Source organism: Chryseobacterium sp. MMO-72 (assembly GCF_037146035.1).
GTDB classification, from domain to species: Bacteria; Bacteroidota; Bacteroidia; order Flavobacteriales; family Weeksellaceae; genus Chryseobacterium; species Chryseobacterium indicum.
The window spans coordinates 1-199,572 of record NZ_JBBCWG010000007.1 but is presented as its reverse complement, the minus strand read 5'-3'; the positions used below and the strand labels follow the sequence as shown (position 1 = coordinate 199,572).

The window sequence follows — 199,572 nt, the reverse complement described above, 5'->3', positions numbered from 1 at the left end:
TAACAACGACAGAATAAGATTAAATCTAAAAGGAAAGAGCCCGGTACAATACCGAACTCTTTTCTATCGAAATATTGTGTAATTTTGTCTAAACTTTTGGGTGCAGTCTACAATCGGGAATTTTTTATTTCGCAACTTGTAGTATATATTCGGCAGCTTTTTTCTGGAGATCTTTTTTCGAAATCTTATCGTTTTCAAACTCCAGCGAAGTGAACAGATCCTTTTCTCTTGCCAGCAATGCGCAACCATTGTATTTTTTGCCTGAGGATTTGTAGGTATAGCTTATGAATTTAGAATCCGGCTCGTCCATCATAATATCCACATTTTCTATTCCTTTCTTCTTTTTTATTGCCTTCAAATTTTCTACCATATCCTCTTTTGAGATGTAACTGTGCATGAAAAGAGTAGTGTTGTCCGGAAACTTGATCGCAATCTTCAGAGAATCGTCATAGTTTTTCTGAACAAAACTGCCGGCTTCAACATTGATCTTAGAGTTAACAGTAATCGGAACTAGGGTATCTTTCTGTACTTTTCTAACGCTCATCGCTTCTTTTTGAGAGCTATTCATTTTGCTGATGCTGTCATAATCTTCATACAGAAGATCATTAGAAAGGCTTTTGTCTCTTACGGATCTGTAACCTGCAGCATTATAGCTGTTCTGTTCGTATAAAGCATTAGCATTTCGGAAAGTATTATCGTAATCTGATGATCTTGAAGATTTACTGCAGGTAATGGCAAGTCTTATGACGGCAATTAAACAGACAGCCACACTTAAAACGGTTTTCCAAACCGGTCGGTTATCCATTATTTGATGTCTGCTTTAGTGATTGTAATTTCTTTTAACGTTTTACCATTGTTATCGGTGTAACGGTATTTCAGATTTTTTACGCCTAAAGCGCCTGTCTTTGAGAAAATCTGCTGAACCTGTGGTGATCTCAGCATTTCATCTTTCAGGATCTGTTCAGATCCTTCAATGGCAAGCATTTCTTTAATCTCGGTAGGAACCTGTGCTGTGTAGACAATATTATTTTCTTCGTCTGCTTTAATGCTCATGATTTTAATTCCGGTTGCTTTGTCTTCGGAAGGAAGATTTTTATTGAAAACTTCCAGTACCGTATTAAGTTCGGAAGATCCGGAATTTCCGTCTGCAATAGATTGGATATCCTTCGAGATATCTCCTTTAATGGTTTTACTGTCTATGACCTCATCTGCAATAACTCTTGCTCCGGCTCCGTAAATTTTGATGTTGAATTTTACGCCTTTATCAAGCAGTTCTTTTCCTTCGGGCTGACTTTTAATCACCTGTCCTAAAAGTTCGGGAAGGGAAGACTTTATAAGTTCTGTCTGCATTTCGTCTTCTCCGTTACTTGCCGTATTTACTTCTATCGTGATTTCGTCTTTTCCGGAATTGGTGGCTTTTGTAGATTTTATCATATAACTGTTCATCATGGAGGATGATCTGTTATACATATTTACAAAGTCATTGATTTTGTCATTTTTAGATTGACAGGCTGTCAGTACTATTGCTGTGAAACAGGCAATAAATAAGTGCTTCATGATTATTTTTTCGGCAAGATAATAAAAAAACAGAAACCCAAAAGCTTCTGTTTCTATTTTGCAGATAATTATTTTGAAATTAGGGCTTAATTTAAAAGATTAAATCTGAACTTAACAGCAAAATTATCTTTAAATTCTGAGGTCTGATAATATCCTAAACGGTAAGAAAATCCTACCCCAAAATTTCTTCCCAAGAAACGGTTCCAGATAACTCCGGCTTCCTGATAATAATGATCCAGCACCTGAAACTGAAACTGATGATCCTGCCTGTTTTTCATGTTTCCGATCGCCGCCTGATATTCGAGTTCGATACTGGAATATCTTGATCCGAAAGTTTTAAACCTGAAAGGAAGAGACTGGGATACTTTGAAGGCTGCAAATTTATCGGTAAAGAAAATTCCGGAAGGCATGGTTGCAAATCCTAAATTGGAAGGTGTGGTAATGCTCGAAGTCCAGTTGTCTCTGTTCACATCGGTTTGTCCTGCAATTTCAAAGTTTTTCCAGATGGGTGCATTGCCTGAGGAAAATCCTCCGAAAAGTTTAACGTTTGTGTATCCTAATTTTGATCTGAACTGATGAATAATTAATGCATCCACTCTGTGATAATCCAGATCTCCTCCTAAAGTTTTAAATCCTTTTTCATAATTCATGAAGATTTGCGGATATCCTTTTTCATAAGTGAATTTTCCGCTTGGTGTCATGATGTTTTTATCATTTGGTGAGAATTTTAAGGATAAAGTAGCGCTTGTATTGTCGAAACTGTTGCCCAGATTTTTGTACTGATAATCAAAAAGAGCCTGTTGTTTCTCTTTATTCACCGCAATTTTCACACTTAAAGAATTCGAAATATCATAAAGGAAAGAAGCTCCCCATTTCTGGTTTTTGTAGAAAGTTGAGTTGTGAAGATCCAGATTGATATCTGAAAATTTCATCATCATGTCCCACATATGGTTGCTGAATCTTCCGGCTGCGAATACATCATCCACATAATCGATCCTGAAAATGGAAGTTCTTTTATCTGATAATTTCACATCAAGACCTAAACCGTATTTCCAGGTATGGTCTTTAAATCCGTACCCGAAATAGCCATCCGGAGAAAATGTTTTGTTGAATTTTTCATTCAGCTTGATTCCTGCTCCCAGACGAAGACCTTGGTATTTATCGTAACTGAAGAACTTTGTAAGATCGAAATCGATGAATTTATACCGCAGATTTCCTCTTAAAAGCTGCGTTAATGTATTCAGCTTTTTTTCAAAATCATGTTTTTCTACAAAATTGTCGATTTTTGTATAGGTAGCACTTTCTCTTGCCGTAAGACTATCGGTTCTGTACTGGGAAAGAAGACTTCCGTCCGAGTTTTTCATTTCAAGAGAGTAGCCTTTGAAGTCGGATGCTTTTTGTTCCTTATTGATTTCAAAACCGAAGAAACGGTTTTTCACATACAGGTAATTTCCGAAATTCTTTTTGTTGTACTTTGTCTTTTCTCCGGGTTTCAGACTATCTTTTTTCGAAGTCTCAAAACTCTGGCTTCCCATTTTTACTTTGATGTTTTCATAGTCTAAAAACCACTTTCCATCGATAGGCTTCCAGACAGAAACAATATCTCCTTCATTCTGCTTTTTACTCTGGCTTTCAAATTTTTTCAAAGCATAGGTTTCAGAATCAATATAGATTTTTCCGTTGAATTTTCTCGGATTCTGCTTCTTTTTATCGGTAATTTCCTTGAATTTAATCACAAAAGTTTTTCTTCCCTCAAGCTGTAAAGTATCAGAAAGATAAAAATTAAATAATTTTCTGTTCTCCGGTCTGAGCTGTCTTGGCGTTCTGTCAAGATTAGAAATATTAATGGCTAAAGCTTCGTAAATCGGATTTTTGAACCCCGACATTCTGTTATCAATGATATTGGTTTTTTCACCGAAACTTCTGGAATATTTGTATTCTGTTGCTTTTTCCCAAAGAAACAGCTGGCTTTCGGTGGTCGCCTCAATAAGATCTTCTCCGATCAAAGAATCTTTTTTCTCTTTTTCCGTTTGTTTAAGATCTTTCTTGTCAACTTTAGAAAGTGAATCTTTTCGTACCGCCAAAAAGTTTTTATACGTATCCACAGAATCTTTATCTACATCAATAGAAAACTTGGAATACGATTTGAAATTGTAGGAATCCAATGATTTGGGTGAATTTTCCTTGGCTCTTTTGTTCACTTCATCCAAAATTCTCAAAGCTCTCGGATCACTTTTATCCTGAATAACGATTTTATCAATATTGCCCATTTTTTCAGACAAAGGCTGCATAGAAACTTCCATAGACGATTTTACATCCGCCATCACATCCTGAAAATTGCTGGCAAGAATTTCTACCTTTTTACATTTTGTTTTGAAGGATAGATTGCCGTTGAAATCGGTTTTCCCAAGAAGTGCATCGTCACAGTAAACTGCTGCATTGTGAACAGGCTTTTTGTCTGCTTTACTGATAACTTTAAGTTGATTCTGCGCGAAAAACACTACCGAAACAAACAAAAACAGGGAAGATAGATATTTTGTCATTAGTCTTTTTTATAGATAAGACAAAACTAAAAATAAGAAGGTTACAAAACGGTACGAAAAAATATAATCTTTTGTTAAAATAAAAAAGACATTTCTAATCGGCAAAATTAAGGCTGTCTCAAAATTAGGACAGCCTCTTATATTATCTTGTTTCAGTAATGATAAATAGAAATCACGTTTAAGCTTTACTTCCGCCTCCTCGTGCTGCCAAAGCAACGATAAGAATTAATATGAGTGCTCCTGCAACCCAAACAATCGGGTTAGACATCCAGTCAGCCGAGCTGTCTCCTTTGTTTACGTTAACATCAACTTTCAGATCGGATGCTTTTTCCTGTGCATTTGCCCAAAGTACGGAAAAACTAGTCATTAATGTAAGTACAGCAATCTGAATTTTTGAAATAAAATGTGTTGGTTTCATAATGTAAATTTTTTTGTAGTTTATATTAATATGTGTAAGTGTGTTATTTTTAATAATAATCGGTTTTCTGTGTGATTTTTTCTGAAATGTAATGATAATGCATTGTATTTAATTTTATATCTCATTCAAAATTATATTTCAGATAAAATTAAGTCTGTCTTTTATTGTCTTATCATGAATCGTTCCAAAATGGAATAAAAAAATATCCTGAAAAATTTTTCAGGATATTTTTGGGAATTCGGCGGCTTTGCCGCCGAATTCAAAACCATATTTTAATTAAAGCGCTAAAGCCTTTTGATATGCATTTTCAAGACCTTCAAGATTTTTTCCTCCTGCTGTTGCAAAACCTGGATTTCCACCGCCTCCGCCTTGGATTTCTTTCGCTAAATCTTTTACGATAGCTCCTGCCTGATAATTTGCAGCCAGATCATCTGAAACACCCACCGTAATCATTGGTTTTCCGTCCGCATCAGAAAGAATTACCGTTACGGAAGTCGGGATTTCTCTCTTCAACTGGAATACGATATCTTTTACAGAACCTGCATCAAGAGACGTTTTCTTTACCAAAAGCTGTTTGTTTCCTTTTTGTTCGTAAGCATTTTTCCAGTCGCCGATTTCTCCTTTTGCTTTTTCTTTTTTGAAAGCTTCCACTTCCGACTTTAAAGAAGCATTTTCTTCCATCAGCTTTTCAATCGAACGGATAATGTCTTTGGATTTTAACAACTGAGAAAGTTCAGCAACCTGTTTTTCAAGGTTTTTGAAATATTTTTCAGATTCGTCTCCGGAGATCGCTTCAATTCTTCTGATTCCTGCTGCTGCAGAACTTTCGGAAAGAATTTTAAAATGACCGATTTCGCTGGTGTTTTTTACGTGAGTTCCTCCACAAAGTTCTTTCGAGCTTCCAAACTGGATCATTCTTACACTGTCTCCGTATTTTTCGCCAAACAAAGCCATTGCACCTTTGTCTAAAGCCTCCTGAATCGGGATGCTTCTGAACTCCTGCAACGCAATACTTTCTTTGATTTTAGCATTCACTTTATTTTCAACCAAAGTCAGTTCTTCTTCCGTCATTTTGTTGAAGTGGGAGAAGTCGAAACGCAGATAATCCGGACCTACGTAAGAACCTTTCTGTTCCACGTGCGTTCCAAGAACTTCTCTTAGCGCTTCATGCAGTAAGTGCGTTACCGAGTGGTTTGCCCGAGAATTTTTTCTTTCCGCTGCATTTACTTTAGCATAGAAAATTGCTTCTGCATCTTTAGGAAGACCGTTAATTAACGAAATAATCAGTCCGTTTTCTTTTTTTGTTTCCAGAACCTCAAAACTTTCCGTGGCGTTTTCAAGAAGACCTTTATCTCCAACCTGTCCGCCGCCATCCGGATAGAAAGGCGTTTCGCTTAAAACTACCTGATAAAATTCTCCGTCTTTATTTTCTATTTTTCGGTATCTTGTAATGTAGGTTTCAGATTCTAATTGGTCGTAACCTACAAAATTTTCTGCTTTTTCCTCAAGAATTACCCAGTCGTGGACTTTTTGTTCAGCGCCGCCTCTTGAACGATCCTGTTGCTCTTTTTTTCTCGCTTCAAAACCTGCTTCATCAATCGTTAAGCCTTTTTCTTCAGCAATAATTCTCGTCAAATCATCCGGAAAACCGTAAGTGTCATATAATTCAAAAACTTCATTGCTTGGAAGTACCTTCAAATTGCTTTCAATGGTCTGCTGAATTAATTTTTCAACTCTTATCAGTCCGTTTTCAATGGTTCTTAAGAAAGATTCCTCCTCGCTTTTGATTACTTCTGTAACCAAAGTTCCCTGTTTTTCAAGTTCAGGGAAGAATTTACCCATTTGTTCCTGAAGAACGGCAACCAATTTATAAAGGAAAGGTTCTTTCATGTCTAAGAATCTGTAAGAGTAGGAAACTCCTCTTCTTAAAATTCTTCGGATAACGTAACCTGCACCTCCGCTTGAAGGCAATTGTCCGTCCGCAATGGCAAAAGAAACCGCTCTGATATGGTCTACCACAACACGAATCGCAATATCCTTTTCGTCTTTTAAAATTCCGGTATATTTTTTTCCTGAAAGTTCCTCCACTTTAGCAATCAAAGGGGTGAAAACATCCGTGTCATAATTGGAGGATTTTCCCTGAAGCGCCATACAAAGACGTTCGAAGCCCATTCCGGTATCAACATGTTGTGCAGGAAGTTTTTCCAAAGAACCATCAGCTTTTCTGTTGAATTCCATAAAAACGAGATTCCAGACTTCCACCACTTGAGGATGGTCATTGTTTACAAGATCAAGTCCCGAAACTTTAGCTTTTTCTTCTTCGCTTCTTAAATCAACGTGGATTTCAGAACACGGTCCGCAAGGTCCGCTTGCGCCCATTTCCCAGAAATTATCCTTCTTGTTTCCGTTGATGATTCTGTCTTCAGAAATATGGGATTTCCAGAAGTCGTAAGCATCCTGATCTCTTTCCAGATTTTCGGAAGCATCTCCTTCGAAAATGGTTACGTAAAGATTTTCTTTAGGAATTCCGTACACTTCTGTCAACAATTCCCAGGCAAAAGCAATAGCATCTTTTTTAAAATAATCACCAAAAGACCAGTTCCCCAACATTTCAAACATGGTGTGGTGATAGGTATCTCTACCTACATCATCCAGATCATTGTGCTTTCCGGAAACTCTTAAACATTTCTGGGTATCGGCAATTCTTGGGGCTTTAGGCTCTTTATAACCTAAAAAATAATCTTTAAACTGCGTCATTCCCGAGTTGGAAAACATAAGGGTAGGATCGTCTTTCAGCACAATAGGAGCCGAAGGAACGATAAGGTGTTCTTTACTTTTAAAATAATCTAAAAATTTTTGACGAATCTCTTGTGATGTCATAATACTATATATTGCTTTGCTTTTTACAATTTTGATAAGATGCAAATTTAATGTTTTTGAGTGATTTAGTTTTAAATATTTGATACTTTTGCTAAGATTTGTATAATAATCTGAAACATTTTCAGGAGCTTTTTCCCGCTTTCCATTGCAATTCCTCATTGCGCGGCTCCGCTTCGCTCCACCGCTTCACTGCGGGATTTTCATTGCAATCGGGGCTAAATTACGGTCATAATTTTCACCATTTATCATAATAAACCATCATTTGTCATGCTGAAAGCATTTAAATTGCGCAACACAAGATATAATTTTATCAGAATCGTGTTATTGGTGTTAGGATTTGTGGCATTTGTGTTTGATATTATTGCTTAGATGCTTTCAGCATGACGAATACAACGTTCAGATAAGTTTGATGAAAACTTTGCAGTTTATCAATTAACTTTCTATATTCGTTTTAATATTAGAAAAACCTAAAGATTTAAAATCTAAGGGAATAAGATAATATTCGATATGACAAAAAATGAAACCATTAAGAACTGGATCGATCAGTATTCCGGGCAGTTGCTGAGAAGAGCTGTTTATCTGCTGTCGGATAGAGTAGAGGCGGAAGACATTGTTCAGGAAGTTTTTATCTCGGCTTTTTCGTCATATGAATCTTTTGAAGGGAAAAGTCAGCCTTTAACGTGGTTAATGACAATTCTAAACCGAAAGGTTGCCGATTTTTACCGCAAAAAATACAAATCGGAACCGCAGATAAGTCTGGATCATTTTTTTGATGAAACCGGATCATGGAAAAATGACGATGTGCTTAATGACTGGAATGCAGAAAATAAAGAAACAGAACTTTTAGACGATACAGATTTTAATATAACGTTGGAAGATTGTCTGGAAGAATTGCCGATTCGGTGGAAACTTCCCATGAAAATGTATTATCTTCAAGAAAAAAAAGCACCTGAAGTAAGTCAGGAACTCAATATTTCTACGACTAATCTCTGGAAGATTCTGCAGAGAAGCAGAATGCAACTGAGAGAATGTCTGGAATTTAACTGGTTTACCAAGTCTTAAAATGATTTTAAAATGTTAAAAAAACTAATCCATATCCTATTTTTACCATGCAGCCAGGCAACCATGCTCATGGAAAAAAGAAACGCAGGTACAATTTCTTCAAAAGAGAATCGAAAACTTTCCATGCATCTGAAAATCTGTAAATGGTGCAGAGCGTATAAAGAAAAGCTGGAAATTTTAGATGAAATTTTAAAAAGAAAACTTCTCAACGAACAGAAAGATAAAATTAATGATTCTGAAATTCAGGATTTTAAAGAAAAAATGGTTAAAAATTTAGACCTTTAATAAAATTTTTGTCAGGATTTTGAAAACGTTCCGACTATACTTTTGAAAATAACAAAGTATTAACTCAAAATCTTAAAAAATGAACGGAACTGCACTTAAAATCGATAACAGAAACCTTGCCGGAAAAGCAGGGTATTACCTCTCACTTTTCGGAGCTGCCATTATTCTGCTGTGGATCGGAATCTTCAAATTTACACCCACAGAAGCGAACGCGATAAAACCTTTGGTGGAAAACCATTTCCTTACTTTTTTCGTATATGATATTGTAAGCATTCAGGCAGTGTCTGATACTATCGGAGTGATAGAAATTATCATTGCATTACTTTTAATTTTTAGTGTGAAATTTGCATCACTCAGAAAGTACGCCGCCATCGGAATGATCGTTACCTTCCTTACTACTTTGAGCTATTTGTTTACAACTCCGGGAGTTTGGAAAGTGGTCGATGGAATTCCGGTTACAGACTTTTTCATTCTGAAGGATCTGATGCTTTTAGGATTTGGTTTAATGATTTTAAATGTGAAAAAATGAATAATAAAATAAAAATGAAAAACATACTAATTTTACTCAGTGTAGTACTGGGAGTAGCAGTTTTTGCGACAAGCTGTGGAGATGCCAGACAAAAATCCACAGAAAATAAAAAAGAAAATGAGACCATTATGGACAACAAAAATGTAAAAGAAGTTTATTTTGCGGGAGGATGTTTTTGGGGAACCGAACACTTTTTTCAGCAAATTCGAGGAGTGGTAGGAACAGAAGTAGGCTATGCCAACGGAAATAAAAAGAATCCTACATATGAAGAAGTAGTAAGTCATACCACAGGTTTTGCCGAAACCGTAAAAGTGAAATACGATCCTGAAGTTGTAGATTTAAAACTATTAATTGATCTGTATTTTAAAACCATAGATCCGACAAGCATTGACAAACAGGGAAATGACAGAGGAAATCAATACAGAACGGGAATTTATTCCACAGACAAAGAAACAGAAGCGATCATAAAAGCTGAAGTGGCAAAACTGGCTAAAAATTACAGCAAACCAGTCGTGGTGGAAACCATTCCTTTAAAGAATTTCTATAAAGCGGAAGATTATCATCAGGATTATCTGGATAAAAATCCGGGAGGTTACTGCCACATCGAACCGGGATTGTTTGAAATGGCAAGAAACGCCAATCCGCCCAAAAAAGAAACAAAAGGAAGTAACGAAACCAAATATCAGAAGCAGGATAAAAAGGTTTTAAAAGAAAAACTGACTGCCGAACAGTATAACGTAACTCAGGAAAACGGTACAGAAAGAGCTTTCCAGAACGAATACTGGGATGAAACCAGAGAAGGAATTTATGTAGATATTACCACAGGAGAACCTTTGTTTATCTCCACCGATAAATTTGAATCCGGTTGTGGATGGCCAAGTTTTTCTAAGCCGATTACCAAAAAATTAATCGAAGAGAAGTTAGACCGTTCTCACGGAATGACGAGAGTGGAGGTGAGAAGTAAAACAGGAGATGCGCATTTGGGACACGTTTTCAATGACGGACCTGCAGATAAAGGTGGACTTCGTTACTGCATCAATTCAGCTTCCCTGAAGTTTATTCCAAAAGCGGAAATGCAGGAAAAAGGTTACGGAGAATATATTTCTCTACTCGATAAAGATAAAAAGTAAGTGTTAAGTGAAGAGGTGATTGAAGGGGCTGCCGAAAGGCAGCCTTTTTTATGTTTATACTTTAAATTTAGTACTCGGTCATTCAGAAAGGAGCGGAACGAAGTGGAGCGCAGTGAAGAATCTATTGGAGTTTTAGCTGAAGTCTTTCTTTAATGCTTAACATGGAAAAATTTAAAAATAGTAAAAATCCAAATATAATATAATAAGCGCCTTTTGGAAGTTGAGATCCATTTTCAAAAAGTTTCAGATAATATTGTCGGTTAATAAAATCGCAAATTCCATTACTGAAAGTCGGTTCATAATAATCACGGATCACGTCATTACACAAAAGGCAACCCATTTCTTCAGTTTTTTCTGCTTTCGGATCAATGTAATTTACAGTCGCGAATAAATGTCCGGTTTTTTCCAGATCCAGTACATAAGTTTCCTGTTTTGCAATAGCCATATCATTTAATAAAGAAACAAAATCACCGTATGTGTTATTTTCATCCAGAATAAACTCTACTCCTGTTTCTTTTTGATTTCTTTTCTGAAGAGCTTTCATTTCCGAAACATAGAATTTAGAATTTTCTTTAGCTGTATTAGGATTAACTTTTATCTGTTTATAGTCCCAGTTTCTTAAAGGTTCAAAAGTAAAATTAATGCTGCTTTTGTCTTGTGTCAGTTTGGCTGGAAGTCCAAAATCAACTACATTATAAACTGTTTTATCAATATATGGATGAATGTAATACCAGAATAAAACAGGAATCAGCAAAGCACTGATCAGTCCCGGAAAATAATAGATCTTTTTCATGGTTATAATTTAATTTCATCTGAATGAAAATTTTAAGCCAAAAAAACAAAAAAGTGATCCGTAAAAACGAACCACTTAAAAAAATAATCTGAATATATTGTGTTGAATGTTTCAAATCAATTACCAGTCCTTCTTTCTGAGAATCCAGTACGACCCGAAAATAAAAATGGCACACCAAACCAGACACGCAACTAAGCTTTCGGTAGGATAGTGGAATTCATATTTTCCGCCAAAGATTTGTGCCGCTTTTAAACGCATCATCGGATTGGGAATAAGGCTCGACATACTTTCCAGCGGAAAAAGATGACTGATGAAGAAATCGTCTTTCATAATCTTTAATCGTTCCGCTTCCTGTGTACCTCTTACCTTTGAGAAAACTTCTATGGTAGATAAAATACTTTCTGCAACCCATAAAACAAAGAATGCAAGAAAAACAAACACTGATTTTCTCAATAAAATCGAAAGAAACATCAGGAAACAGAAAAACGTAAACAGCTTTACAAAGTAGTTGCCAATAAAGAAAACCTCTTCAAAAACTTTCCCAGATTCTGTTGTATCAGAATATTGATACCCTAAAAACATGGTAATCGCAAAAACGATAATTGTAGAAATAATTGTGAAAATGCTTATCGTTAACAATTTAGAGCTGATGAATTCCTTTCTGCTTAAACCGTCAATCGTGTTCTGCTTAAACATACGGTTGCTGAATTCCTGCGAAATCGAAAAAACAATGATTAATCCTAAGAAAATCTTCAGCAAAGCAACAATCCATGTTGTAAAATTCCAGATTCCCGGAAAATTATAAATTCCCTGTTCCTTTAAATTGATTGTTCCTCCGAAAGCATCAAAATCCACCAGTCCGACGAAAAGCAAAGCAATAAGAATCGCAAAATATAAGATCGTAAAAACCTTGAATGGTCTGTAATTCAGGTTTTTGTAATATTCTAGTTTTAGTAATTTCAGCATGATTATTTTGTGTTTTTTACAAGTTCAAGGAATTGAGATTCAAGAGACAGTTTTTTCTTGGTTAAATGAGACAGGAAAATCCCTTTTTCAGCCAGTTTCTGGTTCAGCACCGATGCCGAAATAGAAGCATCATCACGAATTTGTGCTTTTAAAATTTCACCTTCCTGCTTCACCGCAGTAAACCACTGCAGTTCATTCAATGCATTTAAAAGCAATGTATTGTTGTCTGCTTTTAATTCAAAATAACCATTATTGGCGGTCATTTCGTCCACCCTTCCGCAATAGATGGAATTTCCCTCCTTCAAAACAATTACATGGCTGCATATTTTTTCAATTTCATCCAGAAGGTGACTCGCAATGATAATCGTAATGCCCTGTTTTGCAATATTATTGATGATATCTCTGATCTGGATAATTCCTTCAGGATCAAGACCGTTTGTAGGCTCATCCAGAATAAGAACCTCCGGATTGTTCAGCAATGCCGAAGCAATCGCAAGACGCTGTTTCATTCCCAGAGAATACGTTCGGAACAGATCTTTTTTTCTTTCCAGAAGATTAACCGTTTTCAGCACTTCATCAATTCTGGAATAAGGTGTTCCTTTAATTTCGGCAACAATTTTAAGATTCGTTTCTGCATTCAGATAAGGATAGAAATTAGGCTGTTCTATAATCGCCCCGATTTTTTTCAGCGTATCCGGATCAGTTCCTTTCTTTCCAAACCAGTACCATTCTCCGCTTGTCGGGTTAATCGTAGAAAGCAGCATTCCGAAAGTGGTGGATTTTCCGCTTCCGTTCGGTCCTAAAAGTCCGTAAACATTCCCTCTTTCCACATCAAAGGAGATATTGTTTACCACGATTCTCTTGAATTTTTTAGTCAGATTCTTTACTGATAAAATTTTTTCCATGTAATTTGTTTTACATAGTAGTAGTGTATATAATTCGCGTTTTGTTACAAATTATATCATCAATCCGTAAAATTTAATTTCTAAAAACATTAAATTTGATAGAATTAATAGGGAATTATGAAGTTAATTGAACTGGCAAAAGAACTTAACGTTTCAGCCGAAGCGATCAAACAGTTTATTCAGGATTTTGATCTTGAGCTCGTGGAATGCATAAGCACAAATTTTGAAGTAAAAGAAGATTTCGAAAAGTTTGCGCGCGAAAATATTGAGTTTTTAAAACTTTACGAAAAAGATTTAGACAAAACGAAAACACTGGAACAGATTGCGGAAACCATCAATCAGCCCAAAGAAAAAATAGAAAAAGCCATTAAAGAAGCTGATCCGAATATTTTTGACAACGGTTTCTTCAAATCCTCCATTTCAAGCTACGGAATCGATAATAAACTGGGCGGAAATTATCAGTTTGTGTACGATTATTTCGGGCATAAAACCAGCCTTCAGAAAAGAGACTTCATCGGCTACAGAGATCTGTTCTTCTATATTTCAGGCGTTCTGGAACCGTTTTTAAATCCGCAGCAGATTAAAGACTGGGGAATCAACAAACCTGCGGGAATTATTCTTTACGGACCTCCCGGAAGCGGAAAGATTTTCTGGGCGAATAAAATTGCGGAAATTATCGGCTATCAATTTAAAGAAGTTAAAAAACATTACCTCGGAACTTCCTTTGTAGACGGAACACAGACCAATTTCAGTGATTTTCTTGCGACGGTAATGAAAGAAGAAAAAATACTGATGTTTCTGGATGATTTTGATGACATCATGATGTCCCGGAAAGCTGAAAATAATGTAGCTTCCTGTAATCTGGAAACGCAGGAGCTTATTCTGCATTATATTTCGAAATTTGAGCAGGAAAATCTTCTGATGGTAGGTTCGGCAAACTCAGTTTCTGAAATTAATGAAGAAATTCTGGCTCCCGGAAGATTCGATGTCATGATTCCGGTTTTTCCGCCTAATCTTGCGGAAAGATCTGAAATCATTTTATATGCCATGACAAAAAATCTGGAGAAGGATTCTTTGCTGTTTAAGATTTTAAAAAACAACAAAGCTGATAAAATTCCTTTCTGGAACGAGGTTTCTTCACAAATGAAAGTATTCAGTAATACGATGCTGATCGATTTTACCCAAAGTCTGAAAAAGAGAATTAAAAACGAATATCAGAAAACACGGAACGAAAATTTAAAGATCGATCAGAAACTTTTAAAAGGTGCTTTAAGGGATGCAGCAGCAAAACTCACGGAAGAATATCTGGATCAGATTGCGAGATTTTTAGCAGATGCGATCATCAATAATTTCGATCAGTTCCAGCAGAGAATTCAGAATCTTAAAAAAGAACTGGATACTTATAAAGCAGTTGAAGAACCAAGAAGAATTATCGGATTTCATCATAACGGCGAAGAAGAAGGAAGTCAGGGATAAAAGGTGAATTCTCTTTGTTTGTGAATTTTGCATTGTAGGCTATTGGTTGATTTTAAATGATTTACAAACTATTTAATTTAAACACATAAGTCACATGAGTTTTTAATTAAATATTGAATAGAAAGATCACATAAGGAAAATCAAAGATTTTCGGAAACTAATGTTTTCTTACCTATAATTTCCGGTTGATTTTAAATCTTATGTGACTTATGTGTTTCAATAAATTACCATAAGTGACTTTAATAAAAATTGAATATGAGTTTGAACTAAAGTCTCATTCTATTGAGGTTTTTGTATTGTTTTACATCAAACTTACGTTAATGATAAAGTTTAAAAAAAAATTCACAAGCAAAGCAAATTCACTATTAACCATTCACTACAAATTACTTATGAACAGCATCTGGGAACTTGAAACTTTTTATAGAAAACGTGAAATTATTATCATTGGAGCAGGTTTTACGGGACTTTGGACGGCAATCTCCATTAAAGAAAAATATCCCGAAAAATCTGTTTTGATCATTGAACGAAATGCTGTTCCGATGGGCGCTTCCACGAGAAATGCCGGTTTTGCGTGTTTTGGAAGTTTAACGGAAGTAATTGCTGATTCTGAAAAAATGGGCTGGAAAAAAACACTAGACCTTGTAAAGATGAGGTTTGACGGTTTGCAGAAAATTCAGCATTATTTTAAAAATTCTGAAATAGATTTTAATCTGAATGGCGGTTTCGAGATTCTTAATGATGATGAACCTTTACAAAAACTGGATGAAGTAAATCAGAAGCTGAAATCCATTACCAATGTTGAAGAAACCTATTTTTTAAGCCAGCATAAAATTCAGGAATTCGGTTTGGTGAAATCTCAATATCTCATTGAAAATCCGTGTGAAGGAAGTCTGCATTCAGGAAAACTGCTTCAGAAGTTACTTGAAAAGTGTCACGAATTAAAGGTTGAATTTCTTTTCGGAACAGAAGCTGAAAATATCACGGAACATTCAGATGAAATTGATGTTCATCTTTCAAAAAATCTTTCTGTGAAGGCAGATCAGTTAATTCACTGTACGAATGCTTTTGCTTCAAGATTTTTAGACAAGGAAGAAATTATTCCGGCTCGAGGACAGATTATCCTAACGGAACCGATTGAACATCTGAAATTAAAAGGGACATTTCATTATGATGAAGGTTTTTACTATTTCAGAAATCTCGGAAACCGGATTTTACTCGGAGGCGGAAGAAATCAGGATTTTAAAACAGAAGAAACCACATCTTTTGAAACCACAGAATTTTTGCAGAATCATCTTGAAAATTTTTTGGAAGAAGTCATTTTACCCAATCAGCATATTGAAATCGTTCATCGCTGGTCAGGAATTATGGCAATGGGAACCGAAAAAACACCGATTGTAAAACAGCTTTCAGAAAGACAGTTTTGTGCAGTTCGACTTTCAGGAATGGGCGTTGCGCTGGCTCCGAAAATCGGGGAGATTGTTGCTGAAATGATTTAATTTCAGTCACATTAGTTTTTATTACTTTAAAATAAAAAATCAATTAAGAAGAAAATCAAAAATTTTTAAAATCTTACGTGTTCTTCTATACGATACGAAAGATTTAAAATCTTAGGTGACTGATGTGTTTAAATTTTGAATTAACTAAGAATACCAACATATAAAATAAAAGTATATTTCAACAGGAATCTGTACTAATTCGCGAAATCTGCGGGACAAAAATTTGCACTCATAATTTTATCCGTATTTTTGCAAAAAATAAACAATCGTGATTAACAGCGACCAGATAAAAGAAATTCAGTCAAGAATTGATGATTTACATAAATATCTTCAGATCGATAAAAAGAAGATAGAAATTTCTAATGATGATGAAAAAACGGCAGCTCCTGAGTTTTGGGACAATCCAAAAGAAGCTGAAGGATTTCTGAAACAGCTTCGTTCCAAAAAGAAATGGGTGGAAGCGTATGACGAAATCAATACCCAGTTTGAAGATTTACAGGTTTTGGCAGAATTTGCCAAAGAAGATCCGGATTCTGAGAAAGAACTGGACGAAACTTTTCCTCAACTGGTTGAAAAAATCGAAGACCTTGAGTTCAAAAATATGCTTTCCAATGAAGGGGATGAGCTTTCAGCCGTTTTACAGATTACAGCCGGAGCAGGAGGAACAGAAAGCTGCGACTGGGCTTCGATGTTGATGAGAATGTACACGATGTGGTCGGAAAAGCAGGGCTATAAGATCCGTGAACTGAATTTTCAGGAAGGGGATGTTGCGGGAGTAAAAACCGTAACGCTGGAAATTGAAGGAGAATTTGCATTCGGATATTTAAGAGGAGAAAACGGAGTTCACCGTCTTGTAAGAATTTCGCCTTTCGATTCCAATGCGAAGCGTCATACGAGTTTCGTTTCGGTGTATGTGTATCCTTTGGTGGATGATACGATTGAAATCAACATCAATCCTGCCGATATTTCATTCGAAACCATGAGATCTTCCGGAGCGGGAGGTCAGAACGTAAACAAGGTAGAAACGGCGGTTCGTCTTCGTCACGCACCTACAGGAATCATCATTGAAAACTCAGAGTCGCGTTCTCAGCTTCAGAATAAGGAAAAGGCAATGCAGTTGCTTCGTTCCAGGCTATACGAAATGGAACTGGAGGAGCGTATGAAAGCACGTAACGAGATCGAAGCCAATAAAATGAAGATCGAGTGGGGAAGCCAGATCCGAAACTACGTTATGCACCCGTATAAATTGGTAAAAGATGTGCGTTCCGGATTCGAAACTTCGGATGTGGATTCTGTAATGAACGGAAACATCACTCCATTCCTGAAAGCTTTCCTGATGGCGGATGGAACGGCGGTTTCAGACGATGATATGGAATTGTAATACGATGTTTAAATTTCGTTAAAATCTTATAATTAATTTCCGATTGACGTTTATTAATCCTATTTTTGTTACTTATCAAAATGTATGGAAGATTTCAATAGCTGGAAAGATTTATTAAATCCGGAGTTTTATATCAAGCTTGGGGGATTTTGGCTCATTCTGTTTATCATTTTCGCCGAAACAGGTCTTTTTGTAGGATTTTTTTTACCGGGCGATTCACTGCTTTTCGTTTCGGGGATTTATTCAATTGATATCATAAGAGAGACTTTCGGCTCCACAGGGAGCGATTTTCTTGATACATTTATTTTAGCGGCTTCTGTAGCTTTAGCGGCAATTATCGGAAATGAAGTAGGCTATTATTTCGGAAGAAAAACAGGTTCTGCTTTATACAAAAAAGAAGATACATGGCTTTTTAAAAAGAAATATCTTTATCAGGCGCACGATTTTTTTGAGAAAAACGGAGCTCTGGCTATTATCATGGCGAGATTTTTACCGGTAGTAAGAACATTTACTCCGATTGTTGCAGGGATCGTAAAGATGGATAAAAAGGCGTTCTTAAGAGATAATATTATCGGAGCGGTTCTCTGGTCGTTTTTATTGATTTTTGCGGGACATTATCTGGATAAATTATTCATCGATCAGTTCGGAATTGATCTTAAGAAAAAATTGGAACTGATTATTATTGTGATTGTTCTGATAACAACAGTTCCGGTTATTATCAAATTTTTATTCGGAAAGAAACAGGACTTCTCCAAGTATGAAAATCATAATTTTGATGAAGAAGACAACTAAGAATTCATTTTAAAATATATTTAACCCGCTTATCTGAGCGGGTTATTTTTTTGCTGAATCATTATAGATTTTTCTTTGAAGGATAAGGGGAGACTGCAAAAGCAGTTCTTCAGTTATTTACCAGATTAATTTTTAATCCACTCCAGAATATTAGGATAAATAATGCTGTCTCTTTTCTTTCTGTTAAAAAATCGCGGAACATGACCTGTATTTTTCATGTAAATGAATTTATGCGGGACATTTTGTGCCGTTAAAGCAGAATCCAAGGCAATTCCCTGTTTCGGACTGACTAAAAAATCCTGATTACCCTGAAAATGGAGGGTAGGAACATTCGAAATATGGGCAATCGGACTGGCTTTTTTAAATTCTTCAGACAAGTTTCCACGCGTGAATTTTGTTCCCACCACTTTTTGGACGGTTGGCGAAGAATATTTGGAGTAAAATGAATTCAGATACTCAGATGAATAAAAATCTGTCGGTCCACTTAAGGAAATGATCTTTTTTACTTTGTCAGGATTCTGATAACCGTAGAGTAAAGCAAGATGACCTCCTGCGCTTTCTCCCAAAAGGATATAATTGTTGGGTTGAAGTTCTGCTTTCTGCGCCAGTTCATTGAATTTGGCAATCACCGAATTAATGTCTTCAAGCTGTTCGCGGTACGTGATTTTTTTTGATTTTGAAACCAGTCGGTAATTCATATTAATGGTCGGAATATTATTTTTAAAAAGCATTTTCTGAATCTGGATCATGTGTTCTTTTTTGCCCAGAGTCCATGCTCCACCATGAATTAATAAAACAACGGGAGAATTTTCAGGATAATCCGAAGGAAGAAAGATGTCTGCTTTCTGCCTTTTATGTTCGCCATATTTCAGATTGTAAATTTTCTGTTCGTTATTTGTTCCCACCCAGACTTTAAATTTTCTCGTATTGCATGAAGTCAGAATAAAGCCAATTAACCCTAAAACAAAGAAATGGTAACGAAGAATCAGCTTTTTCATAGAATAAAAGTACAGAAAATTAAAATTTAAAAATTAATAATACCAGAAATTTTTATTTTTTGTTATGAGTTCCATTCCATATATCCGAAAAGAAAATGGTTGTTTTTACACAATAAAGTTTTTCCTCCCGAAGCAAATAAACTTTCTCCCTGAAATCATGTTTCGTAAATGATTTCTTCTGGAGAATATTCTTTACTACATATTTTAAAAAAAATTGAATGAAAATCTTTACGAATCATTACTTTAATTGAAAAAGATGGTACATAATCACTTTTTCATAGTTTTTTGATGATTATCACGAATATACAAATTTATGAGGAATACAATTTGATATACAGATTTAAAATAATTAATCTTAATTAACTACGCGATAAATAAGTTTAAATAAAGCTCGGTCAGTCATAAGAAAAACCGAATTAAATAATTATTTTTGCCCTTTAACAAACATTAAAAAAACATTAAAATTTTATGGCATCTGGTTTTTTTGCGATCTTGGATGATATTGCTGCATTAATGGATGATGTAGCAGTTACAAGTAAAATAGCAACTCAGAAAACGGCAGGAATCTTAGGGGATGATCTCGCTGTAAATGCTGAAAAAGCGACTGGCTTTCTTTCTTCACGAGAGCTTCCGGTACTTTGGGCGATCACAAAAGGATCTTTCATCAACAAACTTATTATTCTTCCGATTGTTTTTCTGCTAAACTGGCTGTATCCGCCTGCCATTAATTATGTTTTGATTTTGGGAGGTCTGTATCTTGCTTTTGAAGGGGTAGAAAAGATTATAGAATTTTTGTTTCACAGGGATAAAAAAGGTCATGAAGTCGTTGAAGAGGCGGAAGAAGAAGATCTGAATTCTGAAGAAACCGAAAAGGCAAAGATTAAATCAGCAATTACCACGGATTTTATTCTGTCTATTGAAATTGTTATTATTGCTTTGGGAACGGTTTTGGAGGAAAGTCATCCTTTTATTACCCAGATTCTGGTAACCTCATTGGTTGCTTTTATTGCAACAGTAGGAGTTTACGGAATTGTAGCTTTAATTGTAAGAATGGATGATGCAGGATTTAAACTGATCAGAAAAAGTAACGATAAAGGAATTATCGGAAAACTGGGGCATCTTCTTGTAAAAGCACTTCCAATAGTTATAAAAGCTTTAGGAGTGATCGGAACGATTGCCCTGATTATGGTTGCCGGAGGAATTTTTGCTCACCGAATAGAATATTTCCACCATATTCTACCATCATGGTCTTCAGATAAAATGCTTACGGTTCTTAAAGAAGTGATTCTGGGACTTGCAGGAGGATTGCTTGCCGTGGCTGTTTTCACTATCGGGAAAGCATTGTTTTCCTTAGTAAAACGCGCATAGAAAATTGATCAATAATAGTAAAAATTCGCGGCTTTGTAGAAGCCGCGAATTTTTTATTTCGAAGATAATTTAATTACCTAGTTCAGATCATAATTCATGATCACCAGTCGCAGGATAAAATGTACATAATCCTGGTCTGCGTTTTTTCTGTTGATCAGATGGTTTTTATATTCATAGGATTTCAGGACAGAAAGCAGTTGTCTGTAAGTCTCAAGATCTTCATTTTTGATCTTTACCCTCATATTTCCGTCTCTTCTTTCTACGATTTTGTCATCCAGCGTTCTTACTTTAAATAAAACCTCGCATGATTTTTTAGCAGGTCCGAAATATCTCTCAACAATATTAATTTTGAATGCATCAAAAGTAATCGTATTGAAAATAAGATTCGCCGTAGATTCTGGTGTATGGAGTTGAAGCTTGTAGTTCATGAGAAATTTTTACAATAAGTACAATATGTACAGGTTTTTTAATTTAAAGTAGTTTAAAATTCAAAAAAGAGACTTTAAAAAAGCCTCTATAAATATAGTTAATTAAAAAGATCTTTTACTTTATCAAAGAAAGTTTTTTCTTTACCGGATGGTTCTGCTACCATTTCTCCGCTGTTCATCTGCTTTTCAAAGAAATCTTTTTGATCTTTTGTCAGCTTTTGCGGAGTCCATACATTGATGTGGATAAACATATCACCTTTTCCGTAGCTGTCGATACTTGGAAGACCTTTCCCTGCTAATCTCAGAATTTTTCCGGATTGCGTTCCTGCATCCACCGTAATTTTCACTTTTCCGCCAACGGTAGGAACCTCTTTTTTCGTTCCCAAAGCCGCTTCAGCAAATGAAATATACAATTCCTGATGAAGATTATCGCCTTCTCTTTTAATTACTTTATCAATTTCCTCTTCGATAATCACCAGTAAATCTCCCGGGATTCCGCCGAAAGGAGCATCATTACCTTTTCCTCTTACATTTAACTGGATACCGTCTCTTGCACCGGCTGGAATATTAATCGTTACTTCCTCTTCATCTTTAATCAATCCCTGAGCATTGGCTCCCGCAGGAATTTTATCTGCCACTTTTCCGATTCCCTGACACGTTCCGCAGGTTGTCTGGGTCTGCATCTGTCCGAACATCGTATTCATTACCTTAAGCTGTACACCGGAACCGTTACAGGTAGGGCAGGTTTTTGAAGTGGCACCTTCTGCCATCTTCATTTTCTTTACTTTAATGGTTTTCTGCGTTCCGTTCACCATTTCATCAAGATTCAGCTTAATTCTGATTCTTAAATTAGAACCTTTTACCTGTTGACGACCACCGCCGCCACCGCCAAATCCTCCGAAACCGCCACCGAAAATATCTCCAAACTGGCTGAAAATATCTTCCATGTTCATTCCGCCACCGAAACCGCCTCCTCCGAAGCCTCCGTTTCCGCCCATTCCTGCGTGTCCGAACTGGTCGTATCGCGCACGCTTCTGTTCGTCGCTCAGAACTTCGTATGCTTCTGCAGCTTCTTTAAATTTTTCTTCGGCTTCTTTATCGCCCGGATTTTTATCAGGGTGATATTTAATGGCCATTTTACGGTATGCTTTCTTTATTTCGTCGGCTGATGCAGATTTGCTGATCTCAAGAACCTCGTAATAATCTCTTTTTGACATCTTTATATGAGTAATTAGTAATGAATAATGAGTAATATCAAAAATTGCTTATTACCCATCACTTATTGCTTATGTTAATTTCCTGTAACTACTTTTGCAAAACGGATCACTTTTTCTCCTAAAGTGTATCCTGTTTCAATAACATCCACGATTTTTCCTTTCAAATCTTCTGACGGAGCAGGAATCTGAGTGATCGCTTCGTGGAAATCCACATTAAAGCTGTCTCCCGCTTTTACTTCCATTGCTTTCAGTCCTTTTTCTGTCAGTTTATTTTTGAATTTGTTGTAAATTAATTCAACACCTTGCAGATCAGCAGGATTTCCGTTCTTCGCAATTTCTTTAATTGCTCTTTCAAAATCGTCCAATACGCCAAGCATAGAAATCATCATATCCTGATTTGCATACTGGAAAAACTCCATTTTTTCTTTGCTCGTTCTTTTTTTATAATTTTCGAATTCTGCGTACAGTCTGATGTAACGATCCTTTTCTTCTGCCAAAAGTTCCTCTGTCGTCGGTTTTGCTGTCACATTTTCCTCAGTTGCCGCTTCGTTCTGAATATTCGTATCTTCTTGATTATTGATGCTTTCTTCGTTAATATCCTGATTTACCATAATTCAATCTTTATTTTCCTTTTTATTCACAAACATTCTGCCAAAGAAAAAAGCGTGACATTTCGTCAGATTTTGAGTATTTGTTGCACTTGAATAACGAGCGGCTAAAAACTTTTTCCCTCTGAAGCGGGATAGAAATTTGTAAAGATTTTTGATGTGCTGTTCTAAAAATTACTTAAACTACGGTTGTTTTTCTTGTTTTTAAGAAGCTGTTTCCCGCTTTCCGTTACAATTCCTCATTACGCGGCTCCGCTTCGCTTCGCCGCTCCATTGCGGGATTTTCTCTTCAATCGGGGCTAGAATTGAAGTCGTGTTTTAATTATTGGGAAATCTGTTATTTGAAAAATTTAACATCATTACAAACATCAGATTTGAAAAAAATAATAATAGTCCAAAATTTGTCATCATTGAAAAACCTTTGAGTTCTTTGCTAAGTAGAACGGCTTAGTAAACTTAAAAATGGATATGAGTCTTTAAAAATCTTTGCAGACTCTGCGTTAAAAATTAAGCACAATGATTAATTAAATATATTCACCAAAACTGATGTCAATCTAAAAAGAAAATAATTTTGGTACAGAACTATTTCCCAAAAAATGTCTGATACAGAAGATAAACATTCAGAATAATAATAATAAACGAAATAATCCAGACACAGATTTTCAGGAAAGGTTTGTTGACAAATTTGCCCATTTTACCTTTATCACTCGTAAACATAACAAGCGGAACCACTGCAAAACTCAACTGCATCGAAAGAATAACCTGACTTAAAACCAGTAAATCCGTAGTTCCTTCTTCACCGTAAAGAATGGCCACAATAAGAGCCGGAATGACAGCAATCAGTCTTGTAATAAGTCTTCTTAACCAAGGCTTCAGTTTAATATTCAAAAAACCCTCCATTACAATCTGTCCGGCAAGCGTTCCGGTAAGCGTAGAATTTTGTCCGGAAGCAAGCAAGGCAATCGCAAAGGCAATACTTGCCATTGAAGCTCCTAAAATCGGTGTCAGCATCTTATAGGCATCGTGAATGTCGGCAACATTTTTATTTCCTGTTGTATGAAAAGTTGCAGCCGCCAGAATAAGAATCGCGGCATTGATGAAAAAAGCAAGCATTAAAGAAACGGTGCTGTCTAAAGTAGCAAATTTGATAGCCTCTTTTTTACCTTCTTGTGTACGCTCGTAATCACGGGTCTGAACAATGCTGCTGTGTAAATACAGATTGTGGGGCATCACGGTAGCTCCCAAAATCCCGATCGCAATATAAAGCATTGCAGGATTCTGAATGATTTCCTTTTGTGGAATCAACCCACCTAAAAGTTCATTAACGGCTGGTTTGGAAATAACCAATTCATACACAAAACAGGCGAGAATAATAAAAATCAGTCCGCCCACAATACTTTCGATCCATCGGAAACCTTTTGCCTGAAGCAGAAGAATGAAAAGAACATCAATGGTCGTAATAACAATTCCCCAGGTAAGAGGAATATGGAAAAGTAAGTTCAATGCAATGGCAGAACCGATAACTTCCGCAAGATCACACGCTGCAATGGCAATTTCACAGAAGATCCACAGAATAAAATTGGTTGCCGGACTAAAATGATCCCGACATGCCTGCGCCAAATCTCTTTCGGCAACTACTCCCAATTTCACAGACAGGTGCTGCAAAACCATTGCAAAAATATTTGAAATTAAAATCACAGAGAGTAGAGTATAGCCAAACTGCGCTCCTCCGGCAATATCTGTTGCCCAGTTTCCGGGATCCATGTATCCAACGGCAACCATCAGTCCGGGACCGGCAAACGCAAGGTATTTTCTCCAGAAACTTGCATTTTTAGGAACTTTTACCGAAGAATATACTTCGGATAGTGAATGAGATGTTTTATCTTTTCGCCAGGCGGATTTTAATTTCAGATTCATAAATGTTAGAAATGACTAACAAATATAATTAAATAAATGAAAACAGAGAATACCGGAAAACAAAAAATCCCGAAAATTTTTCGGGATTCTGATTTATGTTTTAAAGATTATTTTGTAAATCGCACCGACATTTTTCTGTCAACGGCTCTTTCTTCATTAGAAGCAGATGCGTCTACGGTTGCAAACTGGCTTCCATATCCGTCTGCTCCGGTCACCTGAGATCCTACTCCCTGTTTTTCAAGCCATGTCTTAATATAATTGGCTCTGTCTGCAGAAAGTTTAAGATTTTTGGCTTCGTCTCCGGTTTTATCTGTATAACCGCCAATTTTTATTTTAGCTTCAGGATACGCTTTTAAAATAGCCACTAAATTCTGAAGCTGTCCTTCAGATCCTGCTTCAAGCTCTGTAGCGCTTCCCAATTTAAAGTTTACATGGTCAAAATTATACCACGTTTTCTTTAAAGCAGCATCATCTTTAGCATTCTTATAACCACCGGATTTTAAGAATGTAATCATATTGTCTTCCATTCCTCCTTTATACCCTTTTAAGGACACACCGTTTAAATCGATATTCTCATCAACTTTAGCGTTTGCAGACTTCATTGAAGCTGTATCCGATTTTTTAGCGTTTACCGTATCTGTAACCACTTTACCGGAGTCCGTCATAGTAGTGGTTGTTGTGGTCTCTTTTTTATCACACTGCTTCCAGATGAAGTAACCTACAGCGATTAGAAGCAATAATGGAAGAAGCCATTTCCAGATAGAACCTCCGCCATCATTAGTGTTTCTGTCGGGGAATGTTCCGTTAGGAGCTGTACTTCTGGTAACTTCAATTTTGGGTTCTTCCTGAGTAGGAGCTTTTATTGCATCGCCGTCATTATCAAATTTGTATCTTGCATCCCAGTCTCCCATATTTAAAGAAGCCAGAGAAAGTCCGGCAGGTAATAATGAAGAAATAACTCCTTTCTGGTCACCAAGTAAATTTGAGATTCCTGATTTATCCAGATTATTATCAGCGGCATATTTTCCAATAGAACCTAAAGTTGCTCCTGTAACTAAATTTAAAAGAGAACTTGAAGAATTATTGCTGATCCCAGCATAAGAAGCAATACCATTTACCAAACCGCTCAGTTTATCGCCGAAAATTAAAGACAGTAAACTTGAAATGATCGAATTGTTGGAAGAACCACCCATCAGATTACCCAAAATTCCATTAGAAGAAGCTCCTGAAATTGCATCCAAAACGGCAGGATTATCTGAATTGTTTGCTAAACCTCCCACAACGGCAGGCAATAAACCTCCGATTGCTTTTGAAATGGCAGACTCACTTTCCCCAAACTGTGATGCAGCCTGAGACACTAAAGCAGGACCTAATTGTCCTTTAATTAAATCAATAACATTTAAAGACATAATAAATTTATTTTAAAGATTAATGTTGTAATAAATTTAAACAAAAAATAGTCCACTTATTGATTTTAAAAAAAAATCTGCAAAAATTTCAGGAATTTTTGCAGATTTAATAATTTTTTATGTTAAGTCTTAATATGCTTTTGCGAATAAAACACGTCTTTTAGATGGTTTTCCGGAAATTAAGGAAACGCCTTCTTCAATATCATCGTCCAAAGGAATACATCTTATTGTTGCTTTGGTTTCATCCTTAATTTGTTCTTCTTCTTCAGCCGTTCCGTCCCAATGTGCATAGATGAATCCTCCTTTTTCTTCCAGAACTTTTTTGAATTCTTCGTACGTATCTACTTTCGTAATATTGTTTTTTCTGAATTCAAATGCTTTGTTGTAGATATCCTGCTGAATAGTTTTCAATAATTCTTCAATGTAAGTATCTAATCCGTCAATAGAACGGACTTCTTTTGTTAAATTATCTCTTCTTGCAATTTCCACAGATCTGTTTTCAAGATCTCTTGGTCCCATTGCAATTCTTACTGGTACACCTTTTAATTCATATTCTGCGAATTTCCAGCCCGGTTTGTTCTGTGTATCATTATCAAATTTTACAGAAATTCCTTTTGCTCTCAATTTAGCCTGAATATCTAAAGCCACTTCGCTGATCTGTGCCAATTGTTCTTCACCTTTAAAAATAGGAACAATTACAACCTGAATCGGAGCCAGAGTAGGAGGAAGTACCAATCCGAAATCATCGGAGTGCGTCATAATCAAAGCCCCCATCAAACGGGTTGAAGTTCCCCACGATGTTGCCCATGCATATTCAATTTTACCCTCTTTATTAGTGAATTTCACATCAAATGCTTTTGCGAAATTCTGTCCTAAAAAGTGAGACGTTCCTGCCTGTAAAGCTTTTCCGTCCTGCATCAATGCTTCAATACAATAGGTTTCGTCTGCTCCGGCAAATCTCTCTGAAGGCGTTTTCAATCCCTGAATCACGGGAATTGCCATAAAGTTCTCTGCAAAATCTGCATATACTTTATTCATTTTTTCGGCTTCTTCAATCGCTTCATCTTTTGTAGCGTGAGCAGTATGACCTTCCTGCCACAAAAATTCTGCTGTTCTTAAGAAAAGACGGGTTCTCATTTCCCAACGGACAACATTTGCCCACTGGTTGATTAATATAGGTAAATCTCTGTAAGACTGGATCCAGTTTTTATAAGTATTCCAGATAATTGCTTCAGAAGTAGGACGTACAATAAGTTCTTCTTCCAGTTTAGCGTCCGGATCTACAATAAGCTTGGAAGGATTATCCGGATCTGTTTTCAATCTGTAGTGGGTAACAACCGCACATTCTTTAGCAAAACCTTCTGCATTTTTTTCTTCAGCCTCAAACAAGCTTTTGGGCACAAAAAGCGGGAAATAAGCATTAACGTGACCTGTTTCTTTGAACTTTTTGTCCATTTCGTCACGCATTTTTTCCCAGATTGCATAGCCGTATGGTTTAATCACCATGCATCCTCGCACTCCTGAGTTTTCAGCTAAGTCGGCTTTTACCACCAACTCATTATACCATTTGCTGTAATCTTCGCTTCTTGAGGTTAATTTTGCCATTATTTTTTTTAATTTTTTTAACTTTTTTATGTTATTGTTATCTAAAAATAAAAATCTATTTTTGATAGATTTTTATAACCGTGTTTTGGTACATTTTTAGTACAGATTGCAAATATAATTTAAATTAAAAATTTTTACGTTATCATGAAAAAAAATATACATAAAAATTTACTAGGAATTTTAAGATCCAAAGGGATTTTAGCAATATCCGGTGGATTGTTACTTATGTCCTGCGGCGCTCAGATGGGCGGCTACAGCGAGACGGACGGCGTTTATTACGACCCGAATAAAGACACACTTCCTGAAGGGGTAATTATTAATGACAGAGGAAACAGAGTAGGAGAAGACTACAACTATTATCAGGATGATACCAATGTAATCCAGAATGCCGAAGCAAATGCTAAGGAAGGGAGATACAGCGACTGGAATAACTACAACTGGAATACCACAGCTACAGATTCAGACTGGGGAAGCTATGCAGGAAGCCAGACCAACTATTATAACAATTCCTGGGGATGGGGTTCTCCATGGGGATGGGGAGGATGGTATGGCGGCTATAATCCTTACTGGGGTTACGGAGGCTATGGTGGCTGGAACATTGGACTTTCCTGGGGATGGGGAGGCTCCTGGGGATGGGGCTGGAATATGGGATGGGGATATTCTCCATACTGGAGCTACAATCCATATTGGGGTTGGGGCGGATATTACGGCAATCCTTACTGGGGTTACGGAGGCTACTGGGGAGGCGGATATTATGCACCTATGTATAGAAGAAGTGGATCTAACGGCAGAGGCTTTAATTCATATAACGGTGGTTTTGCCAGCAAATATGGCGTAGGTTCCGGAGGTTTCAGAAGAAGCACCAGCAGTGCAGGCGGATTCAGAGATTCTAACTCGAATTACGGAGGTTTCAGAAATTCCGGCAACAGTGGAGGCTTCAGACAAGGAGACAGTAATGTTGGCGGTTTCAGAAATCAAAGTCAAAGCGGCATAAGATCTCAGGGAGGCTTTAGAAACCCGAATCAGAGTCAGCCAAGACCAAGCTACAATTATCCGCAACAATCGCAGCCAAGATACAATGACGGAGGTTTCAGAAATAACGGAGGCTTCAATAATTCCAACAGCGGAGGCGGCTTCAGATCAGGAGGCGGAGGCTTCGGTGGCGGAAGCGGTGGCGGCGGCGGATTCAGATCCGGCGGTGGCGGCGGAGGCGGTTTCCGAGGCGGCAGATAATTTTAAAAAGCAAAAACTATTCAAAAAATAATGTTAAAAAAATCTTTAGCAATAATGAGTATTTCTGCTGCATTTTTTGCGCAGGCTCAAGATGTTTCTGTGATTAGAAATACAGTGGATGTTTATTCTAATGCCCCGAATGTAGGTTCAGCTAAATTTAACGCAATGGCTGGCTCAAACGGAGCTTTGGGAGGTGATGCAAATTCGCTGCTTACCAATCCTGCGGGTTTGGGAGTAGCCATTTCAGGAGAAATTTCCGGAACATTATCTATCACCAATAACAAGAATACGTCTACTTATGCAGGTTCTTCTTTCGGATACAGTGTCAACAAAGGAGATCTTGGGAACTTAGGAGCTGTAATGACGTTTCAGTTATTAAGTGAAAGTGCCTGGAAGTTTATCAATATCGGGGTTAATTATTCTAACCAGTCTATTGAAAATTATATTGAAACTCCGGGAAACAGTAATCTAGTATATGATTTTCCTGATGGTAAAAGTTCATCTTTCGGCAGACATGCCTACGACAGATATGGATATTTATCAAAAACAAGTGTTGGGGTAGGCGCAAACTACAACAATAACCTGTATCTGGGAGCAGGATTGAATTTCTTTAATTCTTCCATTGATCAGTCGGATACAGCAATGTTCAATTCTTTGTCGGATGGAAGTTCAGAGTACTTCAGTAAGCAGAATACGCCTTTCTATGAAAAAGGAAACGGTTTCTCGGCTTCATTGGGGGTAATCGGAAAATTAAGTCCGAATTTCAGATTGGGAGCAGCTTTGGAAACGCCTACTTTCTGGAATATAGACAGAAGCTACAACTTCTATAATGATCCGGTTTATGGAGATGATACTGCTGTTGAAAACAGAAAATTAACGACTCCTTTAAAGGCTACTGTGAGTGCTGCATTTATCGCGAGCAAGAGTTTTGCCCTGAACGTAGATTATACATTAGGTCTAACAAAGCCTAAATATAAAGTGTACGGAGATGCCGAAACCGAGCTGAACGACTTCTTTAAAGAAAATTACAAAAATCTGTCAGAAGTAAAGATTGGTGCGGAATACAGGGTTAAGCAGTTCAGACTGAGAGGAGGTTATTCTTACGCTTCAAGTCCGTTTGACGCTTTAACGGTAAACCGATACTCGAATAATGGAAGTGTTGATAAAAATCAGTCATATAGTAATCTGATCTTAAACGACAGAAATGCTTTATCTGTAGGTTTAGGATATGATTTCAGATCATTCTATATTGATGCATCATATCAGAACGTTACTTCAAATTATACCAATCCGTTCTTATACGGTAAAGTAGACAGTAATTACGAAGCAGGATATTATTCTCCAAATCATTTAATCTCAAGTGATGCTTTCGCAGTGTCTGATGTAAAAAATGTAAGAAACAATTTCTTTATTACAGTAGGATGGAAATTTTAATTTTCTGAAACAATATACTATATAAAAAGCTCCGAATTTATTTTCGGAGCTTTTTTATTTTTATCAATTGAAGATTAATGATGACGTCCTACATGATCATGACTGTGAAAAAGATGCATGACTAACGCCAATGAAACTCCTAAAATAACCAGTCCTATTTTTACCCAGTCGATGTTATGATTCTTATTGCTTTCAAAGATAATTACCGAAGAAATATGAAGGAAAATTCCTCCTACAATAGCCAGAAAATAAGGCTGAAGATCAGGATTAAAATAATTTCCAAGCAGCATTCCTAAAGGTGAAGCAAGTGCAAAAAGTGCAACAATTAATAAGGACGGATAAGAGGGGGTAGATTTCGATTCATCTTTTCGGTTAAACAAAAACGCGCCCAAAATGAAAGATATCGGAAGATTGTGAAAAACAATTCCCAAGAGATAAGGTGACAATTCCTGTTCTTCGTTCGCCAAAGGAATTCCTTCAATAAAAGCATGAATGAAAAGCCCCACCATTAAAGCGACAGGCAGAATATTATGTTCGCTGTGATGATGAAAATGTCCGTGTTCAAAACCTTTGGTTAAAGCTTCAAGGATCATTTGCAGTAAAACACCGCCGATCACGAAAATGCCCAGACTTCCTCCCGTTTCTGAAGTATAGACTTCAGGAAATACTTCATTCAGACAAATGGTAATCAGAAATCCGGCACTTAAAATCAAAAGATTTTTTGCCAGCTTTTCTTTTTTACCGAAATGCTTTCCCAGAAAAACTCCTGTAATAACGCTTAAAACCAGTAAAAGTACGGTAATCATTATTTTTTCTTGAATAAATTAATGCAACGCAGAGAAGTTTCTTTGTTGAAATCGTTCAGCTGATAATCTCCCCAGATTTTTATTCTCTCAAAACCACATTCAGCTGCATAGGAATTGATGGCATCCAATGTGTGAAGTTTTACTTTTTCGAAGAAATGATAAGGCTTTCCGTCTGCTTCAAATTGAATGTCTTTTACAATATGCCTGTCTTCAATTTTCTTTTTTATTTTAAACTCAATATCTCCGCGAATGATGGTAGATTCCGGAACGATGCTTTTTCTTACATATTCTTCATTCAGATAATCCAGTACAAAATATCCGCCCGGTTTTAATGCATTATAAACCGACTGGAATACTTTTTTGTCATCATTCTCATTATCAAAATATCCGAAACTGGTAAAAAGATTAAAAACAGCGTCCATCGGATCTGCGTCTATCGGGTTTCTCATGTCGTGAACATCAAAAAGCAAGGTCTGATTTTCAAACTGCTTATCGAATTCTATACTCTGTCTCGAAAGGTCAAGTCCTAAAACATCATATCCGAGTTTATTAAGAAAAACCGAATGTCTTCCCTTACCACAAGCAAGATCGATGATTTTTGAGTTTGGCGGAAGCTGCAGTTCAGCAGTAAGTTTTGTGATGAAATTTTCCGCTTCTGTATAGTCTCTGTTGCTGTACAGTACATGATAATAAGGGGTATCAAACCAAGATTCAAACCATTCCATACTGCAAAAATAGTGTTTTTTGAGCGATTGTCTGCTGTTGCGAAGCTATGGTTTTTGTAGTTGCAGTGATTTGTATAAACTATAAACTGAGAACCAACAACTAAAATTGCTATTTTTGCAGAATGAATACAGAAAATATACAGATTCAGATAAAAACATTCTTCGGGCTGGAACAGATCCTGGCGGAAGAGATCAAAAAGCTGGGAGGAAGGAAGGTTGAGGTTAAAAACCGTGCGGTAAACTGTGAAGGAGATTTGGGCTTTTTGTACAAGATCAATTACTCTGCGAGAACAGCTTTGAAAATTTTGGTTCCGATTCATGAATTTAAGGCTTTCAATCAGCACCAGTTTTACGACAGACTCTTCAAATTCAACTGGGAAGAATTTATGGATGTGGATCAGTCTTTTGCAATTGATTCTACCGTAAATTCTGAAACATTTAAGCATTCTCAGTTCGTAACGCTGAAAATGAAAGATGCGATTGTGGATTATTTTCAGGAAAAATTCAAAAAACGTCCAAATGTAGAAACCAAAAATCCGGATATTAAATTCCACCTTCATATCGACAGAGAGTTAATTACCATTTCTCTGGATTCTTCGGGAGATCCTTTATTTAAGAGAGGATACAGAAGAGAGCAGGGAGAAGCTCCGATTAATGAAGTTCTTGCAAGCGGAATGCTTCAACTGGCAGGTTGGGACGGAAAAGGTAATTTCCTTGATCCGATGTGCGGTTCGGGAACACTTTTAATAGAAGCGGCAATGATTGCTTTGGATCTTCCGGCGCAGATTTTCAGAAGGAGATTTGCTTTCCAGAACTGGAAAAATTATGATGCGGAGCTTTTTACCAAGATTAAAGAATTCAGAATCAATAGGATGAAAGAGTTTACCGGAAAGATTGTAGGTTACGATATTGATGCCAGAATGCTGAATGCGGCCAGAATGAACATCGAAGCAGCAGAAATGGAAGACGTGATTGAAGTGAAAAAGCAGAATTTCTTTGATTCCAAAAAAGAATATTTCCCTTTGTTAATGGTCTTCAATCCGCCTTACGACGAAAGAATTTCTATTAACGATGATGATTTTTACAAGAAAATAGGCGATACTTTCAAAACCCATTATCCAAATACATTAGCTTGGCTGATTTCTTCTGATCTTGAAGCGGTAAAGAAAATCGGTCTTCGTCCGTCAAGAAAAATCAAGCTTTTCAACGGAAAACTGGAAACCAGATTTTTGCAGTATGAAATGTATGAGGGAACGAAGAAAGTTCATAAATTAGAAGAAAAATAAAGTGAAAACCTTCCCATTTCGGAAGGTTTTTTTTATTTCTGTTCCAGCTTTGCAATTCTATCTTTTAACTCCTGAATTTCTTTTTTCAGTAAGGAAATGTATTCCTGTTGGTTTTCAAGCAGGTATTCCGGAACGTTACAATATATATTATTGCTTCCAATATAGTTGCCGGAATTATTTTCAAAGTTTTGATGAATTGAATTCTCTTTTTCAGATTGTTTAATTTCATCTACTTCTACGTCCAGTAATTTTGCGATACGTTCCCATTCTTCGTCTTTGATCTCAACTTCACCTTTTTCTTTACGAAGATAATGAGTTTGGCTGATTTTAAGATGTTCGGCAATATCCTGTTGAGAGAAATTTCTTTCTTTTCTTGCCTTGATTAATTTTTCTTTTATCATAGAAATATTTTTCACAAATATAAAACAAAATTATGCGAATAAATTCGAATAATTTAAATTTGGTTTTTATTAGTTAGGGATATAGATTTGTATGAAAGTTTTCCGGAAAAACTTTAAAGGAAATTTTTATCAACAATTAAAAAAAAACAATTATGAAAAAAGCACTTATGTTTGGTATGGTATTTTTAGGAATATCAACTGTATTTGCATTTCCATTCCGTCCGTCTTGTGGAAAAACAACAGTAGAAGTTATAGGAACCGGAGGAATGACTAATCAACAACTAGCAAACTATCTAGCGCAAATCAATTATGATTTATGTGATGTTTGGCCATCTCATATTATAATTTACTCACATTAATAAATAAGGCAATCCGTTAATAGGGATTGCCTTTTAAAATAAACCAATGAAACAAGTACTTTTTTTCTGCGTCATTTTTATTTCGATTATCGGTAAATCTCAAACGCCTTTTAATGTGGAATATGAAGCAGATTATAAATTAGTTTATAAAGACCAGAATATACCAAATGCACCTACTCAGGATGCTGCATTTGCTTTATTGATGAACAGGGAAGAATCTTACTTTAAAAATTTAAATAAATATGTCAGTGATTCTTTAAAATATGAAAGAAAATTAAATGATAAAAGTAGTTATAATGACTATTTGAGATATTTTACTCCTTTTGATGAAAATATAGGCATTACCTCAGCTAAGATATATGTTACCGTACCCATTTCAGGGAAGAACTATAAATATGAAGAAAGTAATGATATGAATTGGAAGTTGGAAAATGAATATAAAAAAATCGGAAAATATAAATGTCAAAAAGCTACGGCTAAAAAATATGGCAGAACGTGGACCGCGTATTTCACAAATGAAATACCTTTTCCTTATGGTCCTTACAAATTCAGTAAATTGCCTGGATTGATTTTAGAAGTTTTCGATGACAAAAAAGATTATGTTTTTACTTTGTATAAATTTGGAAAAAGAAAATATGTTTGTAAGTCCGCAAACATGAATTCAAATGCAGAAGCCATACAGAAACAAAAAATTTTTGATTACAAAAGAAAAGAAATGGGCAATCCTAACAAATATTTAGAACATATTGGAGATGAGGAAACTAGACAATTGTTAATAAAGAAAAGTTCAGAAAAAGCGAAAAAATATAATCCTATTGAACTTAGTATTTATTGATGTGTAAATTTTAAAAGCCTTCTATTTGTGGAAGGTTTTTTTATGATTTTTTAAATAAAAAATATATTTTTGTCAAAAAAACTCAAGCCATGAATTGGAATTTTCTGGATATTTTAGACATTGTATTCGATGCTTTGGAATTGTTTGGAAGTAATTCTTCTTCAGATCTTAGTTATCACGAAAAGCCAAAAAAGTATTTTACAGAAAAATTAAGTGCAGTATTTCTTTTTTCTTCGGGGGTTTTATTTTTTTTCGTATTCAAAGATCCATTGTCTTCTGAAAAATATGTTCAGACATTAATTGTTGCTTCACTTATTGGAGCTGCCATTTCATTTTTATTATTTTTTGTTTTACATTCTTTAGAAAAATACTATTTCAAGAGTGTTTTTCAGTGGCTTTTTTTTAGTGTTTCTGTACTGTCTTTTTTTATTTCTTTGGTTTTGTGGGTTTATTTTAAATCAGGAATAATTATATGATTCCTTTTTAAATCTTGTAAATAAAAGAATAAGAACATGAATAAATAATATCATTAAAATTATTATAAGGCTTTCCTGAATTTCATCTTTTGCTTTTTCTTCTACTTTTTTCTCTATAGGCTTTAGGAAAATGATGTTTTTTGATTTTTTTCCAACAGCCGATAGAAAGTCATTATATTCATAAGATATTCGGGTAATATACTCAAAGTTTTTTACTTTTTTAAAATTATAGAACTGTAGATTATTTTTAGCGTTTCTAATTAAATTTTTAAATTCTGAATCTATTTTATTTTTATCAGTTTTATAATCTGAATAGCTTTCAAATTCCAAAGCATAATAAACGCTATCTTTTTTTGATTTGAAAGGATATAAGAATATAATTTGAAGTGTTTTTTTTGAACTGCTTTTGTGAAATTTTACTTGTCGATCAATAATTGGGTGATTAATAATTTGAAAATCTTGTATTGCTACTCCAATATTTTTTACTTGATATATTTCCTCAATGTTATTGATTTTTTGTGTCTTTAATCCATAATTTGTGAGAATATTTTGATAAATGAGTAAAATTAAAAATACGCAGGAATTTGTCCAGAGAGTAGTTAAGTTTTTTTGTTTTAACGAAATATCATAATGGGCAATTAAAAATCGTGTAATTAAAATTGTTATTACTGTTAGAACGATAGATGTATTATTTAAGCTATCTCTGCTAAAAACAGGTGGAAATTTGCGTACATTAAAAATCCAATATAAAATTGAAATAATGAAAACATTCAGCAAAACTGCACAGATTAAAGTTATTACTGAATATTTAAATTCTCTAAAACCGCTCATCACATTTATGTTTAAAGATCAAAAATACTTAAAAATCAATTATTGAGGTGTAATGTTGCTATTTATCATCTAAAATTAAGCTGTTAATTTCCAAAATCTTTTTGCTCATTACTTCCCGAATAAGTAATTTTGAAAAATTTTCAGATTTGAAGCCTACCATTTCCATTATCGTTGCCATTTTTAACCGCAAAGACGAACTTTTTGAACTCCTGAATTCTCTTACTGCACAGACAGACAAAGAGTTTGAGATCATTATCGTGGATGACGGCTCATTAATCGATTTAAAACCAACAATTGCAAAATTCGAAAGTTTTCTAACCATTAAATATTTCAGAAAAGATAATTCAGGTCCCGGTTTATCCAGAAATTACGGAACGAGAAGAGCCGAAAACGAATGGCTTGTTTTTGTGGACAGCGATGTGATTGTAGAGAACGATTACATTGAAAACATCAAAAAAGATATTCTTGAAATTCCATGTGATGCTTTTGGAGGAGCAGATAAGGCACATAAAGGTTTTAATCTGATGCAGAAAGCCATTTCCTATTCCATGACTTCTGTTTTTACAACTGGCGGAATCAGGGGAAGTAAAAAAGCCGTTTCAAAATTTCAGCCCAGAAGCTTTAACATGGGCGTAAAAAAGGACGTATTTGAAAAAGTCGGAGGTTTTTCAGAAATGAGAATAGGAGAGGACCCGGATCTTTCCATGACGCTTTGGGAAAATGGCTTTAAAACTGCTTTTTTCGATGATATTGCAGTCTATCACAAACGAAGAGTAGATTTTGGCAAATTTTCAAAACAGGTGTATCAGTTTGGCTGTGCAAGACCAATTCTTAATCAGAGACATCCGAATTATGTAAAGATTTCATTTGCATTTCCTACCTTATTTATGCTAGGTTACGTGATGGGATTTATAGAATATTTCATTCTGGGAAAAGGCGTTATTCTTGCGTTCTACGGGCTATATACTTTTATGGTACTTTTCCATGCTGTGTGGGTCACCAAAAATATAAGCATTGCCGGAATGGCAGTAATCTCCACCTACATCCAGATGTTTTCTTACGGTTATGGTTTCTTAAAATCGTGGATTTTGCTGAATATTTTCAGGATGAAACCCGAAGATGCCTTCCCGAAACATTTTCATAAAGTTTGATTTTACCACTAAAATTTTTGATGCATTACTTTTTAACGTAAATTTTTTGACGCAAAGATTTTTTAGCAAAGCTTTAATTTTAGTTAGTAAAGGCAAATAAATTTGCTACGCAAAGCTTGAAAATACGCTTCATCAAAGCAACTTATTGATTCTTCTTTGCTCCCCTAAATAATGGGTATTTAAAATTAAACTTTGCGTTAAAAAAACTATGCTTTTCGATTACATTAAATATTGCTCTGTAGGTGCAAAACTTATCTAAAAAAGATACATTTTGTTAGCTTTTGAAATGCTGCAAAATAACATACAAAATATCTTTTGCGGTTAAAAAACAAAAGCTGTCGAATCAACAACAGCTTTTTTACAATAATTAGGATATGGAGATGGTTTCATGGCTGAGAACACCTGTTTTGAGCATGCATTCTCTCATCTTTTCATACGTTCGTTCGATATCGTGATCCAGCCCTATTGAGAATCTGATCAGTCCATCGGAAATTCCCATCGCAGCACGTTCTTCCTCCGGAATTTCAGAAGAAGTGGAGCTTCCTGAACATGAGAATAAAGTTTTATAAAAGCCTAAACTTACCGCAAGATAACCCAGATTTTCCTGCTGCATTAATTCCATCAGTTCATTGGCTTTTTCTGTGGTTCCCGTGTCTAAAGTCAGCAAACCGCCGAATCCGTACTCTTCGTGCATCATCGTTTTCATCAGTTCGTGGTTTTTATGAGATTTTAATCCGGGATAAGAGACACGCAGTCCGTCTTCTTCAAATCTTTGTGCAAGATACATGGCATTATAACTGTGCTGTTTCATTCTGATGTGCAACGTTCTGAGATTTTTAAGAATACTTGCAGAACGAAGACTGTCCATCGTAGATCCCAATAGCATACACGCTCCGTTATTTACGTTTTTCGTATCGTTAATGAACTCCTGAGTTCCGCAGTACACTCCGCCAACGGTATCGCTGCTTCCGTTGATAAATTTCGTTAAAGAATGGATCACGATATCTGCACCCAAAAGCTTTGGCGAAATAGAAAGAGGAGAGAACGTATTGTCTACGATCAGTTTCAGATTATGCCTTTTACAGATTTCAGAAAGTTTTCTCAGGTCAGCAACTTCTAAAAGCGGATTGCTCACACTTTCACAGTAAATGATTTTTGTGTTTTCAGTAATTGAATTTTCAACAGATTCAAAATTATTGATGTCTACAAACGTCGTCTGAATATTAAATGGCGGAAGAAAATTTTTCATAAAAGCATACGTTCCGCCGTAAATTGTTCTGCTCGAAATAATATGATCTCCGCTTTTGCAGACCTGCATCAGAACCGAAGTAATCGCTCCCATTCCCGATGCGGTAACGTTGGCCGCTTCCGTATTTTCAAGCTTAGCCAAAGCCTGTGCAAGATACAGATTCATCGGGGAAGAATGTCTTGAATACAAATAGCATCCTTCTGCGTTTCCTTCGAAAGTATCAAACATCATTTTTGCAGAAAGAAAAGTGTAAGTAGAACTGTCTGAAATTGATGGGTTTACTCCGCCAAATTCACCAAAATATTGCAAATCCTGTATTTCGTTGGCTGCATTAAAGTCGTTCATATCGTTTAAATTTTTTATGCTATAAATATGAATAACCTTCAGAATTATTACAATAAAAATTTAAATTATTAGAATATAAAACTATTAAAATTTAAATTTATAGAAAAAAAGTTTATTATATTTGAATTTAATAAACATTTGACTAAAATTTATCTATGAGTTTTGATGATACCGATAAAAAACTGCTCCTTTTTCTGCAGGAAGATTCCAAACAAACCACCAAAGAACTGTCTCATAAGTTAGGTTTGTCTGTTACGGCTGTTTATGAACGCATCCGGAAACTCGAAAATACAGGAGTGATTTTAAAATATGTTGCGATTCTGGACAGGCATAAAATCCAGCGGAATTTCATTGTACTCTGTCATATCAAACTCGCTCAGCATAAAAAAGAATACGTTCTGCAGTTCGAAAAAGAAGTGATGAATTTAGAAGAAGTCACAGAATGCTTCCATGTAAGCGGAGACTACGATTATATCTTAAAAATCGGGGTAAAAGATATGGAAGACTATCGAAATTTTATGCTTACAAAACTTACCACATTGCAGCATATTGCAAGTACACACAGCTCTTTCATGATCTCTGAGGTAAAGAATACGACGGCAATTGTTTTGTAGAGAAAAAAGTTTTTTTCAGGAGCTATTTCCCGCTTTCCGCACTCGCTATTTTCATGGATTTAGGGTTGGGGGGGGGGGGGGGGGGGGGGGCCCCGCCCCCCCCGCAACCCTAAATCCATGAAAATGAGCTCAGACAAAGCTGCAATCGGGGCTAAACCGCGGTCTTAATTTCAATTGAAGACAATTAATTAAACCAAAACCCCATTCTTAGAAGCGATAGGATCAGGCAAATCCGTTTCTCCTGTCATTTGCAGAAGATCAATCTCAATCGTTCTGCAGATCGAAAGCATCGGAATATCAAACATAAGACCCTCAAAAGGATTTTCAGAATAATCTCCAACCAGCTCCATAATAATATAAATCCAGCCAATTGTAATACAAAACGGAATCGAAGCCCAGATTCCCCAGTCTCCTAACTTGGCAAATTCACTCACCAAACCTAACGGAAGCAGCATAATAAAAATGACATTAAAAACGAAGGCGGTACTTGCAAACTGTCTTGGCAAAGGAAACTTTTTAATCCTTTCCGCCTGTCCCTGCAGCGTATAAAATTCATTAAGACAATCCTGCAGTTGCTTTTGGTTGAAGTCTGAAATAACGTTCATGTTTTTAAGCTCATTAATGTCTTTCGACTGCTGAGCAATAAGATAAGTCGCGAAATTTTTATACTGAGACTGCAATTCAGTTTCCTCTTCAGACAAGTATTTGTTGAGGAAAATAGGCGTTCTCCCATAATCAGGAAAACCCGCTTTTATCAGTCGGTTACGCTTATAATCCACACTTTTGAACCGATCTTCTTCTACTTTAATATGTTCCCACTCTGTCGGAATCAGGAGTTGCTCCCTTAACTGATACAGCCATGCAATATGCCGGAAAACGATTTTCTTTCTGCGGTCTTCCAGATCAAATGTTCCTGTTTTTTCTTCTTTGGTATCAAAGGCATAAACCATTGATCCGAGCATTCTGCTGGAATTTACAATTCCGCCCCAAATTTTTCTTGCCTCCCACAATCTGTCGTAAGCCTGGTTGTTTTTAAAACCAACTAAGAACGCTTCCGCAGTACCAATCAACGCAACCGGAACCCACGGAATCGTCATCCACTGCCAGTTAAAAAAATGAAAAAGAACCGCAATCAGGGTACACCAGATAGAAATCATAATAAGATGAAATCCCGATAAATTGAGAACCTGTCGGTAATTAACGTATTTTGTTGTAATCATATTTGTGCAATTTAATTTTGAACCAGCAAGAGACTAAGCAAAACAGATACCATGTTTTGAAACAGAATTTGAAAAACTTTCGCTGGCAGCATATAAATATAAGAAATTAAGACACAAAAAAACCTCTAAAAAAATTAGAGGCTTGCAATTTTTATTTCAAGCTGAATTAATATTTCAGCATTTCTTCAATTTTATTGGAAAGCTTTTCCGCATTCGGAAGCATTTCCTTTTCAAGCACCAAATTGATAGGAACCGCAGGAACATCCAGAGAACCCATCGTTTCTACCGGTGCATCAAGATATTTAAAGCAGTTTTTCGAAATTCGGTGAGCAAAAGCTTCCGCAAAAGAATTATTCAATTGCTCTTCCGTTAAAACAATACATTTTCCATGCGCTTTTACCCTCTCAAAAACCAGTTCTTCATCCAGAGGAATTAAAGTTCTTAAATCGATAACCTCAACTCTTCCATTGAAGTTTTTCGCGGCTTCTTTTGCCCAGTAAACGCCCATTCCGTAAGTAACAATTAATAAAGTTCTTCCTTTTTCGGTTTCCTCTTTATCCGCTTCAATAATTACTTTTCCTTTTCCGAAAGGCAATATATAATCTTCCGCAGGTTCAATGGTTTTTGCATCTTCCGTTCCCGGAACCTTGCTCCAGTACAATCCTTTATGTTCAAGCATTACCACCGGATTCGGATCGTAATAGGCAGCTTTTAATAAACCTTTGAAGTCTGCCGCGTTGCTCGGATAAGCAATTTTAATCCCTTTGATATTCGCTAAAATACTTTCAACACTTCCGCTGTGATAAGGACCGCCGCCGCCGTAAGCTCCGATCGGAACACGGATGATATTGCTTACAGGGAATTTCCCATGACTTAAATAACTCGATTTGGAAATTTCTGTAATTAACTGATTGATTCCCGGATAAATATAATCCGCAAACTGCACTTCAACAATCGGTTTTAATCCGACTGCGCTCATTCCCGCTGTAGAACCAATGATATAAGCTTCCTGAATCGCGGTATTGAAAACCCTTTTGCTTCCGAATTTTTTTCCTAATGTTACCGTCTCACGGAAAACCCCTCCGATTCTTTCCCCAACATCCTGTCCGTACAGCAAAGCTTCCGGATGTTTCCACATTAGCTCCTGAATCGCGTGAATTGCAGCGTCAACCATCACAATTTTTTCTCCACCTTCAGGTTCTCTGGTTCCAATCTCTTCCGTAATTGGAGTTGGCGCGAAAACATGATTCATAACACTTTCAGGCTTCGGATCTTCTGCATTTTTAGCCTTTTCAAAAGCTTCTTCAGCTTCAAGACGGGCTTTTTTCGTAATCTGTTTTAATAACTCTTCATCAACTCCGGATTCGATCAAATGATTTCTAAGAATATTTCCCGGATCTTTCGCACGGTGTTTGGTTAAATCTTCTTCGTCTCTGTAAAACTCTCTTCGTACTCCTGAAGTGTGGTGGCCGATGAGAACAGTTTTGGCACAAACCACCAAAGGTTTTCTTTCAGTTCTTACAAAATCCACCGCTTTTTTCATTACTTCAAAGCTTTCCACGAAATCTGTTCCGTCTACTCTCATTCTGCTTAAACCCGTGAAACCGGCTACAAAATCATAGGCATCGCACGTTCTTGCTTCCTCCTTGGTTACGGAAATTCCCCATTCGTTATCCTGAACAAGGAAAATAATCGGTAGCTGATGTAAAGCAGCAAACTGTAAAGCCTCACTTACTTCACCTTCCGTTACAGAATTATCTCCCAAACTGCAGATTACAACCGGATTGTTTTCAAACTGCTGTAATTCAAAATCCTGAATATATTTAATTCCCTGCGCAACCCCAGTTGTCGGAATGGTCTGCATCCCTGTCGCAGAACTCTGATGAATAATTTTTGGTTTATTTTCGTCCCTGCTTGAAGGGTGGGAGTAGTAAGATCTGCCTCCGGAAAAAGGATCGTCAGCTTTTGCCAGCAATTGAAGCATCAACTGATAAGGTTCAAAACCGATTCCTAAAAGTATGCTTTCGTCACGGTAATATGGGGAAACCCAGTCTTCTTTTTTTAACTGATAAGCCGTTGCCAACTGAATGGCTTCATGCCCTCTTGATGTGCTATGAACATATTTACAGACATTTCTGTTTTCTTCATAAATATCTGCCATTGCTTTGGCAAGCATCATGTGGTTATAAGCCTTGAGTAATATATCTTGAGAAACCTTTTCGTGAAGTGTATTTTCCATAGAAAGCAAAGATAAACAAAAAATCAAAATACTAACAATCGTTAGTGTTTTTCGGTAACGTTTTGTTTTTCAATGTTTTTAGATGTTTAATTTGCGCTAAAACCTGATTTATCAAAATCAAATATATATACCATGATTTATCAGCATTTATAAAAACTAATTCCAAAAGACAAAAAATTAAAGTAACTTTACATTCTCTTTTTAATAAAAGCTAGAAAAATTACATGTATTTAGTTTTTGACACAGAAACCACAGGTTTACCGAAGAATTTCAACGCTCCGCTTTCAGATTCAGATAACTGGCCAAGAATGGTGCAGATTGCGTGGCAGTTGCATGATGATGACGGAACGTTAATTGAAAATCAGGATTATATTATAAAACCGGAAGGGTATGATATTCCCTTCAATGCCGCAAGAATTCACGGGATCACTACAAAAATCGCCAATGAGGAAGGTCGTGATCTTGAAGAAATTTTAAACGAATTTTCTAAAGTTTTAGAAAAAGTAAGAGTGGTCTCCGGACATAATGTGGAGTTTGACTACAACATTGTGGGAGCCGAATTTTACCGTAAAAATATTAAAGACAACCTTCAGGAAAAGCCCAAAGCCGATACGATGATTCTGGGAACAGATTTCTGTCAGTTGGGAGGCGGAAAAGGAGGAAGGTACAAAGCTCCGAAGCTGGAAGAACTTTACGAAAAATTATACGGTCATAAATTTGATGAAGCCCACAACGCAGCAGCCGACGTAAATGCCACGGCTCAGGTTTTCTTTGAAATGATGAGAATTGGGGTGATTCCTGCGGAAGTACTGAAAACTTCGGAAGATCAGCTTGCGTATTTTAAAACGCTGTATCCTGATCCGATAAAGCCTTTCAATATTGTTATCAGAAGGCAGGTTGCGGATTTTCACAATAAGAAAAAACAGCAGGATTTCGGAAGTATTGATGAGATCGATCTCGGAAAATATTTCAACTTTGATAACCACAGTGTTTTCTCTACTTTAACGGCTACCACAAGCATCAACGATTTAATTAAAAAAGCAACTGATGATAATTTCCCCGCTGTCGGAATGGTGGATCTGGGAAATATGATGGGTGCTTTCAAATTTGTTTCTGCGGTAGAAGGCGCAAACGGCGACCGTGCAAAAAAGCATAAAGAATACCTCGCTAAAAAACAGGAAGCGGAAGAAAAAGGCGAAGAATTCAATGAACCGGAGCCGGTTTCACAACCTTTGATTCCTGTTGTGGGCTGCGAATTTTATATTTCAGACCGTTATGAGCAGAAGCAGTTTACCAAAGATGATCCCGACCGAAGAACGCAGGTTGTCTTATTGGCTAAAGATTTTAACGGCTATAAAAATTTAGCCAAACTATCCAGTATCGGATTTCTTAAAGGATTTTATTTTGGAGTTCCAAGGGTAAGCCGGGAATTGATTGCCGAATATAAAGAAGGAGTTATTGCTCTAACTTCAGGAATTCACGGAGATATTCCGGATGCCATTTTAAATACGGGTGAACAGAAAGGGGAGGAGCTTTTCAGATGGTGGAAAGATACTTTCGGAGACGATTTTTATGTCCAGATCCAGAACCATAAACTGCCGGAAGAAGAGCATTTAAATGATGTATTGTTGCATTTTGCCGATAAATATAATGTTAAAATTTTAGCGCAGAATGAAACGTTCTATACCAATAAAGACGATTCTAATATTCAGGATATTGTAAGCTGCATCAAAGACGGTGAAAAGCTTTCAACGCCTGTAGGAAAAGGTTTTGGAAAAAGAAGAGGACTTGCAACCGGAGAATACTATATGAAAACGGCGGATGAAATCAAGGAAGCGTTTTTAACGTATCCCGATGCATTCGAAGCGTATGAAGAATTTTTCGCAAAGTTCAAACCTTATACTTTAAAAAGAGACGTTCTCCTTCCTAAATTCGATATTCCGGAAGAATTTATTCATCCCGAAGATGATGTCGATGGCGGAAAACGCGGTGAGATGGCTTATCTTACCTATTTAACGTACGAAGGGGCAAAAAGAAGATATGTGGAAACCGGAATTACAGATGAGATAAAAGAACGTCTGGATTTCGAACTGGAAGTTATTGCCAATACAGGATATCCTGGTTACTTCCTGATTGTTCAGGATTTCTGTAACGAAGCCCGTAAAATGGGCGTTTGGGTAGGTCCCGGTCGTGGTTCTGCGGCAGGTTCTGCAGTTGCCTACTGTATCGGAATTACAAACGTAGATCCTATTAAATACGATCTCCTTTTCGAGAGATTCCTGAATCCGGAAAGGGTTTCCATGCCTGATATCGATATCGACTTTGATGATGAAGGACGTGATAAAATTATCAAGTGGGTGGTTGATAAATACGGAAAAACACAGGTTGCCCAGATTATTACCTATTCGGTTTTAGGAGGTAAATCTGCGATTAAAGATGCGGGGAGAGTTTTGGATGTTCCGATTCCGGACACGAATAATATTGCTAAATTAATTCCTTCCACACCGGGGATGAATATTGCGAAAGCTTTAGCAAAATACGATAAATTAAAACCTGAAGAACAACAGCTTGTTGACGAAATGCGCTACGTTCTCGACAGTCCGAATGATGCGCGTCACGGAGTTTTGGCGAGTGCGAAAAAAATGGAAGGCTGCATCAGAAATACAGGGATTCACGCTTGTGGGGTTATCATTACGCCGGAAGATGTAAGTAATTTGGTTCCGGTAACCATTGCGGCAAAAGATGCCGATATTCTGGTTTCGCAGTTTGATAACTCGGTGGCGGAAAGTGCAGGACTCCTGAAAATGGACTTTTTAGGTCTGAGAACTTTAACCATTATTAAAGATGCTTTAAAACTGGTAAAAGCAAGATATAGAGTAGATATTGATCCGGATCTTATTCCGCTTGATGATGCAAAGACCTATCAGTTATTTAAAGAAGGAAGAACGGTCGGAATTTTCCAGTATGAAAGTCCCGGAATGCAAAAATACATGAGAGAGCTGAAACCTACCGTTTTTGCCGATCTTATTGCCATGAATGCATTGTACCGTCCCGGTCCGATAAAATACATCCCGAATTTCATCAACAGGAAACATGGAATTGAAGAAATCGTCTACGATTTACCGGAAACAGAGGAATATTTAAAGGAAACCTACGGAATTACGGTCTATCAGGAGCAGGTAATGCTTTTATCCCAAAAACTGGCGAATTTCACGAAAGGGGAAGCCGATACGCTGAGAAAAGCGATGGGTAAAAAGCAGATCGACGTTCTTAATAAAATGTACCCGAAATTCATCGAAGGCGGAAGAAAAAATAATCTCAACGAAGAACGTTTAGAGAAAATCTGGAACGACTGGAAAGCCTTTGCAGAATATGCCTTCAACAAGTCTCACTCTACGTGTTATGCATTTATTGCGTATCAGACTGCTTATTTAAAAGCCAATTATCCGGCAGAATATATGGCGAGTGTGATGAGTAACAACATTAACAATACAGATTCCATCACTATGTTCATGGAAGACTGTAAAAGTATGGGGGTTGATGTTTTGGGACCGGATGTGAACGAATCTCAGTATAAATTCTCGGTAAACGAAAAAGGGCAGATCCGTTTTGGTCTGGGAGCCATTAAAGGAATTGGTGAAGGTCCGAGTGAAGCCATTACAAGAGAAAGACAGAACGGAAGATTTAAAAATATCTATGATTTCTTCGAAAGAATTCTGCCTTCACAAATGAATAAAAGAGTAGCTGAAAGTTTGGTTTTGGCAGGAGCTTTTGATGAACTCGACAATTTCCACAGAGGTCAGTATTTCGATATTGATATGGCGGGAAGAACCAATCTGGAAAGACTGATCCGTTACGGACAGAGCTTTCAGGAAAGTAAAAATGAAATGGAACATTCTCTTTTTGCGGATTTTGCAGAGGAAGTTCAGATCGAGCAGCCCAAACTGGCTCCTTGTCCGGAATGGCCGAATATGCATAAGCTGAATAAGGAAAAAGAAACCATAGGATTCTATCTTTCTGCGCATCCTTTGGACGAATTCAAATACCAGTTCCAGTTTATACAGGGAAGTCTTTCCAAAAAATCTGTTCTGGAAAAAGAAGATGAATCTAAAATCGTAATAGATGAGGTTCCGATCTTAGAGCAGGAGGTTCCGGAAGATGTAGCTGAACTTGCGGAAATTGTTTCCGATGATGTGATTGCGGGTGAAGAAGAGGAACTCATTGAGGAAGTCACCAAAAAAGCAGAGCCGAAAGGTGTTTTCCACTTCCTGAATCTTGATGAGGTAGATGCATATAAAGAACAGGCTTTTGCCAATAAGCAGGAAGAATTATTCGAAGAGAAGAAAAAAGACTGGAAAACCTTACAGAAAGAAAGAGAAAACGGCGGTGGCGGAAAAGAATATACCGTTGCCGGTCTGATTACTGAATATGTGGTAAAAGATGGTTTCCGAAGTGGTGAAAAGGTGGCTTTTGTAACGCTGGAAGACTATTCCGGTTCTTATTCTTTCCGACTGGGAGATCGTGATTATATGAAGCTGAAAGAAAAACTGGAGGTTCAGCGGTTTGTTATTTTTAAAATAAAATTTGCTCAGGTAAAGGACGGAAGAGTTTTTGTGAATGTTACAGACGTCATAGAGCTTCAGGAAGCCTTTGAAAGATTTGCAAAAAGTATTTCCTTAGTGATGGATGTGATGGATTTCCGACCGGAAGATCTGAATTTTTTCAGAAAAGTTTTAGAAAGAAATCAGGGAACGCAGAAGCTGAAATTTTATCTGAAAAATGTAGAAGAAGATTCGAAGGTGGAACATCTCGAAGTGCAGTCTATGAAGCATTCTGTAAATCTCAGCGGAGAGCTGATCAAAGAAATTCAATTATTAAAAAAATATGAATTTTATCTGAATTAAAGTTAAAACTCTGCTGATATAAATTTAAAGTGGCTATGAATCTATTGATCAGATTTTTAGCCATTTTTATTTTGGTGTTTTTTTAAACCAATACCATGAGCCACTCATTAAAATTCTACTTTTTATTGATCTGTTAAAATTAAATTAATGTTTATTTTTTATTAAAATATTTTATCTTTTTAACATTAAATAATGATGAATTTCTGAATTTTAACAGATTTAATGAATAATTTTTATATTTTTACCGCCCTTAATTTTATTGAAATATGAAGAAAATTCTACTCACGTGTCTCCTTGCCTTGGGATCGGCAGCGTTTGCACAGGTGGGACCGCCTCAGGCTACCAATCCGAATACCAATAACGGCTACGGATTTACGCAGACTACAGGAATCTACACCCCGCTTTCTGCCTCCAGAACAATTTGGCAGTCGGGAGCAGCCTTAGGAACGGATGCTGTTTCTGCCGCGATTAATTTACCATCAGCTTTTAAATTTAATGGTAAATCTTATAACGCTGTTTACTTCAGCAATAATGGTTTTGTAACGCTTGGAACCGCTGCTCTTGCAGCTACATATACCGGGTTGTCCACAGATACCACAACTCCCTATGAAGGCGCATTTGCAGGTTTTGCAGCCAATCTGAAGAACGCAAATACAACAACCTCCGAGATCTCTTACGAGACTGTTGGTTCTAAATTTATTGTACAGTTTAAAGATCTTCAGGGAAGTGGGGCATCTGCTGCGCAGCTTCTTAATTTTCAGATTCAGTTTGATTTAACTTCTAATAATGTAAGCATTGTTTACGGAAATTGTGTTTCCGGTACTGCGGTATTAACGGGACAGGTCGGAATAAGAGGATCAGAAGCTTCTGATACCAACAACAGAGTAGGAACAGACTGGACGGCAACTTCCATAGGAACCGGTAGTACAGATTCGGTTACTTTAGGAACGACCAATTCCACAACTGTACCTGCTTCCGGTCTTACGTTTACTTATTCTCCGGGAACATGGATTGCACCGCCTGCAACGTATGCTGCGATTCCTTTTAATGAAAGTTTCACGACATGGGAAAACGGAAATTCCATAGGCGATCTTCCTAATGCAAGCTATTGGAGAACATGGCCTTCGAGAGGGGATAACTCATGGAGAGCAAGTGATATTACGGTAAATGGATACGCTACTACAACAGGCTGGACAAGCGTTGGAGGAAACACTGCGATTGCTGCACCGGGTATAGCTCCTGCCGCAAGATTCCATTCATACAATACGATCAATGCTTCAGGATATATGGATTTGTATATCAATTTATCCTCAGGAACAGGATCGAGGCTGTTGTCTTATGATTATCAGAATACTTCAGGAACCGATGTTTTAAAAGTTTTGGTTTCTACGGATGGCGGAAACACTTTCAATCAGGTAGGTTCTACTCAGGGAATTTCTGCTTCATGGGCTACCAAATATGCAGACTTGGGAACGAGCAGTCCGACAGCGATTGTAAGATTTATGGCTACAGGAGATAATGGAAGCAACGATATTTATATTGATAATGTAAATATTTCCGTAATTCCTTGTATGTTCCCGGATTCTGTAACTCCCGGAACGACTACGTCTACAACAGCTCCGGTAAGCTGGACGATGGCAAATCCTGCACCGGCATTTGATATCTATTACAGCACGACCAATACAGCACCTACTGCTGCTACCACGCCAAATGTTGTGGGAGCAACAGGTTTAACCTATACGATAACCAATTTAACGCCGAGTACAACCTATTATGTTTGGGTAAGATCCCGTTGTTCTGCTTCGGATCAGAGTTCTTGGGTTTCAGGATCTTCTTTTGCTACGAAAACGTTCTGTCCTACGGTTTCTGCGCCTTCTTCGGCGGCAACAGGAGTTTCCGTAACGCCTGCATTTACATGGACGGCAAATCCGGAAGCTACAGGGTACAGATTATCTGTGGGAACAACTTCAGGAGGAACAGATGTTTTAAATAATTTGAATGTAGGAAATGTATCAACATATACTTTACCAACAGAATTAACTTATAACACAAAGTATTATTATACGGTTAATGCCTATAATGCTACGATTTCATCTACAGGATGTACAGAAAGAACATTTACAACACTTTCTATCTGTCCTGCACAATCTGCGCCTGCAGCATCTGCCATTAATGTTCCGCTTACGCCTACCTTTACATGGACGGCTTCTTCCTCGTCTGCAGTTACAGGCTACAAACTGAGAATAGGAACAACACCGGGTGGAAATGATGTGCTTAATAATTTTGATGTAGGGAATGTTACCACATACACTTTGCCTACTTCCCTTAATTACAGTACGGTATATTATTGGTCTGTAGGAGCATATACGGCAACTCAAAACTCATTAAACTGTACAGAGAGAAGCTTTACAACTGTTTGTCCGGCTGTAAACTCTCTTCCTGTGTCTGAAAATTTCGACACCACAGCTACGGGAAGCAGCAGCAATACAAATGCACCTTCCTGCTGGAGATATTTAGAACCGTCATCTTGGGCAGGATATGGCTATGTAAATACATCGTATAATTCTTCTGCTCCAAATGGTTATTATCTATATAATGATACAGCTACCACAGCGGGAGGAATGTTGGTTTCTCCACAAATTACCCCTCTTTCAAACGGAGCAAACAGAGTTCGTTTCATGGCTGTGGGAGGGGCTGCAGGTTATACGCTTCAGGTAGGAACGTTAAGCAATCCTGCTGATGCTTCTACTTTTACGCAGATCAGTGCGGTTACTTTAACATCAACCATGGCTCAGTATACGGTAAATATTCCGGCGGGAACAGATCAGTATCTGGCATTCAGACACGGTGTAGGAGGAACTTACAGAGGAATCGGGATTGATGATATTAATATTCAGACTATTCCAAGCTGCGATAATCCGACATTAATTACTGTACCATCAACTTCAGCTAACGGAGCTGCAGTTAGTTGGACGGCACCTTCTTCTACGATTGGAGTAGGGTATGATGTTTATTACAGTACCACCAATAATGCGCCTACGGCAACAACGGTTTTAAACTCAACAAATTCTGTAAGTGTAGCAGGAACGGCAACAACTGCAAATTTAACAGGATTAGCCAATGATACCTTCTACTATGTTTGGGCAAGGGCTAAATGCAGCGCAACAGACAACAGTGCATGGGAAGGCGGAACAAGATTCTATACGAGCAATTACTGTACACCGGCAACTTCCAATCAGAATTCATGGATCAGTTCATTTACATCCACCACTGCCAATACCAATATGGCATACAGTTCTGCAACAGCAAACAGCGCAGCAACTTTCGGGTATAAGAATTTGATGAGTTCAAATAATATTTCAATTGCTAAATCTTCTTCCAATACGGTTATTCCTTTTTCCATAACGGCGGGAGGACCTACTGTGGGAATGGCTGTCTGGGTAGATTTAAATCAGAATAATGTTTTTGATGCTTCCGAAAAGCTGTATGCAACAACAGCTTATACCACAACCACAAGCGGTGCAACACTTACCATCCCTGCAAATACGTCTGTAGGAACGTACAGAATGAGGGTTCTGATCAATTACAACAACAGTGCACCAACGGATCCTTGTTTAGGTTTTTCAAGAGGAGAAATTATTGATTATTCACTCATTGTAACCGCTCCGCTTGCGACAAACGAATTGTCCGGTACGAAGAACGAAATTAATGTATATCCGAATCCTTTTACAGATATTTTGAATATATCGGATATTTCTAATGTAAGAACTGTTTATGTAACAGATATTGCAGGAAGATTGGTTAAAACGATAACCCATCCTGAATCATCAATTCATTTAAATGAATTGAAAGAAGGGATGTACTTAATTACTTTGGATATGAAGGACGGATCTAAACAGACCTTTAAAGCGATTAAGAGGTAATTCTGTTCATTATACCCATCAATAAATTATAGAGACTGCCAATTTGGATAGTCTCTATTTTTTTTTGAGAAATGTTACATGAAAATTCTTTACTATGAAAATGTTATAGCCGCCAATATGTTGAAGTTATCTAAAATTTTTCATAAAATATACCTGAACAGAAAAACGCTTTCAATTTTTTTATAAATTAGCCCTTTAAAATTTTAAAATAACACAATGATTACAACCGCCAATCTGGAAAAATACCGTAACGGAGATTTTCTGCAATTCGTGAACAATGTACTGGAACTTTTACCTCAAGCCGCTGCCGACCAATTAAATATAGGCAGCCAAAGAACAATTTTGCAAACAGCGGTACAAAGTTTTAATAATGCTTATCTGCCCTATACGGGAAGCGATATTACACCGGAAATTCAGGCTTTGGATGCGCAGAGAGACAACGCTGTTATCGGGATCAAAATGATGCTGGAAGCATGGCAGTACCATTTCGATCCGGTGACCAAAAACAATGCCTTTGCACTTTTAGATATCCTTAACCGTTTTGGAGACCGTATCTACAAGCTTCGGTATCAGTTGGAAACCGCCACGATTAACAGCATCGTGGCAGAATGGGAAGAAAAGCACAGCGATAAAATCTCCCAGCTTCAACTTATAGACTGGGTAAACGAACTGAAAACTTCCAACCAGAATTTTAACAACAAGTACATTGCCCGTACCGTACAACTTTCGGAAGTAGAAACAGGTGTGTTAGCCACTGCCAGAACAGCATCTACGGAAGCTTACCGAACCCTGAAGCAGCATATAGAAGCTCATGCCCTGCTTACCCCGAATGCAGAATACGATCAGTTAATGGCAAAGCTCAGCAGTCTGGTAAACCAATATAATCTTGCCGTTACCAAATACAGCAGTACGGAAGAAAGCGGGGGAGAAGATCAGAAACCTGAATCTCCGCAAACCCCTTCCTAGAGCCACCGCCGAAGGGAGGGAGCTGTCGGGAGCAGCCGAAACCGTCCCGCCTAAAGGAGCAGACCTTCGGAACCCGCCGGGTGTATTCCGCCAAAAGGAAAACATTTTCGGGGAGTTCCGAAATCGTTTCGCCCAAAGGAATGTGTTTTCGGGAGCATCCGAAGATAAAACGCCTGCGGGAGCATATTTTAAAATAGTCTGATATGAAAAGGAAGAAAAAAGTTCATCTAAAAGACTGAAAATTATTTTTTAGGGTTCAGAAGAACCGGTAATTTTTCTACAATATCTTAATAGAAGACGACCATAAAAAAATAAATATAACAAGTCTGTTTAAGCTCATTTTAAATTTAACCGCAAAAGAGACACAAAAGGCTTTATTGGACTTATTTAAAGTAAAAGAGTTTGCTCCTTTAGGAGCAGAATCTGTGTAGAAATAAGAATAAATCCGTCAGTCAGTCCATAGGATTGGTATCTATAAATACGATAAATTTTCTAAAGATAGCGTTCCTACGGAACGCAGAACGCCTTGCGAATATGGTGTCTACACAGATAAAACTCCACAGAGTTTTCTACAATTTTACTTTAAACAACTTTTATTTCAAAAGTCAGCAAAGAGAAAAAATCTTTGATTTTTTAAACTTATGTGCTCTTTCTCCATTAAATATTAAGCTTGAACAACTAAAGTATTACAATCTTTTTGCATCGGGTTTAAAGATTAAAAATAAAGGACAAAAAAATGACTTCGCTCACCATTAAGCCTTCCTGTTCCTGTAACTGAAATATCAAAGTATGACAGTATTATGCTGGCTGATACAAATAATTTATTGATTTATTAAAAGACTATTTGATATAGAACTAACTAATTCTGTGGAATATAGACTGTCTCGTTGAGGCAGTCTATGTTTTTTTTAAATATTTTTTTATGTTAAGTTGTTGTTGGTTGTAAATCAAATATTTGTGAGTATTATTTAACTTATTAATAGACAGTGCTTTATGAAATTATTTGAATTATGATTTATTTAATTGTTCAAATGATTGTTTAGTAAATAGATTTAAAATAGTGTTTTTTATTATTAAATATTAATTATTTATGAAGTTTTGATTAATTAAATTAAAATTTATTTATATTTTTACAGCACCTAATTTTATTTTTACTTAAACATGAAAAAATTTTTACTGATGTGTTTGATGTTCCTCTATGCAGGCATCACGGCGCAAACTACGGTAACAATAGGTTCAGGAGCCAGTACCGCCACGGCCGGTACGAACGGCGATCCTATCTATCGTTCGAGTAGTACGAGTTCATTTCATTATTCAAAATCCGTACAGTTGCTTACTGCAGCAGATTTAACAGCTGCCGGATTAGCGAATACTTATCCTGTAAATGCTATAGGATATTATAAGACCACAGCTTTTAATGTTTCGGGATCAAATGCCTGGACTTTGAATGTGTATCTTAAAAATAGTTCTGCCACTTCTTTGGCTAGTGGAACAGCTTGGAGTACAATGACCACAGGTGCAACATTGTTTTATTCCGCTACCATTAATAGTACCAACAATTTCCCTTCGGCAGCCGGATGGGTAAGTTTCCCTAACAATACAGGGAATGCCTTTACCTATACTGGTGGAGCAATAGAAGTTTATATTGACTGGGTTCCGTCCGGTACTCCTGCTACTCCTTTCACGGGAGGTGCATTCCAGTGGAAGTATGACACTACAACTTCTGCTCAGGCTATGGGAACAAGTAGTTCAACTGCGATTGCCGCAACAACTACAAGTTATACTACCCAAACAAGAAGATATCAGACCCAAATAACCTTTACAGCACCTCCGTGTTCCGGTACTCCTAATCCGGGGAATACTTTGGCAACAGCTACAAGTACAGCTTGTGCTGCACCGTATTCAACCACATTAAGTTTACAAAATCTTACATCGGGTAATGGTGTAACTTATCAATGGTATAACAATGCCGGTGCAATTTCGGGAGCAACAGGATCAACATATACAGCAACAGTAAGTGCTGCTGATTCCTTCTATTGTGCAGTTACCTGTTCAGGCTCAGGAATCACTACGAACTCGACTCCTGTTGCAGTATCTGCTCCAGCTTCCGCAATCTCAACTCTTCCATGGACTGAGAACTTTGATGCTATGTCTACTTTAGGTGCAGGAATTACACCTTCTTGCTGGACTAACGTTACAGGTACAAAAGCATGGACTTCTATGAATACTGCTTCGGTTACTGATAATGCGCCGAAATCTACCCCTAACTATATGACCATAGCATATGGTAATACGACAGCGAGCCAGCTTTGGACACCTGCTTTTCAATTAACTGCCGGTACATCATATGATTTATCTTTTTATTATAATACAGGGGGTACCAGCTCTTCTTATATAGGATATACAGGAAATGTTTTAGTAAATAATTCTATTTCTACTACCGGTGCGACAGATTTAGGAACATTTATTACTGCAACTCAGGGTACAACAGCCGGAGCTGCGGGATATGTAAAAGTTACCAAGACATTTGTACCTGCTACTTCAGGAGTTTACATGTTTGCCGTAAACGTATCTTCTACGAGTGCGCCATGGTATTTAGGAGTGGACGATTTTAGATTAGAAACTACACCATCTTGTGTGGCTCCAACCACTTTAACTTCAGGTTCAATTACAGCTTCCGGAGCAACGGTTTCATGGCCGGCTCCTGCAACTGCTCCTGCAAATGGATATGATATTTATTACAGTACAACCAACACAGCTCCAACTGCTACTACAACACCAAGTGCTACTGTTGCAGCGGGAGTTACAACTTACAATATATCCGGACTTACCTCTAATACAACTTATTATGTATGGGTGCGTTCTAATTGCGGTTCCGGATCTACAAGTTCTTGGGCAGGTCCTACTAACTTTACAACTGCATGTACTGCAACAAATATTCCTTACACACAGGATTTTGAAAGTGTAACAACACCTGCATTACCATCATGTACTTCTATAGAAAATGCGGGTACGGGTAACAACTGGACTACAAGTTCACCTGCTGCTAATGGCTTTACGACTAAAGCGCTTACCTATCTGTATAATTCTAGTAGTGCTGCTAATGCCTGGTTCTATACTCAGGGAATCAATTTAACGGCTGGTGTTTCTTATAGAATTAAATATACCTATGGAAATAACAGTACAACGTATGCTGAAAAACTAAAAGTTGCGTATGGAACATCGGCAAATAATGCTAGTATGACAAATGCTTTGGCTGATCATCCAAATATTAATACCGCAACAGCAGCAACTAACTTTGTAGACTTTACTCCTGCTGCATCCGGTGTTTATTATTTTGGATTTAATGCATACTCTGCTGCTGACCAATATAATCTGTATGTAGATGATATTAGTATTGTTGTTACTCCAACATGTTCAGAGCCTTCTGCGGTTACAGTTCCTGCTGCAACTTTAGCATATAACTCTGCTGTTGTAAACTGGACTGCACCTGCTACAGCACCTGCAAACGGTTATGATGTTTATTACAGTACAACGAATACAGCTCCGACTGCTACTACAACACCAACACTTTCTGGTTTAACTGCTGCTACAACTACATTATCTAATTTAACCCCTTCCACAACTTATTATTTATGGGTTAGATCCAATTGTAGTGCTTCAGATCAGTCTATCTGGGTTCCTGTAACATTTACGACAAAATCTTTCTGTCCTACAGTTACTGCACCTTCAGCTGCTGCAACAAATGTTTCTGTAACCCCTACATTTACCTGGACTGCTGTAACCGGAGTTTCTGGTTATAAACTTTCTATCGGTACTTCAGCCGGTGCTACTAATATTATGAATGCTCAGGATTTAGGAAATGTAACAACTTATACACTTCCAACTGCGCTAAGTTATAATACGACTTATTATTATACCTTAAATGCTTATGATGCTACATCTACATCTCCGGGATGTACAGAAAGAAGTTTTACAACTGCACCTCCGCCTCCTGCAAACGATGACTGTTCCGGAGCAGTTGCTTTAACAGCTGGTGGTACTTTTGCACAAAATGCGGTGGTTTCTACTAATGCTGGTGCTACAGCAACATCTGATGCAACGGCTACACACTCTTGCCAGACTACAGGTTATAAAGATGTATGGTATTCTGTGGTTGTTCCTGCAAGCGGAAGTATTAAGATAGAGACTCAGTCTGTTTCTGGTTCTAATGTTACAGATACTGTTTTAGGAGTATACAGCGGAAGCTGTGGAGCACTTACACAGATTGGTTGTGATGATGACAGTTCTACAGATGGAAACTTCTCTCTTGTATCACTTTCTGGATTAACACCTGGATCTACATTGCTGATTGGTGTTTGGAACTATTCTTCAACAACAACTGGTCAGTTCCAGATCTCTGCTTACGATGCCTCATTGGTTTTGGCAACTAATGAAGTGAAAGATGCTAAAAACAACATCAAAGTATATCCAAACCCATTCTCTGAGGTATTGAATATTTCTGACGTAGCGAATGTTAAAAATGTACTGGTTACAGATATTGCGGGAAGATTAGTGAAAACTATTGCTAATCCTACTTCAGAACTTCACTTAGGAGAATTGAAACAAGGAATGTATTTAGTTACTTTAGAGATGAAAGACGGATCTAAACAAACGATAAAAACAATTAAAAAATAGTTTTTAATACATACCATAAATTATAATAGCGGCTAATATTAGCCGCTATTTTTTTTGTTAATTAAATTTGAAAATTGTTATAGAAATTAGATAATAATTGTTAAATTAGTACTTAATCAACAAAATATAAATAGTTTATGAAAAAAATTCTACTTTCATGCTTATTGTTCTTAAGCATGTGTTTTTCCGCCCAGATTACTCTGGGATCAGGAAGTACTAATGTCGGCGTTGCTCCAGTCAGTACATATTATGGATATTCTTACGTACAGCAGATTTTCACAAAGCAGGAAATTAACGCAAACGCAGCCGGAAACATTACAGGACTGAAGTTCTATATAGATCCGACAATGTCCATTTCAAACTCTTCACAATGGGTGGTTTATCTGGGGCTTACCAACAAAACATCTTTCAGCACAGATTCAGACTGGATTCCTTCATCACAATTAACGCAGGTTTTTTCCGGGACAGTTACCAATAATAACGGTGTTATTGAAATTGTTTTTCCTACCCCTTTTTCCTACAATAATACCTCCAATCTCGTTATTGCTGCTGAAGAAAATTCTTCAGGCTATGATAACAATAATTATGATGAGGCAATGCATGTTTATAACGGGGCACAAAATTCTACCCTTTATTATAAAAACGATTATACAGATCCGGATCCGGCTTCACCGCCTGCCACGGGAAATCTGGTAAATTATAAATCTGTTGTAACCTTTCAGGGGCTGGCTCCGAATCCTATTCCGGCTTGTCCTGTAGTTACTTATCCGGGAAGTAATGCTTCTTTTGTACCTTTAACTCCTACGATTACATGGAACAATACGGCTGGAGCAACAAGTTACAAAGTTTCTATCGGAACTTCTTCAGGAGGAACAAATGTAGCGAATCAGGTCTCTGTAACAGCCAATAGTTATACACCTTCTGTGGCATTGGCTCCTAATACCACCCATTATGTTAAAATTATAGCAGTAGGCTCAGGAGGAGAATCTGCCGGATGTACAGAAGTGTCATTTACAACCGCACCTCCGCAGCCTGCTAATGACGAATGTGCAACAGCGGTTACTTTAACGGTGAATCCGGATTTAAACTGTGGAACTGTAACGGCTGGTTATACTCTGGGTGCCACAGATTCAGGAACAGCCCCAAGTCCATGTTACGGAGATGCGGATGATGATGTCTGGTTTAAATTTGTAGCAACTGCGGCGACTCATAAAATATCCCTTCTCAATATCACCTCTGTAGGCAGTACAACGGGAGATACCGATACTTATTTTCAGGTATTCAGTGGAGGCTGTGGAGCGCTTTCCAGTATATTCTGTTCAGATCCGCCTTCCGGAGTTGTAACAGGTCTTACCGCAGGAGAAACATATTGGGTGAGAGTTTATAGTTATTACGGAGCAGGAAGTAATCAGAGTTTTAATATCTGTGTAGGAACTTTCCCTCCGCCTCCGGTAAATGATGCCTGCTCAGGTGCATTATCTGCCAATGCTTTCCCTTATACGTATATACAAAATGACGGGGCTGGTGCTACTAATAATTCAGGGATTGTAAGCGCATGTTCTAATGAAATGAATGACGGAACCTGGTTTACTTTTACAGGAGACGGAAGTACATTTAATATCAGCGTAACAATGCCTGCGGGAAGCGATTTTGATCCTCAGATCGGAGTTTATAGCGGAAACTGCTCTGCATTAACCTGTGAAAATACAGTAGATGACGGAGGACAGGGCGGTGCTGAAACAATTTCTATTCCTACTCTTTCAGGAAATACCTATTATGTAAATGTTGGTCATTACAGTGGCTGGTCAGATGAACCGGAAGGAGCATTTTCCATTAATATTACAAAAAACACTTTAGGAACTTCTGAAGTTGCAGCCAATAAAAATACCGTTAAAGTATTCCCAAATCCTTTCAGTGATGTGATTACAATTTCTGATATCGCTAAAGTAAAATCGGTTTCCGTGACAGATATTTCAGGAAGACTGGTAAAAGTGATTGAAAATCCTGATTCAGAAATTCATTTGGGTGAACTGAAGCAGGGAGTATATCTGCTGATGCTGGATATGAAAGACGGTTCTCAACAGGTTGTAAAAACAATTAAAAAATAAATAAACTTTAACCATAATAAAAGGCGGTCTGTAAAGATCGCCTTTATTATTTAATGAAGATATTTTATTTATTGGGAACGGGCTGAATTTCTCCTGTCGTCATACTTTCGAAAACAGTAGGGAAGAACATGACGAGAATGAAGTAAATTACGATCATAAGGGCGATCATTGAGAAAAGGATAATTACTAAGCTGTTCGGTTTATTTTTCTTTTTAGGTTCCATGATTGTTGTGGTGTTTCGTTAATAAATTGAGTATTAATTTTTACTAAGCTAATTTCTTGCCACACTGTTTACAGTACCTTGCATCATCATCAATATCTTCATTTCCGCATCTGTCGCACACTTTTTCCAGATTTTGCCTTTTGTTTCTCATCTCAGCCGTTACAATTCCTGTAGGAACAGCGATGATGGAATAACCGGCAAGCATTAAAACCACGGCGAAAAATTTTCCCATCGGAGTAATCGGGGAAACGTCGCCATAACCAACCGTTGTAACGGTAACAACCGCCCAGTAAATTGCCTGCGGAATGGTTTCAAAGCCTTCTCTTCCGCCTTCCACCATAAACATCAGTGAGCCGACAATCACGGAGAAAATAATTAAAAATAAAAGGAAAATATAAATTTTTCGTGAGCTGTTCTTTAATGCCCTCACAATTACAGAGCCGTCATTCATAAAATCCAGTAAGTTGAATACCCGGAAAACTCTTAACATTCTCAGCATTCTGAAAATGAGGAAATATTTGGTAACCGGAAAAATAAAGCTCAGATAAAACGGAATTAAAGCAAGAAAATCGATAATCCCGAAAAAGCTGAAAATATAATTCCGTTTGTTTTTCACTACTGCAATTCTCGAAAAATATTCCGCAGAAAAAAATATGGAAATAATCCATTCCATAATAATGAACGTATAATGAAACCTTTTATCAAGCTTCGGAACACTTTCCATCATGATAATTGCCGTACTGATGAGAATAAGAATCAGTAAAGTAATGTCGAAAAGTTTTCCGAGCTTTGTGTCGGAGCGGTATATAATGCGGTAAAGATGTCTTTTCCAGAGAGCATCTTCGGGAATAAGATTGTGCTCTTTTTCCATTTTTCGAGGTTTTTTTAAAATTAACAAATAATCCCTATTTTCGTACCAAACATAGACAATAAAATGACAATAAGTAAGGTAATTGCCAAAATAGAAGAAAGAATTCCACTGCAGCAGGCAGAAGATTTTGATAATGTAGGTTTGCTTTGCGGGGTTCCCGACAGAAATGTCTCCGGAATTCTGGTATGCCATGATGCATTGGAAAATGTTGTGGATGAAGCCATTGAAAAGAACTGTAATTTAATTGTATGTTTTCATCCAATCATTTTTTCGGGACTGAAATCTTTAACAGGGAAAAACTATGTAGAGAGAGCTGTTTTAAAAGCTATTGAAAATAAAATTGCAATTTATGCCATTCATACGGCTTTCGATAATGATTTTTTTGGGGTGAACCGTGGAATCTGTGATCAGTTGGGATTAAAAAATTTAAAAATTCTTCAGCCTAAAAAAAATAATCTGAAACAGCTTACGGTTTTCGTTCCGAAAGATTATTCTGAAAAAGTGAAGGAAGCTTTATTTTCGGCAGGTGCAGGAAATATCGGATTTTATGACGAATGCAGTTTCAAAATCAACGGGAACGGAACTTTCAGACCGATTGAAGGCTCGAATCCGTTTTCGGGACAGCAGAACATCCGTGAAAATGCAGATGAGGATATGATTTCTGTAATTTTTGAGGATTACAAACAGGGACAGATTGTTAACGCAATGAAAACGGCACATCCGTATGAGGAAGTCGCGCACCAGATTTACAGTTTGGAAAATACCAATCATTATTCAGGGTTGGGAATGTATGGCGACCTTGATGAGCCGATGGATGAAAAGGATTTTCTAAAATTTGTAAAAGAAAAATTCAGTCTGGAGATGATCCGTCATTCAGGATTCAATAATAAAAAAATTAAAAGAGTAGGAGTTCTTGGCGGTTCCGGAGCAAGCGGCATCCGGTCTGCAATTTCCAAAAAATGTGATGCTTATCTTACGGGAGACGTAAAATATCACGATTTTTTCCTTGCCGATTCGAAAATGATGATCTGTGATATAGGGCATTTTGAATCAGAACAATTTGTAACTCAACAATTATTTGAAATATTGTCACAAAAATTTAGTACATTTGCAATCTCAAAATCTATTGAGAAAACAAACCCGGTAAATTATTTCATTTAAAATATGGCAAAAACCAACGATATTTCAGTTGAAGAGAAGTTAAGAGCTTTATACGATTTGCAGATCATTGATTCTAGATTGGACGAAATCCGAAATACAAGAGGAGAATTGCCAATCGAAGTAGAGGATCTTGAGATTGAAATCGAAGGTCTTGAAAAAAGAGCTGAAAAATTTCATGCAGAAATTAAAGATCAGGACGATCAGATCAAAACAAAGCATGAAGTAATAAACCATGCAAAAACTTTAATTGAAAAATACAAATCTCAGCAGGATAATGTAAGAAACAATAAAGAGTTTGAAGCATTAGGTAAGGAGATTGAATATCAGGAGCTTGAAATCCAGCTTGCAGAGAAAAGAATTAAAGAATTCGGTGCTAAAATAGGTCACAAAAACGAAACGTTAAGCGAATTGAACTCAAAAATTGATGAGCTTAAAAATCACCTTAAATTCAAGAAAGAAGAATTGGAAGGTCTTATCTCTGAAACTCAGAAAGAAGAAGAATATCTTATCGAGAAATCAAAAGAATTCTCTGAAAAAATTGATGAGAGATTATTGGCTTCATACAACAGAATCAGAACAAACTCTCCAAACGGTCTTGCTGTAGTAGGATTGGAAAGAGGCGCTCCGAAAGGATCATTCTTCACCATTCCACCGCAAAAGCAGATGGAAATTGCGCAGAGAAAGAAAATCATCATCGATGAGCATTCAGGAAAAATCCTTGTTGACGACGAGTTGGTAATGGAAGAAAACGAAAGAATGAAATCTGTAATTAAATTTTAATTACTTAGGATTTTAAAGATATAAAGCTGTTTCAAATTTGGAACAGCTTTTTTTTGGTTTTAAACAAACACTAATTGCGCAAATGTTTCACAAATAGCACAATTTAGTATTGAAGTTTTTTTAAGGTAAAATAGCTTTGCTCCTTTAGGAGCGGAATCTGTGTAGAAATAAGAGCTATCAGTCAATCCGCAGGGTTGATATCTATAATAGGATCAATATTCTAAAGATAGCGTTCCTACGGAACGCCGAACGTCCTTCTAATATGATGTCTACACAGATAAAACTCTATAGAGTTTTTAAAAAAATAAATATAAACTAAATACATGATATTAGTGATTATAAAGAAAAAGAATATTTAAAAGCTTTTATTCAATGGAAAACTGAAATAGCTTTATTTTGAAATAATTAGACAGAGCCATTCGTGAAAATATTTGTGCAATTCGTGTTAAAAATACGACAGAGAAAATTATTTTTTTGCCTTCGTACTGTCTGCAGATTTATAGTAAAAATTAATTGCTCTGCAAAGCTCAGTAACAGCTGCTTTTCCTTGAGGAGTAAAACCGGTAAAAGAATATTCTTCATCGGTTCCTTTGTTAAAAACTCTGTGACGTCGAGCCGGAATATCAATTTCTGAAGTAGAACCATTGCAATCCAGACAAATACTGATCTGGTTAACCTTTTTATTGTCATTAAAAAATACCAACCCTAAATGTGGATTAAAACACGCCGCGGAAGCTTCTCCATAACTGGATTTTTTCGCTAAAGCATTTAAAATTTTATCAGCCTGTTCTTGTGACAGAAACTGTTGTTTTTCTATGATAGGAATGAAGTTTCCCTGTTTATCAATCGGAGCATCATACAATTCTTCATCACCTTTGAAATCGTATGCTATAATTTTATTATAATCAAGCGTACTGAAAGGAATTCCGTTGCTCTGGTTTGGCTCGATGGTTGGTGAAGATTTCACATAATCCATAAGTTCTGTTCTGCTGAGTCCTTGAATTTTTGGTATATCCGAAACAAATTGAACAGAATCTTTTTGGGAATATATCTTTGTGTTGTCGGTATTTTTCTCACAAGACGAAAATAAAATTACCGATCCAAAAATGATGAATCGGTTAATTTTTTTATTCTTTATTTTCGTTGAAAATTTAGTCCTTACGTTCATACATCTTATTATAAAGATCTATAAATTTTTCCTTAATCGCTTTTCTTTTCAGCTTTAAAGTCGGCGTTAAAAGACCTCCATCAATGCTCCAGACTTCCGGAGTAAGTTCAATTTTTTTGATCTGTTCCCAGTTTCCTAAATGTTGGTTGATATCGTCAATCTCTTTTTTAATTCTTTCTTTTAATTCCGCACTTTTGGCAATTTCCTGTGGAGTAGAACCTACATTCAGATTGTTTCTGGATGCCCAGCTTTTTGCAAATTCAAAATCTGGCTGTACCAATGCGCAAGGCATTTTTTCGCCGTCTCCTACAACCATGATCTGTTCGATAAATTTTGAAGCCTTTGCTAAATTTTCTATGGTCTGCGGTGCAATATATTTTCCTCCGGAAGTCTTGAACATCTCCTTTTTACGGTCGGTGATCTGTAAAAATCCGTCGCTGTCGATATGTCCGATATCTCCCGTTCTGAAATAACCGTCTTCCGTAAAAACTTCTTTCGTCATTTCTTCATTTTTAAAGTATCCTTTAAAAACGGAAGGTCCTTTTACCGTAATTTCTCCGTCTGCCTGAATTTTAACACTCAGATTATCAAGTGGTAATCCTACCGTTCCGATTTTCATTTTGCTGAAAGAATTTACCGAAATTACAGGCGAAGTTTCCGTTAATCCATATCCTTCCAGAATAGGAATTCCTGCATTCTGGAACATTAAATTCAGTCTTGTAGACAAAGCTGCAGAACCGGAAACCAAAGTAACAATTTCGCCGCCTAAACCTTCTCTCCATTTTTTAAATACCAGTTTATCGGCGATAATTTCCTTTAATCCGGATGGTTTAGATACGCTTTTCTTTTTAGAGATCAGATCCAGTGCCCAGAAAAAGATCTTCTGTTTCAATCCTCCCGCAGAAGAACCGGTTCCGTAGATTTTATCATACACTTTTTCAACCAGTCTCGGTACAACGCTCATGTAGTGAGGTTTTACCTCTTTCACGTTTTCTCCCATTTTTTCAATGCTTTCTGCGAAATAAATCGAAAAACCGTTGTACTGGAAAAGATAGAAAAGCATTCTTTCGAAAATATGACAGATGGGAAGGAAACTCAGAACTCTCGTATCTTTATAATCCAGCCCTTTCTTTTTGGGAATTCTTGGGATAGAACCCAAAACATTGGAAACTATATTGTGATGCGTCAACATAACTCCCTTTGGCTTTCCGGTGGTTCCGGAAGTATAAATAATCGTGGCCAGATCTTCAGGATTAATAGCATTTGAAAGATCTTCCACTTCAATCTGCGTAGAATCATCTTCGCCAAGATCCAGTATTTCTTTCCAGTTGGCAGCTCCCGAAACATTATCGAAAGTAAAAACGCCCTGTAATGAAGGAATGTTATGTTTTACTTTAACTACCTTATTCAAAAGATCTTTATCAGACACAAAACAGTACTTAATCTCGGCATTGGTAAAGATAAATTCATAATCTTCGGCAGAAATACTAGGATAAACAGGAACGGAAACTACTCCGATCTGGGAAAGTCCAAGATCCATTATTGCCCATTCTGTTCGGGAATTGGTGGTGATTAATGCAATTTTATCACCCGGTTTTATGCCAAGCTTTAAAAGTCCTCTTGAGATCTTATTGGCTTCATTGATAAACTCTTGTGTGGAAGTTTTCTTCCATTCACCATGATATTTGGTTACAAAGATATCCGACTTGGGATAGGTTTTCAATGCATGTTGAGGAATATCAAATAATCTTTTGATTGTCATGATTTTTTAAGTAATTGTTAAAGGATTTTAAATATAAGCATTTTTTTTAATTGTGGAAATTGCAAGTGATTATTTAGAAATTAATAAAATGTATGCCATAATATATTTAATAATTCAAACTTAATATATATATGATGAATATTTAAAAATCAACTTCTTTCGTTGTTTTTATCTAATTTATGATTCTATTTTCAGATTTGCCCAAAAAGTGTAAATTAGCGACCATCTAATTATTCAATGTTATGGACTTTAATTTATCAGAAGAACAGCTGATGATTCAGCAGGCAGCAAGAGATTTTGCGCAAAGCGAACTTTTACCGGAAGTAATCGAAAGAGACCGCGACCAGAAGTTTCCTGCAGAACAGGTAAAGAAAATGGGAGAAATGGGACTTATGGGGATGATGGTGGATCCTAAATACGGTGGTGCCGGAATGGACAGTGTTTCTTACGTTCTTGCTATGGAAGAAATTGCAAAAGTAGATGCTTCTGCGGCTGTGGTAATGTCTGTAAACAACTCTTTGGTTTGTGCCGGTCTTGAAAAATTTGCTTCTGAAGAGCAGAAAGTAAAATATCTTACCCCTTTGGCAAGCGGACAGGTAATAGGAGCTTTTGCTTTGTCTGAGCCTGAAGCGGGTTCTGATGCAACTTCTCAGAAAACAACTGCGGAAGATAAAGGAGATTATTACCTTTTAAACGGTATTAAAAACTGGATCACAAACGGTGGAACAGCATCTTACTATATTGTAATTGCACAGACAGATCCTGAGAAAAAACATAAAGGAATCAACGCTTTCATCGTAGAAAGAGGTTGGGAAGGTTTCGAGATCGGTCCGAAAGAAGACAAACTGGGAATCAGAGGGAGCGATACGCATTCTTTGATCTTCAATAACGTAAAAGTACCTAAGGAAAACAGAATAGGGGAGGACGGTTTCGGATTCAATTTCGCAATGGCTGTTCTGAACGGTGGTAGAATCGGGATTGCTTCTCAGGCTTTAGGAATTGCTTCCGGAGCGTATGAACTGGCTTTAAAATATGCTAAAACAAGAAAAGCGTTTAAAACAGAAATCATCAATCATCAGGCGATTGCGTTTAAACTGGCAGATATGGCAACTCAGATCACGGCAGCAAGAATGCTTTGCTTCAAGGCGGCTGTAGAAAAAGACGCTGGAAAAGATATCTCTGAAAGCGGAGCTATGGCAAAATTATATGCTTCTCAGGTGGCAATGGATACTACGATTGAAGCTGTACAGATCCACGGCGGATACGGATATGTGAAAGAATATCACGTAGAAAGAATGATGAGAGATGCCAAAATCACTCAGATCTACGAAGGAACTTCTGAAATCCAGAAGATCGTTATTTCAAGAAGCATTGCAAAGTAATTGCTTAATTATACATGAAATAGTAAAAGGCTTCCGAATTTGGAAGCCTTTTTACATTCACACGAACCACAAAATATAATATATAAAATTTTTCTCTTTATTTATCTTTTTGATTGAATTTTTTCGTTAAAGTTAAATCCTTGATTGTATTCTTATGTTTGTTGATATATCAAAAATATCAATAAGAATTATTAGATAAGAGATTATATGATTAAAATAATATTAAAATAAAAATCCATCACAAAGGATGGACTTTCGAAATTAATGAGCATCATGATTGGTTGTGTTTTTACCCCTCTTTTTATAAAAATAATATCCGATTCCGGCAATTAAAAACAATGGCCAAAGCGGCAGAATAAACAGGAAAATAGAAGTAATAACACTCCATCCTGAAGAAACAGCGGCTAAAGATTTTTCACCAAAAGTTTCCGGAGCTTTATGAGCGTTATCCAAAAGAGAGATCCTGATCTCACAAAGCGTATTGTTATAATAGTCATTTCCTTTTACTTCTATGTTTTTACTTTCAATATTGCCGATATTGCTGCTTAAATCATCCATCAGTTGGTCAAAATTCTGCAGAGGAACTTTAATCTGAAGATAATATGCTTTTTGATCTGCCATTTCCGAAGATCTGTCATCGGAAGGTTCTGCTGCAACATAAGTGAGCTCTTCTTTTGTCACAGCACCGTTGTTTCTAACCGTTTCCTGTCTTATAACTTCCCTTACAGTTTCCGCATTGTCTGCATTCATGGTTAAATAGCCTGATTTTACCATTTTATTTTTTAGGACATTCAGTTCGTAATTTTCATTCTTCGGTTTGTCTTTATAAACGATTTTGGTTTCTTTAATCACTTTCGGAGCGGGAACATTCACCACAATTTTTTCTTCTTTTTTAGCCGAATCCTTTTTCTCCGTTTTCGATTCCAGTCTTACGGAAGAAATTTTCTCAGATAAAGAATCTACCATTTTGGAAGTATTTTCAATCTTGTCTTTCACTTCATTTTTAGCGTTTTCAAAATCCTTAATTTTTACATTGGCAGAATCCAGCGCAGCATTGGCTTTTTCGCTTACGTCATTTAATTTTTCTGAAGCAACAGAAATTGCGCTGTCTGCAGAATCTGCGGTATTTTCCAGTTTAGAAACTGCTGATTCTCCCTTTTTACACATAATGAACGTGTTTGATACAGCAACGAGTAATATGAACTTTCTCATAACATTAATTTTTTCGATGAGGTAAAATTAGGAGGGAAGTTTTTGTAAAGATTGTAAAGGAATTGTTTTGCTTATGTAAATTGATAAGGATTTGAATTTTAGTGTTTTGTAAAATAAGAAAATGCTGTTTTACAAAGTTTTTTTAATCTTTGATTTCTTTTTTCTTAATTAAATCTTATCTGAATTTAATTTTCAGAACTGTCATTTTAAGCGAAACAAAGTGAAGTCGAAAAATCTCAGATAACTCATGATCCTTCATGGTATAAAAGTTTCATTTAATTTCATAAAAAAATCCGCAGAAAAAATTTCCGCGGATGTATATTTACTATAAGATGTTACACTGTTTATTCATCGGACATAGAATCCCAGAAATCACTATCCATTTTCTTAATTTCTATTAGCTGCTCTACCTGCATTCCAAGTCCAAAATTATAAATATATTCAGCTAATTTAATTCCGTCAATCAGTACTACAGTTGTATTCCCATAAAGATTTTTAACATAATCGATCGCTCCTTTTGAAAAATAGGATGTTGTAATGAAAACACCTTTATTTGATTGTGCAACCATTAAAGCTCCTACAAATTTTTGTATTTCTTCTCTTCCTATAACTAAATCTCTCTTATATCTTTTTGCCTGAATATTGATTCTTCCAAATCCTAATATATCTTCTTTAATTATTCCATCTATACCTCCATCATTGGATTTTTTAGTTATTAAACCAGAATCTTTAATCTCTCCGCCGTAACCCATTTTTTGTAATAATAAAACTACAAGTTTTTCAAATGAAGATGGACTTTTACTTAATATAGTATTTAAAATTTCTTCATAAACCGTGTCGCGAATTTTATTGAAAGAATTATATAGTTTTTCCTGAGGAGTTAGATCTTCTGATTTATTTTCGGTTATTTCAATTGGAGAAATCTCTAGCTCTTTTTTTTGTTTGTAGCTTTTTTGAACAGATTTTTCTACGTAAGAAGAAAGTTTGTCTGGACTTTGTAATAATTCTATTCCTTTTGAATTTATTTTAAATAACCCTCTTCCTGGTTTTTCAAGTAAACCTGCTATATTCAAATAACTTAATGCCCAAGAAATTCTATCATAAAAAATATGACCATTTCCTGAAGGATACATTTCATTAATTTCATCATTAGTAAGAGAAAACTCTTTTGCTATTGGTTCAATGAAATCTTTTAATTTTAGAATTTTTCCATCAGATAAAATTTTAAGAACAGGTAGTTGAATTTCGTTATATTTTGGTATTGCCATTAGTTTTTATTTAGTAAAAGTCAAATATACGATAATTATAAAAAATTAAATCCGCAGAAAAACTTCCGCGGATAATCTATTTAAAGCTGATTTATTTCAATTAAGCATTCTTAAACTCACTGATGAAATGCAGTTTCACATTTGGGAACTTCTCCTGCGTCATGTGAATCGTGAAAGAAGAATCGGCAAGGAAAACCAACTGGTTGTATTTGTCTCTCGCCAAAAATCTCTGTTTCAGTCTTGCAAATTCCTTGAATTCATCTGACTTTTCATCCGCTTCAACCCAACAAGCTTTATGCATAGAAAGAGGTTCGTAAGTACATTTTGCCCCATATTCATGCTCCAGACGATACTGGATTACCTCATACTGAAGCGCTCCAACCGTTCCAATGATCTTTCTGCCGTTCATTTCAAGGGTAAATAACTGTGCAACCCCTTCATCCATCAACTGATCGATCCCTTTTGCCAATTGCTTTGCTTTCAACGGATCGTTGTTGTTAATATATCTGAAATGTTCAGGAGAGAAGCTCGGAATTCCTTTGAAATTCAGTTTTTCGCCGCCTGTTAACGTATCTCCGATTCTGAAACTTCCCGTATCATGAAGACCTACAATATCTCCCGGGAAACTTTCATCAACCACCTCTTTTTTATCCGCGAAGAAAGCATTTGGTGAAGAGAACTTCATTTTTTTGCCCTCTCTTACCAAAAGATAATTTTCATTTCTTCTGAATGTTCCTGAAACAATTTTAACAAAAGCCAGTCTGTCCCTGTGCTTCGGATCCATGTTTGCGTGGATCTTGAAAACGAATCCTGTAAAACCATTTTCTTCCGGCTTTACAATACGCGTATCACTTTCCTTCGGTTGTGGCATCGGTGCAATATCAATAAAAGCATCCAGCAACTCACGAACCCCGAAATTATTCAAAGCCGAACCAAAGAAAACAGGCTGCAAATCGCCCTTCATATAATCTTCACGGTTGAATTCCGGATAAACCGACTGAACCAGATCCAGTTCCTCTCTTAAAGTAGCAGCCGCTTTTTCGCCAATCACTTCATCAATTGAAGGGTCATTAATATTGTCAAACTTTATCGCTTCACCCACCTTCTGTTTCTTCTCTTCCAAAAACAACTGGATATTGTTTTCCCAGATATTGTAAATTCCCTGAAAGTCAGCTCCCATACCGATTGGCAAAGAAAGCGGGCAAACCGTTAATCCTAACTTCTGTTCCACCTCATCCAGTAAATCGAAAGCATCCTTACCTTCACGGTCAAGCTTATTAATGAAAACCAGCATCGGAATATTTCTCATTCTACAAACCTGAACAAGCTTTTCCGTCTGTTCCTCAACCCCTTTTGCAACGTCAATTACAACGATTACAGAATCAACCGCCGTTAAAGTTCTGTACGTATCCTCTGCAAAATCCTTGTGACCGGGAGTATCCAGAATGTTGATTTTGTGGTTTCTGTATTCAAAAGCCAAAACGGACGTTGCCACGGAGATCCCTCTCTGTCTTTCAATTTCCATGAAATCGGAGGTCGCTCCCTTTTTTATTTTGTTGGATTTTACCGCACCCGCTTCCTGAATTGCACCCCCGAAAAGCAAAAGCTTTTCCGTAAGAGTGGTTTTTCCGGCATCCGGGTGAGAGATAATTCCGAAGGTTTTTCTTTTTTCTATTTCTTTGATTAAGTCTGACATATCGTATTTTGAAGTTGCAAAAATCGGGAATTTTGTCGAATCCTGAAAATTTTGTTTAAACACAAATTTTTACACGAAAAAGCATGAATTTTATTTAACCGAAAACTCACAAAAGATTATAACACATTAGTAACTTAAGATTAAATTCTTTATACGTAACAGGACACATTAGTTTAAAAATCTTTGATTTTTTATTTTGAAGTTGTTTGAAATAAGAGAGGTTGTTCCTTTAGGAGCAGAATCTGTGTAGAAATAAGAATGAATCCGCAAATCAATCCGTAGGATTGATATCTATAAATATGATGAATTTTTTAAAGATAGCGTTCCTACGGAACGCAGAATACATTGTGAATATGGTGTCTACAAAGATAAAACTCCATAGAGTTTTCTGCCGTTTTACTTTAAACAACTTTTTTTGTTTGCTTTTGCCAAACTAAAAATAGGCTGAAAAAAATCAAATTCGTGGAATTTGTGAAAACCATTTGTGTTATTCGTGTTTCAAAGATCAACGATGAGTTTAAATTTTATTGGAAAAACGCTAAGGCGTAAGATTTAAATAAGAGTTTTCCAGTCTTAAGACGCAAGGATAAAATCAAAGATTTTATTTTATAATTCTGATGATCAATTTTATCAGAGATAAAATCCTTGCGCCTTAAAGATTTGAGACTGGTAAAAAATCCTGCGCCTTCGCGAAAACAAACCTGAGTCCTGTTAATTCTTGTAAAAATTAGTGCTATTTGTATTTAAGCTTAAGTAAATAAGCCAGTCCCAATCCCACAAAAACCATCGCCGCACTGAAAGGGAAAGTATAACTCATCCCGTAAAGATCGGCAATTCCACCGATCAGCGGTCCTGCAACACCCAGAGAAAGATCAATAAAAAGACCATATCCCGCCAAAGCGGAACCCTGATTGGATGAAGGCACGCTTTTAATCGCAACTACACCCAAAGCCGGAAAGATTAATGAAAACCCAAGTCCCGTAACTCCGGCTCCTACAAGAGCCATTTGGGAATTTGTGGCAAATGAAATAATTAAAAGTCCAATGGTTTCCACCAAAAGACAGGCAATAGCGACTTTAATTCCTCCGTAATTATTGATTACATTATTGAAAACGAGTCTTCCCGCAACAAACAGTACCCCGAAAACACTCAGACATAAAGCGCCGTTATTCCAGTGAAAATAGTTGTAATATAAAGTGATAAAAGTAGAAATACTCGCAAAACCAAGACCTCCTAAAGCCAGACAAACGCCGAAAGGAGCCACTTTTCCCAAAACTTTCCAGAACGGCTGCGATTCTTTTATATTCGTGTTGGTTTTATTGTCTTTGGTTTTTGCAAAAAGAAACCCCAAAATTCCAAGAATAATCGAAAGAATTCCGATTCCGTATAAGCTGAATTCATGCTCAATCGTTACCCCCAGAGAAGCTCCGATTGCCAAAGCACCGTAACAGGCAACTCCGTTGTAGGAAATAATTTTTGCCGTATGTTTTTCTCCGACCGCCATAATTGCCCAGTTAATCGGACTTGCACCAATCATTCCTTCCGCGCAGCCTGTAAGAAGACGCGTGATGACCAAAAATGTTAAACTTAACCACGGAGAAAATTTAAAATAATAAGCAATGATCAGGAAAATTCCCGTCAGCGAAAAACTGATCATGCTGAATAAAACGGCTGGTTTCGGGCCTTTTCCGTCAATTATTTTTCCGGAATAAGCTCTCAGAAAAAATGTAGAAACATATTGCAGACTGATGATCAAACCTGCAATCACCAGACTGAACCCAAGACTTTTATTAATGAAAATAGGAAGTACCGAAAGCGATAATCCGATAATGAAATACCCTGTAAAGGTAAAACTTACATAACTGATTAAAGACAGATTAACATTCTCCGACTTTTTTACCAAACTCTGCATGTGAAAATATTAAGCTGCAAAGTTACTTCATTAAAACAGTCTGACAGAGAATTTTAACTTAAAATCTGTTTACCCTTTTTTATTTAACCGCAAAAGTTATAAAAGATAAGCTGAATTTTTATTCAGATTAAATAACGACAAATGAAAAAGGTAACAGCAGCTTTAAAAATATTCGGTTTTTATTCTTTTGAGAACTTTGATTATTCTAATTATTGCTGAATAATGGTCTTTCGCAACTTTTGCGGTTAATTTTGAAATTTGTTTAAACATTTTAAAAAACATAAATGTAACAATGTATTTTCAGGTTAAACTTCTATGCAATTCTCTTTTCTCATAAATTGAATTATCTTTGTTTCTCAATAAATTCTTAGATTCTATGGAAAAAAGTAAATATCCGAATTTCAAGTTTACATGGATTGGCGGTCTTGTTTTAGTGGCAGGATTGTTTTTTGGAACAATGGTGGTTTCATCCTTTAATGTTTTCTGGGTGTTTACTTTCAAAGAAAATCTACAGTACAGAGACTGGTTTTTTATGATTACCAATGCCGCAGGATTTCTTACAGCGATTGCTTTCTTTGATTTTTTCATTGTGAGAAGAACAACGGGAATGAAGCTGAATTTCAATTTTTCTCCCACTAATTTTTCTACCTATCTCCTGATTTTTCCAATGATGATCGGGATGATGTTTATTGCAGAATTTATTACAGCCCAAATTCCTACAACGGGACCTTTTTTCGGAAAGTATTACAATTTTTTCACGCAGATGATGGAAAAACTTACCGATGATCCGGTTGTGATGATCATTACTGCCGTTATCTGTGCGCCTATTTTTGAAGAAATTATTTTCAGGGGAATTATCCAGAAAGGATTGATGAATAAGGGTGTTGAACCGAAAATGGCAATTGTTTTTGCTTCTGTCATATTCGGAGTGATTCACGGAAACCCGTGGCAGTTTGTGGGAGCGGTTCTGTTAGGATGCGTTCTGGGATTGGTCTATTATAAAACAAAATCTCTGCTTTTACCAATGCTTTTGCATGGTTTTAATAATTTATGTTCCACCTTATTAATCACTTATGTGAAAACGGAAAGCTTCGCAGATGCTTTTAAAGTTTCGGAATGGATCATACTGACGATAGGAATTGCACTTTTCTCCTTGTTTTATTTTCTTTTCATGAAAAAATACAAAGTGCATTACTCTGAAATTTAAATCTAAACACGAATGGCACTAGATTTTTAAACACGAATTTCACTAATATCGTTGGTGTTATTTGTGATGATGATTTAAGATTTAAACAAAAAATAGAAATTAAATAAATGAAATTGAATATGGAATTACTGGTAGCAACGCACAACATACATAAGAAAGAAGAAATTCAACAGATTTTAGGAGATGGTTTTGTCGTAAAAAGTCTTGCCGATTATGATCTTCATGACGAAATCGTAGAAGACGGAGATTCTTTCAATGCGAATGCATTAATTAAGGCGAAATACTGCTTCGAAAAAACAGGAATTCCAAGTTTGGGCGACGACAGCGGACTGGTTGTAGAATCTCTGGACGGAAGACCGGGAATTTTTTCCGCGCGTTATGCAGGAAATCATGATTTTGCCAAAAATATCGAAAAAGTTTTGAGCGAAATGGAAGGTATTGAAAACAGAAAAGCGTATTTCATTACTGTTTTATGCTATTATGACGAAAACGGAGCCAAATATTTCGACGGAAGGGTTCACGGAAATTTACTGAAAGAAAATAAAGGTTTCAAAGGGTTCGGCTACGATCCGATCTTTGTTCCGGAAGGGTACGACATGACTTTTGCAGAGATGGAACCGCAGGATAAAAACAAAATCAGCCACAGAAAACAGGCTTTGGATCTATTTTTGGATTTCCTGAAAGGGAAAGAATAGTTTGAGGTTGAGGCTAAGATTTATGGTAAAAACAGAAACCAGAATTTAGATATTTAAATTGGTTTCCACTACGCAATTTTAATCTCAGCCTAAATCTTAGTCTTAACCTAAATCCGTACATTTGTCACCTTAATAAACCATCGATTTGAGTACTTATTTAACGATATTAGGCTTTAATTCAGCAATTCCTACGATAAATTCTTCTCCTACCGCGCAGTTTCTGGAGATGGAAGAACGGTCTTTCCTCATCGATTGCGGGGAAGGAACGCAGGTACAGTTGAGAAAAGCTAAAGCGAAATTTTCGAAGATCAATCATATATTTATTTCTCATCTTCACGGAGATCACTGTTTTGGTTTACCGGGGCTTATTGCTTCCTTCAGACTTTTGGGAAGAGAAACGCCGCTTCACGTTTACGGTCCGAAAGGAATTAAGAAAATGCTGGAAACTATTTTCACGATTACAGAAACACGCCGTGGTTTTGAAGTGGTTTATCATGAACTGGATAAAGATTATTCAGAGAAAATTTACGAAGACAACAAGGTAGAAGTGTACACCATTCCTTTGGATCACAGAATATACTGCAACGGATATTTATTTAAAGAAAAACCGAAAGACAGGCATTTGAACATGAAGGAAATCGCAAAGTACAGCGAAATAGAAACCTGTGATTATCACAATATAAAAGCCGGAAAAGATTTTGTTTTAAGCGATGGATATGTTCTTAAAAATGAAATTCTTACCGTAGAACCTGCACCTTCTGTGTCTTACGCTTTTTGCAGCGATACGAGATATCTGGAAAGTGTGATTCCGATCATTAAAAATGTAACTGTGCTTTATCATGAATCTACATTTCTTCACGATTTGAAAGAAATGGCAGATTACACAGGGCATACAACTGCTTTGGAAGCTGCAACAGTTGCGAGAAAAGCAGAAGTCGGAAAACTGATCTTAGGACATTTTTCCAATCGATACGGAGATCTTACCGTATTTACCGATGAAGCAAGAACTATTTTTCCCAATACTTTCCTACCGAAAGCACTGGAACCTGTAAAAATTTAAAAATAATGTTGAAGTTTGAAGAACTGAAAATCTTCTTAGATGAAAAGGCAGACCAATACAATGATCCTGAATTTATAGAAAATGATCCGATCCAGATTCCACATCGTTTTTCTCTGAAACAGGATATTGAAATTGCAGGATTTCTGGCGGCGACAATTTCATGGGGAAACAGAAAAGCGATCATTAAATCGGCAGAAAAAATGCTCGATATTATGGGGAATTCGCCTTACGATTTTGTTTTGAATCATTCGGAAAAGGATTTGAAATTTCTTGAAGGCAAAAGTGTCCACAGAACGTTTAACGGGGAAGATTTTGCTTATTTTATTAAACAGTTTAATAGGATTTATACTGAGAATGAAAGTCTGGAGGATTTATTCAGGGTAAATGATTCTGAAGTTAATTTTTCTCACGGAATTGAACGTTTCAGAACACAATTTCTGGGAACAGAAAAGCATAGAACACATAAACACGTAAGTTCACCGTATAAAAATTCTTCCACCAAAAGAATTATTATGTTTCTGCGCTGGATGGTGCGTAAAGATAAACGTGGCGTAGATTTTGGTCTTTGGGAAAATACAGATCCGAAACATCTGTCGATTCCTTTGGATGTACATACCGGAAATATTTCGAGAAAACTGGGACTTATTACCAGAACGCAGAATGACTGGAAAACGGTGGAAGAACTGGATCTTGTGATCCGTACATTTGATGAAAAAGATCCTGCAAAATACGATTTTGCATTGTTTGGACTGGGAGTTACAAAGGAATTACTTTAAAATTGAAACGCAATGAAAAAGAACGAAGAAAAAATTGAAATGTTAGAAAGAATTGCAAACGGAATTACATGGTGGATTGGTTCTATTCCCTCGCTCATTGCACATACGCTGTTTTTTTTGATTTCTTTTCTTCTGCCTATTCTTCATCTTGTAGAGTTTGATAAGATGCTGCTGATTCTTACCACAGTAGTTTCATTGGAGGCAATTTATCTTGCCATTTTCATTCAGATGTCGGTAAATAAAAGCCATGAGAAAATCGAAGATATTCAGGAAGATATTGAGGATATTCAGGAAGACATTGAAGAGATCAGCGAAGATATTGAGGAAATCAGTGAGGATATAGAAGAAATTAATGAAGACATCGAAGACATTCAGGAAGATATTGAAGAAATTAACGAGGATGAAGATGAGGAAGACCACAATGAGCGCGCCAAAAATGTAATGCTGAAAAGCAATGTAAGTTCCAATAAAAATGAAATTAAAGCATTGAAAGATAAGATTTCAGAATTGCAGAATATGATTGATGAACTGAAAAAAGATAACTAATCAGCAGATATAATTGCTGAATTATTACAATTCCATAAAAAAAGACTGATAAATTTATCAGTCTTTTTTTATTATTCAGATAGATTATCTGTTATTTCTTTAATTTTAAAATATTTTGGGTTATTTGTATTATAATGCTTATTTTTTGTTCTGATTTTAGCCAATAATTTAGTATTTTTGAACAAACAACAACAAAATGTTAAATTATAGATTAAAAAACTACTGTTTCTTTTTAGTTTTACTCTTGGTTTCAGGATCTGTTTTTGCCCAAAAAACGTCCAGAAAACCGATAACAGAAAAGCATTCCGGTGCGAGTCTGAAGTCCGGAGCTTTTATTGATGTGAATGTGGCATCTTACGCGCCATCTTCTTACAATATAGAGCAGCTTGTTAAAAACGTTCTGATTTCCGGTGGCTCCAGTTGTGCGGTTGCCAACGTTACCAATGTTACCGTTTCGCCCAACCAGCCTGCAACAGACACGGAAAGAGCGTGGGGATATTTTCATAAAGGAACTACTGCTTTTCCGTTTACGGACGGTGTTGTTCTCGTAACAGGGAAAGCCAGAAGAGCGGGAAATGTTCTGGAAAGCGGATTAAGTGATACTGTTCCCGGTTCTACGGTAAGTGATCCGGATCTTGTAACGGCAATTAACCCTTTGGCTCCTTTAAAAGATGCTGTTTTTATTGAATTTGACTTCGTTCCTAACAGTACTCAGGTAAAATTTAATTATATTTTTGCTTCGGAAGAATATACGTCTAATTTCCCATGTGGAGTTTATTCCGATGGTTTTGCTTTATTACTCAAAAAAGTTGGAGATCCTACCTATACCAATATGGCAATTTTACCGGGAACAGCGGGACCTGTAAGTGTTACCAATATTGTTCCTGCAGGTAACGGTTTCACGTGCGGACCTATCAATGAAGCGTATTTTGGAGGAATGAACACCGCAAATATTGAAACGAATTTTAATGGAAGAACAATTCCTTTAACAGCGACGGCAACGGTAATTCCGGGACAGACGTATCATTTTAAAATGGTTCTGGCTGATGCTTCCGACAGCAGTTTTGACTCTGCGGTTTTTCTTCAGGGAGGATCTTTTGATATCGGAATGACCATTGTAGACGGAAATGGAAATCCATTAACAAGCGTTAATATGTGTGACAATACGCCACAAACTTTAACGGCACAAATTGCTTCCGTTCCGGGAATGACTTTCCAATGGTACAAAGATGGTGTTGCCATACCGGGTACAACAAGTGCTACATACATTGCAACAGAACCGGGAGTCTATGTTGTAAGAACATTTGTGGGAGGAACCAATTGTCAGACAGCTACCGTTACTATTGTAGGAGGAACAACACCTCCTGCACAGAACGCTACTTTAAAACTTTGTACAACGCCGTCTCTGGCAACATTTAATTTAAATGATGCAACACCGCAGATTACAACCTCTACTACTGCTGTAGTACGTTATTATGTGAATCAGGCTGATGCAGTTGCCCAGAATGGAAATTATCTTACTGCTGCACAAATGGCAAGCTATAACGGAACTGACGGGCAGGTTTTATATGTAGTGGTTTCCAATGGAGCCTTCTGTAGCAAAACGGTGACTTTAACTTTAAGAAAAGAAGCGACACCTGTTGCACAGCTTACCGCGACAAAAGTGAGAATCTGCTTAGGCGAATCCACAACATTAACAGCTTCGAACGGAGCAACCTATCAATGGACGAATTTATCGGGAACCGGAGCTACGCAGACTGTTTCTCCAACGCAGACAACAACGTATTCTGTTTATGCGATCGGAACACAGGGATGTAAATCCTTACAGCCGGCATCTGTTACCGTAGAAGTTGTTCCGGCTATTAAATCAACACTTTCAGGAGGAATGATTTGTCAGGGCGATGTTATTAATTTAGATGCAGGAGCAGGACCGAACTACAGTTATCTTTGGAGTAATGGAGCGACATCTCAGACGATTTCTGTAGGAACTCCGGGAACATACAGTGTAACCATTACCAATGGAGTGTGTTCGAAAGTCTTTACAACACAGGTTATTCAGGCGGTTATTCCGGAAGTTATTAATGTTAACTATAATGAAAACGGAACCATGATTATTACAGCAAGTAACCCAAGTAACGGTGCTTTGGAATATTCTGTGGATAATGGTTTAACATGGCAGGATTCCAATACGTTTACCAACGTGCCCAGAAATACGGTGATCTCCATCAGAGTAAGAGTGAAGAAAACAAGCTGTGTAGGCTTCCTTGAGTATTTCACATTTGTAATGCAGAACGTTATCACGCCAAACGGAGATAACATTAACGACATCATCGATTTCCGAATCGTTAATAAAAATAAAGACTTTAAAGCTTCTATTTTCGATCGTTACGGTAAAGAAGTTTACAGGGAAAGCAGCTTACAGCCTTATTGGGACGGATATTTCCAAGGTAAAAGACTGAATACCTCATCCTACTGGTATCAGGTAAGCTTCGAAGATCCTGCAAGTAAAAAGCCGGTTGTAAAGACAGGCTGGATCTTATTGAAAAATTTCGAATAATTATCGGTAATTTGTTACAGTCTTTGTGAAACAGCTTTAAAACTAAGCACAAGATTGATAAACTATGAGCGGAAAAAATTTAAATCAATAGTAAAAAGGCCAACAATTTGTTGGTCTTTTTTACGTTTTACAGATAATTGAAATTACTCTTTTTATAATATATTTAATTGTATTAGTGATAATGTAATTAGTACCGAATTGAAATTCAATTAAAAAAAGTAGTATTTTTGTTTAAAATAATATAAAATGTTAAATAGGAGGACAAAAAATTTATTTTTGGCTTTGCTTTTGGTTTTTGTAGGGAGTTTCGCCAATGCTCAAAAGGGCAGGGACGGAAAAGGTGTAACGAGCAGACAAACCCCTGAAAATATGAAAGCCGGAGCTTTTATAGACGTAAATACTGCGGCTTATCCGGAGTCTGCATACAGCATAACACAACTGGTAAAAGATGTGCTCATTAGTGGAGGGTCTACATGTTCCGCAGCTAACGTAACCAATGTATCTGTTTCTCCTAATTTAGCAGTGACAGACCAAAACAGAAGCTGGGGATATTTTAATAAAGCAACCACTAATTTTCCTTTTGCCAAAGGAATTGTTCTTACGACAGGATATGCGAGAAAAGCAGGAAATGATCTTCAGGGTACTTTAAGTGACGGTTTAGGTTCTGGAGGAGATGCAGATTTGGCGGCGGCTCTTGGAGTTCCTAACAATCAGCTTAATGATGCGACTTATATAGAATTCGATTTTGTTCCGGCTTCTACAAAAGTGAGTTTCAGATATTTATTTGCTTCAAAAGAATATCAGACAAACTTCCCTTGTACTATCAGTGACGGTTTTGCACTTTTATTGAAAAAAGTAGGGGATCCATATACCAATCTTGCCGTTTTACCGGGAGGAGCAGGACCTGTAAGTGTTACCAATATTCACCCTTCCACACAATATCAGACGGGAGCACCGTTAGCTTGTGGAGCTGCAAACGTATCTTATTTCGGAGGATATAACATCCCTCAGATCGAAACGAACTTTAACGGACGTACTGTTCCGTTAACGGCAACAGCAACGGTAATTCCGGGACAGACTTATCATTTTAAAATGGTTTTGGCAGATTATCAGGATGCTAATTTCGATTCTGCGGTATTTCTTGAAGCAGGATCTTTCGATATTGGCGTGCAGTTATTAGATCCGGCGGGAGTTACGCTTCCTTCATCAGTTAATGTTTGTGATAACGCTCCGCAGACATTTACGGCATCAGTTCAGGGAGGCGGAGCTACTTATCAGTGGTATCTGGGAACAAATCCTATTCCGGGAGCGACAAATGCTTCCTATACAGCTACACAGCCGGGAGTATATTCGGTGCAGGTATTTTTACCTGGAAATACATGTCCGGGAACGGCTTCTATTACTGTTGTTGGAGGGACTTCGCCGACGGTTCAGAATGCAACACTTACTTCCTGTTACACGCAGGGGAATGCTACTTTCAACTTAACATCGGCACAACCTTCAATCAGTACAACACCGGGAGCTACATTTGCTTATTATGTGAATCAGACAGATGCGGTTGCAGGAAACGGAAATACGATTGCTAATCCGACCGCTTTTTCAAGTCCGGGACAGACGGTGTATGTTTCAGTTAAAAATGGTTTTTGTTCCAAAGTTGCCGAATTACAATTGATAAAAGCTCCTCAGATTACAGCAACGATTGCCACACCGGGAGTTTTAACATGTACGAATTCACAGGTTACGTTAAATGCTTCGAGTTCAGTATATCCTACAGGTTCTACATTCAGCTGGACAACTACCAACGGAAATATTGTTTCAGGAGCAAATACCTTAAATCCTGTTGTAAATACCGCGGGAACGTATACTTTAACTATTTCTAATATTTATCAGCCGGGAAATCTTACCTGTACGGGAACCGCAAATGTAACGGTTACAGGAGACAGTGCACCACCAACCACAGGATTAACGGCTTCAAAAGTTTTAATCTGTTCAGGAGAATCAGTAACTTTAACGGCTTCCGGTGGAGCTACTTATAATTGGGTAGGTCTTTCCGGAAACGGAGCTACACAAACTGTTTCTCCTACAACAACGACCACTTATACAGTAACTGCAGTAGGTGCGAACGGATGCGTTTCTGCTACTCCTGCAACGATTACGATACAGGTGACTCAGCCAATTACCGTTCAGAATGCAACTTTGTTAAAATGTTATCAGAACGGAGGGATTAATTATAATTTAACGGAAGCGCAGCCTCAGATTACAACAGCAACAGGCGTTACTTTTGCCTATTATCTAAATGTTGTGGATGCCAATGCCGGAAATACGAATACCATTGCAAATCCTGCGTCTTTTAACAGTGCAGGAGGACAGACGATATATGTTCTGGTAACGAACGGAGGATGTAAGAATGTAGTAACCTTACAGCTTTTATCTACGCCTCAGACCACTTTAACCATTAATCCGCCTCAGCAGATTACCTGTACCACACCTCAGATTACATTGAATGCTTCGTCTTCTGTAATTCCTGCAGGTTCTACCATTACATGGACTGCAACCGGTGGTGGAAATATTGTTTCTGGAGCCAATACATTAACTCCGGTGGTAAACGCGGGTGGAATATATACTTTAACGGTAACCAATATCAACCAGCCCGGAAATGTAAGCTGTACGTATACTTCAAATGTTTCGGTAACACAAAATACAACAGCTCCTGTAACAACTGTAACTTCTACGGCATTACAGATATGTTCAGGGGAATCTGTTACTTTAACCGCTTCCGGTGGTGCAACCTACAACTGGACGGGGCTTACAGGAAATGGAAATACGCAGGTCGTTTCTCCTGCTTCTACAACTACATACACTGTTTTTGCTGTGGGTGCGAATGGATGTGTTTCAGCGACTCCAGCTACCATTACAATAATCGTGGCTCCTCCTGTAGCAGTTTTAACTGCTTCTCAAATGAAAATATGCGCGGGTGAATCTGTAACTTTAACAGCAACCGGCGGCGTTACTTACGAATGGGTAGGTTTACCGGGCAATGGAAGTACACAAATTGTATCTCCAACATCCACGACTACTTATTCTGTTTTTGCGTTAGGAGGAAATGGATGTAAAGTTGCTAATCCTACTTCAATTACCATTCAGGTTGTACCGGCAATTGTCTCTACTCTGAAAGATGTTAATGTTTGCGCGGGAGATTCAGGGATCTTAGATGCAGGTTCAGGAACAAATTATACATACGTATGGAATACAGGAGCAACAACACAAACGATCTCTGTAAGTACACCGGGAACTTATACGGTAACGATAAGTAATGGAGTTTGTTCTAAGGTATTTTCTGCACAGCTTATCAATCCTACATTGCCGCAGTTTACAAATATTTCCTACGAGAACCATATTTTAACACTGTCTACGACAAATCCGACAGGCGGAACTCTGGAATATTCTGCTGATAATGGTTTTAGCTGGCAGACCTCAAATATTTTCTACAATATACTGGATAATGCTAATTATAATCTTCTGGTAAGGGTAAAAGATGCGAAATGCAGCACTTCCATATCGTTCTTTACATTTGTTATAATCAATGCCATTACACCAAATTCTGATGGAAAAAATGATATTGTAGATTTTACAGGAATCAGCAATTATAACAATTTTGCAGCTTCCATTTTCGACAGATACGGACAGGAAGTATTTAAAGCATCCAAGAACCAGACTTTCTGGAACGGAATGTTGAGAGGAAGTTTGGTGCTTCCAACTGCTACTTACTGGTACAGAGTACAATGGGAAAATCCGGCCAGTAAAAAACTTGAGCTGAGAAGCGGATGGATTTTGCTGAAAAACAGAAATTAAAAGATATTTAAATTGAAAACCTCCCAACCGGGAGGTTTTTTTGCTTTTTTTATATAAAAATGCCAAATATGTGTGTGGTATATTTAAAAAAAAGTTAAATTTGTTAAAACAAAATTATTATGAAGAGATATCTACTATTGTTTTCTTTATTTGCGGTCTCCTCATCGAGTCTCTTTTATTCACAAAAAAATACAAATAGAAAGCCTCAGCAAGAAAAGGCTTCCTCTCTTACAATGAAAGCAGGTGCTTTTATTGATGTGAATGCTCCTACATATCCTGCTTCAGCTTATACCCCTTTGCAGCTGGTAAAAGATGTGTTGATTTCATCAGGAACCAATTCTTGTGTTACACCCAACGTTTCCAACGTTCAGGTGAGCCCGAATCTGCCGGCAACAGATGCAAACAGATCCTGGGGATATTTTAACAGGGGAACAACCAGCTTTCCTTTCAAGGATGGTATCGTTCTTTCTACGGGATATGTTCAGAAAGCAGGAAATAGTTATATAAGTTCTACTTTAGGGGACGATTTGCCTACAGGTAGTGATCCTGATCTTGTCGCTGCTACAAATTCTTCTGTAACGCTTAACGATGCAGTTATTTTAGAGTTTGATTTCGTACCGACTTCCAGTCAGGTAAAATTCAATTATCTTTTTGCTTCAGAAGAATACACGGGAACTTTCCCTTGCAGTTTCTCAGATGCATTTGCTTTATTATTAAAGCCTGTATCTGGTGGACCATATGTTAATATGGCTGTTTTACCAGCTCCGGGAACAGGACCTGTAAGTGTGACTAATATCCACCCATTAAATAGTTTTTCAGGAACAAGTATGGGATGTGGTGCGCCAAACGTTGCCTTTTTTGGAGGCTATAATACGTCTAACATAGAAACTAACTTTAACGGAAGAACGGTTCCTCTACAGGCAACCGCTACAGTGGTTCCTGGACAGGCGTACCACTTTAAAATGGTTTTGGCAGATGCTATTGACAGCAGCTATGATTCTGCTGTATTTTTAGATGGTGGATCTTTCAATATCGGAGTAGAATTACTAGACCCTTCCGGAGCAACATTACCTCCTGAAATTAATGTGTGTGATAATGTTCCACAGGTGATAACAGCATCTGTTAGTAATCCTAATATGACGTATCAGTGGTTTTTCAATGGAGTTGCTATTCCGGGAGCTACTTCTCCTACCATTACAGCAACACAGCCGGGGAATTATGAAATTCAGGTTTCATTCCCGGGAAGTCCTTGTCCGGGTAAAGCCAATATTAAGATAAACGGAGGAACAACACCCGCCGCAGTAGATGCAACATTACTGCTCTGTACAACGCCGGATGTTACCTGGTTTGATCTCACCAATTCAATGGCGTCAATCAGTACAACGCCGGGGGCTGTTTTCCATTTTTATGTAAATCAGGCAGATGCAATTGCTCAGAACAATAACTATATTCAGGATATTCTTCACTATAATGGTAATGACGGACAGATTCTATATGTCGTAGTGTCAAATGGCGGGTTCTGTAGTAAGATGGTTAAATTAACCTTATCAAAAGAAACTACTCCTGTTGCAAATCTTGTGGCATCCAAAATTAAAGTCTGCCCGGGAACAGTAGTTGATCTTACTGCCACAGGTGGAGTAACTTATCAATGGGCAAACTTCTCAGGAACAGGCAATACGCAAAGTGCAACAGTTTACAATACAACTACTTTCTCTGTATATGCATTGGGAACAAAAGGATGTAAATCTTTACAGCCTGCAAAAGTTACCGTTGAGGTTGTTCCGGAAATCAGTTCTTCATTGAGAGATGTGGAAATGTGTCAGGGAGACAGAGTAACTTTAGACGCAGGAGCAGGGCCAAATTACACTTATTTATGGAGTACAGGTGCAACCACCAGAACTATAGAAGTAGATCAGTGGGGTATTTATTCGGTAACCATTAAGAATGGATTTTGTCAGCAGACTTTCACTGCAAAAGTAATGGCAGCAGCTTCACCATTTGTTTCGAATGTTGATTACAGCAACAATACGTTAACAATTACTGCGCAGGTTCCAATGATTAATAACATCCCTCAAACGGCAGAATATTCTGTGGATGGCGGTATTTCATGGCAGCAGTCTAATGTATTTACAGGGCTTATAAATAATACACATTATGATATTCAGGTAAGAACAGTGGGTACACATTGTGTAGGTGCGTTAGAATTCTTTACATTGAATATTGCAAATATAATTACTCCAAATCAGGATGGTGTTAATGATACACTGGATCTTACGGCGCTTGGAAACTTTAATAACTTCACAGGTTCAGTGTATGACAGATATGGATCAGAATTATTCAGATTCTCGAAAGAACGCCCAATCTGGAACGGAACTTTGGGAGGTAAAAAGCTGCCAACCGCAACATACTGGTATAAATTTAACTTCCAGTATCCGAAATCAAAAACCAATATGAGCCAGTCTGGCTGGATTATGTTGAAAAACAGAGAATAAAAAATCAATCGATAATGCAAAATGAAAGCCCTTCAGGAAATTGAGGGGCTTTGTTTTTTAGAAAAGCTAAATTGCAGATCTTTTAATTTTTTTACTAAAGACTATCTTTCCAAAGTTGGGTAAATGAGATGAAATCTGCTACGCTGAGTTCTTCCGCTCTTTTACCCATAAATTCATGGGTTTTTAAAGCTTCCGGAATATTTAAAATTTTCAGCGCATTCGACAGCTTTTTTCTTCTCTGGTTAAAACCTGCCTTTACGATCTGTTTGAATAAAACCTCATTTCCGGCTAACCCTTCTTTCGGGTTTCGGGTGATTCTGATAACACCGGATTTTACTTTTGGAGGCGGATTAAATACGTTTTCATGAACGGTAAATAAATACGAAGTATCATAATAAGCCTGAATCAGGACAGAGAGAATTCCGTAATCTTTCGTTCTTGGAACGGCGGCTGTTCTTTCCGCTACTTCTTTCTGAAACATTCCCACCATTTCCGGAATCAGCTCATAATGATCGATAATCTGGAACAAGATCTGGGAAGAAATGTTGTAAGGAAAATTTCCGATAATGGCAATTTGCTCTCCGTTGGTAAACTGAAAATCCTGTTTCAGAAAATCTCCCACAAACGTTTCTTCGGTTACTTTAGAATAGTTTTCCTTTAAATATTCTATGGATTCTTTATCGATTTCTGCAAGGTAAATCTGCTGTTCTTTTTCTAGCAGATATTTGGTAAGAACTCCCATTCCGGGACCTACTTCCATTACTTTATTATAGCCCCCAAAACTCAGACCTTCAACGATTTTTCTTGCGATGTTTTCATCTGTCAGAAAGTGCTGACCAAGATGCTTTTTTGCTTTTACACTCAATGTTTTTTATGATTTTATTAACAGTGATTTTCTCTTTTTCGTCCCAAATTTCGGAAGATTTTTTCTATTTTAGCCAAAAATTTTAATATTAATGGCTAATTCTGTAGATGAATTTAATAAGAAAAGGCTTAGGTCTAGCAATATTACAGTAGTAATAAGTATTGCCTTAGTGTTATTTTTGTTAGGATTAATGGGACTTATTTTAATCAATGCCCAGAAATATTCCGACTATATCAAGGAGCAACTTGTGGTTAATGCTTACTTTGATGAAAACTATGAGGCAAAAGATTCTGTAAAGATTGCGAAAATGGAAGCTGAGGTTTTCAAAGAAATTCAGACACTGGCTCCGGTAAAGAAAGCAACGTACATCACCAGAGAAATGGCTTCCAAAGAAGCAAAAAAAGCAATGGGAATTGATACGGATGCACTTTTCGAAGAAAATATTTTTCCTTCATCTGTAGAAATCGCCTTAAAACCGGAATATGTAGATCCTGCAAAGATCGATCAGGCCATTAAAGCCATTAAAGCTGTTCCCGGAATTATTGATGTAAAGAACGACAGTACTCTGATGGTTGATGTTTACAATAACCTGAGCAGAATTCTGAAATGGATCTTAGGTTTTTCCATTCTGTTTTTGATTCTTGCGGTTGTATTAATTAACAATTCCATCCGTCTGAAAATATTCTCCAAAAGATTTATTATTAAAACCATGCAGCTTGTAGGAGCGAAGAGAAGATTTATCCTGAAGCCATTCATTATTGAAGCGGTGGTTTTAGGAGCCATAGGATCTGCAATCGGACTTTTAGTGCTTTTCGGAGCGTGGTATTACTTTACAAGCCAGATCGGATCTGCATTTGTACAGGACAATAACCAGTATTTCTGGCTGATTCTGATGGTATTTGGAGTGGGAATTTTTATTACGGTTTTAAGTACGGTAGTGGCTACCTGGAGATTCTTAAGATCAAACGTTGACGACTTATATTACTCTTAAAAATGAGCAAAAAAACAAATAAATTTTCCGCAGACAACTTCGGAAAAGAACCAACCGAAGCTCCAAAAGAAAATTCCTTTTATTTTGGAAAAGAAAACTTTAAATGGATGCTTATCGGTTTCGCATTTATCGTAGTTGGCTTTCTTCTGATGATGGGAGCCGATGCCAATACTGTGGACGGAAAGTATGATCCGAATTCATGGAACGATGGTATTTTTTCTATCCGAAGAATCAGGATTGCACCATTATTTGTGGTTATCGGTTTTTGTATCGAAGTATATGCGATTTTAAAAAGAAAGTAAAAATAAATTGTATTTGAAGATTAAGAAATTCGGAAATTTAGATCAGTCTAAATCTCTTGGTTTCTTAATCTTTTAATTTTGTGTAAATTATGGATTTAATCAAGGCAATCATTATTGCAATTATCGAAGGCTTAACAGAATATCTGCCCATTTCATCAACCGCGCACATGGGGTTCACCGCAAATTTGCTTGGGCTGGAAGAAACCGAATTTTTAAAAATGTTTCAGGTTTCCATACAGTTTGGAGCCATTCTTTCTGTGGTTGTGGCATATTGGAAGAAGTTTTTTGATCTGAAAAATTTGCAGTTTTATTTCAAACTGGCTTTTGCAGTGGTTCCGGCTTTGGTTTTAGGGTATTTATTTGATGATAAAATTGAGGCGGTTTTAGGAAATCAGATCGCTATTTCCTCCGTTCTGGTTCTTGGTGGAGTAGTCTTGCTGTTTGCCGATACGTGGTTCAAAAATCCAAAAATTGATGATGAAAAAGGCATTACCATAAAAAAAGCAGTAACCATTGGTTTTTGGCAGTGTCTTGCAATGATGCCGGGAACGAGCAGAAGTGCAGCTTCCATTATCGGAGGTATGACACAGGGATTGACCAGAAAAGCAGCGGCAGAATTTTCATTCTTTTTGGCTGTTCCTACCATGTTGGCGGTAACGGTATATTCGGTTTTTGTAAAAACATGGGGTAAAGAAACACCTAATCCGCAGAAAGGTTATGAAATGATTATGGAATCTCAGGATCACATCATGATTTTCATCGTAGGAAATGTAGTGGCATTCATTGTTGCGTTAATTGCCATTAAAGCATTTATCGGAGTTTTAAATAAATATGGTTTCAGACCTTGGGGATGGTACCGTATTTTCGTAGGAATTGCTTTGCTGATTTATTTTTATTTCTTTAAATAATTTAAGCTAAAAAAATATAAACAGTAATACTAAAAAATTACTCATTACCAATTACTCATTACTCATATCCATGACTGCTGAAGATCTACAATCTGGACATATATTTTTATTAGACAAACCATTGGACTGGACTTCTTTTCAGGCGGTCAATAAAATGAAATACAAACTCAAAAGAGAGTTTGATTTACCTAAGAAATTCAAAATTGGTCACGCAGGAACCTTAGATCCGCGTGCAACAGGATTATTGATTGTCTGCTGTGGTAAATTCACCAAGAAAATTCCCGAAATTCAGGATGCCCCAAAAGAATACTGGACCGAAATAAAAATCGGCGTACAGACAGAATCTTACGATACCGAAAAGCCCGAAATTCTGCATCAGGATATTTCGCAGATTACAGAAGAGCAGATAAAAACGGCATTGGAAAAATTTGTTGGAGAAATAGACCAAACTCCACCTGTTTTTTCGGCAATAAAAATTGAAGGAAAAAGAGCATATGATCTTGCCAGAGCAGGAGCAGAAGTAGAAATGAAATCCCGTAAAACCACAATTTTTTATATTGATAATGTAAAGATTGATCTTCCGTTCGTAAGTTTTACAGTAGGATGCTCAAAAGGGACCTATATTCGCAGCTTAGCTCACGATATCGGACAGGAATTGTGTGTTGGAGCGTATTTAACACAATTGAGACGGACAAAAATCGGAGAATATAAAATAGAAGATGCAACATTCGACTTTTTGGAAAATGATTTTAGATTTAACGAATCATAAAAAGAAATTGCTTTTATTGATGAATACAGTCTGAAAAATAGTATGGAAAAAACAAGAATTAACAAATATTTATCTGAAGTAGGATACTGCTCGAGAAGAGCAGCAGACAAACTTTTGGAGGAAGGAAGAATCACCATTAACGGCAAAGTTCCGGAAATGGGAACAAAAGTTTCCGATGAAGATGTAATTGAAGTAGACGGAAAACCAATCCGTGAGCCGGAAGAAAACCATGTTTATATTGCCTTTAATAAACCTGTAGGAATTGTTTGTACCACTGATACAAAACGTGAGAAAAATAATATCATCGATTATATTAATCATCCCAAAAGAATTTTCCCGATCGGAAGACTTGATAAGCCGAGTGAAGGTTTGATTCTTTTAACCAGTGATGGCGATATTGTAAATAAAATTCTAAGATCCCGAAACAACCACGGAAAAGAATATATTGTAAGAGTTGATAAGCCGATTACGCCCAAATTTCTGGATAAAATGCGAAACGGAGTTCCGATTTTAGATACCGTCACTAAAAAATGCGAGGTCGAAAAAATTGATGAAATGAATTTCCGTATCGTCCTTACACAAGGTCTGAACCGACAGATCCGAAGAATGTGCGAATATTTAGGCTACGAAGTAAAGAAGCTGAAACGGATCAGGGTTTTAAATATCAAACTCGATCTTCCCATCGGGAAATGGAGAGATCTTACGGATGAGGAACTTTCTACCCTACAAAAACTGGTTGAAGATTCCAGTAAAACATACGATTAAACATAATAGAGATTCCGGATTGGACATCTCTTTTTTTAGTATTTACAGTTTTTTGTCATCCTGAAAGGATCTAAGAAAAGTCTAAAAAAATTAACTTTAAAGAAAACCCTTCGACAAGCTCAGGGTGACATTGCGAATACTTCCTATAATACTTAAAACAATGAAGGATTGTTAAAAAAATATTTTTTAAAAAAAATTAACGCTGCATTGTCATTCTGACAGAGGAAGAATCTCAAAAAGTTTTATTTTATCTCCCGCAGATTGAGCGGATTAGGCAGATTTAATTAATTTAAGTTAATTCAAAGAGGTATCTTGTTAATTTTAAATACAATATTTTAATGTTCTGCTTCTTTTGCGGTTCGATAAAAGTGTAAAAAATATTTATCCTACTTCAAATACCATTTCATCCTCACTTCATATTCTGGTTTCAGCTTCAGCATTTTCCAGATTTTCTTTTCATCTTTTTCGGAGATTCGGTAAAAAATAATTTTTTCTGCAGAATATTTAAAATAGGGATGATTTTTCAGCCATTCTTCCGGAGCTTCATGCAACGTATATTTCTGAACATTCGAAGTTGTAAGGGGTGCGGTTGAAAGTAATTTTTTCGTCAGTTCCGGATCAATATTGTACGTGGAAAGAATCTGTTCTTTATTCACGAATCCACCCAGTTTATTTCGAAAACCGATCATCGAACCGGCTGCTTTTCCGTCAAATCCAAACTCCATAAGCTGTTTGTAGGTTATTGCGTTTAAATCTACCTTGGTAAAATCCGTTTTTTCCTGCTGTTTAGTTTCAGATTTGTCATTTTTACTCACCGCAATTGTTTCTGTATTGAATTTAATGAACGGCTTTATTTCTTCAAATTTCTCAGAAGAAATGACGAAACACTTCTGAATGTCTTCCAGACTTTTAAAACTTCCTTTTAAATTCCTGTCACGGTAATTGATGATGATTTGTGCCTGTTTATCGGAGAAGCCAAAAGACTTCCAGCCTTCAATATCCAATGCATTCGGATCGAAAGAATGATATTGAATTTTCTTTTTATTGGCATTGAAATTTTTAGCAGCTCTGTAATTCTCCGGTGTTTTTTCCGGCAGAATAAGATAGGGATCAATTTTCTGAAAATTCTCTTCACTGATGATAAAGCACTCCCTGAATTTCTCTTTGCTCACAAAACTTCCGCCCAAATAACTTTTGTATTTTAAAATAGCTTCTGCCTGCTTTTCACTAAAGCCCATTTCCATCCAGTCGGCGGCGGAGTAAAGATCGGGGTTAAATTTTCCTCTCACCGTTATCGATTTCTTTTCAAAACTTTTGAATGCATCTGATTTGGCTTCTTTGCCGGTTTCCGGAAGTAAAATATAGTGGTTCAGCTCAGAAAATTTTTCCTCAGAAATAGCAAAGCATTTTTTGAGTTGTTCTTTAGAAATGAATTTTCCGCCTACAACTTTCTTATAATTAAGAATGGTCGCTGTTTGTTTTTCCGTAAATCCTAAATTCTGCCATTGCTTTTCATCCAGTTCATTGGGATCAAACTCTGTGAGATGGAGCACAGCGGATGGTTGTGTGATAAACTGAACATCGGGAAATTCTTCCTTTTCCCTACTTGTATATTTTTGAAAAGCGAATAAAATGATCAGCAATATTCCCATGACTGCCAATCTCTGGTAATAGTTTTTTTTCATCGCTGTAAACTTAATCATTCTGTTAAGTATTCGCAATGAGGGGGGTGCAATTGGATTATTTTAGGATATAAATTCTGTTATTCGGCTTTAAAAAATGAATTGAAATAAAATTATGAATGAAAGATTTCAATTATTCCTCATCCCTCTCCGCCAAAGACTCCTTCAGCTTCAGCAATTCAGCTTTTACAAATTCCAATCTGTCGATGATGGTGATGGTTTCGGAGATCTTGCTGTTGGTAGTTAAAGCGATTTTGGCACCGTCCAAAGTGTAGCCCTTTTCTTTTACGAGATGATAGATAATCTGAAGATTTTTAATGTCTTCCGGAGTAAAATACCGGTTGCCTTTTTTGTTCTTTTTAGGCTTAATGATAGGGAATTCCTGTTCCCAATAACGTATTAATGAAGTATTTACATCAAAAGCTTTCGCTACTTCTCCTATTGAATAATACAGTTTATCAGGTAAATTTATCTTCATTTTTAGAATCGTAATGTTCAAAGATAAAAATTTTTTAAATCCCACAGCAAATTAAGAGGGCAAAAAGTTCATTCTCCGCTTTGTAAATCAGGGTTCAATGTGAATTTTAAGATGAGGAAATGTAATTCTTTTTGTTATTTTTGATGATGAAAAACCTATAAAAAAGTGAATTCTATTTCTGTCCTGCATATCAATCTTTTTCAGCCGGGTAAAAACACTTCGGATTTTTATTTTAACCGAATGAAGAAGCATCTGGTTTTGGGACACAGGCATATTGAAAAACCGCACCGTCATGATTTTTATGCCACAATTCTCTTTACCAAAGGAAGCGGAACGCATGAAATCGATTTTCAGAAATATGACGTTTCGGCGGGAAGCTTATTTTTTATGTCTCCGGGACAGGTTCACAGCTGGGAACTTTCTGAGGATATCGACGGATATATTTTTTTCTGTTCACAGAATTTTTACGAAATGCATTACGTCAATCAGAAGCTCAGAAGTTTCCCGTTTTTCGGATCGATAAATTTCCCAAGAAAATTACAGCTTACTGCAACGGAATTAAGGGAAAATAATCACCTTTTTGCAGCACTGGAAAAAGAATATCAGCTTCAGAACGTGATGAAAGATGGTTTTATTCTTTCACTGATGTCACAGATTTTTATCCACGCAACAAGAGGTTTTTCAAAAGAGCTGGGAAAAGAAAATTCTGAGGTTAACATTTCTTATTTTAAACACTATCAACAGTTTGAAAATCTTATTGAAGAGTATTTTGCAAAAGAAAAATCCGTTGCTTTCTATGCTTCTTTATTGGAAATTTCATCCAAACATTTAAACAGAATTACCAGAACGGTCGTTCAGAAAACAGCGACTGACGTTATTACAGAAAGGATAATTCTGGAGGCCAAAAGAATGCTTATGTATCTTGATGAAAGCCTTACGGAAATTGCGTTCCGTCTTGGTTTCGAAGAATATTCCTATTTTGTGAGAGTCTTCCGTAAAACTTCCGGCATGACTCCCACTCAATTCATTAAAAAATATAAGGCTTAATTTTTGTTGATGGTATGAAGTTTAACTCTAACAACTTCTCTCTCAAACACTCAAACACTCAAACTCAAACACTCACCTCAATATCTACAATACCAATTGAAAAGGTCCTTCAAATACCGTGTCGAAAGAATCTACCAGATTTCCTTTTTCATCAAACACGCCGATCGTCATATTCTGCTTAGAAAAACGGATCTCTTTTTCGGGGAAAGAAATGTTGATATTTCCTTTTAAGATCTGATCTCCTTTCAATATAATTTTTTCATTGCCGAAGAAATTAATTTCTGCATTTTTAGGATTCAAGACTTTTATTGTGAGTGTTTTCTTTTCGTTGGATTTGTTTAAAAGCGTATAAATAAAAGTATTCGTAATTTTTCCGTTTTTAATGAAAAATGTTGATCCTGCCGGTTTAATGAATTTGGCTTCCATGGAACCTCTGTCGTACATCAGAAATCCTAAAAAACCAATCAGCAAACTTAAAATTACCGTTGTTGCCTTCATTCTTCCCGTAAATTTGAATTTTTCCTGATTTTCAATTTCAGCTTCCGTTGCATAACGGATCAGCCCTTTCGGAAGACCTACTTTTTCCATAACTTCGTCACACGCATCAATACAGGCGGTACAGTTTACGCATTCCAGCTGCTGTCCGTTTCGGATGTCAATTCCTGTAGGACAGACCACAACACATTGATTGCAGTCTATACAGTCTCCTTTTCCAACAGCTTTTCGGTCTTCGTCTTTTTTCCATTTAGAACGGTTTTCACCTCTTTTAAAATCATAATAAACATTGATGGTCTGTTTGTCGATCAGAACGCCCTGTAATCTTCCGTACGGACAGACTAGTGTACAAACCTGCTCTCTCAGCCACGAAAAAACAAAATAGAAAGCCGCAGTAAAAGAGATCATCGCAAGAAACTTCAGCGGATTTTCTGCGGGACCTTCGGTGATGATTCTGAAAACTTCTTCATAACCGACAATATACATGAACATGAAATTCGTAATTACCACAGAAATAACGGCGTAAACAGACCATTTGGTGAGCCTTTTTCTTATTTTTTCGCTGTTCCATTCCTGTCGGTCGAGCTTCATCTGTTTATTACGGTCGCCCTCGATCCAGTATTCTATTTTCCTGAAAACCCCTTCCATAAAAATGGTTTGCGGACAAAGCCAGCCACAGAAAATCCTTCCGAAAACAACTGTGAAAAGCATCACAAAAATAACGGAAGTGACGGCTCCAAGTGCTAAAATGAAAAAATCCTGAAGATAAAACGGCTGTCCGAAAATAAAAAACTTCCTGTCGATAACATTAAATAAAAGAAAAGGATTGTGGTTGATTTTCACAAAAGGTAAAGTGAAAAATATCGCTAAAAGTAAATAAGTTACATAATCTCTGTAGTTGGTAAATTTTCCTTTGGGTTTTCTCGGATAGACCCATTTTCTTTTTCCGGTTTCGTCCATTGTTCCTACGGAATTCCGGAAGCTTTCCTCATAAAGTTCCGGAGCCTGAAAATTGCTGTTCTGTGTATTCATCTTTTTGATTTGATCTGAAAGCTGGCTGAAATCATTTAATGAAGTTTAAATGCTCATTTCCAGATATTTTTAACTAAAATCCTGCAGTGTTTTTCACTGATGCAAAGCTCTGTAATAATTGTTTCCGGAACTAATATGATCCACTTCTGAAATAGTACAATTCGGACATTTTGGATTTGGTTTTTATTTAATCAAAAAGAGAAAATAAACTTTGAATCTCGTTTTACATATCGTAAATTGCCTGCTTTAAAAATTGTGCGGAATGAAAAATATTTTAAAAACCGGTTCTCTTGGTTTGATTTTAGCAGTATACAGCTGTCAATCAGTAAATACCACTAAAATGTTTTATGAAGATGTAAAGCCCGAAAAAGTTTCGGATCAGTTCAGTTTTACGGAAGGTCCTTCCTCGGATAAAGAAGGAAACGTGTACTTCACGGATCAGCCGAATGATAAGATTTATTATTGGGACTGGAAAACCAATAAAGTGATTGAGTTCATGAATAAAACGGGAAGAGCCAACGGAACACATTTCGATAAAGATGATAATTTAATCACCTGTTCCGACGATCAGGGTGAAATCTGGAAAATCTCAAAAGATAAAAAAGTACAGGTTCTGCTGAAAGGTTTTGAAGGCAAAAGACTGAACGGACCGAATGATGTCTGGAATGACGAGTTTGGCGGAATGTATTTTACCGATCCTCTGTATGTACGAGATTACTGGGTGAATTTTAAGCAGGAAACTCCGCATAAAAGTTTATACTACAGAAATAAAGACGGACAGATTTCCAAACTTGAAACCTTTACACAGCCGAATGGAGTGGTAGGAAGCGAAAAATTCAGAAAATTGTATGTTTCGGATATTGATGCCGGAAAAACGTATGTTTATGATATTTTGGGCGAAGGAAAATTATCCGAGAAAAAACTTTTCTGCGAAATGGGTTCCGACGGAATGACGTTAGACAAACACGGAAATCTTTATTTGACAGGAAAAGGAGTTCATGTATTCAACAGAGAAGGAAAGAAAATTTATCATATTCCGATTGAAGAAGACTGGACTTCCAACGTGACTTTCGGAGGGAAAAATAATGATGTTCTGTTCATCACCGCTTCGAAGTCTGTATATACTTTACCGACACGAGTAAGAGGAGTTAGGTAAATTTTAAGGTTGAGGTTAAGATTTAGATAAGCGTTGTGTTTTAATCTCAGCCTTAATCTAAATCTTAACCTCAACCTCAATCTTAATACGCTACCTCCATTTTCACTTTCTTGCCCTTCAGTTTTTCATTGGCAAGTTTTTTCAGAAGAGCATTTACTTTATTTCTCGATACGGCAACATAAGAAGTTGTGTCTTTTACTTCGATCAAGCCGACATCTTCTTTCTGGAGTTCTCCTTTTTTCAGCAGATAGCCAACAATGTCCACTTTATTCACTTTGTCTTTTTTTCCGGCGCTGATGTAAATGGTCTGGAAAGGCGTTTTTTCCGGTACTTTGGTAAATCCGGCAACGTTGTCTTCCGGCGTATTGTTTTTGATGAAAGGGAAATTTTCATCTTCCGTCATAATAAGATACGCAAAACCTTTCGCGTTCATTCTTGCTGTACGTCCGTTTCTGTGGATAAAAGCATCTTCTTTCGGCGGTAACTGATAATGAACGATCGATTCTACTTCCGGAACATCTAACCCTCTTGCAGCCAGATCGGTAGTGATTAAAATTCTTGCGGAATCGTTCCTGAATTTCAGCAGGGCGCGTTCTCTTTCATCCTGTTCCATTCCTCCGTGGAAGGTTTCTCTGTCGATTCCTTTCTGGCGGAGAAGCTCGGAAATCCGGTCAACCGCTTCTCTGTGATTGCAGAAAATCAGAGTTCTTTTGTTCCCGATTTTACAGATTAAATTGAATAAAGTATCCAGCTTTTCTTCCGGCGTAGTCATTACTTTTTTAAACTGAATATCGGGTTTTGCCTCGCTTAATTTTAGAAAGTTAATGATTTTCTCGTCTTTTAATCCGGTAAATGCAGGAATTTCGTCCATTGCCGTTGCGGAAGTTAAAATTCTCTGAGACAATCCTTTCAATGAATTGGAAATAAATTCCATATCATCATGAAAACCAAGCTCAAGTGCTTTGTCAAACTCATCCAAAACCAGCGTTTGGATGGTTTTCGGATCAAAATTATTATTTCTCAGATGATAAACCACTCTTCCCGGTGTTCCGATTAATACAGCCGGAGCTTCAATAAGATTGTTTACCTCAATTTTTTTGTCGTGTCCGCCATAACACACGGAAACTTTAAAATCTGTTCCCATCGCTTTAAAAACCTGCTCGATCTGTAAAGCCAGTTCTCTCGCCGGAACCAGAATAAGAGCCTGAATTCCAGAACTGTTTTTCTTTAAATTTCGCAGTACAGGAAACAAAAAAGCCAGTGTTTTTCCCGAACCGGTAGGAGAGAGCAGAACAACATCCTGATTGTTTTCTGTCGCTTTGTATGTAGATTTCTGCATCTGATTCATGTCCTGAATCTGCAGTTTTTCGTAGATAGATTCTAATTCCATGGTGCAAAGATACAGAATTCGTTATGGTGTTAGCTAGTTGTTTTTTTCAGTTGAAAGTTTAAGATTTGTTTAAACTAAAAGATATCAATAAAAAATTATAAAGCTTTTTCCTAATTTCAAAGGCTGGATTAAAATGATGATTTAGCCGTCTTAGGTAGCTTCATTTTATTAAAACAATATTTCAGGGATGAATAATAAAGTATGCATTGTCTGGTAAGAATATGCAGTATTTTGATGCTCAGAATATTATTGTTTGTTTCAAATAAATTTCATATCTTTGCACCCACTTTTGTGGCGAAAAGGTTTGAAGAGTAAATAACTAAAAATTAATTACTTCCGTATTTTTCAATTCACATTTATTCAGACCGTTGAAAGAGAAGGAATACAAATTTAATTAGAATTATGTCAAAAGAGACAAATTCAGCTGAATTATTATTAAATCAAAACGTAGCACCTGAACAATTTGACTGGGATTCTTTCGAATCTGGTCTTGATGCTGATGCTAGAAAAGAGAAAAGCGATTTAGAAGAAATCTACAACGGATCTTTAAACAACTTAGACGATAACGATGTTCTAATTGGTAAAGTAGTAAGATTAACTGATAAAGAAGCTATCGTAGACATCAACTTCAAGTCTGAAGGTGTTATTTCTCTTAACGAATTCCGTTACAACCAAGGTCTTAAAGTAGGAGACGAGGTAGAAGTAATGGTGGACAGAAGAGAAGACAAAACAGGACAGTTACAGTTATCTCACAGAAAAGCAAGAACGCTTAAAGCTTGGGATAAAGTAAACGAACTTCACGAAACAGGTGAAATCGTTAACGGTTTTGTTAAGTCTAGAACTAAAGGAGGTATGATCGTTGACGTACACGGAATCGAAGCATTCTTACCTGGTTCTCAGATCGACGTTAAGCCAATTAAAGATTACGATCAGTTCGTAGGAAAAACTATGGAGTTCAAAGTTGTGAAAATCAACCCTGAGTTCAAAAACGTAGTAGTTTCTCACAAAGCATTGATCGAAGCAGATATCGAAGGTCAGAAAAAAGAAATCATCGCTCAGTTAGAAAAAGGACAGGTTCTTGAAGGTACTGTTAAGAATATTACTTCTTACGGTGTGTTCATCGACTTAGGAGGTGTTGATGGATTGATCCACATTACAGACCTTTCTTGGTCTAGAGTGAACCACCCATCTGAAATCCTTGAGGACGGACAGACTGTAAAAGTGGTTATCCTTGATTTTGATGATGAGAAAACAAGAATCCAGTTAGGTATGAAGCAATTAGAAGCTCATCCTTGGGATGCTCTTTCTGCTGACTTAAAAGTTGGAGATAAAGTAAAAGGAAAAGTAGTAGTTCTTGCTGACTATGGTGCATTCGTAGAAATCGCTCCTGGTGTTGAAGGATTAATCCACGTTTCTGAAATGTCTTGGTCTACTCACTTGAGATCTGCAGGTGACTTTGTAAAAGTAGGTGATGAGGTAGAAGCTGAAGTACTTACTTTAGACAGAGAAGACAGAAAAATTTCTTTGGGTATCAAGCAATTAAGCAAAGATCCATGGGAAAATATCGAAGCTAAGTATCCTGTAGGATCTAAGCACGTAGGAACTGTAAGAAACTTCACTAACTTTGGTGTATTCGTAGAGTTAGAAGAAGGTATCGACGGTTTAATCTACATTTCTGATCTTTCTTGGACTAAGAAAATCAAGCACCCATCTGAATTCTGTGCAGTTGGTGATAAATTAGATGTTGTAGTTCTTGAACTAGACATTCAGGCTAGAAGATTATCTCTAGGTCACAAACAATTAACAGAAAACCCTTGGGATGCATTCGAAACTAAATATGCTGAAGGAACAGTTCACGCTGGTAAAGCGGTAGAAGTACACGATAAAGGTGCTTCTGTACAGTTCGAAGATGCTGAAGTTGAAGCATTCTGCCCATCAAGATTATTAGAGAAGGAAGACGGATCTAAAATCAAGAAAGGTGAAGAGGCTGATTTCAAAGTAATTGAATTCAACAAAGAATTCAAGAGAGTAGTAGTTTCTCATACAGGAATCTTCAGAGACGAAGAGAAGAAAAACGTAAGAGAAAATTCTAACAACAGATCTAATAATGTTTCCTCATCTTCAAACGAAGAGAGATCTACTCTTGGAGATATCGATGCATTAGCAGAATTAAAAAGAAAAATGGAAGAAGGTAAATAATACCTGATTCATTTTAAATATTTGGCCACTCTTTTGAGTGGCTTTTTTGTTTTTATTCAATTCATAAAATTGCTGTTAATGCGGGATTTGTTAATTTGATTTATTCATAAATTTAGCAGAGTTTATATACTATTGTTAAATTAAATGTCTATTTAAATAATTTTAAATTATACTATTGTTTTATTGTTAATTATATGTAAATTAGCGGCTTTATTAGTGTATATGAAAAAAGTAGCTTTACCCCTTTTATTTGTAGTTTCTTCAATGTTTCCTTCTGTTCTTTTCGGACAGGATAATGAGAAGTTAATTAAAGACTATATTTCTCAAAATAAGATCAGAGAATATAAGAAATCAGATCTTACAAATTTTAAGATTGATAATGTTGATGAATCAAAGTCATTAAATGGAAATGTAATTAAATTCCAGCAGACTTATAATGGACTTCCGGTATACAATGCGGAAGGTACTGTTTTAGTAAGAGATAATAAAGTAATTTATTATTCTGATACTTTTTTGAAAGATTATACTTCTTCTGTATCAAATACAGCTTCTGTTACGAAGACTACTGCTCTTCAGAAAATAGCTGAAAATTTACAGAAAGATAAAATTCAGAATTATCCTATTTTAGGGTATAATGATGCAGATTTAAATAACGCACCCGCTGCAAAACAAAGACTGGTATACGTACAAGATAATGGTGCTTTAAAATTAGCTTACCAATTCTCTTTTCCAGAGCCTAATTCTCCAAGCTATTGGGATATTCTAGTAGATGCAAATACAGGAAATATTATCAGTAAACTAGATTTGAACTTGTCCTGTAATTTCCATAATGATGCTTATTCGCGTGATTACAGTCATGCTCATAATGATAATAATATTGTAGGTCCACTAAAACAAGACGAAAATAAGAATAGTTTTTCACTTTTAGTACCTGATAATGCTTCTTATAATATTTTTGCATTACCAATAGAGGCACCTACATTCGGTTCCAGATCAATTGTAAGTAATCCATGGATCTTAACAGCTTCTCCGGAAGGCTGGCATTATGACGGAACTACTCGTTATACAATTACGAGAGGTAATAACGTACATGCTTATGAGGATACAGCAGGAACCAATGTAGTTGGATATTCACCTGATGGAGGTACTACAAGAAATTTTAATTATGCTTTTAATATTAATGATGATCCGGCTAACAATCAAAGTGCGGCAATAACGAATTTATTTTATATTAATAATAAAATTCATGATATTTTCTATATGTTTGGTTTTACGCCAACTGCAAGGAACTTTCAGAATACTAATTTTGGATTAGGAGGTGCCGGAGGCGATTATGTATTGGCCGAAGCACAAGATGGAGGCGGTACAAATAATGCTAATTTTAATAGCCCTAGTGATGGAAATAAACCAAGAATGCAGATGTATCTTTGGTCAACCGTTAATAGATTGTTTTATTATAATGCACCGAGTTCCGCAGTACCTCGTCAGCCAGTTGTCGGAACAGCTTTATTTGGAAATGCTTTAGATGCGACGGGGGTTACAGGAAATGTGCAGTTATCCTCAGTTTTGGATGGTTGTACGGCAATACCTGCTGGATCTTTGACGGGCAAGATCGGTTTAGTAGAAAGAGGAACTTGTAATTTTACGGTTAAGGTTAAAAATGCACAAGATGCTGGGGCTGCAGCTGTTATTATTTACAACAATACCGCTAATGGTAATACTGTTGGAAATATGTCCGGAACTGATGCAACGATTACAATCCCATCGGTTTTAATTTCAAATACTGAGGGTGAATATATTAAAAGCCAGCTTTCAGCTAATACAGTTGTAAATGTAACTTTGAAGAACGATCCTGCAAGCAGTATTACACCAGACGGAAGTTTTGATAATGGAATTGTAGTGCATGAATATGGACATGGAATTTCCAATAGATTAACAGGAACGGGTGTGGGTTGTTTAAATTCTTCTGCAGACAAAGAACAGATGGGAGAAGGCTGGTCAGATTTCTTTGCTCTAATGTTAACTAATAAAGCTGGAGATAATGCATCTGTACCAAGAGGTATCGGAACATATGCTGTTGGACAGGCTATTACCGGAGGAGGTATAAGACCTGCTAAATATTCTCCGGATTTTACTATAAACAATTACACTTACGGGAATACGAATGGAATGGAATATACAAATACAAACGGGCAAATAGTTCCTGATGTACACTCAATTGGATTTGTATGGGCTTCGATGCTTTGGGATCTCCACTGGCAATATGTTGCCAAATATGGATATTCTTCTGATGTAATGGCAAATACTACGAATGGTAGCTCAAGAGTTTTACAATTGGTAACGGATGCACTGAAGCTTCAGGTTTGTAATCCTACATTTATCAATGGTAGAGATGCCATCATTGCAGCAGATCAGGCTAAAGGAGGTGCAGACAGATGTATGATCTGGAGAACGTTTGCAAAGAGAGGTTTAGGTGTTAATGCTAGTGCGGGAAGTTTAACAAATATTAATGATCAGGTTCAGGATTTTAGTGTTCCTGCAGATTGTGTATTGGCTACAGACGAAGTAAAAGTTGTTAAAAATAACATTTCAATTTATCCTAATCCTGCGAAGAATGAATTTTTCATCAATTTCCCAAGCAATACATTAGGAAAAGTAAGTGTTGAAATTTATGATATGTCAGGAAAATTAGTTTCTTCTGAGGATAAAATTTCTCCAGATGCTAAAAAATCAATCTCTACAGATAAGCTAATTAACGGAACATATATGGTGAAAGTAAAAGGCATCGGTATTGATGCTGCATCAAAAGTTATTGTTAAGAAATAATCTGAATATTTATAAATTTTAGTTACGGCGCGAGCGAAGCTCGCGCCGTAACTTTTTATTTTCACAGCCATTTTATTATTCATTTAATAATATATTGTACCTTTGCAGGCTGTAAAAATGAATTATGCAGAAGAAAAATATTTTAAAGGGAGTTCTATTTGTAGGGATTGGCGCAAGTATATATGGGATGCTGGCAACGTTTGTTAAACTCGCTTATCAGGATGGTTACACCACTTCAGAAGTTACAACATCACAGTTTTTATTGGGAATAGTGGGTCTTTTAGTCTTAAATTTTATTCAGACAATCACCTCTAAAAAAGCTTTGCCTTCACCAACATCAAAAGAAGTAAGAAACTTACTGTTAGCTGGAACTTCATTAGGTTGCACCAGTTTGTTTTATTACATTGCAGTTCAGTATATCAATGTCTCGATAGCGATTGTTTTGCTGATGCAGTCCGTCTGGTTCAGTGTAGTAGTGGAAAGTTTTCTGACAAAAAAACTGCCCAATGCAAGAAAAATTGTTTCTGTAATTATTGTTTTGGCGGGAACTATTTTAGCCACCAATTTAATCAATGAAAGTTTAGATCTTGATTGGAAAGGCATTTTCTGGGGATTATTAGCAGCGGCTTCTTATACGCTCACTATGTTTACTTCCAATACTTTAGCAACACATTTGCCTGTTTTCAGAAAAAGCATAATTATGCTTTTGGGGGGGGCAGTTGTTGTTTTTGCATTCTTGTTTTTTGCACAGATCGGGCCATTGCATTTCGAAGGTTTAAAATTTTTCTACCTTAATTTTACAGACAATACAGAGCATATTCACTCCTTTAATTATTCAATTTTATGGAAATATGGTTTAATTTTATCACTTTTCGGAACCATAATTCCGCCGATTTTATTTAATGTCGGATTTCCGAATGCAGGACTTGGATTGGGAAGCATCGTTTCTTCTCTAGAATTACCGGTTTCTGTGACGATGGCTTTTGTTTTATTGGGTGAAAAAGTAATTTTTATACAATGGGTTGGAATTGCACTAATACTTTTTGCGATTGTCCTCATGAATTTACCTAAAAAGGAAAATCAATTTGCTGAAATATCTAAATAATACTATTGAAACCGTTTCATTTGGAACGGTTTTTTAATTTCAGTAAATAAAATATCTTATGAAATATTGCAAAAACATATTTATAGCTTTAATTCTTATCGTAAGCACAAGTCTTCTATTTTCTCAGGTGAAACCATTGGATGCTGAGTTAACGAATTATCAATACCCTTTCGAAGTTCATTTTTTAAATTTTACATCTCAGAAAAACGATTTGAAAATGGCTTACATGGATGTTCAGCCAACAAAGTCAAACGGTAAAACCATAATGCTTCTTCATGGTAAGAATTTTAACGGAGCTTATTGGGAAAGAACCGCCAAAGATCTTTCGGATAAAGGTTTCAGAGTAATAATTCCGGATCAGATAGGATTCGGAAAATCTTCAAAACCTCAAAGTTACCAGTTTTCATTTTCGCAGTTGGCAGAAAATACAAAAGCTGTTCTGGATAAATTACAAATCGATAAAATTATTGTTTTAGGACATTCGATGGGAGGGATGATTGCGACAAGATTTACTTTACAATACCCCGAAAAAGTTGAAAAATTAATCTTAGAAAATCCAATCGGATTGGAAGATTATAAAACATTTGCAACTTATCAAACAATTGATCAGGCATATCAGTCAGAATTAAAAAATACCGCAGAAACTTATAAAAATTATCAGCTTAAATTTTATTACGATAATAAATGGAAAGAAGAATATCAGCCTTGGTTAGACTTAATTGCAGGATGGACTGTGCATCCTGATTATCCGAAAGTCGCATGGAATGCAGCTTTAACTTCGGATATGATTTATAATCAGCCGGTTTGCTATGAATTTAAAAACATTAAAGTTCCCACTTTGCTCATTATCGGAACAAGAGACAGAACTGCAATCGGGAAAGACCGTGCTCCAAAAGAACTGCAACCGAAAATGGGACAATATCAGGAATTAGGAAAGAAAACACAGCAACAGATTGTTGGTTCTAAACTCGTGGAAATTGAAAACGTAGGACACCTTCCGCATATTGAAGCCTATGATAAATTCTGGAATGTGTTGTATGAATTTATTAAGTAGAAAAGCAAAAGGTTGATGATTGAAAATTTAAATGATTGAGAGAATATATAAATTTATTTTTAATGAATGAATTCCCCTCCTCTGGAGGGGTGGCAAAAATTTCCTGAAATTTTTGACGGGGTGGTTTTAAAATACATCCTTTTAGTCCCGATTGTAGTGAAAATCCTTTTTTGAAAAAAAAGATTGCAGCGGAAAGCGTGATGAAATAGCTCCAAATAAAAAGAGACCGCTAAAAATTAGCAGTCTCTTTTCGTATGTATTGTTGTCTGAATTATTTCTTCTTGTAAGCAGCGTCTTTAATTCTCGCTTTTTTACCTCTAAGGTCTCTGAAGTAGTAGATTCTAGATCTTCTAACTCTACCTCTTCTGTCCACTTCGATTTTTTGAAGAGCCGGCATGTTGATTGGGAATACTCTTTCTACTCCTACATCACCAGACATTTTTCTGATGGTGAAAGTTTTTGTAGAACCAGTACCTCTTAATTGGATAACTGTTCCTTTGAAGAACTGAGTTCTTGTTTTTTGTCCTTCTTTAATTTCGTAGTAAACAGTGATCGTATCACCAGCTTTGAATTCAGGGAATTCTTTTTTTGTAATGTACTTGTCTTGTACGTACTTTAATAAATCCATTATTAATAAATAAAATGTTAAAGCTAAGCAACTTACACGGACTTCGTCAGAGGTTGAATAACAGGTTGCAAATGTACAAAACATTTTTGAAATTTTCCAAACAATTTTATATTAAATATGATGAAATTTTCAACCCGTTTTTCGGCTCAGATTTAATATTTCCTTCAACTTCCCATCAGACACAGTTTATATGTGAATTCTACTTTTGCACGAAAATAAAATCAGGCAGTACAATTTTTAATAATCCACTGATATACAATTTTTAATCTCAATAAATCTAATAAAAAGTAAACTAAAAATGAAACATTATTTTTTCTTTTTCCTCTTCGTCGTCCAGATGGTTTTTGGGCAGGCTTTGTATCCTTACTTACAAAATCCTACGCCAACTTCCATGATTGTCAACTGGAAAACCTCTTCCAATAATGAAACTACTGTTTTTTACGGAACCAGCCCAACCAATCTGAATGTTACTTTTACAGGAACAACGAATATTTTTTCAGATACAGGATATAACAACAATTACTTTTATCACACCGCAAAAATTGCTAATCTTCAGCCTAACACAAAATACTATTATAAGATTAAAACAGGAACCAGTGAATCTGCAGTGTATAATTTCCGGACACTTCCTCTACCGGGACAGGCAGCAACAGCCAACGGAAAAATCCGTTTCCTGATCATGGGAGACAACCAGATTAAAGCAGAACCGAGATACGATACCCTAACCTTAAATGCTTATAAAAAATTAAAGGAAAAATTCGGTGCGGCTTCCGATCCTTCAGATAATATTGCTCTAACCTTCATGGTAGGAGATCAGGTAGATGTGGGAACTTTGGATCATTACGAAAATGTTCATTTCAAGAAAAATATTAATTTATCGCCTTATCTTCCGATTCAGACCACGGTGGGAAACCATGAAACATACGGAAGTCTGGGAATGAATTCCTATTACGCACATTTTTACATTGATGAAATTCAGTATAAAAACATTAGCTCAGGAAACGAAAATTACTATGCACAACAGGCTGGAAACGTTCTGTTTATAAGTTTAAGCTCTGAACATACAGGCTCTGCACAAATGACTTGGCTGCAACAGGTTTTAAATGCTGCAAACGGCGATTCTACGGTAGACTGGATCATTTCCCTGAGCCACAGACCGTATCAGGCGGAGCAATATGTAGGAGATATTTCTACGTGGGTAAGAAACAGTGCCGTTCCGCTTTTAACCACTTCTTCAAAATATTTAATGCACGTCGGAGCGCATCACCATTTATACCACAGAGGTCAGTTGAAAAATACACCGAATTACCAGATTATTTCCGGAGGAGTAGCATGGGATCAGTATTGGGGAATGTCGACCGAACAGGATTTTGATGATGTTCAGAAAACATTAACAGACTGGACGTATCAAATCGTGGAAGTAGATGTAAACACAGGAAAAGTAGATGTGGAATCCTATTCTATCGGAGGGGTTTATCATAAAAAATATAATGAGCTGATTGATACATTCCACCGCTATAAAAATCAGCCAAAACCTGCAAAACCTTCTATTTCCAATACATTTACGGCGCCGGTTACTTTACCGTTAACTTTAAACGGAAGTACATTTTCAAGCTCAAACGGAGAATTGCTGAACACAACTCAGTTCTTAATTAGTAAAGCAGCTGATTTTTCCATCATTGAAAAAGAATTTTACAGAGATTATGAAAACTGGTTCGGAAAAGACGGAAGCGGAACTCCTGATATCACGAAAAACCTGAATGCAGGAGTAGATATCACAAAAGCTACTATTGCCGCCAACTCAATTACCAACGGAAATTATTACGTAAAAGTGCGTTACAGAGACCGCAATATGGAGTGGAGCGACTGGAGTGATGTAAAACAGTTTACAGTAACCGGAAGTGTGGTTTCTAATCCTGTTTTCACTTTAAATAAAACAGAATATCTTCAAAACGAGCCCATTATTGCCAACTTTACAGACGGTCCCGGAAACAATCAGGACTGGGTTGGAATTTATAAAAAAGGACAGAATCCTTCTGCCGTAACTTCTCAGGCTTTTGTGTATACCAACGGACAAACCGCAGGAACAGCCACTTTCCCGAACGGAATTGCTGCCAAAGGTCAGTATTTCGCAGGATTTTTTGCCAATAACGGATATACGGAAATTACACCGAGAAAAAATTTCTACGTAGGTCCGAAAGTTAATCTGACTACCACTTCAGATGTTTATCCTGTTGGCGGAACCGTAACCGTAAATTTCTCCAACGGACCGAATTTAACCAAAGACTGGATCGGAATTTATAAAATGGGACACACGCCCGGAACCATAAATTCTACTCAGTGGAGCTATGTGACAACGGCTTCGGGAACGCTTAATTTTACAGGCCTTGCCAAAGGATATTATTATGCACAGTACTTCTTGGAAGACGGCTATACAACGGTTGGAGAAAAAGTTTTCTTTAAAGTAGGGGATGTGGTGACCGAACTTTGGATCAACAAGCCGGTTTACAGTTTGGGGGAAAATATCACCGCTTCATGGACGGATTCTCCGGGAATCATCAAAGACTGGCTCGGAATTTATCCTCAGAATATTTCGGTTCCGGATGATCAGTTTGTTTCGTATACTTATTTTGACGGAATTACACAGGGAACCAAAACAATTACCGGAACAGCAGTTCCTGCAACACCGGGAAATTACTATATGGTGATGTTTACCAACGATTCTTACACGGAAGTTTCAAACAGGGTTCAGTTTCAGGTAACCGGAACACCGCTTGGAACAGAAGAAACCAAAAGTACAGAGAAAAATGTGGTTCTTTATCCGAATCCTACAAAACCCGGTGAACCGACTTTCATCAAAAGTGATTATCCGATCGAAAAAATAGAACTTCTTTCTGCTAACGGAGATCTTCTTTATCAGTCAAAAAATGTAAATAATCAGCGTTTCTCTCTGGTCAACGAAAATCTTCCGAAAGGAGTGTATTTTGTAAAAGTATACACAAGAAAATTATTTACTTTAAAATTAGTCATTCAGTAAGAAATTAACTTTCCAGATAAATCAACAAAACGGGCTTAAAAAAGTCCGTTTTTGTTATTTTTGATAATATTCAGATTAATTATATATTGAGCCATCACTCATCAATTATCAATCATCAAAATTGGAGCTTATTCCAGCTTTCGCTACTCGCTTTTTCTTATTTTCGGCGGCTGCTTCGCAGCCGCCGAAAATAAGAAAAGAGCTCAGACATGCCGCTCAATCTGGGCTAAAACATTCTCCGTAGTTCAATATTTGACATTCAAAAATCAATCATCAGTAGATTTCAGTGCCCATGCAATCAGCGGAGCCTGCATAAAAAGCCTTCCCAATCTCTGATTATCCGTGTTCAGCCCAAAAGAGTCCCTTCTGTTTTTATACTGAGCAATATTTCCTGGGAAAACAGCAGCGAAAAATCCGGCAACAATTCTTCCCATATTTTTTCTGTATTTTTTAGGAGTCGCAATCATGGCTGTTCCTAAAGCGATTTCAGCAACGCCCGAATAAACAACAGTATCATCTTTATCCAGAGGAACCCATTCCGGAACCTGCGCCTGAAACTCTTTCCTCGCAAAAGTAAGATGTCCTATTCCTGCGGTAATCAGAAAAGCTCCCAGAGCAATTCTTGAAATATTTTTTGTTTCCATAAATAAATATTTGTGAGGTGATTGTGTAAGACGTACCAAATTTCAGACCACGAAAAAAATCTAAAAATCCTGAACATCGGATATATGAGAAAAATTATTAAATTTAGCCAACAGAAAAATCTAATATTTCATGATAGATAAAAGAGTAAAAAATGCAAAGGAAGCCATCGAAGGTATTAAGGACGGAATGACATTAATGTTAGGCGGATTCGGACTTTGCGGAATTCCTGAAAACTCAATTAATGCTTTGGTAGAGAGTGATGTAAAAGACTTAACCTGTATCTCAAACAACGCCGGAGTAGACGATTTCGGTCTGGGATTACTGCTTCACAAAAGACAGATCAAAAAAATGATTTCCTCTTATGTGGGAGAAAATGCAGAATTCGAAAGGCAGATGCTTTCAGGAGAATTGGAAGTAGAACTTACTCCACAGGGAACTTTGGCAGAAAAATGCAGAGCGGCACAGGCAGGAATTCCCGCTTTTTATACACCGGCTGGTTTCGGAACTGAAGTAGCAGAAGGAAAAGAAGTAAAAGATTTCAAAGGAAAGCCCCACATTCTGGAATATGCTTATGAAGCAGATTTTTCTATTGTAAAAGCATGGAAAGGAGATCACGCCGGAAACCTTATCTTCAAAGGTTCGGCAAGAAACTTCAATCATCCGATGGCGGGAGCAGGAAAAATTACCATTGCAGAAGTCGAAGAATTGGTAGAACCGGGAGAATTGGATCCCAATCAGATTCACATTCCGGGAATCATGATCCAGAGAATTTTTCAGGGTGAAAAATTCGAAAAAAGAATCGAGCAGAGAACTGTTAGAAAAAGAGATTGATTTTAAATTTCTTCTTAAAAATAATACCCCGAAATCAACTTCGGGGTAATTTATTTTAGTTATAAAAGCCTAATTGTCATTCTGAACAAAGTGAAGAATCTCACAATCATATCAACTTCCATCTCATCTACACTAAAGTTTTTCTCTCCCCGATCTGCTGTCTCCACATGGCATAATACAAACCTTTTTCTTCAATAAGATTAAGATGAGAGCCGGTTTCTACAATTTGTCCGCGTTCCAGAACGTAAATTCTGTCGGCATGCATAATTGTGCTTAAACGGTGTGCAATAAGAACGGTAATCTGTTCTTTTTCCTTAGAAATTTCTTTAATGGTCGTGGTAATTTCCTCTTCGGTAATACTGTCCAGTGCAGAAGTAGCTTCATCAAAGATCAGCAAATGGGGTTTTCTCAGTAACGCTCTTGCAATCGCAATTCTCTGCTTTTCGCCGCCGCTTAGTTTTAGCCCGCCTTCACCAATCACGGTATTAATTCCGTTTTCAGCACGCTCCAGAAGAGCGGTACAGCTTGATTTTTTTAAAGCCAATTGCAAATCTTCTTCCGTTGCGGACGGATTTACAAACAAAAGATTTTCTTTAATAGTTCCTGCAAAAAGCTGAGTGTCCTGCGTTACAAACCCGATCTGGTTTCTCAGTTCATCAAAATCAAATTCCTTTCCGTTAATATTGTTATATAAAATAGAGCCTTCCTGCGGTCTGTATAAGCCCACCAACAGTTTTACCAGAGTACTTTTTCCCGAACCGCTTGGTCCTACAAAAGCAATGGTTTCTCCGTTTTTTACGTTAAATGAAATAGAATTTAAAGCCTTATAATGTGCAGTCTGATGCTGAAACGAAACTTTTTCAAATTCAAGCTCCTCAATAGCTCCGATTTTCTTTGGCGTTAAAGGTTTCGGTTCCACTTCTTTTTTCATCACCCGGTCGAAATTATTCAGAGAAGCCTGAGCTTCGCGGTAGGAAATGATGATATTCCCGATTTCCTGCATCGGTCCGAAAATAAAGAACCCGTAAAACATTAACGATAAATACTGTCCCGGAGTTACAATATTTTTAAAAATCAATAATAATAACGTGAAAGTAATCGTTTGCTGTAAAAAATTAACCAGAGTTCCCTGTACAAAGCTTAAAGAACGGATGCTTTTAACCTTTCTCAGTTCCAGATTCAGAATTTTGTAGGTATTATTGTTCAGACGTTCAACTTCCTGATTGGTCAGTCCTAAACTTTTTACGATCTCAATATTTCTGAGACTTTCCGTAGTACTTCCCGCAAGATTGGTCGTTTCGGTAACAATATTTTTCTGAATGGTTTTTATTCTCTTGCTTAATAAATTTGTTACCACTGCAATAAAAACTATTCCCACCACATAAACTGGCATAATCGACCAGTGCAGACGAATTGCGTACACAGAAACGAAAATTATACTCACCAGAATTCCGAAAAAAACGTTGATGAAATTATTGATGAATTTTACAGAATCTTCCCGAACCTTCGTTAAAATAGAAAGTGTTTCACCACTTCTCTGGTCTTCAAATTCCTGAAAAGGAAGTCTCATCGAATGCTTCAGACCGTCCGTAAAAATTTTAGCCCCAAATTTCTGAATAATCACATTCACCACATAATCCTGAAAAGCTTTTGCGATTCGACTTATCATGGCAGTACCGATTAACAGTCCCAAAAAGTAAAAAACTCCATGATAGATATCAGTTCCGTAGAGATATTCCCCCATATTTCTGGGAAGAGTTTTCTCTTTATCGAAAAAATTGGGATGGGTAACAAGTTTATCTAATATATTCCCCGTAATAGCGGGGGCAAATAAAGAAAATACCTGATTTACAGCAGCTAAAAAAAGCGAAATAATAATCAGCCACTTATAAGGTTTAAGGTAATGTAATAAAATTTTCATCGTTTAAATTAAAGCGTACAAATTTACAACAATTTGAGATTCAAAATTTATCCTGTGATAAGAAAGAAAATTATTTTGTAATTCTGAAAAAATGGCTAATTTGGCAGGATAAGATTAAGCTATGCTAACTAAAGAACAAATTGCACAAAGAATTTCCAGAGAAGTAAAAGACGGATATTACGTAAATTTAGGAATCGGAATTCCAACATTGGTTGCCAACTACGTTCCGGACAATCTTTCGGTAGAGTTCCAGAGTGAGAACGGAGTTTTGGGAATGGGACCATTTCCTTTTGAGGGAGAAGAAGATGCGGATGTTATCAATGCCGGAAAACAGACGATTACCATCTTAGACGGAGGTTCCTTCTTCGATTCGGCATTCAGTTTCGGGATGATCAGAGCGCAGAAAGTAGATCTTACTATTTTGGGAGCCATGGAAGTTGCCGAAAACGGAGATATTGCCAACTGGAAAATTCCGGGAAAAATGGTGAAAGGAATGGGCGGAGCAATGGATCTTGTAGCTTCGGCAGAAAATATTATCGTTGCGATGATGCACGTAAACAAAGCCGGAGAAAGTAAAATTCTGAAAAAATGTACCCTTCCTTTAACCGGAGTAAACTGCGTGAAAAGAGTGGTTACCGAATTGGCAGTTTTAGATGTTACGCCTCAAGGTTTTAAGCTTATTGAAAGAGCTCCGGGAGTTTCTGTGGAGCACATCATACAATCTACGGAAGCAGATCTGATTATTGAAGGAGAAATTCCGGAAATGCAGTTCTGATAAAAAACAAAAGCTGTTTCAATTGTCTGAAACAGCTTTTTTGTTAAGCATCATTTATTTCATTCAAACCTATGAGCGTGTAAAGTATCTTCAGATTTCTTTAAAATAAAAATTTAAAACCGAAAGACAGCGTAGAGATGGCATTTCCGTTAGGTCCGAATACCGCCTTATTATAATCCGGTACTACAGTGGCAACATGAGCCAGGGAAAAATCTGTTGTTTTAATATCTTTTGTTGTTCCCGGATAGTTTTTAATTGTTGTATACGAAAGATTAGCCAGATTATAAGAAAATTCTACCGTAAAATGTTTGGTGAGAACATAATCTAATCCTCCAGAAACAGCCAGCCCTATCTGATTTACCTTGATATCACTATTCGGTACAGATTGTCCGTTTGCTGTCATTTTCGTTTTTCCTGAAATGATAGGAACTGCAAGTTGCCCGAAAAAGAAAAGTCCTCCGTGTATATTCCAGTATTTTCTTGCCAGAGGTTCCACCACCAGAAGATTCGTTTTTAAAGTTACATTATCCGCAACCTGATTTTGAGATTTTACACCAATATTTCCTGCTGCAATTCCTATGGCAGTGGAAGGTCCCACAAAATAACCGGCAAGAGGAAGAATTGTAGTACTGGACGATTTACCGGTTTCCGAACCGTCATTTGTGCTTTGATAGCCAAATTGTGCCGTTGCAAACCAAGTTCCCTTTAGACCTTCTTGCTTTTCCTGTGCGTTGCATAGCCCCATTATTATCATAGAACCAGCTAATAACATTTTTTTCATGTTCCTAAATTTTATTTATTTAACACGATCAAATTTAGGAGGGTATTCATCTTTTTTTGTGATGATTCTCGCTGATATTTGTCATTTTGATATTTATCATTTTTGTTAAAAAATATAAATTTTGTTTTTAAATTTACGGTAGATTAAGTCTTTTTATCATTTTATTTTTAATGAATAATTGTTTATTTTAAATTTTATATATTTAAAATATGAATTGATTTTTCAATTGTGATTCATAAAATCAATATTCACTTTTTTTTATTGAAGAAGCTAACTTTTATCATACTCCCGAACTCTAAAAACAACAGTTTGTTCGCTAACTTTGAGTATACAAAATGGAGTTTAGTAAGTGATTTCTTTAAAAAACAATTTAAATTTTGAATATTATGAAACAAAGAATTCCTGTATCTCAGATCATGACGAAAGACTTAATAACTCTTAATGTTTCGAATACACTGTATGATGCCGAAAAATTATTTAAGAATCACAAAATAAGACACATTCCTGTTGTGGAAGATAAAAAACTGCTGGGAGTATTAAGCTATTCCGATTTATTGAAAATCAGCTATGCAGATGTGGAAGAAGCAGAGGATGTTGAAACGGATGGCGTTTCTGCCGTAGTATATGATATTTTCAGCATTTCGCAGGTGATGACGAAAAGCCCGATGATTGTAGAACCCAATACGACCATTAAAGAAGTGGTGGAAATTTTATCTGAACAGAGCTTTCATTCTATTCCTGTAGTGGAAAATGGAGAACTGAAAGGAATTGTAACGACCACAGATATTTTAAAGTATTTATTGAAACAATATTAAATTACAGATAGTACTTCCGCTTTATTTTAATATTGGGTATTAATCAGAAAATCAATAAATTATCATGAATTAATCCCTTCAAAACCGGATATTTTGAAGGGATTAGATTTTAAATTATTTACCGTCCTGCGCTCCGAAAACCTTCTGCAAAATACTTGTGGTTCTCATGGCAGGAGTATTTCGGATTCCGCTTTCTTTTTCTGCCACCATTTTGAAAACTCCGTTGATGGTTTCTGTGGTTACATATTCATTAAGATCCGTGGTTACAGCCTGTCCTGTGAAAGTATTGTATTTAGAAATAATATTGCTCCAGACCTTATCGGCTCCGACTTTTCCCAGTGAAGCTTTCACTTTTGGCTGAAAAGCGGAGAAAAGCTGAGTTTGTGTTTTCGTTTGCAGATAATTGGTCGCTGCATTATTACTTCCCAGTAAAATATTTTTAGCATCCGTAATCGTCATTGAAGTAATCGCTTTTGTAAAGATCGGGGCTGCTTCCGTTACAGCATCCTCCGCGGCTCTGTTCAGTAATTTCACTCCTTGGTCTGCAAGACTTCCCAACCCGATAGAGCGTAAAGTCGTATCAATTTTTCTCAGTTTTTCCGGCATTAAGATTTTTACCGCTTCATTTTTCAGGAAACCATCCGTTACACCTAATTTTTTCACGCCTTCATTTACACCGAGACTTAGAGCTTCCTTTAGTCCAGAAGAAATCTGGGTTGAAGTAAGACTTCCGAGATTGATTGGAGATGTGGTTGTGGTTGTTTTTGGCGTGGTTGCGGTTCCACTGGTTTGAACCGGAACTTTAGGATTGTTAAGATCAATTCCTGTCTGATCTTTCACTGTAGATTTTATAACATCTAAAATCTGTGCCTGTGCGGAAATTGAAAATAAAAGTCCGCCCACCAGTAAAAATGTTTTTCTCATCATTTATTTTTTTGCAAAATTAGATGTTTTCTTATTTAATAAGTTAAATTACGTTTAAAAATTTTCAGAAAATAAGTATATTCGCTTAATCTTAAACTCACAAAATGCAGCGTTTTTTACTGGTACTTTCTGTGCTTTTTTCAAGTCTTTTTTTTACTCAAACCAGATTAAATTTAATTCCCTATCCGCAAAAGGTTGAATTAAAAACAGGGAATTTCGAGGTAAGCGGGAATACACTTTTCGTGGGAGACAAAAAATCGAATGAATACAAATATTTTATGGATAATTTTAAAAAAATCTATCCAAAAAATTCATCTCAAAACATAAAAAAAACAAAGCCAAATTTTATTTCGCTACTGTTAAATAAAGATTTAAAAATTGATAATAAACGAGAGCTTAATTCAAATTACATTATAAATATCAGCAACGAAATGATGATGGTTGTTGGAAAGAACCCTGAAGGTCTTTTTCAAGGCATTCAAACTCTTTTACAATTAATAAAAACTTCAGAAGACGGAAAAATTCCCGCTCTCGAAATCCGGGATTCCCCAAAATTCCAATGGAGAGGAATGCATTTGGATGTTTCCAGACATTTTTTCACCGTTGAAGAAGTAAAACAGTACATTGATTATCTTGCCATGTACAAACTCAACACTTTTCACTGGCATTTAACCGATGATCAGGGTTGGAGAATTGAGATCAAAAAATATCCGAAATTAACGCAGATCGGCTCTATACGTAAAGAATCCATGATCGGAGCCTATGTTGACAATACCTTCGACGGAAAACCTTACGGACCGTATTTTTATACACAGGAACAGATTAAAGAAGTGGTAAAATACGCTCAGGAAAGACATGTTACCGTAGTTCCCGAAATTGAAATGCCGGGTCACGCTTTAGCTGCATTGTCCGCTTATCCTGATTTAGCCTGTACAAAAGGATCTTTCGAACCGGCTACGAAATGGGGTGTTTTTGATGATGTTTTTTGTCCTAAAGATGAAACATTTAAATTTTTGGAAAATGTTTTAGATGAGGTAATTGCTCTTTTTCCTTCGCAATACATCCACATCGGAGGCGATGAATGCCCGAAAACAAGATGGAAAGAATGCGCACATTGTCAGGAATTGATCAAAAAAAATAATCTGAAAGATGAACATGGTCTGCAAAGCTATTTTATACAAAGAATTGAAAAATATGTAAACTCAAAGGGCAGAAAAATTATCGGCTGGGATGAAATTCTTGAAGGCGGATTGGCTCCGAATGCTGCAGTAATGAGCTGGACAGGAATAAAAGGCGGGGTAGAAGCTGCAAAATCCGGTCATTTTGCCGTCATGACTCCCGGTTCCTACTGTTATTTCGATCATTATCAGGGAGATCCCGCAACAGAGCCGAACGCTTTCGGAGGATTTACGCCTTTGGATAAAGTCTATTCTTATAATCCGATTCCCGAAGAACTGAATGCAGAACAGGCAAAATACATTTTAGGAGTTCAGGCAAATTTATGGACGGAATATATTCTGGATTTCAAACAGGTTCAGTATATGATTTTCCCGAGATTACTGGCGCTTTCGGAAGTGGGATGGGGAACTGCTGATCCTAAAAATTATAAGGAATTTGAAGGAAGAGTAATTAATGAATTCAGAAATCTGGATAAAATGGGGGTGAATTATGCGAAAAGCATTTATAATGTTTCAGGAAAAGTAATTTCTTCTGAAAATGGTGCTGCCTATGAACTTTCAACCTCACAAAATCCGGACGGAATCCGATATACAGTGGACGGAACAGATCCTTCAGCTAATTCTCAGACCTATAAAAATCCTGTTCAGATTTCAAAATCAATGACGGTTAAATCTGCCTATTTCGAAAATGGACAGCTTAAAAGCGCTGTATCTTCCCAAAGTTTCACGATATCCAAAACAACCGGAAAAAAAATTACATTAGAAGAGCAGCCGAGTGAAAATTATTCTTTTGGCGGAGCTTTTACTTTAGTCGACGGAATTACTGGAAACCAAAAACAATTGGGAAAAACATGGCTCGGTTTTAATGGAAAAGATGTGGTCGCAACCATTGATTTCGGACAGAAAACGCAGTTCTCAGAAGTTTATTTCAATACACTGGATAATAAAGGAAGCTGGATTCATTTCGCAAAATCGGCTCAGATTTTTGTGTCTGACAATGGAACAGATTTTAAGTTAATCAAAGAAGTCGGAAAAGAAGAAATCCTTTCAGCACAAGGAAAAATTAAAGTGAATGTCGGAAACCAGAATTCAAAATACATTAAGGTTAAAATAGAAAATGCGGGAATTATTCCTGCGGGAAATCCGGGCGCGGATTCTAAAGCTTGGCTTTTTGTTGACGAAATTGGCGTAAATTAGCCTTAGAAATTTAATTATGCAGGATTCAGTGCTTTCTTCAGAATTTACTTCCTCTCCGGAACTCGTGGAAAAGCTTTACCAATACGGAGTAACGAAAACTTATCAGGAAGGTGATATTATTCTCGATGAAAATTCGTCCATCCGTTCCATTCCTATTGTAATGAAAGGGATGATGAAAGTGATCCGCACCGAAGAAGACGGAAGGGAAATTCTTCTGTACTATATCAAAGCAGGTGAAAGCTGCATCATGTCTTTTCTGGGCGGAATGCACAACGAAAAAAGCATCGTAAAAGCGGAAGTAGAAGAAGATACCGAAATCCTGTTTCTGCCTGTTGACAAGGTTTCTTTGTTTATTAAAGAATATCCGGAATGGCTCGATTATATTTTCAGGCTGTACCACAAACGTTTTGAAGAACTCTTGGATATTATCAATGCGATCGCTTTCAAAAAAGTTGATGAAAGACTGCTGAATCTTCTTCACAAAAAATCTGAAATTCTGAATTCCAAAACCATCGTCATCACCCACGAACAGCTCGCTAATGAACTGGGAACAGCCAGAGTCGTCGTTTCTCGACTCCTGAAACAGCTTGAAGACTCCGGAAAACTCCAGCTCGGACGAAATAAAATTACGATTTTAAAAGATTAGACAAAACTCTTCGTAATCTTATCTAAGTGAAAAGTTTATGCTGAGCTTGTCGAAGTAGCTTCGTGAACTTAAAGACATTGAGTAGCCAAGAAAATCTTAGCGAACTTCGCGATCAAAAAAATCTTAAGATTCTTTCAACATAACAAATGTATTCTGTTAAATGTTTACAAAGGTTCTATATTACTTCACTGAATTTCTTAGCGGTCTTATCTAAGTGAAAAGTTTATGCTAAGCTTGTCGAAGTAGCTTCGCGATCAAAAAAATCTTACGAGTTCACAAACTTAAAAAAATACTGTATAAAAATCCTTCTGTAACAAAAGTAGCGGTACACCTTTCCCGATATCTTCAATTTTGCAACATAAAGTTGAAAACATGGAAATTTTTGGATATCTTGCTTCTGTTTTAATAGGAATTTCATTAGGTTTAATCGGTGGTGGCGGAAGCATTCTTACCGTTCCCGTTTTGGTTTACCTTTTCGGATTAAACGCTTTTCTGGCAACAGAATATTCCCTTTTTATTGTCGGAATCAGCAGTGTGGTCGGTTCAGTTTCCTATTTTAAAAAAGGTCTGGTAAATTTAAAAACCGCCCTTGTTTTCGGAATACCGTCCATTATTTCCATTTTCCTGACGCGAAATTATATTGTACCCTTAATTCCCGATGAAGTTGTTACCGTCAGCAACTTTGTGGTAACCAAAAATATTCTGTTGCTTTTAATTTTTGCAGGATTAATGATTTTGGCTTCCTACAAAATGATTCAGAAAACTACAGATTGTGTTACCAAAACATCAGATTTACAGAAAAACAGTACCCTTTTAGCAGCAGGAGAAGGATCTGTTGTAGGAATTTTAACAGGTTTAGTCGGCGCAGGAGGAGGATTTATGATCATTCCGGCACTCGTTAATCTGCTTAAAACTCCAATGAAAGTAGCCATCGGAACTTCTCTGGTAATCATTTCGCTCAATTCCCTCATCGGATTTTTCTCATCAATGAATTCTGTGAAAATCGATTGGAAATTATTAGCCACCATTTCATCAATTGCTATTGTCGGCATCATCATCGGTTCGCAGTTATCCAAAAAAATCGACGGAAAAAAACTCAAACCTGCATTCGGGTGGTTCATTCTTGTGATGGGAATGTACATCATCATTAAAGAACTTTTTTTATAGTTTTTTTATTAGGCAGCTGTTTCCGTCTGTAGTTTATCCTGAGTTTATAGAAGAATTCCCAATCTTTTTGTTTTGTAAAAAAAAGAGCTCCACTCAGGTCGGGCTGCGAGAAATTCAGGGTAAAAAAATCAAAGTTTTTTAAAATCTATAGAGCAAGATATCATGAAAGCCAATCTCTTATAAGCTTTAGCGGCTTTGTGAAGCTAAAAAAAATATGTATTAAAAAAAAACTTCGTTGTCTTTGTGTTCAAAAAATAAAATCCTTCTGTAACAAAAGTAGCGGTACAGAAAATTCCAAACCAAGAAATTTGTATCAGAAAAATAAGTAAAATTTAAAATCATAAAAAATGAAAATAGAACAGATTTATACAGGATGTCTTGCACAGGGAGCTTATTATATTGTTTCCAACGGTGAAGCGGCAATTATAGACCCGCTAAGAGAAACCCAGCCTTATATTGAGCGTCTTGAAAAAGATAACGTGACGCTGAAATACATTTTTGAAACCCACTTTCACGCAGATTTTGTAAGTGGACATTTAGATTTAAGCAAAAAAACGAATGCACCGATTGTTTACGGTCCCACTGCAAAACCTGAGTTTGAAGCTATTATTGCAGAAGATAATCAGACCTTTCAAGTAGGAAGTATCACCATAAAAGTCCTTCATACACCCGGTCATACCATGGAAAGTTCCTCTTTTCTACTGATGGACGAAAACGGAAAAGAAACAGCACTTTTTAGCGGAGATACTCTGTTTTTAGGTGATGTAGGTCGTCCCGATCTGGCACAGAAAGCAGCAAACATGACGCAGGAAGAATTGGCAGGCTTACTTTATGAAAGTCTTTACAGCAAAATTTTACCTTTGAATGACGATATTACCGTTTATCCGGCACACGGAGCAGGTTCTGCGTGCGGGAAAAATATGCAGAAAGAAACGGTAGACTCACTTGGAAATCAGAAGAAAACCAATTACGCACTGAATCAGAAAGATAAGGAAAGTTTCATAAAAGCGGTTACAGACGGACTTCTTCCGCCTCCGGCTTATTTTGGAATGAATGTGGCGATGAATAAAAAAGGCTACAACAGTTTCGATGAAGTCTTGTCTAAAGGTTTACAGGCTCTTTCCCCTGATGAATTTGAAGAAATGGCAGAACATTCAGGTGCTTTGATTTTGGATGTACGAAATAACGAAGACTTCGCAAAAGGATTTGTTCCGCAATCCATCAATATTGGACTGAATGGCGATTTTGCACCTTGGGTTGGAGCTTTGGTAGTGGATGTAAAACAGCCGATTCTGCTCATTACCAACGAAAATGAAGAGGAAGAAACCGTGACCCGATTAAGCCGTGTAGGATTTGACAATGTTCTCGGATTTTTAAAAGGCAGTTTCAACGCATGGAAAGACAGCGGTAAAGAAACAGATTCTGTCAACAGAATTTCAGCGCAGCAATTTGAACAGGAAATTAAAGAAAAAGAAGCGAAAATTATTGATGTCCGAAAAGAAAGTGAATACAATGCAGAACATATAGATGAAGCATTCAACAAACCTTTAGCCTACATCAACGAATGGATAAACTTAATCGATCCGGCGGAACATTTTTATCTGCACTGTGCAGGAGGTTACAGAAGTATGATGGCTGCAAGTATTCTTCAGGCAAGAGGCTACCGTAATTTTAGTGAAATTGAAGGAGGGTTCAGCGCAATTTCTCAAACAGACATTCCTGTAAGTGATTTTGTTTGCCAGAGTAAAATTTTAAAATAGATTTTACAACGAAAGAGACAAGAAACTTTTGAAGGTCCAAAATCAGTCAGAATAAGAATCTTTGTGGTCTTCAATAAGTGTTAACGCCTTTACGAACTTAAAAATCAACGGAGTTATTTTAAAAAGAAAACTTAACGTTCTTGGCGTTTAAATCCAAAAATAGGTCAATTTCTGCTGAAGTCGATTTTATTTGCAATCTTTACATCAAACTCACGTTAAAATCATTAATCAGAATATAAAACAGTTTTAATACAAATACTTAATGTTAGAAATCATAAAAGAACCTTGGCCGTGGTACATTGCAGGACCGTTAATCGGGCTTACTGTTCCTACTTTACTGATTTTGGGAAATAAATCTTTCGGGATCAGTTCATCACTCAGACATATCTGTGCGGCCTGTATTCCTGCAAATATCGGCTTTTTTAAATACGACTGGAAAAAAGAACTCTGGAATTTATTTTTCGTTTTCGGAATTTTTTTAGGTGGAATGATTGCCGCTCAATTTTTAATGAATTCACAAGAAATTACCGTTAACCAGAATCTAAAAGCAGAATTAGCAACCTACGGAATTACAGATTACAGCAATCTCGTTCCGAGACAACTCATGAATTTTACCAGTCTTTTTACAGTAAGAGGATTTATTATGATGGTTGTCGGCGGCTTTTTGGTAGGTTTCGGAACGCGTTATGCGGGAGGGTGTACCAGCGGACACGCCATCATGGGACTTTCCAATCTTCAGTGGGCATCTTTGGTGGCAACAATCTGCTTTATGGCAGGAGGTTTTCTAATGGCAAATGTTATTCTGCCAATAATTCTTTCACTTTAAAAATTTAAAAATGAAACAGGAAAAAGATAGAAGACATCAGGACAGTATTTGTACCAACGAAAGTCAGCTTCATCATAGATGGTACCACAATTTAAAATACATGATCGTTGGAATGTTATTCGGGATCATCTTTGTAAAGGCAGAAATTATAAGCTGGTTCAGGATTCAGGAAATGTTCAGATTACAGTCTTTCCATATGTACGGCGTTATCGGGAGTGCTATTTTAACGGGAATGATCTCCGTATTGATCATTAAAAAATTTAATATCAAAACCATTTATGGCGAAAAAATTTCCATTGCTCCAAAGAAATTTAATAAAGGCCAAATTTACGGAGGACTGATCTTCGGATTTGGCTGGGCGATTACGGGAGCCTGTCCCGGACCGCTTTTCGCACAGATCGGAACCGGAGCTTTTGCGGTAGCCATCACTTTGCTGAGTGCCATTTTCGGAACTTGGGTGTATGGATATTTCAGGGAAAAATTACCTCATTAATTTTCAATAAAACCATTTGGGCGGTAGAAAATCTACCGCTTTTTTTATTTCATCTTCATGCGAAAAATCCTTAATTTGGAGCCAAATAAATCTGAGTATGCAAAGTAGAAGAAAGTTTCTGAAAAAATCTGCCGTTGCTTCACTGGCTTTAGCAGTAAATCCGTTGGATCTGTTAGCTAAAAATCAGCCTGAAAACAACAATACAATCATTAATAAACCGATCGTTCTTTCCACATGGAATTTCGGTTTAAAAGCCAATGAAGAAGCGTGGACGATTCTCGGAAAAGGAGGAAGAGCTTTGGATGCAGTCGAAAAAGGAGTACGCCTCGTGGAAAATGATCCGGAAGAGAGAAGCGTCGGTTATGGCGGTCGTCCTGACAGAGACGGAAGAGTTACTTTGGATGCCTGTATTATGGACGAAAATTACAATATCGGTTCTGTTGCGTGTCTGGAAAATATTAAAAATCCGATTTCAGTAGCAAGAGCTGTGATGGAAAAAACACCTCACGTAATGCTGGTTGGAGATGGAGCTTTGCAGTTTGCCGTTTCGCAGGGATTCAAAAAAGAAAATATTCTCACTCCCGAATCCGAAAAAGAATGGAAAGAATGGCTGAAAGACAGCAAATATCAACCGATCGTCAATATTGAAAATCATGACACAATCGGAATGATCGCTCTGGATGCGAACGGAAATCTTTCAGGTGCCTGTACAACGAGCGGAATGGCTTTCAAAATGCACGGAAGAGTCGGAGATTCACCGATTATCGGAGCAGGTTTGTTTGTGGATAATGAGGTAGGTGCAGCAACGGCAACCGGTCATGGGGAAGAAGTGATCCGAACCGTAGGAACGCATTTGGTGGTAGAATTAATGAGACAGGGAAGAACGCCACAACAGGCCTGTAAAGAAGCGGTTGAAAGAATTGTAAAAATTACACAGCGTAGAAATAAAAATCTGAAGGATATTCAGGTGGGTTTTATTGCCCTTAATAAAAAAGGAGAATATGGCTCCTACTGTATTCAGGATGGGTTTAGTTTTGCGGTGTACGACCAGAAAGGAAACCGTCTGGAAAAACCAGATTTTGCATTAAAATAGATGTAGTCATCAATAGAAACGGGCTTTAGCCCGTTTTTCAAAATAAAAAATCCATTGGCTTTAGCCAAAACTTAAATAAAAAAAATGTCAAAAATAGAAATAGCATGCTTCAATCCGGAATCTGCAATCATTGCTTTTGAAAACGGTGCAGACCGAATAGAATTATGCGACGGATTAAGCGAAGGAGGAACCACACCTGATTTTGAAACCGTAAAACAACTTAGAGAAAAAATCAATGTTCCAATCTTTGTAATGGTTCGTCCTCGTGGCGGAGATTTCACATACAGTGATGATGAATTTGAGCAGATGAAATCAGATCTGATTCAGTTAAAATCTTTAAATGTAGACGGTTTCGTATTTGGAATTCTGGATGAAAATGATGAAGTGAATATTGAACAGAATAAAATTTTGGTTGAACTGGCAAAACCTTATCCATGTACATTTCACCGTGCCTTTGACCGCGCAAAAGATTTAGAAAAATCATTGGAAAAAGTTATTGAATGCGGCTTTACAATCATTCTTACTTCCGGACAGAAACCCAATGTTTCGGAGGGAAAGGAAAATCTTAGAAAATTAGTAGCGTTATCCAATGGCAGAATAGAAATTCTTGTTGGTGGCGGACTTCGCTCGTCCAATATTCAGGAAATACGGGAATTTACCAAAGCAGGATATTTTCATTCTTCCGCAATTACGGACGGCGGAGCTTTTGCGAATTCTGAAGAGATTATTGCTTTGAAGAATAAGTAGTAATATGAAATTTTAACTAAAAATATACGTCGAGTTTGTCATTCTGAATGAAACGGAGTGGAGTGAAGAATCTAAATATAAATGTTGAGATTCTTCCTTCGTCAGAATGACAAAGCGTTTGAATTTTACTAATAATCAATCTCTTAATGAAAAAATCCATACTTTTTACTTTCCTTTTCCTACAAATCTTGACCAACGCACAATTCTCTGAGCGTAATTTATCCTCTGAAAAATGGAAATTCAAAAACGCCAAAGAGAATAATTGGTTGACTGCTTCTGTTCCGGGAACTATTCATTTGGATTTGATGAATAACAAGATCATTCCCGATCCGTATAAGGATGAAAATGAAAAAAAAGTACAATGGATAGAAAATGAAGACTGGGATTATCAGACTTCATTTAACATTTCTTCAAAAGATTTGGGAAATCAAAATATTGAATTGATTTTTAATGGATTGGATACGTTTTCCGAGATTTATTTAAATGGAAAATTGATTCAATCGACAGATAATATGTTCAGAAAATGGACAATTCCGGTTAGACAAAGTTTAAAGAACGATGAAAATATTTTACAGGTAAAATTCAGATCTGCGGTAAATGTCGGAAAAGAATTAGCCCAAAAAGTTCCTTTCACCATGCCGGAATCTCCGAGAAGTTTTGTGAGAAAAGCGCAATATCAGTTCGGTTGGGATTGGGGACCAAGATTAGTGACGGCAGGAATCTGGAAAGACGTTAAATTGAATTTCTGGAACATTGCTAGGTTTGATCATATAAAAATCGAACAAAAAATTTTAACAAAGCAAAAAGCAGATTTAAATATTCATGCTGAAATTTTCGCTACAGAAGAAGGGAAATACAGTTTTTCAATTAACGGAAAATCTCAAAATATTTCTTTAAAATCCGGATTGAATTTAATTTCAATTCCTTATCAGATTCAAAATCCGAAATTATGGCAACCTAACGGTTGGGGGAATCCGAACTTATACGATATTAAAGTTTCTTTGCAAAAAGATTCAAAAATGATTGCTGAAAAATCTGAAAAAATCGGACTGAGAACAGTTGAATTAATTCAGGAAAAAGATGCAAAACGAAAATCGTTTTATTTCAAGGTGAACGGAAAACCAATGTATGCGAAAGGAACCAACTGGATTCCGGGCGACAGTTTTTCTACGAGAATGACCAAAGAAAAATATCAGCACTTGATTAAAGATTGCAAGGATGCAAATATGAATATGATCCGCGTTTGGGGAGGCGGAATTTACGAAGATGATGAATTCTACAAAGCCTGCGACGAAAATGGAATTCTGGTGTGGCAGGATTTTATGTTTGCAGGAAGCTTTTATCCGTCCGATGAAAACTTTCAGAAAAATGTAGAATTGGAAGTGAAAGATCAGATTGAAAGGCTTCAAAATCATCCGTCATTGGCGTTGTGGTGCGGAAATAACGAAATCGATGAAGCGATTGTCAATTGGGGGTATCAGAAACAATTCAAATATTCAAAAGAAGATTCTTTACAGGTTTGGAAGGATTACAAGAAAATTTTTCATGAAGTAATTCCCAATGCTATTCAAAAATATGCAACAAATGACAAGCAAATCTATTGGGAAAGCTCGCCGTCCATCGGATGGGGACATAAGGAAAGCCTTACGGAAGGCGATTCTCATTATTGGGGCGTTTGGTGGGGAGAACAGCCGTTTGAAATATACAATGAAAAAGTTCCGCGTTTTGCTTCAGAATACGGTTTTCAGGGAATGTCGACATTGGAAACTACAAAATCCATGTTTTCAGGGAATCCTGATTTAAGCTTACAAAATGGAACCATAAAAGCTCATGAAAAGCATTCCAGAGGCTGGGAAATTATTGAAAATTACATGAAGCGGGACTATATCGTTCCGACAGATTTTGTGAAATACAATTATGTTTCGCAGTTGCTTCAGGCTCGCGGAATGCAGATTGCCATTGAAGCACACCGCAGAGCAAAACCTTATAATATGGGAACTTTATACTGGCAACTGAACGATTGTTGGCCTGTTGTTTCATGGTCTTCCATAGATTATTCAGGAAACTGGAAATCGTTGCATTATCAGGTGAAAAGGAGCTTTGAAAATCAGGTGATTTTGGTAGAAGAAAAAGAGGGGATACTTACTTTTTATGCCATTAACGATCAGACACGAAAATTTGATGATGTTTTTGTGGAAATAGAGGTTATTAATTTTCAAGGGAAAGTTTTAGACGAAATAACAACAGTTCCCAATAGAAAAACACTCGAAGAAATAGTACAATTCGATCCGATCGAAATTCAAAATCTGATTCCTGATTCCTATAAAAATGAAGTGTTTTTAAAATTGACTTTAAAAGATACCAACGGAAAGGTAATTGCCGAAAGTAACTATTTCTTCGCAAAGCCCAAAGATTTAAAATTAACAAAACCTGCCCTTAAAATCAGGAAAATATCTGCCACTGAAATTGAAATTTCTACAGATGTTTTGGCAAAAGACGTTTATTTGATGGGAGATACCCATTTCAGCGATAATTTTTTCGATTTGCTTCCAAAAACATCCAAAAGAATTATCCTTTCAAAACCATTGGAAAAAGTAGAGGTAATGAGCTTGTTTGATACGATAAATTGATTTTAAATTTATATATAATTGCCGTTCTAAACATATACTGAAAGTTTACAAACGGAGTTCAGAAGCGGAATGAAGAATCTCTTGTAGCCGAATGCAATAGATTCTTCCTTCGTCAGAATGACAAAAATAAAGTTTTTTGATAATGGGAAATAAGCGATTAAAAAGAAATCAACCGTAAATTTGCACAATAATTCAAAACTATGGTAAATTTTGTTCTTATTGCAGTGTGCATTATTGCGGGAATGGTTTTCAAAGCAACAAAATCCATCCATCCCGATGCGCATAAGGGAATCAACACCTGGATTCTCTATCTTGCACTTCCGGCGGTTTCATTCAAATATTTACCGAAAGTTCACTGGTCGGCAGAAATGCTGTTTCCGGTGGTGGCGACTTTTCTTACAGCGGTTTTTTGCTTTTTCTTTATGATGTTTTACAGCAGAAGCAAAGGTTATTCACGGCGTTCCCGAAGCACTCTGGAACTTGTAAGCGGCTACAGCAATACTTCGTTTATCGGTTTTCCGCTGATCTCCGCTTTTTACGGAGAAAGCTTACTGAGTATTGCCATTATCTGTGATCAGACCATGTTTTTTGCACTTTCAACGTTAGGCATTATTGCCGCTTTAAAAGGCGGAAACAAATCAGGAAAGATCAGCGCAGCATTTATTCTGAAAAGATTGGTTACATTTCCGCCTTTAATTGGCTGTATCGCTGCATTGGTTTTGTCTCAATTCGTCGATTTCACTCCTGCAGAACCTTTTTTCGATAAATTAGCGGCTACGGTAAGTCCTTTAGCTTTATTTTCAGTCGGATTACAACTGAAATTCAACGGCTGGAAAAAACTGATTCCCCAAATGTCGGTTTCCATGTTTTACAAACTTATTCTGGCTCCGACAATAACGCTCGGATTAGCACTTTTACTCGGAATAAAAGGAAATATTGCCAGAATTACCATTTTCGAATCGGCAATGCCTACAGTCGTTACCTCAAGCATTATTGCAGAACAGTACCGATTAAACACAAAACTGACCAATTTAACGATCGGCTTCAGCATTATTGCGGCTTTTTTTACTTCCGCAATCTGGTTTTACATTATCGATTATTTTTTTAGTGGATAATGGAAACTATTATTTTTAATGTGAGTGTAAAAACTATACAAAAACATCAATAGGGATTTATCCTATTTTAATGATTAAGATAACAATTTGCTTTAGCCCAAACGTATGCTAAATTTCGGTTAAAATTAATTTTGATTAGGGAAATCTTTACATTGAACTAAAGCTTAACTTTCTTAAACTCTTAAACTCTTAAACTCTTAAACTCTCAAACTCTCAAACCCTTCAACATTTTTTTGGAGCTTTTCCGGCTTTCCACTGTATCTTTTAGGTTACGGGCTCCGCCTTGCTCCGCCCGCAACCCAAAAGGATGCCGTTGCAATCCGGGCTAAATAGAAACTCATGGCAACCAAACAATCTCCAATTGAACAGATAAATTTTAAAAATTTTGTATGTTTCAGAGTCTTTCAAAACGAAAAAAAATGATGTTTATTTAACCTGAGTTCGGGATAAGTCTTCTTAACCGCAAGGTTAAACAAAGAGATTCAATTATCAGGAATTCAGCTTTTAAGATATACAAAGGCGTAAAACTTATCAAAGTAATACCATTTTTGTCTTTTTTAAATAAACGAAGTGCCTTTGTGTAGCTTACCAACTTTTAATAAGTAAAAAAATCTTTTGTTTTTCTTTGCGATAAATTAATATAATGCTATAAATCAATTATCTAAATTTATTTCTTATCCCGAACTCAGGTTTATTTAAGTAAAATAGTAGAAAACTATATAGAGTTTTATCTGTTTAGACATCATATTCGGAAGATATTCTGCGTTCCGTAGGAACGCTATCTTAGAAAATTCATTGAGAATTATAGATATCAATCCTACGGATTGATGGATAGATTTATTCTTATTTCTACACAGATTGCTCCCAAAGGAGCAAAACTCTTTTTGATAATAAGCTTAAAATATTTCATATCATTTGCTGAGTGAAAAGCCTTAGCGAACGAAAAATATACATAATCATTTAAAGAAAATTTTAGCGGTCCTTGCGCTTAAAAAAGCATATCAATCAAAGATTTTTCCTGAATGATCCACTTTAATATATCATCTCATTTGCTGAGTGAAACGCCTTTGCGAACAAAAAAATATACATAATCATTTAAAGGAAATCTTAGTGGTCATTGCGTTTAAAAGTATCCCATAAAAACACACCATCAAAAAAATTGCAGTTCACAAAAGAAAAAATTAATTTTACACTTTAAATTTTTCCCTTGAATTACGCCCAGATTGTTTTACCGTTAAACCTAAAAGGATCTTTCACTTATAAAGTTCCTGAAGAACTGCAAACAGGAATTCAGACAGGAATGAGAGTTTTGGTTCCTTTTGGTGGCAAAAAAATCTATACGGGAATTGTTTTTGAACTTCACAACAATGCGCCTGAAACTTTTGTGGCAAAAGAAGTTATCAGTCTTCTCGACGATCAGCCGATTGTTCCGCAGGAGCAGATTAACTTCTGGAACTGGCTTTCCGACTATTACTTGTGCGGTTTGGGAGAAATTTACCGTTTTGCTTTTCCTTCGTCTTTGAAACTTGAAAGTGAAACATATTTAAAGCTAAAACCCAATGTAAAAGTTGATTTTGAGAACCTCGATGTCAACGAAATGTATCTCATTCAGGCTTTGGAAGTACGGCAGTTGATTAATCTGACTGATATTGAGGCTTTTATTCCTAAAAAAGATATCATTAAAACCGTCAATTCTTTAATTGATTTGCAGTATATTGAAATCGATGAAAAAATTGCTGAAAAATACAGAGCTAAAGAAATTGCGTACGTAAAAATCAATGATGAGGTTTTACAGCGGCAAAATCTTACGGAAATACTTTTATCCTTAAAAAGAGCGCAAAAGCAGAAAGACCTTTTTCTCCACATTTTAGAAAAGCAAACCGAAAATCCTGATTTGCCCATCAAAAAATCAGAACTTTTTGAAGACGGATATTTCGGAAGTTCGCACTTTAAGGCTTTGGCAGATAAAAATCTGGTCGAAGAATATTATATGCAGAAAGACCGTATCGAAAGCTATGAAGGTGAAATAGAAGAGATCGAAGAACTTTCGGAAGCCCAGAAAGAGGCGAAAAATGAAGTGGATGAAGCCTTTGAAGAAGGGAGAAATGTCCTGCTTCACGGAGTAACTTCTTCAGGAAAAACACATATTTATTTAGAGAAGATCGAAGAATGCATCAGCAAAGGAAAAAATGTACTGTTTTTACTTCCTGAAATTTCTTTAACCAAACAGATCACTCAACGATTAGAAAAAAAATACGGTCGACAGTTGGGATTTTACCATCAGAAACTTACGGATTTTGAGAGGGTGGAAGTCTGGAGAAGAATCAGGCAGAATGATATTAAAGTTTTAATCGGAACACGAAATTCTTTGTTTTTACCTTTTCAGAATGTGGGATTGGTTATTGTGGATGAAGAACACGATTCTGCGTACCGTCCGAGAGAAGTTTCTCCTTATTTCAATGCAAAAGATGCGGCGTTGGTTTTTGGAAATTTTTATGGGGCAAAAGTCATTTTAGGCTCTGCAACACCTTCCATAGAAAGCTATTACAACGCCAGAAAAGATAAAATGAAATACGTTTTTCTGGAAGAGCGCTTTGGAAATGTCAATCTTCCTGAATATGAACTGATTAATTTCAAAGAAGCTCAGGAATCCAAAAAAGTATCCGGAAATTTTTCTTTGCAGTTGATTGACGAGATTAAAAAAGTGGTGGAAGAAAAAAATCAGACGATCGTTCTTCACAACCGTCGTGGTTATGCCAATGTTGTGGAATGCGAAACCTGCGGTTACGTAAACTACTGCTCCAACTGCGATGTGGTGATGACGTATCATAAAGCTGCCAACGAAATGAAATGCCATTACTGCGGACAGAGAGCGTCCAAACCCAAAGTCTGCCCAAAATGTCATTCCGAAAACCTAAACGAAAGAGGAGTAGGAGTAGAGCAGATCCATGAAGAAGTATCTAAATTATTTCCCGATCAGGAAGTAGACAGAATGGATGTGGATTCCATGAGAAAGAAATTTGCCTACGAAAAATTATACGAAAAAATTGAAGATCGGGAGACCGATATCGTTGTCGGGACACAGATGATCTCAAAAGGTCTGGATTTTGATCACATCGAGCTGGTTGCCATTCCGAAAGCGGATTCCTTGCTATATGTTCAGGATTTCAGAGCAGAAGAAAGAGCTTATCAACTCATTACTCAGGTTTCCGGAAGAGCGGGAAGAGTTTCCGGAAAAGGTAAAGTGTTAATACAGACTTTTAATCCGGATCATTCTGTTTTTCAGTTAATTAAAATGAATAGTCCGGCGAAAATCTATAAATATATTTTAACGGAACGCCAGAAATTCCATTATCCGCCTTTTACAAAGCTGATTATGATAGAACTGAAGCACAGGAGAGAGGATAAAGCCAACCGCGCTTCCCAGTTTTTAGGATCCATCCTGAGAAAATATCTTCCCGAAGATTGTGTTCTGGGTCCGGAAAAAGCTCAGATTGCGCGACTTAACAATCTCTATCAGTTCCAGATCATGCTGAAACTTCCTAAAGGAAAAAAGTATGAAGAGTATAAAAAAAGGGTTTTAGCAAGTCTGAAAGAATTCGATGAAATTACAGCTTATCACAGCATCAGAAAAGACGTTTTTGTAGATTTTTAACAATTTTTAACAAACTTTATACTCTTTTTATAATAGTCTACTGAACTGCCATACAACAATATTTTCTACATTTGATCGTTGATTATATGTTTGGTGTTTTGCATTTCAATTTAACCCGTTGATTTTTAATCCATCCAAACTATAGCAAAAGTAAAATAGATGGTAAATTTCAGAAAGTATATTTCAGGTGTTGCGGTGTTGGCTTCGGGCTTTTTTCTGGCTCAGTCTACCGTTTCTACAGTTCTGTATTCTCCGGCTTACGACAATCAGAAGAGCAGTTTAAACTTACCTTCTCCCATCACTTCCATGGTGGAAAAAACTATTTTGTCGCCGAAAGAACTTGTAGACATTAATGTAAACACTATGATGACCGATCCTGTGCTGAAAAATGCAACATGGGGATTCGTAGTGTACGACCCGAAAACGAAGAAAGTAATTTCTTCGTATAACGAAAATACTCCTTTGGTTCCAGCTTCCACAACGAAATTATTAACCACCGAAACAGCAATGAACATGCTGGGCGAAAGTTATCGTTGGAATACTCAGCTCGAATATTCAGGAACAGTGGATGAAAACGGAGTGTTAAACGGAAATCTTTACATCGTCGGAAGCGGAGATCCTTCTTTAGGAACCAATAAAGGCGGAGCTTGGGCTTACAGAGACATTATTACAGATTTCAAAGAAGGACTTTCTCGTGAGGGAATCAAAAAGGTAAATGGAGATATTATTATCCAGACAGCGCTTTTCAAAGGCAATATTTCGAAGCTTCCGGAAAATGTTGTGTGGTTGGAAAACAATAATTACTATTTGCCGGTGGGAACAACCAAAGAGATCAATCCTGCCAATGAAAAACTGATCGTAAAGAAAGGAAACAATTTTTCAACCGATAAAAAGTTTTTCTACGTTTCTCCGTACAACAATCAGATGGTGTATGCAGATAAATATGAAGGCGACGGAATTTTAACGACAAAATTACCCGATGCACCTGCTTTTCTTGCCAACTCTTTTAAAACGACTCTCGTAAAAAGCGGAATTCCGGTAACCGGAAAAGTGACTCCGAAAATGACGGATGCCAATCCTGAAGCAAGAAAACTCGTTTCTGTGTATAAATCTCCTACTTTAGCGGATATTATTTATTACACCAATCAGCACAGCGATAACGGTCTGGCTGAAGCGTTGTTAAAAACGGTTGGTTTCCAGAGTCTTGGTGATCAGACTACAGAATCCGGAAGAAAGGTAGTAACGGAACATCTTAAAAACGGAGGATTTGATATGCTTGGTTTAAATTATATCGACGGAAGCGGGCTTTCAAGAAGCAATAACGTTACGCCGATTGCTCAGGCAAAATTCCTGACTTCTTTAATGAATGAAAAGTATTACAAAACGTATCTGAATTCATTGCCGATCGGAGGACAGTCCGGAACGTTGAAAAGAATGTTCAATGGTCTTGGAAACGGTCAGGTTTTTGCAAAAACAGGAACGCTGAATAAAGTAAAAACGTTAGCCGGATACATGAAAACAAATACCGGAAAAACACTGGTTTTCTCTTTAATGGTTAACAATTATGCAGGCTCTGTAGATATGGTAAAGAAAAGAATGGAAAAAATTCTCGAACCAGCTTTAGATTTATAAAATTGTTAAAATTTAACGAATATCAAAACCTTTTAATCAATGATTGAAAGGTTTTTTTATATCTTTGATATGTTATTTTAAATTGAATATGAAAAAGTTTTACTTTTTAGTTTTGAGTGTTCTGGCTTTTCATCAGTTAAGTGCACAAAACGAGAATATCGAAAGAAAAGCGATGGTGGAAAAGGAGATGAAATCTTTCGCTCACAAAATGGCTGTAGGAAATGTGAATCCTAATACATTGAATTACGATCTTCAATATCAAAGGCTGGATCTTACCATCAATCCGGCGGTTTATAATGTTTCGGGTTCTGTAACTTCTCATTTTAAACCCAGCCAGAGTTTAAGTTCTATTTATTTTGATCTTGATAATCAGATGACAGTTTCCGGAGTGCAGTATCATGGAACGCCGCTTACTTTTCAGCAGTTGTCTACCAAAGAACTGAAAATTAACTTTCAGTCTGCTCTTGCAGCCAATGTTCTGGATTCTTTAACGGTAACCTATTCCGGAGCTCCTCCAACGGCTAACAATGCTTTTTTTAACGGAACGCAAGGCGGAACAGCCGTCTTATCTACTTTAAATGAACCTTATGGAGCGCAGGACTGGTTTCCAACCAAGCAAAGTCTGAATGATAAAATTGAAAGAGTAGATATAAAAGTAACCACCCCTTCACAATACAGCGTTGCTTCCAACGGAAAGCCAATGTCTGAAACAATTTTAGGGAATGGTCAGAAACTGACGTTCTGGAGAACACAGTATCCTACTGCAGCATATTTAATTGCACTTTCGATCACCAACTTTGTGAAACTCACGGATACAATGGGGAATCCTCCTTTTCCGTTCATTAATTATATATTTCCGGCAACTTCTACCAATACGACAAGTATGAGTAACATCGACTGGACAAAAACGGTGATGAATACTTTTGAAACCTACTTCGGACCTTATCCTTTCAGAAATGAAAAATACGGGCATATGGAATTTCAGGCGGGTGGAGGAATGGAACATCAAACTATGTCTTCCATGGCGGGATGGAGCAGAGGTCTCATTGCCCATGAGTTGGCTCACCAGTGGTTTGGCGACAAAGTAACCTGCGGAGCGTGGAATGATATCTGGCTGAATGAAGGTTTTGCCACTTTTGGAGAACATGTGGCGAATGAAAAATTGCTGATGACAAATACAGACTTTTTAAATTATCTGCTGACTCAGAAAAACTTTGTTACAGGTTCGCCAACAGGAAGTGTATATGTTGCTGATGCCAATCTTACCAATGTAGGAACTATTTTCAGCAGCAGACTGTCTTATTCAAAAGGAGCGTATGTACTGAGAATGCTGAAATGGATTTTGGGAGATGCCGTATTTTATCAGGCAATTCAGGATTACCATTCCAGACCTAATTTGGCTTATAACTATGTAAGAACTCAGGATCTGAATGCGTCTTTATTAACGTCTACCGGAAAGGATTTTACAGAATTCTTCAACGACTGGATTTACGGACAGGGGTATCCTACGTATGACATCCGTTGGAAGCAGGTAGGAAATACCGTTACTTTCAGAGCATCTCAAACCCAGAGCAGTTCAACGGTAAGTTTCTTCGAAATGCCTTTACCGATCAAAGTAAACGGAACAGGAGGACAGGTTGCTTATTTTGCTTTGAATAATACGACCAACAACCAGTATTTTACGCAGTCGGTAACATTTCCTGTAGCGAGTGTAGAATTTAATTATGAATATCAGATTTTGGACAGAAATTCTACGGTAACTCAGGATAACACATTGGGAACATCAGATTTAATTAAAGAAGAATTTGCTTTATATCCGAATCCTGCTAAAAATGAACTGAACTTAAAAGGGATTACAAAACCTACAGATTTTACGATTTATTTCACAGACGGTAAATTAGTGAGACAGGGAATTTATCAGCCGGAGAAATCAATCAACATTTCAGAGTTAGTTCCGGGAACGTATATTTTTAAAATTAACAATAAGAACGTGAAGTTTTTAAAGAAATAATTTTTTACAGCATAAAGTAAAAACCTTCAGAATTTCTGAAGGTTTTTTGTTTAAAAATGGTTAAATGAAATTGGATAATAGGTATATAAAGATCTTTCTGAGGAAAATATCAAATAAAGTAGTTCCATAGTAATATATTTAAGGTTAATAATTCACTAAATCTGAAAGTTTTTTTGTTTTTTAATCGCGCGATTGGCTTTTCTTATGGCCTTTCTAACTTTAAAATCGAACCACTTTTCTTTGAATAAATTGCGCATCGCATTATCAAAATTCCGGATCAGCACTAAGTTTTTAAAAACCCGCCATTTTTCCAGCCAGCTTGAAGGCAGAGCCCTAACAGAAACAGAATATCCTTCGGTTTCATACTGAATATAATGCCACCATCCGGAAGGAATATAAAGCGTTTCACCGGGTTTTATAACAGCTTCATAACCGTTTATGTATTTCAGTCCCGGAAATTCTTTGAAATCTGGCTCTTTAATATTGGTGATGGAATGAAAATTATAAGGCAGTTTATACAGTAAATCAGACTGTTCCCACGGAAAAAGCCAGATTCGTTTAATGCCCTGAAACTGAGTTATGAAAACATGGGACATATCAATATCCACATGATTTCTTGTAACCGAACCTTCACCTCCGAAAAACATAAAAGGAAGCCATTTTATAATTTTTCCTTTTGTAACGTCGTTGTAAATAATATCATTTTTTAATTCAGGTTTAATGTTTAATAAATTGAATAAAAAAAGACGATGTTCGGTAGGAGAGGAAGTTATAAGATCCAGATATTCTGAAAAAGTGCTTTGTCCGATTGGTTTACTGGCGATTCTGTCCAGAGATTCAATTTCACTTCCATAGATATTCACTTTATGTTCTCCGGCAATTTCTTTAAAATAGTCATAATTCCAATTTTTAAAAGCAGGACTTTCCGGAGCCGCAAAATCCTTTAAGACTACTGGCTTTGCAGGCTTTAGATAGGTTTTGATAAAATCCTCGGATGATATATTTTCAATTTTTTGTACTGGTGATAGTCGCATTTTCTGATTTTATTCTGCAAATATAGCAATTAGTCTACTAAAATTATAGACTAATGGTTAAAGTGGTATGATTTTCTGCAGACATTTGGAATAAAAAAGAGAAATCCTTTTACTTTACCGCGATTTTATTAAATTAGCGCATCCTAAAAATTATTAGAAATGATCTCTAAAAAGTATCTTGAAAATTTACAGAACGAACTTCAGAATATTGAAAACGACGGACTTTACAAAAGAGAAAGAATCATCACTTCTCAGCAAAGTGCGGAAATAGAAGCGAACGGAAAAAAGCTGCTGAACTTCTGTGCGAACAATTATCTGGGATTATCCAACCATCCGGAAGTGATGAAAGCTTCTCAGGAAATGATAGAATCTCATGGTTACGGAATGTCTTCGGTTCGTTTTATCTGCGGAACTCAGGATATCCATAAACAACTGGAGCAGAAAATTGCAGACTTTTTAGGTCTTGAAGATACCATTTTGTATGCTGCCTGTTTTGATGCGAACGGAGGAGTTTTCGAACCTTTATTTACAGAAGATGACGCAATTATTTCTGATGAACTGAATCACGCCTCCATTATTGATGGTGTTCGTTTGTGTAAAGCAGCGAGATACCGTTACAAAAACAACAATATGGAAGATCTGGAAGCTCAGTTAATTGCAGCTTCCGAAAAAAATCACCGTTTTAAAATCATCGTTACAGACGGCGTTTTCTCAATGGACGGAATTGTTGCAGATCTGAAAGGAGTTTGTGATCTTGCCGACAAATATGACGCTCTGGTAATGGTGGACGATTCTCATGCAACAGGTTTCATTGGGAAAACAGGTCGCGGAACGCACGAAGCCAACGAAGTGATGGGGAGAGTAGACATCATTACTTCTACGCTTGGAAAAGCTTTGGGTGGTGCTTTAGGCGGATTTACTTCCGGTAAAAAAGAAATCATTGATATGCTGAGACAACGTTCAAGACCGTATTTATTTTCAAACTCTTTGGCTCCGGGAATCGTGGGAGCAGCTTTGAAGGTTTTGGACATGATTTCTGAAGATACTTCTCTTCGCGATAAAGTAATGGAAAATGCAGAATATTTCAGAGCGGAAATGAAATCTAAAGGTTTCGATATTCCGGATGGTGATGCTGCGATTGTTCCTGTAATGCTTTATGATGCGCCTTTGGCTCAGAAAATGGCTGAAAAGTTAATGGACGAAGGGATTTATGTCATCGGATTCTTCTATCCGGTGGTTCCGAAAGGAAAAGCGAGAATCAGAGTTCAGCTTTCAGCAGCACATACAAGAGAACATCTTGATAAAGCGATTGCTGCGTTTGAAAAAGTTGGAAAAGAATTAGGCGTAATTTCTTAAAAGTAGGCATAATACTGAAAAATACAGTTGGCAAAAACAAATTTCAGTTTTTGCCAACTTAAATTTTAACTTTTTCTGTATCCTTCTACATAGAAAACTCTTTTAAAAGGGTAAAATGTACCATAAACCGTTACAGGTAAATAAAAATTTCCAATTTCATTAATAGACATATTTACAGAAATTTTTTGTTCCTTTTTCGGTTGTAAAATACTGTCGTATTCCGGCATTTGTATGCAAGAGCATGGAGGTTTTATAAATAATGATTTTAGGATTTTGTTCCCTGTATTTTTAATTGTAAAATTTATTGTCTTATGATTTCCTTCTATTGTGTCTAAATCTATATTTGAAGGAAGTTCTATCTTCGTAAGTTCACTTGTTGGAGTCTTCCAAACTTTTGTAAAGTGAAGATCCGGGATTATGTTCTTATTTTCAGAAGTTTTATTGCAGGAAACTAAATAAAATAAAAACAAAGCGATTATTTTTTTCATTTTTGTGTTATTGTAAAATTTTTAATTCATAATAATATCCATTAAGATTAAGACTTTTCCAGCCTTCATTCGGATAATATTCAAGCAGATCACTGTCTTTATTTATTTGGAAAAAAGTACTGTCTTCCAAGGATTTTTGAAAAAATACCACAAAAAAACCTTCTTTAGGATATTTTATTGTCTTGGGCAAAACAAATTCCCACCGAACGACTTTATCTTTTTTCTTTATTTTAAGATCTGATATTTTACTTTCGAAAGCTATCAGTTCTTTATTATTGTCTGGCAATCCGTTCTTGTTACCCAAAAGTTTTATTTTTACAGTAACATTATCATTATGAGTTCTTGGGATAAAATCTGTCACAGGAAAAATACTAAAAGACTTAATATAAGTTTTTTTCTTTGTATTAATTTGTACAAATGTTGCAATCTCGTTATTCGGGAAAATTACCGCATATTCATTTTTTTTAGTGCTTTTTAAAGATTTTTCTTTTTTATTAGATGAGTTTTCATAGTTAACCCTTACTTCTTCAATAGTTTTTGTATTATCAAAGAAAATCAAAGAGTCAGGATTAGAATAAAAGTCTAAAAGTTTATTATCATAGAAAATCTTATCATTTTTTTCAAATTTAAATGACTTAAGAGCATTTGATTTTAACGATGTATTTTTCCCATCTCTTGATATCGTAACAGAATCAAATTTTTTATAGTCAGAATTTCTAAGAATAATCTGTGCCTTTCCTGAAAAAAGGATAAAAAACATAACAGAGAAAAATAATTTCTCTGTCATTGCTTTTATTTTAGCAAAAATGGTTTGCTGATGTTTCATGGAATTCATGTTCTACAGTTCCTACACCTATCCAAAACACATGGTATTCATAAGTTCCTACACAATCACATTGAAAAGTACCGTCTGCTTGTTGTTGTCCTCTTGTACAGCTGTAGCTAATCAAATCTCCTGTTCCCCAAAATGGTCTTCTGTCCGTTTCAGATGAAGAATTATCTCCTGTGTTTTGCGCAAAAGCAAATACAGATGCTAATGCCAATGCTCCGATAATCATTTTTTGTTTCATGATTTCTAAATTTAAAGTTAATAATTTTGTTTTAGAAAACATTTGTGCACTTGTGTTTTTCTGATGTAAATATGAAATGATTTTTTCAAATAGTAAAATCATATTTCGGGTTTTTTGTGAAAAAATATTTGATTGACTTTCAGTTGATTATGCATAAATGCTCTTTTTTTGAATAGAAAAACACTAATTTTGTTACAAACCACACATTTTATGAACCAGGAAATAACAGAGAAGATAAAAAAAATAAGAATTTCTAAAGGCTATAATCATCAGGATATGGCTGATAAACTGAACATTACCAGATCTGCTTATCAAAGGTTAGAATCTGGTGAAACGTATTCTTGGGCTAAGTATTTTGAAGAAATAATGGGTATTCTGGAGACGAATCCAAAAGAGTTTTTTTCAGATATTGGAAAGAAAATTTTTAATCAGACGATGAAAGTGGTTCTATCGGGTATGTAGAAACTTTGCATCAAGAAAATAAAGAAATTTCAGACAAATTGCTTCAAGCAAAAGATGAGCAGATTGCATTACTGAAAGAACAGGTTGAGTTCCTAAAAAATCAGCTTTTGAAGCAGTAATAAATTAGAATAAATTTCTTAAAAATAAAACGCCTCTACAATTGTAGAATAAAAACAGAATTTCTATATTTACGGAAATTCTGTTTTTTTATGCAAAAAATATCCCTCATTTTACTGATTGTTTTATTATTGGCTTCCTGCAACACCAAGATGAATCAGTACATCAAAGACGAAAAGAATGTCAGTAAACGACACGGCAAATGGAAGGAAGAATATTCTTCGGATGAAGGAACGCTGATTGCCGTCGGAAAATATAAGAACGGTGAAAAAGTCGGGATCTGGAAAACCACATTGAATAATCAGCTTTTTCAGAAAGATAAAATAAAAAAGAACATTACAAAGACCAAAATATACCATCAGAACGGGAAGCTGATGCAAAGCGGACAGTCTAAAATGGATGTCTCTAAAAATGAACGCCACTGGTATTACTTCGGAGACTGGAAATTTTACAACGAAAAAGGAAATCTCCAGTTCATAAAGAAGTACGAAGATGGTAAAAAAGTAGACAGTATTTCATTCGAAAAACACTAAGCCTGAAAATCCCTCAACTTTTTAATATAAAATAATGAACATAACAGAATAAAAGCAAGATTTATTATGTTTTCTAGTAAATATTTTTGTCATTAACATTATATTTGCCATTAATTTTTCAGAATGCTTTACACCATAATAAAAGCGCTTCATATTATCTTCATGGTAAGCTATTTTGCGGGAATTTTTTATCTCGTAAGAATTTTTGTGTACTATAAAGATACCGATGAATTTGCGGAAGAAAAGAAGAAAATCCTCAGAGAACAATATACGTTTATGGCCCGAAGGCTCTGGAACATTATCACCGTTCCTGCCGGAGTAATCATGACGGTTTGCGGACTGACAATGATTTTCCTGAATTCAGGATTGATGAAAATGCCATGGTTTCATTTAAAACTAACCTTCCTGATCGGTTTGGCAGTCTATCATTACTGGTGCTGGAAAAAAGTTTTAAAACTGAAAGAACTCAACGGAAGTACACTTGAAACCGCCAATATAAAACTGAGACAGGCAAATGAAATCGCTACTTTCATTTTGTTCCTTGTCGTTTTTACCGTGATTTTAAAAGCTCAGGTTATTGAATACTGGTGGCAATTAATCGCCGGATTTTTCGTTCTGGTATTTTTAATCATGATGACGGTGAAGCTGGTAAATAAGAATAAGAAAAAGTGAGATAATGGTGAATTGTGAATGTTAAGTTGTGAATTTTCCAACACCTAAATTCCTGACACCTATTACCTAAACCCTAAATAAAACTATGATTGCAATTTTAAAAAAAGAACTTTGGAGCTACTTCGGAAACTGGAGCGCGTGGGTAATCATCGCGGCTTTCAGTCTGATCGCGACGCTGTTTCTGTTTTTTTTCGACAACGACTCCAACATTTTTGAGATCGGAATGGCTTCTCTGCAAAGTTATTTCGTTTTAGTTCCTTGGTTACTGATGTTTATTATCCCCGCACTATCCATGAAAACTTTTGCGGAAGAGCAGCAGACCGGAACCTTAAACTGGCTGTTTTCCCAACCACTGAAAGTTTCAGATCTGGTTTTCGGTAAGTTTCTTTCGGTTTGGATCGTAGGAATTTTATGCCTGATTCCATCGTTAATTTACCTTTACACGGTTTATGTTTTGGGCGTTCCTGCCGGAAATGTAGATCTGGGAATGACGTTCGGAAGCTACATCGGCTTAATTATTTTAATTGCAGCATTTTCCGGAGTGGGAATTTTGGCGTCTTCGCTTTCCCAAAACCAGATTATGGCTTATCTGTTGGGCGTTTTCATGTGTTTCATCATGTATTTCGGGATCGAACAACTGGCAAGTTACAAATTGTTGGGAGGCGCAGATTTTATTTTACAGAATGTCGGCTTTTACCAGCATTTCTTAGGCTTTACAAGAGGTCTTATTGATTTTAAAGATGTGGCTTATTTTGCTTTAATCATCGGTGTTACATTAGTTTTGTCCAATCATTTCATTAATAAAAAGAAGTAGAATGATGAAGAAGATACAGTTCAAATCTCCGTTAGGAATTTTACTTTTCGTAGTGTTGCCATTGGTTATTATTCTTGCTATTTCAGGAATAAGATTGGATTTAACCAAAGAAAAAAGATATACGCTTTCCGATAATACCGTTAAGGTTCTGGAATCGGTAAATAAACCTTTATTAGTCGATGTTTATCTGGAAGGAGACTTTCCGGCAAGTTTCAAACAGCTTCAGAGCGAAACGAAATTTATGCTGGAAGAGTTCAGAAAAATTAATCCAAAGATCGATTTTAAATTCATTGATCCTATCAAAACCAAAATGTCTAAAGATACTCTGATGGCGATGGGAATGCAACCTTCCATGCTTCCGGACATCAAAGACGGCAAAGTTTCTCAGATTATGCTTTTTCCTTATGCAGTAGTAAAATATGATAAGAGGGGAGTTTCAATTCCTTTGGTGGTTCAGCAGACAGGAATTGATGCTGATCAACAGCTTACGAAATCCATTGAAAATTTAGAGTACAATCTGGTTTCAAACATTAAAAATATTGCGGCGCACAAAAGAAAGAAAATCGGGATTCTGGTAAATCAGGATGAGCTGAATCCAAGAGAATTTCAGGGGTTTATGCAACTGGCAACGGAAAGTTATGATGCAGGTCCTATTATTCCTAAAAATCAGACCGAACTTACCATCGCAGATATTCCGACCTTAAAACAAATGAATGCTTTGGTTATCGCAAAACCAAGAAAAGCTTTCACAGACGGTGAAAAAGTAATTCTTGACCAATACATCATGAACGGCGGAAAAACTTTGTGGATGATTGATGCCGTAAATGCGGAAATGGATACACTGATGAGGTCTCAAAAGGTAATGCCTTTTCCTGTAGACATTAACATGACTGACTTTTTCTTCAACTATGGAATCAGGATCAATCCGGCTTTGGTAAAAGATGTGAAGAAGTTTGCGCTGTTGAGATTAGTAACGGGAGAAGTGAGCGGAAATCCACAGTACACCAGTCTTCCGTGGCCATATTTTCCTTTGGGAATCGCAGAAAGCAACAATCCGATTACGAAAAATATCAATCCTGTAAAGTTTGAGTTCCCGACTTCCATCGATACACTGGGCGGAAGAAAAAATATCAAAACGAACGTTCTTTTTGAATCGAGTGAAAGAACTTTATTGAAGCAGGTTCCGAATTATGTGGATCTGAAAGAAATTTCCAGTGTCGACAGTCTCGGACAAATGGAAAAACCAAGCACACCGAAGATTTATGCAGTATCTTTAGAAGGAAAATTCAATTCTGCATATGCTTCCAGAATCGAAAGAAAATCCTACCCGAATTTTAAAAGTTCGAGCCCTGAAAATAAAATGATCGTGATCGCCGACGGAGACGTAGGAAGAAATAAAGTTCTGAAAGGCGAACCGCTTCCCTTAGGTGTAGATCTGCTTACCAACGAACAGTTTGGAAACGAGCAGTTCCTGAGAAATGCATTAGACTATCTTCTGGACGACAGCAACCTCATGGACCTCAGAAACCGAAACATCGAAGAAAGGCTTCTTGACCGACAGAGAATTACGGAAGAGAAAAACAACTGGCAATGGTTTAATTTGCTGCTTCCTTTAGTGATTATCGGTATTTTGGGAGGTTTGTTCTTCTGGCTGAGAAAGAAGAAATTTGGATAAGATATAGAAAAAGAGAAGTTTTTGCTTCTCTTTTTTATTTTATATTCCGTTTTTCATTAATCATGGTAGTTGGATTTTGCCTTGTGTCAAATACATCATTTATGATTATATATTCGTGATCCAGTTTGTAAATGATTTTATAATTACCACTTAGAATATATCTATGTTCTTGATTTAGCTTTTCCAGATGAAGTTCAAGCTGACCGGATTGTGGATTTTGAATTAATTGTTTTGTCGATTTAAAGATTTGCTTTCGAATTTTATGAGCTACATTTTTGTTGGCTCTGGAAGCATAATAGTCGAAAATGATTTTTAAATTTTCAATAGCAAATTCAGTCCAGATTATTTTCATCTTCTACCAATTAGCTGACTGATTTTCCAGATCTTCCTGAGTTTTGAATCTTCCGTTTTTAAAATCTTCTTCAGATTTTTCAATACGGTTTATTAAAGTTTCAATACTAAAAGGGAACTCAGAACGATCTTCTTTTTCCAGCTTCGATAAAATATATTCTTCAATTTTGTCAAAAAAACTTTCATCCTGTAGCTGAGCAAGATAAGTAATAAGATTTAATTTTCTCGTTTGAAGATCCATAACTGATGTATTTGAATCAAAATTACAAATTAAATTTTATATTGAATTTATAATTGACAACTGGCAATGGTTTAATTTGCTGCTTTCTTTAGTGATTATCGGTATTTTGGGAGGTTTGTTCTTCTGGCTGAGAAAGAAGAGGTTTGAAAATAGAAAAGAGAACTTTTTTACATTTTTTAAAGCTAAAATACATTTTATGTGTAGTTTTTAAAGAATTTAGAACTATATCTAAATATTAATGTTCAATATATTATGATGTTATTCATTACTTAAATCATAAACCTTAGTTATGAACTCAATATTTTTTGTTTGTTGGATCTTGAATTTATTTTTAAAAGATTTATTAAGCTTTCTATGTTCTGCCTGCTGTCCTAATTCCACTAACGGAGTATAAATTGAATCTAAAAATTCTTTTTTTATTTTTTCAGAATAATAATATTTTAGTAGGGACTGATAAGAATAGATTTGAATATTCCATTCCTCCTTTGATATTTTATAGTCTTTTAAAGCATTAATGTATACAGTGTCATTTTTATCAATTGATTTGTATAATTGGTAAGTTAGATATAGCCTTTTACCTAAATCTTTAGATATTTGATTATTAAGTTCTATTTTTTTTTTAACATTTTCTTTTTTATCATACCTTTTTTCATTGATAAAAGTTGTAGTTAGCGCTGTACCTGAAGATATAAATGCTCCCAAAAATATTAAAATTATATCTTTTTTTAGATTATTAGATTCTTTCATGGCAATATTAGTTTAAGTAAAATTAAAGAATTTTTTATTTATGATTAATAATAAAAGTTAAATACCTTCAATTAAACAACCTCCTAAACTCCCCCGGAGACTGATTTGTTTTCTGCTTAAATAACTTACTAAACGACTGCGGATGTTCAAAACCCAGTTCATACGCAATTTCACTTACGGATAAATTGGTGGTGCTCAGACGTTCTTTTGCGAGAGCAATCAGCTTATTCTGGATGTGTTGTTGCGTGTTCTGTTGCGTATGGATGCGCAGTAAACTTCCCAGATAATTGGGTGAAATATTCAGTTGTTCGGCGATGGTTTTCACGGAGGGAATACCGTGTTCGAGAAGATTTCCGCTGTTAAAATACTGCGAAAGAACTTCCTCAAATTTATCCAGCAATTCGTGACTTGATTTTTTTCTGGTCAAAAATTGTCTTTCGTAAAAACGTTCAGAATAGATTAAAAATAATTCCAGTTGCGCTACAATAAGCTCCTGAGTAAATTTATCGATGTTGTTCTGGTATTCCTTTTCGATATTTTTAAACAGTTCCACAATAGTTTTCTCTTCTTTTTCCGATAAAAAAAGAGCTTCGTTGATCTTATAACTGAAAAAATCGTACGATTTAAATTTTTTGATGAGCGAGGTTCCCCAAAGAAAATCAGGATGAATCAGCAATAGGTATCCGGTCGGTTCAAACTCAACATCGGGTTTCATTTCAATTCTTAGAAACTGCATCGGCGAAACAAAACACAACACGCCAGAATCAAAGTCATATTCCTGCTGACCGTAATTGAATTTCGCATTGACATTCCTTTTCAGCCCCACTGAATAGAAATTCTGCGTCCATTTTAGTTCCGTATCATTTACAGGATAGCGGACTTTGCTGTAATCAATTAAGCTGATCAGTGGATGATCCGGACTCGGCAGATTACAGAAAGCATGAAAATCGGAGATCGAATGAAAACGGAAGGTCTCTTTCATAGTAACGAAGTTAATTGTTTTTAGTGATTTTTTTAAATAAATGTTCTTTATTGCGACATAAGAGCCTGAAGCGTTAAGAAAATTAATATGTAATCCGTTAAAAAATTTCCACTGTCTGAGCGCAGGTATAATCCATAACCGAAGAACAAATTTTGATTCGTGCGAGTTTTGGGAATTTTAGGATTATGTTTTAATTTTTAGCATTCAGGATCTAAGTCTTGAATTTTTGGTTCTTTTGTTTCAAGACAAAAGAAGTAAATTAATGCTGTAGAATTTGCTAAACGTTCATACTTTTACATTACCTGAGATACAAATCAAAAATGACTAAATCAGATGGCTTTTCCGACATAAGAGCTTGAAGCGTTAAGAAAATTAAAACGTAATCCGTTAAAAAATTTCCACTGTCTGAGCGCGGATATAATCCATAACCGAAGAACAAATTTTGATTCGCGCGAGTTTTGGGAATTTTAGGATTACGTTTTAATTTTTAGCATTCAGGATCTAAGTCTTGAATTTTTGGTTCTTTTGTTTTAAGACAAAAGAAATCAATCAATCCTAAATTGCTGTAGAATTTGATAAACGTTCATACTTTACATTACCTGACATAAATCAAAAATGTCTATATCAGGTCTATATCACATGGCTTTTCCGACATAAGAGCCTGAAGCGTTAAGAAAATTAAAACGTAATCCGTTAAAAAATTTCCACTGTCTGAGCGCGGTTATAATCCATAACCGAAGAACGGATTTTGATTCGCGCGAGTTTTGGGAATTTTAGGATTACGTTTTAATTTTTAGCATTCAGGATCTAAGTCTTGAATTTTTGGTTCTTTTGTTTCAAGACAAAAGAAATCAATCAATCCTAAATTGCTGTAGAATTTGCTAAAACCTCCCATTTCTTCGCTTCCCCTATAATCAAATCTACTTTATTGGTAAGAAATTCCATAGTTCCTACGCCTAAAAGAAAATGCACTGGCGGATTTTGCTCTTTGCTCAGCTGAATCAGAACGTCTGCTGCTTTTACAGGATCATTCGGCTGATTTCCGTTGATTTCGTCAAGATGTGCCTGTTCCGAACTTCTTGCTGCTTCATAAGCCTGAATAGGATTTGCCGGAGTTTTTACCGAATCTTTAGCCAAAAAATCTGTACGGAAATATCCCGGATAAACTACCGTTGCATGAATTCCGAAATCTTTCGCTTCTTCTGCCAAAGCTTCCGTAAATCCTGCTACTGCAAATTTGGTGGAGCAGTAAATTCCCCAACCCGGAAAATTCCCTGCAAAACCTCCGATAGAAGAGATATTGAAAATATTTCCCGATTTCTGCTCACGAAGATAAGGCATAGCATTTCTGATGACGTTTAAAGTTCCGAAAACATTCACCGCATAATTTTCTCTTGCTTCCTCATCGCTAAGCTCTTCCAAAGTTCCGATCTGTCCGTATCCTGCATTATTAACCACAACATTGATCTGTCCGAAATGCGCTGTGGTTTTTGCAATGGCAGATTTTACATCATTATTGTCCGTAATATTTACACTTAAGGGCAGAAAGTTTTCCGATGCCTCTCCAAAAGCCGAGATCAGAGAATCAACAGTACGGCTTGTTGCTGCCACCTGAAATCCTTCGGATAATAATTTTTTAACGAGTTCAAATCCTAAACCTTTTGAAGCTCCCGTTACGAACCATACTTTTTTTGTTTCCATTTTAAATATTTTATTGTTGTTAAATGATGGTACAAAGATGGAAAGTTGTGCAGTAGGAAATGTAGCCGAATCAGGAAAGAATGTATTCAGATCGTGGATGGCAGAAAACAAAAAAGAGAAACTTTTCAGTCTCTCTTTCCGTATAATAATTAAGATAAATCAATCTTCCAAAACAGGAATAATATGTTCCCAATTCAGTTGTCGGGCAAAGTCCAAAGCTGTTTTTCCGGATTTTGTCTTTAAATTTTTATCACCTCCTGCTGCAAGAATCACTTCCACAGAACTTAGATTTCCGGCAATCGTTTCCGCATGAAGCATAGAATAGCCGTTACTATCCTGACCTGTAATCTCATCCGGATTTTCGCCGACGAATTTTACCAGCTCTTCCTTCATATTTCTGCTCATCGGATGCTCCACAAGATTTTCAGGATGCTCTTTCTGTTCATAAACGATTTCAATATCATTAAAATCTCCGAAATCCATTTGCCATGCATTGTCGTGTGCTTTTCTTTCCGCCGGAGACATATCCGAACGCATTTTCTGGATCGTAAATCCGCCATAAGCTTTCGGAGGAAGAGACTCTGAAGAAGATGAAAACAGTTTTGAAAGTCCTTTCGTTTTTTTTGCACGTTGCGGCATGGCAAAAAGCCAGTCGCTGATTTCGTTTACAGAAATTTCCACATAATCTCCGACTTCAACATTGGTGAGTTTATTCGGTTTGTTGATGAGGTATCCTTTGATAAAATCGCCATCGAAATGGATGTCATTGATCCACATATGTTCTACAATAGGTGAATCTGAAGAAGGATCTTCCTGAGAAAAAGCCACTTTCACGCATGAAACACTCAGTGCCGGAATAATTCTTCTGTATTCCCAAGATTGCTCTCTCCAGAAATATTTAAAAGTTTCCTGCGCTTTCTTATAAGCTTTAGACATTTCAGGATCTGCTGCGTCTGCGAAAAATATTTTATTTTCTGACATTTTGTTTTAATTATTAGTTTTTATTTTTTCAGTTTATATTTTGCTGAAAATTTATTCTGTTATTTTTATTTTGACCAAAATACAGAAAAATATAAGAACAGAAGGTTGAATTTTATACAAAAATCTGTTTAAATTTTTTATTTAACCGCAAAAGCCGCAAAAGATGAACTAAACGTCTATTTAAAGTTGTGATTATAAATAAGAAGATAACAACAGTTTTTAAAAATCTTTGATTTTTATTCTTTTAAGCGCTTTGATTATTCTTGAAATTCGCTTTATCATTATCTTTTGCGGTTAATTCTGAAATTATTTTAATCACAAGTTTAAAAATATTTAAGCGGCTTCCGATCCTGATTTGGATTAAAAATTCACGATTCACCTTGACACAAAACTAGCCTTGAAATCTATTCTCAAGCTTCGTGCAGCAAATTTCATTTGCCTTTGCCTTCTCAAAATTATAGTGATAAAAATAATCTTTGCGTTAAAAAAATCCAAATTGAGAAAAGTCTTTAAATTTTTCTTTTGTTACCGCATTTAGGACAGAATGTAGCGGTTTTCGTCCGGTAAGGTTTTCCGCATTTCAGAATTTAAATAAGCTAATTTAAACTTAATAAGATCTATTTTCAAGCTTCGCGAAGCAAATTTCATTTGCCTTTGCCTTCTCAAAATTGTATTGATAAAAATAAATCTTTGCGTTGAAAAAATCAAATTGAAAAAAGTCCTTAAATTTTTCTTTTGTTACCACATTTAGGACAGAATATAGCTATTCTCTTTCTATAATGTTTTCGCATTTCAGAATCTAAATAGCTAATTTTAAATTAAATAAGATCTGTTTTTAAGCTTCGCGAGTCAAATTTCATTTGCCTTTGCCTTCTCAAGATTATACTGATAAAAATAATCTTTGCGTTAAAAAAATCAAATTGAGAAAAGTCTTTAAATTTTTCTTTTGTTACCGCATTTCAGAATCTAAATAGCTAATTTAAATTAAATAAGATCTTTTTTCAAGCTTCGCGCGGCAAATTTCATTTGTCTTTGCCTTCTCAAAATTATATTGATAAAAATAATGTTTGCGTTAAAAAAAATCAAATTGAAAAAAGTCCTTAAATTTTTCTTTTGCTACCGCATTTAGGACAGAATGTAGCAGTTTCCGTTCGGTAAGGTTTTCCGCAGTTCAGAATTTAAATAAGCTAATTTAAACTTAATAAGATCTGTTTTCAAGCTTCGCGAAGCAAATTTCATTTGCCTTTGCCTTCTCAAAATTATACTGATAAAAATAATCTTTGCGTTAAAAAAATCAAATTAAGAAAAGTCCTTAAATTTTTCTTTTGTTGCCGCATTTCAGAATCTAAATAGCTAATTTTAAATTAAATAAGATCTGTTTTCAAGCTTCGCGAGGCAAATTTCATTTGTCTTTGCCTTCTCAAGATTGTATTGGTAAAAAAATAATCTTTGCGTTTAAAAAAAATCCAAATTGAGAAAAGTCCTTAAATTTTTCTTTTGTTACCGCATTTCGGGCAGAATGTAGCAGTTTCCGTTCGGTAAGGTTTTCCGCAGTTTTCACAGTCAGGACCATACATATCGCTGAAATGATGCATGATGGCATTAGGATTTGTTTCTTCAAAACCGGTTAAATTATTGTAATAATCCAGCAGTTTTTTGAAATTTTCATTGAAAGGCGTTTTTCTGGCTGTTTTAACTTCGTGAAATCCTTCAGCTAATAATTTCGAAGCGATTTTTCCCTCTTCTTCATCAAGCATGGGAACATCCATTCTGCACCTCCAGCAATATCTTATTTTCATAAAATGCTTTTTTGTAATCTTTAGGAACTATTCACTAAACATCCTTTATAAAATCCTCATATTCATAATAAAACCGCTCGAAGCCATCCATTTTTTCAACAAAAAATTCAAAGGCTTCCTGCCATGTTTTTTTATTGAAAACAGAAATGCCGTGCTTTTCAACCCAGATTCGGCTGATAACCTTTCCGTTTTCCAGCGTATAAAATTCTTCCTTGTGAAAATCGCCGATAAAATCCTTCAGAATATCTTCCAATGACCATATTTTGTTGTAGTACGCATCTCTGAAAACTTCATCCTTCATTTCGATATCCAGAGAAACTTCCGCTTTTTTCTTATCCGCATAAAATTTAAACGACATATCCTTGATTTTGGTATCGTACAAAATCCATTTTCTTGGAAAAGACTTTCCAAAAGCCGTCCAAAACTCTTTCTTTAACTGCTGTGCTTCCTGTTTACTGAACATAACGCAAATTTAGGGATTTTGGACGGAAGAAGGAAGTACGAAGAAGGAAGTAATACAGTCTCTGAAAACTCCCAGCCTCCATCTTCTAACTTCCAGTCACCCTATTATACATATCAAACAATTTTCTTATTTTTGTAGTAATGCTGTCTAAAAAATCTCAATACGCTTTCAAGGCACTGTCATATCTTGTAGAAAAGAGAAATGACGGACCGATTCTTATTTCCGAAATTGCCGAACACAAGAAAATTCCTTTAAAGTTTTTGGAAAATATCCTGCTTGAGCTTAAAAAAGCGGACATTCTCGATAGCAAAAAAGGAAAAGGAGGAGGCTATTTTTTCAAAGAAAAGCCGGAAAATGTAAAGCTGGCGAAAATTATTCGTCTCGTGAACGGACCCATCGCACTGCTTCCTTGTGTAAGTTTAAATTTTTACGAAAAATGCGACGACTGCAGTGAAGATCATTGCGGTCTGCACGACGTTCTGATTGAAGTTCGCGATGCTTCGCTGAATATCCTGGAGAAAAGAACGTTAATGGATTTGGTAGATTAATCAGATCCTTTTTTTTAAATAATTAGTCTACTTTTTTGGTAGGATAATTATTTTATCTGATATTTGCATTACTTCAAATGAACAAAATATGATTTCAAAAGAAGATGCAGAACAACTCAAACAGCTTTCCGCAGAAGAGGGACTGAAATTTATTTCTTCAAAAATTTCTGAAGGGGTTGTTTTTTCCACCTCACTCGGTCAGGAAGATCAGGTAATTACGGATATGATTTTCAAAAATCATCTGCCGGTAAAAGTGTTCACGCTTGATACAGGAAGACTTTTTTACGAGCACTACGAGTTGCTTTCCCAGAATAATTCCCGATACAAAACAAAAACCGAAGTCTATTTTCCGGAAAGTTCAGACGTAGAAAAATATGTGAATGAAAAAGGAATCAATGCGTTTTATCATTCCATAGAAAACAGAAAAGAATGCTGTTTTATCCGTAAGGTTAAACCTTTAAACCGTGCGTTGGAAAATGCAAAAGTCTGGATTACAGGATTGCGCTCCGAACAGTCTGAAAACAGAGAAAATATGCCGGTCATCGAATGGGACGAAGACCGGAAACTATACAAATATAATCCCTTAATTCACTGGAATTACCAGAATGTTTTAGATTATCTGAAAGAAAATAAAGTTCAGGAATTGTCTTTACATAAAAAAGGATTCATCAGTGTCGGTTGCCAACCCTGTACAAGAGCAATCGAAGAAGGAGAAAATCCGCGCGCCGGACGATGGTGGTGGGAAAGTTCACAGAAAGAGTGCGGTCTGCATTCTCATTAATTCAAAAAAATAAAAAATGACGACACATACGTTAGATTATCTGGAGCAGTTGGAAGCAGAAAGTATCTACATTATGAGGGAAATTGCCGCTCAGTTTGAAAAACCTGCGTTGCTTTTCAGTGGCGGAAAAGATTCTATCACTTTGGTTCATCTGGCAAAAAAAGCTTTTGCTCCGATGAAAATTCCTTTTCCGTTGGTTCATATCGATACAGGACATAATTTCCCTGAAGCATTGCAGTTCAGAGATTATTTAGCAGAAAATATCGGCGCGGAACTGATAGTAAGAAAAGTGGAAGATACCATTAAAGCTAAAAATTTAACCGAACCGAAAGGGAAATTTGCTTCCAGAAACTGGCTGCAAACCCACACTTTATTAGATACAATTGAAGAATTCGGATTCGATGCATGCATTGGCGGAGCGAGAAGAGATGAAGAAAAAGCCAGAGCTAAAGAACGTTTTTTCTCTGTGCGTGATGAATTCGGACAATGGGATCCGAAGCTGCAGCGTCCCGAATTGTGGAACATCTACAACGGAAGAATCAACAAAGGTGAAAACGTAAGAGTTTTCCCGATTTCGAACTGGACGGAGCTTGATGTCTGGAATTATATTAAAAAAGAAAATATCCAGTTGCCATCCATTTACTTCGCACATGAGCGTGAGGTGATTGAATATGACGGACAGTTAATTGCAGTATCGGATTTTATTCAGATTGATGAAAATGATACGATTGTCAGTAAAAAAGTACGTTACAGAACCGTCGGAGACATGACCTGTACCGCCGCAGTAGAAAGTGCTGCCGAAACCTTGGATGAGGTAGTGAATGAAATTACCGCATCCAGAATTTCCGAGCGCGGCGAAACCCGAATCGACGATAAAGTGACGGAAGCTGCAATGGAAGACCGGAAGAAAGGAGGTTATTTTTAGGATGGAAGATGGAGGCTGGAAGTTGGAGGTTGGAAGATGGAAGATGGAAGATGGAAGATGGAAGTTTTTGTAGTAAGCCTTTAATCTTAATCTTAATCTTAGTCTTAGCCTAAACCTTAACCTCACTCTCAACCTCACTCAATTACTCATAATTAATAAAACAAACGTGGACATATTAAGATTTATCACTGCAGGAAGCGTAGACGACGGGAAAAGTACCCTGATCGGAAGACTTCTGTACGACAGTAAAAATATATTGATCGATCAGCTTGAAGCACTCGAAAAACAGTCAAAAAATAAAAACGAAAACGGAGTAGACCTTGCTATTTTAACGGATGGTTTAAGAGCAGAAAGAGAGCAGGGAATTACCATCGATGTTGCCTACCGTTATTTTTCGACGCCGAAAAGAAAATTTATTATTGCGGATGCACCGGGACATATTCAGTATACAAGAAATATGATTACGGGAGCTTCTAATTCGCAACTGATTGTTATTCTTATTGATGCAAGACAAGGCGTGATTGAACAAACAAGAAGACACTCCATTATTGCGTCTTTATTGAAGATGGAAAATGTGGTGGTCGCCATCAATAAAATGGATCTCGTTGAGTATTCTGAAAAAGTTTTTAAAGATATAAAAGCTCAGTATGAATCGGTTGCAGAAAAACTAGGGTTAAAAAATGTAAATTATTTCCCGATTTCGGCATTTCATGGCGATAATATTGTGGAAAGATCAGAAAGTATGACTTGGTATGAAGGTTCTACGCTGTTGGATTTCCTTGAAACGGTTGAAATCAATTCAGATCAAAACTTTCAGAGTCCGAGATTTCAGGTTCAGTATGTCATTCGCCCGCAAACGGAGGATTTGCATGATTACAGAGGATACGCAGGAGAAGTTCTTTCAGGAATCTATCAGAAAGGTGACGAAATTACGGTGCTTCCTCAGAATATTCAGACCAAAATTTCAAAAATAGAAACAGGAGGCAAAGAAGTGGAATTTGTTTTTGCCAATCAGCCCGCTGTTCTGCATGTTGAAGATGATATTGATATCAGCAGAGGCGATTTTTTAGTAAAAACCGAAAGCCTTCCGAAAGTTGAAAATGAAATTAAAGCCGTTGTCTGCTGGCTGGATAAAAAGGAATTAAACGAAGGAAATAAATATTTCATTCAGCACAAAAGCAAACTTTTAAAAGCGATTATCAAAGAAATTGAATATAAAATAGACGTTAATACTTTAGAAAAAACGCCGGTTTCTGAAAGCATAAAATTAAATGAAGTCGTAAAAGTCCGTTTAAAAACAGCTTCACCACTGGTTTTCGACAGCTTTGAAGAAAGCAATGCAACAGGCAACGCTATATTGATCGACGAGACAGGCAATTCAACGGTGGGAGCCGTAATGATTTTATAAATTAAACATAATCTGAACCATTGAAGAGAGATTTAAAAAGGTAAGCTGATTTAAAGTGAATTTTCTTAGCTGCATAAATATTTCAGTAGTGGTTTAAAACGATAGAAAACAGAAAAAATGGTTATTTCAAGAAAAGTTCAGTTCAGGTTAAATGTATTTTTTGTGACAATCGCAGTTCTGTCGGTTGTTGCCTTTACGATGTATGAACTGGGCTATCTGGATGAACTGTTCACTGTTTTAGCCAAAGATAATTACATTTTCTACTGGATGATGTTGGTGGGAGTTTTGGCAGAAATCGTTGCAGGATCAATGGGAATGGGATACGGTGTAATTTGTACGACCACGCTTTTGTTTCTCGGAATTCCTCCTCATGCGGTGAGCGCAAGTATTCATTCTGCGGAAAGCTTTACAACGGCAGCCGGAAGCATCAGTCATATCAGACTGAAAAACGTAAGCAAAAGTCTGGTGAAAAGACTCGCCATTCCTGCGGTTTTCGGAGCAATTATCGGGGCGGTTTCACTCACATATCTCGGAGAATATTATTCAAAAATCACCAAAACAATTATTTCTTTCTACACATTATATCTGGGAATTCAGATTTTATCCAATGCTTTTAAAAACAAGCAGGACAAAAAATTGAAACGGAAAACAAATTTAACGCGTTTGGGACTGATCGGAGGTTTTATCGATTCCTTTGCCGGAGGAGGATGGGGACCGTTGGTAACAGGAACTTTAATTAAAAATTCCTTTACGCCGAGATTTGCAGTGGGAAGTTCTACGGTGGCAAAATTTATTTTAACCTTAACGGCAGCCATTACTTTTATTTTCACATTGGGAATCCAGCATTGGAATATCATTCTCGGTCTTCTGATCGGAGGAATTTTTACTGCTCCTTTTTCTGCGATGTTAACGGCAAAACTTCCCGTGAAAAGTATGTTTGTCATCATCGGAACTCTGGTCATCGTGATGAGCTCAATTACCATTTACAAATCTGTTTTTTAGTGATAAAATCTGTTAAATGTGGAAAAATAAAAGCATGAAATATCTTTTCGGTTTTGAAAATATTCTACATTTACACCACTAAAAAAATAACAATGAACATAAACGTAGTTGCGCTTTTCAGATTTAATGAAAATTATCTGATGGAAGCAGTTGAACTTTTCCAGATTCTGGTAAGAGAAACCAGAAAAGAAGAGGGATGTCTGCAGTATGATCTTATTGAAGACAAAGATAACAAAGGAACTTTTTTCATGGTGGAATTGTGGGAAAGTGAAGAACACCTTAACCGCCACAACGGGCAGGATCATTTGCTGAATTTCAGAAGAGACGTTTCTAAAATGCTGGAAAGTTCTACTCAGGTATTTAAAGGATTTAAAACTTTGTAATCTGTAAGAAGGAAGTTTAAAAATAACTTTACTCTTCCTGAGGTAAGCATAAAACTAAAAGGCTGTTCACTATTGCGGACAGCCTTTTATTAGAAAAAATAGAAAGTATTATCAATAAAGCTCCTGTGAACCTTTGTGATTCTGTGAAAAGTTTATTTTTTAATGAATTTTGATTTCACGATTTCTCCTTCCGCCGTTTCGATCAGGATATAATAAACTCCGGTTTGAAGCGTACTGATGTCAAACGATCTTCCGGATAATTTTCCTTCGGCTGTTTTCTGACCTCCGGCTGAATAGATCTGAATTTTTTTCGGTTCTTTTTTAGCAGCAAACTGCAATGCGGTATTGTCGGAATTCACTGCAAACTGTACACTTTCCTTTGATTTTGCCTGATCTGAAACTGCAAGTATCGAATTTACCGCGTAAGAAATATCATCCAACTGAATTGCTGTGTGATTAAGACTTCCTACAATTCTGAAGGCAATATATTGTTTATTGGATGCAGGAATCGGTACGGAATACTGCGTATCTGTTGAAGTAAGCGTAATCGTATTTCCAATCTTTGTAAAACTTGCCATATCTGCTGTTGTAACGCCGTCCACAAATCCAACTTCAATGGTTCCGGTACTTCCTGCAGAAGATCCTGCTGTAAGAGAAGATTTAAACGTGAGTGTCTGAGTTCCGTCCGGTGCTACAATTTGCGGAGCAATAGCATAACCCGGTGTATTCGTTGTGAAAAAGCTGTAATACTGGATATGTTTGTCCGCAGCATTCGAATTATCTACATATACCCACGGTCCGGAACCACTTTGTACACGGTTCCAGTTATTTTGCGGCCATGCTGCGCCTGTTCCTGCCGTGAAAGATTCAAAATTCTCATTAATCGCTGTTACCTGTGCATTTCCCGAAATCGCTGTAAGCAGTAAACTTCCAATAAGTAGTCCTAGTTTCATAACGTTATTTTTATTTAGAATTATTCTACAAAATTATATAATTATTTTTAATTGTTCTAAATAAAATATTATATTTGTCAAAAATTTTTTGATCCTATGAAGAAGAAATTGCTTTCTGTTCTGGCTTTAACGATGATTTTGTGGATGAATGCGCAGAAAAAAGATTCTGTAAAGCTGGAAAAAATTGAAGAGGTTGTCCTTACGGGACAGTATACTCAGCAATCCATTAATAAATCAATTTATAAAGTGGAGGTTATTGATGCGCAGCAGATCAAAAATATGGCGGCAACCAATGTGGCAGATGTTTTAAACCAAAGCTTAAACATCCTGATTACTTCAGACCGCAATTCCGGAAATTCAACGGCGAGTTTACTGGGACTGGGTGGAGAATATACCAAAATCCTGATTGACAATATTCCTGTGGTGGGAGATGTAGGACTGGGAAACAATATAGATCTCACCAAACTCAATATTAATAATGTAGAACGTATAGAAGTGGTAAGAGGTTCAATGGGAGTGGATTACGGAAGCAATGCCGTTGCAGGAGTCATCAATATCATTACCAAAAAAAGCACTCAGAAAAAATTAACGTTAAATGCCTCTGTTCAGGAAGAAACTGTAGGAAAAGAATACAATTGGTACAAAAAAGGAGAGGGAAGACATATCCAAACGCTGAATGCAGGATATAACTTAAATGAAAACTGGTACATCGGAGCCAATATCAATCATAACGATTTTCTGGGATTCAAAGGGACGCAGGAAGGATATAAGTATTTTGAACAGGATGGAAAAAGAGGATATCTGTGGCAGCCGAAAGATGTGCTGAATATCGACGGAGTGATCCGATACAGTAAAAATAAAACGTCCGTTTTCTATAAATTCGGCTTCGTTAATGAACAACTCAATTTCTACAGCCCGATTGTTTCAGAACTTTATTTAGGAGAGGGAAACAGAACTTATACTTCTGCCGACAGAGATTATCTCACGACAAGATACGTCAATCACTTAAATGTTCAGACCAAATTAGGCAGCATCAATTATACAGGTGATTTTTCATATCAGACTCAGGACAGAAAATACAGAGATTTTACCTATGATATTCCGAACAGGAAAGTAATGGGAACGAAAGAAGTTTATCAATCCTATAATAAAGCAGATGTCATCTATTCGCGAGGTGTTTTCAGCAATTTTCTTGATGATAAAAAAATAGATTTCCAGTTGGGTTATGAACTCGATCATACCAAAGGATACGCAGGTTTTATTGCAGGAGATTTTGCAGGAAATAATGTCGACCGAAAAATTTTCAACTACGCCAATTTTATTTCTGCGGAATGGAATCCTACAGACTGGCTTTCATTGAGACCCGGTTACCGTTTGGCGCTGAGTGATAAATTTGATACACAGCACAATTATTCCTTAACGGTAAGAGGTAAAATAGATGATTCCAGTAATATCCGACTCGTTGCAGGAAGCGCGAACCGATTTCCGAATTTTGATGAACTCTACACCTATTTTGTAGACAGCAATCACGACATCAGAGGAAATGAAGATTTAAAACCGGAAGAAGGAATCACGATCTCTTTAAACGGAGACAAAAAATTCACCACCAATTCAGGATGGAATGTTCAGGTAGGAGCGAGCGCAACGTACATGGATCTCAAAAACAGAATAGAAGTTTTGCAGATCAATCAGAGTCCGTTGCAGTACAAATACATCAATATCAACAAATTCAGATCATTACTTTTTGAAGCCAATTTTAAACTTCAGAAAAACCAGTTTAGTCTTGCTGCCAATGCCTCTTATTATGGCATCGGAAAAGAGCTCTTTTCGGGAACTCTGGTTTCTCCAGATGATTTCTTTTATACATTCGAAGGAAAACTGGCTGCAAACTATACCCTCCCAAAAACAGGAACCAATGTTTCGTTGTTTTACAGACACGTCGGGAAACTTCAGATGTTTGTCTTAGACAGTCAGGATATTGCCCATCCTTTTTATTATGTGGGAGAGCGTGGCAACTTTAACATGATGGATTTCGTGGTAAGTCAGCCGTTTTTCAAAAATCATTTTGAACTCAGTGCAGGAATCAAGAACATTTTTGATGTTTCATCCGTAAGAGACACCACCTTTGCAGGAACCGCACACGGAACCACCGATCCGAACTCGAACCTTTTCTACGGCAGAAGCTACTTCACCAGACTTACCTACAACTTTTAAAAAATAATCATTGAAATGAAAAAAATACTGCTTTACCTCTTCATCGGGACATCATTCATCACCCAGTCCTGCATTAATGATAATGAAGATCCCGTTGCCATATCAAAAATTGAAGGTTCCATCGTGAATCCTTCCGTTGGCGGACCTACACAGCCCAATCAGGTCTGGTTTGATCTGGGAACGGATTCTGAAGTGCTGACCAAAAGAACCGATTGGGATCTCGCTTTGTATTCAGGAAGCAATTTTAAAGTCATTCTTAATTCTTCTCTGATGATGGCAGCAGGAAAAATCCCGAATGCTGCGAATATCGATCTGGTCACAGAATCTCAGGTTTCCGGTTTACAGGATCTTGTACAGGTTGCGAATTTTAACCCTTCCAACACCATTTATATTGATGATGTAAAGGGAAATTTTCCTTCAGGTTATACCGCGATTGAAGAAATTAATCCCAATGAATCTGAAAATGCAGTATATCTTCTGAATATGGGGAAAGGAATTTACACAGGAAATGTTCCTGCGGGAAGCGTTACCACAGCCGGAGAAAGCAGAGGATGGATGAAAATTCAGGTTTCAAGAACTTCAAACGGAGGATATAAAATAAAATACGCCCTAATAAACTCAACCTCTCACAAGGAATTAACCATCAATAAAAACTCCGCGTACAACTATAATTTCGTCAGCCTGAAAAATGAAAAAGAACTCTTCATTCAGCCTGAAAAAAAGAAATGGGATCTTTGCTTTTCGGTGTTTACCAATACCATTACAGGAGCAGGAAGTTATGTGTATGCAGACTTTATCACCATCAATAATGTAGGTGGAGCGGGAGCTTATGAAGTAAAAGCTTCAGGAACCACGACCGGTGTTGAAGCCTACAATAATTTTAAAGTTTCGGATATCGATCAGTCGAAATTCATTTATAACGATCAGCGTGTTATCGGAGGAAACTGGCGTGAAGTCGGACCTTCCGGATATCAGGTGAAAGGAGATGTATTTTATGTCATCAAAGATCCGGACGGATATTACTTTAAGCTGAGATTCACCAGACTTACGAGCAGCAGCGGCGAAAGAGGCTATCCGCAGTTCGAATACAAACCCTTGTTCTAAAAATTTTAAATCAAATAAAAAGATATCATGAAAAAATTCATTCTTGCCGCATCTGTATTAATGGCAGTCTATTCATGCAAAAAAGAAGGAACTGTTACTGAAAATAAAACAGAACAAAGCTCTGAAGCTCCAAAATCTGCTCATAAAATCGTAACGCTGAATGGCGGAATTACTGAAATTGTAGCCGCTTTGGGTCACGAAAAAGAAATCGTGGGAACCGACGTGACAAGTACTTTTCCCGAATCTCTTAAATCGACAGCTAAAGATCTGGGACACGTAAGATCAATGACCATCGAGCCTATTATGGCGGTTTATCCCACCTTAATTTTGGCTTCCGATAAAGACATCAATCCTGAACTGATGGGGAAAATTAAATCTTCCGGCATCAAAACAGAAATTTTTAAGCAGGAATTTACCGTTGACGGAACTAAAAGACTGATCGCAGAAGTGGCGAAAGCAGTCGGAAATACAGATTATCAGAAACTGAATGATAAAATTGATGCCGATCTGAAACAGATTCAGCCGATTGCCAAAAAACCGAAAGTCCTGTTCATCTACGCAAGAGGAAATATGCTCATGGTTTCAGGAAAAAATACACCGATGGCTTCTTTAATTGAAATTGCAGGCGGACAAAATGCCGTTAATGATTTTGAAGATTTCAAACCTTTAACGCCGGAAGCGGTTGTAAAGGCAAATCCGGATGTGTTATTCTTCTTCACAAGCGGATTGCAGGGAGCGGGAGGAAACGAAGGCGCGCTAAAAATGCCGGGAGTTTCCCAAACCAATGCCGGAAAAAATAAAAAAATTATTGCCATGGACGGCGGTCTTGTTTCCGGTTTCGGACCAAGATTAGGACAGGCAGCAGTAGAATTAAACCAACTTCTGATTGAAAGCACCAAGTAAATTATCCGTTTACATCATCATAAGCATCGTACTGCTTTGCATCATTGCAGTAGGGTCGCTTAACACCGGAGTTTACGATTTCGGAGGTCAGTCTGCATTCGCTGTTTTACAAAAAATAATGAACGGAGATCAGTCAATCTCAATGAGCGATAAATATGTAGTCTGGGACGTAAGAGCTGCCAGAATTGTGATGGCGATCCTTATCGGAAGTATGTTGGCGGTTTCGGGAACCGGTTTGCAGGGATTGTTCAGAAATCCTCTGGCAACGGGAGATTTAATAGGGCTCACTTCCGGAGCAACCCTGCTTGCAGCCATTACCATCGTTTTGGGAGGATATTTCAGAGAATTTCTTCCTGAAGCGGTACAGTTTTCATTGGTGGGCATTGCTGCTTTTATCGGATCTTTTATTTCCATGCTTCTGGTGTACAGAATTTCAACCAGCGGCGGTAAAACCAATGTCGTGATGATGTTATTATCGGGAGTTGCCATTACAGCGATCGGATTTTCGATTACAGGTTTCCTGATTTACATCTCAAAAGACGACCAATTGAGAGATTTAACGTTCTGGAATTTAGGAAGTTTAGCTGCTGCAACATGGACGAAGAATATTATTTTGGGAATCGTTCTGGTTATTTCGTACACGGTTTTACTGCCAAAAGGCAAAGCGTTGAATGCAATGATGTTAGGCGAAAAAGATGCACAGCATTTGGGAATTAATGTAGAAAGATTAAAAAAGCAGATCATCCTTATTACGGCTTTAATGGTAGGAAGCTGTGTGGCATTTTCAGGAACCATTGGTTTTGTCGGGCTTATCGTTCCGTATATTTTAAGATTTTTGTTTAAATCAGACTATGCTGTTATTTTACCGTTATCAGCGGTGTGCGGAAGCATTTTATTATTAACGGCAGATACTTTCAGCAGAAGTATTGTGGAACCTTCGGAACTTCCGATCGGAATTTTAACCGCTTTAATGGGAGGTCCGGTTTTCATTGCGATTTTAGTTAAATTTAAAAAATCACTGTTATGATAAAAGCGCATCAGATCAGTTATCAGCATAAAACCTTCCATATTCTGGATTCGGTGGACGTTCATCTCGAATATGGCGAATTTCTGGCAATTGTCGGTCCAAACGGAGCAGGAAAATCGAGCCTTCTGAGTATTCTTGCCAATGAAATTAAATCTGAACAGCAGATTGTATTTAAAAACAGGCATATCAACGACTGGAATGTGAAAGAGCTTTCAAAGCACAAAGCCAAATTTTCACAGCACAACAGCAACGATATTCCGCTGGAAGTAAAAGAGGTCGTGATGATGGGACGTTATCCGTATTTCGATGCACAGCCTAAAACAGAAGACCATGAATCGACAAACCGAATGATGAATGAAACGGATATTCTCCATTTAAAAGAAAGAGAATACAACACTTTATCGGGAGGCGAAAAACAGCGCGTTCATCTTTCGAGGGTTTTTGCGCAGCTTCAGAACGAAATTGCTCACAAACTTGTTTTTTTAGATGAACCTTTAAATAATTTAGACATTAAACATCAGTACAAAGCATTGGAAATCATTAAAAATTTTACCAAAAAAGCCAATTCTGCGATTGTTGTTCTTCATGATCTCAATCTTGCCGCACAATATGCCGATAAAGTTTTATTAATGAAATCAGGAAAAGTTGCCGCATACGGAACTCCGGAAGAGGTTTTCACCGCTGAAAATATCCGGGAAGCCTACAATTTTCCGTGTACGATCTGCAATCATCCGGTAACTTCGCACCCAATGATTATTTTTGGATAATATGGATACAGAAAAACTGAAAATATTAGCACAGAATCTCGCCCATCCTCAAGGAGAAAAAGGAATCGAGATCGGCGAAATGATGAATGAAACCAACATCGGAATGACGTTGGAAAGTATACAAACCCTTTTAATAGAAGACAATGAACACATTCTGGAAATCGGTCATGGAAATGCAGGGCATGTCAGAAATATTTTAAACAAAGCCATTGATGTAAAATATACCGGAATTGATATTTCGGAAACCATGCATCATGAAGCCATAAAACTGAATAAAGATTTTGAAAATCAGGCTGAATTTATCCTGTACGAAGGAACAGAACTGCCTTTTGAAGACAAAACATTCGATAAAATATTTACCGTAAACACTGTTTATTTCTGGCAGAAACCAACAGATTTCCTCAATGAAATTTACAGAGTTCTGAAAGACAGCGGAACATTTGTTCTCACTTTCGGACAGCGTAATTTCATGGAAAAACTTCCTTTTACACAGTTCGGTTTTACGTTGTACAATACCGATGAAATGGAGGAAACCGTTTCCAAAAGTTATTTTAAAAGAATGAAAATTTCCGAACGGCAGGAAGAAGTAAAAAGCAAAACCGGACAAGAAACCATCACAAGAAATTACACAATTTTAACCATTAAAAAATAAATAAATGAGCACATTAGTAAACGATCTGAAGGAAAAATGGGAAGCTCTTAAAGCTGAAAATCCGCATCTGAGAATCCGAAATGCCGCAGCAGAACTGGGAGTAAGCGAAGCAGAACTGTTGGCAACCAGCGTAGGAGAAGGCGTAACGGTTCTGAAGCCGGAATTCCAGAATATTTTAGCAGAAGTGGAGCAGTTAGGAAAAGTAATGGCGCTTACACGCAACAAAGAGTGCGTTCACGAAAGAAAAGGAGTGTATCTGAACGGCGATTTCAGCAGTCCTCATGCACAGCTTTTCGTGGGAGAAGATATTGATTTAAGAATTTTCCTGAATCACTGGAAATTAGCTTTCGCAGTGGTGGAAGGAGATAAAAAAAGCCTTCAGTTTTTCGGAAAAGACGGTTTGGCGCTGCATAAAATTTACCTTACCAAAGACAGTAACGAAGCTGCATTCGATGAAATGGCAGAAAAATATAAAGCAGAAGAGCAGAACGGATCTTTCGATTTTGAAAAAGCAGCTCCGAAAGCAGAAGAAAAACCGGACACCGAAATTGATGTAGAAGGCTTCCAGAAAGCATGGACAAATCTTAAAGATACCCACGATTTCTTTATGATGACCAGAAAATTCGGAGTGAGCAGAACGCAGGCGTTGAGATTGGCTCCGGAAGGTTTTGCAAAGAAAATTGAAAGCTCAAAAGTCGTAAACGTACTGGAAGACGCATCGGAAAAAGAACTTCCGATCATGATTTTTGTCGGAAACAGAGGAATTATCCAGATTCATACAGGAAATGTGAAAAAAACACTTTGGCATCAGCAATGGTTCAACGTGATGGATCCCGATTTCAATCTGCATCTGGACGTAACCAAAATTGCGGAAGCATGGATTGTGAAAAAACCCACGGAAGACGGAGAAGTGACCGCCATTGAAGTTTTCAATAAAGAGGGCGATTTTATCGTTCAGTTTTTCGGAAAAAGAAAACCCGGAATCCCGGAATTACAGGAATGGAAAGACCTCGTTGCAGATCTTGAAAAATAAATTGAAATAGTTAGATAGTTTCTTTAAGCCGTTTTGTTTTTTACAGGCGGCTTTTTTTAGTTTAAACACGAATGACACGAGTACTTTTCACGAATGACACAAGGTAACGTTGATTTATTTTAACGCAAGGATCGCTAAGTTTTGTTTTTAGCTTATTGAGGATATTTTTTTGTTCGCAAGGGCACTTCGTTCAGCAAATGATAGAACGAGCCACTCAGCTAAGACATTGCCAAATGCAATCATAAAACGTTCGCTTAATAACTGATGAAATCTGAATAACTTTGCTTACTTTAAAATATTTACCTTAAAATATCTACTTTGCGTTAAAATAAATCAACGTTACCTTGTGTCATTCGTGAAACCATTTGTGTGATTAGTGTTTAAAAAAAGCTTCGCGTTAAAATAAACAATGGATCATTAAAAAATTAAAGTTATATCGTGATATTCGTGAAGCCATTTGTGTTATTCGTGTTTAAAAAAACAACAAGTAATTAAAATTATATCATGATATTTGTAAAGCCATTCGTGTTTAAAAAACAAATTAAAATGAAAAACCTTTTCACTGCCTTTTTTCTTACTGTTTTCTGTTCATTTCAGGCACAGCAATTTAAAGCCTATCATTTTTACGACAAAAAAGGAAAATCAGTAAAGCCTGAAAAACTCATCAGACAACTGGCTGATTACGACGTGGTTTTCTTTGGTGAAAATCATAATAATTCCATCAACCACTGGTTACAGCTTAAAGTGACGGAAGGTTTGTATGCTCAGAAAAACGGACAGCTTATTTTAGGTGCTGAAATGTTCGAAAGAGACAATCAGCCGCAATTGAATCAATATCTCAACGGGAAAATAGACTCGAAAACACTGAAAGATTCCGCAAGACTCTGGAATAATTTCACGACCGATTATAAACCTTTGGTGGATTTTGCCAAAGCAAAAAAGCTGAACTTCATCGCAACCAATATTCCCAGAAAATACGCTTCCCAAACCGCCAAAGAAGGTCTGGAATCTCTGAATAATTTATCTGAAAAAGAAAAATCTTATATCGCACAGCTTCCTATAAAAGTAACATTAGAAACGCCGGGTTACCCTGAAATGAAAGCGATGATGGGCGATCACGCAGACGGAACCAAAGTGATGAATTTTATTTCGGCTCAGGCAACAAAAGATGCGACTATGGCAGAATCTATCCTGAAAAATCTGCAATCCGGGAAAACATTCATTCATTACAACGGAAACTATCACAGCAAGGAATTTGGCGGGATTTACTGGTACATTCAACAAAAAAATCCGAACCTGAAAATGGCGGTCATTTCTGTTTTTGAATCGGATGATCCTGAATTAAAAGTTCCTGAGAAAGACTATATTCCCACCGATTTTAATCTGATCATTCCCAGTGATATGACGAAAACGTATTGAGAAAGAGCCAGGTAAAAAGTGAAAAGTAAAAAGTTATGTTTTATATTTAGACTAAAAGTGTGTGAGAATTTAAACAGATTCTTCCTTCGTCAGAATGACAATGATTCGTTTAAAAGATAATGAGGTCTGCATATTTTTCATTGCTTTTTACCAAAAAATTAATTGGGTTTTAACCCAAAAATACAAAACTTAGTCTGCAATATTTATCTTTGCAAAACATTCAGAAAAATGAAAAAAATATCCCTTCTTTTCATCCTTTTCATCGGTTTGATGAACGCTCAAAAACTGACACCAAGCGAAATTTCCATTATCAATCAGGGAGATAAAAATTCTGCGTTGCCGATTTATCAGACCACAGACGAAAATCAGCACAAAACATTATTAAGCCTTTCCGCAGAAATCGATCCGCTGGATAAACACACGGCAGTTTTGGTCAGCAGAATGAAGGAATCTTTGCTTTCCACCGATGGCGGAGTTGGCATTGCCGCACCACAGGTCGGAATCAACAGAAAAGTAATCTGGGTTCAGCGTTTTGATAAAAAAGGCGAACCGTTGGAATATTTCATCAATCCTGTCATTGTCTGGAGATCAGAATTACAGAATTTAGGTCCCGAAGGCGATTTATCCATTCCCGATTTCAGAGATCAGTTTTATCGAAGCAAAGTCATTCAGCTTGAATATGTCGATTTAAAAGGTCAGAAATATTCAGAAATTGTGGAAGGTTTTACAGCCGTTATTTTCCAGCACGAAATCGATCATCTTTTCGGAATTTTAATTTCAGACAAAAAAGAAAAAGAGAAAAACGATTCTTATCAGAAAGTGGATGCTTTTAAGAAGAGTGATTCCGGGATGAGGTAATTTTACTGATATTATTCAACCTTATAAGTATAATTGTTATGTAAATCGATTTTAAAATTTTTACCATTTAAAATTCCTGAAATTGTTTCTGTATTATCCTCCAGAATTTCTTTTATTCCCAAATCAAATTCTTTGTGATGATTAGGACAAAAAACAATTAAGTTTCCTAAAATACTTTTCCCTCCTTTAAAAACCGGTTTTATATGTGCAACTTCAACATAATTCATGCCTTTTTCGGTAGGAATAGTTGAATTACATTCTGGAAATTGACACTTATAATCAACAAGTTTTTTTAATGATTCTACTATTTTTTTATCTTTTCGTAATATTTTATCAATTTCCTGTACTTTTCTTTCTGGATTAATAAAAAGCATTTTACTGTTTAATTCTCTAATTTCTTTATAAAGAGATATCTTCGGATTAGCTTGAGAAAAAATTTCTTTGTTGTCCTTGATGTATGAAAATAATTTTAGCGAGAAATCATTTTTAGTAATATTTTGAAATCCGATTCCAAAATTCCCGCAAAATTTTTTAAAGCTTATAAAATCAGGAAGATTATTGAGCAAAATTGGTTTTTTTAAATCTTGACCTGTTCCGATAACAATTATTTTGTCTAAATTTTCTTCATAATCTTCGATTTTAAAGCAACTCCATAGGTAATAATTTTTAATTTTATTTTCAGTTTTTCCTACAATTAGAAAACAAATTCCATTAGTTGCTTTTTTAGCTGTCTTCTTTTTGGTATAAATCCAAGAATCATGTTCTTTTATATCATCATTAAGAGTAATTTCTGAGATTAAAGAATTAAAATCTGTCTTTTCAGTTGGAAAACATCTCAGTTTATCAGCATTATGATATTGAATGTAAAAGTTATTCTGGTTCATTAGTTTTTAAATTTTGTTGTTATCTAAATTTACAGAGTTTTTTTGTTATGAAGTCTGTTTAAACTTTTATTTAACCGCAAAAGCAACAAAAGATGAACTAAACTTTTATTTAAAGCTTTGATTATTACTTTGTATTGATTCTTCGAAACAAAATACTGAAGTTTAAAAAGAACTTATCTGCAAAAGATTCTTCATTTCATAATGCTTCGCAAAATTTCATTCTGAATGACAGTTCTGAAACTAAAATTATAAGTTGGTTTAAACTAATTTTAAAATCCTGCAAAGAGAAAAAATCTTTGATTTTTTTAACTTATGTGCTCTTTTTTTTCATTTAAGTAGTAAACTTAAACAACTAAAGTGTTAAAATCTTTTGCATCTTTTGTGGTAAAAAAGCTTAAACAAGTTTATGATCAATATCTTCTGATCTGTACATTCGAAACATTTCTGATCTTAATTTTTCTTCCGGCTTTTTTCAGCAAACCGGTTTCAGGATTTCTTTTAAAAACCGTAACATTATTCGTTGCCGTATTGGCGGTGATTAAAAATTGTCCGCTTGGATCGAGATTAAATGTTCTCGGATGTTTTCCTTTTACAGACTGATAACCAATTGTTTTCAGACTTCCATCGTCCTGAATTGAAAAAATAGCAATATTATTTTCTTTTCCTCTATTGGAAGCGTACAAAAACTTTCCGTCCGGCGAAAGATGAACATCAGAACTTTCAAAATCTTCTTTATAGGTTTCAGGATGAGTAAGAATTCTCTGAAGCGGTTTCAGGTTTCCGTTTTCGTAAGCATAAACACTGACTGCACCGCCCATTTCTTCAATACAGTACGCGAATTTTCCATTCGGATGAAAAGTAAAATGTCTCGGTCCCACTCCTAAAGTTGTTTTTGTAAAAGGAATTTCAGCTTCCTGCAAAGGCATATTTTTTTCATTGTTAAAACGATAGGCGCGAATTTTATCCGCTCCGAGATCAGGCAGAAATAGATAATCAGAATCCGGAGAAAAAACGGTGGAGTGGATGTGCGCACGATCCTGTCTGTCGGGATTTACACTTCCTTCCGAAAACTGTATATTCTGCACAAAAGGCTCAAGAGTTCCGTTTTCTGAAATCGGGTAAACAGAAACGCTTCCTTCCGTATAATTTCCGTTGATGAGCCATTTTCCGTTGGGATGAACCGTAAGATAAACAGGATTTTCACCACCGCTGCTTTGTTTACTGATGAACTGTAAAGTCTTTTTATCAGGATTAAATTCAAAACTGCTTACACTCCCGCCGTTCTTTGTTTTGCTTTCCGTACATGCAAAAAGATATTTTCCGTTCGGTGACAAAGTGAGAAAAGACGGATTTGAAATCCCCGAAACAGAAGTGATTTTTGATAATTTTCCGTTTTGCGTGTTCAATTCATACACATAAATTCCCTCCGTTTCTTTTTCCCAGTTAAAAGAACCGAAAAAAACATACGTATGTTGAGCATACAACTGAAGACAGCTAAAAATTGTAATGAATAAGGTGAAAAGCTTTTTCAAATGATGATGGTTTTTAAAGAAATTCTGTTTAAACTTTTTTACCGAAAAAGATGCAAAAGATTGTAACACTTTAGTAGTTTAAGTTTAATACTCAAATGGGAAAAAGATAACATAAGTTTAAAAAAATCAAAGATTTTTTCTCTTTGCAGACTTTTGAAATACCTTAAATACATCCAATAAAGTCTTTTGTGTAACTTTTGCGGTTAAATTTAAAACGAGTTTACAACAAACATATAAACGTTTTTCGGATGAAACAAATTTCTGTTTAAAGTTTCTTATCCTGCTAAACAAAAAAATCTGCTTCCAAAGAAACAGATTCTGATATTTATACCGTAAAACGCTGAATTAGTTATTCGTAACTGAAAGTTTTACTTCGATATTATTTCTTGTCGCATTAGAGTACGGACAGATTTGGTGCGCTTTTTCTGTTAAAGCCTGTGCTTCCTCAATAGAAACTTCAGGAATATTCACATCAAGCTGAACCGCCAATCCGAAACCGCCGTTTTCCAACTGTCCGATGCTTACTTCCGCCGTTACAGTAGTTTCTCCGGTTTTTGCTTTAGACAAAGAAATTACTCGGTTCAGTGCGCTGTCGAAACATGCAGAATATCCTGCCGCGAAAAGCATTTCAGGGTTGGTGAAATCGTCATTGGCTCCGCCTAAAGCTTTAGGCATTTTTACGTCCAGATCAAGAACTCCGTTTTCGCTTTTTACGTGTCCGTTTCTTCCTCCTGTTGCGGTTACTTTTGTTGTATACAAAGTTTTCATTTATTTTTCTATCTTAGTTAATATTTTTTGAACATTTTCTTTCAGAGCTTTCCAGTCTTCTGGCGATGCTCCGATTTTCTGAAATAATTTTTCCGGAATTCCGCAGGCTTTTTCCTGTAAATTTCTACCGGATTCTGTGATGAAAACTTCCACCACACGTTCATCTTCTTTTTTCCTTTTTCTTTCGATAAATCCTTTATTTTCAAGTCTTTTAAGAAGCGGTGTAAGCGTTCCGCTGTCCAGATAGAGCTTTTCGCCGATGCTGTTCACCGGAAGTCCGTCATGTTCCCAAAGCACCATCATCACAAGATATTGCGGATAAGTAATATCCAGCTCATCGAGAAAAGGACGGTAAAGCCCTGTAATTTCCTTGGCAATAACATATAAAGGAAAGCAGAGCTGGTTTTCTAATTTTAAAAATTCGGGATTTTCCATGATTTCTGAAAAATGAAGAGGTTTTTATTTAATTATCCGTTATTAATCATAGAGCTTTTTAACGCAAAGAATCGCTAAGATTTTTTATGTATCAACCGTTTTTAAGTTCGCAAAGCTACTTCGAAAGGCTCAGTATAAACTTTTCACTTAGCAAAAAACTCAAAGGTTCTTCAATGACGATAAATTACGGACAATTATGATTTTATTTTTTGATGATGAATTCTTCCATTGGGATTCTTACTTTTTTCATGTGCGACAGCCAGTCGTTTTTCTCGTCTCTGTATCCTAAATACAATAAACTCACACTTTTTAAGCCTAAATCTCCCAAGCCTAAAATTTCGTCCACCACTTCATTGCTGAAACCTTCTGCGGGAGTGCTGTCTACTTTAAGTTCCGCAGCCTGAGCCATGGCAAGTCCTAAAGCAATATACGTTTGTCTTGCAGTATGCGCGAAATGTTCTTCAGGAGTCTGCGCACCATAGATTTCTTTAATTTTATCGGTGTAGCTTGAAAATCTTCCTCTCGGCAAATCTCTTACATCGGTGTGATGATCGTATACTTTATCGATTTTCTCATCGGAATAGCTCTCCCATGCCGCGAAAACCAAAACATGAGAAGAATCTCTCATTACTTCAGGATTCAACGCACCCTGAATCATTTTTTCTTTTAATTCCTGATTTTCCACTACGATCACACGGAAAGGCTGTAATCCGGAAGAAGTAGGAGCAAGTCTTGCGGCCTCTAAAATTTTATTTAAATCTTCTTCTGATACTTTTTTTGTTGGATCGTATGCTTTTACAGCGTGTCTCCAGTTTAAATCTTCTATTAATGACATTTTATTAATTTTTTAATTTGAATACTATGATGCAAAAATATTGCCAAATTAAATTGTGTGCAATTTAATTTTGTTAAATTTAATTTAAAATTTTTAAAACCTTCTTAAAACATCGCAGGAATCGGATTTTTTCTGAAGATTGAACTTTCCATTTTTGCTGAAGAATTTTAAACCAAAAACAATGCAGAGATTTAAAAACAAAACCGCTCTGATCACAGGCGGAACCAATGGAATGGGATTCGCAACAGCACAACAGTTTATAGAAGAAGGCGGAAAGGCAATCATCACCGGAAGAAGTGAAGAAAATGTAAAAAATGCCGTAAAAAAGCTAGGCGAAAATGCTTTCGGAATAGTTTCGGATGCCGGAAAAATAAGCGACCTGATGAATCTTAGAAATGAAGTTGAAAAATTAACGGAACATATCGATCTGGTATTTGCAAATGCAGGATACGGAAGATTTGCTTCGATTGAAAATGTGGATGAACATCATTTTGATGAGCTTTTCAATATGTTGGTAAAAGGAAGTTTTTTTACTGTTCAGCAGATGCTTCCTTTAATGAAAAAGGGGAGTGCGGTTGTGTTTAATACTTCTTTTGTCACAGAATTCGGGATGTCCAATTTTTCGGTGTATTCTGCGGCAAAAGCGGCAGTACAAAGTTTCATTAAGACTTTTGCTTCTGAGCTTACGAACAAGGGAATCCGCGTAAACGGAATCAGTCCGGGACATATCAAAACCAATATTTTTAATAATACGGGTTTAAATTCAGAACAGATTGATGAAGCCGTAAAGCATATTATTCCTACCATTCCTTTTAAAAGACGGGGAGAATCTTCGGAAATTGCAAAAGCGGTACTTTTTCTTGCTTCCGATGAAGCATCTTACATTCACGGAGCCGAACTGAGGATTGATGCCGGAATATCTGTAATTAAATGATAATGTGATGAAAAGATTATTTTACGTCTTTGATCTGTCTGATAATATTGGTTTTATTTTCAATGCCAATATCATATTTTTTGTTTGTCTTAAGACTTAAAGTTGCCTTTTCGATAAGATGGGTATAATCCTGAGATTTTTTTGAAAGATAGAAAACCTGCGCGCTGATTCCTATGGAAACACGGGCAAATTCCTGCGGTCGATCCGGATCATCTGTAATATCACTAATCACCGAATTGTTGTACCATGTAAGGTTTTGTGAACTCTGATTGCCGGAGCAGGAAATGACCATCGGTATTATGAAGAGAATATAGGTTAAGATTTTCATGAAAATAAATTTAAAAAAGCTCCTGCAAAATAACAAATAATTGCAGGAGCTATATAAAAGATTTGTTAGAATCCGCAGCTTGCTACACTTGGAGCCGGAACTGGAGAGCATCCGGACAATGTAGAAAATGTTGTCAGTACGCAATTCGTGTTTATATAATTGTTGTCATAAAGCAGCGAACCGGATGGACTTCTGTAATATACATTTCCTGCCGTATTGGCGTAAGAAGAAGCAGAGGCGGAACCACAGCTTGTATTTACGCACGCATTTCTCCATGTAACATCGGTTACCGGTCCGGAGGTGAAAAGGGAAGGATCTATAATTCTTTTTTCCACCACACCGGAAGCATTTTTAAAGCTTACTAAAATAGCTACGTGATATCCCCACGAAACACAGCACGTTCCTGTAGAAGCTTTCAGGTTTCCGTAAACAAATTGTTTTTCGCAGTCATAACCTGCATTCAGAAGGATCTGTCTCATTTTATGAGCTCTTGCATAACATCCGTCCACCGCATATCTGAACGTGATACATGGTGAAGAAGCTGTAGAAGTTCCGCAGGACTGATTTTTTATCTGTGTGAAAAGATTGTTCAGGGTCGCCTGATTCGGAATTACGCTTACTGCTTTGCTGGTTTCGCTTTGAGTTTCTTTGGTGAAGATAGATTTGAAGTAAGTAACATCTTCATCTGTAGCTTTTTCTACTTTGGCAATTTCGTTGGAATTTTTTTTCAGGAAAACATGAACCGGAGTTTCATTTTCGACCGCTGATTGAATCATCGAGATGAAGGCTTCATTTTCTTTACTGTCTTTAATTTCATAGAACTGCGCAGAAATGATGAAGGAAACTTTCAGTACATTGCCTTCTTTTTGAATCCCTACCGGAATAGTACTGCCAAAGTCTCTCATGGCATTTTCATTGTTTTCTTTTACAACAAGATTCGGATCCTGATTGGCACTGGAATCTGAACAGGCATTGGAGGAAACTACCATCACAAATGCCATTGCGGATAGCAGAAATTTTTTCATAGTTTTAATTTTTGTGGTTAATGAGGTGCAGTTTATTCTTAATAGTTCACTGCATTGTGATTTTAAAAGTAATAAAAAATTGAATATAAAATTCAAAATTTTTAAGAAATTTTATCATGCATTCAGATTACCGATGAATACTGAAAAAATTAAATCGGGCGAAAGTATTTAATGTGAGTATGATGAAATTAATAGGGCATAAATTGATCATGTTTTATCACTCTTACCGAACTTCAGTCTGATGAGAATATTACAATCAAGGTTAGGTTGGGCAAAATTGATAATAAGTTTCGGCTGAAATCTTTCTGCTTTTCTATTTAACCTGAGTTCGGGATAAGTCTTCTTAACCGCAATGATAAACAAAGAGATTCAATTATCAGGAATTCAGTTTTTAAGATATACAAAGGCGTAAAACTTATTAGAGTAATACCATTTTTGTCTTTTTTAAATAAACGAAGTGCCTTTGTTTAGCTTACCAACTTTCAATAAGTAAAAAAATCTTTTGTTTTCCTTTGCGATAAATTAATATAATTCTATAAATCAATTATTTAAATTTATTTCTTATCCCGAACTCAGGTTATTTAAGTTGTTTATAGTAAAAGTCTTTGCTTCTTTAGGAGCAGAATCTGTTTAGAAATAAGAATCAGTTCATCAATCAATCCGTAGGATTGATATCTGTAATTCTCAATGAATTTTCTAAAGATAGCGTTCCTACGGAACGCCGAACGTACGTCTAATATTGATTTTTTAATTAAAAATCCCTGCACATCGCAATATGCAGGGAGATGTTATTTAGTAAAAATTACTTAGCAATAAGTTCCGCTTCGAAAACCTCCGTAAAATGCTTTCTTATTTTAGCCTTAATATCTTCCATTTCTTCAGGAGTGAGTTCTCTTTCCAGTTCTCTTTTTAAGGAAGTTACCTGTTTGTCTTTAATGCCGCACGGAATGATGTATTCAAAATAACGCATATCCGTATTTACATTTAAGGCAAATCCGTGTAAAGTTACCCAGCGGGAAGCTTTTACGCCCATTGCACAGATCTTTCTCGCGTAAGGTTTTCCCACATCCAGCCAGACTCCGGTTTCTCCGGGAGAACGTTCGCCTTTCAATCCGTATTCGGCAATAGTTCTGATGATGACTTCTTCCAGATTTCTCATGTATTTATGAATATCCGTGAAGAAATTTTCAAGGTCTAAAATAGGATAGCCTACAATCTGTCCGTAACCGTGATACGTAATATCTCCGCCGCGGTTTACCTTTACGAAAGTGGCATCGATTTCTTTCAGTTTATCAATTCCGGCAAGCATATTTTCTTCATGTCCGCTTTTTCCCAGCGTATATACATGAGGATGTTCTACAAGAAGAAAATGATTGGGCGTTTCGCTGTGCTGTTCCGCAGGAAGATCGCGGTTTTTAATTTTCAGATCTATGATGTTTTTCATCAGAGATTCCTGATAATCCCACGCCGACTGATATTCCCGCGTTCCTAAGTCTTCAAATTCTACTACTTTATTCTGAATTGTATTCATATCATTTTTTGAATACACAAATTTAGTGATTTTTAGGCTTTAATGGAATGAATGAAATATATAGCTTTGGTCTTCCAGTCTCTATTTTGAAGTAAAATGTTGACGAAAGCGGTTCCGATGATTCCGCCATCCGCTTTTTCGGTTACATTTTCGAAGTCTTCTTTTGATTTGATTCCAAAACCGATAATCACCGGATTTTTCAAAGGAAGTGAAGCTAATCTTGAAAGATATTCCTCGTTTTTGAGAACAGCCTGATCGTTTCCGGTGGTTGATGAGGAACTTACCGCATACAAAAATCCTGAGCTTAAGGAATCGAGGTATAAAATTCTTTCGTCCGAAGTTTCGGGAGTCACCAGAAAGGTGAAATTCAGATGGTATTTTGCTAAAACTTTCTGATAATTTTTCTCAAATTCGATGGGAGGGAGATCGGGAATAATTAATCCTGAAACTCCGCTTTCCGAACATGCTGCACAGAATTCTTCAAATCCGAAACGCAGCACGGGATTGATGTAGCCCATTAAAATTAAAGGAACTTTTATTTCGTTTTTAATGGATTTCAATTGCGAGAACAGTTTTTCGATGGTCATTCCGTTTTTCAGGGCTAATTCATGAGCCTGCTGAATAACGGGACCGTCTGCAACAGGATCTGAATAAGGCATCCCGATTTCGATCATCTCTGCGCCGGAATCCTGAATTAATTGTATGATTTCAGCAGTATTTTCCAGTTCGGGAATTCCTGCGGTGAAGTATATATTTAGTTTTTTCATTTAAAAATGCTTTTTAATGGTGTCATTTTGTAAAGATCTGCTTAAATGGTTTTTTAGTTTAGCCGCAAAAGGTGCAAAAGATTTATTCTTATATTTAATATTAAGGATTTAAGCTAATTAAACTTCTTATAATTAAGAGGTTAAGGAATCAATACATTGATTTTGATTAAGCTTTTTAAGCTAAATCGACTTAATTCCTTAATGGTAAAAATAATCTTTAAAATTAAACAGTCTCTAATAAAAATCGAAGATTTTTTTATTGATAAACACTAATCATTTAGTTTATCTTTTTGTGACTTTTATGGTTAAATAAAGTGTAAGTTCATCAGTTCTTCGTAATGACAAAAATTATTTTTGATGTTGACGATGCGATCCGGCTTGAACGGAGCTCTTTTTGTGCAGCAAAGCGGAACAAAAAAGCGGGAGTGGAAGACGGAAATTATCGCCCGAATTATTTTACAAATGTTTCAGATAGGTTTCCATGTCTTTATCTCCGCGACCGCTGAGACAAATAACAACGATATCGTCTTCGTTAAATTTCTTTTTGTCGAAAACCGCGAGCGCGTGAGAACTTTCCAGAGCGGGAATAATGCCTTCGAGTTTGGTGAGTTCGAACGCTGATTTCAAGGCTTCATCGTCGTTGATACTGAAAAATTCTGCTCTTTGTTCTCTGAACAAATTTGCGTGAAAAGGTCCTATTCCGGGATAATCCAGTCCTGCGGAAATGGAGTGAGGTTCGATAACCTGTCCGTCATTGGTCTGCATCACAAGGCTTTTGCTTCCGTGAAGAATGCCTAAAGTTCCCAGAAAAGTTGTCGCTGCAGATTTTCCGGATTCTACACCGAAACCTCCTGCTTCAGCAGCAATAATTTTCACGTCTTTTTCGTTTACAAAATGGTAAAAAGCACCTGCTGCATTGCTTCCGCCGCCAACGCAGGCAATAATATAATCAGGATTTTCTCTTCCGGTCTGTTCCAGAAGCTGTTCTTCTATCTCTTTTGAAATCACACTCTGAAATCTCGCCACAAGATCCGGAAAAGGATGCGGACCGACCACACTTCCGATCACGTAATGAGTGGTCACGGGATTGTTGATCCAGTCTCTTAAGGCTTCATTTACAGCGTCTTTCAGTGTTTTGGAACCTGAAGTTGCAGGAACGACTTTTGCGCCGAGCATTTTCATTCTTGCGACATTGGGAGCCTGTCTCTGGATATCGACTTCACCCATGTAAACAATGCATTCCAGTCCTAAAAGCGCGCAGGCTGTAGCGGTGGCAACGCCGTGCTGTCCGGCTCCGGTTTCGGCAATGATTCTGTTTTTACCGAGACGTTTTGCCAACAAAACCTGTCCTAAAGCGTTATTGATTTTATGCGCTCCGGTGTGGTTGAGATCTTCTCTTTTTAAATAGATTTTGGTATTGTATTTCCGGCTTAAATTTTTCGCAAAATACAATGGTGTTGCACGTCCTACGTAATTTTTTAACAAATCCTGATATTCATGTTGAAAATCTTCAGATTCAATAATGTCAAGATAGTTTTTTTGCAGTTCCTCTACATTCGGGTAGAGCATTTCCGGGATGAAAGCGCCTCCGAATTCTCCATAATATCCGTGTTCGTCGGGGTTTCTATAATTCATTTTGTAATGTATTTATTAATGAAAGGTTATAATCAAACTGCTGTCTGCTGATCTGTCTGTTCTGATGCAGCAAATGCAGTTTTGCAGTTAAATCTATTAAAATATCTAAATCTAATTTCGAGTTGTACATGGTAATCGCAATTTCAAGATTATCAATGAGATAATAAGAATCGAATTTCTCATACAGGCAGAAAATTTTACAGTAAACGATTCCGAAATCATAATTTACACTGGCTTTTACTTTGCTGTCGAGCAATTTATCGGCAATCACCACCAAATGATAGCTGTCCCAGAAATGAATGGTTTTAAAGAAATATCCGACATCTTCTTTGTGAAAATTTTTAATGATTTCGATGAAATCACTTAATAATCCTCCGATGTACCAATATTCTGTATTACTGTCATTTTCAGAGACAAAATCATGCAGTCTTTCTACTTTTTCATTTTCAAATTTTTGAGAAAACAGGACTCTGTGAACGGATTTTCCGATCTCTTCAAGATTTAATTTCTTAAATTTTAAAAGCTTCAGTTTTCTCGAATAATATTTTTTCAATGTTTTTTGTTTTTTTATTGTAAGCTTGTTTAAACTTTTTTACCACAAAAGATTTAAACACTTTAGTTGTTTAAGTTTACTACTTAAATGGAAAAAAGAGCACATAAGTTTAAAAAAATCAAAGATTTTTTTTCTTTGCAGACTTTTGAAATACTTTAAATAAATCCAAAAAAGTCTTTTGTCTTTTGCGGTTAATTTTAAAATGAGTTTAAACAAATTTTGTGTTTTAATTTATAATCAGATCAGTTTTTCTTTAAATATTTTTATTTGGCTGATGTTTTTAACTCCGGGTTCTGTTTCAAACCTGGAATTGATGTCCAGAGCAAACGGTTTTTGTTTTAAAATACTTATATTTTCTATATTTTCTTCTGAAATTCCGCCACTTAAAAAATAGGGAAGGGGAATTTCAATATTGTTTAACAAATTCCAGTCGAAGGTCTTTCCTGTTCCTCCAAATGATTTTGAATCGGTGTCGAAAAGAATATAATCGCTTGTCGACAGATATTGATTGATTGTTTTCTGAAGTTCATCAGAGTTTTGGTTTCCGATTCGGATCACTTTGATGATTCTTATTTCAGGATTTAATTTTTTTCTTAATTCTGTAATAAAATTTTCATCTTCATCGCCGTGAAGCTGTATGAAATTCAGTTTTGCTTTTTCTGCTGTTTCAACTATTTTTTCTAAGTTTTCATTTACGAAAACGCCGACTTTCCCTGAATGTTCAATTGCTGAAATCTGTTCCGGATTCAAATGTTTCAAAACATACCTGAGCGATTTTTCATAAAAGATAAAACCAAGAAAGTCTGTCTGTAAAGATATTAACTTCTGAATCTGATCAGATTGGGTTAATCCACAAACTTTTAGCTTCGGAGCATTTTTATTCGTCAATAGACTGTTGTCTGTAAAATTCATACCAGATTTTTAAATTCCTGTATTCGAAATAAATTCAGCTAATTTTTTTCCGGGATCTTCATGTTTCATAAAATATTCACCCATCAGAAATCCGTCGAAACCTTCATTTTTTAAGTATCTGAAATCTTTTTCGTTGTAAATTCCGCTTTCGGCAACAGACAGAATTTCTTTCGGAAGCTGATTTTTCAAAATAACCGAATGTTGCAGATCTACTTTGAAATCTTTTAAATTTCTGTTGTTAATTCCCACAAGATCAATGTTTTTATGAATATGTTTCAGCTCTTCTTCGGTATGGATTTCCAGTAAAACTTCCAATCCCAACTCATGAGAAAGTTCTGTAAATTCTGAAACCAGTTGTGGTGAAAGACAGGCTGCAATCAATAAAATAACATCTGCACCGATGCTTTTGGCTTCATAAAACTGATATTCATCGATCATGAAATCTTTTCGCAGAATCGGAATATTTACAGAATTTCTTACATTCAGAATATCCTCAGAACTTCCTCCGAAAAAATCCCGATCCGTTAAAACAGAAATTCCGCTTGCTCCAAATTTTTCATATGCAGAAACCACTTCTAAAGGTGAAACTGTATCATTAATAATTCCTTTGGAGGGTGATTGTCTTTTGAATTCGGCAATGATTCCGCTTCTCTTTTTTAAGCTTTCTTTCAGCGAAAAATTTTCTCTTCCGAAAAATTCAGATTCCTTCAATGCTGAGACTGAAGTATTCGATTTTGAGAAGGAAACCTCTTCTTTTTTTCTTTGTATGATTTTATCTAAAATATTCATCTTTCTTTTTAATTTACTATCCATTGTCATTTCGAACGTAATGAAATGAAGTGAGAAATCTAACTTTAAATGGTTTCATTTAAGAAATTCCAATCCGGATTAAAATCATCTATTAATTTATCTTTTTTCATTCTGGAATATCCCTTAATTTGTTTTTCTCTTAAAATTGCCTGCTCAATATCCTGAAAATGTTCATAATAAACTAAGTAAAAACATTTGTACTTAGAGGTAAAATGAACTTTGTCTTCCGTCTTTGGATTTTTATGCTGATGTAGTCTGATTTTTAAATTATTCGTTACACCTACATACAAAACAGACTTGTTATAATTTGTTAAGAGGTAAACATAATAGTTATGTGTACCTAAAGTTTTCAGCATATTCTGTGTTTTTATAGATTCTTCGCTTCACTGCGTTTCGCTCTGAATGACAAATGACCGATAATGAAATGAAAAAATATTATTCCAAAAGAAGTTGCAGACTTCTTAATGCTTTTCCTCCAAGTAAACTTTCTTTCGCCATCAAAAGGCAATCTTCATAACTTCCGAATTTATCGGTGTGATAAAGGGCAACCGCTGCGTTTGCCAATACGACAGCATTCTGTTGTTCCGTTCCTTTTCCCTGAAGAATATTTCTGAAAATTTTTGCCGTTTCCTGAGGCGTTTCGCCTGCTTTTATGCTTTCATGCGTGATAGAATCAAAACCTAGATCTTCCGTGGAATACACTTCTTCCCCTTTTTTGGTAATAATTTTACTGTCGTGGGTAAGACTGATCTCGTCGTAGCCGTCCATCCCGTGAACAAGGATAAAATCACGGTTGTCCTTCTGCAAAAGATACTGGTAAATTCTGGCAATTTCCAGATTGTAAACGCCAATCATGGAAAACTGAGGTTTTGCAGGATTCACAAGCGGACCGAGAAGGTTGAAAAAAGTTCTGAGACCTAAAGCTCTTCGCAGCGCACCAACCGATTGCAGTGCCGGATGAAAATAGGGGGCATGTAAAAAACAGATGTTGGCTTTTTCAAGATCTTCCTGAAGTTTTTCCGAACTGTTTTTGAATTCGTAGCCTAGCTCTTCCAGTACATTGGAAGATCCGGTGATGGTAGAAGCTCCGTAATTTCCGTGTTTCGTTACTTTCTGTCCCGCTCCTGCAACTACAAAACTTGCTAAAGTTGAGATATTGATGGTGTTTTTTCCGTCACCGCCCGTTCCTACAATATCAATGGCTTCTCCGGAATCTATGTTTACGGGAACTGCCATTTGCAGAAGGGCTTCACGAAAGCCTTCGAGCTCTTTAAGCGTGATATTTCGCATCAGGAAAACACTTATAAAAGCCGTAACTTCAGTTGCATTGAATTTATTCTGGGCAATCTCAATCATAATCGCCTTTGCCTCAGATTTGGACAAGGTATGATGATTAAAAAGGTATTGCAGGATCTCTTTCATTTGTGGAGGTTTTATGGTTGATTTTTGTATCGTATTCATGTCAAGCCGAATTTAAAAGTTCGTCGAGTGATTTAAATTTTAATTTTTCTGCAAGTTTTCTTAAAAGTTCTTCTTTAGCGAGTTTTAGGTTTATAAACTTATTGTAAAAAACATCATATAAATCCAAATCTGTTCTTTGCATTTCAAATAAATTCAGATAAAACTCGATTCTTTCATTAACTTTATAATCCTTGAAATCGTTAGATAATAGTGTTCTGGCAAATAATTCTATTTGTTCACCACTCCAATTGGGAATATCTTTTTTTACTCTGTCAAAAATATCTTCATCAGATTTTTGAATTATCCTCATAATATCGTTAGTCCCATGATCTTCAATCCACCAATCACTGTCTCTGTTTTCATTTTGTAAAATGTAGGCATATATATTTAAGACTTGGTCATCGAAACTTTTTGTACAGTTATTTTTTAAATAAATTTCATTCTGCTGTAATAATTTTTCAAATGCAGTTTTTGTCATTTTTTAATTATTTAAAAAATTTCTAATAATAATTTCTCCCTGCGGAGTAAGAATGCTTTCCGGATGAAACTGTACGCCGTGAACATCATATTTTTTGTGCTGTAACGCCATAATCATTCCATCTTTGTCTACTGCGGTAATTTCCAGTTCTTCCGGTAAATCTTCGCGGTTAACAACCCAACTGTGGTATCTTCCGACTTCAATTCCGCTGGATAGATTTTTAAAAATTTTGGTATCTTCTTTTACGAAATCTGCGGAAGTTGCCACTCCATGAAAAATTTCGGAAAGATTGGTTAAACTTCCTCCAAAAGCTTCTGCAATTGCCTGCTGACCGAGACATACGCCTAAAATGCTTTTTGTAGGAGCATATTCTTTGATCAGATCCAGTAAAATTCCGGCTTCTTCCGGAATTCCGGGACCGGGTGAAAGTACTATTTTATCGTACTGATCGATTTCTTCCAGACTGATCTGGTCATTCTTTACCACATCCACTCTGGTATCCAAAACTCTTTCGATAATCTGAACCAGATTGTAGGTAAAGCTGTCGTAGTTATCGAAGACGAGAACTTTAGCTGGTGGCTTCTGGTTGTTTGTTGATGGTTCTGTATTATTCATTTTTATTTTTTTCTGTAATAATTAATAAATCCGGTTAGCAATTTTTTGCAAAGGATTAAAACTTCTTCTTTTAGACAATTTTTAATTGCATCATAAATTAAATTTTATAGTTTCTGGATTCAGTCCAGACATCTAAATTCTGTCAACTAGACTCAATCAACTATTCACTAATTTCTCCGCTTTTTCGACTGCTTTTTTCAGGGCATTAAGTTTATTGTTTACTTCCTGAAGCTCACTTTCGGGGTTGGATTTTGCTACAAGTCCGGCTCCTGCCTGATAATACAGCGTATTGTTTTTGCTTAAAAAAGTACGGATCATAATTGCCTGATTGCAGTCTCCGTTCAGTCCAATCATTCCGATGCAACCGCCATAATAACCTCTGGAATCTTTTTCATACTGGTTAATTAACTGCAACGCTCTGTGTTTTGGGGCTCCGCTTAAAGTTCCCTGCGGAAAAGTTGTTGCGACCATTTCGAAAGGATTTACATTTTCCTGCAGATCCGCTGTCACTTCGCTTACCATGTGGATAACGTGAGAGAAAAGCTGTATTTCCTTTAATTTGGTTACCGTTACGTTTTTTCCGAGTTTTCCAAGATCATTCCTTGCAAGATCAACAAGCATCGTGTGTTCTGCATTTTCTTTTTCATCGTTTTTTAAATTTTCGATAGATTGGAGATCAGTTTCAAAATGTCCTGTTCGTTTGAATGTTCCGGCAATCGGATGAATAACGGCTTTGTTGTTTTTGATGATTAACTGGCTTTCAGGGCTTGAACCGAAGAGTTTATAATTGCCATAATCGAAGAAAAATAAATAAGGGGAAGGATTGATGTTTCTTAATGCACGGTACACATTGAATTCATCTCCTTTAAATTTCTGCTGAAATCTTCTGCTTAAAACCAATTGAAAAACATCGCCTCTCATGCAGTGTTTCTGGGCTGTTTTTACGAGTTCGATATATTCTTCATCCGTAATATTAGAAGTTTCTGCTCCTTCTTTTTCGAAAGGATAAATCACGGAATTCAGATTCTTGATTAAGCTTTCCAGCAGGTAAAATTCAGATTTTACACCTTCCATCTGGTTTTCAATAATATGCATTTCATCATTGTAATGATTGATGGCAATAACATATTGATATAATCGGTACCGAAGAATCGGGATTTCAACTTCGGGACTCTGTGCTTTGAACTGAATATTTTCAAAAAACTGAACCGCCTCGAAACTGGTATATCCGAAAAGGCTTTGTGCCGTCTGTTCTATAGGATCTGCCGTTTTTTCGCATTCGAAAAGATCTGAGAAATTCTGAAAAACATCTTCAATTTTATTTTCAATGATAAATTGTTTTACAGGTTCCTGTCCCGGAAGTTTTATTTCAAAATCATTTAAATTTTTAATTTCAATTCCTGCAATCGCATTGATGGCAATGAAAGAGAAGTTGTTATCCAGATTTTTAGAATCTGAACTTTCCAGAAGAATGGTGTCCCTGAATTTGTCGCGAATCTGCAGATAGATATTCATCGGAGTCTGAAGATCTCCGAGTGTTTTTTTGGAAACGGTTTTTATTTTTATCTTTTTACTGAACATTGCAGTTGAATTTTAAAATGGATGAAACAAAAAAAGACTTCAACGATTACGTCAAAGTCTTTATTATTTGTTATAAATTATTTCTGTTGGTTGTTTAGCATTAACAACATGACAATAACATCAGACCCGACGAAGAGTTTGAATGCCACCACCACATATTTTTGTTGTTAACCATAGTACAAATGTATATAATTTTTTTAATATGAAAACAAAAAAATTATGAAATTAAAAAAAACTTAATCTGAAAACTGATGGCTTTCATTAATCAGAAAAATCTTTTATCGGAAAAAAATTAATGAAATATCTTTAAAAATGGAGGTTTATCATAAGCTTGAAAGTTTATTTTTTATATTTTTGTCTAAATTTTTATAGGAAAAATAATGAAAAAAGTATTAGCAATCGCGTTTATCGGTGGTTTATTGGCAGCTAGCTGCTCTAAAAAGCCAAATCATGACTTACAGGACAGCAACACGATGTTGCCAGAGCCGGATGCTCCAACGGTGGTGGATTCTACTGCCAAAAAAACTGAAGCAGCAAAAGTAAATGCCGCAGAATCTCTTCCTGCAGCTGAAGCTAAAGCAGATACTCTTACAAAAAAATAATGAAAAATCTGTTTTTGACAGGATGTCTGGCAATGCTGATGTTTTCCTGTTCCAAAAAAGAAAATACACCTGTTGACGCGGCTTCTCCCGAAGCCACAACAATGAATGAACCGGCGAAAAGTAATCTTTCCGGCGACAAAATTATTGAAACACTGGACTGTTCCGGATGTCATGCGGTGAATGAAAGAATGATAGGACCTTCTTATCAGGAAATAGCAGATAAGTATTCTGAAAAAGATGCAGAAATGTTGGCTTCCAAGATTATAGAAGGCGGAAGCGGAGTTTGGGGAGGCGTTCCGATGTCTCCACATCCACAGGTATCGAAAGAAGATGCCAAAAAAATGGTACAGTATATTTTAAGTCTGAAAAAATAATTGATGACTGAAAAGTCTGCTTTACACCCAAGAAATCTGCATCGTGATCCTTATGATTTCGAACAACTGATTTCCTGTGTACCGGAACTAAAACATTATGTTTTTGTGAACGCTTATCAAAGTGTAACAATTAATTTCAGTCTTCCTAAGGCTGTAAAATTGCTGAACAAAGCGTTGTTGTTACACTTTTATAAGGTTCAGGATTGGGATATTCCCGATGGTAATCTTTGTCCGCCGATTCCCGGAAGAGCAGATTATATTCATTATATTGCCGATTTAATCGGTGAAAAAGATCCTCAGAATTCTGATGTTAAAGGACTGGATATCGGGACAGGAGCAAATCTTGTCTATCCTTTAATTGCCCATCGTTCTTACGGGTGGAAAATGCTTGGAACTGATATTAACGACATTTCCCTGAAAAACGCGGAATATATTTTAAGTCAGAATCCGGATTTACTCCCTTTCATACATCTGAAAAAACAGGCGGAACCTGAACGTATTTTCAAAAATATTATTGATAAAGAAGATCGTTTTGTATTTTCGATGTGCAATCCGCCTTTTCATGATTCTGAAGAATCTGCCATGAAAGGGAATTTCAGAAAGACAAAAAATCTCAAAAAATCTACGGTTAAAAAACCAATACTGAACTTTGGAGGACAACAGTCGGAATTATGGTGTGAAGGCGGAGAACTGGCTTTCATCACAAATATGATTCACGAAAGTGCTCTGTACTCATCTCAGGTTTTATGGTTTACCTGCCTTGTTTCCAAAAAAGAGAACCTCAGTAAATTAACATCCCTTATAAAGAACATAAAAGCAGCAGATCACAGAATTATCGAAATGTCTCAGGGACAGAAAATCAGCCGGATATTGGCTTGGACTTTTGTTGATCTTAATAAGCATAAAGACTGGTTTTTGAAGTCAAAAATATAATTTCCCGTATATCTGTAAAGCTTTTTAATTAATTGTTTTTCTATACACATTTCCTGTACGTTATCTGCGCTTTAGCATTATGTTCATGCAAAAATATCACATCTGTTGTTTTTAACAGATAACCTTAGTTTCGGTTTGAAGCTATCTTATCATTTAGCAGTTTAATTAATATATACTGTATGCAGTAATGTATTGGAGCGTAAAATATTTGCTTCAACTTTAAAGCAGAATTTTATAAATAATCACTAAATTTGTACGCTTTTAGAAAAATAAGAAATGCAATTATCAGAACAAGAAATCATTAGAAGAGAAAAGCTGAATAAGCTTGTTGAAATGGGGATTAATGCATTCCCGGCGGATGAATACATCATTACAGATACTACAGAATCTATAAAACAGGATTTCGCAGAAAGTAAACAGGTAAAGATCGCGGGAAGACTGATGTCGCGAAGAATTCAGGGGAAAGCTTCTTTTGCTGAATTGCAGGATTCTACAGGAAGAATTCAGGTGTACTTCAACAGGGATGAGATCTGTACGGGAGAAGATAAAACTCTATACAATGAAGTGTACAAGCACCTTTTGGATATCGGAGATATTATTGGAGTAGAAGGAGAGCTGTTTACAACACAGGTAGGAGAGAAGACTGTTTTGGTTAAAAATTTTACGCTGTTAACGAAATCTTTAAGACCTCTTCCGCAGGCAAAAACGGATGAAAACGGTGTTGTTCATGATGCTTTCAATGATCCGGAACTAAGATACAGACAGCGTTATGTAGATTTAACGGTAAATCCTCAGGTGAAAGAAGTTTTCGTAAAAAGAACAAAACTGTTCAATGCAATGAGAACATTCTTCAACGATGCAGGATATTTCGAAGTAGAAACTCCTATTTTACAGTCGATTCCGGGAGGAGCTGCGGCGAGACCTTTTATTACGCATCATAATGCTTTAGATATTCCTTTATATTTAAGAATTGCCAACGAACTGTATCTGAAAAGATTGATCGTGGGTGGTTTTGACGGGGTGTATGAATTCTCTAAAAACTTCAGAAATGAAGGGATGGACAGAACGCACAATCCTGAATTTACGGCAATGGAAATTTATGTAGCGTATAAAGACTACAACTGGATGATGGATTTCACGGAGAAGTTATTAGAGTTCTGTGCTATTCAGGTAAACGGAACAACAAAAGCTACTTTCGGAGAATATGAAGTGGATTTTAAAGCGCCTTACCAAAGAATTTCCATGACGGATGCGATTCTTAAATTTACAGGATTCGATATTACCGGAAAAACAGAGCAGGAATTATTCGATTTTGCGAAGTCTATCGGAATCGAAGTGAATGAAACGATGGGGAAAGGAAAATTAATTGATGAAATTTTTGGCGAAAAATGTGAAGGAAACTTTATTCAGCCAACTTTCATTACAGATTATCCGATCGAAATGTCACCGCTTACGAAAAAGCACAGAAGTAAAGAAGGCTTAACCGAGCGTTTTGAACTGATGGTTTGCGGAAAAGAAATCGCTAACGCATATTCTGAGCTTAATGATCCGATTGATCAGAGAGAGCGTTTTGAAGATCAGTTAAAATTATCCGAAAAAGGAGATGATGAGGCAGGAAAGTTTATTGATGAAGATTTCTTAAGAGCTCTGGAATACGGAATGCCGCCAACTTCAGGGTTAGGAATCGGAATGGACAGATTGATTATGTTCCTGACGAATAACGCATCTATTCAGGAAGTTTTATTCTTCCCTCAGATGAGACCTGAAAAAGCGGTTCCTCAAATTGAACTGGGTGAAGATGAAAAAGTAATTCTTGAAATTTTAAAATCAGGAGAACAGATTGCTTTGGCAGAAGTGAAAGAGCAATCTCAACTTTCAGGAAAGAAATGGGACAAAGCCTCTAAAACGTTAACGAAAAATAACCTCGTGAAAGTAGAGAAGATTGATGAGGTTCTTTTGATGAAACTGGTTTAAGATTTTATATCATATAATTTAGTTCCGGCGGAAGCAAAGCTTCCGCCGGAATTTTTTATAAAGCACAAAAACTATTTTTGCATAATTTACGTTATTCATAAAAACTAAATGAGATGAGAATTCTGATCGTCCTTATTTTTCTGTTCGTCAACACGAAAGCTCAGATGCTTAGTTCGGTTTATTTTGAATACAACAGTTCTAAACTGACGAAAGAATCGCAGAGAAAACTTGACAGTCTGGCGCAACTTAGATATAATCTGAAATTCAGAATTTTTGGAAATTGTGATATTTCCGGAACTTCGGAATACAATAAAAAGCTGTCTGAAGATCGCGCAAATGCGGTTAATCGATATATACAGTCAAAAATCGGAAACAATATCAAGCTGGAAAGTGTAGTAGGATTGGGAAAAGAAAAACCGATTAATGACAACAGTACCGAAGAACTGCGTGGTAAAAACAGAAGGGTAGATGTATTTATTGATCGGGTGATGATTACCGGAGAAATACATTCAGGAAAGGCTTTTGAGAGTTTCTTCAGCAAAAAAGTTTCGGAAATGAAAATCGGAGAAACTTTTTCTTTACCAAATGTTAATTTTATCGGAGGTCGCCACGTATGGCTGCCAAAAGGAAATAGTGTATTGATACAGTTAGCAGAAATTCTAAAAAATAATCCTACAGTTGAAGTAGAATTGCAGGGACATATCTGCTGTGATTATGACAATTTCGATGGTGAAGATTTAGATTTGAAAACATTTAACCTATCTTGGACAAGAGCCAATGCCATCAAAGAATTTCTGGAAAAACAGGGAATTGCTTCCACGCGCATCAAAGCAACCGGAATGGGACATCTCAATCCTGTTGTTTATCCCGAAAGAAAGGAAGAGGATTTTATGAAGAACAGAAGGGTAGAGATTGTTTTGCTTAAAAAATAGATGATAAGGTTTCGGCGCAGCTTTGCTGCGCCGAAACCTTTTATACATATAAAATTATCTTCTCTGTTTACTGAACGAAGCCATCAGATAAAATAGAAAAGGAAGGATGAATAACGATCCCAGCATTAAAGCCCATCCCAAAGCGGAAATGGTCTTTGGTGCTGCAACGTGTTCTAATAACGAAAGATGTTGCCCGTTTCCAAACAAAATAATATTCGGATTATGCTGATAAGTTGCGGCAACCAGAATCATAATCACCTGAAATCCGGCTAAAGCTCTTACAGGTAAAAGTTTACGGCGATTCATTGCTCTCAGAATCAGGAACAGGCAAATCGTGGCAAAAACCGTAGCCATAATTCCTAAAGGTTTTGAGAAAACCCACATCAGTAAAGGAATATCAGAAAAATAAGCCGTGATGAAAACCAGAAGTCCTGCGACAACAACAAAGATCATGGTCTGTTTGGATTTTCTGATCATCATGCCCAGTTCAAAACGGTCGGATGTTTCTCTCAATGCAAAAACGGAAGCCAGATAAGCGCAGATGGAAACTGTAAATAAACCAACTGCTACACCAAACCAGTTCAGCCAGCTGAAAATATATAAATCTAAAAAGTTAGTCGCATCCGGATTAATGGAATGAGAGATTGTAGCTGCAGCCGTTAATCCCAGAAAAAAAGGAGTGAGTAAACTCGCAAAGTAAAAAATCTGTGTGTAAATGCGTTGCCAACTGTCTTCTACTGCATCATAATGCCGGAATGTAAAAGCTGTTCCGCGCGCAATAATTCCTACCAGCATTAAAACCAAAGGAATATGAAGATAGGTGGAAAGTGTGGTGTAAATCTCAGGAAAGCCGACAAAAAGAATAACGATCGCAATAATCAGCCACATATGATTGGCTTCCCAAACCGGAGCAATAGAAGTGTACATCAAAGTCTGTGTTTTGGGTCTGTTCTTCTTTCTGGTGAACATTTCCACAATGCCCGCCCCGAAATCGGCTCCGCCTAAAATTACATACAGACAGATGGATAGCCAGAGAAATCCTATAACAATATAAATCATGACTTTTTATTTTTAGAATTAAACTGTGGATCGGTAGGATCATATAATTTAGGAACCATTTTAATCTGTCGTGTCAAAAGGAAAATAATAACGAAAGATAATGAGACAAAAATTGCGGTAAAAAAGTAAAATGAATACTGAATTCCCGGCATCGGAGTTACCGCCTCTGCCGTTTTCATAATTCCATAAATAATCCACGGCTGTCTTCCTACTTCAGTTACTGTCCATCCCGCTTCCAGAGCAATATATCCGAAAGGGGTCGCGTATAAAAATGTTTTCAGAAGCCAGTTTTTGGAAAGCCATTCTTTTCTGAAGAACGTAGCATACAGAAAAACGCTTCCAATGATAATCATTACAACTCCGAAGAAGATCATGATCTGAAAAGCGTAATGCACAACCGCGACCGGAGGCCATTCCTCTTTTGGGAAATCTTTCAGTCCTTTTACTTCAGCATTAAAATCATTAGCCACTAAAAAACTAAGAACTTTCGGAATTCTTACGGCATATTTTATCTCTTCTTTTTTCTCATCCGGAATTCCGCCAATCACAAATGAAGCTCCTTTCTCGGTTTCAAAATGGGCTTCCATGGCAGCTAATTTTATCGGCTGTCTTTCTGCAACGGATTTTGCGGCAACATCACCACTTAAGGGAGCTCCGAATGCTCCGATCAGAGCAAATCCCGCTGCAATTCTGAAGGCTTTGGTATGAAATTCAACATTTTTTTTCTTTAGAATTAAAAAAGCATGAACTCCGGCGACGGCAAATCCAGTCGCACAAAACGCTGCAACCGTCATGTGTAACGCCTGAGGAAACCACGCTTCATTAAACATGGCTTTAATAGGATCTATATTTAAATATTGTCCGTTCACATAATCAAATCCGGCTGGAGAATTCATCCACGCGTTTGCGGCGACCACTAAAATTCCTGATGCTAATCCGCTTAAACCTACCAAAAATCCACAGAACCAATGAAACCATTTATTAAATCTGTCCCATCCGTACAGAAAAAATCCGATTGCGATGGCTTCAATAAAGAACGCGGTTCCTTCCAGTGAAAAAGGCATTCCGAAGATCGGTCCTGCGTGTTTCATAAATTCAGGCCATAGCAGTCCCAGTTCAAAAGAAAGCATCGTTCCGGAAACGGCTCCGGTCGCAAAAAGAATTGCTACACCCTTACTCCATGCTTTGGTGAGACCTTTATAAACTTCATTTTTTGTTTTTAAGTATTTCCAGTGCGCAAAAGCCATAAGGAAAGGCATTACCATACCTACACAAGAGAAAATAATGTGAAAGCCGAGTGACATTGCCATCTGTGCACGAGCTGCAAGAAAGTCATCCATAAACCATTCATTTTGAGTAAATAAATTTACGCATAAATTATAGACCGTCACTATGATTTACAACAGTATTTGTTCGAGAAATAGGCTTTAACTTTGATGTTTTTTAAAAGAAAAGAATCTTGTGTTTCTGTGGAAAAATCAATACTTTTTTGACATATTTTAACTTTCATACCTCGAAAAAAATCACGATATTTGTGAGTCTTTGCATTTAGCAGGATTTTTTAATATTTATATGAGTCAGAAACAATATACAGCTAGTAGTATTCAGGCATTGGAAGGAATGGAACACGTGCGTATGCGTCCTTCAATGTACATTGGTGATGTGGGAGTAAGAGGTCTCCATCATTTGGTTTATGAAGTAGTAGATAACTCTATCGACGAAGCTTTAGCAGGGTACTGCGACACGATCTTTGTCAGCATTAAAGAAGGAAACGGAATCGAGGTTAGCGATAACGGTAGAGGTATTCCTGTGGATTTCCACGAAAAAGAACAAAAATCTGCTCTTGAGGTGGTAATGACAAAAATTGGTGCAGGTGGTAAGTTTGATAAAGATTCTTATAAAGTTTCCGGAGGTCTTCACGGAGTTGGGGTTTCGTGTGTGAACGCACTTTCCAACGAGATGGTAACCACAGTTTACAGAGACGGAAACGTTTATCAGCAGATATATTCAAGAGGTAAAGCTCAGACGGGCGTTGAGGAAATCGGGCACAGCGATCAGAGAGGAACCAAACAGTTCTTCCAGCCGGATGATTCTATCTTTACAGAACTGGTGTATAATTATGATACATTAGCAAGTCGTTTAAGAGAACTTTCTTATTTAAATAAAGGAATTACCATTACCCTTACTGACGAAAGAGAAAAACTGGAAGACGGTTCTTTCAGATCAGAAGTTTTCCATTCTGAAGGTGGTTTAAAGGAATTCGTTGCTTTTATCGACGGAAATCGTGAATCGATCATGGAAAACGTAATTTTCATGGAAGGAGAAAGAGACGATATTCCTGTGGAAGTGGCAATGCGTTATAACACTTCATTTAACGAAAATCTTCACTCCTACGTTAATAATATCAACACTCACGAAGGAGGAACTCACTTAGCAGGTTTCAGACGTGCTTTAACGAGAACCTTAAAGAAATATGCGGATGATTTAGGAATTCCTCAGAAAGAAAAAGTAGAAATTACAGGAGACGATTTCCGTGAAGGGCTTACGGCTGTAGTTTCTGTAAAAGTAATGGAACCTCAGTTTGAAGGACAGACCAAAACAAAATTAGGAAACTCTGAAGTTTCGGGAGCTGTTGATAAAATTGTTGGGGAAATGCTGACTAACTTTTTAGAAGAAAATCCTAACGAAGCAAAAATTATCGTTCAGAAGGTCGTGTTGGCTGCAAAAGCAAGACAGGCTGCGAAAAAAGCCCGTGAAATGGTTCAGAGAAAATCTCCGATGGGAGGTTCCGGACTTCCGGGAAAACTATCCGACTGTTCTTCAAAAGATCCGGCAGAATCAGAAATTTTCTTGGTTGAGGGAGATTCCGCAGGCGGAACGGCAAAACAGGGACGTGACCGATTCTTTCAGGCAATTCTTCCGTTAAGAGGTAAAATTCTGAACGTTGAGAAATCAATGCTTCATAAAGTATATGATAATGAAGAGATTAAAAATATTTATACCGCTTTAGGAGTTTCCGTAGGTACGGAAGAAGACAGCAAAGCGTTGAATATGGCAAAATTAAGATATCATAAAATCGTAATCATGACCGATGCCGATATCGATGGTTCTCACATCTCAACCTTAATCTTAACATTCTTCTTCAGATACATGAAGGAACTGATTGAGAACGGCTATATTTATATTGCTCAGCCACCTTTGTATTTATTGAAAAAAGGAAACAAAAAAGTATATGCTTATAACGAAAAAGAGCGTGAAGAATTTACTTTAGAAATGTCTCCGGATGGAAAAGGGGTTGAGGTTCAGCGTTATAAAGGTCTTGGAGAGATGAATCCTGAACAGCTTTGGGAAACGACTCTGAATCCTGAACACAGAATCCTGAAACAGGTAACCATCGACAATGCAGTAGAAGCAGACAGTGTATTTTCTATGTTGATGGGAGACGAGGTTCCGCCAAGAAGAGAATTTATAGAGAAGAATGCTAAATATGCGAAAATTGATGCATAATTGAATTCAAAAAATACGATTATAAAAGACTTCAGCAATGGAGTCTTTTTTCTTTTCAATATTAACTATTCAATACAATAAAAAATAATTTTGTCAGTTATAAGATTTCATTATTTTTGCTAAATTTAAATAACCATGATGAAAATACTTTGTATTGGAGCACTTTCGATGGCTTCTTTTTACTACTCACAAAACTTTCCGGTTTCTGCAATTCCTGAAAATCTGAAGAAAAACGCAGATGCGGTGATCAGGAAAGATCTTACAACCATTCAGATCAATAAAATTGATGATATAAGATATCAGTATTATACGGTTACTACAGTTTTGAACAAAGATGGAGACTCCGATGCACAGATCTATATCCCTTATGAAAAAGGCAACAGTATTTCAGACATCAAGGTAAATATTTACGATGAATCCGGAAAGAAAATAAAGTCATTTTCCAAGTCGGATTTTGGAGATTTTGCCAATAACAATCAGGGAACTTTCTATTCGGATAACCGAGTGATGGCTATGTCATATACTCCGACTCAATATCCTTACACCGTTGAATTCTCTTATCAGATTGGCGATGAAAATACAGTTTTCCTGCCGGATTTTATTCCTTTCAGATCAACCAATATCTCACTGGAAGAAGCTCAGATGAAGATCATCAATAAATCCGGTATTGAACTTAAAACAAAAACGTATCCTTCGGCTTATAACTATGCTTCAGTTACAGAAAGCGATAATGCGGGAGAAAAAATATACTCTTATAAAAATGTTCCGGCTATTGATGATGTTTTTTTGCTTCCCCAGCCGATAAAAATTTTGCCAAAAGTAAGTTTTGCATTAACGAAATTCAATCTTGAAGGAAAACAGGGGAGTATAAACAACTGGAGTGAGTTCGGATCTTGGTATTACAACAGCATTTTACAGCCGGTTTCTTTATCAACGCCTGCAATTAAAGCGGAAGTCGCAGCATTAAATTTACAGGGAACAACCGAAGAAAAGGTAAAAAAACTGTATCAGTATATGCAGAGCAAGACAAGGTATATTTTTGTAGCCTTGGGAATCGGCGGTTGGCAGCCCATGTTTCCGGATGAAGTTCAGAAAAAAGGATATGGTGACTGCAAAGGATTAACGAATTACATGAAAACTTTACTGGATGAAGCCGGAATTCCGTCTTATTATTCGGTGATCAATTCCGGTTCCTCTCCGGTTTCGTTTGATAAAGATTTTCCCAAAATGGGAGGAAACCATGTTATTCTGATGGTTCCTGCTGAAAAAGGAAATATCTGGCTGGAAAATACATCTCAGCAAATAGCTTTTAATCATCTAAGTTATGGAACCACAGAAAGAAATGTGCTTTCCATCAGAAAAAACGGAATTGAATTAATTGATACTCCAGTTTATGCGGCAGACCAAAGCAAAGAAAAACAGCTTTTGAAAGTACAGCTTAACGAGGATAACAGTATTTCCGGCGAAGGAAATTTCGCTTACACAGGAATCCAGTATGATAATAATCTCGTTTTGGCAACCATGTCTCCCAAAGAGAGGAGTGAAGCTGTAAAAAATCTTCTGGATGTACTTCATTTTGAAAAGATTGAAATGAAAAACTTTCTGAACGATAAAGACAATGCTGTTGCAAAATTTGATCTTGATTTTAAAGCGAATAATTATTCTAAAAACGCCGGAAGCAGTATGATTTTCAGAGCGGTGCCTATTTATTCAAACAATGTCTACAAAACAGACGAAAACAGGGAACTGCCTTTCGAATTAAGACAATCTTTTCAGGATGAATATGAAATAAGCTTTACCCTTCCTAAGAATTATAAAATCGAGGAACTTCCTGATAATGTTACACTAAACTCAGAATTTGGAACCTACAAATTAAGCTTTGTAAAAAATGGTGAAGAACTGAAAGTAAGCCGAATTATCAGAATTAATAAAGGACTTTATCCTAAAGAAAAATATAACGATTACGTTAATTTCCGAAAAAAAACCATTAACATCGACAACTCAAAAATTTTAATTTCTAAAATTTAACATGAAAAAAATATTTCTAGTGGCTTTCTGCTCAATGAATTTGATATTTATTGAGGCACAAAAGCATGAATTTCTTAATTATCCTAAATTTAATGATGCAGATCTTACAAAACAGAAATCTGCTTTGGACGAAAATGCACCTGCCGAAATTTTATTCAAATCTCTGCATTTCAGTATTGACAATAATACAGGAGATCTGGTGAAAAAAGCATTTTACAGAGTTAAAATTTATGATAAAGACAAGGCGGAAGACTGGCTGAACCTTGAAATTCCGTTATATCAGAGTGGCAGCAATCAGGAAACCATTTCAAAGGTTAAAGCTTTTACGTACAACCTGGAAAATGGTACTTCTGTGGCAACAAAAGTAGATAAAAGTTCGAAATTTAAGAGTAAGGAAAGCAAATATGTCTCCATTACAAAATTTGCATTTCCGAATGTAAAAAACGGCTCCATCATAGAATATCAGTATGAGGTTACTTCTCCGTTTCTTTACGTAGTTCCGGAAATTACGATTGAAACAGACACCCCTTCTTTATATACGGAATATGTTTTAGACAGTCCATCAAATATTTCTTATAACTTAAATTACACGGGTTTTTTAACACCAAAATACAGAGAAGTGGAAGAAAGATTGATGTACGGAATGAATTACAGAACATACCGCTTCGGATTTGAAAACGTAAAAGGATTTAAAACCGAGAAGTTTGTAAACAATGACAGAAATTACAGAACAAAGATAGGTGCAGAGCTTCATTCAACAAATTTTAAGGAACTTAAATTGTATTCTTCATCCTGGGAACAGATCAAAGACAGATTGTATGAGAGTGAAGACTTCGGAAGCGAATTAAAGAAAACAAGACTGGCAAAAGACAATATGCCGGCAAATGTTTCGGGAATATCAGATGAGATTGAAAAAGCAAATGCAATATTCAATTATGTTAAAAATACCTTTACATGGAATAAAGACAGAGGACTTTATGTAGAAGACGGAATCAAGAAAATGCTCGAAACAAAGACAGGAAACGCGGCAGAAATCAACCTTTTTCTGGTCATGATGCTTCGCGAAGCTGGGATTAAAGCAGATCCGCTTACCATTTCTACAGTGAGCAACGGTCTTATCAATATCGCTTCACCTAATGTTTCCAATATGAATTTTGTAATTGCTGCCGTTCAGACAAAAGATGGTTTTCATTTGTATGATGCCACTTCAAAGCAGTCTTCAATCGATCAGTTGCCACCAAGAGACTGGAATCAGTTCGGAATTTTGATGAATAAAGACAAAGTTCAGCAGTTATCAATGATCAATGCAAAAACAAGTTTCACTTATCTTACCGCAGAGGCAAAAATTAATGCAGACGGAAGTATTTCCGGAACCTATTCTGATAAAGATACCGGAACCTATGCCATTTTTGCGAAAGAAAACTACGACGACAATGCAGATAAGTACAAAAAACAGTATAAAGATAATTTTTCTATAGATTTCACCAATATCGATTCTAAAGTACTTGAGAACGGGGATTTTGAAAGCACCATGAAATTTTCTTCCGAGAATTTGATAGACAGGATCGGAAAGAAAATGATTATCAATCCGATGTTGTTTTTAAATAAAAACTCAAACGAATTCGATCAGACCGAGGAAAGAAAATACCTTATCGATTTCTCTTCGCCATTCACCAGAATTAAAAAAGTGGTTTTGGAAATTCCGGAAGGATATCTGATTGAAGAGATGCCGAAAAACAAAAAAATTGTAACGGACGACAAAGAAATCGAATACAGTTATATTGCTGAACAAAAAGGAAATAAAATTGAGGTAATTTCTACCACCAAAGTTAAGAGCCCCACTTATGAGAAAGAATATTACCCAGCCTTTAAACAGATTTGGGGAGTGGCTTCCAAACAGGAAAATCAGGTCATCAGTCTTGTAAAGAAGCAGTAATTAAAATTTTTTTTTCGAAATAATCTTAAACCATTCATCTTTTGAATGGTTTTTGCATTGCAGAAGGAAATCAGAATTATGAAAAATACGATTGCTGTTTTAGCACTTTCTGCTTTCTTTATTTTTTCAGCCTGTAAAAAGGCAGAAAACAATAATTTGAATGAAACAGAAACTGCAGCACCTGAAAAGTTTACCGTAGATTCCGTGAAAATTAGCGATTCGACTAAATTAAGCGATTCTTTAACCATTAAATATTCGTCCACCAAATTATTGTTCCCGACGATTAAGGATAAAGCCTTATTAGACAGTATTTATTTTACAGAAAAGAATATTGGAGATTTTTCCAGAGAAGGATTACAGAATTACCTGCAGAAAAGCAAAAATATCTATTTCAACAGACTCAGAAAAGATTCTAAAGAGTGGATTTCAGACATCTCGTTTTCTCAGGAATGGTATTCGGATACCGGAATGAAAGTAAAATCTAATACGAACGATTATCTGCAGACCGAATATTTTTGGGCTTCATATGAAGGCGGAGCGCACGATAACTACGGTTATTCGGAAAGAGTTTTTGATCTTCAAAACAATAAAAAATTAGAATTAAAAGACATCACTTCCATGCCAAAAGAAAAACTGGAAGCCCTTTTAATGAAAAACATCAACAGAACCAACAGCGGCACCACTGACGAGAAAGGAGAAGTTAATAATTCTGACATGCTTCTGGTAGATAAAATTCCGGCAACAGAGAACTTCTATTTTGATGACAAAAACCTATATTTCCATTACAGTCCGTACGAAATTACAGCTTTTGCAGCAGGAGACATCACCATCCCGATTTCATGGTCAGAACTTAAAGGAACTTTTACTCCCGAATTTATAAAAAGAATGAAAATTAAATAATAATAATGCTTCCAGATCGGGAGCATTTTTTATTTTTGCACTAATGGAAAAAGTCGCTTTCATCATCAATCCTTTTTCGGCAAAAAAAAATTATCAGCCGTTTCTCAACGAACTGAAAGCAAAGGTGAAAGATCCTTTGTATTACATCTCCGAATCCATTCCTGGAACCGATCAGTTTATTCAGGATCATTTTAATGACGTTGATATTTTTGTAGCCATAGGAGGCGACGGAACCATTTCTACCGTAGCCAGAAACCTCATCGATACAGAAAAAATTCTTGCGATTTTTCCGGCAGGTTCAGGAAACGGATTTTCCAACGAAACCCAGTTCAGCAAAAATCTGGACGAATTGCTGGAAAAGATCAAAACCAGAAATTCCAGAAAGATTGATACGTTTACTGTAAATGAAAGACTTTCCATCAATGTTTCCGGAACCGGATTTGACGGTAAAGTCGTAAAAGAATTTGAAAAAACGACAAGAGGATTTACAAATTACATCAAAGTTTCCATAAAAACTTTTTTCAGCTATAAGCCGATCAAACTGAAGTTTTTTGACGAAAAATACAAGCAGTACAACGGAAAATATTTAATGATAAACATTGCCAACACCCGGCAGTTTGGTAACAATGCTTATATTGCGCCTCATGCAAGTAAAAGTGACGGTTTGGTGGATATGGTTCTTGTTAAAAAATTTCCTTTCTTCTATTCCATGCTTTTTGCCTTCCGAATGTTTACCAAAAAACTGAAACAGGACGACTACATTACGTATCTTCCGGTTTCCGAAATAGAGTTTAAAGTAAATACCAAAAACTGGCATCTCGACGGAGAATTCAACAAAATAAAATCTCCGGTTCGTGTAAAAGTTCAGCCTTCGAGCTTAAGGATTTTAATCTAAAACAGTATTCTTCTAAAAATAGATTGTTTTCTATTTTAGGAGCTGTTTCGCGCTTTCGCTACTCGCTTTTTCGTTTTTTTGGGGGGGGGGGGGGGGGGGGGGGGGGCCGCGGGGGCAGAAAAGGGGAGGGCAGGGGGAGGCGAAGCGGG

General features: G+C 36.5%; 168 protein-coding genes. 94 read left to right on the top strand and 74 right to left on the bottom strand.

Going from position 1 to position 199,572, the window contains the following annotated elements:
* Positions 1-82, top strand: an 82-nt coding sequence (locus WFH39_RS21220; RefSeq protein ID WP_442891700.1) for an IS3 family transposase, incomplete at its 5' end; no start/stop codon positions are given.
* A 42-nt stretch (positions 83-124) separates the two neighbouring features.
* Here WFH39_RS21220 and WFH39_RS11985 read toward each other — a convergent pair.
* The 5 genes from WFH39_RS11985 to alaS all read right to left on the bottom strand — a co-directional run bounded on the left by WFH39_RS11985 (position 125) and on the right by alaS (position 7,398).
* Positions 125-805, bottom strand: coding sequence for a hypothetical protein (locus WFH39_RS11985; RefSeq protein WP_336690072.1), 681 nt, complete (start codon positions 803-805; stop codon positions 125-127).
* Complete coding sequence (locus WFH39_RS11980) at positions 805-1,557, bottom strand: hypothetical protein (protein WP_336690071.1); 753 nt, start codon at positions 1,555-1,557, stop codon at positions 805-807. Before WFH39_RS11980 ends, WFH39_RS11985 begins: the two co-directional genes overlap by 1 nt.
* An 86-nt stretch (positions 1,558-1,643) precedes the next feature.
* Positions 1,644-4,100, bottom strand: coding sequence for a DUF5686 family protein (locus WFH39_RS11975; RefSeq protein ID WP_336690070.1), 2,457 nt, complete (start codon positions 4,098-4,100; stop codon positions 1,644-1,646).
* 178 nt (positions 4,101-4,278) lie between these two features.
* On the bottom strand, positions 4,279-4,518 hold the full coding sequence (locus tag WFH39_RS11970; RefSeq protein ID WP_336690069.1) for a hypothetical protein: 240 nt from the start codon (positions 4,516-4,518) through the stop codon (positions 4,279-4,281).
* Positions 4,519-4,794: 276 nt separating this feature from the next.
* Positions 4,795-7,398, bottom strand: a complete 2,604-nt coding sequence (gene alaS, locus WFH39_RS11965; protein ID WP_336690068.1) for an alanine--tRNA ligase — start codon at positions 7,396-7,398, stop codon at positions 4,795-4,797.
* 507 nt (positions 7,399-7,905) lie between these two features.
* Between alaS and WFH39_RS11960 the strand changes: the two genes are divergently transcribed.
* The 4 genes from WFH39_RS11960 to msrB all read left to right on the top strand — a co-directional run bounded on the left by WFH39_RS11960 (position 7,906) and on the right by msrB (position 10,404).
* Positions 7,906-8,460 carry an RNA polymerase sigma factor gene (locus WFH39_RS11960; RefSeq protein WP_336690067.1) on the top strand — a complete coding sequence of 185 codons (555 nt, stop codon included), beginning with the start codon at positions 7,906-7,908 and terminating at the stop codon, positions 8,458-8,460.
* A gap of 12 nt (positions 8,461-8,472) precedes the next feature.
* Positions 8,473-8,745, top strand: a complete 273-nt coding sequence (locus WFH39_RS11955) for a hypothetical protein (RefSeq protein ID WP_235131329.1) — start codon at positions 8,473-8,475, stop codon at positions 8,743-8,745.
* A gap of 79 nt (positions 8,746-8,824) precedes the next feature.
* Positions 8,825-9,274 carry a DUF417 family protein gene (locus tag WFH39_RS11950; RefSeq protein ID WP_336690066.1) on the top strand — a complete coding sequence of 150 codons (450 nt, stop codon included), beginning with the start codon at positions 8,825-8,827 and terminating at the stop codon, positions 9,272-9,274.
* A gap of 14 nt (positions 9,275-9,288) precedes the next feature.
* Positions 9,289-10,404: a peptide-methionine (R)-S-oxide reductase MsrB gene (gene msrB / locus WFH39_RS11945; RefSeq protein WP_336690065.1), complete on the top strand. Its 1,116-nt coding sequence runs from the start codon at positions 9,289-9,291 to the stop codon at positions 10,402-10,404.
* A gap of 121 nt (positions 10,405-10,525) precedes the next feature.
* Here the strand turns inward: msrB and WFH39_RS11940 are convergent, their stop codons facing one another.
* The 3 genes from WFH39_RS11940 to WFH39_RS11930 all read right to left on the bottom strand — a co-directional run bounded on the left by WFH39_RS11940 (position 10,526) and on the right by WFH39_RS11930 (position 13,068).
* The gene (locus WFH39_RS11940) at positions 10,526-11,197 is read right to left on the bottom strand and encodes a hypothetical protein (RefSeq protein WP_336690064.1); all 672 of its coding nucleotides are present in this window, start codon (positions 11,195-11,197) and stop codon (positions 10,526-10,528) included.
* A gap of 120 nt (positions 11,198-11,317) precedes the next feature.
* Positions 11,318-12,163 carry an ABC transporter permease gene (locus tag WFH39_RS11935; protein WP_336690063.1) on the bottom strand — a complete coding sequence of 282 codons (846 nt, stop codon included), beginning with the start codon at positions 12,161-12,163 and terminating at the stop codon, positions 11,318-11,320.
* Between the two features lie 2 nt (positions 12,164-12,165).
* Positions 12,166-13,068: an ABC transporter ATP-binding protein gene (locus tag WFH39_RS11930; RefSeq protein ID WP_336690062.1), complete on the bottom strand. Its 903-nt coding sequence runs from the start codon at positions 13,066-13,068 to the stop codon at positions 12,166-12,168.
* Positions 13,069-13,185: 117 nt separating this feature from the next.
* Here WFH39_RS11930 and WFH39_RS11925 point away from each other — a divergent pair, with 117 nt between their 5' ends.
* The 4 genes from WFH39_RS11925 to WFH39_RS11910 all read left to right on the top strand — a co-directional run bounded on the left by WFH39_RS11925 (position 13,186) and on the right by WFH39_RS11910 (position 18,213).
* Positions 13,186-14,544, top strand: coding sequence for an AAA family ATPase (locus WFH39_RS11925; protein WP_336690061.1), 1,359 nt, complete (start codon positions 13,186-13,188; stop codon positions 14,542-14,544).
* Between the two features lie 320 nt (positions 14,545-14,864).
* Positions 14,865-16,040 carry an NAD(P)/FAD-dependent oxidoreductase gene (locus WFH39_RS11920; RefSeq protein WP_336690060.1) on the top strand — a complete coding sequence of 392 codons (1,176 nt, stop codon included), beginning with the start codon at positions 14,865-14,867 and terminating at the stop codon, positions 16,038-16,040.
* A 268-nt stretch (positions 16,041-16,308) separates the two neighbouring features.
* The gene (prfB, locus tag WFH39_RS11915) at positions 16,309-17,421 is read left to right on the top strand and encodes a peptide chain release factor 2 (RefSeq protein WP_336690059.1); all 1,113 of its coding nucleotides are present in this window, start codon (positions 16,309-16,311) and stop codon (positions 17,419-17,421) included.
* An 84-nt stretch (positions 17,422-17,505) separates the two neighbouring features.
* Positions 17,506-18,213 carry a DedA family protein gene (locus WFH39_RS11910; protein WP_336690058.1) on the top strand — a complete coding sequence of 236 codons (708 nt, stop codon included), beginning with the start codon at positions 17,506-17,508 and terminating at the stop codon, positions 18,211-18,213.
* A 125-nt stretch (positions 18,214-18,338) separates the two neighbouring features.
* Here the strand turns inward: WFH39_RS11910 and WFH39_RS11905 are convergent, their stop codons facing one another.
* Positions 18,339-19,211 (bottom strand): alpha/beta hydrolase, encoded by an 873-nt coding sequence (locus WFH39_RS11905; RefSeq protein ID WP_336690057.1) that lies wholly within the window; start codon positions 19,209-19,211, stop codon positions 18,339-18,341.
* 468 nt (positions 19,212-19,679) lie between these two features.
* Here WFH39_RS11905 and WFH39_RS11900 point away from each other — a divergent pair, with 468 nt between their 5' ends.
* On the top strand, positions 19,680-20,579 hold the full coding sequence (locus tag WFH39_RS11900; RefSeq protein WP_336690056.1) for a DUF808 domain-containing protein: 900 nt from the start codon (positions 19,680-19,682) through the stop codon (positions 20,577-20,579).
* 77 nt (positions 20,580-20,656) lie between these two features.
* Here the strand turns inward: WFH39_RS11900 and WFH39_RS11895 are convergent, their stop codons facing one another.
* The 6 genes from WFH39_RS11895 to proS all read right to left on the bottom strand — a co-directional run bounded on the left by WFH39_RS11895 (position 20,657) and on the right by proS (position 27,763).
* Entirely contained in the window at positions 20,657-21,007 is a 351-nt protein-coding gene (locus WFH39_RS11895; protein ID WP_076392458.1) for a prevent-host-death protein, read from the bottom strand.
* A 98-nt stretch (positions 21,008-21,105) separates the two neighbouring features.
* A complete protein-coding gene (gene dnaJ, locus WFH39_RS11890; protein WP_108410030.1) occupies positions 21,106-22,224 on the bottom strand; it encodes a molecular chaperone DnaJ in 1,119 nt (372 codons plus the stop codon).
* Positions 22,225-22,298: 74 nt separating this feature from the next.
* A complete protein-coding gene (locus WFH39_RS11885; RefSeq protein WP_336690055.1) occupies positions 22,299-22,835 on the bottom strand; it encodes a nucleotide exchange factor GrpE in 537 nt (178 codons plus the stop codon).
* Positions 22,836-23,414: 579 nt separating this feature from the next.
* Positions 23,415-24,749, bottom strand: coding sequence for an Nramp family divalent metal transporter (locus tag WFH39_RS11880; RefSeq protein ID WP_336690054.1), 1,335 nt, complete (start codon positions 24,747-24,749; stop codon positions 23,415-23,417).
* 107 nt (positions 24,750-24,856) lie between these two features.
* Positions 24,857-26,158: an OmpA family protein gene (locus tag WFH39_RS11875; protein WP_336690053.1), complete on the bottom strand. Its 1,302-nt coding sequence runs from the start codon at positions 26,156-26,158 to the stop codon at positions 24,857-24,859.
* A 129-nt stretch (positions 26,159-26,287) separates the two neighbouring features.
* Positions 26,288-27,763, bottom strand: a complete 1,476-nt coding sequence (gene proS / locus WFH39_RS11870) for a proline--tRNA ligase (RefSeq protein ID WP_336690052.1) — start codon at positions 27,761-27,763, stop codon at positions 26,288-26,290.
* A gap of 144 nt (positions 27,764-27,907) precedes the next feature.
* On the opposite strand from proS, the gene WFH39_RS11865 reads away from it, so the two are divergent.
* Positions 27,908-28,996 carry a prolyl-tRNA synthetase gene (locus WFH39_RS11865; protein ID WP_336690051.1) on the top strand — a complete coding sequence of 363 codons (1,089 nt, stop codon included), beginning with the start codon at positions 27,908-27,910 and terminating at the stop codon, positions 28,994-28,996.
* 54 nt (positions 28,997-29,050) lie between these two features.
* Positions 29,051-30,430 carry an OmpP1/FadL family transporter gene (locus WFH39_RS11860; RefSeq protein WP_336690050.1) on the top strand — a complete coding sequence of 460 codons (1,380 nt, stop codon included), beginning with the start codon at positions 29,051-29,053 and terminating at the stop codon, positions 30,428-30,430.
* 74 nt (positions 30,431-30,504) lie between these two features.
* On the opposite strand, the gene WFH39_RS11855 is transcribed toward WFH39_RS11860, so the two are convergent.
* Positions 30,505-31,233, bottom strand: coding sequence for a ZIP family metal transporter (locus tag WFH39_RS11855; RefSeq protein WP_336690079.1), 729 nt, complete (start codon positions 31,231-31,233; stop codon positions 30,505-30,507).
* Between the two features lie 2 nt (positions 31,234-31,235).
* The gene (locus tag WFH39_RS11850; RefSeq protein ID WP_336690049.1) at positions 31,236-31,961 is read right to left on the bottom strand and encodes an SAM-dependent methyltransferase; all 726 of its coding nucleotides are present in this window, start codon (positions 31,959-31,961) and stop codon (positions 31,236-31,238) included.
* Positions 31,962-32,083: 122 nt separating this feature from the next.
* Here WFH39_RS11850 and WFH39_RS11845 point away from each other — a divergent pair, with 122 nt between their 5' ends.
* Positions 32,084-33,247 carry a THUMP domain-containing class I SAM-dependent RNA methyltransferase gene (locus WFH39_RS11845; protein ID WP_336690048.1) on the top strand — a complete coding sequence of 388 codons (1,164 nt, stop codon included), beginning with the start codon at positions 32,084-32,086 and terminating at the stop codon, positions 33,245-33,247.
* Between the two features lie 32 nt (positions 33,248-33,279).
* Here WFH39_RS11845 and WFH39_RS11840 read toward each other — a convergent pair whose 3' ends face one another.
* On the bottom strand, positions 33,280-33,648 hold the full coding sequence (locus tag WFH39_RS11840; protein ID WP_235131308.1) for a helix-turn-helix transcriptional regulator: 369 nt from the start codon (positions 33,646-33,648) through the stop codon (positions 33,280-33,282).
* 152 nt (positions 33,649-33,800) lie between these two features.
* On the opposite strand from WFH39_RS11840, the gene WFH39_RS11835 reads away from it, so the two are divergent.
* The 3 genes from WFH39_RS11835 (at position 33,801) to WFH39_RS11825 (ending at position 35,318) form a co-directional block, all read left to right on the top strand.
* Positions 33,801-34,007 (top strand): hypothetical protein, encoded by a 207-nt coding sequence (locus tag WFH39_RS11835; protein WP_288460651.1) that lies wholly within the window; start codon positions 33,801-33,803, stop codon positions 34,005-34,007.
* Positions 34,008-34,053: 46 nt separating this feature from the next.
* Positions 34,054-34,842, top strand: coding sequence for a GLPGLI family protein (locus tag WFH39_RS11830; protein WP_336690047.1), 789 nt, complete (start codon positions 34,054-34,056; stop codon positions 34,840-34,842).
* Positions 34,843-34,931: 89 nt separating this feature from the next.
* The gene (locus WFH39_RS11825) at positions 34,932-35,318 is read left to right on the top strand and encodes a branched-chain amino acid ABC transporter substrate-binding protein (protein WP_336690046.1); all 387 of its coding nucleotides are present in this window, start codon (positions 34,932-34,934) and stop codon (positions 35,316-35,318) included.
* Here WFH39_RS11825 and WFH39_RS11820 read toward each other — a convergent pair.
* Positions 35,301-36,149 carry a hypothetical protein gene (locus WFH39_RS11820; protein ID WP_235131305.1) on the bottom strand — a complete coding sequence of 283 codons (849 nt, stop codon included), beginning with the start codon at positions 36,147-36,149 and terminating at the stop codon, positions 35,301-35,303. The genes WFH39_RS11825 and WFH39_RS11820 overlap by 18 nt on opposite strands.
* A gap of 146 nt (positions 36,150-36,295) precedes the next feature.
* On the opposite strand from WFH39_RS11820, the gene WFH39_RS11815 reads away from it, so the two are divergent.
* On the top strand, positions 36,296-37,300 hold the full coding sequence (locus tag WFH39_RS11815) for a glycosyltransferase (RefSeq protein WP_336690045.1): 1,005 nt from the start codon (positions 36,296-36,298) through the stop codon (positions 37,298-37,300).
* Between the two features lie 367 nt (positions 37,301-37,667).
* On the opposite strand, the gene WFH39_RS11810 is transcribed toward WFH39_RS11815, so the two are convergent.
* On the bottom strand, positions 37,668-38,894 hold the full coding sequence (locus WFH39_RS11810) for an aminotransferase class I/II-fold pyridoxal phosphate-dependent enzyme (protein WP_336690044.1): 1,227 nt from the start codon (positions 38,892-38,894) through the stop codon (positions 37,668-37,670).
* A 155-nt stretch (positions 38,895-39,049) separates the two neighbouring features.
* Here WFH39_RS11810 and WFH39_RS11805 point away from each other — a divergent pair, with 155 nt between their 5' ends.
* On the top strand, positions 39,050-39,508 hold the full coding sequence (locus tag WFH39_RS11805; RefSeq protein ID WP_336690043.1) for an Lrp/AsnC family transcriptional regulator: 459 nt from the start codon (positions 39,050-39,052) through the stop codon (positions 39,506-39,508).
* A gap of 188 nt (positions 39,509-39,696) precedes the next feature.
* Here WFH39_RS11805 and WFH39_RS11800 read toward each other — a convergent pair whose 3' ends face one another.
* Together WFH39_RS11800 and WFH39_RS11795 are read right to left on the bottom strand one after the other, a co-directional pair.
* Positions 39,697-40,728 carry a bestrophin family protein gene (locus WFH39_RS11800; protein ID WP_235131303.1) on the bottom strand — a complete coding sequence of 344 codons (1,032 nt, stop codon included), beginning with the start codon at positions 40,726-40,728 and terminating at the stop codon, positions 39,697-39,699.
* A gap of 166 nt (positions 40,729-40,894) precedes the next feature.
* On the bottom strand, positions 40,895-42,967 hold the full coding sequence (locus tag WFH39_RS11795) for an alpha-ketoacid dehydrogenase subunit alpha/beta (RefSeq protein WP_336690042.1): 2,073 nt from the start codon (positions 42,965-42,967) through the stop codon (positions 40,895-40,897).
* A gap of 224 nt (positions 42,968-43,191) precedes the next feature.
* Here WFH39_RS11795 and dnaE point away from each other — a divergent pair, with 224 nt between their 5' ends.
* The 5 genes from dnaE to WFH39_RS11770 all read left to right on the top strand — a co-directional run bounded on the left by dnaE (position 43,192) and on the right by WFH39_RS11770 (position 59,545).
* Positions 43,192-47,871, top strand: coding sequence for a DNA polymerase III subunit alpha (gene dnaE / locus WFH39_RS11790; protein WP_336690041.1), 4,680 nt, complete (start codon positions 43,192-43,194; stop codon positions 47,869-47,871).
* Between the two features lie 266 nt (positions 47,872-48,137).
* Positions 48,138-51,794, top strand: a complete 3,657-nt coding sequence (locus tag WFH39_RS11785) for a fibronectin type III domain-containing protein (protein ID WP_336690040.1) — start codon at positions 48,138-48,140, stop codon at positions 51,792-51,794.
* 216 nt (positions 51,795-52,010) lie between these two features.
* Positions 52,011-52,760, top strand: a complete 750-nt coding sequence (locus tag WFH39_RS11780) for a DUF6261 family protein (protein WP_336690039.1) — start codon at positions 52,011-52,013, stop codon at positions 52,758-52,760.
* A 1,161-nt stretch (positions 52,761-53,921) separates the two neighbouring features.
* Complete coding sequence (locus WFH39_RS11775) at positions 53,922-57,437, top strand: fibronectin type III domain-containing protein (RefSeq protein ID WP_336690038.1); 3,516 nt, start codon at positions 53,922-53,924, stop codon at positions 57,435-57,437.
* Positions 57,438-57,574: 137 nt separating this feature from the next.
* Positions 57,575-59,545, top strand: coding sequence for a T9SS type A sorting domain-containing protein (locus WFH39_RS11770; protein ID WP_336690037.1), 1,971 nt, complete (start codon positions 57,575-57,577; stop codon positions 59,543-59,545).
* Positions 59,546-59,609: 64 nt separating this feature from the next.
* Here the strand turns inward: WFH39_RS11770 and WFH39_RS11765 are convergent, their stop codons facing one another.
* Positions 59,610-59,768 (bottom strand): hypothetical protein, encoded by a 159-nt coding sequence (locus WFH39_RS11765; RefSeq protein WP_336690036.1) that lies wholly within the window; start codon positions 59,766-59,768, stop codon positions 59,610-59,612.
* Positions 59,769-59,811: 43 nt separating this feature from the next.
* A complete protein-coding gene (locus WFH39_RS11760; protein WP_214589143.1) occupies positions 59,812-60,639 on the bottom strand; it encodes an ion transporter in 828 nt (275 codons plus the stop codon).
* 63 nt (positions 60,640-60,702) lie between these two features.
* On the opposite strand from WFH39_RS11760, the gene WFH39_RS11755 reads away from it, so the two are divergent.
* Together WFH39_RS11755 and WFH39_RS11750 are read left to right on the top strand one after the other, a co-directional pair.
* Positions 60,703-61,800: a Nif3-like dinuclear metal center hexameric protein gene (locus tag WFH39_RS11755; RefSeq protein ID WP_336690035.1), complete on the top strand. Its 1,098-nt coding sequence runs from the start codon at positions 60,703-60,705 to the stop codon at positions 61,798-61,800.
* A gap of 3 nt (positions 61,801-61,803) precedes the next feature.
* On the top strand, positions 61,804-62,580 hold the full coding sequence (locus WFH39_RS11750) for a zinc ribbon domain-containing protein (RefSeq protein WP_076392508.1): 777 nt from the start codon (positions 61,804-61,806) through the stop codon (positions 62,578-62,580).
* A 466-nt stretch (positions 62,581-63,046) separates the two neighbouring features.
* Here the strand turns inward: WFH39_RS11750 and WFH39_RS11745 are convergent, their stop codons facing one another.
* Entirely contained in the window at positions 63,047-63,748 is a 702-nt protein-coding gene (locus WFH39_RS11745; RefSeq protein WP_336690034.1) for a hypothetical protein, read from the bottom strand.
* Positions 63,732-65,510 carry an AMP-dependent synthetase/ligase gene (locus WFH39_RS11740; protein ID WP_336690033.1) on the bottom strand — a complete coding sequence of 593 codons (1,779 nt, stop codon included), beginning with the start codon at positions 65,508-65,510 and terminating at the stop codon, positions 63,732-63,734. The genes WFH39_RS11745 and WFH39_RS11740 overlap by 17 nt, the downstream gene beginning before the upstream one ends.
* A 242-nt stretch (positions 65,511-65,752) precedes the next feature.
* Between WFH39_RS11740 and WFH39_RS11735 the strand changes: the two genes are divergently transcribed.
* Complete coding sequence (locus WFH39_RS11735) at positions 65,753-66,892, top strand: acyl-CoA dehydrogenase family protein (protein WP_116099329.1); 1,140 nt, start codon at positions 65,753-65,755, stop codon at positions 66,890-66,892.
* A 261-nt stretch (positions 66,893-67,153) separates the two neighbouring features.
* Here WFH39_RS11735 and WFH39_RS11730 read toward each other — a convergent pair whose 3' ends face one another.
* The 4 genes from WFH39_RS11730 to WFH39_RS11715 all read right to left on the bottom strand — a co-directional run bounded on the left by WFH39_RS11730 (position 67,154) and on the right by WFH39_RS11715 (position 72,980).
* The gene (locus tag WFH39_RS11730) at positions 67,154-68,104 is read right to left on the bottom strand and encodes a DUF4349 domain-containing protein (protein WP_336690032.1); all 951 of its coding nucleotides are present in this window, start codon (positions 68,102-68,104) and stop codon (positions 67,154-67,156) included.
* Between the two features lie 344 nt (positions 68,105-68,448).
* Positions 68,449-69,372: a restriction endonuclease gene (locus WFH39_RS11725; protein ID WP_116547717.1), complete on the bottom strand. Its 924-nt coding sequence runs from the start codon at positions 69,370-69,372 to the stop codon at positions 68,449-68,451.
* 100 nt (positions 69,373-69,472) lie between these two features.
* A complete protein-coding gene (locus WFH39_RS11720; RefSeq protein WP_214589148.1) occupies positions 69,473-71,068 on the bottom strand; it encodes a peptide chain release factor 3 in 1,596 nt (531 codons plus the stop codon).
* Between the two features lie 733 nt (positions 71,069-71,801).
* The gene (locus tag WFH39_RS11715) at positions 71,802-72,980 is read right to left on the bottom strand and encodes an MFS transporter (RefSeq protein ID WP_336690031.1); all 1,179 of its coding nucleotides are present in this window, start codon (positions 72,978-72,980) and stop codon (positions 71,802-71,804) included.
* Positions 72,981-73,356: 376 nt separating this feature from the next.
* Between WFH39_RS11715 and WFH39_RS11710 the strand changes: the two genes are divergently transcribed.
* From WFH39_RS11710 to WFH39_RS11675, 8 genes are all read left to right on the top strand, one after another.
* Positions 73,357-74,187 carry a CPBP family intramembrane glutamic endopeptidase gene (locus WFH39_RS11710; RefSeq protein ID WP_336690030.1) on the top strand — a complete coding sequence of 277 codons (831 nt, stop codon included), beginning with the start codon at positions 73,357-73,359 and terminating at the stop codon, positions 74,185-74,187.
* A 119-nt stretch (positions 74,188-74,306) separates the two neighbouring features.
* Positions 74,307-74,882, top strand: a complete 576-nt coding sequence (gene rdgB / locus WFH39_RS11705; protein ID WP_442891707.1) for an RdgB/HAM1 family non-canonical purine NTP pyrophosphatase — start codon at positions 74,307-74,309, stop codon at positions 74,880-74,882.
* A 145-nt stretch (positions 74,883-75,027) separates the two neighbouring features.
* Positions 75,028-75,942 (top strand): ribonuclease Z, encoded by a 915-nt coding sequence (locus WFH39_RS11700; RefSeq protein ID WP_336690029.1) that lies wholly within the window; start codon positions 75,028-75,030, stop codon positions 75,940-75,942.
* A 5-nt stretch (positions 75,943-75,947) separates the two neighbouring features.
* Positions 75,948-76,718 carry a TIGR02757 family protein gene (locus WFH39_RS11695; RefSeq protein ID WP_442891706.1) on the top strand — a complete coding sequence of 257 codons (771 nt, stop codon included), beginning with the start codon at positions 75,948-75,950 and terminating at the stop codon, positions 76,716-76,718.
* Between the two features lie 12 nt (positions 76,719-76,730).
* On the top strand, positions 76,731-77,264 hold the full coding sequence (locus tag WFH39_RS11690; protein WP_290265057.1) for a DUF1003 domain-containing protein: 534 nt from the start codon (positions 76,731-76,733) through the stop codon (positions 77,262-77,264).
* A gap of 196 nt (positions 77,265-77,460) precedes the next feature.
* Positions 77,461-79,821 (top strand): choice-of-anchor L domain-containing protein, encoded by a 2,361-nt coding sequence (locus tag WFH39_RS11685; protein ID WP_336690028.1) that lies wholly within the window; start codon positions 77,461-77,463, stop codon positions 79,819-79,821.
* Positions 79,822-80,067: 246 nt separating this feature from the next.
* Positions 80,068-83,673 carry a choice-of-anchor L domain-containing protein gene (locus tag WFH39_RS11680; RefSeq protein WP_336690027.1) on the top strand — a complete coding sequence of 1,202 codons (3,606 nt, stop codon included), beginning with the start codon at positions 80,068-80,070 and terminating at the stop codon, positions 83,671-83,673.
* 119 nt (positions 83,674-83,792) lie between these two features.
* Positions 83,793-86,165, top strand: coding sequence for a choice-of-anchor L domain-containing protein (locus WFH39_RS11675; protein ID WP_336690026.1), 2,373 nt, complete (start codon positions 83,793-83,795; stop codon positions 86,163-86,165).
* Between the two features lie 94 nt (positions 86,166-86,259).
* Here WFH39_RS11675 and rsmA read toward each other — a convergent pair whose 3' ends face one another.
* Complete coding sequence (gene rsmA / locus WFH39_RS11670; RefSeq protein ID WP_336690025.1) at positions 86,260-87,030, bottom strand: 16S rRNA (adenine(1518)-N(6)/adenine(1519)-N(6))-dimethyltransferase RsmA; 771 nt, start codon at positions 87,028-87,030, stop codon at positions 86,260-86,262.
* Positions 87,031-87,121: 91 nt separating this feature from the next.
* Here rsmA and WFH39_RS11665 point away from each other — a divergent pair, with 91 nt between their 5' ends.
* The 5 genes from WFH39_RS11665 to rluF all read left to right on the top strand — a co-directional run bounded on the left by WFH39_RS11665 (position 87,122) and on the right by rluF (position 90,765).
* The gene (locus WFH39_RS11665; protein ID WP_336690024.1) at positions 87,122-88,021 is read left to right on the top strand and encodes a cell division protein FtsX; all 900 of its coding nucleotides are present in this window, start codon (positions 87,122-87,124) and stop codon (positions 88,019-88,021) included.
* Positions 88,022-88,023: 2 nt separating this feature from the next.
* Positions 88,024-88,323 carry a DUF3098 domain-containing protein gene (locus WFH39_RS11660; protein WP_336690023.1) on the top strand — a complete coding sequence of 100 codons (300 nt, stop codon included), beginning with the start codon at positions 88,024-88,026 and terminating at the stop codon, positions 88,321-88,323.
* Positions 88,324-88,412: 89 nt separating this feature from the next.
* Complete coding sequence (locus tag WFH39_RS11655; RefSeq protein WP_076392544.1) at positions 88,413-89,231, top strand: undecaprenyl-diphosphate phosphatase; 819 nt, start codon at positions 88,413-88,415, stop codon at positions 89,229-89,231.
* Between the two features lie 70 nt (positions 89,232-89,301).
* Positions 89,302-90,000: a tRNA pseudouridine(55) synthase TruB gene (gene truB, locus WFH39_RS11650; RefSeq protein WP_336690022.1), complete on the top strand. Its 699-nt coding sequence runs from the start codon at positions 89,302-89,304 to the stop codon at positions 89,998-90,000.
* Positions 90,001-90,042: 42 nt separating this feature from the next.
* Positions 90,043-90,765 (top strand): 23S rRNA pseudouridine(2604) synthase RluF, encoded by a 723-nt coding sequence (rluF, locus tag WFH39_RS11645; RefSeq protein ID WP_336690021.1) that lies wholly within the window; start codon positions 90,043-90,045, stop codon positions 90,763-90,765.
* 386 nt (positions 90,766-91,151) lie between these two features.
* On the opposite strand, the gene WFH39_RS11640 is transcribed toward rluF, so the two are convergent.
* Together WFH39_RS11640 and WFH39_RS11635 are read right to left on the bottom strand one after the other, a co-directional pair.
* Positions 91,152-92,450: a helix-hairpin-helix domain-containing protein gene (locus WFH39_RS11640; protein WP_336690020.1), complete on the bottom strand. Its 1,299-nt coding sequence runs from the start codon at positions 92,448-92,450 to the stop codon at positions 91,152-91,154.
* Between the two features lie 130 nt (positions 92,451-92,580).
* Positions 92,581-92,925 (bottom strand): MerR family transcriptional regulator, encoded by a 345-nt coding sequence (locus WFH39_RS11635; RefSeq protein ID WP_076392608.1) that lies wholly within the window; start codon positions 92,923-92,925, stop codon positions 92,581-92,583.
* Positions 92,926-93,090: 165 nt separating this feature from the next.
* On the opposite strand from WFH39_RS11635, the gene WFH39_RS11630 reads away from it, so the two are divergent.
* On the top strand, positions 93,091-93,972 hold the full coding sequence (locus WFH39_RS11630; protein WP_336690019.1) for an AraC family transcriptional regulator: 882 nt from the start codon (positions 93,091-93,093) through the stop codon (positions 93,970-93,972).
* 84 nt (positions 93,973-94,056) lie between these two features.
* On the opposite strand, the gene ccoG is transcribed toward WFH39_RS11630, so the two are convergent.
* Positions 94,057-95,499: a cytochrome c oxidase accessory protein CcoG gene (gene ccoG, locus WFH39_RS11625; RefSeq protein ID WP_336690018.1), complete on the bottom strand. Its 1,443-nt coding sequence runs from the start codon at positions 95,497-95,499 to the stop codon at positions 94,057-94,059.
* 262 nt (positions 95,500-95,761) lie between these two features.
* On the opposite strand from ccoG, the gene WFH39_RS11620 reads away from it, so the two are divergent.
* Positions 95,762-96,655, top strand: a complete 894-nt coding sequence (locus WFH39_RS11620; RefSeq protein WP_214589163.1) for an SMP-30/gluconolactonase/LRE family protein — start codon at positions 95,762-95,764, stop codon at positions 96,653-96,655.
* A gap of 82 nt (positions 96,656-96,737) precedes the next feature.
* Here the strand turns inward: WFH39_RS11620 and WFH39_RS11615 are convergent, their stop codons facing one another.
* Positions 96,738-98,045 (bottom strand): DEAD/DEAH box helicase, encoded by a 1,308-nt coding sequence (locus tag WFH39_RS11615; RefSeq protein WP_336690017.1) that lies wholly within the window; start codon positions 98,043-98,045, stop codon positions 96,738-96,740.
* A gap of 402 nt (positions 98,046-98,447) precedes the next feature.
* Between WFH39_RS11615 and rpsA the strand changes: the two genes are divergently transcribed.
* The 4 genes from rpsA (at position 98,448) to WFH39_RS11595 (ending at position 105,229) form a co-directional block, all read left to right on the top strand.
* Complete coding sequence (gene rpsA, locus WFH39_RS11610; RefSeq protein WP_076392562.1) at positions 98,448-100,244, top strand: 30S ribosomal protein S1; 1,797 nt, start codon at positions 98,448-98,450, stop codon at positions 100,242-100,244.
* Positions 100,245-100,466: 222 nt separating this feature from the next.
* Positions 100,467-103,070: a T9SS-dependent M36 family metallopeptidase gene (locus tag WFH39_RS11605; RefSeq protein ID WP_336690016.1), complete on the top strand. Its 2,604-nt coding sequence runs from the start codon at positions 100,467-100,469 to the stop codon at positions 103,068-103,070.
* 124 nt (positions 103,071-103,194) lie between these two features.
* On the top strand, positions 103,195-104,175 hold the full coding sequence (locus WFH39_RS11600) for an EamA family transporter (protein ID WP_336690015.1): 981 nt from the start codon (positions 103,195-103,197) through the stop codon (positions 104,173-104,175).
* Positions 104,176-104,233: 58 nt separating this feature from the next.
* Positions 104,234-105,229: an alpha/beta fold hydrolase gene (locus WFH39_RS11595; RefSeq protein WP_336690014.1), complete on the top strand. Its 996-nt coding sequence runs from the start codon at positions 104,234-104,236 to the stop codon at positions 105,227-105,229.
* A 271-nt stretch (positions 105,230-105,500) separates the two neighbouring features.
* Here the strand turns inward: WFH39_RS11595 and rplS are convergent, their stop codons facing one another.
* On the bottom strand, positions 105,501-105,857 hold the full coding sequence (gene rplS / locus WFH39_RS11590) for a 50S ribosomal protein L19 (RefSeq protein ID WP_034709455.1): 357 nt from the start codon (positions 105,855-105,857) through the stop codon (positions 105,501-105,503).
* A gap of 298 nt (positions 105,858-106,155) precedes the next feature.
* Here rplS and WFH39_RS11585 point away from each other — a divergent pair, with 298 nt between their 5' ends.
* On the top strand, positions 106,156-108,894 hold the full coding sequence (locus tag WFH39_RS11585; RefSeq protein WP_235131262.1) for a fibronectin type III domain-containing protein: 2,739 nt from the start codon (positions 106,156-106,158) through the stop codon (positions 108,892-108,894).
* 266 nt (positions 108,895-109,160) lie between these two features.
* On the opposite strand, the gene WFH39_RS11580 is transcribed toward WFH39_RS11585, so the two are convergent.
* Positions 109,161-109,538, bottom strand: coding sequence for a DoxX family protein (locus WFH39_RS11580; protein ID WP_235131261.1), 378 nt, complete (start codon positions 109,536-109,538; stop codon positions 109,161-109,163).
* Positions 109,539-109,668: 130 nt separating this feature from the next.
* Here WFH39_RS11580 and WFH39_RS11575 point away from each other — a divergent pair, with 130 nt between their 5' ends.
* Complete coding sequence (locus WFH39_RS11575; RefSeq protein WP_029297233.1) at positions 109,669-110,370, top strand: CoA transferase subunit A; 702 nt, start codon at positions 109,669-109,671, stop codon at positions 110,368-110,370.
* Between the two features lie 127 nt (positions 110,371-110,497).
* Here WFH39_RS11575 and WFH39_RS11570 read toward each other — a convergent pair whose 3' ends face one another.
* Positions 110,498-112,291: an ABC transporter ATP-binding protein gene (locus WFH39_RS11570; RefSeq protein ID WP_235131259.1), complete on the bottom strand. Its 1,794-nt coding sequence runs from the start codon at positions 112,289-112,291 to the stop codon at positions 110,498-110,500.
* A 121-nt stretch (positions 112,292-112,412) separates the two neighbouring features.
* On the opposite strand from WFH39_RS11570, the gene WFH39_RS11565 reads away from it, so the two are divergent.
* On the top strand, positions 112,413-113,066 hold the full coding sequence (locus tag WFH39_RS11565) for a CoA transferase subunit B (RefSeq protein ID WP_108410453.1): 654 nt from the start codon (positions 112,413-112,415) through the stop codon (positions 113,064-113,066).
* A gap of 100 nt (positions 113,067-113,166) precedes the next feature.
* Here WFH39_RS11565 and WFH39_RS11560 read toward each other — a convergent pair whose 3' ends face one another.
* Positions 113,167-113,847, bottom strand: a complete 681-nt coding sequence (locus WFH39_RS11560) for an outer membrane beta-barrel protein (protein WP_235131258.1) — start codon at positions 113,845-113,847, stop codon at positions 113,167-113,169.
* Between the two features lie 386 nt (positions 113,848-114,233).
* Here WFH39_RS11560 and WFH39_RS11555 point away from each other — a divergent pair, with 386 nt between their 5' ends.
* Positions 114,234-114,662 carry a CBS domain-containing protein gene (locus WFH39_RS11555; RefSeq protein ID WP_076393162.1) on the top strand — a complete coding sequence of 143 codons (429 nt, stop codon included), beginning with the start codon at positions 114,234-114,236 and terminating at the stop codon, positions 114,660-114,662.
* 114 nt (positions 114,663-114,776) lie between these two features.
* On the opposite strand, the gene WFH39_RS11550 is transcribed toward WFH39_RS11555, so the two are convergent.
* Positions 114,777-115,586: a DUF4197 domain-containing protein gene (locus WFH39_RS11550; protein WP_336690013.1), complete on the bottom strand. Its 810-nt coding sequence runs from the start codon at positions 115,584-115,586 to the stop codon at positions 114,777-114,779.
* Positions 115,587-115,690: 104 nt separating this feature from the next.
* Here WFH39_RS11550 and WFH39_RS11545 point away from each other — a divergent pair, with 104 nt between their 5' ends.
* From WFH39_RS11545 to WFH39_RS11485, 13 genes are all read left to right on the top strand, one after another.
* Entirely contained in the window at positions 115,691-117,961 is a 2,271-nt protein-coding gene (locus tag WFH39_RS11545) for a glycoside hydrolase family 20 protein (RefSeq protein ID WP_336690012.1), read from the top strand.
* 16 nt (positions 117,962-117,977) lie between these two features.
* Complete coding sequence (locus WFH39_RS11540) at positions 117,978-118,607, top strand: Crp/Fnr family transcriptional regulator (protein WP_336690011.1); 630 nt, start codon at positions 117,978-117,980, stop codon at positions 118,605-118,607.
* Between the two features lie 372 nt (positions 118,608-118,979).
* The gene (locus WFH39_RS11535; protein WP_336690010.1) at positions 118,980-119,774 is read left to right on the top strand and encodes a sulfite exporter TauE/SafE family protein; all 795 of its coding nucleotides are present in this window, start codon (positions 118,980-118,982) and stop codon (positions 119,772-119,774) included.
* 347 nt (positions 119,775-120,121) lie between these two features.
* Positions 120,122-121,534, top strand: a complete 1,413-nt coding sequence (locus WFH39_RS11530) for an MBL fold metallo-hydrolase (protein ID WP_336690009.1) — start codon at positions 120,122-120,124, stop codon at positions 121,532-121,534.
* 262 nt (positions 121,535-121,796) lie between these two features.
* A complete protein-coding gene (locus WFH39_RS11525; protein ID WP_336690008.1) occupies positions 121,797-122,360 on the top strand; it encodes a YeeE/YedE family protein in 564 nt (187 codons plus the stop codon).
* A 10-nt stretch (positions 122,361-122,370) separates the two neighbouring features.
* Complete coding sequence (locus tag WFH39_RS11520; RefSeq protein ID WP_336690007.1) at positions 122,371-122,853, top strand: DUF6691 family protein; 483 nt, start codon at positions 122,371-122,373, stop codon at positions 122,851-122,853.
* 97 nt (positions 122,854-122,950) lie between these two features.
* A complete protein-coding gene (locus WFH39_RS11515; RefSeq protein WP_336690006.1) occupies positions 122,951-123,946 on the top strand; it encodes an isoaspartyl peptidase/L-asparaginase family protein in 996 nt (331 codons plus the stop codon).
* A gap of 84 nt (positions 123,947-124,030) precedes the next feature.
* A complete protein-coding gene (locus WFH39_RS11510) occupies positions 124,031-124,693 on the top strand; it encodes a copper homeostasis protein CutC (RefSeq protein WP_336690005.1) in 663 nt (220 codons plus the stop codon).
* A 146-nt stretch (positions 124,694-124,839) separates the two neighbouring features.
* Positions 124,840-127,323, top strand: a complete 2,484-nt coding sequence (locus tag WFH39_RS11505) for a beta-mannosidase (protein WP_336690004.1) — start codon at positions 124,840-124,842, stop codon at positions 127,321-127,323.
* 200 nt (positions 127,324-127,523) lie between these two features.
* Positions 127,524-128,438: an AEC family transporter gene (locus WFH39_RS11500; protein WP_336690003.1), complete on the top strand. Its 915-nt coding sequence runs from the start codon at positions 127,524-127,526 to the stop codon at positions 128,436-128,438.
* Positions 128,439-129,645: 1,207 nt separating this feature from the next.
* Entirely contained in the window at positions 129,646-132,093 is a 2,448-nt protein-coding gene (gene priA, locus WFH39_RS11495) for a replication restart helicase PriA (protein ID WP_336690002.1), read from the top strand.
* Positions 132,094-132,252: 159 nt separating this feature from the next.
* A complete protein-coding gene (gene dacB, locus WFH39_RS11490) occupies positions 132,253-133,725 on the top strand; it encodes a D-alanyl-D-alanine carboxypeptidase/D-alanyl-D-alanine endopeptidase (RefSeq protein WP_336690001.1) in 1,473 nt (490 codons plus the stop codon).
* Positions 133,726-133,813: 88 nt separating this feature from the next.
* On the top strand, positions 133,814-135,736 hold the full coding sequence (locus WFH39_RS11485) for a M1 family aminopeptidase (protein ID WP_336690000.1): 1,923 nt from the start codon (positions 133,814-133,816) through the stop codon (positions 135,734-135,736).
* A gap of 155 nt (positions 135,737-135,891) precedes the next feature.
* On the opposite strand, the gene WFH39_RS11480 is transcribed toward WFH39_RS11485, so the two are convergent.
* Positions 135,892-136,770, bottom strand: coding sequence for a cupin-like domain-containing protein (locus WFH39_RS11480; protein WP_336689999.1), 879 nt, complete (start codon positions 136,768-136,770; stop codon positions 135,892-135,894).
* Between the two features lie 159 nt (positions 136,771-136,929).
* Between WFH39_RS11480 and kbl the strand changes: the two genes are divergently transcribed.
* Positions 136,930-138,126: a glycine C-acetyltransferase gene (kbl, locus tag WFH39_RS11475; protein WP_336689998.1), complete on the top strand. Its 1,197-nt coding sequence runs from the start codon at positions 136,930-136,932 to the stop codon at positions 138,124-138,126.
* A gap of 65 nt (positions 138,127-138,191) precedes the next feature.
* Here the strand turns inward: kbl and WFH39_RS11470 are convergent, their stop codons facing one another.
* From WFH39_RS11470 to WFH39_RS11460, 3 genes are read right to left on the bottom strand one after another with little or no spacing between them, the layout of a single operon-like run.
* A complete protein-coding gene (locus tag WFH39_RS11470; protein WP_271160906.1) occupies positions 138,192-138,614 on the bottom strand; it encodes a DUF1573 domain-containing protein in 423 nt (140 codons plus the stop codon).
* Positions 138,615-138,621: 7 nt separating this feature from the next.
* On the bottom strand, positions 138,622-139,440 hold the full coding sequence (locus WFH39_RS11465; RefSeq protein WP_076393196.1) for a hypothetical protein: 819 nt from the start codon (positions 139,438-139,440) through the stop codon (positions 138,622-138,624).
* The gene (locus tag WFH39_RS11460) at positions 139,412-139,786 is read right to left on the bottom strand and encodes a hypothetical protein (RefSeq protein WP_336689997.1); all 375 of its coding nucleotides are present in this window, start codon (positions 139,784-139,786) and stop codon (positions 139,412-139,414) included. The genes WFH39_RS11465 and WFH39_RS11460 overlap by 29 nt, the downstream gene beginning before the upstream one ends.
* Positions 139,787-139,894: 108 nt before the next feature.
* Between WFH39_RS11460 and WFH39_RS11455 the strand changes: the two genes are divergently transcribed.
* The 5 genes from WFH39_RS11455 to gldG all read left to right on the top strand — a co-directional run bounded on the left by WFH39_RS11455 (position 139,895) and on the right by gldG (position 143,957).
* Positions 139,895-140,146, top strand: coding sequence for a helix-turn-helix domain-containing protein (locus WFH39_RS11455; RefSeq protein ID WP_336689996.1), 252 nt, complete (start codon positions 139,895-139,897; stop codon positions 140,144-140,146).
* Between the two features lie 209 nt (positions 140,147-140,355).
* A complete protein-coding gene (locus WFH39_RS11450; RefSeq protein WP_336689995.1) occupies positions 140,356-140,796 on the top strand; it encodes a hypothetical protein in 441 nt (146 codons plus the stop codon).
* A 123-nt stretch (positions 140,797-140,919) separates the two neighbouring features.
* A complete protein-coding gene (locus WFH39_RS11445; RefSeq protein WP_076393202.1) occupies positions 140,920-141,468 on the top strand; it encodes a CopD family protein in 549 nt (182 codons plus the stop codon).
* An 85-nt stretch (positions 141,469-141,553) separates the two neighbouring features.
* Positions 141,554-142,282 (top strand): ABC transporter permease, encoded by a 729-nt coding sequence (locus WFH39_RS11440; RefSeq protein ID WP_087711056.1) that lies wholly within the window; start codon positions 141,554-141,556, stop codon positions 142,280-142,282.
* A 4-nt stretch (positions 142,283-142,286) separates the two neighbouring features.
* Positions 142,287-143,957: a gliding motility-associated ABC transporter substrate-binding protein GldG gene (gene gldG / locus WFH39_RS11435; RefSeq protein ID WP_336690076.1), complete on the top strand. Its 1,671-nt coding sequence runs from the start codon at positions 142,287-142,289 to the stop codon at positions 143,955-143,957.
* A 34-nt stretch (positions 143,958-143,991) separates the two neighbouring features.
* Here gldG and WFH39_RS11430 read toward each other — a convergent pair whose 3' ends face one another.
* The 9 genes from WFH39_RS11430 to WFH39_RS11395 form a co-directional block, all read right to left on the bottom strand.
* The gene (locus WFH39_RS11430; RefSeq protein WP_336689994.1) at positions 143,992-144,309 is read right to left on the bottom strand and encodes a type II toxin-antitoxin system RelE/ParE family toxin; all 318 of its coding nucleotides are present in this window, start codon (positions 144,307-144,309) and stop codon (positions 143,992-143,994) included.
* A 3-nt stretch (positions 144,310-144,312) separates the two neighbouring features.
* Positions 144,313-144,549, bottom strand: a complete 237-nt coding sequence (locus WFH39_RS11425; RefSeq protein ID WP_336689993.1) for a hypothetical protein — start codon at positions 144,547-144,549, stop codon at positions 144,313-144,315.
* A 258-nt stretch (positions 144,550-144,807) separates the two neighbouring features.
* Complete coding sequence (locus WFH39_RS11420) at positions 144,808-145,296, bottom strand: hypothetical protein (RefSeq protein ID WP_336689992.1); 489 nt, start codon at positions 145,294-145,296, stop codon at positions 144,808-144,810.
* A 67-nt stretch (positions 145,297-145,363) separates the two neighbouring features.
* Positions 145,364-146,278, bottom strand: a complete 915-nt coding sequence (locus WFH39_RS11415) for a helix-turn-helix domain-containing protein (protein WP_336689991.1) — start codon at positions 146,276-146,278, stop codon at positions 145,364-145,366.
* Positions 146,279-147,139: 861 nt separating this feature from the next.
* Positions 147,140-147,979, bottom strand: a complete 840-nt coding sequence (locus WFH39_RS11410) for an SDR family oxidoreductase (protein ID WP_336689990.1) — start codon at positions 147,977-147,979, stop codon at positions 147,140-147,142.
* Positions 147,980-148,138: 159 nt separating this feature from the next.
* Positions 148,139-148,960, bottom strand: a complete 822-nt coding sequence (locus WFH39_RS11405; RefSeq protein ID WP_336689989.1) for a DUF2314 domain-containing protein — start codon at positions 148,958-148,960, stop codon at positions 148,139-148,141.
* Between the two features lie 1,100 nt (positions 148,961-150,060).
* Positions 150,061-150,135, bottom strand: a complete 75-nt coding sequence (locus WFH39_RS21215; protein WP_442891709.1) for a zinc-ribbon domain-containing protein — start codon at positions 150,133-150,135, stop codon at positions 150,061-150,063.
* A gap of 309 nt (positions 150,136-150,444) precedes the next feature.
* Positions 150,445-150,759, bottom strand: coding sequence for a hypothetical protein (locus WFH39_RS11400; RefSeq protein ID WP_336689988.1), 315 nt, complete (start codon positions 150,757-150,759; stop codon positions 150,445-150,447).
* Between the two features lie 34 nt (positions 150,760-150,793).
* Positions 150,794-151,222 (bottom strand): DUF4268 domain-containing protein, encoded by a 429-nt coding sequence (locus WFH39_RS11395; protein WP_336689987.1) that lies wholly within the window; start codon positions 151,220-151,222, stop codon positions 150,794-150,796.
* Between the two features lie 140 nt (positions 151,223-151,362).
* Between WFH39_RS11395 and WFH39_RS11390 the strand changes: the two genes are divergently transcribed.
* From WFH39_RS11390 to WFH39_RS11365, 6 genes are all read left to right on the top strand, one after another.
* Positions 151,363-151,770, top strand: coding sequence for an RrF2 family transcriptional regulator (locus tag WFH39_RS11390; RefSeq protein WP_087711044.1), 408 nt, complete (start codon positions 151,363-151,365; stop codon positions 151,768-151,770).
* Positions 151,771-151,858: 88 nt separating this feature from the next.
* Positions 151,859-152,551, top strand: a complete 693-nt coding sequence (locus WFH39_RS11385) for a phosphoadenylyl-sulfate reductase (protein WP_442891705.1) — start codon at positions 151,859-151,861, stop codon at positions 152,549-152,551.
* A gap of 16 nt (positions 152,552-152,567) precedes the next feature.
* Entirely contained in the window at positions 152,568-153,476 is a 909-nt protein-coding gene (gene cysD, locus WFH39_RS11380) for a sulfate adenylyltransferase subunit CysD (protein WP_256039099.1), read from the top strand.
* A 166-nt stretch (positions 153,477-153,642) separates the two neighbouring features.
* The gene (locus WFH39_RS11375) at positions 153,643-154,884 is read left to right on the top strand and encodes a sulfate adenylyltransferase subunit 1 (protein ID WP_336689986.1); all 1,242 of its coding nucleotides are present in this window, start codon (positions 153,643-153,645) and stop codon (positions 154,882-154,884) included.
* A 117-nt stretch (positions 154,885-155,001) separates the two neighbouring features.
* Positions 155,002-155,886 (top strand): sulfite exporter TauE/SafE family protein, encoded by an 885-nt coding sequence (locus tag WFH39_RS11370; RefSeq protein WP_336689985.1) that lies wholly within the window; start codon positions 155,002-155,004, stop codon positions 155,884-155,886.
* A gap of 92 nt (positions 155,887-155,978) precedes the next feature.
* Positions 155,979-156,269 (top strand): putative quinol monooxygenase, encoded by a 291-nt coding sequence (locus tag WFH39_RS11365; RefSeq protein ID WP_087711034.1) that lies wholly within the window; start codon positions 155,979-155,981, stop codon positions 156,267-156,269.
* Positions 156,270-156,421: 152 nt separating this feature from the next.
* Here the strand turns inward: WFH39_RS11365 and WFH39_RS11360 are convergent, their stop codons facing one another.
* On the bottom strand, positions 156,422-157,222 hold the full coding sequence (locus WFH39_RS11360) for a T9SS type A sorting domain-containing protein (protein WP_336689984.1): 801 nt from the start codon (positions 157,220-157,222) through the stop codon (positions 156,422-156,424).
* Positions 157,223-157,318: 96 nt separating this feature from the next.
* Between WFH39_RS11360 and WFH39_RS11355 the strand changes: the two genes are divergently transcribed.
* The 9 genes from WFH39_RS11355 (at position 157,319) to WFH39_RS11315 (ending at position 167,199) form a co-directional block, all read left to right on the top strand.
* Positions 157,319-159,436, top strand: a complete 2,118-nt coding sequence (locus tag WFH39_RS11355; RefSeq protein WP_336689983.1) for a TonB-dependent receptor plug domain-containing protein — start codon at positions 157,319-157,321, stop codon at positions 159,434-159,436.
* Positions 159,437-159,451: 15 nt separating this feature from the next.
* Positions 159,452-160,540 carry an HmuY family protein gene (locus tag WFH39_RS11350; RefSeq protein WP_336689982.1) on the top strand — a complete coding sequence of 363 codons (1,089 nt, stop codon included), beginning with the start codon at positions 159,452-159,454 and terminating at the stop codon, positions 160,538-160,540.
* A gap of 27 nt (positions 160,541-160,567) precedes the next feature.
* On the top strand, positions 160,568-161,443 hold the full coding sequence (locus WFH39_RS11345; RefSeq protein ID WP_336689981.1) for a heme/hemin ABC transporter substrate-binding protein: 876 nt from the start codon (positions 160,568-160,570) through the stop codon (positions 161,441-161,443).
* Positions 161,427-162,470, top strand: coding sequence for a FecCD family ABC transporter permease (locus tag WFH39_RS11340; RefSeq protein ID WP_336689980.1), 1,044 nt, complete (start codon positions 161,427-161,429; stop codon positions 162,468-162,470). Before WFH39_RS11345 ends, WFH39_RS11340 begins: the two co-directional genes overlap by 17 nt.
* Positions 162,467-163,237, top strand: a complete 771-nt coding sequence (locus WFH39_RS11335) for a heme ABC transporter ATP-binding protein (protein ID WP_108410348.1) — start codon at positions 162,467-162,469, stop codon at positions 163,235-163,237. The genes WFH39_RS11340 and WFH39_RS11335 overlap by 4 nt, the downstream gene beginning before the upstream one ends.
* A 1-nt stretch (position 163,238) precedes the next feature.
* Complete coding sequence (locus tag WFH39_RS11330; protein WP_336689979.1) at positions 163,239-163,889, top strand: class I SAM-dependent methyltransferase; 651 nt, start codon at positions 163,239-163,241, stop codon at positions 163,887-163,889.
* Positions 163,890-163,893: 4 nt separating this feature from the next.
* The gene (locus tag WFH39_RS11325) at positions 163,894-164,922 is read left to right on the top strand and encodes a hemin-degrading factor (RefSeq protein ID WP_336689978.1); all 1,029 of its coding nucleotides are present in this window, start codon (positions 163,894-163,896) and stop codon (positions 164,920-164,922) included.
* Positions 164,923-165,468: 546 nt separating this feature from the next.
* Positions 165,469-166,341, top strand: a complete 873-nt coding sequence (locus WFH39_RS11320) for a ChaN family lipoprotein (protein ID WP_336689977.1) — start codon at positions 165,469-165,471, stop codon at positions 166,339-166,341.
* A gap of 228 nt (positions 166,342-166,569) precedes the next feature.
* Positions 166,570-167,199, top strand: coding sequence for a peptide deformylase (locus WFH39_RS11315; protein WP_336689976.1), 630 nt, complete (start codon positions 166,570-166,572; stop codon positions 167,197-167,199).
* 11 nt (positions 167,200-167,210) lie between these two features.
* Here WFH39_RS11315 and WFH39_RS11310 read toward each other — a convergent pair whose 3' ends face one another.
* The 5 genes from WFH39_RS11310 to WFH39_RS11290 all read right to left on the bottom strand — a co-directional run bounded on the left by WFH39_RS11310 (position 167,211) and on the right by WFH39_RS11290 (position 171,653).
* Complete coding sequence (locus WFH39_RS11310; protein WP_336689975.1) at positions 167,211-168,083, bottom strand: hypothetical protein; 873 nt, start codon at positions 168,081-168,083, stop codon at positions 167,211-167,213.
* Positions 168,084-168,493: 410 nt separating this feature from the next.
* Positions 168,494-169,615 (bottom strand): lactonase family protein, encoded by a 1,122-nt coding sequence (locus tag WFH39_RS11305; RefSeq protein ID WP_336689974.1) that lies wholly within the window; start codon positions 169,613-169,615, stop codon positions 168,494-168,496.
* A 345-nt stretch (positions 169,616-169,960) separates the two neighbouring features.
* Positions 169,961-170,383 (bottom strand): organic hydroperoxide resistance protein, encoded by a 423-nt coding sequence (locus tag WFH39_RS11300; RefSeq protein ID WP_116097987.1) that lies wholly within the window; start codon positions 170,381-170,383, stop codon positions 169,961-169,963.
* Complete coding sequence (locus WFH39_RS11295) at positions 170,384-170,818, bottom strand: MarR family winged helix-turn-helix transcriptional regulator (RefSeq protein ID WP_076393251.1); 435 nt, start codon at positions 170,816-170,818, stop codon at positions 170,384-170,386.
* A 202-nt stretch (positions 170,819-171,020) separates the two neighbouring features.
* Entirely contained in the window at positions 171,021-171,653 is a 633-nt protein-coding gene (locus tag WFH39_RS11290; RefSeq protein ID WP_336689973.1) for an NAD(P)H-dependent oxidoreductase, read from the bottom strand.
* A gap of 181 nt (positions 171,654-171,834) precedes the next feature.
* On the opposite strand from WFH39_RS11290, the gene WFH39_RS11285 reads away from it, so the two are divergent.
* Positions 171,835-172,587 carry an SDR family oxidoreductase gene (locus WFH39_RS11285; RefSeq protein ID WP_336689972.1) on the top strand — a complete coding sequence of 251 codons (753 nt, stop codon included), beginning with the start codon at positions 171,835-171,837 and terminating at the stop codon, positions 172,585-172,587.
* Positions 172,588-172,603: 16 nt separating this feature from the next.
* Here the strand turns inward: WFH39_RS11285 and WFH39_RS11280 are convergent, their stop codons facing one another.
* The 13 genes from WFH39_RS11280 to WFH39_RS11220 form a co-directional block, all read right to left on the bottom strand.
* Positions 172,604-172,915, bottom strand: a complete 312-nt coding sequence (locus WFH39_RS11280) for a hypothetical protein (RefSeq protein ID WP_336689971.1) — start codon at positions 172,913-172,915, stop codon at positions 172,604-172,606.
* A gap of 65 nt (positions 172,916-172,980) precedes the next feature.
* Positions 172,981-173,940, bottom strand: a complete 960-nt coding sequence (locus tag WFH39_RS11275; protein WP_336689970.1) for a protein-glutamine glutaminase — start codon at positions 173,938-173,940, stop codon at positions 172,981-172,983.
* Positions 173,941-174,742: 802 nt separating this feature from the next.
* Positions 174,743-175,471 (bottom strand): lipoyl(octanoyl) transferase LipB, encoded by a 729-nt coding sequence (gene lipB, locus WFH39_RS11270; protein ID WP_271246817.1) that lies wholly within the window; start codon positions 175,469-175,471, stop codon positions 174,743-174,745.
* A gap of 32 nt (positions 175,472-175,503) precedes the next feature.
* Complete coding sequence (gene trpA / locus WFH39_RS11265; RefSeq protein WP_336689969.1) at positions 175,504-176,238, bottom strand: tryptophan synthase subunit alpha; 735 nt, start codon at positions 176,236-176,238, stop codon at positions 175,504-175,506.
* Between the two features lie 456 nt (positions 176,239-176,694).
* Positions 176,695-177,873, bottom strand: a complete 1,179-nt coding sequence (gene trpB / locus WFH39_RS11260) for a tryptophan synthase subunit beta (RefSeq protein ID WP_336689968.1) — start codon at positions 177,871-177,873, stop codon at positions 176,695-176,697.
* A complete protein-coding gene (locus WFH39_RS11255) occupies positions 177,863-178,426 on the bottom strand; it encodes a hypothetical protein (protein ID WP_336689967.1) in 564 nt (187 codons plus the stop codon). Before WFH39_RS11255 ends, trpB begins: the two co-directional genes overlap by 11 nt.
* A 237-nt stretch (positions 178,427-178,663) precedes the next feature.
* Entirely contained in the window at positions 178,664-179,338 is a 675-nt protein-coding gene (locus WFH39_RS11250) for a phosphoribosylanthranilate isomerase (RefSeq protein ID WP_336689966.1), read from the bottom strand.
* A 9-nt stretch (positions 179,339-179,347) separates the two neighbouring features.
* On the bottom strand, positions 179,348-180,127 hold the full coding sequence (gene trpC, locus WFH39_RS11245) for an indole-3-glycerol phosphate synthase TrpC (protein WP_336690074.1): 780 nt from the start codon (positions 180,125-180,127) through the stop codon (positions 179,348-179,350).
* 65 nt (positions 180,128-180,192) lie between these two features.
* Entirely contained in the window at positions 180,193-180,504 is a 312-nt protein-coding gene (locus WFH39_RS11240) for a GIY-YIG nuclease family protein (RefSeq protein ID WP_256039125.1), read from the bottom strand.
* Between the two features lie 79 nt (positions 180,505-180,583).
* Positions 180,584-181,570, bottom strand: coding sequence for an anthranilate phosphoribosyltransferase (gene trpD, locus WFH39_RS11235; protein ID WP_336690073.1), 987 nt, complete (start codon positions 181,568-181,570; stop codon positions 180,584-180,586).
* A 40-nt stretch (positions 181,571-181,610) separates the two neighbouring features.
* Positions 181,611-182,087: a hypothetical protein gene (locus WFH39_RS11230; RefSeq protein WP_336689965.1), complete on the bottom strand. Its 477-nt coding sequence runs from the start codon at positions 182,085-182,087 to the stop codon at positions 181,611-181,613.
* A gap of 3 nt (positions 182,088-182,090) precedes the next feature.
* Entirely contained in the window at positions 182,091-182,702 is a 612-nt protein-coding gene (locus tag WFH39_RS11225; protein WP_336689964.1) for an anthranilate synthase component II, read from the bottom strand.
* A 156-nt stretch (positions 182,703-182,858) separates the two neighbouring features.
* A complete protein-coding gene (locus WFH39_RS11220) occupies positions 182,859-184,283 on the bottom strand; it encodes an anthranilate synthase component I family protein (RefSeq protein WP_336689963.1) in 1,425 nt (474 codons plus the stop codon).
* 380 nt (positions 184,284-184,663) lie between these two features.
* Between WFH39_RS11220 and WFH39_RS11215 the strand changes: the two genes are divergently transcribed.
* From WFH39_RS11215 to WFH39_RS11195, 5 genes are all read left to right on the top strand, one after another.
* On the top strand, positions 184,664-184,885 hold the full coding sequence (locus WFH39_RS11215) for a hypothetical protein (RefSeq protein ID WP_076393272.1): 222 nt from the start codon (positions 184,664-184,666) through the stop codon (positions 184,883-184,885).
* Complete coding sequence (locus WFH39_RS11210) at positions 184,885-185,259, top strand: c-type cytochrome (RefSeq protein WP_235131204.1); 375 nt, start codon at positions 184,885-184,887, stop codon at positions 185,257-185,259. The genes WFH39_RS11215 and WFH39_RS11210 overlap by 1 nt, the downstream gene beginning before the upstream one ends.
* A 3-nt stretch (positions 185,260-185,262) precedes the next feature.
* Positions 185,263-186,192 carry a 23S rRNA (adenine(1618)-N(6))-methyltransferase RlmF gene (gene rlmF, locus WFH39_RS11205; protein ID WP_336689962.1) on the top strand — a complete coding sequence of 310 codons (930 nt, stop codon included), beginning with the start codon at positions 185,263-185,265 and terminating at the stop codon, positions 186,190-186,192.
* A 276-nt stretch (positions 186,193-186,468) separates the two neighbouring features.
* On the top strand, positions 186,469-188,166 hold the full coding sequence (lysS, locus tag WFH39_RS11200; RefSeq protein ID WP_336689961.1) for a lysine--tRNA ligase: 1,698 nt from the start codon (positions 186,469-186,471) through the stop codon (positions 188,164-188,166).
* A gap of 113 nt (positions 188,167-188,279) precedes the next feature.
* The gene (locus tag WFH39_RS11195) at positions 188,280-189,098 is read left to right on the top strand and encodes an OmpA family protein (RefSeq protein WP_336689960.1); all 819 of its coding nucleotides are present in this window, start codon (positions 188,280-188,282) and stop codon (positions 189,096-189,098) included.
* A 54-nt stretch (positions 189,099-189,152) separates the two neighbouring features.
* Here WFH39_RS11195 and WFH39_RS11190 read toward each other — a convergent pair whose 3' ends face one another.
* Complete coding sequence (locus WFH39_RS11190; RefSeq protein WP_214589226.1) at positions 189,153-190,157, bottom strand: cytochrome d ubiquinol oxidase subunit II; 1,005 nt, start codon at positions 190,155-190,157, stop codon at positions 189,153-189,155.
* Entirely contained in the window at positions 190,154-191,497 is a 1,344-nt protein-coding gene (locus WFH39_RS11185; RefSeq protein WP_336689959.1) for a cytochrome ubiquinol oxidase subunit I, read from the bottom strand. The genes WFH39_RS11190 and WFH39_RS11185 overlap by 4 nt, the downstream gene beginning before the upstream one ends.
* Before the next feature lie 232 nt (positions 191,498-191,729).
* Between WFH39_RS11185 and gyrB the strand changes: the two genes are divergently transcribed.
* The 5 genes from gyrB to WFH39_RS11160 all read left to right on the top strand — a co-directional run bounded on the left by gyrB (position 191,730) and on the right by WFH39_RS11160 (position 199,423).
* Positions 191,730-193,664, top strand: coding sequence for a DNA topoisomerase (ATP-hydrolyzing) subunit B (gene gyrB / locus WFH39_RS11180; RefSeq protein ID WP_087710974.1), 1,935 nt, complete (start codon positions 191,730-191,732; stop codon positions 193,662-193,664).
* A 135-nt stretch (positions 193,665-193,799) separates the two neighbouring features.
* Positions 193,800-195,692 (top strand): DUF3857 domain-containing protein, encoded by a 1,893-nt coding sequence (locus WFH39_RS11175; RefSeq protein ID WP_336689958.1) that lies wholly within the window; start codon positions 193,800-193,802, stop codon positions 195,690-195,692.
* A 1-nt stretch (position 195,693) separates the two neighbouring features.
* The gene (locus WFH39_RS11170) at positions 195,694-197,628 is read left to right on the top strand and encodes a transglutaminase-like domain-containing protein (protein ID WP_336689957.1); all 1,935 of its coding nucleotides are present in this window, start codon (positions 195,694-195,696) and stop codon (positions 197,626-197,628) included.
* A 78-nt stretch (positions 197,629-197,706) separates the two neighbouring features.
* Positions 197,707-198,528, top strand: coding sequence for an RsiV family protein (locus tag WFH39_RS11165; RefSeq protein ID WP_336689956.1), 822 nt, complete (start codon positions 197,707-197,709; stop codon positions 198,526-198,528).
* Positions 198,529-198,571: 43 nt separating this feature from the next.
* On the top strand, positions 198,572-199,423 hold the full coding sequence (locus WFH39_RS11160; protein WP_336689955.1) for a diacylglycerol/lipid kinase family protein: 852 nt from the start codon (positions 198,572-198,574) through the stop codon (positions 199,421-199,423).
* Positions 199,424-199,572 lie beyond the last annotated feature (149 nt).

Coding starts and splice junctions, on each gene's coding strand:
- WFH39_RS11960 (WP_336690067.1), top strand. CDS start 7,906: ATGACAAAAAATGAAACCATTAAGAACTGGATCGATCAGTATTCCGGG.
- WFH39_RS11355 (WP_336689983.1), top strand. CDS start 157,319: ATGAAGAAGAAATTGCTTTCTGTTCTGGCTTTAACGATGATTTTGTGG.
- WFH39_RS11280 (WP_336689971.1), bottom strand. CDS start 172,915: ATGAAAATCTTAACCTATATTCTCTTCATAATACCGATGGTCATTTCC.
- WFH39_RS11875 (WP_336690053.1), bottom strand. CDS start 26,158: ATGTCTTTAAATGTTATTGATTTAATTAAAGGACAATTAGGTCCTGCT.
- WFH39_RS11430 (WP_336689994.1), bottom strand. CDS start 144,309: ATGAAAATAATCTGGACTGAATTTGCTATTGAAAATTTAAAAATCATT.
- WFH39_RS11900 (WP_336690056.1), top strand. CDS start 19,680: ATGGCATCTGGTTTTTTTGCGATCTTGGATGATATTGCTGCATTAATG.
- WFH39_RS11680 (WP_336690027.1), top strand. CDS start 80,068: ATGTTAAATAGGAGGACAAAAAATTTATTTTTGGCTTTGCTTTTGGTT.
- WFH39_RS11805 (WP_336690043.1), top strand. CDS start 39,050: ATGAGTTTTGATGATACCGATAAAAAACTGCTCCTTTTTCTGCAGGAA.
- dacB (WP_336690001.1), top strand. CDS start 132,253: ATGGTAAATTTCAGAAAGTATATTTCAGGTGTTGCGGTGTTGGCTTCG.
- WFH39_RS11940 (WP_336690064.1), bottom strand. CDS start 11,197: ATGAAAAAGATCTATTATTTTCCGGGACTGATCAGTGCTTTGCTGATT.
- WFH39_RS11505 (WP_336690004.1), top strand. CDS start 124,840: ATGAAAAAATCCATACTTTTTACTTTCCTTTTCCTACAAATCTTGACC.
- WFH39_RS11660 (WP_336690023.1), top strand. CDS start 88,024: ATGAGCAAAAAAACAAATAAATTTTCCGCAGACAACTTCGGAAAAGAA.
- WFH39_RS11950 (WP_336690066.1), top strand. CDS start 8,825: ATGAACGGAACTGCACTTAAAATCGATAACAGAAACCTTGCCGGAAAA.
- WFH39_RS11390 (WP_087711044.1), top strand. CDS start 151,363: ATGCTGTCTAAAAAATCTCAATACGCTTTCAAGGCACTGTCATATCTT.
- rpsA (WP_076392562.1), top strand. CDS start 98,448: ATGTCAAAAGAGACAAATTCAGCTGAATTATTATTAAATCAAAACGTA.
- WFH39_RS11225 (WP_336689964.1), bottom strand. CDS start 182,702: ATGAATAATACAGAACCATCAACAAACAACCAGAAGCCACCAGCTAAA.
- WFH39_RS11220 (WP_336689963.1), bottom strand. CDS start 184,283: ATGTTCAGTAAAAAGATAAAAATAAAAACCGTTTCCAAAAAAACACTC.
- WFH39_RS11580 (WP_235131261.1), bottom strand. CDS start 109,538: ATGGAAACAAAAAATATTTCAAGAATTGCTCTGGGAGCTTTTCTGATT.
- WFH39_RS11540 (WP_336690011.1), top strand. CDS start 117,978: ATGCAGGATTCAGTGCTTTCTTCAGAATTTACTTCCTCTCCGGAACTC.
- WFH39_RS11970 (WP_336690069.1), bottom strand. CDS start 4,518: ATGAAACCAACACATTTTATTTCAAAAATTCAGATTGCTGTACTTACA.
- WFH39_RS11440 (WP_087711056.1), top strand. CDS start 141,554: ATGATTGCAATTTTAAAAAAAGAACTTTGGAGCTACTTCGGAAACTGG.
- WFH39_RS11210 (WP_235131204.1), top strand. CDS start 184,885: ATGAAAAATCTGTTTTTGACAGGATGTCTGGCAATGCTGATGTTTTCC.
- WFH39_RS11715 (WP_336690031.1), bottom strand. CDS start 72,980: ATGCAGAGTTTGGTAAAAAAGTCGGAGAATGTTAATCTGTCTTTAATC.
- WFH39_RS11335 (WP_108410348.1), top strand. CDS start 162,467: ATGATAAAAGCGCATCAGATCAGTTATCAGCATAAAACCTTCCATATT.
- dnaJ (WP_108410030.1), bottom strand. CDS start 22,224: ATGTCAAAAAGAGATTATTACGAGGTTCTTGAGATCAGCAAATCTGCA.
- WFH39_RS11905 (WP_336690057.1), bottom strand. CDS start 19,211: ATGAAAAAGCTGATTCTTCGTTACCATTTCTTTGTTTTAGGGTTAATT.
- WFH39_RS11835 (WP_288460651.1), top strand. CDS start 33,801: ATGAAAAAAGCACTTATGTTTGGTATGGTATTTTTAGGAATATCAACT.
- WFH39_RS11820 (WP_235131305.1), bottom strand. CDS start 36,149: ATGAGCGGTTTTAGAGAATTTAAATATTCAGTAATAACTTTAATCTGT.
- WFH39_RS11685 (WP_336690028.1), top strand. CDS start 77,461: ATGTTAAATTATAGATTAAAAAACTACTGTTTCTTTTTAGTTTTACTC.
- WFH39_RS11300 (WP_116097987.1), bottom strand. CDS start 170,383: ATGAAAACTTTGTATACAACAAAAGTAACCGCAACAGGAGGAAGAAAC.
- WFH39_RS11400 (WP_336689988.1), bottom strand. CDS start 150,759: ATGAAAATAAGATATTGCTGGAGGTGCAGAATGGATGTTCCCATGCTT.
- WFH39_RS11710 (WP_336690030.1), top strand. CDS start 73,357: ATGGAAAAAAGTAAATATCCGAATTTCAAGTTTACATGGATTGGCGGT.
- alaS (WP_336690068.1), bottom strand. CDS start 7,398: ATGACATCACAAGAGATTCGTCAAAAATTTTTAGATTATTTTAAAAGT.
- WFH39_RS11230 (WP_336689965.1), bottom strand. CDS start 182,087: ATGACAAAAACTGCATTTGAAAAATTATTACAGCAGAATGAAATTTAT.
- WFH39_RS11510 (WP_336690005.1), top strand. CDS start 124,031: ATGTCAAAAATAGAAATAGCATGCTTCAATCCGGAATCTGCAATCATT.
- WFH39_RS11405 (WP_336689989.1), bottom strand. CDS start 148,960: ATGTCAGAAAATAAAATATTTTTCGCAGACGCAGCAGATCCTGAAATG.
- WFH39_RS11935 (WP_336690063.1), bottom strand. CDS start 12,163: ATGCTGAAATTACTAAAACTAGAATATTACAAAAACCTGAATTACAGA.
- kbl (WP_336689998.1), top strand. CDS start 136,930: ATGATCTCTAAAAAGTATCTTGAAAATTTACAGAACGAACTTCAGAAT.
- WFH39_RS11690 (WP_290265057.1), top strand. CDS start 76,731: ATGAAAAAGAACGAAGAAAAAATTGAAATGTTAGAAAGAATTGCAAAC.
- WFH39_RS11620 (WP_214589163.1), top strand. CDS start 95,762: ATGAAAAATATTTTAAAAACCGGTTCTCTTGGTTTGATTTTAGCAGTA.
- WFH39_RS11600 (WP_336690015.1), top strand. CDS start 103,195: ATGCAGAAGAAAAATATTTTAAAGGGAGTTCTATTTGTAGGGATTGGC.
- WFH39_RS11925 (WP_336690061.1), top strand. CDS start 13,186: ATGAAGTTAATTGAACTGGCAAAAGAACTTAACGTTTCAGCCGAAGCG.
- WFH39_RS11450 (WP_336689995.1), top strand. CDS start 140,356: ATGCAAAAAATATCCCTCATTTTACTGATTGTTTTATTATTGGCTTCC.
- lysS (WP_336689961.1), top strand. CDS start 186,469: ATGCAATTATCAGAACAAGAAATCATTAGAAGAGAAAAGCTGAATAAG.
- msrB (WP_336690065.1), top strand. CDS start 9,289: ATGAAAAACATACTAATTTTACTCAGTGTAGTACTGGGAGTAGCAGTT.
- WFH39_RS11665 (WP_336690024.1), top strand. CDS start 87,122: ATGGCTAATTCTGTAGATGAATTTAATAAGAAAAGGCTTAGGTCTAGC.
- dnaE (WP_336690041.1), top strand. CDS start 43,192: ATGTATTTAGTTTTTGACACAGAAACCACAGGTTTACCGAAGAATTTC.
- WFH39_RS11825 (WP_336690046.1), top strand. CDS start 34,932: ATGAATTGGAATTTTCTGGATATTTTAGACATTGTATTCGATGCTTTG.
- WFH39_RS11605 (WP_336690016.1), top strand. CDS start 100,467: ATGAAAAAAGTAGCTTTACCCCTTTTATTTGTAGTTTCTTCAATGTTT.
- WFH39_RS11655 (WP_076392544.1), top strand. CDS start 88,413: ATGGATTTAATCAAGGCAATCATTATTGCAATTATCGAAGGCTTAACA.
- gyrB (WP_087710974.1), top strand. CDS start 191,730: ATGAGTCAGAAACAATATACAGCTAGTAGTATTCAGGCATTGGAAGGA.
- gldG (WP_336690076.1), top strand. CDS start 142,287: ATGAAGAAGATACAGTTCAAATCTCCGTTAGGAATTTTACTTTTCGTA.
- WFH39_RS11330 (WP_336689979.1), top strand. CDS start 163,239: ATGGATACAGAAAAACTGAAAATATTAGCACAGAATCTCGCCCATCCT.
- WFH39_RS11190 (WP_214589226.1), bottom strand. CDS start 190,157: ATGATTTATATTGTTATAGGATTTCTCTGGCTATCCATCTGTCTGTAT.
- WFH39_RS11350 (WP_336689982.1), top strand. CDS start 159,452: ATGAAAAAAATACTGCTTTACCTCTTCATCGGGACATCATTCATCACC.
- WFH39_RS11795 (WP_336690042.1), bottom strand. CDS start 42,967: ATGGAAAATACACTTCACGAAAAGGTTTCTCAAGATATATTACTCAAG.
- WFH39_RS11845 (WP_336690048.1), top strand. CDS start 32,084: ATGAATACAGAAAATATACAGATTCAGATAAAAACATTCTTCGGGCTG.
- WFH39_RS11745 (WP_336690034.1), bottom strand. CDS start 63,748: ATGAACGTAAGGACTAAATTTTCAACGAAAATAAAGAATAAAAAAATT.
- WFH39_RS11860 (WP_336690050.1), top strand. CDS start 29,051: ATGAGTATTTCTGCTGCATTTTTTGCGCAGGCTCAAGATGTTTCTGTG.
- WFH39_RS11170 (WP_336689957.1), top strand. CDS start 195,694: ATGAAAAAAATATTTCTAGTGGCTTTCTGCTCAATGAATTTGATATTT.
- WFH39_RS11215 (WP_076393272.1), top strand. CDS start 184,664: ATGAAAAAAGTATTAGCAATCGCGTTTATCGGTGGTTTATTGGCAGCT.
- WFH39_RS11615 (WP_336690017.1), bottom strand. CDS start 98,045: ATGGAATTAGAATCTATCTACGAAAAACTGCAGATTCAGGACATGAAT.
- WFH39_RS11275 (WP_336689970.1), bottom strand. CDS start 173,940: ATGAAAAAATTTCTGCTATCCGCAATGGCATTTGTGATGGTAGTTTCC.
- WFH39_RS11465 (WP_076393196.1), bottom strand. CDS start 139,440: ATGAAACATCAGCAAACCATTTTTGCTAAAATAAAAGCAATGACAGAG.
- trpD (WP_336690073.1), bottom strand. CDS start 181,570: ATGAAAGAGATCCTGCAATACCTTTTTAATCATCATACCTTGTCCAAA.
- WFH39_RS11840 (WP_235131308.1), bottom strand. CDS start 33,648: ATGATAAAAGAAAAATTAATCAAGGCAAGAAAAGAAAGAAATTTCTCT.
- WFH39_RS11290 (WP_336689973.1), bottom strand. CDS start 171,653: ATGTCATTAATAGAAGATTTAAACTGGAGACACGCTGTAAAAGCATAC.
- WFH39_RS11595 (WP_336690014.1), top strand. CDS start 104,234: ATGAAATATTGCAAAAACATATTTATAGCTTTAATTCTTATCGTAAGC.
- rdgB (WP_442891707.1), top strand. CDS start 74,307: ATGGAATTACTGGTAGCAACGCACAACATACATAAGAAAGAAGAAATT.
- WFH39_RS11695 (WP_442891706.1), top strand. CDS start 75,948: ATGTTGAAGTTTGAAGAACTGAAAATCTTCTTAGATGAAAAGGCAGAC.
- WFH39_RS11165 (WP_336689956.1), top strand. CDS start 197,707: ATGAAAAATACGATTGCTGTTTTAGCACTTTCTGCTTTCTTTATTTTT.
- WFH39_RS11285 (WP_336689972.1), top strand. CDS start 171,835: ATGCAGAGATTTAAAAACAAAACCGCTCTGATCACAGGCGGAACCAAT.
- WFH39_RS11385 (WP_442891705.1), top strand. CDS start 151,859: ATGATTTCAAAAGAAGATGCAGAACAACTCAAACAGCTTTCCGCAGAA.
- WFH39_RS11585 (WP_235131262.1), top strand. CDS start 106,156: ATGAAACATTATTTTTTCTTTTTCCTCTTCGTCGTCCAGATGGTTTTT.
- WFH39_RS11425 (WP_336689993.1), bottom strand. CDS start 144,549: ATGGATCTTCAAACGAGAAAATTAAATCTTATTACTTATCTTGCTCAG.
- WFH39_RS11885 (WP_336690055.1), bottom strand. CDS start 22,835: ATGGTAAATCAGGATATTAACGAAGAAAGCATCAATAATCAAGAAGAT.
- WFH39_RS11640 (WP_336690020.1), bottom strand. CDS start 92,450: ATGAAAAAAAACTATTACCAGAGATTGGCAGTCATGGGAATATTGCTG.
- WFH39_RS11485 (WP_336690000.1), top strand. CDS start 133,814: ATGAAAAAGTTTTACTTTTTAGTTTTGAGTGTTCTGGCTTTTCATCAG.
- WFH39_RS11775 (WP_336690038.1), top strand. CDS start 53,922: ATGAAAAAATTTTTACTGATGTGTTTGATGTTCCTCTATGCAGGCATC.
- WFH39_RS11515 (WP_336690006.1), top strand. CDS start 122,951: ATGCAAAGTAGAAGAAAGTTTCTGAAAAAATCTGCCGTTGCTTCACTG.
- WFH39_RS11880 (WP_336690054.1), bottom strand. CDS start 24,749: ATGAATCTGAAATTAAAATCCGCCTGGCGAAAAGATAAAACATCTCAT.
- WFH39_RS11530 (WP_336690009.1), top strand. CDS start 120,122: ATGAAAATAGAACAGATTTATACAGGATGTCTTGCACAGGGAGCTTAT.
- WFH39_RS11365 (WP_087711034.1), top strand. CDS start 155,979: ATGAACATAAACGTAGTTGCGCTTTTCAGATTTAATGAAAATTATCTG.
- WFH39_RS11565 (WP_108410453.1), top strand. CDS start 112,413: ATGCTAACTAAAGAACAAATTGCACAAAGAATTTCCAGAGAAGTAAAA.
- WFH39_RS11570 (WP_235131259.1), bottom strand. CDS start 112,291: ATGAAAATTTTATTACATTACCTTAAACCTTATAAGTGGCTGATTATT.
- WFH39_RS11480 (WP_336689999.1), bottom strand. CDS start 136,770: ATGCGACTATCACCAGTACAAAAAATTGAAAATATATCATCCGAGGAT.
- WFH39_RS11445 (WP_076393202.1), top strand. CDS start 140,920: ATGCTTTACACCATAATAAAAGCGCTTCATATTATCTTCATGGTAAGC.
- WFH39_RS11770 (WP_336690037.1), top strand. CDS start 57,575: ATGAAAAAAATTCTACTTTCATGCTTATTGTTCTTAAGCATGTGTTTT.
- WFH39_RS11315 (WP_336689976.1), top strand. CDS start 166,570: ATGAAAAAAATATCCCTTCTTTTCATCCTTTTCATCGGTTTGATGAAC.
- WFH39_RS11195 (WP_336689960.1), top strand. CDS start 188,280: ATGAGAATTCTGATCGTCCTTATTTTTCTGTTCGTCAACACGAAAGCT.
- lipB (WP_271246817.1), bottom strand. CDS start 175,471: ATGAATACAATTCAGAATAAAGTAGTAGAATTTGAAGACTTAGGAACG.
- WFH39_RS11545 (WP_336690012.1), top strand. CDS start 115,691: ATGCAGCGTTTTTTACTGGTACTTTCTGTGCTTTTTTCAAGTCTTTTT.
- WFH39_RS11920 (WP_336690060.1), top strand. CDS start 14,865: ATGATAAAGTTTAAAAAAAAATTCACAAGCAAAGCAAATTCACTATTA.
- WFH39_RS11240 (WP_256039125.1), bottom strand. CDS start 180,504: ATGCTGAAAACTTTAGGTACACATAACTATTATGTTTACCTCTTAACA.
- WFH39_RS11810 (WP_336690044.1), bottom strand. CDS start 38,894: ATGAACGACTTTAATGCAGCCAACGAAATACAGGATTTGCAATATTTT.
- WFH39_RS11720 (WP_214589148.1), bottom strand. CDS start 71,068: ATGTCAGACTTAATCAAAGAAATAGAAAAAAGAAAAACCTTCGGAATT.
- WFH39_RS11310 (WP_336689975.1), bottom strand. CDS start 168,083: ATGAACCAGAATAACTTTTACATTCAATATCATAATGCTGATAAACTG.
- WFH39_RS11675 (WP_336690026.1), top strand. CDS start 83,793: ATGAAGAGATATCTACTATTGTTTTCTTTATTTGCGGTCTCCTCATCG.
- WFH39_RS11295 (WP_076393251.1), bottom strand. CDS start 170,818: ATGGAAAATCCCGAATTTTTAAAATTAGAAAACCAGCTCTGCTTTCCT.
- WFH39_RS11175 (WP_336689958.1), top strand. CDS start 193,800: ATGATGAAAATACTTTGTATTGGAGCACTTTCGATGGCTTCTTTTTAC.
- WFH39_RS11985 (WP_336690072.1), bottom strand. CDS start 805: ATGGATAACCGACCGGTTTGGAAAACCGTTTTAAGTGTGGCTGTCTGT.
- ccoG (WP_336690018.1), bottom strand. CDS start 95,499: ATGAATACACAGAACAGCAATTTTCAGGCTCCGGAACTTTATGAGGAA.
- trpB (WP_336689968.1), bottom strand. CDS start 177,873: ATGAATTATAGAAACCCCGACGAACACGGATATTATGGAGAATTCGGA.
- WFH39_RS11320 (WP_336689977.1), top strand. CDS start 165,469: ATGAAAAACCTTTTCACTGCCTTTTTTCTTACTGTTTTCTGTTCATTT.
- rluF (WP_336690021.1), top strand. CDS start 90,043: ATGGAAAAAACAAGAATTAACAAATATTTATCTGAAGTAGGATACTGC.
- trpC (WP_336690074.1), bottom strand. CDS start 180,127: ATGAATATTTTAGATAAAATCATACAAAGAAAAAAAGAAGAGGTTTCC.
- WFH39_RS11525 (WP_336690008.1), top strand. CDS start 121,797: ATGTTAGAAATCATAAAAGAACCTTGGCCGTGGTACATTGCAGGACCG.
- WFH39_RS11800 (WP_235131303.1), bottom strand. CDS start 40,728: ATGATTACAACAAAATACGTTAATTACCGACAGGTTCTCAATTTATCG.
- WFH39_RS11735 (WP_116099329.1), top strand. CDS start 65,753: ATGGACTTTAATTTATCAGAAGAACAGCTGATGATTCAGCAGGCAGCA.
- WFH39_RS11755 (WP_336690035.1), top strand. CDS start 60,703: ATGACAATAAGTAAGGTAATTGCCAAAATAGAAGAAAGAATTCCACTG.
- WFH39_RS11975 (WP_336690070.1), bottom strand. CDS start 4,100: ATGACAAAATATCTATCTTCCCTGTTTTTGTTTGTTTCGGTAGTGTTT.
- truB (WP_336690022.1), top strand. CDS start 89,302: ATGACTGCTGAAGATCTACAATCTGGACATATATTTTTATTAGACAAA.
- WFH39_RS11470 (WP_271160906.1), bottom strand. CDS start 138,614: ATGAAAAAAATAATCGCTTTGTTTTTATTTTATTTAGTTTCCTGCAAT.
- WFH39_RS11850 (WP_336690049.1), bottom strand. CDS start 31,961: ATGGAATGGTTTGAATCTTGGTTTGATACCCCTTATTATCATGTACTG.
- WFH39_RS11345 (WP_336689981.1), top strand. CDS start 160,568: ATGAAAAAATTCATTCTTGCCGCATCTGTATTAATGGCAGTCTATTCA.
- proS (WP_336690052.1), bottom strand. CDS start 27,763: ATGGCAAAATTAACCTCAAGAAGCGAAGATTACAGCAAATGGTATAAT.
- WFH39_RS11185 (WP_336689959.1), bottom strand. CDS start 191,497: ATGGATGACTTTCTTGCAGCTCGTGCACAGATGGCAATGTCACTCGGC.
- WFH39_RS11575 (WP_029297233.1), top strand. CDS start 109,669: ATGATAGATAAAAGAGTAAAAAATGCAAAGGAAGCCATCGAAGGTATT.
- WFH39_RS11395 (WP_336689987.1), bottom strand. CDS start 151,222: ATGTTCAGTAAACAGGAAGCACAGCAGTTAAAGAAAGAGTTTTGGACG.
- WFH39_RS11760 (WP_214589143.1), bottom strand. CDS start 60,639: ATGGAAAAAGAGCACAATCTTATTCCCGAAGATGCTCTCTGGAAAAGA.
- WFH39_RS11250 (WP_336689966.1), bottom strand. CDS start 179,338: ATGAATTTTACAGACAACAGTCTATTGACGAATAAAAATGCTCCGAAG.
- cysD (WP_256039099.1), top strand. CDS start 152,568: ATGACGACACATACGTTAGATTATCTGGAGCAGTTGGAAGCAGAAAGT.
- trpA (WP_336689969.1), bottom strand. CDS start 176,238: ATGAAAAAACTAAATATATACTTCACCGCAGGAATTCCCGAACTGGAA.
- WFH39_RS11910 (WP_336690058.1), top strand. CDS start 17,506: ATGGAAGATTTCAATAGCTGGAAAGATTTATTAAATCCGGAGTTTTAT.
- WFH39_RS11520 (WP_336690007.1), top strand. CDS start 122,371: ATGAAACAGGAAAAAGATAGAAGACATCAGGACAGTATTTGTACCAAC.
- WFH39_RS11780 (WP_336690039.1), top strand. CDS start 52,011: ATGATTACAACCGCCAATCTGGAAAAATACCGTAACGGAGATTTTCTG.
- WFH39_RS11360 (WP_336689984.1), bottom strand. CDS start 157,222: ATGAAACTAGGACTACTTATTGGAAGTTTACTGCTTACAGCGATTTCG.
- WFH39_RS11555 (WP_076393162.1), top strand. CDS start 114,234: ATGAAACAAAGAATTCCTGTATCTCAGATCATGACGAAAGACTTAATA.
- WFH39_RS11455 (WP_336689996.1), top strand. CDS start 139,895: ATGAACCAGGAAATAACAGAGAAGATAAAAAAAATAAGAATTTCTAAA.
- WFH39_RS11955 (WP_235131329.1), top strand. CDS start 8,473: ATGTTAAAAAAACTAATCCATATCCTATTTTTACCATGCAGCCAGGCA.
- WFH39_RS11830 (WP_336690047.1), top strand. CDS start 34,054: ATGAAACAAGTACTTTTTTTCTGCGTCATTTTTATTTCGATTATCGGT.
- WFH39_RS11980 (WP_336690071.1), bottom strand. CDS start 1,557: ATGAAGCACTTATTTATTGCCTGTTTCACAGCAATAGTACTGACAGCC.
- WFH39_RS11420 (WP_336689992.1), bottom strand. CDS start 145,296: ATGAAAGAATCTAATAATCTAAAAAAAGATATAATTTTAATATTTTTG.
- WFH39_RS11930 (WP_336690062.1), bottom strand. CDS start 13,068: ATGGAAAAAATTTTATCAGTAAAGAATCTGACTAAAAAATTCAAGAGA.
- WFH39_RS11460 (WP_336689997.1), bottom strand. CDS start 139,786: ATGATTTTACTATTTGAAAAAATCATTTCATATTTACATCAGAAAAAC.
- WFH39_RS11535 (WP_336690010.1), top strand. CDS start 118,980: ATGGAAATTTTTGGATATCTTGCTTCTGTTTTAATAGGAATTTCATTA.
- rplS (WP_034709455.1), bottom strand. CDS start 105,857: ATGGATTTATTAAAGTACGTACAAGACAAGTACATTACAAAAAAAGAA.
- WFH39_RS11415 (WP_336689991.1), bottom strand. CDS start 146,278: ATGAAAGAGACCTTCCGTTTTCATTCGATCTCCGATTTTCATGCTTTC.
- WFH39_RS11160 (WP_336689955.1), top strand. CDS start 198,572: ATGGAAAAAGTCGCTTTCATCATCAATCCTTTTTCGGCAAAAAAAAAT.
- WFH39_RS11370 (WP_336689985.1), top strand. CDS start 155,002: ATGGTTATTTCAAGAAAAGTTCAGTTCAGGTTAAATGTATTTTTTGTG.
- rlmF (WP_336689962.1), top strand. CDS start 185,263: ATGACTGAAAAGTCTGCTTTACACCCAAGAAATCTGCATCGTGATCCT.
- WFH39_RS11560 (WP_235131258.1), bottom strand. CDS start 113,847: ATGAAAAAAATGTTATTAGCTGGTTCTATGATAATAATGGGGCTATGC.
- WFH39_RS11635 (WP_076392608.1), bottom strand. CDS start 92,925: ATGAAGATAAATTTACCTGATAAACTGTATTATTCAATAGGAGAAGTA.
- WFH39_RS11785 (WP_336690040.1), top strand. CDS start 48,138: ATGAAGAAAATTCTACTCACGTGTCTCCTTGCCTTGGGATCGGCAGCG.
- WFH39_RS11500 (WP_336690003.1), top strand. CDS start 127,524: ATGGTAAATTTTGTTCTTATTGCAGTGTGCATTATTGCGGGAATGGTT.
- WFH39_RS11750 (WP_076392508.1), top strand. CDS start 61,804: ATGGCAAAAACCAACGATATTTCAGTTGAAGAGAAGTTAAGAGCTTTA.
- WFH39_RS11895 (WP_076392458.1), bottom strand. CDS start 21,007: ATGAACTACAAGCTTCAACTCCATACACCAGAATCTACGGCGAATCTT.
- WFH39_RS11865 (WP_336690051.1), top strand. CDS start 27,908: ATGAAAAAAAATATACATAAAAATTTACTAGGAATTTTAAGATCCAAA.
- WFH39_RS11730 (WP_336690032.1), bottom strand. CDS start 68,104: ATGAGAAAGTTCATATTACTCGTTGCTGTATCAAACACGTTCATTATG.
- WFH39_RS11410 (WP_336689990.1), bottom strand. CDS start 147,979: ATGGAAACAAAAAAAGTATGGTTCGTAACGGGAGCTTCAAAAGGTTTA.
- WFH39_RS11550 (WP_336690013.1), bottom strand. CDS start 115,586: ATGAGAAAAACATTTTTACTGGTGGGCGGACTTTTATTTTCAATTTCC.
- WFH39_RS11740 (WP_336690033.1), bottom strand. CDS start 65,510: ATGACAATCAAAAGATTATTTGATATTCCTCAACATGCATTGAAAACC.
- WFH39_RS11765 (WP_336690036.1), bottom strand. CDS start 59,768: ATGGAACCTAAAAAGAAAAATAAACCGAACAGCTTAGTAATTATCCTT.
- WFH39_RS11325 (WP_336689978.1), top strand. CDS start 163,894: ATGAGCACATTAGTAAACGATCTGAAGGAAAAATGGGAAGCTCTTAAA.
- WFH39_RS11725 (WP_116547717.1), bottom strand. CDS start 69,372: ATGGCAATACCAAAATATAACGAAATTCAACTACCTGTTCTTAAAATT.